Raw genomic sequence first — 192,035 nt, forward strand, 5'->3', positions numbered from 1 at the left:
AACTTCACGGCCTTTCCCCGATAGAATATCGGGAAAAGGCCGTGGCATAATACTCTTTTTATTACTGTCTACTTGACAGGGAGATGACCACAACCTCTCTTTTTTTGTCATTCTTTGTCGGTAAATCGAAATTTCGTGTTAAATCGTTGATATATTGAGAGTAGTGATAGATATATTCAAAAAATTGTTAATATGATAAGGATGTCACCTTTTTTCTTAAAATCTATATTGTATTTTATAAACAAACTAGTTAAAATTTAGAAAAGCAGAAGGGGATAGACGTATGAAACAACAACCAAAAATCGCAGAACTTCTAAAACGAATTGAAACTTCAAAACAGCAAGATGTTGAGCTAGGTACTTATGAAATATATGTGTTTAGTGAAAGTGAATTAGAAAAAGGACAAATCGGTTATCGATATGATAAACATAAAAATTCATTAATAAGTGAAGAAAACGGAAAGTGGCAAGAAGGATGGATTACAATTGGATATGAAACGGATATGGGCGATCCAGTTTTCGTAAATATAGATGATGACGCTTATCCGGTTTATACTGCAGAACGTGGTACAGAAAAATGGCAGCCAGTTTATATTGGAAATATGGATGAGATTATAGGGCAATTATAAGAAAAACTTTGAATCCGGTGCAAAGTGATGGGAGAGAAGTATGAAGTATATAAAAATAATGAGCATGATTGCATTCATTGGAATATATATGGCCGGTTGTTCACAAGAGCAGCCGAAAAAAGAAACTACATCTTCTATACAAGAGAAAAACAAAGATACCAAAGAAGATGCACCGGTAGAAAAGCAGCAAGAACAAGAAAAGAACGAAGAATCGCAAGCAATTCAAACGAATGAGCAAGTAGAACATAAGCAAGAGGAAGTATCATCTGATGAAAAGAAAGAAGAAACTACGCCAGTGCAGCCGACTGAGCAACCAGTGCAAAATAATGAACAAAAAGTAGAGAGTAATGAAAAACAAGAGAAGTTTCTCGTCGTTATTGATCCAGGGCATCAACAAAAAGCGAATTTAAATTTAGAGCCGATTGGACCAGGGGCAACAACGCAAAAATATAAAGTGACAGACGGTACAACAGGTGTTGTGACGAAAAAGAGAGAGGCTGTACTTGTATTAGAAATGGCTTTCGTATTAAAAGAAAAGTTAGAAGCAAAGGGAATACAAGTATTAATGACGAGAACATCACAAGACGTTGATATAAGTAATAAAGAAAGGGCGACATTCGCAAATAATCATAAGGCTAATTTATTTTTACGTCTTCATGCAGATGGTTCTGAAAATCCAAACCAAAGTGCATTCGCTGTATTGACGCCGGCAGAAGGAAGTCCATATACGAAAGAGATTTATGCGGAAAGTCTTCAAATCTCTCAAATGATTGTAAATAAAATGAGGGAGAACCAGCAAGTAAAAGTAAATGGAATTAAATTTCGGGATGATCTTTCTGGATTTAATTGGGCAAAGGTTCCTGGTGTGTTATTAGAACTTGGGTTTATGTCAAACCATGAAGAAGATAAAAAATTATCTGACCCGCAGTATGTAAATTCTTTATTGCAAAGTGTAACGGATAGCATAGATGCATATCAGAAGAGTAAAGCTTAAGCGCAGTCTTACATGAAAGACTGCGTTTTTTTTATATGAAAACACTCGTAAATTAGAATATTATGGATAAATATGACATGCTTAATTTTACCTGCACTTTTTGCCGAATGCTGATACAATAAAGGATGTTACTATTTAGTAGAAAGAGTGGTAAGCATGTTAGATTGGATGAAAAAGCTGTTTAACAAAGAGGAAGAACAAACAGCGATGAATAAAGAAGTACCAAAGCAAATTGAAAGTCAGCCGAAAATTCCTCGTGTAAACCACTACACTGAAGCAAGAGAAGCACAAATGGCAAGTAGGAATGCAGGTAAATGCCGTTTTCCTTTAGTACCGGATAATGGGTTCGATGAAGAGGATGAAAGCGAAGTAAATCGCTTCGAAGAACAACCTGTTCAAGGAGTAACATATGAAGAACCGACTGCCCAAAGAGGAATAAAGGTGGAAAGAAGCAGACGACCGTATGTGGAAAAGGTAGTTTCTACATATGAAGAGCCGGAAGTGCAATATGAACCGGTGCGGGAGTCTGTCGTTAAAAAGGCATCTGCACCTTCGCAAGAGAGTAACCGTAGACCATTTCGGCCAACAGAAATGATTTCGCCAATTTATGGATATAATCGTCCTTCAGTAGAGAAAAAGGAAGAAAAGCAGGAGGAAGTAAAGGAAAGAGAAGACCTTGAAATATCTGTAGAGGGTAAATCAGTCGTTGATGCATGGTTAGAGAAAAAAGGATATACATTATCTGATTTCTCAGAAGGACAAGCAACGTCTTCTGCTTCAGGTGAAGTAGTTGAACAGCAAGGTCAACAGAGCAAAAAAGAAGAAAAATCAGTTGTTGATCAATGGCTAGAGAAAAACGGTTATGAAATTGAACGCCAAGTGCCTTTAGTAGAAGAAAAAGAAGTGATTCAAGAAATGAGTACACCGCAGGAAGTTCCAGCGGATGAATTACTTCATAAAACAGTAGCTGAGCAGATGGAAAGTGCTAAGCTAGAAAAAGATGTAGTGGTGTTAAACGAAAACAATCTACAAGAAGAATTAGTAGCTTCTAAAGTAGAGCACGAGGATACAATATTATCAGAAGAAATTAAACGTAATACAGAAATAAAACAACCTACTATTGAAGTAGAAAAGCAAGCTCTAGAAGAATCAGTGATTGTCAAAGCAGAAGAAAAACTTGAAGAAACAATCATTGTGGAAATACCGGAAGAAGTGTCACAAGTAGAAGTGATTGCAGAAACGGAAGAGCTTGAAGAAGTAGTTATGGAAACAGAGGCACCTGAAGAAGTGGAAGTAATTGCGGAAGCAGAAGAGTCAGAAGAAGTGGAAGTAATTGCGGAAGTAGAAGAGTCAGAAGAAGCTGAAGTAATTGCGGAAACGGAAGAGTCAGAAGAAGTAGAAGTGATTGCAGAAATAAACGCGCCTGTAGTAGAGACATTTGTAGCACTTGAGGACATTCAGCAAGAAGCTGAAGCAATTGAACAAAAGAGTGAATTCATACATGTTGCTGAGGCTGATGAACAAACGAAGAAAGATGTTCAAAGCTTTGCGGATGTTTTAATTGCAGAAGAACAACCAGTTGTAGAAGAAGCACCGATTGTAGAAGAACAATCAGTTGTCGAGGAAGCACCGGTCGCAGAAGAGCAACGAGTTGTAGAAGAAGCACCGGTCGTAGAAGAGCAATCAGTTGTAGAAGAAGCACCGGTCGTAGAAGAGCAATCAGTTGTAGAAGAAGCGCCAGTCGCAGAAGAGCAACGAGTTGTAGAAGAAGCACCGGTCGTAGAAGAGCAACGAGTTGTAGAAGAAGCGCCGGTCGTAGAAGAACAACCAGTTGCCGAGGAAACACCAGTCGCAGAAGAACAACCAGTTGTACAAAAAGAAGAACCAAAACGTGAGAAAAAGCGTCATGTACCATTTAATGTTGTTATGTTGAAACAAGATAGAACACGATTAATGGAAAGACATGCAGCTAGAGCAAATGCAATGCAGCCTTCTGCTAATGTACGAGTAGAGAATAAGCCAGTGCAACAAGAGGTAGCAGAACCACAAGTGGAAGAGCACCCAGTGCAGCAAGTAGCAGCAGAACCACAAGTGGAAGAGCACCCAGTGCAGCAGGTAGTAGTAGAATCACAAGTGGAAGAACACCCAATGCAGCAAGTAGTAGCAGAGCCACAAGTGGAAGAACAACCAATACAGCAAATAGTGGTAGAGCAAGTACAAAAGCCAATTTCAAGTACGGAAGTACAAGAGAAAGCATATGTTGTAAATCAAAGAGAGAACGATATGCGAAATGTATTGCACACACCACCGACATACACTGTTCCGCCATTAGCGCTGTTGTCGATTCCACAGCAATCAGCGTTAGATAATACAGAATGGTTAGAGGAGCAGAAAGAATTATTAGATACAACGTTTAATAATTTTCACGTTGGAGCACATGTTATTAATGTATCGCAAGGTCCGGCAGTCACTCGTTTTGAGGTGCAGCCAGACCCAGGTGTGAAAGTAAATAAAATTACAAATTTAAGTGATGATATTAAGTTAAGCTTAGCTGCGAAAGATATTCGTATTGAAGCACCGATTCCAGGGAAGAGTGCGATTGGAATCGAGGTTCCAAATAAAGAAAGTAAGCCAGTATTTCTTCGTGAAATTTTAAGAAGTCCTGTATTCACAAAGAGTGAATCACCGCTTACTGTTGCGCTGGGGCTTGATATTTCAGGGGATCCAATTGTAACGGATATTCGAAAAATGCCGCACGGACTTATTGCGGGTGCAACGGGTTCAGGTAAAAGTGTGTGTATTAACGCGATTTTAACGAGTATTTTATATAAAGCGAAACCACATGAAGTGAAGTTAATGTTAATCGATCCGAAGATGGTTGAGCTTGCACCATACAATTCTGTTCCACATCTTGTAGCACCTGTTATTACGGATGTAAAAGCAGCAACAGCTGCATTAAAATGGGCAGTTGAGGAAATGGAACGCCGTTATGAATTGTTTGCGCACGCAGGTGCTCGTGATTTAACTCGTTATAATACGATTGTAAGTGAGCGAGAAATTCCGGGAGAAACATTACCTTATATCGTTATTGTCATTGACGAGTTAGCCGACTTAATGATGGTAGCACCTGGTGATGTTGAGGAAGCGATTTGTCGTATTGCGCAAAAAGCACGTGCTTGTGGTATTCATTTATTAGTAGCGACGCAGCGTCCATCTGTAGATGTTATTACAGGTTTAATTAAGTCAAACATTCCAACGCGTATTGCGTTTACTGTATCATCTCAAGTTGATTCGCGTACGATTATCGATATTGGTGGCGCGGAGAAATTACTTGGCCGTGGTGATATGTTATTCTTAGGGAACGGTACATCTAAGCCTGTTCGTGTACAAGGTGTATATGTATCGGATGATGAGATTGAAAAGACAGTTGATCATGTGAAAAAGCAAATGAAGCCGAATTACTTATTTAAGCAAGAGGATTTATTAGCGAAAACAGAACAAGCTGAGTCGGAAGACGAATTGTTCTTCGAAGCATGTCAATTTGTTGTAGAACAAGGGGGAGCGTCCACATCTTCTGTACAGCGAAAATTCCGCATCGGTTATAATCGCGCAGCACGCCTCATTGAAGAGATGCAATCGCAAGGAATTATTTCTGAAGCAAGAGGAACGAAGCCAAGAGATGTCCTTATTTCTGAGGATGAATTCGCTGCTATGCAGGAAACAAATGTATAGTAAACGGTTATGCTGTATACTAAGAGAAAATGTTGGATAGTAAAGTAGGGAGTAAAGCGACATGAAAGAAATTGAATTAAAATTAAAAGGTGAAATAAATAGACTAACAAATAAAACATTTAAATTTGACGAACGCGTTGGAGAAGGTTGGTTCTCTGCCGTTTACTTTTTAAAGACTAGAGAAATCATTGAAGAATTTCGCCCGAAAAGTGTTGTAACGATGCAATTTTTCCAAAAGGAAAATGCAGTTCTTTGCGGAACAGATGAAGTGATTGCGTTGCTACAAACATTCGCTAAAAATCCTGAGGAACTTGAGATTAACTCTTTAAAAGATGGCGATAAAATTAGTCCATTTGAAACAGTGTTAACAATTCATGGTCCTTATGAAAATTTCGGATTTTTAGAAGGTGTCATTGATGGGATTTTAGCTCGTCGTACATCGGTTGCGACAAACGTATATAACGTTGTCCAAGCTGCGCGTAGCGTAGATAAAGAAAAACCAGTTATTTTCATGGGAGATCGTGACGATCATTATACACAACAAGCTGGTGACGGTTATGCAGCATACATCGGAGGTATGAGCGCACAAGCGACGCATGCGATGAATGAATGGTGGGGCAAAAGTGGTATGGGGACGATGCCTCACGCATTAATTCAAATGTTTAATGGTGATGTTGTAGAAGCGGCAAAAGCATATCATAAGAAATTCCCAGAAGATGAATTAGTTGTATTAATTGATTACAACAATGATGTCATTACAGATGCACTTCGCGTAGCGCGTGAATTTGGATCAACATTAAAAGGTGTACGTGTAGATACGTCCCGCACGATGATTGATCAATACTTCATTCGCCACCCAGAAGTACTTGGAACATTCGATCCACGTGGTGTAAACCCATCGCTTGTATTCGCACTTCGTAAAGCACTTGATGAAGAAGGATTCCAGCATGTAGACATCGTTGTAACTGGTGGATTTGATGAGAAGCGTATTCGTGAATTTGAAGCTCAAAACGTACCTGTTGACATATACGGGGTAGGAAGTAGCTTATTAAAAATGAATATTGGCTTTACTGGTGATAATGTAGAATTAAATGGGAAACCAGAAGCAAAAGCTGGTCGTAAATATCGTCCAAACCCACGTTTAGAGCGTGTTCAATTAGAAAAAAGAGAAGAGATGTAAAAGAGAGAAAAACTGATAGGTGATTGACCCTATCAGTTTTTCTGTTATCATAGTATAGCGGCTTCTTTTTTGCTATAATGGACTTGTTATGGATATATAAAGAAGTACGTACGAGTTTATCCTGATAAGTGAAGGGAAGAATAACTTCACTACATCAAAAATGTATGATGATTACCAAAATAAGAAAAGATTCATATACTGTCTTATAGATAGGCCGTTGTATTAGTTCGAAATGTTGGAGGTTCTTTAAGATGACAGTTTACCATTTTGTAGGAATTAAAGGAACAGGAATGAGTTCATTAGCGCAAATTCTTCATGATATGAAGCATACTGTTCAAGGGTCTGATTATGAAAAGCGTTTCTTTACACAAACAGCGTTGGAAAAGCGTAGTATCTCGATCCTTCCTTTTGATAAGAATAATGTAGAAGAAGGACAAGTGATTATTGCAGGAAATGCATTTCCTGATACGCATGAAGAAATCGTAGCAGCAAAAGAATTAAACATCCCAGTCCATCGTTACCATCATTTCTTAGGTGACCTGATGAGCCAATACACAAGTGTTGCTGTAACTGGTGCACACGGAAAAACATCAACAACAGGTTTGTTAGCCCATGTAATGCAAGGTGCACACCCAACATCTTACCTTATTGGAGATGGAACAGGGCATGGGGTAGAAAATAGTAAGTATTTTGTATTTGAAGCTTGTGAGTATCGTCGTCATTTCTTGTCTTATAATCCAGACTATGCAATTATGACGAATATTGATTTTGATCATCCAGATTATTTTGCAGACATCAATGATGTATTCAGTGCATTCCAAGAGATGGCATTGCAAGTGAAAAAAGGCATTATTGCATGTGGAGATGATGAAGAACTTCAAAAAATTCAAGCGAAAGTACCTGTTATTTTCTATGGATTTGGAGAAGATAATGATTTCCAAGCACGCAACATCCAAAAGAGAACAGATGGTACTATTTTTGATGTATTCGTTCGTAATACGTACTATGACACGTTCAAAATTACAGGATACGGCAATCACAGCGTATTAAATGCGTTAGCAGTAATTGCACTTTGCCATTATGAAAACGTTGATGTAGAAGCAGTAAAGCATCAGCTAACAACTTTTGAAGGCGTAAAACGTCGCTTTAATGAAAAGCCGATGGGAGAGCAAGTGATTATCGATGACTACGCACACCATCCGACAGAAATTAATGCAACGATTGAAGCAGCTCGTCAAAAACATCCAGAGCGTGAAATTGTCGCTGTATTCCAGCCACACACATTCTCACGTACAGAAAAGTTCTTAGATGAGTTCGCAGAAAGCCTAAGCAAAGCTGATCAAGTATACTTATGTGATATTTTCGGATCAGCACGCGAAAACAAAGGTGAATTAACAATCGAAGATCTGCAAAAGCGTATTGACGGTGCAGAACTAATTACAGATACAACAACGGATGTATTAAAGAAACATAAAAACGGCGTTCTAATTTTCATGGGCGCAGGAGACATCCAAAAATTCGAAGCAGCTTACGTAAAAGAAGTTCAAGTTGCAGAGAAGTAATAGGAAAGACGCATAGCTTGGCTATGCGTCTTTTTTGTGTGCTATGTTGGCATATATGATTCTTGAGGTTAGTCGATATATTAGCGTGTATTTCTTTAGTTATAAATGTTAGAATAATAAGAAAAATAAAAAGGGGACCAAAAAACATGTTTACACTTCGAGTAGACGATGAAATCGAATTACAGTTATTAGAGAAGCATCATAAGGAGGAACTATATCAATTAATAGATCAAAACCGTAATCATTTACGAAGATGGCTTCCTTGGGTAGATGGGACGAAACCTGCTGATGCGTATGATGAGATTTGTCCGATGTGGTTAAAGAAATTTGCAGAGGGAGACGGTTTTGAAAGTGGCATACGTTACAAAGGAAAGCTCGTTGGGATGGTAGGTATTCATCCAGTGAGCTGGGGGAAGAAAGCGACGAGTCTTGGGTATTATCTTGCAGAAGATGCTGGCGGGAAAGGTATTATGACGCGTAGTGTGAAGGCTGTACTTCACTATGCATTTGAGAATTTAAAATTAAATAAAATGGAAATTAGATGCGGTGTTGAAAATGTGAAAAGCCGCGCTATTCCAGAACGTTTAGGATTTAAGTTAGATGGCATTTTAAGAGATGATGAATGGCTATATGATCATTTTCACGATATCGCTGTATATAGTTTACTAGCTTCAGAGTGGAAGGAGATTCGATGAACGAGAAGATACGCATTATTGCGTATGAAAGTACGTTTCAAGAGGAAGTAGTAGATCTTATCGTTCATATTCAGCAAAAAGAGTATAATGTTTCAATTACGAAAGAAGAGCAACCTGATTTACTTGAAATAGAAACATTCTATCAAAAGGATTACGGAAACTTTTGGATAGCAATTTATGATGATAAAGTAGTTGGAACAGTAGCTTTATTAGATATTGAGAATCATCAAGTAGCGCTAAGAAAAATGTTCGTGAAGAAAGAGTTTCGCGGAAAAGAATGGGGCGCATCACATATGTTGCTTCAAACAGCAATTTCATGGGCTGAGGATAAAAAATTGAAAGATATTTACTTAGGAACAACAGTAAAATTTTTAGCGGCACATCGTTTTTATGAAAAGAATGGTTTTGAAAGTGTGAGTATAGACGAGTTGCCGAAAAACTTTCCGGTGCTACAGGTAGATAAGAAATTTTATAGGTACATTGTGTAAAAGGTCATTTAGAAATGGCCTTTTTCTATGAAGCAAAATAGAAATAATGGTATAATTTGGGTTAGGGGGTGTAGGTATGAACTTTCCAATTCAAAGAAGTAAGTCAGTAGTCATTTTCGTTTGTCTTACGTTAGTTTTTATGTTTATATATCCAATTGTCATGCTTTTCACTAATAAAGCGCATTGGATGTCAGCGTTGATTGGGATGGGTTTATGCTTCATTGTAAATGTACCACTCGTTTGGGAAGTATTTATTAAAAAACATAAAGTAGAAAATGGCGTATTAAAGTACGGTATTTTAAATGATGATATTGTATTAAAAGATGTGAGAATTATACGTCAGGTCGGAAAGTTTCTTGAAATTACGACGAATGCATATAAAGTACATATGGTTGCGATGCCGCAAAATATGGATGAATTCTTAAGGCTTATAGAGAAAGAAAATCCACATGTGAAAATAGAAATGGTAGGGAAGAAATAAAAAACGCTCGGCGAAAATTCCGAGCGTTTTTATTATTATTTTAAGTTCTCTGGGTTTAAAGCTTCTAGTTCAGGTACAACGAAGCGTCCGTCTTTACGGATTAGTACGTCGTCGAAGTAAATTTCGCCGCCGCCGTATTCAGGGCGTTGGATGCATACTAAATCCCAGTGGATGTTCGAGTTGTTGCCGTTCCATGCATCGTCGTAAGCTTGTCCAGGAGTGAAGTGGAAGCTGCCATCGATTTTTTCATCGAATAGGATGTCTCCCATTGGATGTAAGATGTATGGGTTTACGCCAATTGCGAACTCACCAACGTAGCGTGCGCCTTCGTCTGTATCGAAGATTTTGTTAATGCGCTCTGTATCGTTTGCAGTTGCTTCAACGATTTGACCGTTCTCAAACTTAAGTTGTACATTTTCAAATGTATAACCGTTGTAAGGAGATGGTGTGTTGTAAGAAACTGTACCGTTAACAGAATCACGAACTGGTGCAGAGTATACTTCACCGTCTGGAATGTTTAAATGACCTGAGCATTTAATAGCTGGAATGTCTTTAATAGAGAATGTTAAGTCAGTTCCAGGACCAGTTAAACGAACTTTATCTGTTTTATTCATTAATGTAACAAGGCTATCCATTGCCTTATCCATTTTGCCGTAGTCTAAGTTACATACTTCGAAGTAGAAGTCTTCGAAAGCTTCTGTACTCATTTTAGCAAGCTGTGCCATAGAAGCATTTGGGTAGCGAAGAACAACCCAGCGTGTTTTTGGAACGCGAATGTCTCTATGAACTTTTTTACCAACTGTTTGGCCATGAACTTTCATACGCTCACTTGGAACGTCAGCTTGTTCATTAATATTATCGCCAGAGCGAAGACCGATATAAGCGTCCATGTCTTTCATTACGCTTGCTTCATATGCAGCGATTTGTTCGAAATGTTCTTCAGTAGCACCCATTAATAAAGAGCGATCTACTTGATGATCTTTTAAAGAGACGAATGGGAAACCACCAGCTGCATATGCTTCTTTTACAAGTGCAGTTACAAGTTCTTTTTGTAAGCCAAAGTTTTCAATTAATACTTTTTCACCTTTTTGTAAGCGGATAGAGTAGTTAATTAAATTGTATGCTAACTTTTCAATACGTGGATCTTTCATATGTAAAGCCTCCCTACTAATTATGTATCCTCTCCTATTGTAACCTACTTAGTGGAATTTGTTGAATGATTTATGTTACAGTTAACGAATAAGTATGAAAATTCTAATGATGAGATAGGGATTAGAATGAAACGGAAAATGATTGTATAATAGGGGAAAGTATGAAAAAGATAAAGGAAGTGATGAAATGCAAGTTCTTTTATATGTAAGTGCGGCTATTATTGCGGTTGCTTTCGCAGTATTAGTAGTGTATGTATGCAGAACGTTGTTATCGGTTCAGAAGACGTTGGAAAACGTTGCAAGCACGTTAGAAGGTTTAGAAAAGCAAATGCAAGGAATTAGCGTAGAGACAGAGCAATTATTACATAAAACGAATGCGTTAGCTGATGATATTCAACAGAAGTCACAGTCATTAAATAAAGTGGTAGCGGGTGTAGATGGGATTGGAACGACAATCCAATCTTTAAATACGAAGCTTCGTAATGTATCAGACTCTGTAACGGACGAAATTGAAAATAACGCTGATAAAGTAGCGCAAGTTGTACAGTGGAGCAGTGCGGCGATTGAAGTATACAATCATTACCGTGCGTCGAGACAAGAGAAGAAGGTTGAAAAAGAAGAGCGTAAATTAGAAAGAATTGAGAAAAAAGCTGAAAAGAAAGAGAAGCGCTCTAGATTTCGTATGAGAGGTGAATCGTGATGAATATGACAAAACTTGAAACAATTGAAGAGCTTGAAGTCTTAGTAGAAAAGAATGAGCCGTATGTTCTTTTTAAACATAGTACGACATGCCCGATTAGTCACGGTGCATACACAGAATTTCAAGCGTATTGCAGTGAAGAAAGAGAAGTGCCAGCGTATTACTTATACGTACAAGATGCGAGAGATGTGTCAAATCGTGTTGCAGAACAATACAGTATTAGACATGAATCACCGCAAGTGCTATACATAAAAGATGGGATGGTAGTATGGAATACATCTCATTGGAATATTAAAAAAGATGCTTTAGAAGAGAATATAAAGTAAAAAGAAGCAAGCTAAAGGTGCTTGCTTCTTTTTTTTGTTTTTGTTGAAATATATTTAGTGGTACACTATTAATAGTTCAAACTAAATAACTAGATTGTTGAAAGTAGGTTTTAAGTAATGAAGAAAATGGCATTATCCTTCGCAGTCGTAAGTTTATTACTAGGAGCTTGTAGTAACAATAGTAATACGATTAGTAAGAAGGATGAAGTTATACAAAAAGATACAAAAGAAAAAAGTATGATTCCGAGAACTGCTGTTTCTAAAGATTATTATAGAACTGTTATTCCTTTAAAAGAACAAAAGGTTATTAATACAGCTAATATAAAAACAAATTCTAAATTAGATTTAGCAGAGTATGAAAATGGTTTAATAAATATTGCAACGCAGCAATTTGATACAGAGAGTCACGTACTGCAATTAAATCAGTATATTCCAGAGAAACTAGTTGATGAACTAGTTGCGAAAGTAGAAGCGCCAGTTTTGACAAATATTATAGAACAAGACTATTTCGGAAAACAGAATTCAAATGAATTAAGTTTATCTGGTGTTATGATAGGTTTAGCTATGTCTTCAAGTGTATCGAATGAAGAAGCTATGTCTAAAGGGACTGAAGTTGCTAAACAACTTATTGAAGCTATTAACAAAAATGATAAGTATAACAAATCTCCAATTACGTTTGCTATCTTTAAGCAAGAAAGTACTAGTTCTTTAAAAAATGGTACGTATATTGCTAGTGCTACTGTTCAAAAGAATGATACGAACCTTGGAAATTGGAGTACAATTGATGAAAAGTCGTATTCATATCCTTCTGATGAATTTACACAAGCACATGGAGAAGATAATACAAAAATAAATAACTTTGCTAAGGAAATAAAAGGTTTTTCTAATGGAGATTTTATTCCAGTCAACGCTAAAGTTTCTTATAAGAAAGATCAAATGGATACATTAAATATGAATATTGTTATTAAATATAACGGTAAAACAGAATTAATGGCTCTTACCCAATTGGCTGCTCAAGGCATGTTAGACAAATTGCCTAAAGATGCGAAAGTACAATTACAGATTAAGTCCGAGAGTAAAATTGAGGCCGTTATTATAAAAGAGAAAAACAGTGATAAACCGTTTGTTTCCTTCTTGTAAAAAAAGACAGTATGTAAACTGTCTTTTTTTTATTTTAAATGAAAATATACAATGTTTTTTGATAGTAATTCATTGCTGTATATCGTGTGACAATCGTATATGTATCAGCTATAATAAGTTATCTTAAAAAAGTAACATATAGGAATTTGAAAGAGGTGGCTTTCTTATGGCATCACAACAATTAGGTCGTTTACGTTCTGAAATTGATCAACTTAATTTACAAATATTAGAGTTACTAAACGAAAGAGGTCGTCTCGTACAAGAAGTTGGTAATTTAAAAGAAGTACAAGGTGTGAAACGTTTTGATCCTGTACGTGAAAGAAATATGCTGGATTTAATTGCAGAGAATAATAATGGTCCATTTGAAACTTCGACTTTACAACATATTTTCAAACAAATTTTTCAAGCTGGTTTAGAATTACAAGAAGATGATCATCGTAAAGCATTACTTGTTTCTCGTAAGAAAAAAACAGAAGATACGATTGTTGAAATTAATGGTGAAAAAATTGGTGACGGAAATCAGCATTTTATTATGGGACCGTGTGCAGTGGAAAGTTATGAACAAGTACGTCAAGTTGCTGAAGCAATGAAAGAGCAAGGTCTGAAATTAATGCGTGGTGGTGCGTTCAAACCACGTACTTCACCGTATGATTTTCAAGGTCTTGGATTAGAGGGATTACAAATTTTGCACCAGGTAGCAGATGAATATGATTTGGCTGTTATTAGTGAAATTTTAAATCCGAATGATATTGAGATGTCATTAGATTACGTTGATGTTATTCAAATTGGTGCTCGCAATATGCAAAACTTTGATTTGCTAAGGGCAGCTGGTGCTGTAAATAAACCAGTATTATTAAAACGTGGTCTATCAGCAACGATTGAAGAATTCATTAATGCGGCAGAATATATTATGGCAAAGGGAAATGGGAACATTATTTTATGTGAACGAGGTATTCGCACGTATGAAAGAGCGACGCGTAATACGCTTGATATTTCCGCTGTGCCGATTTTAAAGAAAGAAACACATTTACCTGTCGTTGTCGATGTAACGCATTCTACAGGGCGACGTGACCTTCTCTTACCAACTGCAAAAGCAGCGATGGCAATTGGTGCAGATGCAATTATGGCTGAAGTACATCCAGATCCAGCTGTAGCTTTATCAGATGCGGCGCAGCAAATGAATATACCGCAGTTCAATGATTTTATGAATGAATTAAAATCATTTGGAAGTAAATTATAAAAACTTTTAATGAGCTGTTCCAAAAAGGCATTTTGGAACAGCTTTCTCCTATTGTATAGCGACTGTCATTGTCGATTTTTGTTGGTAAGTTGATATATTTAAAAAATCGCTGATATAATTAGAGTTGCGGTCGATATATTTGGAAAATCGCTGATATATTTCGAGTTACAGTCGATATATTCGAAAAATCGCCGATATAAATTTCATTTACTATCGTACTGCTTAAAATAAGATTTTTACTTAGGAAACATCTATTTTTTTACAAAAAATGCCCTTTTTTCATAAAAAATACGAAAATACGAGAAAAGAAGCGAATTTTTTCGAAACTTTTGCGGGAAAATATTGTATGAGCCTGCGTTTTTATCGTATCATTAGTAAAAGGAAGAACTCGGGACGATTGGTGGCATCTGCAAATAGAGTTGATGTCTTTTTTTCATTCAAGTAACCGATACATAAAAATAGATAACAAAAATAGAAGGAGTGTGCGATGAGATGAACGTAACAATCTATGATGTAGCGCGCGAAGCAAACGTTTCAATGGCTACCGTATCTCGTGTTGTGAACGGTAACCCAAATGTAAAGCCTACAACAAGAAAGAAAGTATTAGAAGCAATTGATCGTTTAGGATACCGCCCGAATGCGGTAGCACGTGGACTAGCAAGTAAGAAGACAACTACAGTAGGTGTTATTATTCCTGATATCTCAAATACGTTTTATGCAGAACTTGCACGTGGAATTGAAGATATCGCAACAATGTACAAATATAACATCATTTTAAGTAACTCTGATCAAAACAAAGAGAAAGAGTTCCATTTATTAAATACGATGCTTGGAAAACAAGTGGACGGAATTGTTTTCATGGGTGAAGATATTACAGACATTCACATTGAAGAATTTAAAAAATCTCCAGTACCAATTGTATTAGCAGCGTCATTTGATGAGCAAAATGAAACGCCATCAGTAAATATTGATTATACACAAGCAGCTTATGATGCAATGAAGCACTTTATCGAGCAAGGACATAAACGTATCGGTTTCGTCTCTGGTCCTTTCATTGATAAAGCGGGAAGCGCGAAGAAGTTACAAGGTTATAAAAAAGCTTTAGAAGAAGCAGGTATTTCATATGATGAAAATCTTGTAATCAATGGAGATTACACATATGACTCAGGTATCGAAGCATTCGAAAAGCTTTGGAGCAATGATGAAAAGCCAACAGCAATCTTCGTGTCTTCTGATGAAATGGCACTAGGTGTAATCCATGCAGCACAAGACGCTGGATTAAACGTACCAACTGACGTAGAAGTACTTGGTTTCGATAATACACGTCTTGCATTAATGGTTCGTCCGCAGCTTTCAACAGTTGTTCAACCGATGTATGATATCGGTGCAGTAGCAATGCGTTTATTAACAAAGTATATGAACAAAGAAAAAGTGGAAGATCACACTGTTATCTTACCTCACCGTATCCAATTTAGAGATTCAACGAAGTAAGTATAAAAAAGCTCACAGCGATTGCTGTGAGCTTTTATTCGGATTCAGGATAGTATTTTTGTACGACTGTATCCACCGCTTTATTTTTCTTAACGTGTAAAAATCTTGCGTACAGTTCTTTTCCGGTTTCAAATGGTGTATTGTCTAATTCAAACACATGCAACACTTTTCGGAACTTCCACGTTATTTGCTCACCGTACACATTATCGTACGTATCTTCAGATTGCATAGCAATTTTTTTACCAAGTTCGTGAGCATCCTCTAAACTGTTTGCTTTAACAAGAATAATGCTTTCTTCAAAAAGTGTATTGTGATTCTCTTCATAATGCCTTCGCTATAGATGGGGCTATTCCTTGTTATATGTCACATAAGTGCAAATTTAACTATTATAGGGCAATGTCATGTATAATAGAAAGAAAAGGCTTGTGAGGGGGAAAAGAGATGATCGTTCTTTGGATAATTACGCTTTGTATGACTGCTATTTTTGCATATATGACGTTAAAACAAAATGGTTTAAAGCGATTTGTTCCAGGAAGTATTCTTGCAGGAATTGCCCTTATCACGTATGTAATTTCTATTTTTATTGAAAGTGTATCAGTAGATATGAGCACAAGTTTAATGTTTATTGGTATTACACTATTTGCAGGTAGCATTATGGTACTTGTGGTTGCTGGTATTATTTTATTTATTCATATGAATTCGGAAACGTTATAGCATATAGAAAAGGCATGTCCCGAGGGACATGCCTTTTTATCCGTTCAATTATGCTCTATCTTTAGAAGAGTTTTGCTGTTTTAGTAAGTCGCGAATTTCGCCAAGAAGTTCTTCTTCTTTTGTTGGTTCTGGAAGTTCTTCCTCTTTTTCTTCTTCTCTTTTAGATGTTAGTTTGTTGAAAACTTTAACAAACATAAAGATAGCAGCTGCAATAATTAAGAAATCAAAAATAGTTTGGATGAAGTTACCATACATAATAGATGATTTACCGAATGTAATTTTTAAATCTGTAAAGTCAACGCCACCTAATACCATACCAAGTAATGGTGTGATGATATCTTTTACTAAAGAACTAACGATTTTACCGAATGCAGCACCGATTACAACCCCGACAGCTAAATCGATTACATTCCCTTTGAAAGCGAACTTTTTAAACTCGTTCCACATGTGTTAATCCCATCCTTTCCACGATTCATTATGAAATTTATAATTCCTATCAACATATTCTATAGAAATTTATGAGAGAAATAAAGAGGGAATGGGAATGAAAGTAAATTCTGAAAAATGTATCCGTTTTAATTTTTATTTACATCATCTAGTAAAGATTGTAGCATTTGCTGCGTTTTTAATCCTTCTAATCCATCTACAACGGGCTTTGTATCGCCTTGTACACACTCAATAAAATGATGAACAGCATCTTCAAAACCACGTTGTTTTAACGTCGTATCCCATGATGGGGAACCACTTTGTGAAACTGAGTTTTCCTGTTCAATTTCAAATGTATTCATATTTTTTACGCGAATGATTTTTCCTGTTGTTACAAGTTCAATTTGTTCTAAATTAGTACCGGCATGGCGATGCATTGCAGTAGAAAGTAATAGTCCACTTGGAGTTGTATATGTATGATGTCCGTAAAGAAGTTCATTCTTTTCAGTGATTTGCATTATATTGTGAACGGCGTTAAGGTCATCATTAGCTAACCAGCGAGCAGTATCTACAATGTGTAAATAATCATCTAACATAGTGAAGTCGTACGTATATGGCCCGACTTTATTTGTACGATACTTTTCAATTCGAATCCATGAAATATCATGAGCCTGTTCTTTGGCAGCGACATACATAGGAACGAATCTGCGATTAAATCCGACCATTAATTTTCGGTTATACTTCTCGCTTAACTCGACTAGTTGCTCAGCTTGTTCCACTGTAGCTGCTAGCGGTTTATCAACATAAACGTCGATCCCTTTTTTTAGAAGTTCAGAAACGATTTCATAATGCGATGCAGTTGAACTATGAACGAAGATTGCATTGCATTCCGAAGCTAACATTTCAATAGAATGAAAGTCTTGAATTCGGTATTGCTGGCAAACTTGTTTTCTTTTCTGTGCGTTAGGTGTAAACGCCCCTACAAAATTCCAATCAGTTTCTTTTGTAAGTGTTGGAAGATAGGCCTTTTGCGCAATACTTCCAAGTCCAATCATCCCAATTTTAGGTTTGTTCATTTTTATTCCCACCCTATTAATAGTAATGTAACGGCTTAAATGTAGCATAGGGTGGGGGAGGAAGGCAAAAATTAGCTTTTTACTTACGGCTTTCTAACAAAATCTTCTCTATCTCTTCAAAGTGATGAGTGCGAGCATGCTCTAACGGGGTAACACCATCATTGTCTGGAATATTTACATCTGCACCGTGCTCAATAAGAAGGCGAATGACTTGTTGCTGTGTTTCGTTTCCGTTACTTAGTACGATGGCTTCCATTAAAGCTGTCCATCCCAGGTTATTTACATGATTTACATCAATATTTGTTCGAGTGAGGAGTTCTTTTATAACGTCAATATAGCCATGTTCTGAGGCTGGGATAAGAGCTGTTCCGCCGTAACGATTTGTAATCGTAGGATCTGCACCAGCATCAATTGTTAGTTTTAAAATGTCTAAGTAACCTTCCGCACCGGCGTATAGAAAGGGATTATTTTTCATGTCATCTTGGATATTTACGTCAGCACCAGCTTCGATAAGTACCTTTGCGGTTTTTACATCATTTTTGTATGTAGCAATCATAAGCGGAGTGCGTCCTTGACTATCCGTCGCATTTATATTTGCGCCTTGTTTTAGTAAAGATATAACAGTATTCGTTTCATTTTTTTCAGTGGCTGCTAGTAGTGCAGTCTCCATGTTTATCATCTCCTTTTTTACTTCTTGTTCTTGCAAGCATCCTTGTAAAAAAATTACGCAACATATCATACTGAATGTTTTTTTGAACATGGAATTTCAACCTCCTAATTTCAACTGTAAAATAGGAACATTAAATTTTTATAAACTGACGCTAAAATTACTATAAAATCGCTTGAGTAATTGAACATATATTTTTATGCTTATAAATAATAAGGTTTGATAAAGTGAGGATTTAAGATATGTCTATTAAAACAAGGTTTTTATTTTCTTATATTGCTGTTATCCTCGTTTCCATTACGCTTATATTAGTCGCGGGATTTTTAATCGTTTTTTCGATAACAGGTGACTTGGAAGCAGTGAAAAATTTCTATAAAAGTTCTTACATTCAAAAGCCGCTTACACCAGAAGAAGAGAATGCCTATCTTGAGTTGAAGTCAGCAGCCAAACAGCATCAATCTCAATTGCTAGATGAGTCGTTTGTCTCAGCAATAGAAAAAGAGGGTGTGAAAATAGTAGTAAGAAAAGGAGAAACACTTTCATATGCTTCAAACGTATTTGAAAGTGTTTCTTTAAAAGAAGCCCTTCCGAAATTTGAATCAGCAAATATTAATAGTCGTGGTACAACGGAACTAGGCGATACATTTTATCGATATGTAAAGTTTGATTTTTATTTTCCTCAGGAAGAAGAGGGAAGTATATTTGTATTAAAAAAGCAAAGTTCATTTGTAGATCTTACACAAAAATTATTTCCAATCTTATTCGTATCGCTTTTACTACTAGCCATTTTACTCATTGGATTATTAAGTTACCTCGTTTCAAGAAGTGTAATAAAACCAATTTTTGTATTGAAAGGCGCAACGGAGAAAATTAAAGAAGGAAATTTAGATTTTCAAATACCAATTACATCACACGACGAAATAGGGCAATTAAATCAAGGGTTTGAGGAAATGAGGAAGAGATTAAAAGAATCGATAGAGATGCAAACACAGTATGAAGAAAATCGAAAAGAGCTTATTTCAAACATCTCTCATGACTTAAAAACACCGATTACATCAATTATAGGATATGTAGAAGGAATAAAGGACGGAGTAGCAAATACGCCAGAAAAAATGGATAAGTATTTAACAACTATCCATACGAAAGCAAGACATATGGATACACTTATTGATGAATTATTTTTATTCTCAAAGCTCGATTTGAATCGAGTTCCCTTTCAGTTTGAAACGGTTGAATTGAATACGTTTATGCAAGAGTTAATCGAAGAGATGCAAATGGATTTAAGTAAAGAAGGTATAGAAGTTAACTTACAATTACATGCATCACCACTATATGTAACGGCTGATTGCGAAAAGATCAATAGAGTTATATCAAATTTAATTCATAATAGTGTGAAATACATGGATAAAGAAGAGAAGAAAATTACTGTAACAGTATCGAGTGATAATAATAAAGTTATTGTGAAAGTGATGGACAACGGATCAGGTATAGAATCTGATACATTGCCGTATATCTTTGAACGTTTTTATCGTGCAGAACAATCGCGGAATTCTAGCACAGGTGGAAGTGGACTTGGTTTAGCGATAGCGAAGCAAATTGTTGAAGAACATGGCGGGGAAATTTGGGCGGAAAGCGAGCTTGGGAAAGGCACAAGCATTTTCTTCTCATTGGGAAAAGTAGAGGAATGTGGTGAGTAAATTGAAAAGAATTTTATTAATAGAAGATGAAGTAAGTATTGCAGAATTACAGCGAGATTATTTAGAAATTAATGATTTCCAAGTTGATGTAGAGCATTCAGGAGAAATAGGTTTACAAACAGCTCTGCAAGAAGACTATGATTTAATTATTTTAGATATTATGCTTCCGAAAATGAACGGATTCGAAATTTGTAAACAAATACGTGCTGTAAAAGATATTCCGATTCTACTTGTTTCAGCAAAAAAAGAAGATATAGATAAAATTCGCGGACTCGGATTAGGAGCGGATGATTATATAACGAAACCGTTTAGCCCGAGTGAATTAGTCGCAAGAGTAAAAGCACATATTGCCCGTTATGAAAGATTATTAGGAAATGTAAGTAAGCAACGTGATACGTTATATATTCACGGAATTTCTATCGATCAACGAGCGAGAAAAGTTTTTATAAACAATGAAGAAGTTGCGTTTACAACGAAGGAATTTGATTTATTAACATTCTTTGTCACACATCCAAACCAAGTATTAAATAAAGAACAGTTATTTGAACGCATTTGGGGATTAGATTCCGCTGGGGATTTAGCCACTGTTGTCGTCCACATTAGAAAGCTACGTGAAAAAATTGAAAGAGATCCTGCTCACCCGCAATATATTGAAACAGTATGGGGAGCTGGTTATCGTTTTAACGTGTAATATACCTGCCGAGTAATTGGCAGGTTTTTTATGTTATTTGCAAAAAGGAAATAATAGGTAATTTGTGTTAAGATATAAAGAGAGATAAAACATAGTAGAGCATGAGAGGGTGTGCTACATTTTGGGAGATACATTACAAGATAATAAATCAAACAAGGTCTTAAGGATTGGAACTAATATTATAATTATTTTATTAATTATTGGTGCAATACAAATGTTTTATGATAAAGATTATACAAATGATCATTTCGGCTGGTTATTTTTAGTATTAGGTTGGATAGTTAGAAGCATTTTTAATATTACGATAGGTTTAAAAGAAGGAGATAAAAAGTCAGTGTTGTTTGATGTAGGTTTGGTGCTCTTTTCCTTTTATCTTTTATTTTTATATAGTACGAAATATTTCTTCTGAAAATTTAGCTCATAGTCTTATAGAGACTGTGAGCTTTCCTTAATAATAACGGTACTGGCGTAACGATTTATAAAATATTTGAGTAGTAGAAGTAAACAGGGTCGCTTCTTCTAAAAAAGGATAATGGTTGCTCTCCTCAAATGTCACAAAAGTAGAATCGCATATACCCTCATGTATCTCGATGGAATATTGAATAGGACACTGCACATCATATCTTCCGCATATAATAAGTGTCTTTGTTTGGATGAAAGGTAAATACTCTCTTAAATCAAATGAAGGATATTCATTGGCGAAAGCATTCATCCGGCTAATGGACATTGTTTTGTTGATTGGTTTACAAAAATAAGAGTTGTAGTTTTCTGGTTTAAACAATGATAATTTTGTTCTCTCAGTAGATAGTTCTTTTCGTTCTTCATTTGTAAGGTGAGGGCTTTTTAAGTTTTCGATGAGTTTTTGCATATAATGAAACTGTGGATGTGCTGGGTGATAAATGCAAAATGGTGTTTCGGTATAGTTACTTGCTGCAGCGCCTGCTATGACTAATGAGTGTAAGGAATTTGGATATGTAATCGCATATAAAAGTCCAAGCATACCACCTGTTGAATGACCGGCGAAATGCCATGTTGGAAGTTGTAATACTTCTCGTATGGCTTCTAAGTCGTTGATTGTTTCAATCATGCTTAATTCGTTTTCTGACTGGGCGGTTACAGAGCGACCAGTATCTCGTAAATTAATGAGAAATACACGATGCGTAGCAGTAAAAACATCCGCAAAGTAATCCCCAGTTTCATTAAATTGTGAATAGTGATGTGTAATACAAAGCGATTCGCCATTTCCTTTTGTAAAGAGTTCAAATGTACCGCATTTCGTGTTGATTATTTGTTGTGTCCACATAATATCACGACCTTTTCTCATAAAAGTTGGGCCAGACTGTTATAAAATGAAAATATATCAGCGATTATTAGAATATATCAGCGATTATCAAAATATATCGGCGTAACTCGGAATATATCAGCGATTATTAACATATATCGACTTACCGACAGAAAACGACAATAATAGCAAGCTTCAAATAAAAGGAGGCTATTCAAAAACGAGCCTCCTTTTCGTTTAGTATAAAGATTTTGTCATATTATTCCGAATAATTTCAAGGGATTTCGCTACAGTTAATGCGTTTTTTTCTTCAATTTCTGGTTTACGGGGGATAGGTTTATACATGTTGTCTGGATCTTCCCATGTGAGGGGAAGTTCTGTTTCTGCTTGTCCTTTCCAAGCTTCAATCCATTCTGGAGGGAGATAACCTGAGATGTTTTGGATGTTGTTCATTTCGAGCCAAATGAGTGCCCAAGCTCTTGGAACGACGCGCCAGTGATCGTAGCCACCGCCGCCGACAGCGATCCAGCGACCGTCGCAATATTCATTAGCAATTTCACGAGCGAGCTTCGGTATTTCGCGGTAAATATTCATTGTCGCACAAAGATGTGTAAGTGGGTCATAATAATGTGCGTCAGCACCATTTTGCGTTAAAATAATATCCGGTTTAAAGTACGCTGCAACTTCTTTTACAACAGTTCGATATGCTTCTAAGAACGATTCATCTTCTGTAAAAGCATCGAGTGGAACGTTAAAAGAATAACTATAACCATTACCTTGTCCACGTTCGTTTACAGCGCCAGTTCCAGGGAATAAATAGCGACCAGTTTCATGCAGTGAAATGGTGCATACGTTAGGGTCATCATAAAACGACCACTGTACGCCATCACCGTGATGAGCATCTGTATCAATATATAAGACGCGTAAACCGTATTTCTTCTGAATATACTTCATTGCTATGGAGCTATCGTTATAAATACAAAAGCCAGATGCTTTACCACGGAAGCCATGATGTAAGCCGCCTCCTAAGTTAAGCGCGTGTTTTACTTTTCCGGAAAGAACAGCATCGACAGCTGTTAACGTACCACCAACGAGCAATGCGCTTGCTTCGTGCATATTTGGGAACATTGGTGTATCTTCTGTTCCGAGTCCATATGTCATCGCAATTGATTTTTCTAACTTTCCTTCTCCAGCACGTTTTACCGCATTTATGTACTCCTCTGTATGAATGTAGGCAATCTCTTCATCTGTAGCCATCCGTGGTGAGATGATTTGAGAGGGAGAGATGAAACCGCCCTTTTGTAATAAATCATACGTAAGTGTGACGCGCAGTTGGTTAAAAGGATGATCAGGGCTAAATGAATAGCCCCGAAAGTCATCCGAATAAATAAACGCGCTACTCATGCTTGCATCCCCATGATGTTTGACCATAATACGCGGTAGCCTTCTGCTTCAAGTGCATCAATCACTTTTAGAGGATTCATCGTTTGAATGCGGAAAACGAGTACTTTATCATTCTCGTCTTTTGCTGGGTAGACGAGAACGCTCACGATATTTATTTGTAAATCACTAAAAATAGCAACGACTTTTCCAAGAATACCAGGTTCGTTTTTTACTTGAATTTCAATTTGCGAACTTGGTTGATGTGCTCCTGTTAATTTTACTAATGTGTGCAGTACTGTAGATTCAGAAATGATTCCAACTAACTTCCCGGCCTTTGTAACAGGAAGACAGCCAATTTTATTTTCAAAAAATAAAGTAGCAATTTCCTCAACAAAATCGAGAGGATGGCAAGTCATAACAGGATGTTTCATAATAAGCTCGAGCGGTTGCTGTAGCATATCGAGTGAAACTTGTTTATCTAGAATAGACGGACTTGCATCTCTCACATCCCGATCAGAAATAATGCCTACGACGTGATTATTTTGATCGACAATTGGAATGTGCCGAATGCCTTTCGTGCGTATCGTTCGGATTGCTGTTTCGATTGTATCGTTTGGATGTAATGTAACTACATTTTGATTCATAATTTCTTCTACAATCATTCCAGTTGCCCCCTTTATTAATACATAAAACGATTGTGAAAACGTAGACGATCAAAAGCTTGAATAGAATCCGTATCAACGCGTTTACCGATGCGGACCATTAAACAGTTGGCAGGATGTGAACAAATTTCAGGATCGTCTGTAGCCATCCATTGTAACCCGCCAGCATTCATCATCTTCTCCATTACTTTTCGGTATTCCCACACATTCAATCCTGTTTGTTTCAAATCCCAGTGCCAATAATATTCAGTCGTCAATATAATGTAATCTTCCATATAATCGTCCATCATAGAAACCTCTAGTAAGTTCTTTCCGACAGAACTCCCGCGGAAGGCTGGGACTACTTCAATTGCCCCAAGCTCAATTAAGTTTTCCATTTTTCCTTCTGACCATCGTTCAAGTGGATCAGGATACAAGTATGTAACATATCCAACAATTGTTTGGTCATGTCTAGCAATAATGAGACGAGCTTCTGGTAATTTAGAAATTTCGACAATTGCTTTATATTGTTGCTCGGCAGGACGAAACGCAATTAAGTCTGGATGAAACTCATACATTTCTAAGTTATGTGTAGAGACAGGACCTTCAATAATTAAAGTGCCTTTCGCTGTTTTTAAGTTTCTAGCATTATATATTTTTTTATGAATCAATGTATTGCTCACCACCTTGAGGGTTTGTGAATCTATTAATATCGTACTTTATAATATATGCGATGTGAATCGAAATTTGTCATTAAAAATTTGTCTAAAAATCAACAAATATACTGAGAATTTTAAATAATGTCATTATAATAGATAATAGAATACATAGGAGGGGGATGTAAAGTATGAAAGTAGAAACGCTTCCTGTCATTAAAGGAGAAAATAATTTGCCGAATTATGATGAGGCATACGCGAATTTTAACTGGGAAGAGGTTAATAAAAACTTTACTTGGAATGAAACAGGCCGAGTAAATATGGCGTATGAGGCAATTGATAAGCATGCGAAATCCGATCGAAAGAATAAAGTAGCTCTTTATTATCAAGATGGATCGCGAAAAGAGAAATATACATTTAAGGAAATGAAGGATTTTTCTAATAAAGCAGGAAACGTCCTTAAGAATTATGGCGATGTAGAAAAAGGCGATCGCGTTTTTATTTTTATGCCACGTTCTCCAGAGTTATATTTCGCACTTTTAGGTGCAGTGAAATTAGGAGCAATTGTTGGACCGCTATTTGAAGCATTTATGGAAGGCGCAGTTCGCGATCGCTTAGAAGATAGCGAAGCAAAGGTGTTAATTACAACGCCTGAATTGTTAGAGCGCGTACCATTAAATGATTTACCGGCTTTAAAAACAGTTTTCCTTGTTGGAGATAATGTAGAAGAAGGCGGTAAAACGGTAGCGTTCAATCCTTTATTTGAACAAGCTTCAAAAGAATTACATATTGAATGGTTAGGCCGTGAAGACGGCTTGATTCTACATTACACGTCTGGTTCTACTGGTAAGCCAAAAGGTGTGCTTCATGCGCAAAACGCAATGGTTCAGCACTATCAAACGGCGAAGTGGGTATTAGATTTAAAAGAAGACGATGTATATTGGTGTACTGCTGACCCGGGCTGGGTAACTGGAACAGCTTACGGTATTTTCGCACCGTGGTTAGTTGGAGCGTCAAACGTTATTTTAGGTGGACGCTTTAGTCCAGAAGCTTGGTATGAAGCACTGCAAGATTACGGTGTGACGGTTTGGTACAGCGCACCAACAGCATTCCGTATGTTAATGGGAGCTGGACAAGACGCAATTAAAAAATATGACTTATCACAAGTTCGTCACGTATTAAGCGTTGGTGAGCCGTTAAATCCAGAAGTAATTCGCTGGGGTATGAACGCATTTGGACTTCGTATTCATGATACGTGGTGGATGACAGAAACAGGTGGACAAGTTATTTGTAACTACCCTTGTATGGAAATCCGTCCAGGTTCAATGGGTAAACCAATTCCAGGTGTGAAAGCAGCGATTGTTGATAATGAAGGAAATGAAGTGCCTCCTTACACAATGGGTAACTTAGCAATTGCGAAAGGTTGGCCATCTATGATGCGTGGGATCTGGAATAACCAGCAAAAATATGAATCTTATTTCATGCCGGGAGATTGGTACGTATCAGGCGACTCTGCCTATATGGATGAAGATGGATACTTCTGGTTCCAAGGACGTATTGACGATGTAATTATGACGTCAGGTGAGCGCGTTGGTCCGTTTGAAGTAGAAAGTAAATTAATCGAGCATGCTGCTGTTGCAGAAGCTGGTGTAATTGGTATTCCTGATCCGGTGCGCGGCGAAATTATTAAAGCATTTATCGCACTTCGAGCAGGATACGAACCATCTGATGAATTAAAAGAAGAAATTCGTCAATTTGTAAAGAAAGGCCTAGCAGCTCATGCAGCGCCACGACAAATTGAATTTAGAGATAAATTACCGAAAACGAGAAGTGGTAAAATTATGCGCCGCGTATTAAAAGCGTGGGAGCTGAATTTACCAACAGGTGACTTATCAACGATGGAAGATTAAGAGAGGAAGGTCTGAACGAAAAATGTTCAGGCCTTTCTTTTTTATGATATCATGAACTTATATATATAAGTTAAAGGGGATAGTATGATGAAAACAGAAAAGGAAAAGATGATACTAGGAGAAATGTACATACCGGCTGATCTAGTTTTAGTACAAGAAAGAGAGCAAGCGCGTATATTAACGAGAAAATTAAATGATACGTCAGAAGAGCAATTGAAAGAGCGTAGCGAAATCGTAAAAGAATTATTCGGAACGACAGGAGATAATATTCATCTTGAATCTTCTTTTAGATGTGATTACGGCTATAACATTCATGTCGGTGAAAATTTTTACGCGAACTTTGACTGTACGATTCTAGACGTATGCCCGGTAACAATCGGAGTGAACTGTATGTTAGCTCCAGGTGTCCACATTTATACAGCAACGCACCCACTTGATCCAATTGAGCGTATAAGCGGATCAGAATACGGAAAACCAGTTACAATTGGCGATAACGTATGGATTGGCGGAAGAGCAATTATTAATCCAGGTGTAACAATTGGAGACAATGCGGTGATCGCATCTGGTGCTGTCGTAACGAAAGATGTGCCTAATAATGTAGTAGTTGGTGGGAATCCTGCAAAGATTATAAAAAAACTAAAATAATATTTGAACGAAGTGCCTTCCTCGTCTGTATACATTTATGAAAGAATAGATGAGGGAGGCTTTTTTATATCTAATAAATTACTCTTTGCGACGTTGTAAAGGATTGGAGAGAAGTGAAATTCCACCTCTATTTGACATGCCTATATAAATGATGGTATAAAGAAAAGTATATGAATAATTGAGCGTGGAAAGGGAGAAGTAGTGATCATTTCCCTGTTTTAGAGAGCTGATGGCCGGTGAAAATCAGCACATAGATGATCGCGAATTACGCCCCTAGAGCATCTTTTTTCGATTGAATTATATTCAAAAGGGAAAAGACGGTGCTAAGCCGTTATGTAAATAAGGTGGTAGGCTTTTTTTGCCTGCAACTAGGGTGGTAACGCGATAATCAAAATCGTCCCTTATTTGAAGGGGCGATTTTTTTATGTTTTCAACTTTCACGCCAGTAATGAACTTAAAGGAGAGTATGTAGGATATGGGTATTTTACAAGATCTTGAATTTCGCGGTCTAATTAATCAGCAAACAGATACTGAGGGCCTTGAGCAATTATTAGAAAAAGAAAGCGTTAAATTATACTGTGGTTTCGACCCGACAGCAGATAGCTTACACATTGGTCATATGTTACCAGTATTAATGTTACGTCGTTTCCAATTAGCTGGTCACCAACCAATCGCACTTGTTGGCGGTGGTACTGGTATGATCGGTGATCCAAGTGGTAAAAAAGCAGAGCGTACATTAAATACGAAAGATACAGTTGCTTACTACACAGAAAGCATTAAAAACCAACTTTCAAACTTCTTAGAGTTTGAAAACGTGGACAACCCAGCAACGATGGCTAACAACTACGACTGGCTTGGTAACTTAGATGTAATTTCATTCTTACGCGATATCGGTAAAAACTTCGGTTTAAACTATATGTTAGCAAAAGATACAGTAGCATCTCGTTTAGAAACTGGTATTTCATTCACTGAGTTCAGTTACATGATTTTACAATCATACGACTTCTTAAACTTATACCAACAACATAATTGCCGTCTGCAAATCGGTGGTAGTGACCAATGGGGTAACATTACAGCTGGTCTTGAATTAATCCGTAAATCAGAAGAAGATGCGAAAGCATTCGGTTTAACAATTCCACTTGTTACAAAATCTGACGGTACGAAGTTTGGTAAAACAGAAGGCGGCGCAATTTGGTTAGACCCAGAGAAAACAACTCCTTACGAGTTCTACCAATTCTGGATCAACACAGATGACCGCGACGTTGTTAAATACTTAAAATACTTCACATTCTTATCTCACGAAGAAATTCTTGAGCTTGAAAAGCAAGTAGCTGAAGCGCCAGAAAAACGTGCAGCACAAAAAGCATTAGGTTCTGAAATGACAAAACTTGTTCATGGTGAAGAAGCATTAGAGCAAGCGATTAAAATTTCAGCTGCATTATTCAGCGGTTCTGTAGCAGAACTGACTGCAAGCGAAATCGAGCAAGGATTCAAAGACGTACCATCTGTAGAACGTACTGCAGAAGATACAGTATTAATTGACTTACTTGTAGAAAGCAAAATCTCTCCATCAAAACGTCAAGCACGTGAAGATGTAACGAACGGCGCAATCTACGTAAATGGTGAGCGTACACAAGCATTAGACTACGTTGTAACAGAAAACGACCGCATCGAAGGTAAATTCACAATCATTCGCCGCGGTAAAAAGAAATATTTCTTAATTCGTTACTAATAAATAAAAAGCTTTGAGGAATTTCCTCAAAGCTTTTTTGTTTTAATCTCCTTTTCGAGTTCATACGGAAATCACATGTAAGCGGTATGATAAACGTATAACAATTAGAAAGGAGTGGTAAAACGAAATGTCACTAGAAGCGTTGATTATTTTTTCTTTGCTAAACGCGGGTCAACTTGCAGAGAATTCGAAGGTTGATATACATAAAGAGCAGAAAGATGCTTATGTATATGTTCAAAAAGAGGAAAATAAATAACTTTAATATATATAAATAAAAGCTACTCGAAGTAACTGTTTTGGTGTCTTCGGTAGCTTTTTGAATTATGAATAAATAGGAATTAATTCTCGCTTGAAATCTTCGTACATTTCAAAGGCGATTTTCATGATTTCTTTGAGTTCATCGTAACTGTGGAAGCATGGACGAAGTATTTTTTCTGTATCATTTGATAATATTGCTACAAACATAGCCCATGGATCTCCAGCTCTTATTGCACCATTATGTCGTGCAGACTAAATAAACTCAACAAGGCCATGTTTTAAACTAATATTAAATCTAAAAGTATAGATGTTTTTATTCTTGACCTCACCAACAATAAAAAAGTTTTCTTTTTTCATAAAACGAGCTTTATAGCCAAGAGACTCAAATACTGCAATTACTTTTTCGTTTTCATAGTTTTCAAATGTATTTTCCTTATCAGAAAACTTTTCTGATAGGGCTTTATATCTCTTAATAAAATCAATTTTTGCAAGACTGGCTTGTATTTCAGGTTTTAATGAATAAGACAAAAGTTATTCCTCCTAAAATATTAAGTCTATCCTTATTTTTGGGTCATTACTTCATATATCTTTAAGGTGAAATCATGAATAAATAGGAATTAATTCTTGTGGCTCCACTTTTACTATTCATGTTAAAAGTCTAAATCTTTTTCATTACCATCATAATCTACTAGTAATGATCCTTCGTCTAAGGTATCCATTAACCATTCCACCAAACCATTCCATGATCTAGAAACGCTGTGAATCTCCCTATCCCATTGTATTACCGTTGCATCGTATCCATTGCTTGATTCTAAGTCTATACATATCGAGTCACCATAGTTTAAATCTGCGATGATTAAATACGTGTCTGGCATCTTTGTCGGTCTTCGTTCTTTTTTAAACGAATCATTTAGATAAGAGCCACCACGCTGTTTTGGACCCTGAGCAGCTGTATGAATTTCTGACAGGATTGTTCCAGGTATAAATAATTCTCCACCATGACACACTTGGAGAAAATCTTTATATATATCAGGAATTTGAATGTTAAGTTCATTTTGAAGGCTTGTTATATCTTCTAAGCTGATTCCATTATTTAGGTTATGAATACCATCTACATATTTATTAACTTCCTCAAAAAATGGTTGTAAATGATTGTTTTTTGAATAATATTTTCTTAGCATAAGACCATCTCCCTCTATTCATGTTTCCAAGGCGCAACGTCTCAAGATTAGATACATAAAGAAATCCGGCTCTTGTGAGTCGGATTTCTTTATGTATAGGATAAGATTGCCTTTCTTATATATAAAATTATGAATAGATAGGAATTAATTCTTGTTTAAAATCTTCGTACATTTCAAAGGCGATTTTCATGATTTCTTTGAGTTCATCGTAACTGTGGAAATATAGCACGGGTACTTTTTCCGTGTCATTTGATAACAATCTTATAAATATGTCCCAAGGGTCTCCAGCTCTAACTTCACCATTATGCCATGCTTCCCAAATCAATTCAGCAACACCATATTTTAAGCTGATGTTGAATCTAAAGGTGTAGACATCTTTGTTTTTTACTTCTCCTACAATAAAAAAGTCTTCTTTTTTATTGTAACGAGCTTTATAGCCAAGAGACTTGAATACTTCAATAGCTTTTTCATTTTCATAGTTTTCAAATGTATTTGTTCTATCGGAAAATTTTTCTGATAAGGATTTATATCTTTCTACAAATTTAATTTTCTCAAGTACCTCTTTTATTTCAAGTTCTAAATCATATGCCATCAATTATTCCTCCCTAAACCTAATATCAATATCATATTTTTCTTTTGCTAATTTTATATATTCCTCTATTCGTTCAAAATTTTTATTAGATGCTGGAATCTCTAAAATTTGTTTTCCTTCTAGTGATTTTCCATCTATTCTTCTATATTTATTTGAACGAATCTTGGTTCCAATAGCATACTTATCTTTCATTTCTTTCAAATGTTTTTCAAAAGTTTTAATATCAATATCCGCTAGATCTGTAGCTTTTCTGGAAACTATTTCCCCTTTAATTGGGTCATATGAATCTAATCTTTTACCATTACTTAAATGTACCTCATTATTCGGATACCATCTATTTTTTCCTGCAGTTTGATTAAAACGATTTCCTCTTGCCATAGGTGAATCTTTTGTCCAATAATCACTTGCTTCTTTCCAGTTCAATCTATCTTTAGGTACTTTACCGTCTTTTGCTTTTCTAACGCAATATTCCGCATATTTTAATTCTAAATCAGATTCGACAAACTTACCATCTTTTAAAAGATTTTTAGAGGAACCTCCAGAAGAAGACTGAAACCTTTGCAAAGTATCAATACTATTTTGAACGGTATTATACCATACAAATGTACCATGTGTAGCAACACCTGCTCCAACGGTTGTAAGAGCTAAATCAGCTGGGATAACAATTGGTGATGCTGCCCCGAAAGTTACTCCTTCTAACAATACGGTTCCAACATTTGATCCTGTTACAATAGCTATACCGCCCAAAATTTCAAAAATAGATCCTACCCCTGATACAAAATTCCCCACAAGATTTCCGGCTTGAAAGGTTGTTTTGTTTTCTAATTCATTGCCCATTGGTAATTCCACGCCTGTAAAGTTTTCAGCAGCTGAATTACAAATTCCTTGGAAGAATTCCCAAGCGCCAATAGCTGTTTTTTGGTACCACGGTCTATTAGCTTCTTGTTCCTGCAAAGCCATTTTTTCTTCAATTTCTTTTTTTATTTCGGCTTCTTGAACTCTTTCCTCTGCAATTTTTTGAATAGAGGCTATCCATTCCATATTCAACCTTTGTGTACTAAATGTACCACTTACCGGACTAAAACCTTTCCCGCTTTGGACTTCCGCTAAACCCATAGCAATACTAGCTGCTAGTTGAAGGGCCGTGCTGTAGTTATTACTGGATGTATAATCGAATTCATGTAGACGCTCTAGTTTTTCATCAAGCTTTTTTCTCATCGCAATTAAAACAGCCACAATTGAGTCTACTCCAGGCAGTGGTGTAAGTACCTCTATTGCTTCTATACTTGCAATGGTTTGATTGATTTCTTGGATTTGTTCTCTTATTTCTTGTTCGATAACATCTGTAGAAGCTACCTGTGATTGAAAGTCTCTTGGAAAAGCATCATTTTGACGGATTAATTCTTCGCATAAGTAAATGATTCCTTGTGCTAACGGACGAAAGGTTTGTAAGAAATATGCTTTTGCACTACTATATGTTTGTCCTTGTAGAACAGTATCCAATGCAAAAGCGTCAATAGAATGAATAATTTGTTCCATTCCTTGAATAGTAGCGTTACAGAAAGCGTTCATACTTTCTGTTTGAGCTTGTACTTCACCGAGATACATATTTAAAGACATGAACTTTCCCTCCCTCCCTTACAAGAAAATAATACCAATTTAAGGGAGTTGTTGTAAATGTAATATTCTGATTATTAAGCGAAAAAGTTGCTTGTTCATTAAGTTTTTAATCTCATTCGGATGCTCTGGTGATGAAGAAGTTTTTAAGGTTGAATGTAAATAGAAAAAGGAAGGTATAGATTACGTACAAATAGATACGTTGTAAAAATAATGTTAACGGAAGGAGAGTATAGCAAAGGGAAATGAGTTATGGGGTAGAATGTAGTGTTTTTAAGTGTTAGAAGAAGGGGAGGTTTTTATTAATGTGGATAAAAGATGGATGGAATTCTAGAGGGAGGGGGAAGGTTTATTAACTATAGACTTACAGTTCTTTTTTATTTTGTTACATTGTTCCGGTTCTATACATATACCGGCTATATTCAATAAAAAAAGCCCAGGCCCCTTGATAAACAAGGTTCCTAAGGCTTTTAATAATACTCTTTTCAGAGTACCGAGATTAACGAGAGTAGAACTCCTTAGTATTAAAAACCCTTATATTATCAAGGTTTCGAGGCATGATTTTAAAAATCCCCCCCAAAAGTTCCCCCAGCTGCAAGTAAACTTGTACTAAATGCAGCTACTGACTCTTCTTCTAATTCTTTAAATGAATGACCATATATATCAAAAATCATTTGTGGTGTATTACCTAAACGATCAGCAATAACTTTTACTGGGATCCGCTGGCTAATTAATAATGTTGCATGTGTATGTCTTAAACCATGCGGAGTGATTTTTTTCAAAGTCGTATGTTTTAATATGCGTTGAAAACTATACATTAAAGGGTTATCTGTTATAGGTGTCCCGGATTGATAAGATATGAAAATAAAATCATCATCTTGTAAATGAAGGCCGAAAGAGAGCTTTGTTTTTTTACACCATGTTCTATATGCCTTCAATTGGTTAATAAGGGTATCATCAATTAAAATCGTCCGGAAGCTATTTTTTGTTTTAGGTGTGCGTGTCCCCTTGTTATCACGGGTACGTTCCACAGTTAAAGTTTTCTCTTCGAAATTAATGTTTTTCCACTGTAATCCTAATGCTTCACCTTTTCTTAATCCTGTGAAAGCAAGTAATAAAATTATGCTGTAGTTTGTGATATTTTCGTGCTTTTTAGCAGCTGCTATGAATTCATTTAACTCTTCAGCTGTGAAAAAGTTTTCTACTGTCTTTTCTTCATTTGGTATTGTAATTTTATTAAATCTATTACGAGGAATAAGTTCATCATCCACAGCGGCATTGATTGCAATTTTAAATAGTCTATGGAAAAGTTGAACTGTACTAGGTTTATATTTCTTTAATAGTTCATTAATATAAACACGCTTATAAGTGGATTTATCTAATTCAGCTAATTTATACTTACCAAGCAACGGCTTCATTTGATATTTAATAGCATTTTCCCGTTGTGAACATGAAGAGATTTTCCATTCATTTTTATGGGTTTCATACCATATATCCAGCCATTCTGAAATAGTTAAATTAGAATTCTTCACTTGTTTAACTTCGCCATTTAAAATACTTGTCTTGACTTCAAGTAGATCTCTATAAGCCTCGTTTTCTGATTTATACCCTTGTTTATATTTCTCTCGCCTTTTTCCTAACGAATCATAATATCTATGCCTAAAACACCACAGTTTTACACCTTTGGTATTGAAATAATAGTATAATTCAGGGTCTTTCTTTGTTTTATATAACTTCATCATGTATCTTCCCTTTCGTGCGTGGGCAAACGCTATCGGGGATAGACTTTTAGTTATTAATAATTTTTATCTTCATCATTATAAGCATCTTCGAAAGCTGTATTTTCTTCATCTTCTTTAGATACAAATTTTTTCCCATAGAGAAACCCATTTATCATGGCAGTTAACTCGCGAGTATCTTGTTCATTAAGGGTTAAGCCGTTTTCCTTATATACTTCAATGTTCACTTTGTTTTCTTTATCTACAATAATAGGAAACGGTTGATTGTGCTCACATGCTAATGTTGCTGTTTTAAATAACTTATTTTTATCATCATTATACTGAGCAGCTGGTGGATCTTGTGGATAAGGCGAGAGGATATCAAAAGGATTATTTGTAAATCCACCATCTACCTTATGTATTTCTGCCCATATTTTTTCTTCTTTTTCTTCGTCTGTTAAATTCTCATCATATTCAATGTGTGGCATCTTATAGTAACCTGCTAGGTAAGTCAGATAATTATTATGAAGATCTAATCCTAATGCCAATTTTTCTAGTATTTCTATTGAAGGTTTCTTGTTACTACCTGTTTCTAATTGTGATAAATAAGGGTGTGATACACCTGTTAATTCAGCAGCTTTTCTTAATGAAAGTTTTTTTTCCTTGCGAACTTTTCTTATATATTCACCTAATTCTATTTTAATCACCTTCTTTATTTATTTGTCTAAATTTTACTTTAAGGTGTTTGCTGTGTCAAACAAATTTAAAATAATGGTTGACGATGGCAACCGAACAGTTGTATACTATGAGCAAGCAAAGGTGGTGAATAGATGTGATTAAAATAGAATTAAAAGATGAAGTGGCAACAAGATTGTTAATTGCTAAAACAGGTAAAAGTTTAAGGTGTTTTTCTAAGGAAAATGGATTTTCACACACGTATCTAAGCCAAATATTAAGTGGTGATCGTAATCCATCACCAGTAGTAGCAGTAAAAATTTCTAACGGTTTAAATCTTGAAATTGAAGATATTTTTTTAATCACAGTGGTTGATGGTAGCAACCGAAATGAAGGAGAGAAGATAAATGACTTTAGCTACAGTTGATGTATCGCTCAATCAACATGAAATTCGTCAATATATTTACGAACAAGTTAATCAAGAGTTACGTCAAGTTTTAGTTTTTTGGGATATTAATCGGATGAGTGAAATGACGTGTCTCTCAAAATCTTTTTTAGAGAACGAATTTTTAAACGATCCAAGGATGAAGCTGTTGGAAAGACGTAAGGAAAAAGGCAAGCGGATTTGGCCGTTTGAAGAAAGTGTAAAAGTTTTGAAATCGATAATGGATGAATGGTGATATATCTAGCAATCTATAAAAAATAAGCGTGGGCAAACGTAGATTAAAAGGTAAATCGATATATTTTGTTGGTCAGATGGTCTATTGCGGACCGAAAATAAATGCAATGTTGGGACTTATAGCTAATACAGGGGTAGCAACCTTAATTGAAAAGGGTGAGGTGAAAATACATGAACGGAGTATTGTCCGCAACGAGGATGATGAAAGGACATGAAATTGTAAAACGATGTGCTGTAGCAAGAAAAAATCCTGAGATTTTAGAAGCTATGGAGTTTGAAGCTAAGAAAAGATTATACGAAATTAACAATAGTAAATAAGGAGCGTTAGAAATATGGATCAATTAGTAGCAGTCAATGAACAACCAAATTTAAAAAATTTCACAAGTGAACTTGATGGTGAATTAGGATCGCTGGGAGTAAGCGTTGCGACTTTAACAGATGTAGAAGTTCTTTTAGCGCACTTAGTAGAGGATATGGATACAGCGGTATACAAAGGTGAGGAAATTTATTGTTTTCGTGGATTTCATAGAAAGCTAAGAGTGTATTGGCGCCTGCTCAATTATACGATGAATGAATTAAATAAAGAATATGAAAGAGTAGATGAAATTAAAGACGGATTATTTAAAGAGGTAGTGAAGAATAGTGGTAAAAACCAATAAAAAAAGATATATGAACGGCGAATTCATATATCTTCAAGAACAATTATTTATCTACTTATATTTTAACATCAAGTTAATTAGACAGCAATAGGAGGTGATATATATGCTTGATAATTTTAATAATATACCGACAGAATTGAAAAACTGTCCCCAATGGGTGGTTTGGCGTAAAGAGAAGAGAAATGGTAAACCGACAAAGGTTCCATATCAAGTAAACAACGAAATGGCGCAGGCGAATAATCGTAACACTTGGTCCACTTTTAAAACGGTTGTCGAAAAGTATAAGCAAGGTGGATATGACGGAATAGGCTTTGTATTTAGTAAACAAGATGATTACGTGGGAGTTGACTTGGATAAATGTGTTGTTGATGGGGATTTATCTGAACTGGCCCAAGAAATTATGAACATTGTTCCAAGTTACACTGAATATTCTCCCAGTGGTAAAGGGATACACATCATAGCCAAAGGGAAAATTCCATTAAGAGGTCCTGGGACAGGCAAAAAAGTTCCTTCTATTGGTCTTGAGGTATATAGACATACACGGTACTTCACATTCACGGGAGACAGTATAAATAATCATCCTGTGGAAGAATCAACTGAAAACTTAAAAATTCTTTTTCAAAAGTATATAGAAAAGAAGGAAGTGCCTGCAGCACCAAAAACATCGTCTGTTTCAAGGGAAAGTAACATAAGTAATCTCTCAAACTCAGAACTATGGGAGCGAATGTTTAATAGTAAGAATGGTAGAGCTATTAGAGATCTATTTTGTGGAATGCTTATAAATAATGATCATTCTTCCACAGATATGGCTCTAGCTAACCACCTTGCATTCTGGGCGGATAAAGATGCTGTAAAGATGGATTCAATGTTTAGGGAGTCAGCTTTAATTCGTGATAAATGGGACAAGCCACATTCTTCTGATGGTCGTACATATGGACAAATGACAATTGAAAAAGCAATTGAATCTACCCACAGTTCTGTTTCGGATTATAACCATAGTTCCGATTATATTCGAAAGAATGATGTTCATTCACCAAATAATGAACAAGTTGAAACAACGGGTATAAAGAAAGGCTCCTGGTGGAGCGAAAATAACGGAAGAACTAGTTTTTTACATCATATCATGGTCGAGTACATTTTACAGGAAAATAAAATTGTGCGTTTTCCAAATGAAGATGGTGACATCTACGTGTACAACAAAGCTACTGGAATATATGAACTTGATAAAACGTGTAGAAAATTACGTTCACTCGTTCGTGATGCAGAGATATTAAAAAGAAATCAAGTGCGTGAAGTACAAGAATACATTATGGATATGTCACCAGTGGTAAATGAGGAATCTAAGAATTATATAGCAGTAGAAAATGGTTTATTGCATCTTGATAGTATGCAATTTAAAGAGTTTACACCAGATGTATTCGTAACCAAAAAGATACCAACGAAATATAATTCAAAGGCTTTTGATTCATTTGTTGAAAAAACGCTGATGAAAGTATCTGATGAACATCTACCTACTATCAAAAACATTCATGAAATGTTTGGAGCAGTTTTGTATCCAACCTTGTTGGTTCCGAAAATGTTTTATTTATATGGACGTAGTGCCCATAATGGGAAATCCACTGTTTTATATATGATACAGAAGACGTTCAATTCTGGGGATAATATATCAGCGATAAGTCCGCAGAAATTGGCGGAAAACGCTTTTGCGGGTAGTAGTATTTATGGGAAATTGGCAAATATCGTAGATGATCAGCCCGATGAGGTAATACGTGATAGTGGAACATTAAAAACTATCATTACAGGTGGATATGTCGACATTGAATATAAAGGAAAAGGTAGTCAAACAGTACAAATGAATACGGTATGTATTACAGCTAGTAATCATTACCCTAATTTTAGAGAGCATGGCAATCAGATTAATAAACGACTGCATATTTTACCGTTTGATCATAATTTTATGAACGATCCAGATCGTATTTCTGAAATGGAAAGCATGAAACGACTTGAAACAGTAAGTGCAAAGGAATACGTCTTGAAATTGGCTGTAGATGCAATAAAAGAAATGAAGCAACGCACAGCCGATATCCTAACGTACAACGAGAAGGCGGAGGAAGCGAAACAGAACTTTATGGAATACAATGACCCACTTGCAGACTTCTTTTTTGAATATGATAAGCAGTTTTTTGAAGAAGTTAGAGGGACAGATGCTCTAAAGGCATATGACGAATGGTGCAAAGATAACCATGTTCAGTATCCATTAGGGCAAAAACAATTCAAAGATTCAGTATGTACTAAGTATGAAATGGAATGGAAAGATAAGATGATAAAAATTAATGGTTCATGGAAAACGGTTAAAGGGTTTAAAACAAAATCAGCAATAAAATAGCAATAAGCACAAACCTTAGAGTTGCAAGGCTTTAGAGTGTTTGTATTGCGGAGTAAGCAATAAAGTGGCAATAAGTATGAGCCGTAGAGCCGTAAGAGTTTATGGTGTTCGTATTGCTAGTTTTTATTAATAAGTTATTAAAAATGTATTTATGTTTATAACAAATATACGTATTAATTATTTGTGAGATAAATGCACGAATGAGATATGATAGCCAGCAATAAGCAATAAAATATGTACAAGCCTTAGAGTGACAAGGAATTGGACTTATTGCTCGCTTGTTGCTTTGTTGCCAAAAGAGTAGCAATAAATCAATTTTTATTAAAGGGGTGTGTAGAAATGGCAATTAAAAAAGTTCCAAGTGTATTAGCAATTGAACGCGATGAAAAAGGAAATCTTAGTACATGGTGTCAATACTGTAGAAAGTTTCATCATCACGGAACAGGTGAAGGACACAGGGATGCGCATTGTATAGAGGAAGATAGTCCTTATATTCGTACAGGCTATATTCTAAAGAAGATGAAGCTGGGTGGTAAAGAGATTAGTAGAAAAGAGAATTAAATCTAAGTAGGTGATATGTAATTGAATTGGTTGAAAGACTATCAGAAATTAGAACAGGACATAGCATATTTAGATTACAACTTAGATAAAACAAAGGCTGAACTAAAACGCTGGATTAGTGGCGACTTACGGAATGTTCGTCTAACTGCTGAGTCAGATGGCGCAAAAGTAGAAGTACATATTGAAGCAATTGAGTATGAACTGGCTCATAAGATGAATGACTTATATGATATGAAAAAGTTAGTGAGTACATTCAGAGGATTAGAAAATAGGATACTCAAGCTAAAGTATATCGATGGAATGAAATTAGAGAGCATAGCTGAGGAGTTAAATTATAGTACAGGCTATATCAATAAGAAACATGCTGAGATTATGAGGGAAATCAAGTTTGCAGGAGATTAAAGATAGGAGGATATAGAACTGTGGAAGGTATTGAGCAAAATGTAAGCATAGATCTATTTGGACATGTAGAAAGCATTCGATTTAAAGATAGTAAGTTGATTTTATTCTCATTTATTGATGATATACGTGGAGAATTACTTTGTGCAGCTTATAAGGATGAAAGTATCCTTTATTACCATATTGAAAGAGATAAAAGATACCATCTACAGGTGAATTTGAAGGGATTTATGAAAGAAGCTGAAAATGGTGAAACGTACCTAAACAATGGTTTGTACGTTAAAAAAGTTTATAGAGAAAAAGAGTAAATTTATAACCCCCCCTATCAAAAATAAAAGACAAGCATGCTTTGGGAGATAGGTAAGAGGGAGGCAAGTGTGCACCTCGGAAAGATTTTTAAAAAATAAAGGGGGGTGTTTGATACGAAAATGCCAATAAGGGTGTTGTAAGCCTTGCTATATCAACAATTTAGAGCATATAACCTTCAGTTTTTAAGATGGAAAATAGGGTGTTTTTATAGGGTTAATAGGTGAAAAAGTGGGGATGTTATACCTTTATTTTGTCGATAATTGTCGAAATGATATAAAAAGGAGGTGTGAGGAAAATGACTAGAAAGTATGAGACCGCATCTATGGCTCACCGAGAACTTAGGGCCAAATTCGAAATGAGCAAGGAAGAAGAATTAAGAATTAGTATTTTAAAACAGATAAAAGATGCGTTGAAAAAAATAAATAAAATGCAATGAAACTATAAAAATAAAAGGAGATATAACAATGAACTATGAAGAGATGATGAAAAAGGCAAATTTATACCATGAAATGTTGGAGGTATTAGCTAGACCATCACAATTAATTGCAGAGAGTCAGAAAAAAATTAATTCCTTAAAAAAGGAAATTGAAGAGCTTGAATCAGATGATAAACAACAAGTGTTAAACAAGTTGAATCCTAAGAAATTCTTCTTCAAAAAACAAGAATCAGTTGATGTTGAGGAACTCATTTTAAAAAAGGAAATTGAAATACGTAGAGAAGAAAAAGTAATCGAGAAATTACAAGATACAAAATTAACCGAAATTGTGGATCTTAATGGTGTTGTAAATGAGACGCAAAAGATTTTGGATAAAAAGCATAAGACTGTGGAGGAGTTAAAATCTAAAGCGTTAAAAGTAAGGGATGAATATCATAAGTTAGTAGATGAATATGAACAAGAATACTTAGAATATAAAAGGTTTGGTGAGACCGTTCGTTCTAAAGTTAATTCGGTTAAGAAAACTGATTATGTTCCTGAATACCATGGTGATAATAGCTACGCAACTGAAGGAAAACAATTGGTCGTTCATCCAGCTGATAGTGAAGTTATTAATGGAGCTAGAAAGCATGCAATTAATAGAATGATTTATTAATAATTTGTATGGTATCGGATGTGATATAAATGGAAATACGTTGTTCGGTTGGAGAACTAAAATTAACGACACGTAGTGAGAGTAAAGAAAAAATAATCAGTGGTTATGCGGTGAAATGGGACAAATGGTCTATTAAGATATACTCAAACAGGAAACAATTTTATGAGCGAGTGAGAAAAGGAGCTTTTCAAGAGTCATTGAAAGAAAAGGACCAATTTGCATTATTTAATCACAATAAAAATAAATTTTTAGGGAAAATTCAAGATGGTAGTTTAACCTTGGAAGAAGACAGTGTGGGCTTAAGTTTCAAGCTAATACTACCTGATAATGATCTAGGACAAAAAGTATACCAGGAAGTGACTAACGGTAAATTATCGCAAGTATCTTTTACCTTTGTAGATGAAAATTCAACTTGGGAAACCAAATACGAAGAAGAGTATAGGACTATTTTAAAGGCTCGTTTAAGTGAGATTAGTCCAGTCTATAATCCGGCATATCCGGATACTACTGTTGTGGAAGGCGATAAACGACAACATTTGTTGATGAAAGAACAAATTGACCATACTCTGTTTGAGCTTGAAAGGAGAGAATTAATCCGAAAGATTGACGATGTTTTGAAGGTGGGGAGTTAATCTATTCAGAGGTAGAATCAACTGTGTATCGTTTGGAAATTAAATAGTTTGACTATATTTGCAAGTATGGTGTGATTTTTAGGGATATTGATGTGAAATTGATATCCCTTTTAATTGGAAAAAGAATGTTATTGACTATTTTCGAAAATACAAGTTTATAGGTTGACGTTTTTCAGATAAAATGTAAAAATAAGAAGACGAAATATTAAAGAATGGGAGTGGCGTCTTTGCCTTTTAAACTGAATGTTAATGGAGATAGTATCAGACAAATCATTCAAAGGATTCAAGCGTCGTTGTATAAGGCTAATGATAGATTAGCAACTGATTATGGATTTAATAATGGTCATGGGATGGCAAAATGGAGTTTTATATACTCCCGTCAAATTGGGAATGATACAGAGGAGTTTACTTCATTTAAAACAAAGAGGAATGGCTGGAAAGTTGCAGGACTTGTTGATATAACAAGTAAAACTTTATTTTTCTTTCTGTCTCAGAAGAATCTTGAGGCCAGGCAACAGGGAAAGATAAAATCTAAAGTGATGTATTATATTTCTGCATTGTCAGGTATATGTAATGTGAATTTCGAGGAGAAATTAGATTTTAATCAGAGAAGAGCGATCCAGACCCAGTTAACTATGGGTTTTGATTATGATGAGGATGAAGCTCGTCAAATACATGAGGAAATGCTTCAGGTATGTCCTTGTGAAATTGAACAATTCTGTGTAATTAGTCTTGATATGAGAGGTTATGAATTAAAATCCGTTAAGGCTAATATACTAAATGAAAATTTAGATACGCTTTATGAAGAGGATTGGAGCGACTTTATTACTGTTGCTTCTAATGATGATAGTGATAAGGACGATAAACAACAAGAGCAAGAACAGCATGATTTGACGGTTTCGCTGAAGAAAAAGAAAAAGCAAACATCTGAATAAAATCGCGCTCTTCTCATAGAAAGAAAGGGATTTTTCAAGATGATCACATCTAAATTTAATGGTGAAAGATTGAAATTAGCTAGGCGCTTTAATGCAATGAGTTTATTGGATTTAGCGGAAAAGCTTTCAATATCTAAACAAATGATTTCTAAGTATGAAAAAAATATTAATCCACCTAGTGGGGAAATCATGCTACAATTGGAAGGGGTATTAGGTTTCCCAAGAAAGTTTTACTTTGAAGATGACACTGTTACAGATAAAGTAGGTAATGCTTATTTTAGAGCACTTGCTAAAACTTTGAAGAAAGATCTTGAGGCTCAGAAATTAAGATTAGACTTTCTTTCAATTATTTATCAACTTATTAATGAGTATATTGATTTGCCTACAGAAAACTTACCTACTTTAGATATAGATAGTATGAGCATAGAAGAAATGGCTGTACAAGCTAGGGAATTTTGGGAACTAGGAGATAAGCCAATTAAAAATATGGTGGAGCTCTTAGAGATAAATGGAATAATTGTTTCTACCTCAAGAATAAATGTTTCTGAAATTGATGCATATACACAGACAAGGAAAATAAATGGTTCAGATGTTTATTTTGTAGTATTAGGTAATGATAAAGGGAGTAGATATAGAAGGCAGTTTGATGCAGCTCATGAGCTTGCTCACATATTGATTCATGAACCATACCTTGACTTATCTACATTGTCCAAGGATGAGGAAAGAGAAATGGAACAACAGGCAAATGATTTTGCTAGTGCATTTCTATTACCTAAAGAACCTTTTATTAGAGATGTTAGTATGTTTCCGATTGACCTAGACCATTATGTTTTTATGAAGAAGAAATGGCATGTTTCTGTGGGAGTAATGGTTAGAAGAGCGTACAATTTAGGGGTAATCACTTTCAATCAATATTCGTATCTGCAAAGACAAATGAGTAAAAATGGTTGGAGAAAAAAAGAACCACTAGATGGACAATCTAAGCCCACAAGCCCAGTTTTAATTAAAAAGTCAATTCTTGCATTGCTTGAAAATAATGTATTTGATGGTAATAGCATTTTAGACGAACTTTCAAATGAGTATCAATTGAGCCTACGTGAAGATATGTTTGAAGCATTGACTGGTTTAGAAGGAGGTACACTAGCTAACTTTAGAAATGAAAGTTCTAACGTTGTGTTAGCATTAAAAAGAAATATTAACGCTAGATCGAATAAAACGGTATAAATAGATTAGTGAAACTTAGCTGTTACTCTTTAAAAAGCACTGAATGAAGTATATATTCAGTGCTTTTTTGATTTGGATTATCGCTGTTTGATTTAAGGGGTATTGGTTCTAGAAAAACCATTACTTTACATATTAGGTTATATATAATATTATAATTTAAAAGAACATTCGTTTGGATTGGGAGGTGTTAAATAATGAATAGAATACTTGAAGCAGGCCTGCAGGCGCTTAAACAACTTAGAGAACCAATTCTGTTTATTCCTTTAACTGTAATGGCATGTTTTTGTGGCTATCGTAGCATCAAAATTTTTAGTTATGTACCAGCTGAATTTTTAGATTTGGTCCCATTTTCTCTGACAGATACCGCAACGCATGTTGAAGGTATGCTTTTCTCCTTCCTAACTGGAATAATACTTGTCCTATTAGCTTCATCATTAATATATTTAATGAGTACAGAGAGTGATGAATATCCAATTTGGGCTAATATCTTTTTTGCGATTATTGGTATTGCTTTCATGGTAATAGGTTTATATTTCCTTGGATTAGCAATATATTTATTATGTGCAATCTTAGTTATAGTCATAGTGGCTTTTCTTTGGGTAAATAGTAGTAATAAAAAATGAAAACATCCAAATGGATGTTTTTTCATTTCTATGAGTATTTTTTAGTTCATTGTTGTAGTTTTAAAAAGGAAAGATTAATAGAAATCAAATTGGATTTATATATATTAAACGAAAATAATTCCGGATAAGGTTCAAATGGAAAACGTCATTAAGGCGTTTTAGTATACAGATTTTTTATTCAGCCTCGAAGCGTAAAGTGATTAAAACTCCTAATGTAAGTTCAGTAATTACAACTACATCTTTGTCTTTTTCATCATCATAATCAACCGATTTTATTTTTCCACCTACAAAGTTAGCTGAAATACTTGTTATTGATTCCGAATCTAGCAATTTACCAATCTCAACATTTTGTTTTTTAGGCACATGGCCTATGTGAAATTCTTTGCCGTCTAAATTAACAATTACTTTAATTGCATTTTTATCAAATTCGTTATTAGGATCTTTTATAAATGAGATATAATCCCCAAATTCAACATCTTCAAATTCAGATGCTTCTCCCCATATCTCTAGTAATTCTTTATTAGTATATCCCCCGTATGATTCAATATCATATTCTTTAGCAATTGCACGAGCGATTCTTCTTAGAAGTGGTTGTATGTCTTTACCTTTGTCGTTATCGAAAGTAACCCCTGCAATGTTAAAAGTGAGGGTGTTATTAGTTTCTAATTTAATTGGTAAAGGGGAAGATACTGGACTTGGCTCTGATTTCGGTTCTAAAGTCTGTTGTTCGGGTAGGATTTCTTCAATTTCTGTTCTAGGATCTTCCACATATGTATTTATTACTTCTACTACTTCTTCCTTGATATTTTCTATTTTAGGTTCATGATGAGTGTGGCTAGTCGTATCAATATTGTCTATTTCGACTGTAGTCGTTTCTAAATCAGATATTCTTCTAACTTGTTTTTCTTTTGCTTTAAAAGCCTTTTTATATTGCTTAAAATCTTGTTTCTCAACCTTGAATTTCTCACCTGTTGCCGCATTTTTCACCATGTATGTTTTAGTGAAAAATTCTTTTCCAAAGTAAACAAATGGAGCTAGCATCAAAGAAAACCCGAGGGTTGGAATGAATAAAAGAAAAGCAAGAATGAATATCCATATATCTAAGGTGGAATTTACTCTTTTTAATATTAAACGTTTTCCAGTTGCAGCCTGGGCTTGTTCTAATTGTTGCATACGTTGTAATGATGCGACTGTATCATAACTCATGAAATGACCTCCTTGAATTATTTTTTCATTCTATTTAAAGCTTTATCCATTTGACGTTCATTTGCTTGTGTTGCACTACTTGTTGCATTTTCAACGCCGCGGTAGTTGTATTTAGTGTTTTGCCAGAAGTCAAAAGCAAAATCTTTTAATGGCTTTTCTGGTGCATTTCTATCAACTATTTGTGATTTAAAAATATTCGTTAACATATATTCATGGTTAGATACATTTTTAATATAATTTTTATCTTTATATTCTTTAATGATGTCATCACCAAATTGTTTTACTTCAGCCTGTGATGGTTTGTAATCATGAGCAAATTTGCTTATTTCATCAAATTTTTCTGTTGTGGTTCTACTACTCGAAGATACTTCTTTTACTTTTTCTTCCCACTCTATTGATTGTGCAGGCACTCGAGCAGTTTCTTGTACAGGCTTTGCTGTATCCTTTGTTATAGTGTCTTCTTTTTTAGTTTGTTCTTTCTTTTGCGATAATCCAAAGTCTAAAATAACATCTACTTTGCTATCGTTAAACAATATATAAACATAACCATCTTCTTCTACACCATCTAATGCAGGATATTTATATTCAACAAGTGATGGATTGAATTGATTAACGCTTTCTTCTCCTTTTCCGCCTACAATTTTCTCGACCTCTTTCATACTCATTCCGTTTTTAATCTGTTTAAATTCTTCTTTAGAAATTTTCTCATCACCTGTGCTGCATGCTGAAAGTATAGTTACTATAACAAGTAATAATGCCAAAAAAATTTTTTTCAATGCTAAACCTCCTTGAAGTAATACCTAAATCATACCAATTTTACGTAACAACTGTAAATATTACGTTTTATAAATTGATTAAAGGTATTAATCTAACTCAAAGCGAACTTATCCATATTCCAATTTAAAGGGTGATTAAATGATTATTAGAGAAGGTATTGAAGTTACTAAGATTACTTTAGATGGTTATGAATTGCCGATTCCAGAAGGCTTTTCTGAATTTCTACTTCGTGCGGGGTATTGGAGATACGGTGAAAAAATAGAAACGTCAGTTGATGAGGAATTTTTAGCGCAATATGAAAGGAAAACTGTTTTAGAAGATGGTAAGTTATGCACCATATTCACTTATAAAGGGAATAAAAAGAAAAGGGGTAAAAAATCATGAATAAAAGGGAGGGGCTTAAGGAAAGAAAAGAACGGACTGTGTTAGATAACCCGCCTAGTGATGAAACGGCATTGAAAATGGCAGAGTTTTTTATGAGAACGTCGGTACCTCGTATATTAGCGGAAATGAAAGCTACAGAAGAAGCTAAAAAGAAATTAATGTAATAAGGTGAATTTCTTATATATTAATAACTTTATGTGGTAATATTCATTTACAACATAAGGGGGAAACAAAGTGAATATAGCATTAATTATTACATCAATTATTTCATTAGCTACATTATTTGTATCAATTTATAACGCTAGAACCTTGAATGAAAATAAAGAAAAAGATCGTAGGATTGCCGTAGAATTATCCGAAAAAAGAAGAATGCAAAATGATTTATTTGAACACATTACAAAAGTTCTTGATATAGGTAGAAGGTGTGATGTAGAAACTGATGAAAAAGAAAAGCAAAAAATGAAATTTGAATTGTTAGATCACAAAATATTTATTTGGATTAATTTAGATAGAAAAAATAAGTTCTCAAAAGATCTAAGGGAAAATTGTAATAGATATATTATTTGGTGTGCTGATTTTTTAAGCGCAGCGGATGAAGAGAAAAAATTACATTATCAGAGAGCTTCTGAGAAAAATAAACAGATTATATGGGTGCTAATTGATAAATATATTGAGGAAGAAAATAAATTAATCGAAGGATTAATGTAGTCACATTCAATGGAGTGTGACTTTTTCTTATATCTTGGATATATATCCCTGTTAAAAAATATAGGGGAAATAGCATTTGCCCACGCTTATTTTATCCAAAAAGCCCCCCCCGAAAACCTCCCCCAAATCATTAATTTTATTTAGGGTATTTTACAAAGCATGAGAATAGAAAAAAACCCTAGAAACGTTGTAATAACGCTTTTTCTAGGGTTTTTAATACTGTCATCTACTAAGCGATTGAATTAACGAGAGTAGAACTCTACGATTAATGCTTCGTTGATTTCAGCTGGTAACTCAGAACGCTCAGCGTGACGAGTGTAAGTAGCTTCTAATTTGTCAGCATCGAAAGTTAAGTATTCTGGTACGAAGTTGTTAACTTCGATCGCTTCTTTAACAACAACAAGGCTGTTAGATTTTTCGCGAACGCTGATAGTTTGACCAGGTTTTACACGGTAAGATGGGATATCTACGCGAGCGCCATCAACCATGATGTGACCGTGGTTTACTAATTGGCGAGCTGCACGACGAGTGCGAGCTAAGCCCATACGGTAAACTAAGTTGTCAAGACGAGCTTCAAGAAGGATCATGAAGTTTTCGCCGTGCTTACCAGGCATTTTACCTGCTTGGTCAAATGTGCGACGGAATTGACGCTCAGTCATGCCGTACATGTGACGAAGTTTTTGTTTCTCTTGTAATTGTAAACCGTATTCTGAAAGTTTCTTACGTTGGTTAGGACCGTGAGGACCTGGTGCGTAAGGGCGTTTTTCTAATTCTTTTCCTGTGCCGCTTAGAGAGATTCCAAGACGACGAGACAGTTTCCAAGCTGGACCTGTATAACGAGCCATAGTTGACTCCTCCTTTAAAAATGTTTTTATTTACGTAAAATAAAAACAGACGTAATCGATATTTACGGGCATTTTGTTTTCATGTACCTTCGCTCCAGCAGCAGGGAGTTACGAGATACACCTCCGTAGAGGAACAAAATACAAACGATAAACTCACATTACAAGGCTGCCTTTTTATTTTACACAAACGCTATTATATCTTTTACCCAGAGTTTCGTCAAGCGAGTACGTTTTTGTTTTATGCATAAAAATTTTGGAAATTAATATAAGAAGGAATTTAAAACAATATAGAAGAAGAGATAGAAACACAAATAAAACGCTTACATAAAATAAAGGAAAACGTTCATCAAATTTTTATGGATGAATATGCGGCAATAAAAACATAAGGGGGATGTTTTTATGAAAAAGAAGCATATGGAGACAGCGTTAATTCACCACGGTTATACACCTGAGGAACATAAAGGAAGTTTAACACCACCTTTATTTCAAACTTCTACATTTACATTTGAGACTGCGCAGCAAGGAGAGGCGAGTTTTGCGGGAGTGGATCCATCTTATATTTACTCACGGCTTGGAAATCCAACTGTGAAATTATTTGAAGAACGTATGGCGTTGTTAGAAGGAGGAGAAGAAGCACTTGCCTTCGGATCTGGTATGGCAGCTATTTCAGCAACGTTAATCGGTTTTCTAAAAGCTGGAGATCATATTATTTGTTCAAATGGATTATATGGATGCACGTACGGTTTTTTTAGAAGTGTTAGAAGAAAAATTTATGATTACGCATTCGTTTTGTGATATGGAGACAGAGGTTGATATTGAAAATAAAATTCGCCCAAATACAAAGCTTATTTTCGTTGAAACACCGATTAATCCGACAATGAAATTAATGGATTTAAAACAAGTGATTCGGGTTGCAAAGCGAAATGGCTTACTTGTTATTGTTGATAATACATTTTGTTCACCTTATTTACAAAGACCGCTTGAGCTTGGCTGTGACGCTGTTGTGCATAGTGCGACAAAATATATTGGTGGTCACGGTGACGTTGTAGCGGGCGTAACAATTTGTAAAACGAAAGCATTAGCTGAAAAGATTCGCCCGATGCGAAAGGATATCGGCGGTATTATGGCACCGTTTGATGCGTGGTTATTATTACGCGGGTTAAAGACGTTAGCAGTAAGAATGGATCGTCATTGTGATAATGCAGAAAAAATTGTATCGTTCCTAAGAAAACATGATGCGGTAGAAGGTGTTTGGTATCCAGAAGGGGAGTTAGCATCTCGTCAAATGAAACGCGGGGGCGGTGTTATTTCTTTTTCAGTAAAAGGCGGAAAAGAAGAGACGCAAGCGTTTATTAATGATCTTCACTTTATTACAATTGCGGTGAGTTTAGGAGATACAGAAACGTTAATTCAGCATCCAGCAACGATGACGCACGCTGCGATTCCAGCTGAACTAAGAAAAGAAATGGGCATTTTCGATAATTTAATACGCTTATCAGTCGGTTTAGAATCGTGGGAGGATATCGTTTCTGATTTAGAGCAGGCATTAAAGAAAATATCTACTGTTAATCAATGAAAAAAGAGTGAGCTATCGGTTTTGTACAGGGCGTACTAAATCGATAACTCGCTCTTTTCTTTTTACATATGTTTTAGGAGTGTTTCCACAAACTTTTCTAAATAGCGCTGATCTACTTCATCGAAACGATTCTTTTCAGGACTATCAATGTCAAGTACACCAATGACAGCTCCTTCTTTCACAATCGGTACAACGATTTCCGAATTAGAAGCACTATCGCAAGCGATGTGACCTGGGAATTGGTGAACGTCTGCTACAAGCTGCGTTGTTTTCGTTTCAGCTGCAACGCCGCAAACGCCTCGTCCAAATGGAATGCGCACGCAAGCAGGCATTCCTTGGAATGGTCCAAGAACAAGCTGAGTTCCTTCTGTTACGTAAAAGCCAACCCAATTAACGCGATCTAAAAATTGGTTTAATAATGCGGACGCATTTGATAAGTTTGCGACTACGTTTGATTCGCCAGTTAATAACGCATCCAGTTGTTTAATTACTGTCTCATATTGCTGCACGCGAGATCCTGCATAACTTTCTTTAGTAAACATGGAAACAGCTCCTTTTTTATCGAGATGTGTAAAATATTAGCAAAATATGATGTATTTCACATGACTTTGTCGATAGAAAATTAAAGGAATTTGTCTTAAAAGTCAAGAAATTTAAACTATAGCTGTTCAGTGAAGGGAAGTGAGCGCATGAAGCAGACGAAACAAAAAGTAATTGATGCGGCAATATCGTTGTTTAATACGAAAGGTTATGATGGAACGTCGGTGCGAGACATTGCAAAGCGAGCGGATGTGAATGTAGCGAATATTTCATATTATTTTGCTGGGAAGCAAGGTTTATTAGAACAGCTTATTACTGATTTTTTAGAAGGATATATTCATGTGATTGAAATGTCGTTTGAACAGAGAGAGTATTTGTCGACTAAAGATGTAATGGTGCAAATGGTGCGCGGGATTTTACGATATCAATTTGAAAATAGAGAACTAACACGTTTCTTCTACCGAGAGCTTTCGCTTGATACGACATTAATTCGTGAAGTGATGACCGTTTATTTTTCTAAAGAAAGATATTATATAGAACAAATGATTAGACAAGGACAAATGAAACAAGAATTTCAGAAAGTATCATTTACAATGTTTATGACGCAATTAAAAGGTATGATAAGTATGCCGTTTTTATATCCACAATATATATCAGAAGTACTCCATTCTTTCCCGTCTGAGACATTTTTCATAGAAATGTATACGAAAGAGATTGAGCAATGGATGGAACAAGCATTATGTAAAGCGAATATGTACCATGAATGGCCAAGAGCTGTTCATATGTGAAGAATCCCCACCTAACGAACTGAGGTGGGGATTTTTATGTTTACTTTTCTTTGCCATAAATTGTTACATAATAGCGCGATAATTGTTAATGCAGCTCCAGCGATTTCAATTTTATCCACTGTATAACCTCGAAAGATAGAACCGATTAGTGCAAGGATAGGAACTAAATTCATAAATAATATGCCGTTAATAGATGAAATATAGCGATTTCCCATATTCCAGCAAAATACAGCGATAACGCCTGCGATAATCGACATATAAAAGAGCTCAAAACGAACGCTCACAACTGTACGCAGTGACGGTATAGTAACTATATTTGTGTACGTTAAGAAAGTAACAATAACGATGAGTGAAATGGAGCCAAATAAACAAGTTAATGTCGTGTACCTAAGTGGTGACCAAGATTGAAAACGAGCACCCCCGTTTGTATAAATGACCCAGCAAGTAACGCCGCATAGCATCAATATATTTGTTGATAAGTGGCTTGCAGCTCCAAATAATAAGTGAATATTTCCTTTTGAAATGACAAGCATAACACCAAGTAATGCAACAAACATACAAAGGAATGTATAGTTTTGTGGGCGGCGATTTTTCGTTATCCATTGCAGTGATAAGGCAATCAGTGGCATAAGGGATTGAATCATAGCTGCATGGATTGCTCCGGAAGGTCCGGCAAGTTGTTGTCCGTAGAAAACGAGAAAACCATACCCCGCGAAACCGACTGTCCCGTAAAAGAATAGAGAAAGTGTTCTTTTTTCTAAGCGGAGTGAAGTCTTTCCTTCAGTAATTAATAGCAAAATAAGAAAAATAATAGCTGCTGATCCATAGCGAAGCGTTGTGAAGAAGAATGGATCGATAAATTGCAGAGCATTTGCCATTACAGGAAACATAAATCCCCAGGCAGTGACGGCGAGTAAGCATAGAAAGGATCCGAGTAGCATTTGTTTTTTGTTCAAGAGTATCTTTCCCCTTTACATTTCGTTATAGTAAGTTGATGAAATAAGTATAAAGAGTAATTGTTTATAGGAGGAAATATCGATTTCTTATAACGGTTATAACTTTTTGTTAGAGGTGTGTACAATGGATTTGGAGGCAGTACGATCGTTTATTGAAGTGAAGCATACGCGAAGTTTATCAAAGGCAAGTAAGATTTTACATATATCTCAACCAGCGCTTAGTAAACAAATTCAAAAGTTAGAAGCGGATTTAGAGGTTACTTTACTTAAACGTTCTGCGCAAGGAGTAGAGTTAACGGAGGCAGGAGAGTTATTTATAAAAAGAATGTTACCAATTTTGGAGCAAATAAATGAAGTGAAAACAGAAATGAGGGGGTATCAAGAGAACCGGAAGTTTTCAATTGGTATACTACCGAGTTTAGCGGAGTATTACATATCAGAATGTAAAGATATATTAGGTGATGAGTTCGAAGTGGAATGGCAAATCGGACATACGGAAGTATTAAGAGAGTTATTTAAAGCGCGGGAGATTGACGCGATGTTCATCGATTCAGTAGTAGAAGGTGCTACGTATATAAAAGAAGTGCAACAAGAGAAAATTGTTTGTGCCGTTTCAAATAATCATCCGTACAAAGAGAAGATAGTCATTCAAATAGAAGAGCTGCACAATGAAAAATTAATTGTATATCCAGAAATATGTGATGTAAGGAAAATGATTATGAACATGTTTCATGAAATAGGTGTAAAACCAACTATAGCTGTGGAAACATCTTACGCAGAACCGATGCTTGCAATGGTAAAAGCTGGCCTTGGTATCACGTTACTTCCAGAAAGGGCAGTAGAGCAGTCTGTAAGGCAAGGAAATGTACATGTAATTTCTGTTGAACCACCACTCATGCGGAAAATTTATTTCGTATCCCATACGAAAGATTGTTTGTTATTACAATCATTTGAGGATAGGTAGTGAGGTAGGCGGAATATTGAGAAAGATTACAATCACATTGAAAGGAACATGAAATTTTTAAAAAAACTAGGTCAAAAACAAACCATTACATGGTATGATTAGTACATTGTTAGTTGTTAAATATAGGGGAATTCCCTTTTTATACATAATGCCTTCCATTTCATAAACGGAACGGACAAAAAAAGAGATATAACTAGGAGGCTTTTTTGCATGGATTCTATCCTGACGATCGTTATCATTGTAGTAAGCTCTATTCTAGTGCTGCTCATGATAGAGCTTGTGATAAGAAATCGTTCATATAAAGATATTGAAGCACTGGAGCAGTGGAAACAAGAGATAAAAGATAAACCTGTGGCAGATGAACTAAAACGGGTAAAAGATTTAAACATGACGGGTCAAACAGAAGAACTGTTTGGTAAATGGCGTGAAGAATGGGATGAAATTGTATCAACAACCCTTCCGAAAGCTGACAAAGATTTAGCGCAAGCGCGAAAATTCGCCTCGCAATTCTCCTTCCGAAAAGCAAAGCATGCGATGAACGAATCCATAAGTGGTTTAGATGACGCTGATAATCGTATTACGGACATTTTAAATGAATTACAGCAATTGTTAGAAAGCCATGAGAAAAATAGCTCGGAAATTGAAGGGTTACGTGATACATATCGTAGTATGAAAAAGAGTGTTCTTGCTCATAGACATATGTATGGAGCAGCAGAGCAGAAAATCGAAGAGATGCTAGACGCTGAATCTGAGAAATTTAAAACCTTTGAAGAAGCGACAAACAATGGCGACTATTTAAAAGCGAGAGAAATTGTTATTAGTTTGGAAGAAGGTTTAGCAGATTTAGAAATCATTATTCACCAAATTCCAGATTTATTGGTAGAGTGTCAAGCGACGTTACCAGTTCAGCTGGAAGATTTATTACACGGACACAATGATATGGTAAGACAAGGTTATGTATTAGATTATTTGGAAGTCCCTAAAGAAGTTCGTGATATGACGAAACAACTACAAACATGTTTAATGGATATACAGGAGCTTCATATAACAGAAGCGGCTGAAAAAGTAGAAAACTTAAAAACACGTTTAGATGGCTTCTACGATCAACTGGAACAAGAAGTACATGCGAGACATTATGTGGAGCAAAAAACACTTTCTGTTTATGATGATTTAGAAGAAATGCGCATCGAAACGATTGAAACGAAAACAGAAACACAACTTGTGAAACAAAGCTATCAGTTACAAGATAAAGACATTGAGTCTCAAAAAGTAATTGAAAAGCAAATGCACATTTTAACGAAACGTTTTGAAATGCTACAATTACGCGTTGCAGAACAAGATATTGCCTTCTCTATTATTCGCGAGGAACTAGAAGAGGTTTATGAGCAATGTGAAACGTTAAAAGTACTTCATACAGAATATAAAGAAATGCTGCAAACGATGCGCAAAGAAGAATTTGAAGCACGTGAGAAGTTACAAGAAATGCGAAATACTATTTTCGAAACGAAACGCTTTATGCAAAAGTCGAATTTGCCAGGTCTTCCAGAGAGTATTATGGAAGATTTAAAAAGAGGGCAAATGGCAATGCAAGCTGTATATGAACAATTAGAAGTGAAGCCGTTAAATATGAACGCTGTAAATAGCAGTTTAGAAGAAGCATACACAACTGTGAACGGTGTGGCTGAAATGACAGAAGAGTTAATTGGACAAGCGTATTTAGTGGAAAAATTAATTCAGTACGGTAACCGTTACCGTAGTCATGATGAAAACCTAGCAGAAAGTTTAAATTATGCTGAGAAATTATTCCGTGAATACCAATACGATGCAGCTTTAGAACAAGCGGCTTCAGTGTTAGAGCAACTTGAACCTGGCGTTGTTCAAAAAATAGCTGAATATGTAGACAATGAACAAACCCTTTCATAAAAGGGTTTGTTTTTTTATGTAATTTTGCAGGCGATGTTGCTATAATGAATAGCGGAATACAGCAAGGTTATTCGTTTCAAAATAAAGTGAAACTGTAATCGGTGGGAGGATTCATCCCCACTGATTACTAGCCTTCACCAATCGGACATTTACGGGCAGTTAATCTCCCATCTAACTTCTTTGCTCTAACTGGATTTTGAGGTGAGAGTCTTATTGCCCGTTAACGCGAGATAAAGTGAAACTGTAATGGGAGGGCATCCTCGCCAATTATTAGCCTTCACCAATCGAGATAAAACGGAACCTTTGCGTAGTCTTAGCGTAATGACACGTATTTATGATATGATTATACGATGTGATAGCGCTGAAAGGGGAAGAACGATGATCTATTTTGATAATAGTGCGACGACGAAGCCATATCCAGAAGCTCTTCAATCGTACGTGACGGTTGCTGGGAAATATTTTGGTAATCCTTCTTCTATTCATTCGCTTGGAGGAGAGGCAGAGCGTCTATTAACACAATCAAGAACGATTGCAGCGCAGCTTCTTCGTGTTAAACCTTCTGAAATTATTTTTACATCAGGTGGAACGGAAGGAAATAACCTTGCGATTAAAGGGATAGCGATGAGGAATCGTTCGCGTGGCAAACATATCATTACAACAAATATTGAACACGCGTCTGTGTTTGAAGCATATAAGCAATTAGAAGAACTCGGGTTTGATGTAACATATTTACCGGTTAACGAGCATGGTGTTGTATCGGTAGAAGATGTGAAACGAGCGCTTCGTGAAGATACGATTCTTGTGTCAATTATTCATGTGAACAACGAAACCGGAGCAATTCAACCCGTTGCTGAAATTGGAACGTTATTATCGAATCATCCGAAAATAAGATTCCATGTAGATCATGTACAAGGGATAGGAAAAGTACCGCTTGATTTATATGCTTCTCATATTGATCTTTGCTCAATATCTGGACATAAATTCCACAGTGTAAAAGGAACAGGTCTTCTTTATGTACGCGATGGCGTAAGATTAGATCCGATTTTATCAGGTGGTCAACAAGAGCTTAAGTATCGCTCTGGTACAGAGAATTTACCTGGCATTGTAGCGATGGTGAAAGCACTTCGCATGACAATGGAACAAGTGAAAGAAAAGGTAGCTCATTTGCAAAGTTTACAAGCAGAGCTTGTTCGTTTCTTTAAAGAGATGGAAGATGTAACGATTAACACGTCGCTTGCATATGCAGCACCGCACATTTTAAATGTATCATTTGTTGGTTTAAAACCAGAAGTAGTCGTTCATGCTTTAGAAGAACACGGTGTATATGTGTCAACGAAATCTGCTTGTTCTTCAAAAGCAAATGAAGTGAGCAGAGTGTTAGTGTCAATGGGAGTGCCGCATGCAGCAGCTGCAAGCGCTATTCGTATTAGTTTGGCACCAGAAAACACAATGGAAGAAGTAAAACAATTTGAAGGTATTGTAAAAGAGACGATGCCAAAATTATATGAAGTGATGAGGTAAAGAAATTATGTTGAAATATGAATATATTTTAGTGCGTTATGGAGAAATGACGACAAAAGGTAAGAACCGTTCTAAATTTGTAAGCACATTAAAAGATAACGTGAAGTTCAAACTGAAAAAATTCCCAAATATTAAAATCGATGCAACACATGACCGTATGTACATCCAGTTAAATGGCGAAGATCATGAAGCGGTATCTGAAAGATTGAAAGATGTATTTGGCATTCATAAATTTAACTTAGCGATGAAAGTACCATCAGAATTAGAAGACATTAAAGAAGGTGCATTAGCAGCTTTCTTACAAGTAAAAGGCGATGTGAAAACATTTAAAATTACTGTACACCGTTCTTATAAGCATTTCCCAATGAGAACGATGGAATTATTACCTGAGATTGGTGGACACATTCTAGAAAATACAGAAGATATTACTGTAGATGTTCATAATCCAGATGTAAATGTACGTGTAGAAATTCGCAGTGGTTATAGCTACATTATGTGTGATGAGCGTATGGGAGCTGGCGGTTTACCAGTTGGCGTTGGCGGAAAAGTAATGGTACTTCTTTCTGGTGGTATTGATAGCCCAGTAGCAGCTTACTTAACGATGAAACGCGGCGTATCTGTGGAAGCAGTTCACTTCCATAGTCCACCTTTCACAAGTGAGCGTGCAAAACAAAAAGTAATCGATTTAGCGCAAGAGTTAACGAAGTATTGTAAACGAGTAACGCTTCACCTTGTTCCGTTTACAGAAGTGCAAAAAACGATTAATAAAGAAATCCCATCTAGCTATTCAATGACGGTTATGCGCCGTATGATGATGCGTATTACAGAACGTATTGCTGAGGAGCGTAAAGCACTTGCAATTACGACTGGTGAAAGTCTTGGGCAAGTAGCAAGCCAAACGTTAGATAGTATGCATACGATTAACGAAGTAACAAACTACCCAGTTATTCGTCCGCTTATTACGATGGATAAATTAGAGATTATTAAAATCGCTGAAGAAATCGGCACGTATGATATTTCAATTCGTCCATATGAAGATTGCTGTACTGTATTTACACCAGCAAGCCCAGCGACGAAGCCGAAACGTGAAAAAGCAAATCGTTTTGAAGCGAAATACGATTTCACACCATTAATCGATGAAGCTGTAGCGAACAAAGAAACAATGGTATTACAAACGATAGAAGTAGTGGCGGAAGAAGAAAAATTTGAAGAACTTTTCTAAACCATAAATTACCATATCTAAAACGTGTATGAAGTCATGTTATTTATCACACTCTATACTCACAAGGAGGTGATATAACATGTCACGTAGCACAAATAAATTAGCGGTTCCTGGTGCTGAATCAGCATTAGACCAAATGAAATACGAAATCGCTCAAGAGTTTGGTGTTCAACTTGGAGCTGATGCAACAGCTCGCGCTAACGGTTCTGTTGGTGGTGAAATCACTAAACGTCTAGTTTCACTAGCTGAGCAACAATTAGGCGGTTACCAAAAATAATCCCATATGATGGCTTAGAAAGAGCGGGTTCTCCCGCTCTTTCTTTTTTGTGTTGCCATTTGTCGGTAAGTTGATGTAATTTCATTTAGTAATTCGACAGAACTGAAAAATTTGTCAAAAGAAGAGGGTTCAAAATTAACAGAAAATTCTTTATTATATAAAGGAGGCATAAAGAAAAGGGAGGATATTTTATGAAGCGAGAAGAATTGTTGGCGCCACCGTCTTATAATTTAGTTTCTGAAATAGAGAAATATACGGGTGATAAAGGGAAATTAGCTTTAATTTGGCAAGATGATAAAGGGAATCGAAGGGAAGTTACATACGCTGAATTAATGCAAGGTGCGAATAAAATTGGAAACGCTTTTATAAAAAGTGGTTTGCAAAAAGGGGACAAGCTTCTTATTATGATGCCGCGTTTAATTGAAGCGTACATGACGTATATTGCTGCTATTAAAGCAGGATTTGTCGTAATTCCAAGCTCGGAAATGTTACGTAAAAAAGATATAGAATATCGAATTGGACATGGAGAAGTAAAAGCGATAGTAAGCTATGAGCCGTATATTAGGCAGTTTGATGATATAGAAGCGATGGAATCTCTTCGGAAATTTGTCCTGAGCGAGCAGTCAGTAGATGGATGGATTAATTTAAAAACAGCGTTAGAAACAGAGAGTGACAGGTTAGAAATGGCGAAGACAGATAAAGAAGATATGGTCTTTGTATCTTACACGTCAGGAACGACAGGAAATCCAAAAGGTGTCGTTCATACACATGCGTGGGCATACGCTCATTTACGTACGAGCGCTCCAAATTGGCTCGGAATTGAAGAGAATGATATTGTATGGGCAACAGCTAGTCCAGGCTGGCAAAAGTGGATTTGGAGCCCGTTTTTAGCAACGCTAGGATCAGGGGCAACAGGGTTTGTATATCACGGTAAGTTTGAACCGAAAACGTACCTGAACTTATTAGACGATAATAAGGTGAATGTACTTTGTTGTACACCGACTGAGTATAGATTAATGGCAAAGGTAGAAGATTTAAGCCAGTACAATTTAGAGGCATTACATAGCGCTGTATCAGCAGGTGAGCCGTTAAATAGAGAAGTCATTGGAACGTTCCAAAAGCACTTTCATATTACAGTGAGAGACGGCTATGGGCAAACGGAAAATACATTACTTGTTGGTGTAATGAAAGGGATGGATATTAGACCAGGTTCAATGGGGAAACCAACGCCAGGTAACCACGTCGATATCATAAATGAGGAAGGTACTCCAGTTAAAGTAGGCGAAGTTGGTGATATTGCAGTTCACATTGAAACGCCGGCCCTCTTTAAACAATATTACAAAGACGATGAACGTACAGCGATGCAATTCCGCGGTGATTATTATATTACAGGTGATAAAGCGAAGAAAGATGAAGACGGCTACTTCTGGTTTGAAGGGCGCGGTGATGATATCATTATTAGCTCTGGTTATACAATCGGGCCGTTTGAAGTAGAGGATGCACTTGTAAAACATCCTTACGTAAGAGAATGTGCAGTTGTCGCAAGTCCTGATGAAATTCGTGGAAGTGTCGTGAAGGCATTTATCGTATTAAGAGAGAATATAGAAAAGAACGAAGAAACATTAATTCCAACACTCCAACAACACGTCAAAGAACTCACTGCACCATATAAATACACTCGCAAAATTGAATTTGTAGATGAACTACCAAAAACGATTTCTGGAAAAATTCGCCGTATTGAACTTAGAAAACAAGAGATGGAGATTCCGTCAAAATAATTTTGAAAACAGTGAAGTAAATAGTTGAATGAAATGCAAAACAATGATAATATAAAAAACGAACACAAGTTCGATTTTATAAACTTAAAAAAGAGGTGTCCGTATGATTTTAGGGATTAATCCGTACTTAGTTTTAGATGGTAGTGGGCAAGAAGCTGTACAGTTTTATAAAGAGGCTTTAGATGCAAAAGTAGAAGTCATGCAAACTTTTGGTGACATGCCTGAAAATCCAGAATACCCGATTCCAGCTGAAGCGAAAGAGCGCGTTTTACACGCTACTTTAAAAGTTGGTAATACGGATCTTATGATTTCTGATACATTCCCAGGTCAAGGACATGCAATCGGATCTCAAGTAACAATCGCAATTCAAATTAGTAATGCAGAAAAAGCAAAAGAAGTATTCGATAAGTTACAAGAAGGTGGAGAAGTTATCATGCCACTTCAAGAAACATTCTGGAGCCCAGCATACGGACAAGTAAAAGATAAATTTAATATTGAATGGCAAGTTACAACGTCTACTACTGAACAAAAGTAATTTTTAGAAAAGCACCATGTTTTGAAATGGTGCTTTTTTTTATACAATAAAAAATAAAGGAGATGGGATATATGGGAGAAATTTGGTATGGCGGCACCATTTACACAATGAGAGAAGAAAATGAACAAGTGGACGCTGTTTACGTTGAAAACGGCATAATTGTTGATGCTGGTAATAAGGGAGAATTAGAAAGCAGATATTCAAACGTAAAGTTACATGACCTAAAAGGAAAAACAATGATCCCAGGTCTCGTTGATAGCCATATGCATCTTATTGGGCATGGAGAGAGATTACTCCGTCTAGATTTATCAAATTGTACATCTTATAGCGAAGTACTGGCTCTTGTTCAGAAGCGAGTGGAAGAAGCTCCAAAGGGCTCTTGGATTATTGGAGAAGGATGGAATGAAAATAACTTTACAGATACGAAAGATGTTCACGCGCGTGATTTAGATGAAATTTCGAAAGACCATCCTATTTTATTAAAGAGAGTTTGTCGTCACGTTACATGGGTGAATTCATACATACTGCAAGAAGTGAATATAACAGAAGCGACAGAAGATCCAAAAGGCGGGAAAATTGGCAGGGATTCATCAAATAAGTTAACAGGACTTTTATATGAACAAGGGCAAGAATTAATTAAACATGTTCAGCCAGAAATTGATGAAGCTTATTTACAAAGAGCTCTGCAAACAGCGATTAAAGATTGCTGGAAATACGGACTTGTTGGCGGGCATACGGAAGATTTAAATTATTATGGTGGTTTTAGAAAAACGCATAATGCGTTTTCTCATGTGATAAAAGAAATGCCATTTAAAGCCCATTTGCTCGTTCACCATGAAGTAGCACATGAACGAAAAGAATATGAAAATGAACATTATATTGAATTTGGGGCAATGAAAATTTTTTCTGACGGTTCTTTTGGCGGAAGAACAGCATTATTAAGTGAACCGTATGAAGATGCTAAGGAAACGAATGGGGTTGCGATTTTCTCACGTGAAGAACTTGCAGAATTAGTGAAGAAAGCACGAGATTTACATATGCTAGTTGCGATTCATACTATCGGTGATTTATCGCTTGAATATGTCATTGATGCACTCGAATTATATCCACCAGCAAAAGGGTTACGTGACCGCATTATTCATTGTCAGCTTGCTCGTGAGGAGTTAATTGAAAGAATGAAAAACTTGCAAGTCATTATAGATATACAGCCAGTCTTTCTTTCATCAGATTTTCCGTCAGTCATTGAAAAACTAGGAGAGCGCCGTCTTCGTTATGCGTACGCTTGGAAGACGTTACTGGAAGCAGGATTACACTGCAACGGTGGTTCAGATGCTCCTATTGAACAAGTGAATCCGTTTTTAGGCATATATAGCGCTGTTACACGTAGAAGTTTTATTGACGGTGTATGCTATATGCCTGAGGAAAGATTAACGGTATATGAGGCTGTTTCTTTATTTACAACAGGAAGTGCCTATGCAATTGGAAAAGAAGCGAAGCGAGGGCAAATTACAAAAGGATATGAAGCAGACTTTACAATATTAGACCGCAATATGTTTGAAATTGAGGCAGAAGAAATAAAAGAAGTACAAGCAGAAATGACCGTAATAGATGGCCAAGTTGTCTATAGAAAAGATGCGTAAAAATATATGAGCGATTATCGGAATATATCAACTTACCGACAAAAACTGACAAGAATAACGGCCGGATAGTAAGAGATTATTGTCCGCGCCAATCGGGGTAAATAAATAACCGCAGAATTATGGAATTCCATAATTCTGCGGTTATTTTAATCCTATAAAAACGTTCTCTGTACTTTTTCCCAGAAAGAGTTGTTTTTTAATTTAACTGTTTTAATTTGTTTATCGCTTAAGCGTACAACAGCTTTTTCCACTTGTTTAATACTAAGCGCTTCGTTATCCATGCCGATAACAGGATAATCGTTACCGTCTGGTCTTAGTTTTAAAGTTAATGTACGTTCGTGATTTAAAATGAAAGGTGAACCGAGCGTACGGTAAGTGTTGTTGTTTAAAGATGCTAGTTCGCTTACTTGGAAACATGGGATAAGCGGGTCAACAACTGCACCATGCAATGATTTATTGTAAGCAGTACTTCCTGTTGGGGTAGAAACTACTAAACCGTCCCCTCTAAAAGTTTCGAAATATAAATCATCAACGTGAACATCTACAACGAATGTTTTAATAATGCTAGAACGTAATGAGAACTCATTTAAACAATGGAAAGATGTACTGCCATCTACATCTACCTGAATTGTTGGATATTTACGCACTTCAATTTCATTTTTTGTAATTTCTTGAAGGGCTGTATCAACGTGATCAATATGGAAATCGCAGTAGAAAGAAATTTCATCTTTCGTAGAAATCCCTGCGTATAAACAATCTTCTCTAAAACCAGTTTTACGAACGGCTTGTAAGAAGGTTGCATCATCTCCAACACTGACGATAGCGTTTGCATTTTTTGGATGATCTAATATGGTAAATCCATTCTCTTCTAAAATACGATAGATTGGTTTCATTTTTTCAACGAGCGTTGCTTTGTCATCACCATAAAAGAAAAATAAATTGCGACGATCTGCCATTATGTATCCCTCCACTGCAGTTAAATTTTCTGTTTTTCGTGCTACATATCATTAGAGTCCGTTCCCTGATGATATGTTCAAATAATATATTTCGATATAAATTGTCAAAACACCTTTTTATTTTTAGAAAAATTTTTATATTCAATCTTATAGAACCCTGTTTAATGATGAATAAAGTTGTCGATAATGGGTACGGAGTGAAAGGATGATACGTATGAAGTGGTTCGTAATTGGAATAATAATTCTTCTTCTTTTTATTTTGTTTATACTATTGTCGAAAATAAAGCTTAAAGTGACATTTTTATATTCAGAAATGGAAAAGCAATGTTTGCTTCAAGTGAAAATATGGATGATTCGATATACATTTGATGTGTTGGAAAGAATTGAAAAACAGCAGAAAAAGACAGGACAGAAAATCGAAAAAGCTGAAGAGGACGGCGGACTCGATAATAAAATTATGGCGCAACTTGACAGCATTGGTGAACTGATAAAAAAGCTTCAAGAAGTTCATACTATTGTTAAAGATTTTCTCAAACGAGTGAAAATCAATGGTTGGAAATGGCATACACAAATTGGAGCAGGCGACGCAGCTAGTACTGGAATTGTCACTGGATATGCATGGGGGACAAAAGGTATGGCTGCTGGAGTTGTCGGACAATATATGCATATTGTCGATGTACCAGAATTTGAAATTACTCCTGTTTTTCAAGGGAAAGGATTTGCGTCAAGATGTGAGTTAACAGCATCTTTTCGGATATTCCGCACTATAAAAACAGCGGTGAAATTGCTCATATTTATGAGGAAGCAAAGATCTGGTATGACAGAAAAATCTGTTCAAGCATAGGGGGGATATAGAATGGACCATCCAATTCAAGGTTTAATGACAACCGCAATGCAGCATTTAAAACAAATGACTGATGTAAATACCATTGTTGGTGACCCAATTAAAGCGGCAGATGGAAGTGTAATTCTTACTGTTTCGAAAGTAAGTTTTGGATTTGCTGCTGGTGGAAGTGAATTTGGTAAAGTAGAACATTCAGGCCGCCATCCATTTGGCGGGGGAAGTGGTGGAGGAGTTTCTATTAATCCTGTTGCCTTTCTTGTTATAAATGGAGATGGTGTGAAAGTATTGCACTTAGATAAACAAACACACGTCATCGATAAAATAATTGAATTAGCTCCACAAGCTGTTGATAAAGTGAAAGAAATGATGGATAAACGAAAAGAAGATGATCCTGAATTTCAAATTTAACGAATAAAGAAGCTAATCAATAGGTTAGCTTCTTTAATTTTTTTGTAAATAAAGCGATTTTATTTGCATTATCGATAGGGACAAACTATCATTTACATTGTACATATTTTGTTTAAATAAGGGAGGATTTTCAAGTGGCAAACGTAACTTTTAAAGGTAATCCAATGACTTTAGTTGGAACAGAAGTTAAAGTTGGCGATCAAGCGCCAAACTTCCAAGTATTAGCAAATGACTTATCTCCAGTAAGTTTAGAAACATACAAAGGCGAAGTGAAATTAATTAGTGTTGTACCTTCAATCGACACAGGTGTTTGTGATGCACAAACACGTCGTTTTAACCAAGATGCAGCAGGTATTGAAAACGCGAAAGTATTAACAATTAGCGCTGATTTACCATTCGCTCAAAAACGCTGGTGTGCAGCAAACGGTTTAGAAAATGTTGTAACACTTTCTGACCACCGTGACCTTTCATTCGGTGAAGCTTACGGCTTAGTAATGAAAGAGCTTCGTTTACTTGCTCGTGCAGTATTCGTAGTAGATAGCAACGACAAAGTAGTTTACGCAGAGTACGTAAGCGAAGGTACAAGCCATCCAAACTATGAAGCAGCATTAGAAGCAGCTAAATCTGCGAAGTAATGTGAAGGAAATGACCTCTTATAAAGAGGTCGTTTTTTCTCATATATTGCTCTGTAACGGCATCGATATATGAGAAAAAACGTTATATCATATATAACTTAAAAGGGAGCTCTTTACAGGAGGTCGCTTTTTCTTTTTGGAAAAAAACACTTTGTGGTATGATATAAGTTATGTGTAAAAGAGAGAAGGAGGAATGTACGTGAGTCAGACAGTAGAAACATTATTTTCTATTTTTGATTCTTCTGCGGTAGTTTTACGTAAAGAATTAGATGTAACATATTTAGAGGCGCTTGTAGAGACAGGTGATAACTTGTTTGAGGGAGCGATTTTACAAGAAGAATTATCCGAATCAGCAATTGAAAGGCTGAATCGTGAATATAGTACGTTTAATGAAGAAACATATAAAGGTGAAGAAATTCGTAAAGCATTTCAGTTAGCCATCTTAAAAGGAATGAAAGAAGGCGTACAAGCGAATCATGAAATGACACCTGATGCAGTTGGTATGTTTATGAGTTATTTATTCCATAAATTTATGCAAGGGCAAAATGAAATTACAGTTTTAGATCCTGCAATTGGAACAGGTAACTTAATGACTACAGTGTTTAATAGCGCCAAAGAAGGACTAACAATGAGTGGATTTGGTGTAGAAGTGGATGAAGTGCTAATTAAACTTGCTTTAGTAAATGCAAATTTACAAAAGCATGCAATCGAATTCTTCCATCAAGATGGACTAGCACCACTTTATATCGATCCAGTTGATGCAGTCGTTTCAGACTTGCCAGTTGGTTATTATCCAAACGAAATCGGTGCAAGTGAATATAAATTAAAAGCAGATGAAGGAATGTCATATGCCCATCACTTATTTATTGAACAAAGTGTGAAACATACGAAAGAGGGCGGGTACTTATTCTTCTTAGTACCAAACTTCATTTTTGAAAGTGACCAGGCACCAAAATTACATGCATTTATTAAAGAAACATGCTTTATTCAAGGGTTATTACAGCTTCCTGTTTCCATGTTTAAAAACGAGAAAAATGCAAAAAGTATATTTGTTCTCCAAAAGAAAGGCGCTAATGTAACAATGCCAAAACAGGCGTTATTAGTGGAGTTGCCTAAATTCTCTAACATGAAGGCGATGGAAGACATTATGGATCAATTAAATACTTGGTTTGCAACACATAAATAAAGCTAGGTATATGTAACAGCATTAGTGATTCATGTAGTACAGTTTTATATAATATGTCATATTTTTAAATATATACAAGATTTAACTGAATTTTTTGAAATCTGTAATATATATTTTTTCTTGGTGTTACAATTTTTTCACTTGAAATATATGTCGGACGATGTTTAAATTAAAATCGTGAGTATAAAATTTGCTAATGATGAAACGTTTTCATATTTAGTGAATTTGAACAGATAAAATCGAGCGGTTTGTGGAAACATCCACACAACTACCAAGAGAAAAAGGGGCGAAAGACTAGATGTCAAAAATCATCGCGATTAACGCAGGAAGCTCTTCCTTAAAACTCCAATTATTTGAAATGCCAAGTGAAACAGTATTAACAAAAGGTTTAGTAGAACGTATCGGTTTAGAAGATAGTATCTTCACTATTACTGTAGATGGCGAAAAACAAAAAGAAATTACAAACATTCCAGATCACGCAGTAGCAGTTAATATGCTTCTAAAAAAATTAACTGAAAACGGAATCGTTAAATCTCTAGATGAGATTGGCGGTATCGGTCACCGTGTTGTTCACGGCGGCGAAAAATTTGCTGACTCTGTTTTAATTACTGATGAAGTATTAGCTGATATCGAAGAATTAAGCGATTTAGCACCACTTCATAACCCAGCAAACGTTGTTGGTATTAAAGCATTCCAAGAAGTATTACCAAACGTACCAGCAGTAGCAGTATTCGATACAGCATTCCACCAAACAATGCCGGAATCTGCATTCCTATACAGCCTACCATATGAGTACTATGAAAAATTCGGCATCCGTAAATACGGTTTCCACGGAACTTCTCATAAATATGTAACTGAGCGTGCGGCTGAATTATTAGGTCGTCCAATTGAAAGCTTAAGCTTACTTTCTTGTCACTTAGGTAACGGTGCAAGTATCGCAGCAGTAGAAGGCGGTAAATCTATCGATACTTCTATGGGCTTCACTCCACTTGCTGGTGTAACAATGGGTACACGTTCTGGTAACCTTGACCCTGCGTTAATTCCATACATCATGGAAAAAACAGGCCAAACAGTAGAAGAAGTAGTTAACGTATTAAACAAGAAGAGTGGTATGTTAGGTCTTACTGGTTACTCTAGTGACCTACGTGACATCATTGCGAAAGAAGAAGAAGGCGACCACCGTGCGAAAGTAGCACTTGATGTATTCGTAAGCCGTATCCACAAATACATCGGTTCTTACACTGCTCGTATGAAAGGTGTAGACGCAATCATCTTCACAGCTGGTGTAGGTGAAAACAGTGCGATTATTCGTGAGCGCGTATTAGAAGGCCTTGAGTACATGGGCGTATACTTTGATGCAAAACGTAATAACGTATTCGGTGAAGAAGCATTCATCAGCTTCCCACACTCTCCAGTAAAAATTATCGTAATTCCAACTGACGAAGAAGTTATGATTGCTCGTGATGTACTACGTCTTGGAGATATTGGTTAATATATGAAAAGAAAGACGAGATCCTATAGGATTTCGTCTTTTTTCTTTTGGATGTATTTTAAAACTCCATCCGGATATAATATTTTTTCTTTCTGAATGAATGCCGTAATAGGAATCCATTTCGCATACGCTACTGTTTCCTCATCTTGTATATTTAATATTTTCATTTCATATAGTGACGTGTCTAATAAACGCAAAGAATATAGTTGAATGATTTCATGACCAATGTCTCCATCTAGATGAAAGACATTTTCTAAACAACCTAAATAATTGGTGATTTCCACTTCTGTATGAAGCTCTTCCCTAAATTCACGAATAACGGTATGTGCTGATTGTTCACCAAGTTCAATTGAACCACCAAGAGGTCGGTAAAATGTTTCATCGGCTGAATGATATTCTTGTACGAGAAGACGCCCGTGATGTATAGCAATGCCAAAAGCCTTTGCACGTGGATACATATACAATCACTCCTTATTTTTTTTGTATAAGGAAGATTATAATGTGTTTTGTAGTAAAGGTGTCATGTATTTAAGAATATGGTCTAATCATAATTCCATCAAATAAGTTTTTCCAAAATGCTTCATTGTATTGGTATACATCCATAATAGGACATTTCATAACGCAAACACGTTGTAATCCCCAATCTTCTTGGGTGATAGTTGGTATATCGGCAGGAATTAGTAACAGGACAGAGAATGTATGTGTAACGATTTGAGATAAAATTTGTTCTAGGGAACATGCTTCTTCATATGTTCCTCCAGTTCGAATAAATAATATGGATTCTGCCGTTTCAATTGTAGCTAGAAAACGATTAATACGATGTTCATAGTTTAACTTAATTTCTGTATAAGAAGGCCAAGAAGTTGGTGTGTTTACATCTGTTTTAAAGTCATGACAGGAGTCAATTTCATAAAGGTTGTCCCTTAATCTTAATTTTGCATCATCATCCCAAAATGAGATGAAGGATAAATTTTCGAAATTTAAAAAGCGGTCAAATCGATTTTGTAATAATACATTCACTTTTTCTAATGAGGGGCTTAGCATAAAATCAATAACGCCAAAAAATGGTGATAATTCTAATTGATATAATGCCCAAGCAGGCCAGCAGTTTTGTCCTAAGCTGAATACCGCATTATATTCTTTTTTTATATCGGATAGATTCATGTGATTTATCTCATCCTTTTTGTTAATATTTTATGCCATTCAAAAATGGTATGTGAATAAAGATAGACAAGCATATTTGCAAAGAATAAGCAGAAATATGTTACAATAGAAAAAAATCGAACGAGGTGGTTGTTACGATGCGATCGAAGCGAGAACAAGCCATTTTAGACAATATAAAAGAATGGGAAGCGCAATTAGTTGAGCAAGAAGCGACCGATTTTCAAAAAGTGTTTGATAAATGGTTACATACTACAGTTGCGAAATTACCTGAGAAAAAGCGAAAAGAATTCTTCACGAAAGCAGATGGATGGCTCTTTCATTTGCATGCATTTATTCAAAGTTCACAAGCACAGTTAGATGCACGTAATCGGATTTTAGGAACATCAAGATTATTTGATGAATCGATTGAACAGCTTGAAGATTTGAAAGCATTATCTATTGATCAATTAACATACATAGCAGAGCAGCAAACAGCACGTCATCGTCTATATTCATTTGTACAAGGCGGGGCAACAGGTGCTGGAGGTTTATTATTATTAACGGCGGATTTTCCGGTTATGATCGCGTTAAATGTGAAGGCAGTCCAACTTATTGCAACATCATTTGGACATGATGTGAACAAGCCGTACGAAATGATGCTTGCGTTAAAGGTGTTTCATGCGTCATTACTACCAGGAAGACTTCAGCAATATGCATGGTACAATTTATTGCAAGAGCTGGAGCAGGAAGATTCGTTCTTTTACGAAGGAGACGAAGCAGTGCTACAAACAGCTTCTACTGAGGTTGTGTTAAAACAAATTTTGAAGACATTTTCGATTTATGCTCTTCGTCGTAAATTATTCCAAGGTATACCGGTAATTGGAATGGCAATTGGATCTACAGTGAATTATCGTTTAACAAGAAACGTTACTGAATTTGCAAATAGATTTTATCAAGTGCGCCATATAGTCGAGAAAGAAAAAAGAGCATAAAAAAAGCGAGAGGCCGAAGCCTTTCGCTTTTTTAATTTGTTGCATGTTTTTTGGACATTGGAACAGATACTGGCTGTTTTTCTGCTGTTTTTTCTGTTTTTGGATAATAAATTAAATCCAATGTTTTTGCCTGTACGGCAATCGAAAGAATAGTAAAAGCAATTTCTGTCCAATTTAAATAATATAATGAAAGCGCAAGAACAATCGCGTCAAAGACGAAGAAAATTTGCCCAATTGTAAAACGAGTTCGTTTACTTAATACAATTGTTAAAATATCGTCTCCACCGGTTGCACCGCCAAATCGCAATATAAAACCGAGTCCAATACCAGCTAACGCACCGCCAACTACTGCAGCTATAAATAAGTTATTTGATAAATCTACCGTAAATGGAGAATAATTTTCCATAAAGGAATAAAATACTCCGAATGAAATTGAACCTAGGAATGAATAACCAACCATTTTTCTACCTAAAAATGAAGCGCACAGTAAAATAATTGGGATATCCATTAATACAGTTGAAATAGATGGTGAAATATCATAAAAGTTTTGAATGAATAGTGCAATTCCTACAAAGCCACCTTCTGTTAAGTGGTTTTGGAAGTGAATGTGATATAGCGCTGCTGCTAAAATAAATGAACCGATTAAAACCATAAAAATTTCTTTAATAATTTGCCGACTTTGGATGTTCCTCATCGTTATTCCTTCTTTCCGTAGTTAGTAGTCCTTTTTGTGTTGTAAACTAACTACGAGCTCACATGTAGCTTTCAGTTAGTTTACGAAAAAACTAACTACGCTATATGTCGCTGAAGAAATAACGAATAATCCTCTCGTCCATCAATTCTCCCTACCTTCGTTTTAGTTTAAGTCTTAAAACGACTAAACAAAACGTGGAGTAGGATTCGTCATTTAGCAATCCTGCTCGTCTTTGTTTTGTTTAGTTAGTAACAATTAAGTCCTAAACAAAACGCTATGTGTAAGAAGAGTCTTTTTTTTGCCAAATTATCCTTCGGGCAATCATAATTTCCCCACTCTCGTATTTTTTTCGCTAGACTAAAGTATCTGAGCTGAAAAATACGCTACGTGTATGATTCGTCAATACGATGCCACATGCTCCTTCGAGCGATCATGATATCAAAATCCCTTCCTTCAAGATTTATACTATTATATCATACTTTTAAAAAATGTATGCGGATGGAAACCGACAATAAACGGAGGGAATCTACAAAAAATGTTATGTTTAAATATTTTTGTAGAAAAGCCTAAGTTATTTCGGAGGATTGGACAGTTTGTAACGGTTTGTCCAATAAGTAAGAAAAAAAGGGTTTTATTCCGTTGTATTCTTTTCATCACTTTTATCTTTAAAAAACGCATCCCAACTAATCACACTTAAAAAAGTTAAAGCGATAATAACGAAAGCACGCATAAGCTGTAGACCTCCTTTTGTACATAGTATATGAATCATTCGATTCGGAATGTGTCATTTTTTTACAAGTCTTAACTATTATGAGAGTATATTAATATAGATAGATGAAGGGGAGAGTGAAGGTATGCTAAAAGGAATGTTCAAAAGAAAAGAATTAATATGTATTTCATGTCAGAAAAAAATTCAATATGAAGAAGAGCTTGTTGCTTTTGTAAAGTTGCCGAAAGAAAGAAGTATATTAGTTGGCCCTTTTGATGTGTGTTTGGCAAAAACGGCACAAGAGATATATTGTAAATCATGTTACGACAAAAAAAGCATGACCCAAAGTAATTGAGGGGCATGCTTTTTTCATTGGTGTGCTTTCCCCTCAGATACATTTTGAGTGAGTCGATACCAAAGCCAAAGGTCATTAATGATGGAAGCAAGATCGGCAATTTCTGAATTTAGTTTACAAGAAACTTCGAAGTCTTCTTCGTTATTTAAATAATGTTGTTTTGTATTAATATAGTGCTCAAGTTCTTTTATACGATCAGGAATTTTCCCGCGAACTTGTTCCCATTTTAGTAAAATAGCATGTTGCATTTTTTCGGGGATTTCTTCCCAGTCTTCTTGTAAATGCGGAATTTCAATTCCTAGATGTTCATCGTATAAGAAATACTTTTCCATAAGTTCACCCCCGTTTTCCTGCTTATATTGTACAGAAAAACAGAAAGAAGTTCGACGAAATTGTTTGAAAAAATTTGAAAATGACTCTTGATACATTTTGTGAAAGGTGGTAAAGTTTGAATTATTATAAAAGAAAATGAATATTTATTCTTTGGGGGGATGCAAAATGGAGAAGAAAAAAGTTGTATTAGCATATTCTGGAGGTCTTGATACTTCCGTTGCAATTAAATGGTTACAAGAGAAAAAATATGATATTATCGCGCTTTGTTTAGATTTAGGGGAAGGTAAAGACTTAGGGTTTGTAAAAGAAAAGGCACTTTCAGTAGGTGCAATTAAATCATATATGATTGATGTTCAAGAAGAATTCGCGAATGAATATGCATTGATGGCGATGCAAGCACACACTTTATACGAAGGGAAATACCCTCTTGTCTCTGCATTATCTCGTCCGCTTATTGCAAAGAAATTAGTAGAAATCGCAGAACAAGAAGGTGCAACTGCAGTTGCACACGGATGTACAGGAAAAGGAAATGACCAAGTTCGTTTTGAAGTTTCTATCCAAGCATTAAATCCTTACTTAGAAGTGATTGCGCCTGTACGTGAATGGAAATGGTCACGTGAAGAAGAAATTGCATATGCAAAAGAAAACGATGTACCAATTCCGATTAATTTAGATAGCCCGTTTTCAATCGATCAAAACTTATGGGGACGCAGCAACGAATGTGGAATTTTAGAAGATCCATGGGCAGCGCCGCCAGAAGATGCATATGAGATGACATTGGCGTTAGAAGATACACCGAATAAACCAGAGTTTGTAGAAATCGGATTTGAAGCAGGCGTACCGACTACTTTAAATGGCACTGCATATTCACTTGCAGAATTAATTAAAACGTTAAATGCGCTCGCTGGAAAACACGGCGTTGGACGTATTGATCACGTAGAAAATCGTCTTGTCGGTATTAAATCTCGTGAAGTATACGAATGCCCAGCAGCAATGACGTTAATCACTGCGCATAAAGAGTTGGAAGATTTAACACACGTAAAAGAAGTAGCACATTTTAAACCAGTGATTGAACAGAAAATAACAGAACTTATTTATAACGGTTTATGGTTCTCGCCTTTAAAACAAGCGCTTCATGCATTTTTACAAGAAACGCAAAAGAATGTAACAGGTACAGTGCGTGTGAAATTATTTAAAGGTCATGCGATTGTAGAAGGACGTAAATCTGAGTACTCTTTATACGATGAAAAATTAGCAACATATACTGCCCAGGACGAATTTAATCATGATGCAGCAGTTGGATTCATTTCATTATTTGGTTTACCGACGAAAGTATACAGCCAAGTGAATCAAAAGAAGGTGGAAGCGTGAGCAAACTTTGGGGCGGACGTTTTACAGAAGAAGCGGAAGCATGGGTTGAAGAATTTGGAGCATCCATCTCCTTCGATCAACAATTAGTAAATCAAGATATAAACGGGAGTATTGCACACGTCACGATGCTAGCAAAGCAGAGCATCGTGACGAAAGAAGAAGCAGAGAAAATAAAGGTAGGTCTTCAATATTTATTGAAAGAAGCAAAAGAGAATAAGCTACAATTTTCAGTAGAAGCAGAAGATATTCATTTAAATATCGAAAAGATGTTAATTGAACAAATTGGCGAAGTAGGAGGGAAACTTCATACAGGCCGAAGCCGTAACGATCAAGTGGCAACGGATATGCATTTGTATTTAAAAGAAAAGGTAGAACATATTATAAAAGCTACAAAGCAATTGCAAACTGTTCTTGTTCATCAAGCAGAAAATAATATTGAAACGATTATGCCTGGCTATACGCATTTGCAACGTGCCCAGCCGATTTCATTTGCTCATCATATTCTCGCTTACTTTTGGATGTTAGAGCGTGATGTAAATCGTTATGAAGATTCGTTAAAGCGTATTAATATCTCCCCATTAGGAGCAGGAGCGCTAGCTGGGACGACATTCCCGATTGACCGAGAATATAGTGCGGAGCTTCTTGGATTTAATGGAATATATGAAAATAGTTTAGATGCAGTAAGCGATCGTGATTTCATACTGGAGTTCCTAAGTAACTCATCTATGCTTATGATGCACTTATCGCGCTTTTGTGAAGAACTTATTTTATGGAGTAGCCAAGAGTTTCAATTTATTGAAATGAGCGATCAATACGCAACTGGAAGCAGCATTATGCCGCAAAAGAAAAACCCGGATATGGCGGAACTAATCCGTGGTAAAACAGGCAGAGTATACGGTAATTTATTCAGTTTACTTACAGTAATGAAAGGATTACCGCTCGCTTACAATAAAGACTTGCAAGAAGATAAAGAAGGAATGTTTGATACAGTAAAAACAGTAGAAGGATGCCTTCATATTATGGGGGGCATGCTTGAAACGATGACTGTAAACAAAGAAAAAATGGGGCAAGCTGTGACGCAAGATTTCTCCAACGCAACAGAAATTGCCGACTATTTAGCAAACAAAGGACTACCATTCCGTCAAGCTCATGAAATTGTTGGGAAGTTAGTGCTACATTGCACACAAAAAGGAATTTATTTATTAGATGTCCCGCTTGAAACATATCAAGAAATGAGCTCTTTATTTGAAGAAGATTTGTATGAAGTTCTTTCACCATATGCGGCTGTAAAGCGTCGTAATAGTGCTGGTGGGACAGGGTTTGAACAAATCAAAAACGCTTTGGAGAAGGCGAAGGGGTTAACGAAAGAATTTATTAAGAATTGAGTTGGGAAGTACGCCAGTCTAGTAAAGTCTGGCGTACTTTGTTTTTTAATAATATTTAAGTTACAATATAGTAAAAAATAACAATTTAGGGGAAGTCTATGAAAAAAATAGTGTTTATCATTGTACTGGTAATTAGTTTAATTGCAAATGCTAAAGTGTTTCTTTTGGACAAATATATGTATGTTGGTGAAAAAGAAAAGCGAGAAGAAGCGATTATCGCAACGATGTGGCATTTGCAAGATAAAGGATATAAAGAAAGTGATATTTTATATATAAAACCGGCCTTTTATAGCAAAATGGATTCGTATGGAATGAATGTGCAGTTTAAAGATGAACCAAATGAATCATATACATATAGAGTTTTAAAAGATACGAAAACAAATAAACTAACTGTACACCAAGATAGCAATGAGCAAGGTGGTATGGGCGGGAAGCATCAAGAGCTTAAATAAAGAAAGAAAACGACTGATGGCATTCGCCTGCAGTCGTTTTTCTTTTAATCATACTTATGTCGATCTTCCGTAATTCGAATATACTCAATATCCATCAAATCTCTAAGTAATGCACCGTTACTTAGTTCAACGCCATGTTTCTCTTTAAAATGAGTACGAATCGTATCTAGCATTTCGAGTTCTTTCCCATTCACATCTAAAATAATACGTTCAGAATCATCCATGTTGCATCCTCCTTTTTTACACATATATATTTTGTCCGTCTATTTCTAAAAAATGTATGTTAACGTAATGTTAGGAAATAAGAAAGGGATGAAAAATGAGACGTATTTATTTTATAGGGTTAATTTTGTACACGCTAATTGTATTACACGTTGCATTCCCAAATATGTTTTCATTTGAGGATGTAGAAACAGTACACGTCGGGATATTTATCTTTATTCTATTTGTAGTAGACTGCTGTATTTCAATATGGTTTTCGAAAAGAAAATATGTACAAGATAAAAAAGAAATGGAACAAAAAAAGAGAAAACGTTCATTTTGGATGATGACGTACTGTTTGTCTTTAGTGCTTACTGCTGCTTTTTTTAGTGAACATATTCCATTAGAAAGATTAAATATTGGATTTGGAGCGTTCGTATTCGCATACTATTTTTTTATGCACTTTCTTCCTTATATGAAAGAAAAGCGAGGAGAAGAGGAAGACCCGCTTGTAGAAGAAGCGAGAGAACAAGAGCATAAGAGAATAGAAGGGGATATAAAGAAACTTGGAGAACAAAAATGGTATTTAAAATCAAAAATCATATATGTTCTTTGCTTCATTACGCCGCCAATTGGCTATTTGTACGTCTTCTTACTTCGTAAAAAAATGACAGCAGATGCAAAGCAAACGTACTTAACGATCGCGACAATCATGATGGCGTTATGGTCTTTGAAGTTTCTTCCGCCTTATGTGTTGGCAATTACCGTTGTTGTCGTAGCATGTCTTGTGTTTATAGTGAAGTTTATAAAATGAAAAACACCAAGCCTATGTGGACTTGGTGTTTTATCTATAAATTAAAGCTCACCTTGCTCTTCATCACCACGAACAACAAGGACATCGCATTTCGCATAGCGAATAATATGTTCAGAGACGCTACCAATTAGGAAACGCTCAACAGCATTTAAACCAGTCGCGCCACACATAATTAAATCTACTTTATGGTTTGGAGCAATTTCTTTTGAAATTTTTGATTTAGGATTACCGAATTCTAATACAGTTTCAATTTTTTCAAGACCAGCTTCAAGCGCAGTTTTTTTGTAGTCTTCTAATAAGTCTTCTGCAAATAGATTTGCACGTTCCGCAATTGCACGGCTATAAGCTTCTACTGCTGAGTATGCTTTTACATCAACGATATGAGCAATTGTTAATGTTGCATTGTTGCGCTTTGCGACTTGAATTGCTTTTTTAAAGGCTTTTTCTGCTTCTTTAGAACCATCCACCGCGATTAAAATATTTGTATATGTATTATTCATAGTAAATTCCTCCCAATCTGTTTTATAACTGTTTACAACTTAATTATAAAACAAATTTTGGTAACGTGCTTGCCAGAAACGTTACATAATTTTGAAAACTCTGTTTCAATTCATTTTAGTTGTAATTGGAGCGAGAACTTGTTACATATGAAGTATAGCAATTTAAAAGGGGGCAGTTTTGTGAGACATGCGCTCATTACAGCCGGTACGAAAGGTTTAGGAAAGCAAGTAACAGAAAAATTATTGGCTAAAGGCTATTCAGTAACAGTAACGTACCATAGCGATATCACGGCTATGGAAACGATGAAAGAAACATATAAAGATGTGGAAGAGCGTCTACAATTCGTGCAAGCGGATGTCACGAAAAAGGAAGATTTACATAAAATAGTAGAAGAAGCGATGAGCCGTTTTGGCAAAATTGACTTTTTAATTAATAATGCTGGTCCATATGTATTTGAACGAAAAAAGTTAGTTGATTATGAAGAAGATGAATGGAATGAAATGATTCAGGGAAATTTAACAGCGGTATTTCATTTATTAAAACTTGTCGTTCCGGTCATGAGAAAACAGAACTTTGGCCGTATTATTAATTACGGATTTCAAGGGGCGGATAGTGCACCGGGATGGATTTATCGTTCAGCTTTTGCCGCAGCGAAAGTAGGACTTGTTTCATTAACGAAAACAGTTGCTTATGAAGAAGCGGAGTACGGTATTACTGCGAACATGGTATGTCCTGGTGATATTATAGGCGAGATGAAAGAGGCAACTATTCAAGAAGCACGTCAGCTGAAAGAGCATAACACACCGATTGGTAGATCTGGAACAGGTGAAGATATTGCAAGAACCATTTCGTTTTTATGTGAGGACGATTCCGATATGATTACCGGTACAATTATTGAAGTGACTGGTGCAGTGGATGTTATTCATAGACATCGATAGAATAAAATAAGATGAAGTTTCGAATAATTGGACAGTTTATCCATTGTGCTGAGAGGTGCGGATAATACTGTCCTTTAATATAAAATTAAATCTATCGGAAAACTCGTGTTATTTTTTTGTCAAATATTGAGATATTATGTTAAAATATAAGAGCGTAGAAAGCGCTTTAAAAAATGATTCAGGGGTCATTTCATAACTCAAGGGGGAACTAATCATGCGTATCGGTATTCCAACAGAAATTAAAAACAATGAAAACCGTGTGGCAATGACGCCAGCGGGAGCAGTACATTTAGTACAAAATGGTCATGAAGTTTTTGTTCAAAAAGGAGCAGGTTTAGGATCTGGCTTTACGGATGAAGAATACGTACAAGCTGGTGCGAAACTTGTAGAAACTGCTGAAGAAGCATGGAATCAAGATATGGTTATGAAGGTAAAAGAGCCAGTAGCAAGTGAATACGGCTATTTCCGTGAAGGTTTAATTTTATTCACATACTTACACTTAGCTCCAGAACCAGAATTAACGAAAGCATTAATCGATAACAAAGTTGCATCAATCGCATATGAAACAGTACAATTAGACAATCGTTCTTTACCATTACTTGCACCTATGAGTGAAGTAGCTGGTCGTATGGCTGCACAAATTGGTGCACAATTCCTTGAGAAAAACAAAGGTGGTAAAGGTATTTTACTTGCGGGCGTTCCAGGGGTAAAACGCGGCAAAGTAACAATCATCGGCGGTGGTCAAGCTGGTACAAACGCAGCTAAGATTGCAGTAGGTTTAGGTGCAGATGTAACAATCATTGACTTAAGTGCAGAACGTCTTCGTCAATTAGATGATATTTTCGGTAACCAAGTAAAAACATTAATGTCTAATCCATATAACATTGCAGAAGCTGTTAAAGAATCTGACCTTGTTATTGGTGCAGTATTAATTCCAGGTGCAAAAGCGCCGAAACTTGTAACTGAAGAAATGATTCAATCAATGGAACCAGGTTCTGTCGTTGTAGATATCGCGATTGACCAAGGTGGTATTTTCGAAACAACTGATCGTATTACAACTCATGATAACTCAACTTACGAAAAACATGGCGTTGTTCATTATGCAGTTGCTAATATGCCAGGTGCAGTTCCACGTACGTCAACTCTTGTATTAACAAACGTAACAGTACCATATGCAGTACAAATTGCGAACAAAGGTTACAAAGATGCTTGCTTAGGCAACACTGCATTACTAAAAGGTATTAACACATTAGATGGCTATGTAACATTCGAAGCAGTTGCAGAAGCGCACGGCTTACAATACGCTGATGCGAAAGAGCTTCTTGAAAAAGCTCCTGCTTTATCATAATAGAAATACATTTGAGACCTTCCTTTATGAGGAGGGTCTTTTTTATAAGGTAAAAAATTGTTTTTTATTACTGTTAACAAGTGGTAATTGTGATAATTTAGAATTATATAAATTTAAGGGAAGGGGGATTGAATTGGGAAGAAAAAGTAAGCGGAGGAAGCGTAAAAAACAAAGAGGAGTAATAAGGAGTAAACATGAGTTAGTAGTTACGAAAAAGAGACCTAGGTCGAAATTTGAAAGTGGTTTAATAGATGCGGCGAATGTTATGTATTTTATTGTAATGAGTATTATTTTCATTAACTTAATTAAGTTACAAATTTCAATTTTATCTTTACATGTATTTGTACTTATTATTTTTCTTATGGTAGCTATTTCGGTACATGTTTTAGTTTTTGGAACATTACTATCAAATAATAAGAATGGTGGAAAAAAAGTACAAAAAAAGAAAAGAAATTCGTCTTATTATGCAAGCTCATCAAGTGGATTCGGTGACTACAGTAGCAATGACTGTAGTAGCTCAAGTGATGGCGGAGGAGATTAAGTTAGTTTTTTAGAAGAACGACTAATGAAAGGATGGGACGAAAGATGGAAACTGTGAACTTAATAGAATTAACAAAGGATATTAAAGATCAACATAAAAATTTCGTCGTTTCAAATGTAAATAATCATTGCTTACGAATCGCTGTATTTACTGGCGAATATGATTGGCATTATCATTCTAATTCGGATGAATTATTCATTGTGCTAGAGGGAGAATTGCTTATCGATTTTGAAGATGGAGAAACGGCGGTTTTAAAGCCAAATGATTCTATTTTAATTCCAGCATGTACGATTCATAGAACGAGAGCATTAAAGAGAACGGTAAATCTTTGTTTTGAACATATAGAGGCTGATACGATTATAGTGGAGCAATTATGAAGAAATTATCTGTAGCCAAGTATAGAAAAATCCTTCCGATTTTAGAAAGTAATATAAGAACGACAACGTTTGCTTATGCGGTATGTGAGCAAATGATAGATGGTGAAGTTTTTGTAAACGAAAAGTTAACAGCAGGATTAATTATTACAGCTAACGGTATCTATTATTTATTTGGTGATACTGATGATCAAAATTATAACGAAGAGTTATTTTCGTATTTAAAAACAGCTATTGAGAAAACAGAGAAGAGATTTACACTCTTTACTTCAAGTGAAGAGTGGGAAATGATGTTAGAAGAGCGTTTTAGTAATACACTTCGGAACATCCCGCGAATGAAATTTCAAAGAGTAACCTTTGAGGAGAGAAAACGAGATTGTAACAAAAATACATATGAAGTGAAGCGTATTGATAGAAGAGATATAGAGCGAAGCAGTGAATTTAAAGAGGAGTACTACAAAGAATATTGGGGATCAAAAGAAACGTTTTTGAATAGTGGTTTTGGATTTTGTATAGAACAAGATGGGATAATTGTAGCTGAATGTGTCTCAATATTTAGCGGGAATGGTTATGCTGAAATAGATATCGCAACACATGAAGCCCATCAAGGGAAAGGATTAGCTCAAGCTGTTGCGACACGGTTCGTTGAGCATTGCATGCAAAATGATATTACACCGTGCTGGGATTGTTATGTAGACAATATTCCTTCGCAAAAACTAGCTAGTAAATTAAGTTTTCATAATCCGATAGAATATAGATTGTTTGTACGTAAGAAAACGGGGGAATAAAAATGAATGTGGAATTAACGAGATTCAAAGTGAAACAAGGTAAAAGTCATCGTGTAGATGAATGGATGCAGCTTCTTAATGACAATATGAAAGAAGTCCTTTTGACATTAAACGACGAAAAGATGTATGTTGAGACAATTTTCCGGGAAATAAGAGATGGAGAAGAATACTTATATTGGTATTCTGTGCAAGGAGAAGGCGGGGCTCTTGTCGAAAATTCTCATTATGAAATTGATAAAAAGCACTTAGCGTTTTGGTATGAATGTATTGATGAAGAAGCACCATCTGTTGATATGAAAACGGAAGGTGTTATGATTCAAGATGTTGTGAGGGAAGCGATGGAATAATAGAGTAATATTTTGTGAACAAAAAACAGTCTTATTTTTTTGCTGAAATATATATTATTGGAGATGCTATAGGATGAGAATTAGTAATAAATATATCACTCTCGATGAAATAGAGATAATAAGAGAATCCTTAAATAAATTGCATGAATATCATAATAATAAATCAAAATATTTTTCTGGCGATTACCCAAGAATGACATTTGAGGAACGTATTGAAAATTATAAAAAGAACTCAAAGTACGGAGAATATAGAATTGAATTATTGATTGAGTCAGAAACAGATAATATATTAGGATTTTGTATAGCGTATAGTAAAAGCGTAAGCGGAAAGATTGAAGTTTTATTTGTTGATGAAAAATACCGAAGAAACGGATTTGGTTTGAAATTAATGAATAGTGCAGTGGAATGGTTTAAAGTGAAAAAGATAGATGAAATTGAATTAACAGTAGTGTATGGAAATGAAGCTGTATCATTTTATGAAAAGCTGGGATTTTATCCTCGTTCAATTATTATGGCAACTAAGTCATAACGATAGTATGGGGAGAGATGAGTGGGAGTTTTTGTTTCAAAAAATGATTCATATTTTACTAAATTATATGTGAAGAGCACATCAAAATAAATGTGCTTTTTATTATGGAAAAATTTATAAAAGCTGTATTTGGATATCTTTAAGTGAAAATAAAGAGGGATATCGAGAATATTTTAGGATAAACTATAAAGTGAAACTTTAATCAGTGGTGAGGGCATCCCCCACTGATTATCAGCCCTCACCAATCGGGCTTTTACGAGCAGTCCGCCCCCCACCTAACTTCTTTACTTCCGCTGAATTTTGATGTGGGGTCTTACTGCCTGTTAATGCGGGATAAAGAAATAAAAAACACCGAACCAAAAGACTTACAAATATACGGTGTAGTTGTAACAGGCAAAACAGAGGATTTACAAAGTTTACAAGGAGCACCATATATTAAGGCTGCTGTAAGAGGTGTAACAGTTGAGAAATATTAATTACAGTCTATCAATGTGAATAATCAGAAAACTTATGTTATACTATGGGAAAAGGAGGTTTATATGAGGCAAATACATGGAGCAATTTATATTTACATAACTATGTTTTTCGTGGCGATATCCTATGGATTAGGGCACGTGTATTCGCATCCTATACTAACTTTTTTAAGCGGAGCATGTATGGCGTTTGCGCTTCTTGTCCACCTTTTCTCAGTTTGGATCGTGAAATTTCAATTAAATATTAGTGAAATAGAAGAAGGCACTTTTTGAGTGGCCTTCTTTTTTTAATAATATTTAAAGGAAGAAATAGACAATAAATAAATGCTTTTGAATCGAGGGGCATGATGAAGAGAGTATTATTCTTTTTTATTACTATTTTCTTTTTAGGGAGTTGTTCGATTTGGTATGTTACTTTTTCTAGCGAGAGCAAAAGTTGGACGGGACAATATAAAGGCCATATTAAGGATGATAGTGAAGATGGAATGTTTACATTTCAGTATAAGGGCGGAGATGGAAATACAGAATTTAAAAATTTAGAGATTGCTATTCATGAAACCTTTCGTACAATGACGCAAACTTCAGAAGTTCATAGAGGAGCAAAGGTTGAAATGAAGTCTTCTTGTGTAAGTTGCGCGCCTATCTCTAAAGATGAACCAATAGAGATTGTGATTAAATGGGATGATAAGTATGAGGAGAAGATGGTGCTAAATTTGAAATAGTAGAGAAATAAAAAAGGCAGCAATCAAGCTGCCTTTTTTATTATTTTACAAATTGTAATTCTTTCGGGAATTTCGTTAAAATTTCTGATCCGTCTTTTGTGATGTAAATATCATCTTCAATACGAACGCCACCTACGTTTGGTACATAAATACCAGGTTCGATTGTGAAGACCATACCTTCTTTTAATGGAGACTCGTTACCAGCTTTTACATCTGGATATTCGTGTACGCTAATTCCAAGTCCATGACCAAGTCGGTGCGGGAAGAAGTCTCCGTAACCTGCATCTGCGATAACAGAACGAGCAGCGTTATCGATTGCGCCAAGTGTAACACCTGGTTTACATGCTTCAACTGCTTGTAGTTGTCCAGCAAGTACAGTGTTGTAAATGCGAGTTTGCTCTTCAGAAATCTCACCGAATGCTACTGTACGTGTAATATCAGAGCAATAACCATCAATGATTACGCCTAAATCAAATAGTACGAAATCGCCGCGTTTCATTTTGTTTGCGCCAGGAATACCGTGTGGAAGAGCAGAGTTCGCACCTGCTAATACCATCGTATCAAATGACATTTTATGTATGCCTTTTGTTTTTAATTCGTGTTCAATAATTGCTAATACTTCTAGCTCGCTGCGGTTTTCTTTAATTGCATTTACACCAACTTCAACAGCATAGTCCGCCATTTTAGCTGCTTCGCGTAAAATAGAAAGTTCTTTTTCATCTTTAATTAAACGAAGTTCGCGAACTTTCTCCTCAGCTGATTTGAAAGCTGCATTTGGGAATAATTTCGTTAATTCTTCGTAGCGCTCTACGTTTAAATGTTCTTTTTCAATTGCAACTGCATTTGCATTGATGCCGCGGTCTTTAATTGCTTTTGCAATCATATCCCATGGTCTGTCAGTATCAGTAAATCCGATAATTTCATGTGCCCAGCCAGCGTTACGTGCTTGGCCTTCTTCCATTTTAGGGCAAATTAAAATAGGTTCTTTTTCTTGGAATACAAACATACCAAGAAGTCTTTCGTGTGGTTCACAGTGGAAGTTTGTCATGTAGAAGACGTTCGGTGTAGAAGTTAAGAACGCAGCTTCTACGTTTTTTTCTTTTAGCCATTGCATTAAATTTTCTAATCTAGCATTCATCGATTGGCACCCCCGAGATATTTAATTACAAATATAACTTTAACTCGGAAGAAAGCGTTATGACAAGTAAATAGATGTTAGAAAAGACAGGGGATTGAAAAATCATGTAGAATAAAAAGTGAGAATGTGAATAGGGGAGGAATGTAATAATGAAAGTATCTTATCATGGACATTCAGTTGTGAAAATTGAGGCGAATGGAAAAGTTATTTTAATTGACCCGTTTTTAACAGGTAATCCGAAAACAGATTTAAAAGCTGAAGATGTAAAAGTGGATGCAATCCTTTTATCGCATGGACACGGTGATCATGTTGGAGATACAGTAGAACTTGCGAAGAAAAATAATGCAGTTGTTGTAGCACCATTTGAACTAGCAACATTTTTAAGTTGGCAAGGTGTAAATACACACCCGATGCATATTGGTGGTTCACATGAATTTGACTTCGGAAAAGTGAAGTTTACACAAGCATTCCACGGCTCTAGTTATATTGATGAAGCAAATAAGACGATTACATATACAGGTATGCCAGCAGGTATTTTATTTACAGCAGAAGAGAAAACTGTATACCACGCAGGAGATACTGCACTATTCTCTGATATGAAGTTAATTGGGGAATTAAATAAAGTTGATCTAGCATTTTTACCAATTGGTGATAATTTCACAATGGGACCAGAAGATGCTGTACTAGCGGCAAAATGGATTAATGCGAAAACTGTTGTACCGATGCATTACAATACGTTCCCAGTTATTGAACAAGATCCATATCAATTTGTAGAAAAGCTACAAAATTGTACAGGGAAAGTATTAGAAGCTGGAGAAAGTATTACACTATAGAAAAGAAACCCTTCATTTGAAAAAGAAAAGTGAAGGGTTTTTTATGTGTGTAGGACAGCTTTTAATGCTTGTATTTGTTTTGGTGATTCTTTTCTTTTGGTACGTGGTTGTTCAGGTGTTTCATTCAATTCCATTGCAACTTTTTTTCCATCTACAAAAGCTAAAAATACAGCACCTACAACCTCTAAAAATTTTTTCATCATGTGTTCGCTCCTTTGTTTTATTTCTTGTCTTAATTGTATAGGTAATCAAGTGTGCGAACTATCGAATGAGATGACAATAGCATTACATTGTTGTAATAGAATGAATGGTGGAATGCAAGAGACATTTTGTTATAAAAAAAATAGTACAGGTATGCAAAGAGAGAGTGTAACAGTTTTGAAAATATAGTATACTAAAAGTACAACACATGAAGAATTTAGGGAAAAGAAAGTATGGTGAAACCATTTGGCTACCAAGCATAACCAAATTTTAGAACATATTAATAGCCTGCCAGTAGGCCATAAAATTTCTGTAAGACAAATCGCGAAAGATTTGAGTGTAAGTGAAGGGACAGCTTACCGTGCAATTAAAGATGCAGAAAATAAAGGATATGTTAGTACAATTGAACGTGTCGGAACAATTCGAATTGAACAGAAGAAGAAAGAGAATATCGAAAAACTGACATATGCAGAAGTCGTTAACATTGTCGATGGTCAAGTACTTGGGGGCAGAGAAGGACTACATAAAACATTAAATAAATTCGTAATCGGAGCTATGAAATTAGAAGCGATGATGCGCTATACAGAAGCTGGGAATTTACTCATTATTGGTAACCGTACGAACGCACATCAATTAGCGTTAGAAACTGGAGCCGCTGTATTAATTACGGGCGGATTTGATACGGAAGATCATGTGAAGAAATTAGCAGATGAATTAAAACTGCCGATTATTTCAAGTAGTTACGATACCTTTACAGTTGCAACGTTAATTAACCGTGCGATTTACGATCAGCTTATTAAGAAAGAAATTGTACTCGTTGAAGATATTTTAACGCCAATTGAAGAAACGTTATATTTAAAGCCGAGTGATACAGTGCAGCAATGGCATGCCTATAATGAAGAGACGATGCACGGAAGATATCCAATTGTCGATGAAAGTAACAAAGTGCTAGGAATCGTAACTTCAAAAGATATGATCGGAGTAGCGAAAGAAACACCAATTGATAAAGTAATGACAAAGCACCCAATTACAGTGAACGGTAAAATGTCTGTCGCAGCTGCGGCACGTATGATGGTGTGGGAAGGAATTGAATTACTTCCTGTCGTTGAGGAAGGAAATAAACTGCAAGGTATTATTAGCCGTCAAGATGTACTTCAGGCACTGCAAATGATTCAACGTCAGCCGCAAGTTGGAGAAACCATTGATGATATTGTAACGAATCAATTTATGACGCCAAAAGAAGCGAAGAATGAGCATCTATATCAATTTTCGGTGACGCCGCAAATGACGAACTCAATCGGAACGTTATCGTACGGTGTATTTGCAACAATTGTGACAGAAGCGACAAATCGCGTCATTCGTGCGCAAAAGAAAAGCGATTTAATTGTTGAAAACTTAACGATTTATTTCGTAAAGCCGGTTCAAATTGATAATGTTGTATCTGTTCATCCGAAAGTATTAGAAATTGGACGTAAATTTGGTAAGGTCGATGTAGAGGTGCATCATGAAGGTAATGTTGTTGGAAAAGCATTACTTATGGTTCAGTTAATCGATAAATAAAAAGATGGAACAAATCGTTTTGATTTGTTCCATCTTTTTTGTTGTTTTAAATTTGAAAGGCATGATTTTAGATGGGAGTTTTAGTGAAATATGTATGGGATGGAGTGGAAAAGTAACGTGAGAAAAGACAGAATAATAATTCAATTCAGTTGTATATTGTATTATGATTATATTGTAATAAAATGGAATTATGAAAGGTGGTATGCATTATGTCGTCAGCCGTACTTTTTTTTGGTAGTATCGCATTATTTTACTTTCTTGTAATGATACCTATTCAATATTTATATTTACAAGGTTTACATGAAAAAAAGGAAAAGACAGGATTATCTCAGCGAGAGCTATATGAAAAAATGTCTTTTGAAGAAGAACAATTACATTTTCATGTACAAGGTAACCCATTTAATATACCATCTGCGTTTGTTGCATATATGATTTTGAAAGTGAAGCAACATAAAAAAGCATCACAATATTGATGCTTTTTTATGTTGCTTCATAGACTTCGGCTTCTTTAACTGCTAATGGCAAGAAATGTTTGTATTGGCGAAACCCGTTAAATACACTTGCACTACCAAATAGAACGAATAAAACACCAACGATAATACGAGCGGTTGAAAGTTCTAAAAAGAATTGGTTTATCCCGAAAAATAAAACGAATGAACCGAGTGCCATTGCGGATTTTCCTGAGAGCCAACCTTTCTCCATTGGGCGGTTTGTACGAAAGTATTTTGTTTTGTAAAAGAGGTACAACATAAATGAGACGATAATACAGAAGACTAATACTGGCATAATGAACACTCCCATCGCTTTATGAAAAATAATAGAAAAGAAAAAGAAATACCTGAACTTTCTAACTTTTATTATAAAGCAATTGTTCGCATGTATGAAATACTTTCCGTTATAATGGAGGATAAAGTGAAGAAGTTGATTAAAAAGGAGATTATACATATGCATGAGCAAATTTTAGAAGCAATTAAAGAGTTTGATACAATTATTATTCATCGCCACGTGCGTCCGGATCCAGATGCGTTAGGTTCACAGGGGGGGCTTGGTACAATTCTACAAGAATCGTTTCCAGAGAAAAATATTTATACGGTTGGGTACAATGAACCGTCACTAGCATACTTACGAGTAATGGATGATATTGAAGATAGTGTATACGAAAATGCGCTTGTTATTGTTTGTGATACTGCGAATCAAGAACGTGTTGACGATCAACGCTATACAAAAGGGAAGATGTTAATTAAAATTGATCATCATCCAAATGAAGATCCATATGGAGATATTACGTGGGTAGATACGACAGCGAGTTCTACAAGTGAGATGATTTATGAGTTTTATAACTATGGAAAAGATAAAGGATTAAAAATAACAAAAGAAGCAGCTCGCCTTATTTTAGCAGGAATTGTTGGAGATACAGGTCGTTTCTTATTCCCAAATACGACAGCAAAAACACTTCGTTACGTAAGTGAGCTTGTTGATATGGGTGTGAAATTCACAGATTTATACAATGAAATGTATAAGACAAAAGAAAAAATTGCTCGTTTAAACGGTTATATTTTACAAAACTTTACGATGGTAGAAGAAGGAGCAGCTTACATTAAATTAACGAAAGAAGTATTAGAAGAGTTTGATGTACTTCCTTCTGAAGCATCTGGTGTTGTTGGAGCGCTTGGCAATATTGATGGATTAAAGGCGTGGGTTCTATTTTTAGAGGAAGACGACGTAATTCGTGTTCGTCTTCGTTCAAAAGGACCAGTTATAAACAAATTAGCAATGCAATATAACGGCGGGGGGCATCCGATGGCTTCTGGTGCGAAGGCATCTTCTTGGGAAGAAGCGGATCGTCTTTTTGCTGATTTACGTGAGATTTGTAAATAAGAGACTATATGTTAGAACGAAAAGAAGGAGCGGTGCTAAAGCCCTCCTTCTTTATTTTTCTTTCTCTATAGTAATGCTAATTTCAAGCACTGTATCAAAAGATATTGTATCGACTTTAAAACGGTATAGCCGATCGTAATGTTTGTACGTTTTATTTTCGATTACCTTTTTAAGTAGGTCTTTATTTTTTGCGATACTTTGAATGTTTTTCGTTAAAAGATGTTGGAGATCATTATGGATAGATGTAGTCATATTTTCGAGTGTGAGATTGTCTAAATCGTATTTTTCTCGATTGATAAGTTTTATTTTAATCTCTTGAATGGTTAAGAGCCGTTTATTTTCAGTGTTCAATTTTTCTTGATCTTCGAGAAGGACGTGGAGCTTTGCTTCTTGTTTTTCTATAATTTCTCTTTGTTCTGCTATTTTACTAGCTTGTTCTTCTTGAAAAACACCGTATATGTACAAAAAAATAAACCAGCTCAAAACGCCTCCAACAGCAGCCCCAGCTAATACTAAGTACCATCTTTTTGCTGTATTAGCACTTGGTACTCTCATACATGTTCCTGCGTTAGCCATTTAATAATAATGAGACCTGTTTGCATACCACCAGTTGCGAAAAAAATAAGGAGAATTTGTTTTACGATATCTTTCATATCTCCGCCAAAGAAACTTCTTTCAAAGCTATAAAAGGTATCGAATGTTCCGCCGATTGCTGCAACGAGTGCCCAAATTCTTAAATTTTGGGCGAATTGATTAATGTAAGTTAGAGCTGGTTTTCCAATAAGAAACGCACCAAATCCACCAATTAATGAACCGCCAAGTATAACCCCAAAGGCAATAAAATAACTAATAATAAGCAGAGAGAAAAAAGTATGTTCTCTTACATCCATCGTCATTCCCCTTTCTTCTTCATATATATGGACAAAGTATAAGAAGTATGTTTTGATTTCCGCTTTCCTCATCACCTATAATAAAAGTAGTCAAATAGGTAAAGAGAGGGTACAACAGTGAAGTTTGTGCATTTACAATGTCAAACCGTTTTTAGTTTATTAAAAAGTGCTTGTAAAATTGATGAGCTTGTAGTCAGGGCGAAAGAACTTGGTTTTTCATCGCTGGCTATTACGGATGAAAATGTTATGTATGGTGTTATTCCGTTTTATAAAGCATGTAAGAAACATGGTATACAGCCTGTTATTGGATTAACCGCTTCTATTTTTAGTGAAGAAGAAGAAAGGTCTTATCCGCTTGTATTACTTGCTGAGAATGAAATAGGCTACCAAAATTTATTAAAGATTTCTAGCAGTATTATGACAAAGTCCAAAGAAGGTATTCCTAAGAAGTGGCTTGCGCATTATGCGAAAGGATTAATTGCTATTTCACCAGGTAAAGATGGCGAAATTGAGCAATTATTACTAGAAGACAATGAGAGTCAGGCTGAAGAAGTAGCTCGCACGTATCAAAATATGTTCGGCCATTTTTATATGAGTTTGCAGCATCATGCGATTCAAGATGAGTTGCTTTTACAAGAGAAACTACCTGAATTTATTAGTAGGGTTAATATTTCAGTCGTTGCAACAAATGATGTGCGCTATATCAATCAAAGTGACGCGCTTGTTCACGAATGTTTACTATCTGTTGAAAGTGGAACGAAAATGACTGATCCAGATAGGCCGAGGCTGAAAACAGATCAGTATTATTTAAAGTCATCGGATGAAATGGAAGCACTATTTTCCCATGCGCCGGAAGCAATCCAAAATACAATAAAAATTGCAGAGCGTTGCCAAGTAGAAATACCGTTCCATGTAAATCAACTTCCAAAGTTTCCTGTTCCGTCTAATGAAACGAGTGATATATACTTGCGTCGTGTTTGTGAAGAAGGTTTGCGGAAACGATATGGTGAACCGAAAGAAGTGCATATAAAGCGTTTGGATCATGAATTAAATGTTATTTCTCGTATGGGATTTAGTGATTATTTCCTCATCGTATGGGATTTTATGAAGTATGCACATGAAAATTATATTCTAACAGGACCAGGTCGTGGATCGGCAGCTGGTTCACTCGTTTCATACGTATTAGAAATTACAGATATTGATCCAATTGAATACGATCTATTATTTGAAAGGTTTTTAAATCCTGAACGTGTGACGCTTCCCGATATTGATATTGATTTTCCAGACGTAAGACGTGATGAGATGATTCGCTATGTGAAAGATAAATACGGTCAGCTCCGTGTTGCGCAAATTGTAACGTTTGGTACGCTTGCAGCAAAAGCGGCAATTAGAGACATTGCCCGCGTAATGGGGCTTCCGCCGCGAGATATTGATATATTTTCAAAACTTATCCCATCAAAGCTTGGTATAACATTAAAAGATGCATATGAAGAATCACAATCACTTCGTGAGTTTATACAAGGGAATCTTTTGCATGAGCGTGTGTTTGAAATCGCAAAACGTGTAGAAGGTTTGCCACGTCATACGTCTATTCATGCGGCTGGTGTTATTATGAGTCAAGAACCGCTAACAGGCAGTGTAGCAATTCAAGAAGGACATAACGATGTTTATGTTACGCAATATCCAGCCGATGCGCTAGAAGAACTTGGGTTGCTTAAGATGGACTTTTTAGGATTACGTAATTTAACGTTACTTGAAAATATTATAAAATTTATCGCGAACAAAACAGGGAAAGAAATCGATATAAGAAACTTACCTCTTCAAGATGAAAAGACGTTCCAATTATTAGGAAGAGGAGATACAACAGGTGTATTCCAGCTTGAGTCAGGCGGTATGCGAAATGTACTTCGCGGGTTAAAACCGAATGAGTTTGAAGATATCGTAGCTGTTAACTCGTTATACAGACCAGGACCGATGGAACAGATACCGACTTTTATTGAATCGAAACATGGAAAAAGAAAAATCGAATATTTACATCCGGATTTAAAGCCAATTTTAGAAAGAACATACGGCGTCATTGTATACCAAGAACAAATTATGCAAATTGCATCGAAGTTAGCAGGGTTTTCGCTTGGAGAAGCAGATTTACTGCGCCGTGCGGTGAGTAAAAAAAATCGTGATATTTTAGATCAGGAACGTAAGCATTTTGTCCAAGGATGTTTGGGAAATGGATACAATGAGACATCCGCAGAGAAAATTTATGATTTAATTGTAAGATTTGCGAATTACGGTTTTAACCGAAGTCACGCTGTAGCTTACAGTATGATTGGATATCAGCTTGCCTATTTGAAAGCGAACTATACGCTGGAATTTATGACGGCATTATTATCAAGCGCAATTGGAAATGAAGATAAGATTGTACAGTATATACGAGAAACGAAGCGGAAAGGTTTTCACGTTTTGCCGCCGTCTCTTCAGAGAAGTGGTTATAACTTCCAAATAGAAGGGAATGCGATACGTTACAGTTTACTTTCGATCCGAAATATTGGAATGGCTACAGTGACGGCATTATTAGAAGAACGAGAGAAAAAAATGTTCGAAGATTTATTTGAATTTTGTCTCCGTATGCCGTCAAAGTTCGTAACGGAGCGTAATTTAGAAGCTTTCGTCTGGTCGGGATGTTTTGATGATTTTGGTGTTTCGAGAACGAATTTATGGAAAAGTATTAAAGGGGCGTTAGAGTACGCGAATCTCGCACGTGATTTAGGAGATGCTGTTCCAAAATCAAAATATGTACAAGGAGAAGAGCTATCTTTTATTGAACAACTAAATAAAGAGAAGGAAGCACTTGGCTTTTATTTATCAAGTTATCCGACAGCGCAGTATGTGAAGTTAGCAAAAGAATTAGAAATTCCATCTCTCGCTCAGGCGATGCGACACAAGAAAAAAGTACAAAGAGCGATTGTGTATATAACAAGTGTTAGAGTGATTCGTACGAAAAAGTTTCAAAAGATGGCATTTATTACATTCTGTGATCAAAATGATGAAATGGAAGCGGTCCTCTTCCCGGAAACGTATATACATTTCTCGGATAAGTTGCAAGAAGGAGCAATTGTTTTAGTTGACGGTACGATTGAGCTAAGAAATCATAAGCTTCAATGGATTGTAAATGGACTATATCCGCTAGAGGAAATGGATGTTTATGAAGAAAAGAAAGACGCATCTGTTTACGTGAAATTGCCATCTCAGTATGAGAAAAAGCTTTTAAATCGGGTTACGAAAATATTGTTCGACTATTCAGGTTTTGCGAAAGTACTAATTTATTATGAAAAGGAACATAAAATGGTACAATTATCTCGGAGTTTATCGATTCATCCAAGTGAAGAATGTTTAGGAGCACTTCGTGAAATTGTCGGGGAAGAAAATGTAGTTGTGAAAATATAATGGACAATTTCCCTACACTTCGATTATTATAGTAGTAGTGTTCGTGGTCAGACCACTTGGAGAAATTGATATCAGCAAGAATAATTTGAGGAGAGTGGATAGTTTGTCAACACTTCGTGAAGAAGCACTTCACATGCATAAAGTGCATCAAGGAAAATTAGAAACTGTATCAAAAGTAAAAGTAGAAAATGCAAAAGATTTAAGTCTTGCATATTCTCCAGGGGTTGCAGAACCTTGTAAAGAAATTTATGACGATAAAAGTAAGGTATATGAATATACGATGAAGGGAAATATGGTAGCAGTTGTGACAGATGGAACAGCTGTACTTGGTCTTGGTAACATTGGACCTGAAGCATCTCTTCCAGTAATGGAAGGTAAAGCTGTATTATTCAAGAGCTTTGCTGGTGTAGATGCATTCCCAATTGCCTTAAATACAAACGATGTAGATAAAATTGTTGAAACTGTAAAATTAATGGAGCCAACTTTTGGCGGCGTTAACTTAGAAGATATCGCAGCACCAAACTGCTTCATTATTGAAGAGCGTTTGAAAAAAGAAACAAATATTCCTATCTTCCATGATGATCAACACGGAACAGCTATTGTAACAGTAGCAGGTCTTGTAAATGCACTGAAATTAGTTGGAAAGAAAATGTCTGACATTAAAGTTGTCGCAAATGGCGCAGGTGCAGCAGGTATTGCAATTATTAAACTTTTATATCGCTATGGTGTACGCGACATTATTATGTGTGACCGTAAAGGCGCAATCTATGATGGTCGTCCTACAGGTATGAATCCGGTGAAGGATGAAGTTGCAAAATATACAAATAAGAATCGTATAGAAGGTTCTTTAGCTGATGTTGTACAAGGTGCGGACGTATTCATTGGTGTATCTGCAGAAGGTGCATTAACAGAAGAGATGGTTCGTACAATGAATGACGATGCGATTATTTTTGCAATGGCGAATCCAGTTCCAGAAATTATGCCAGAATTGGCAAAAGCAGCGGGCGCAGCTGTTGTTGGAACAGGTCGTTCTGACTTCCCGAACCAAGTAAATAATGTACTGGCGTTCCCTGGTATTTTCCGCGGTGCACTTGACGTACATGCGACACAAATTAACGAAGAAATGAAGATGGCAGCTGTACAGGCTATTGCTGAGCTTGTAGCAGAAGATGAGTTAAATGCAGACTATATCATTCCGGCACCATTTGACGCGCGTGTAGCGCCTCAAGTAGCGGCTTACGTTGCAAAAGCAGCAATGGAGACAGGAGTAGCTCGCCGTCAAGTAGATCCAAATGAGATCGCTGAAAAAACAAAACAATTAGCGCTGATTGGTAAAGAATAAGCGAGGAATTTCCATTGACATCATCAAATACAAAAGTATATCTCGAAATTGTAAAAAAAATCCGTTCCATTATGGAAGAGGATGGATTGGTGGCGGGGGATCGTTTGCCGTCTGAGCGTGAGTTAAGTTCACGCTTAAACGTAGGACGTTCCTCTGTAAGAGAAGCATTGCGTGCTTTAGAACTGGTAGGATTGATTGAAACGAGACGTGGTGAAGGGACGTTTATTCGAAACTTTTATGATAACGGTCTTGTACAATTAATTGCTCCGTTCTTATTGCAAGATGAGAAAACAATTCGTGATTTATTACAAACGAAACGGTTACTCGAGAAAGATATGATTCGAATTGTATGTAATTTACCGAAAGAAACGTTTTCTAAAGTGCTAAGTAAATTACATCAAGTGCTCGAAGGAAACGAAAACTCAATTCCAATGCTTCATCAAACGTTCTTTAAAACACTTATTGAACAAGTCGATAATTATTTACTATATCGCATTTGGATGATCGTAAATGATTACGTATCAACGCTTTCTTGTAAAGTTTCAAGAGATTCTATCGATATGTATAGAAAGCTTTACGCTACTTTGGAAGAAAAACAAGAAAATGATGCACTAAAAATTTACGATGAATTAGTAGAGAATATACAGTTTCACTCGTAATGTATAAAATTTGTCGAAATGACCATGACACGTTATGACAAACATTCTACCGCGTAGCGGTTAAAGTTAAACGTAAAGAGTGAGGTTATTAGACAGATTGAGAAGATAAGGCTAACATCAAACTTTGGTGTTAGCCCCATTTTCTTCTTACGCTAACCTTAGCTCTCAACGAAGGGGGTCAAATTGTGCTAAGAGATTTATTCGTGAAAAAGAAAAAGTACGCTGCAATACCTTCAGAACAAGTACGAAAAGATGTACCAGATGGCGTTATGACAAAATGTCCGGAATGTAAAAAAATCATGTATACGAAAGAACTTCTAAAAAATTTAAAAGTATGTGTGAATTGTGGATATCATCATCCTATGAATGCATGGGAACGTCTTGATAGTATATTGGACGAAGGGTCATTCCGTGAGTATGACAAAGAAATGGTTTCATTAAATCCACTCGAGTTTCCAGGTTATGAAGAGAAACTAGAGAGCGATCGTAAGAAGACTGAATTGAACGAAGCGGTTGTAACTGGTGAAGGAACAATTGATGACATGCTTGTTGTTGTTGCAGTAATGGATTCTCGTTTTCGAATGGGGAGCATGGGCTCTGTAGTAGGAGAAAAAATCGCCCGTGCGGTTGAAAAGGCGTACGACTTACAAGTTCCATTTATTATCTTTACTGCTTCGGGTGGTGCCCGTATGCAAGAAGGGATATTAAGTTTAATGCAAATGGCAAAAACAAGCGTAGCTTTGAAAAAGCATAGTAATGCAGGAGGATTATTTATTTCTGTTATGACTCACCCAACGACGGGCGGGGTTTCAGCGAGTTTCGCTTCACTTGGTGATTATAATCTTGCAGAACCAGGTGCACTTATCGGATTTGCTGGTAGACGTGTAATTGAACAAACGGTGCGTGAGAAACTACCGGAAGATTTCCAAACGGCAGAATTCTTACTAGATCATGGTCAATTAGATGCGGTGGTGCATCGTGATGATATGAGAGAATCGCTTCGCAAGATTTTAGAAGTTCATCAAGGAGGGGAAATGGCTGTATGGCAGAGCTAGAATTTGAAAAACCAGTTGTTGAGCTAAGAAATAAGATTCGTGAACTGAAAGACTATACGAAAAACAGCCAGATGGACTTCAGTGAGGAGATTCGTATTTTGGAAGAAAAGCTAGAAAATTTAGAGGAAGATATATACGGCAATCTAAAAGTATGGGACCGTGTTCAAATTGCTCGTCATGCAGAACGACCGACAACGCTCGATTATATTGAGCACTTATTTACTGATTTTTTCGAATGTCATGGAGATCGTCTATTTGGCGATGATGCAGCGATTGTCGGCGGCATTGCGAAATATAAAGGGATGCCTGTAACTGTAATTGGGCATCAGCGCGGAAAAGATACGAAAGAAAATATTCGCCGTAACTTTGGAATGCCTCATCCAGAAGGATATCGAAAAGCACTGCGTCTCATGAAACAAGCGGAAAAGTTTAATCGTCCTATTATTTGTTTCATCGATACGAAGGGAGCTTATCCTGGTAAAGCAGCTGAAGAACGTGGACAAAGTGAAGCTATTGCCCGCAACCTATTTGAGATGGCAGGTTTAACGGTACCAGTTATTTGTATCGTTATTGGTGAAGGCGGTAGTGGTGGTGCGCTAGGTCTTGGAGTAGGAGATTACATTCATATGCTAGAAAATTCCACTTATTCTGCTATTACACCAGAGGGTGCAGCGGCAATTCTTTGGAAAGATGCAGGAAAAGCAAAGGAAGCTGCAGAGGCAATGAAAATTACAGCAGCAGATTTGAAAGAATTAGGTGTAATTGACGAAATTATTCCAGAAGCAAGAGGCGGAGCTCACCGTAATATTTTGAAACAGTCAGAAAATATAGATTTAATGATTCGAAAAACTTTTGAACAATTAAACGGAATTTCGAAAGATGAATTAATCGAAAAACGTTATGAAAAATATATGAAAATTGGGCAAGTTTCGTTTTCAAACGCTTCCATTTGGATAAAATAAGAAAAGCGTGCGTTCCACTTCGCGAATGCACGTTTTTATTATGAAAAGACACATCTTCTCCATTGTATTTTTATATTTTTTCGTGTTATTTTATTATAAGGTAAATAATCTTTATGAGGTGAGTACAAATGAAACGTATTGGTGTATTAACAAGTGGTGGAGATTCACCTGGTATGAATGCTGCCATTCGTGCAGTTGTTCGTAAAGCGATTTTCCATGATATTGAAGTATATGGTATTTACCATGGATACGCTGGATTAATTTCTGGTCACATTGAAAAATTAGAACTTGGTTCTGTTGGCGATATTATCCACCGCGGTGGTACAAAATTATATACAGCAAGATGTCCTGAGTTTAAAGATCCAGAAGTACGACTAAAAGGTATCGAGCAATTAAAGAAACACGGTATCGAAGGACTTGTTGTTATTGGTGGAGATGGTTCTTACCAAGGCGCTAAAAAATTAACTGAACAAGGATTCCCATGTGTTGGTGTACCAGGTACAATCGACAATGATATCCCTGGAACAGACTTCACAATTGGTTTCGATACAGCTTTAAACACTGTTATTGATGCAATTGATAAAATTCGTGACACAGCTACATCTCATGAACGTACATATGTTATCGAAGTAATGGGACGTCACGCTGGTGATATCGCATTATGGGCTGGTTTAGCTGATGGTGCGGAAACAATCTTAATTCCAGAAGAAGAGTATGATATGGATGATGTTATCGCTCGTCTGAAGCGTGGTAGTGAACGTGGTAAAAAACACAGTATTATCGTTGTAGCTGAAGGTGTTGGAAGTGCAATTGACATCGGTAAGCACATTGAAGAAGCAACAAACTTTGATACTCGTGTAACTGTATTAGGTCACGTACAACGTGGTGGATCACCAAGTGCACAAGACCGTGTATTAGCAAGTCGTCTTGGCGCAAGAGCAGTTGAATTGTTAATTGCTGGTAAAGGTGGACGTTGTGTAGGTATTCAAGATAACAAACTTGTTGATCATGATATTATCGAAGCGTTAGCTCAAAAGCATACAATCGATAAAGATATGTATCAATTATCTAAAGAATTATCCATCTAATCGGCGTAATGTCAGATATTTGGGAACGGTTTCATAATTTTCGGAGGTGCAATATGCGTAAAACTAAAATTGTATGTACTATAGGTCCTGCTAGTGAAAGTATTGAAAAATTAGAGCAATTAATCGAAGCAGGTATGAACGTTGCTCGTTTAAACTTCTCTCATGGTAGCCATGAAGAGCACGGAGCTCGTATTAAAAACATTCGTGAAGCTTCAAAGAAAACTGGTAAAACAGTTGGTATCTTACTTGATACAAAAGGTCCAGAAATCCGTACTCACGACTTCGTAGACGGACAAGCTGAGCTTGTAACAGGTGCAGAAGTAGTTCTTTCTACTGAGCAAGTATTAGGTACTGCAGAGAAGTTCTCTGTATCTTATGCTGGTCTTTATGACGATGTAGACCCAGGTTCTCGTATTCTAATCGATGACGGTCTTATCGAACTAGAAGTAATCGAAAAAGCTGACGGAAACATCCGTACAAAAGTTCTTAACAGCGGAACTGTAAAAAATAAAAAAGGTGTTAACGTACCAAACGTAAGCATTAAGCTTCCTGGTATCACTGAAAAAGACGTAAAAGATATCATCTTCGGTATCGAGCAAAAAGTTGATTTCATTGCAGCTTCATTCGTACGTAAAGCGTCTGACGTATTAGAAATCCGTGAATTATTAGAAGAGCATAACGCTCAATACATCCAAATTGTACCAAAAATCGAAAACCAAGAAGGTATCGACAACATCGATTCAATCTTAGAAGTTTCTGACGGTTTAATGGTAGCTCGTGGTGACATGGGTGTAGAAATTCCACCAGAAGAAGTACCGTTAGTACAAAAACGTCTAATTAAAAAATGTAACGTGTTAGGTAAACCAGTTATTACTGCAACACAAATGTTAGATTCTATGCAACGTAACCCACGTCCAACTCGTGCGGAAGCAAGTGACGTAGCTAACGCAATCTTCGATGGTACAGATGCAATCATGCTTTCAGGTGAAACAGCTGCTGGACAATACCCAGTAGAAGCGGTAACAATGATGGCTAACATTGCGGTACGTGTTGAAAAATCATTACAATATGAAGATATGTTCAAAAAACGTATTAAAGAGTTCACTCCAACAATTACAGATGCAATTAGCCAATCTGTTGCGCATACAGCACTTGCTCTTGATGTAGCTGCAATCGTAGCTCCAACAGAAAGTGGATATACTGCGAAAATGATCTCTAAATACCGTCCAAAATCTCCAATCGTAGCTGTAACATCTGACGAGCAAGTAGGACGTCGTCTTGCACTTGTTTGGGGTGTACAAGCATTTATGGCTGAGAAGCGCGCAGCTTCAACTGACGAAATGTTAGATACAGCAATTCAAACAGGTATGGATGCAGGTCTAATCGGACTTGGAGATACTGTAGTGATTACTGCGGGTGTTCCAGTTGCTGAAACTGGTACAACAAACTTAATGAAAATCCACGTTGTTGGTGAAGAAATTGCTAAAGGACAAGGAATCGGTCGTAAAGCTGCAAAAGGTAAAGTAGTTGTAGCAAAAACAGCTGCTGAAGCTGTAGCGAACGTAAACGAAGGTGATATCCTTGTTACAACAAGCACTGATAAAGATATGATTCCTGCAATCGAAAAAGCTGCGGCTTTAGTTGTAGAAGAAGGTGGCTTAACAAGCCATGCAGCTGTTGTAGGCGTATCAATCGGTATTCCTGTTATCGTTGGTGTAAACGGCGTAACAGCAACTTTAAAAAATGGCCAAGAAGTAACAGTTGATGCAGCACGCGGAATTGTTTATAATGGACATGCGGAAGTGCTATAAGTAATACGGAGAGAAGGATCGGAGTCCTTCTCTTTTTTTTACACAAAAACGAGATAGAATTAGCTTAAAGCGCCTAGAATTGCTTTTAAAAGCTGTTTGTTATGGGTTTTAATATGAAAGGATATCTATATTTCATATGATGTATATAGGCGTTGTGAGGGCATTAAAAGTGAGATGTGAGAGAGGTGTAGAACTATGAAATGGTTACTATTCTTGTTTATTTTAATACCAGCGATTGAGATTACGGTCTTAATTGGATCAAGTCATGTAATAGGTTTATGGTCTACGTTCGCTATGATTGTATTTACAGGTGTTGTAGGTGTGTATTTGGCGAAAAGACAAGGGTTTAAAGTGCTTGGAGAGATTCAATCTAAGTTGAATAGAGGGGAAATGCCAGGTGAGGCGGTACTAGATGGTATTTTTGTATTTGTAGGAGGTATTCTCTTAGTGCTTCCTGGGTATGTGACAGATGTGCTAGGGTTTATCTGCGTGATCCCTATTACGAGAGCTTTATTGAAGCCGCTTGTTATGAAGTGGATGGAATGGAAATTTAGAAAGAACTCTACTATTATTATTCAGAAATAGCACTTAGATTGTAGAAATCTAAGTGCTATTTTTTGTCTTGTAAGAGGAGGGGAACTTTCTAATTGAAGCTTTGTTTTACCACGCTATTTGTGGGGTGGAATTTCTATCTCGAAATTGGGCTGCTCGTAAGTGTCTGATGTGGGGCGAATGATGAGTGGGGATGAACAAAACGTCTGCTCATTATATTTGCTATATAATTTTCGTTTGAACTCTTGTTGTGCTTCGATTAAACTTGTGATTTTTTAGTGCTATTAATTTAGGTGAATAAGATGGAGGGAAATGCTGCTAAATTAAAGTTTTGCTTTCTTATATAAAGGAACGATTGGTGTAAAAAATTCATATAAAAAGGCGGAGATTGTTAGTTGAAGTCTTATTTTATGCTATTTTGTATAATTATTCATTTACATAAAAAGTGATAAATGTAAATAATAATTATAAAATAAATAGAATAAATATGTAAAAATACCACGAAATATGCGTTTTTTATGCAAAAAAACAAGAGAATTATCTTTTTTGAGTGCAATTTTCTTGTTTTATGTAATGAGTATGAAAAATAAGTACAAGGAATAATCAGTGGGAATTTCCCACTGATTACATGTAAGTTTTTTGTTGTGTATGAATTAGAAACTATTATTTTGAAGGTGAACCTTTAATATATTTCCACAAGTCATGGAAGACATTAGCTTTGTGTAATGTATTAAGTAGTACTAAGGTGACTGGGCCGATGATTAATCCTAAAAAGCCAAAAAGTTTAAAGCCGACAAATAGAGCGACGAGTGTTGCTAATGGATCGAGACCGATGTTAGATGAAAGTACTTTCGGCTCCATAATTTGTCTTTGGACAATCACGACGATGTATAAAATGAGAAGACCAATGGCGAATGCGGTATCGCCAGTGAAAAATACGTATATAACCCATGGAACAAAGACTGCACCTGTTCCTAAATATGGTAGTAAATCTACAACTCCTGTAATAATCGCAATAGTAATGGCGTATGGTACGCGTAATATTAAAAGCCCGATTAGTACAATGACGGTTGTCATAGATACGAGTGTAAGTTGTGCTTTCACAAAACCAAACAAAGCTTTTCTTAAGTCGACAAAAATAGTTTTTCCATAGCCATGTACACGATTCGGTAGCAATTTTCTTGCTTTCTGAGCAAGACGGTGCCAATCGTAACTGATGAAGAAAGTGGCTAATAAAATGAATACAAGGACAGTTAAAGTTGTTGGCAGTGCACTAATGAAATTCGTTAACCCGCTTATAATGGCGGTTAAAAGTTCTTTCATTTGTGTTGTTGCTTCTGTTCCTAAGTTTTGAATGTTTTGTGTAATTGTATAGCGCTGTGGTTCTCCAAGATGATTAAATTTAGAGATTAAATCATCGTAGAGAGGCATAATATGATTAAGTGCAAATTGCTGAGCGAATGTAACGATATCTGGAAACTTTACTGTAACAAGTTGTAGTAAGTATGTTGTGGCAGATATTGCTTCAGTCACAAGATATGTAACAAGTCCAACGATAGCTCCAAATACGAGAATTAAGCTAACGAGTACTGCTAGTGCGCGAGGAAATTGTAGTTTTTGATTAAGGAAATTGACGACAGGATTAATCAAATAAGCAAATGCAAAAGCGATAATAAAAGGATAGATAAGCCCTGACATGTATAGTAATACATAGAACCCAGCTACCGTTGCTACAATGACAAATATGAGTCTCAATATCATATATAGTAAGTTTCGGTTCAAAGATGTATACCTCCCATTCCAATTTGGATTATCCTAATTCGTTCAACTTATAACGAGTGTGCTCCACTGATTAAAGTTTCACTTTACCCCGCATTAACGGGCAGTAAATCTCCTACCCGAAGTGCGGCTGGATCAAAGGAGTTAGCTGGAGATAAACTGCCCGTAAAAGCCCGATTGGTTCAACTAATAATCAGTGGAAAATGCCCCACTGATTAAAGTTTCACTTTATGTTATAGTGGAATGATGGATTTTTCCTGCTTTTTCAGTATGTGAGTGACTGTGAAAGCTTGGTGTTGATGCTTCTACTATATGGTAAAAACTTCATTTTCTCTTCTTTTTATTTTACCTGTTTCTAATTAGAAAAGAAAGAAGAGACGCCCGTTTTTTAAAATGTATACATGCTTAAATTTTGATGGTGAAAGTCTCAGTTTGTCATTTTAAAATACATAAAAAATGAAGTGATTCATGTTGAATAGGCATCGATATAGCATGTATAACGATAGGTTTAAAGGTATTTTTGTTTGGAAATGAGTTCATTATTTTCAGAAAGGAAGTGCAAACATGATTAGTCAGTCAACGTTATTTTTATTCATACTACTTATTATAGGACTTATTGCTAAAAACCAATCGCTTACTGTAGCTATTGGTGTGTTATTTTTATTGAAGTTTACGTTTTTAGGAGATAAGGTCTTTCCTTATTTACAAACGAAAGGAATTAACCTAGGTGTAACGGTCATTACAATAGCGGTGCTCGTACCGATTGCGACAGGGGAAATAGGTTTTAAACAACTTGGAGAAGCGGCGAAATCTTATTATGCGTGGATTGCTTTAGCTTCAGGTGTAGCGGTCGCTTTGTTAGCGAAAGGCGGCGTACAATTGTTGACGACGGATCCTCACATTACAACTGCGCTTGTTTTTGGGACAATTATAGCGGTTGCGCTATTTAATGGGGTTGCTGTTGGTCCGTTAATTGGGGCTGGAATTGCCTATGCGGTTATGAGTATTATACAGATGTTTAAATAAGGAATTTTATAGTAATATAAAATTTTTGAATTCTTTCTGTTCACAAAAGTCAGATAATTGTTTATAATAGGATTAGAAACTTTGAAAAGTTACATAACAGCAGAGACTTTACACCAGATAAAATAAAAACAACATAAAACAATTTTATAATGATATTGTTTTATGTTGTTTTTATCATAAAACTCTTCGGAATGTATTTTCCTCACTAACTTGTTGTTTTGAGCGTGAGGATTCGGGGAGACATTCACGCTCATGCTTTCCATGTAAACAATGGACAATAAGAGGGGAACATCGCAACAAATTTGCATGATCGTGCATTTTGCTTGCCTAAAGAGTGAACGGGCGTTCATAATTCAAAAGGGAAGCAAATAGATATAAGGAGCAAGGTTGGGAGAATTTTCAGGAAAAGGAGAGAATGTCATGACTGTTATTCGAGGTTTAGAAGGGGTAGTAGCAACAACATCATCTGTGAGCTCTATTATTGATGATACATTAACTTATGTTGGGTATAATATTGATGATTTAGCGGAGAATGCTACATTTGAAGAAGTAGTATACTTATTATGGCATCGTAAGCTTCCTAACGAACAAGAACTAGAGAAATTTAAAGGGACTATATCGGAATACTATAAAGTGCCAGATGAGATTTTAACATATTTGAAACAAGTAGATTTAAAAATCGCACATCCGATGTCGGTTTTACGAACTGCAATTTCCATGCTATCATTATACGATGAGAGCGCTGAAATTATGGATGAAAAGTCCAATTATTTGAAAGCGGTTAAATTACAGGCGCAAGTCGGAACTTTAGTTGCTGCTTACGCGAGAATCCGTAAAGGTTTAGATATTGTTGAGCCAAGAAAGGATTTATCATTAGCTGCAAACTTCTTGTACATGTTAAATGATCGCGAGCCAAATGAAGTTGAAATTGAAGCTTTTGATAAGGCGCTTGTACTTCATGCAGATCATGAGTTAAACGCTTCTACATTTACTGCACGTGTTTGCGTAGCTACACTTTCAGATGTATATTCTGGTATTACAGCAGCAATCGGTGCATTAAAAGGTCCTCTTCACGGTGGGGCAAATGAAAATGTAATGAAGATGTTAACTGAGATTGGTGAAGAAGAAAATGTAGAGTCATATATTCATAATGCTCTTCAAAATAAAGTGAAAATCATGGGCTTTGGCCACCGTGTGTATGAGCAGGGTGATCCACGTGCAAAACACTTACGTGAAATGTCTAAGAGATTATGCGTGCTTTTAGGAGAAGAGAAATGGTATAATATGTCTATCAAAATTGAAGACATTGTAACAAAAGAAAAAGGTCTTCCACCAAATGTTGATTTCTATTCAGCTTCTGTATACCATTGTTTAGGAATTGACCATGACTTATTTACACCTATTTTTGCAATTAGCCGTATGTCAGGCTGGTTAGCTCATATTCTAGAACAATATGAAAACAACCGTTTAATTCGTCCGCGTGCTGATTATAATGGACCAACGCATCAAGTGTATGTTCCAATTGCACAACGATAAGCGAATAACACTATTTTGATAGTGAAAATACGCTTTCAAAAGTCTGATTTTTTCGGAAAGATGTAATGATTAGAATATTTTAATTTGACTAACGGTTTGAACTGAGGGGTTATTCCCTCAGTTTCATACATATGAAATTTCAAACATGGGGGTTATCACATTGACGACAGGTGAAAAAATTACTGTAACTAATGGTGTTATGAATGTACCAAACAATCCGATTATTCCATTTATCGAGGGAGATGGAATTGGTCCTGATATTTGGGCAGCTGCATCTCGCGTACTAGAAGCAGCAGTTGAAAAAGCTTATGATGGTGAGAAGAAAATCGTTTGGAAAGAAGTGCTTGCAGGGGAAAAAGCATTCAACCAAACAGGCGAGTGGTTACCTGAAGAAACTTTAAACTTAATTCGTGAATATTTAATCGCGATTAAAGGTCCACTTACAACTCCAGTTGGCGGTGGTATTCGTTCTCTAAACGTAGCACTTCGTCAAGAATTAGATTTATATGTATGTCTACGTCCAGTTCGTTATTTTGAAGGTGTTCCTTCACCTGTAAAACGTCCGGAAGATACTGATATGGTTATTTTCCGTGAAAATACTGAAGACATTTATGCTGGAATTGAATATGCACAAGGGTCTCCAGAAGCAGAAAAAGTTCTTGCTTTCTTAAAAGAAGCAATGGGTGTTAATAAAATCCGCTTCCCAGAAACATCTGGTATTGGTATTAAGCCGATCTCAGAAGAAGGGACAAAGCGTCTTGTTCGTGCTGCAATTCAATATGCAATTAACGAAAAACGCTCTTCTGTTACATTAGTTCATAAAGGAAACATTATGAAATTTACAGAAGGTGCTTTCAAAAACTGGGGTTATGAAGTAGCGGAACAAGAATTCGGCGACAAAGTATTTACTTGGGCTGAATACGATCGTATTGTTGAAAAAGATGGTAAAGATGCAGCGAATAAAGCGATGGCAGACGCTGAAGTGGCTGGAAAAATCATCGTAAAAGATTCTATTGCAGACATCTTCTTACAACAAATTTTAACTCGTCCACGTGAGTTCGATGTTGTTGCAACAATGAACTTAAATGGTGACTATATCTCTGATGCACTTGCTGCACAAGTAGGTGGAATTGGTATTGCACCTGGTGCAAACATTAACTATGTGACTGGACATGCTATCTTTGAAGCTACACACGGTACAGCTCCAAAATATGCAGGTTTAGATAAAGTAAACCCATCTTCTGTTCTTCTTTCAGGTGTATTATTATTAGAACACTTAGGATGGAACGAAGCTGCGAAATTAGTAACTGCTTCTGTTGAGAAAACAATTGCTTCAAAAGTAGTAACTTATGATTTCGCACGCTTAATGGAAGGTGCAACAGAAGTGAAATGTTCTGAGTTCGCTAATGAACTTATTAAAAACATGGATGTAGCGATAATCAAAAACGCATAATTAAAGCGGGGGGTAAATTATGACAATCAAACGCAAGAAGGTTTCAGTCATCGGTGCAGGATTTACAGGAGCAACAACGGCATTCTTATTAGCACAAAAAGAACTTGCAGATGTTGTATTAGTGGACATTCCACAACTGGAAAATCCAACAAAAGGGAAAGCGTTAGATATGTTAGAAGCGAGCCCAGTACAAGGTTTTGATGCTAACATTATTGGAACATCTGATTACGCAGATACTGCTGATTCTGACGTTGTCGTTATTACAGCAGGTATTGCACGTAAGCCTGGTATGAGCCGTGATGACCTAGTAGCAACAAACTCTAAAATTATGAAAAGTATTACGCGCGACATTGCAAAACATTCACCAAATGCAATTATTGTTGTGTTAACAAATCCAGTTGATGCAATGACATATTCTGTATTTAAAGAAGCAGGATTCCCGAAAGAGCGTGTTATCGGTCAATCGGGCGTATTAGATACAGCTCGTTTCCGTACATTCATCGCACAAGAATTAAATCTTTCTGTAAAAGATATTACAGGATTTGTTCTTGGTGGACACGGTGACGACATGGTACCTCTTGTGCGTTATTCTTATGCAGGCGGTATTCCGTTAGAAACGTTAATTCCGAAAGAGCGTTTAGAAGCAATCGTAGAACGTACACGTAAAGGTGGCGGTGAGATTGTAGGCTTATTAGGAAACGGTAGTGCATATTACGCACCAGCAGCTTCTTTAGTTGAAATGACAGAAGCAATCTTAAAAGATCAACGCCGTGTATTACCGGCTATTGCGTACCTTGAAGGTGAGTATGGTTATAGTGACCTTTACTTAGGGGTACCAGTAATTCTAGGTGGTAACGGAATTGAAAAAATTATTGAATTAGAACTTCTTGCAGATGAAAAAGAAGCGTTAGATCGCTCTGTAGAATCTGTACGTAACGTAATGAAAGTTCTTGTTTAATAATTGAATAGTAGTGAAAAAGATTCGGGATTCCGAATCTTTTTCTACTATTTACCGAATTGTTTTTTTGAAATAATATGAAAACGCTATCATTTGTAATATCCTATAATGAAACTGTAGATTTATACTATATATTGCCCTCATCATAGTAAATTTCGGATAAGGTATCGCTTTTAGTAGGATAATAAGGTGAAAAAATCGGAGGGGGTTGTAACATGTTAAAGAAAAAAGTTCAAATTGGTCGTAAAATGGATGAAATTACAGTAGGAGAGAAATTATCTATCACTGAAAAAATTGAGGATAAAGATTTGTTATTGTACTTAGGGTTAACGAATGATGCCAATCCATTATATATTCAGCATGATTACGCATCCCAAACTCCGTATGAAAAGCCGATTGTACCAAGCATTATGCTAACGGGAATGATTACAACGGCGGTTACGAAATATTTACCGGGTCCAGGAAGTCATATTACGAGAAAGGACCTTACATTCGTGAAACATGTTCACCATTATGAAACGTTACAAATCCACTTTGAAGTTGTGGCTGTTTCTGAGGAGGAACATACAATTGATATGCTTGTATCTGCTCATGATGAAAAAGGAGAAACTGTTGTAAAGGGTTCATTAACAGTAACGCCACCTTATAAATCTGTTTCCATTATGGAAAAAGCATTAGATAACTTTTAAAAGATGAAACTAAAAATAGCGCTAGCATACCTTTAATAGGGATGCTAGCGCTATTTTTAGTTGAAAAACCCTTCTTTGAACCCTTCAGCAAATTCTGAGCAACCCGTTTTAATCGTATCCCAGCTAGGAGCGTTAAAAGCAAGGATACATGTGACTGCTAAAGATAGAATGGATAGTATTAGTCGCATAATAGACCTCCAGATATTATTAATTTATATATTAAGATTAATAATATAATTATCGGTAATTGAAGTCAATTAAAGGAGTGGTTTTTTAGGTGAGGTGGAAAAGAGAAGAGTGATCTTTGAAACGGTAAGAGAAGCTGAAGTGTGGGCAGACGGGTTTGTGAATGAAATGTACGGGAGAGTATTTGATGGATATGAAACAACAGATGATAAAATAGCATATGCTCTTTCGTTGTTCTTAGCGCAAAATCAAGATTTTATCCCGCATTAACGGGCAGTAAGATCCCACCTCAAAATTCAGCGAAAGCAAAGAAGTTAGGTGGGGAATCAACTGCCCGTAAAAGCCCGATTGATTCAACTAATAATCAGTGGGGAATGAACACCCCCCACTGATTAAAGTTTCACTTTATAGTTCATACGGAAGTGAGCTTTAACGAAGAGAGAGCAATCTATAAAATTTGGCAAAATCCTGTGTAGTTGCAGGTGAAGCGTAATTAAGTCTATTTTCTCAATTCTACACAAACGATCTCCATGAATAGACAATTATATTGAGAGGGACCTTGTTTTCTAGTATGATGAGAATAACGGGGAAAATACTAGGATGAAGAAGGTTTCAAGTCTATAACTTGGAGGAAAAGAATGAACAATCGTATTTTAGTAGTTGATGATGAGGAATTTATCTTAACTTTAATCGAATTTAATTTACAACAAGCTGGGTTTGAAGTTATAACAGCGATGGATGGAGAAATGGCGCTTCAAAAAGCGACAACAGAACGCCCAGATTTAATTATATTAGATTTAATGCTTCCGAAAATGGATGGTATGGAAGTGTGTAAAGAATTACGATTGCAGCGCGTTATGACGCCGATTTTAATGTTAACGGCAAAAGATGATGAGTTTGATAAGGTGCTAGGCCTTGAACTTGGGGCAGATGATTATATGACGAAACCATTTAGTCCAAGAGAAGTTGTTGCTCGTGTGAAGGCAATTTTGCGCCGCACGAAATTACAACAAGAAGAACAAGTTGCAGAAGCGCCAGATGAAGATAGCATCACAATTGCAGAACTTAAAATTTTACCAGAGTTTTATGAGGCTTATTTCCAAGGAAGAAAGCTTGAATTAACACCAAAAGAATTTGAACTACTTGTGTATCTTGCGAAAAATAAAAGTCGCGTGTTGACACGTGATCAATTATTAAGTGCTGTATGGAATTATGATTTTGCTGGTGATACACGAATTGTTGATGTTCATATTAGCCATTTGCGCGATAAAATTGAACAAAATACGAAAAAACCGACGTACATTAAAACGATACGTGGTTTAGGATATAAATTAGAGGAGCCAAAAGGGAATGAATAAATTTCGTTCCAGGCTTCTTTTTACATTTGTTTCTCTTATTGTATTTATTTTAGTTGGACTAGGTTTATTACTAGAAACTGTGTTTGAAAACTACTATATAGATCATGCTAAAGAGAGAATGGTAAAAGAGACGGAGTATGTTGCGACGTTAGCAGAAGAGCAAGGTTTTAATAATGTCTTAAAAAATCCATACGTATTTGAAAAGTTAGAAGAAAAAATACCAGCTTCTATCGTATTTTTGGATGAAAAAAAGAAAGTTCAATATAGAAAAGGACAAGAATTGGCATTTAGTCCAGAGACGATTAAAGAACTTTCTTCGGAAGTGGCAAAACAACGAAGTAAAGTAATTACGAAAGAAACGGATCGAAAGAATGAATTTTATCATGCGGTGTTCGTTCAAGATGTAGAAGGAAAACAAGGATACATTTTGGTGAAAAGTATAATTGATCCTTTAAGAGACGTACATCAAAAAACGTGGGGATTATTAATTATCGGATTTGTCATTGCTTGTCTCGTAGTTGTATTTTTAGGTATGAAAATTACAGGGCAATATATTAGGCCAATTGAATCGGTTACGAAAGTTGCAATTGAATTGGCAAAGGGTAATTATAAAGCACGTGCATACGAAAGTCATTCGGATGAAACAGGAATGCTGAGTAAAGCGATTAATATTTTAGCACGAAATTTACAAGAGATGACACTTGAACAAGAAATGCAGCAAGATCGTCTGCATACGTTAATTGAAAATATGGGAAGCGGAATGATTTTAATTGATAGCCGAGGATATATAAACCTTGTAAACCGCTCTTATAAGGAAACTTTCCACGTAACAGATGAAGAATATTTAGATCGCTTATATTATGAATCGTTTCATCATACAGAAATTATTGAGCTTGTAGAAGAAATCTTTATGACAGAAGTGAAAGTGCGTAAACAAATGTTATTACCACTTGGAATTGAACGGAAGCATTTCGAAGTATATGGAGCGCCTATTATCGGGACAAACCATGAATGGAAAGGGATTGTTCTCGTATTCCATGACATAACAGAGTTAAAGAAATTAGAACAAATGAGAAAAGACTTTTTAGCGAATGTTTCTCATGAATTAAAGACACCGATTACTTCTATTAAAGGTTTTTCAGAAACACTCTTAGACGGAGCGATGGATAATAAAAAATTCTGCGAACATTTCTTGCACATTATTTTAAAAGAAAGTGAGCGCATGCAAGGATTAATTGAAGATTTATTAGATTTGTCGAAGATCGAACAACAAGGATTTAAATTAAATATGGGAACCGTTGACATGAAGGGGCTGCTTGAAGATATTCATATGGTGCTTGATAATAAAGCAGGAGAAAAAGAAATCTCTTTACAAGTGAATGTATTAAAACGTGCCTCTGTTATTGGAGATCCAAGTCGTTTGAAACAAATCTTTATTAATTTAATTAATAACGCAATCGTATATACACCGGCTGGAGGCGTTGTTTCAGTAGAGTTAGCGGAAGATAAATATAATGCTTATATAAAAGTATCGGATACTGGAATTGGTATTAGTAAAGAGGAAATTCCGCGTATTTTTGAACGTTTCTACCGGGTGGATAAAGCAAGAAGTAGAAATACTGGTGGTACCGGCCTTGGATTGTCGATCGTAAAGCATTTAGTTGAGGCGCATCAAGGTACGATTACAGTAGATAGTGAAGTTGGAGAAGGGACAACGTTTACAGTTGTTTTACCGAAATCAGCAACTGAAAAATAGGATGAAGGATGTTTACAATATATTAACAATGGCTTAATTAAATATTAATAAAGCTCTGTTAATATAATACATGAAAACCCCTTCATCCAAGGAGTAATTTTGGACGAGAATAGTTAAGCTGTTCTCGTCACTTCCCTTTATGCCAATATAAGTCTGTTTTATATATGAAAGAAAATAGCCGTTATTTTTCTTCTCTCTATTAGTCATGTTAATATAGAGAGAGGAAAGGAACGGTTTTTTTCTGTGAAAAAAATCATTTCAAATTTGTATGGGGAGGTTTTAATTTTGGAAAAAAAGGTCGTATTAGTAGATGGTAATAATATCGCGTATCGTGCTTTCTTTGCACTACCGCTTTTAAATAACGACAAAGGTATACATACGAACGCAATTTACGGTTTTACAATGATGTTAATGAGAATATTAGAGGAAGAAAAGCCAACTCATATGTTAGTGGCGTTTGATGCAGGCAAAACAACGTTCCGTCATAAAACGTATAGTGAGTATAAAGGAGGGCGTCAAAAGACTCCACCTGAATTATCAGAGCAGTTCCCGTTTATTCGGGAGATGCTGGATGCGTTCAATGTACCGCGTTATGAATTAGAAAATTATGAAGCGGATGACATCATGGGAACGTTAGCGAAAGAAGCGAGTGAGCAAGGGGCAAGTGTAAAAGTTATTTCAGGAGATAAAGATTTACTTCAACTTGTTTCTGATAACACGCTTGTATGTATTCCGCGAAAAGGGATTACAGAAGTGGATGAATATACGAAAGAAGCTTTATTTGAAAAATACAGCTTATCACCAAAGCAAATTATTGATATGAAAGGTTTAATGGGAGACCAGTCAGATAATATACCGGGTGTACCAGGAGTTGGTGAAAAAACGGCAATTAAATTGTTAACACAGTTTGGAACGGTTGAAGCGGTGTATGAAAATATAGATCAAGTAAGTGGGAAGAAATTAAAAGAAAAACTGGAAGAAAATAAAGAACAAGCTCTTATGAGTAAGGATCTTGCAACTATTATTACAGATGCGCCGATTACAGTTCATGTGGATGATATGGCGTATAAAGGATATGAAGCAAGTGATGTCATTCCAATGTTCGAGAGTTTAGGATTTACATCTCTTTTAAATAAATTAGGCGTTACGCCAGAAGAAACTGCTCCAGCTGAATTAGATGATATTACATTTGATATTGTGGAAGAAGTTACAGAAGAAATGCTTCAGCAAGATAGTGCGCTTATCGTTGAAGTACAAGAAGATAACTATCATAAAGCAGACATTCAAGGTTTCGGTATTCAAAATGAAAATGGATGTTACTTTATTCAGACAGACATTGCTCTTAAGTCAGATGCTTTTAAAGAGTGGCTTGCAGATGGAGAAATGAGAAAGCATACATTTGATGCGAAGCGTGCAATCGTTGCACTGAAATGGAATGGGATAGATATGCAAGGGATTGACTTTGATCTATTAATCGCTGCTTATTTACTTGATTCAGCTGATACGGATAAAGACTTCCGTACTGTAGCGAAAATGAAAGAAACGCATGCTGTGAAATCTGATGAAGAAGTTTACGGAAAAGGTGCGAAGCGTGCTGTTCCAAAGTTAGAGGTAGTAGCAGAGCATGTGGCTCGTAAAGTGCATGTATTATATGATGTAAAGCAAACATTCGTTGAAGAGTTAAAGAAGAATGAGCAATATGAACTGTTTACAGAGTTAGAATTGCCGCTTGCACGTGTATTAGCTGATATGGAAGTAAAGGGTGTAAAAGTTGATACAGAGCGTCTTCGTAATATGGGAGAAGAACTTGCGGGTAGATTAAAGGAAATGGAACAGGAAATTTATAAGCTTGCGGGAACAGAATTTAATATTAATTCACCGAAGCAGCTTGGTGTTATTCTGTTTGAGAACTTAAACTTGCCGGTTATTAAAAAGACGAAAACAGGTTATTCTACGTCAGCTGATGTACTAGATAAGCTTATGAATCACCATGAAATTATTCCAAATATTTTACATTATCGTCAATTAGGAAAACTAAATTCAACTTACATTGAAGGTTTACTGAAAGTTGTACATGAAGATTCATCTAAAATTCATACTCGCTTTAATCAAGTGTTAACGCAAACAGGTCGATTAAGTTCAACGGATCCGAACTTGCAAAATATCCCGATTCGATTAGAAGAAGGAAGAAAGATTCGTCAGGCATTTGTTCCGTCAGAAGAAGGATGGATTATGTATGCGGCTGATTATTCACAAATCGAACTGCGTGTATTAGCTCATATTGCAAATGATAAAGGGCTAGTTGAAGCATTCCAACATGATATGGATATTCATACGAAAACAGCTATGGATGTATTTGGCGTTGAAAAAGATGAAGTAACTTCAAATATGAGACGACAAGCGAAAGCTGTTAACTTCGGAATTGTATATGGTATTAGTGATTATGGTCTTTCACAAAACTTAGGAATTACAAGAAAAGCAGCAGCGGAATTTATTGAAAAGTATTTAGAAAGTTTCCCTGGTGTACAAGAATACATGGAGGACATCGTAAAAGATGCGAAACAAAAAGGATATGTGGCTACATTATTAAATCGTCGCCGTTATATTCCAGAAATTACGAGTCGTAATTTCAATTTACGTAGCTTCGCTGAGCGTACAGCGATGAATACACCAATTCAAGGTACTGCCGCAGATATTATTAAAAAAGCGATGATTATTATGGCGGATCGTTTAGAAGAAGAAGGATTACAAGCACGTCTTCTTCTGCAAGTACACGATGAATTGATATTTGAAGCGCCAAAAGAAGAAATTGAAAAATTAGAGAAGCTTGTACCTGAAGTAATGGAGCATGCAATTGAACTCGCAGTTCCGCTGAAAGTTGATTATTCTTACGGTCCAACTTGGTACGACGCAAAATAAGGAAGTGATGAAATGCCTGAATTACCAGAGGTTGAAAATGTCAGACGGACACTTGAAAATCTTGTAACAGGAAAAACGATTGAAGATGTTATTGTTACTTATCCAAAAATAGTGAAACGACCAGATGATGCAGAAATTTTTAAAGAAATGCTAAAAGGCGAGAAGATTGAAAATATAAAGCGAAGGGGTAAGTTTTTGCTTCTATATGTAACAAATTATGTTATTGTTTCACATTTGCGTATGGAAGGTAAGTTTTTACTACATCAAGAGGATGAGCTGATTGATAAACATACGCACGTCCGTTTCTTATTTACAGATGGAACGGAATTACATTATAAAGATGTGAGAAAATTTGGTACGATGCATCTCTTTAAGAAAGGTGAAGAAATGAACCAAATGCCTCTTGCTGACTTAGGTCCGGAGCCATTTGATGCGGAATTGACAACGCAGTATTTACAAGAAAGATTGAAAAAGACGAATCGTAAAATAAAAGTTGTGCTATTGGACCAGCGTCTTTTAGTAGGGCTTGGAAATATATATGTAGATGAAGTTTTATTCCGTTCTCAAATTCATCCTGAACGAGAAGCGTCGTCTTTAACAGTAGAAGAAATTGAGCGAATTTATGAGGCTACCGTTACAACGCTAAGCGAAGCGGTGAAGCGTGGCGGAAGTACAATTCGAACGTATATCAACTCACAAGGGCAAATTGGTTCGTTCCAAGAACTCCTAAATGTATACGGAAAAAAAGGAGAACCGTGTGTAACTTGCGGTACGATATTAGAAAAAACAGTTGTTGGCGGGCGAGGAACGCATTACTGCCCAATTTGTCAGCCTAGAATATAGAAAAGAGATAACATCGGATAGGCATTTGTCATATACATACAGCAGAGCTATGTATAAGGGAGGAGCTTACCGATGTACCTTTATTTATCTCTTATTTTATTAGCTTTTACATTAAGCTTGGATAGCTGTAGTGTAGGGCTAACATATGGTTTAAGAAGCGTAAGAATTTCACTAAGATCAATTATAATTATCGGAATGTGTTCAGCGGCTGTTATGCTTGTTTCAATGGGAATTGGACATATGATCGCGAAAGTATTTTCACCTGTTATCGCAACGCGTATCGGTGGGCTCGTTCTTATTGGAATAGGGATTTGGGTATTATATCAATTTTTTCGAAGTGAGAAAAAAGAAGAACCGAAGCAAGAGGAGAAGGTCTGGAAATTAGAGATTGCCTCGCTAGGGCTAGTGATTCAAATTTTACGGAAACCGACTGTAGCAGATTTTGATAAATCAGGCACCATTTCTGCAGGAGAAGCATTGCTTCTTGGTATCGCTCTTTCTGTAGACTCATTTGGTGCCGGAATTGGTGCATCTTTATTAGGGTATACACCCGCTATGATGGCGATATTAGTTGCAATTATGAGTTCTTTGTTTTTATTTATTGGAATGAAACTTGGAACGGTTTTATCGAATATGAAGTGGTTACAAAAATTTACATTCCTGCCTGGAGTATTACTCATTATTATTGGAATTTGGAAAATGTAAGTATGGGCGTGGAACATTAGTTTCGCGCCTTTTATTATGAGGAGGATTATGATGACAGTAGTAATTGGATTAACAGGAGGCATTGCAAGCGGAAAAAGTACAGTATCTCAAATGTTTCGTGAACTGAGTATACCAGTAATTGATGCAGATATTATTGCACGAGAAGTTGTAGAGCGAGGAAAACCAGCATATAACAAAATAGTAGAAGTATTTGGAACGGAAGTGTTACAAGAAGATGGAGAACTAGATCGTCCAAAACTAGGAAGTGTCGTTTTCTATAATGAAGAAAAACGATTGCAGTTAAATAAAATTGTTCATCCTGCAGTACGTGAGGAAATGAATAGGCAAAAGGAAATGTACATAAAAGAAGGTATGCAAGCGGTTGTGTTAGATATTCCTCTCTTATTTGAAAGCAAATTAACAAGTCTCGTTGACCGCATTTTAGTTGTAGCGGTTAAGCCGCATACGCAATTAGAACGTTTGATGAAACGAAATAACTTTTCAGAAGAAGAAGCAACAGCTCGTATTCAATCTCAAATGCCGTTAGAAGAAAAAGTGAAAAATGCAGATGAAGTGATAAATAATGATGGCACAATTATGGGAACGAAAACACAATTGCAGGTAATTTTAAGGAAGTGGAACATTATTGACTAAAAAATTGTGAAATTAATGAAAATGATTAGTGACATATCTCCTTTTTGTGTTATACTATTATTGGGATTGGAGATAAATAGTATAACGCATTCAAGGGGGTAACATATTATGACTCGTGTGGCAATTAATGGATTTGGACGTATTGGGAGAATGGTATTTCGTCAAGCAATAAAAGAAAGCGCATTCGAAATTGTAGCAATCAATGCAAGCTATCCATCTGAAACGTTAGCACACTTAATTAAATATGATACAGTTCATGGCAAGTTTGACGGAACAGTAGAAGCATTTGAAGATCACTTATTAGTTGATGGAAAAATGATTCGCCTTTTAAACAACCGCGATCCAAAGGAATTGCCTTGGACAGATTTAGGTGTTGAAGTTGTAATTGAAGCAACTGGTAAATTTAATTCAAAAGAAAAAGCAATTCTTCACGTTGAAGCTGGAGCGAAAAAAGTTATTTTAACAGCGCCTGGTAAAAATGAAGATGTAACAATTGTAGTTGGTGTGAACGAAGACCAATTAGATATTACAAAACATACTGTTATTTCAAATGCATCTTGTACAACAAATTGTTTAGCGCCTGTTGTGAAGGTGTTAGATGAGCAGTTTGGAATTGAGAACGGTTTAATGACGACGGTTCACGCTTATACAAATGACCAAAAAAATATTGATAACCCACATAAAGATTTAAGAAGAGCACGTGCTTGCGGACAATCAATCATTCCGACAACGACAGGTGCTGCGAAAGCGCTAGCAAAAGTTCTTCCACATTTAAACGGAAAACTTCATGGTATGGCACTTCGTGTACCAACACCAAACGTGTCTCTTGTTGACTTGGTAGTAGATGTAAAACGCGATGTGACAGTAGAAGCTATTAACGATGCATTCAAAACTGTTGCAAACGGTGCTTTAAAAGGTATTGTAGAATTCAGCGAAGAGCCTTTAGTATCTATCGACTTTAATACAAATACACATTCAGCTATTATCGATGGTTTATCTACAATGGTAATGGGTGATCGTAAAGTGAAAGTACTTGCTTGGTATGATAACGAGTGGGGCTATTCTCGTCGTGTTGTAGATCTTGTAACGTTAGTTGTTGAAGAGTTAGCGAAACAAGAAAATGTGCAACACATTTAAGTGAATAAGGGAGGAGAGGGCAAGGCAATATTTGCCCTCTTTTTTTAATTTTTTCTGAAAAGGAAAAAATTATATAAGTATATTTTAAAAAGTGGACATACCACGAAACGTTGTGATTACTGCATTTGTGAATCGTTTATTTTTTTTAGGGAAAAGTAAAGAGGAAAATATGACAGAAAATCGAAAAAACTGTTGTTGCAAAATGAAAATAAACAAAGTATACTAACACTCGTAAACTTAAGAGCTGAGGTACGTAGTCACTACTTAAAGGGTTAGGACCTCTCTGGACTAACTTTCCCCCGTGGTAGTGGAGCAAGCCAAATTGCAAATTAGTTTTCAATTCGAACAGTTAGAATAAATTTACAAGGGGGAACTGTAGAATGGATACTATGGATACGATGGGTCGTCACGTGATCGCTGAACTTTGGGATTGCGATTTCGACAAGCTTAATGACATGCCGTATATTGAACAATTATTTGTGGATGCAGCACTAAGAGCTGGTGCTGAAGTGCGTGAGGTTGCTTTCCATAAATTTGCACCACAAGGTGTAAGTGGAGTAGTAATTATCTCAGAATCACATTTAACAATTCATAGCTTTCCGGAGCACGGTTACGCGAGTATTGATGTTTATACTTGTGGGGATCGTATTGATCCAAATGTTGCAGCAGAATATATTGCAGAAGGTTTAAACGCGAAAACGCGTGAGAGCATCGAGCTTCCTCGAGGCACTGGTAGCTTCGAAATTAAGCAGAGAGAAACAAAAGCTCTTTAAAAAAGAACATAATTGATTTAAAATGTAAAGAGGTGTATAATGCACCTCTTTTTTAGTTTATAAAAAAGGAAAAATATAACGTACTCGTTAGTTGAATAAATTGGATTCTTGCAAATGAGGTAGTGCTCTATATACCATCTTATTTTTAAGGATGAGATGATAAAGTGATGCGCTGAAACTTAAAGTGGTAAGAGAGTTAGAATGAGTTATATAATATTGTATATATATTTTAGGTGAAGTGAGTAGAGAAAAATAAAGAGTATAGTGTAAAGGAGTGAATGTATTGCGTTGTCCATCCTGTTCTCATAATGGTACAAGAGTGTTAGATTCGCGTCCGGTAGACGAGGGGCGCTCTATTCGAAGAAGGAGAGAGTGTGAAAGCTGCTTAAGTCGCTTTACGACCTTTGAAAGGGTAGAAGAGTCACCTCTTATCGTTGTAAAAAAAGAAGCCACACGAGAAGAGTTTAATAAAGAAAAGATTTTACGTGGTTTAATTAAAGCGTGTGAAAAAAGACCAGTATCTTTAAGACAATTAGAAGAAGTAACACAAAGCGTGGAACGTGAACTGCGTAATTTAGGTATATCAGAAGTGAAAAGTGATATGATTGGTGAAATTGTCATGGAAGAACTTCGCGATATTGATGATGTTGCTTACGTACGTTTTGCTTCTGTATATCGTCAATTTAAAGATTTAAATGTATTTATTGAAGAATTAAAAGATATACTGCAAAAAGAAAGAGAGTAGAAGTTGTATTTTATTCTCTTTACATACCGTAAGTAATAGGATAAGAGAGCTAGAAGCGCAAGCTAATAGCTCTTTTTCACTAAGAATTTATATAATGAAGATAGAACGAATGAAGTAGAGGATAGATTGGATGAGAGAAAGGGAAAGCAAGAATGGAAAAACAGTCATGGATGGAGCTAGTGCCGATTGATCGTTATAAAGTAAGTGCGAAAGGGCTACTGCACAATTACGACCGAAAAGTGTTAACGATGTTGTATCAGCCGTTAATAGGTAGTAGAGCTTTTAGCTTATACATGACACTATGGGGAGAGCTAGAGCAAGATCGTGTATTTGGAAAAGAGAATACGCATCATTTCCTTATGGTGACTATGCAAATGCAACTTCCTGAAATATATGAAGAACGAGTAAAGTTAGAGGCAATTGGGCTATTGAAGGTATATATTAAGAAAGAAAAAGATATTCGAATGTTCATATATGAGTTGCAACCACCTTTATCTCCGAAGCAGTTTTTTGATGATATTGTTTTAAGTATCTTTTTATACAATCGATTGAGCCGGACAAAATATAATCAAGTAAAGCAATATTTCTTAGAAGAAGAATTTGATTTTGCTTCTTATGAAAATGTTACGCGTTCTTTCAATGATGTGTTTGGTTCGTTTAATCCAGGACAGCTTGAGCATGCGCAAGAAGACCTTCGTATTCCAAAAACGACAACTATGCCAAGTAACGAGAAGGGAGACGCTCCGAAAGTTTGGAATGATTTCTTTGATTTCTCTTTATTTGTAGATGGATTGTCCGCTCTTGTTCCTAAAAAGGAGATTACAGATCAAGTGAGAGACTGCGTTATAACACTTGCTTACGTGTATGGTGTAGATGTGTTATCGATGCAAAATATCGTTCTTGGTGCAGTGACAGAGATGCAAACAATTGATACGGAAAGGCTTAGAAAAGGAGCGCGCGATTGGTATCAATTTGAAAATGGTCAAGCATTACCGGTATTAAGTGAAAGAGTACAGCCTCATGCTGCACGTACGATGAAAGAGAAAGAGCCTTCATCGCAAGAGGAGATGCTAATAAAGCAGCTAGAGGAAATCTCGCCAAAACAACTATTGAAAGAGATTTCTGGTGGTGCAGAGGCAACGAAAGCGGACTTGCAGATCGTTGAAGATGTCATGATTAATCAAAAATTGACACCAGGAGTTGTGAATGTACTTATTTATTACGTTATGCTACGCTCAGATATGAAACTTGCGAAAACGTATGTCGAGAAGATTGCTGGGCATTGGGCACGTAAAAAGGTCGGTACAGTAGCGGACGCGATGGCGTTAGCGAAAGAAGAGAACCGTCAATATCAAGAGTGGGCTGAGACGAAGAAAAAAGGCCGTACGGCGAAGAAAACGGTGCGGAAAGAAATGGTGCCAGATTGGCTTAAGGAAGAAGAGCCGAAAGAACAAGAGAAAGAAACAGAGAAGAAAGATATAAGTGTAGAAAAAAATGCAAGTACGCTAGAAGATGAAAGAAAACGACTAGAAGAAGTGTTAAAAAAATATAAGCGTGATTAATAGAAGAGAATGAACGCTCTTTGAGGTGAGAAAATGGAGCATATTCAAAATTCGTTTGCAAAATTAATGGAAAATGAAAACTTTAAAAATAGATATGAAGTATTAAAGGCAGAAGTAATGGCGCATCCGCGTGTGAAAGAATTTATAGACGAACATAAGGGTGAAGTAACGACTTCTATGATTGAGCGCAGTCTTGTGAAGTTATATGAATATATTGGACAAAGTGTAGGTTGCGTGGATTGTCCGGATTTAGGTGCATGTAAAAATATGCTGCAAGGTTATGAGCCAAAGCTTGTTATTCAAGGGAAGATGATTGATATTCAATACGATCGCTGCGTTAGAAAAGTAGCGCATGACGAGAGAAAGAAATATGAAAAACTCGTTCAAAGTGTATATATGCCAACGGATATTTTGCAGGCAACTATGGAAAACTTAGACCCTTCTGATTTAAATGCACGTATCGATGCAATTGGTGCAGCGAATGAATTTTTAAGTACATATGAACCAGGTAAAAAAGCACAAGGTTTATATTTGTACGGTAAATTTGGTGTAGGAAAAACGTACCTTTTAGGAGCAATAGCGAACGAGCTTGCTCGAAAGAAAATAAGTTCGATGCTCGTATACTTCCCGGAATTTTTACGTGAAATTAAAAGTTCAATTCAAGATAATTCGATTGGTGAAAAGATTGATGCGGTTAAACGCGTACAAGTTTTAATGTTAGACGATATCGGGGCAGAAGCGATGTCAAGCTTTGTGCGTGACGATGTGCTTGGTGCAATCTTGCAATTCCGTATGTTAGAAAACTTACCGACGTTCTTTACGTCTAATTTTGATTTTAAACAACTGGAACACCATTTAACGTATACGCAGCGTGGTGAGGCTGAAGAAATGAAGGCAGCACGTATTATGGAACGAATTAAATATTTAGCGAAACCAATTCCAATTGGTGGGAAAAACCGTCGTCATAAGTAAAAGAGCAAGCTGAGAAGCTTGCTCTTTTGTATTATAGTGATATTTTCTTTTCAAATATGAGGTCGAAATATTCAGGTTGTCCAGAACTGCCAATCGTAGGGGCAACAATCTGTACGAACCTCCAGCCATCTCTAGCATGTTCTTGAATAATTTCTTGGTAGTCTTCAGCTGGTTTTGAGCGAGTGAACCCCCAATGTAATTCGACTTTTACGAATTTATATTCAAACATTCAGATACCCCCTTTTATTGATAAGTAAAGTATACAATAAAAATTCATAGTAGCTTGTATCATTTTTTTCTCCCTCCCTTAATATATATAAAATTAGCAAGCCATATTGAGTGGATTTTCTAACGATAGGAAATGTGATTCTACTAAGAGTGAACTTCACGCGGGACGGACTCTTATAGGATTTGTAACGTATAGATACAGTCCTTTAGAGCGGGGATAAAAGGGGGGACAAAAGTGATTGAAATTTGCTTCGAAGAAAAAAATGATGCTATGCACGTATATAGACAATTGCTGAAAAGAGCGGAAGTGTTATATAAGGAAACGAGTGTGTATTTACAGGAACAAAAAGTGGTGATTCACATACCAGTACGTGAATCGAATTATATTGAAAAAATCTTATTGCCAGTAATGGTGTATTTCATTGTGAATGTGAAACAAAATGAGTGGATTTATACGATTTTAAAAGAAAAGTTTTTTTATGAAGAACAAGAAGAGTGTCATCAAATATTGCATATGGCACATGAGATTTTAAAGGGAAGAAGAAAAGGTGTAGCTCAGGATTTAACGCGTAACGCATTTGAGTCATATATTAAGTCTTCTTTAAATAATTGGCTTTGTGATCCGCTCTCATTCTCGTTTTCATCATATATCCGTTTTCGTCTTCGTACATATAGGGAAATGGTGGCTAAACTTGCGGAAGTGGCAATTGATGAATATAAGATGGAGCAAGAATACCAAATGTTCATTGAGACGCTTCGGCAACAAGTAAGTAGCCGTAAATCACGTTTGTCTTGCGTGCATCTTATTTTTGATGAAAGCTTTATCTTTTATGATGATAAAGGTAGACGTTTAAAACAGGAGAAGTTGGTCCAATATATAGATGAGGAATTATTAAAGCAAAATGATGTATATATTGATACGAAAGTAATTGCGCCGCTTCTTTCTATTTCGCCTAAAAAGATTTATTTATATACGAAAGAACAAGACCATAATATGATTATTACTTTGCGAAATGTGTTCCAAGAACGGGTCCAATTACATGGATTACATGATTTTGAGCGCAATGTGAAAAATTTAAAAAATAAAGGTAACGCCCTTGATTTTCTAAGTTTTTGAGCATATAATTACCTACATAAATGAAATATATTGAAATGTCATGATGAGGACATGAGTAGTTATCTACGATTTTCAGAGAGGGAAGCCTTAGGGTGTGAGCTTCCTAGTACGGGATTATTACTTACCACCTCTAAACTTTAGCAGTGAACGGTTTTTCTAGTAATTGCTAACGGACAACACCGTTATGTTGAACTTGAGCAATTAACAATTATGTTAATTGGAACAAGGGTGGAACCACGAATTCAACACTCGTCCCTTTTTACGGGGTGAGTGTTTTTTATTTTGAGAAAAAGAGGAGTGACCAGTGATGGCAGATGTAGTTAAAATTACTTTCCCTGATGGAGCTGTGAAGGAGTTTCCAAAAGGCGTAACAACTGAAGAAATCGCAGCTTCTATTAGCCCAGGCTTAAAGAAAAAAGCTGTAGCTGGAAAATTAAACGATGAGATGATCGATCTTGTTACACCAATCGAAGAAGATGGTGCAGTTTCTATCATTACATTAGATTCTGAAGATGGCCTATATATTTTACGCCATTCAACAGCCCACCTTTTAGCACAAGCGTTAAAACGTTTATATAAAGATGTTAAGGTTGAGCTTGGCATTGGTCCAGTAATTGAAAATGGCTTCTACTACGATATTGATATGGAAGAAGCAATTACAGTTGAAGACTTCAAGAAAATCGAAAAAGAAATGCAAAAAATCGTGAACGAGAACTTAGAAATCGTTCGTCATGAAGTACCACGTGCAGAAGCAATTCGTCGCTTTGAAGAAATCGGCGATGAGTTAAAATTAGATTTAATTAACGATCTTCCAGAAGATGCAGTTATTTCAATCTATGAGCAAGGCGAATTCTTCGACCTTTGTCGTGGTGTTCACCTTCCATCTACAGGGAAAATTAAAGTGTTTAAATTATTAAGCGTTGCAGGTGCTTACTGGCGCGGTGATAGCAATAATAAAATGCTACAACGTATTTACGGTACTGCATTCGTTAAGAAAGCAGAATTAGATGAGCACTTACGTATGCTTGAAGAAGCGAAAGAGCGCGATCACCGTAAATTAGGTAAAGAATTAAAACTATTTACTAATAGCCAAAAAGTAGGACAAGGTTTACCACTTTGGTTACCAAAAGGTGCAACAATCCGCCGCATTATCGAGCGTTACATCGTTGATAAAGAAGCAAGCTTAGGCTATGATCACGTATATACTCCAGTACTAGGAAGCAGAGAGCTTTATGAAACTTCTGGTCACTGGAACCACTACCGTGATGGCATGTTCCCATCAATGGAAATGGATAACGAAGAATTAGTTCTTCGTCCAATGAACTGTCCTCATCATATGATGGTTTATAAAAATGATATTCACAGCTACCGTGAATTACCAATCCGTATTGCAGAACTTGGAACAATGCACCGTTATGAAATGTCAGGTGCGTTATCTGGATTACAACGTGTACGCGGAATGACTTTAAACGATGCGCACATTTTCGTTCGTCCAGATCAAATTAAAGAAGAGTTAAAACGTGTTGTAAACTTAACTCTAGAAGTGTACAAAGATTTCGGTTTAGAGAACTACTCATTCCGTCTATCTTACCGCGACCCAGCAGATACTAAAAAGTATTATGCGGATGATGAGATGTGGGAAAAAGCACAAGGTATGTTAAAAGAAGCTATGGATGAAATGGGTCTTGATTACTATGAAGCTGAAGGTGAAGCGGCATTCTACGGTCCAAAACTTGATGTTCAAGTTCGTACTGCTCTTGGAAAAGACGAAACACTTTCAACTGTACAATTAGACTTCTTACTTCCAGAACGCTTTGAATTATCATACGTTGGTGAAGACGGTAAACAACATCGTCCAGTTGTAATTCACCGTGGTGTTGTATCAACTATGGAACGTTTTGTAGCCTTCTTAATTGAAGAATACAAAGGTGCATTCCCAACATGGTTAGCTCCAGTTCAAGTACAAGTAATTCCAGTTTCTCCGCAAGTACATTTAGACTATGCGAAAAAAGTACAAGACGAATTGCGTCGTGCTGGTATCCGTGTTGAATTAGACACTCGTGAAGAGAAGATCGGTTACAAAATCCGTGAAGCACAAATGCAAAAAATTCCGTACATGCTTGTAGTAGGTGACAATGAAGTAACTGAAAACGGCGTAAACGTACGTAAATATGGTGAACAAAAATCAGAAACAATCGCATTAGATGCTTTTGTTGACATGATTAAAGTAGAAGGAAAACGATAAGAAAAAGCCGCGGTATACCGCGGCTTTTTTATGTAATATATTCGAGAGAAATTAGAAAAAATAACCATGTGACACTTATCATAAAAAAGTATTGCAAGTATGTTAGTTGTTTGTTACAATATTTCTTGTTGTTAGTAAAACACATCGCGTCTTCTTGACAGACGTCATGTCCTATGATAAACTCATCAAGGATAATAGAATATTGTTTTGTGGAACAAGTAGAAGCACCCGCTTCTCACCTGATGGACGCATTCGCAGTTAACAGGTAAATGTATTTCTTACTTAAGATTTTACAAGTGTGGGTGTCGTATGCCCGCACTTTTTTTGTTCGGGTTCTATGACTACAAAATATGTTCAGAGAAAACCTTGGAGGTGGCTTACTATTAGCAAGGATATGATGATTAACGAGCAAATTCGTGCACGTGAAGTACGTTTAGTTGGCGCAAATGGCGATCAACTTGGAATCAAGTCTCGTAATGACGCTTTAGACTTAGCTGCAAATCTTAATCTTGATTTAGTATTAGTTGCTCCAAATGCGAAACCGCCAGTATGCCGCATTATGGACTACGGTAAATTCCGCTTTGAGCAACAGAAGAAAGAAAAAGAGCAGCGCAAAAATCAAAAAGTAATTAGCATGAAAGAAGTTCGTTTAAGTCCAACAATTGATGAACACGACTTTAACACAAAACTTCGTAATGCTATCAAGTTTTTAGAGAAAGGCGACAAGGTTAAAGCGTCAATTCGCTTTAAAGGACGTGCCATTACTCATAAAGAAATCGGTCAACGTGTTTTAGATCGCTTCTCAGAAGCTTGTGCTGAAGTTAGTACAGTTGAATCTAAGCCTAAAATGGAAGGACGCAGTATGTTCTTAGTTTTAGCACCGAAAAACGATAAGTAATAGATAGAGGAGGAAATACCTATGCCTAAACAAAAAACTCATCGCGGCGCTGCAAAGCGTTTCAAAAAGACTGGATCAGGTAAACTGAAACGTTCTCACGCTTACACAAGCCATTTATTCGCTAACAAATCTACAAAAGCTAAACGTAAACTACGTAAAGCTGGTGTAGTAAGCGCTGGTGACTTCAAACGCATTCGTCAAATGCTTGACAACTTAAAATAAGTTCGGCTGATATATAGAACAATTAGGAGGTAATATTATGCCAAGAGTAAAAGGTGGTACAGTTACTCGTCAACGTCGTAAAAAAGTAATTAAATTAGCAAAAGGTTACTACGGTTCAAAAAATACATTATTCAAGGTTGCTAACCAACAGGTTATGAAATCTCTAATGTATGCATTCCGTGACCGCCGTCAAAAGAAACGTGACTTCCGTAAATTATGGATTACACGTATCAACGCAGCAGCTCGTATGAATGGTCTTTCTTACAGCCGCTTAATGCACGGTCTTAAAAATGCTGGCATCGAAGTTAACCGCAAGATGCTTGCTGACTTAGCTGTTCATGACGAAAAAGCTTTCGCTGAATTAGCAACAGTTGCAAAAAACAACATTAACTAATTAATTAGTTGAAACCTTAGAAGAATTTTCTTCTAAGGTTTTTTTATTTGTATTCAAATAGAAGTTAGAAGTGAAAGAAATTCTAAAGATTAACGACTATGTCGTTATCAATATGACAAAATCAATATAAAAGTTATAGCAGTATAGAAGAATATACATATGAAGTCAGGAGAATACTCCTGGCTTTTTTCAATTCTGCTCGTTTGGAAAGAAGAGTATCTTTCCTAGCCGAAACGACACTGCTATAATGGAAAGATGATATGGAACTTTCATCAGATGAACAATTTAAGAGCGATGACTGAAACGTATTTGTAAATTAAGGACAAGCTATTTTATAAAGAGTTAGATAGCTGACTTATTCATAAGAACTGAAACATAATAATGAACTTTGAGATGAAACAACATTGTTGCGTAAAATGCGATGTTGGAGGAGGACAATAGAATGGACTTACTACAACTATTTAAATTACAAAAAGAATTAGATGACCGTATTGCAAAAGAACATGACTTACAACCGAAAAAATTGTTAAAAGAAAAAATGTTAGCTCTTCTTGTAGAAATTGGAGAACTTGCAAATGAAACACGTTGTTTTAAATATTGGAGCAACAAACCAGCTTCGGAACGTGAAGTAATATTAGAAGAATACGTAGATGGTTTGCATTTTATTTTATCAATCGGAATTGATTTAGGTATTGATAAAAACTTCCTATTCTATAAATGTGCACAAACGAATAAAACACAAGTGGAAATTTTCTTAGACACATATGCGAAAGTAATTCGTTTTACAGATCAACCATCTATTACAAACTATATTGAATTATTTACGAGCTATCTTCGACTTGGACAAGCACTTGAATTTGAGCAAGAAGAGATTGAAAAAGCATATTTAGATAAAAATGAAGTAAATCATCAGCGTCAAACACAAGGATACTAATTTAATTTTTGAATATTTCAATTTAATTATTGTATAATGAATTGACTGAAGAAAAAGGAGGGTGTTGGCAATGACAAAATTAGACGCGACATTGACAATGCTAAAAGAATTAACGGACGCACGTGGTATTGCTGGTAACGAACGTGAACCACGTGAAGTAATGAAGAAATATATCGAGCCGTTTGCGGACGAACTTTCTACTGATAATTTAGGGAGTTTAGTTGCAAAAAAAGTAGGGGAAGAAAACGGCCCAAAAATTATGGTTGCAGGTCATTTGGATGAAGTTGGATTTATGATTACACAAATCGATGACAAAGGTTTCCTTCGCTTCCAAACGGTTGGTGGCTGGTGGTCACAAGTTATGCTTGCGCAACGCGTGACGATTGTAACGCGTAAAGGAGATGTAACAGGTGTAATTGGTTCAAAACCACCGCACATTTTACCTCCAGAAGCTCGTAAAAAGCCAGTTGAAATTAAAGACATGTTCATCGATATCGGTGCTTCTAGCCAAGAAGAAGCAATGGAGTGGGGCGTACGACCAGGAGATCAAGTTGTACCTTACTTTGAATTCCAAGTGATGAAGAATGAAAAAATGTTACTTGCAAAAGCATGGGATAACCGAATTGGTTGTGCAATTGCAATTGACGTATTAAAACAATTAAAAGATGAAAAGCATCCAAACGTTGTATACGGCGTTGGAACTGTACAAGAAGAAGTTGGTCTTCGTGGCGCAAAAACATCTGCGAATTATATTAAACCAGATATCGCGTTCGCAGTAGATGTTGGTATCGCTGGAGATACACCGGGTGTAACGTCAAAAGAAGCGCAAAGTAAAATGGGCGATGGACCACAAATCATTTTATATGATGCTTCTGTTATTGGACATACAGGTTTACGTGATTTCGTAGTTGATGTTGCTGATGAATTACAAATCCCGTATCAATATGATTCAGTAGCGGGCGGAGGAACGGATGCGGGTGCGATTCACATTGCTGTAAATGGTATTCCTTCTATGGCAATTACAATTGCAACGCGCTATATCCATTCTCATGCGGCAATGTTACACCGTGATGATTATGAAAATGCAGTGAAGTTAATTGTAGAAGTTATTAAACGTCTTGATAAAGAGGCTGTACATAACATTACATTTAATTAATAGAAAAAGCGAAGGAGATTCTCCTTCGCTTTTTTATGTTTTAAAAAGGCCGTTCTAATCCTGCTGCAGTATGAGCGCCTAAAATAATTAAACGAGTTAATTGCATCGCCATAAAATGCGGAGTATATATCATTCCTCTTTTTAACCATGACATAATCATTCCGATGTGAGCCCCTGTAACATAACTAATCAAAATATCACGAGGAACCATAAGATCTTCATCATCTGGTTGTGAAATAGACAAGCTTAATGTTAAATGCACTTGTATTGTTTTCATCATTTTATAAGAGTAGTTTCCGGCAGCTTTATCCCCAAGCATAACGTTATAAAAGTTTACATTTTCTGCGATATGTTCGAATAAAGCTAAAAATGTAGGGTGAGGTGAATCAAATGTAAGTTGAAAATCTTCTTTATTTCTATTTTTCGGTTTAATTACTTCTGCTAGCTTCTCTAACATTTCTTCAATACTTTTGTCTAATAGGTCATATTTATCATGGTAATGGCTATAAAATGTAGCGCGATTTACAGGAGCGCGTTCTGCGATATGTTGCACAGTTACATTTTCAAAGCCTTTTTCGCCTACTAAAGCGACAAAAGCATCCTGAATGAGTTGTCTCGTTCGCTTTACACGTGGATCATTTGTATTTTTAATAGACATTTTTCTTCTCCTCGTTTAATTTTCTATACTTAAACAACATATTGGTATTATATTGTTGTTTAAGCGACATTTCATACGTAAATTGTCGGTTGTAGATTCAAAATAATTATTTATAATTATAAACGATAGTCCTTCAGAAATCAGCACCGCTCGCAGGTAGATAAATTTCGATTTACGCTGCAGATGGTGTGATTTTTTTGTTAAAAGGTTAATATAATTAACAATTAAACAATCTAAACAATAAGGACATAAATAGTTTAGAAAAAAATTATATGCGATATAAGGAGAGGAATGCAATGAATCAGTTTCGAAGAATGGTAATTATCAACATTATCACATTAATTGTACTAGTTGGCGGCGGTATTGGCGGTTATTACTATTACAACCAAACGGAAAATTACTTAAAAACAGACAATGCAAAGATTGATGGGAAGGTAATTCCGGTTGCTTCACCAGTGGCAGGTAAACTAACTGACTGGAAAGCTGAAGTAGGAAAAAATTATAATGAGAACGATAAACTAGGCACTGTTACTGTAGCGGCAGCTAATGGAGAACAAACAGTAGATGTAACCATTCCACAAAATGCAACGGTTGTACAATCAAACGCAACAACAAATGCTTTCGTTGGAGCTGGTAGCCCGATTGCTTACGCATTCGATATGAACAATTTATGGGTAACAGCAAACATTGAAGAAACAGATGTTGATGATGTTCAAAAAGGTCAAGATGTAGATGTGTATGTAGATGCATACCCAGATACAACGTTAACAGGAAAAGTAGAACAAGTTGGCTTAACAACAGCGAATACATTCTCTATGTTGCCATCAAGCAACGCAACAGCGAACTATACGAAAGTAACACAAGTAGTACCAGTTAAAATTTCTTTAGATCATAGCAAATCAGTAAATATTGTTCCTGGCATGAATGTGACAGTTCGTATTCATAAGTAAGGGGGAGATGAGATGTCCTCAATTGTAATTGCAGGATATGCACTATTTTGTATAATCGTCTTCTTCCTTGTAAATCGTCTTTTACGAAAGAAAAAAACGAAAATGGGAGAAGAACAAGTCCCAGCCGTAAGTAAAATAGAAATAAGTAAAGTTGAAACAGAAGAGAAAGAAATTGAACGAAAGCAAGAATCGGAAATTTCTAATGTAGTTGAGTTAGAAACAGGAAAGCAAGAAGAAGTAAAACAAGAAAAAGAAGTGCCGAAAAAACAAATGTCTACGCCTGTAGAGAATGTGAACGTAAAAGCAGTTGTAGCTGTATTAATTCTCGGCATGTTCGTTTCTATTTTAAACCAAACAATTATTAACGTTGCATTACCTCCGTTAATGAATGAATTTAACGTATCAACTTCAACAGCACAATGGTTAATTACAGGCTTCATGCTTGTAAATGGTATTTTAGTACCGATTAGTGCATTTTTAGTTTCACGATTTACGTATCGTAAATTATTCGTAGCAGCAATGTTATTCTTTACGGTAGGATCTATCATTTGTGCTACTTCAGGAAACTTTACAATGATGATGACAGGTCGCGTAATTCAAGCAGTTGGTGCGGGTATTTTAATGCCGGTTGGTATGAATATCTTCATGACGTTATTCCCGCCTCATAAACGCGGAGCGGCGATGGGATTACTAGGTGTAGCAATGATTTTAGCACCAGCTATCGGACCAACTGTAACAGGTTGGGTAATTGAAAATTACAGCTGGAACTTAATGTTCTATGCGATGTTTATTATCGGTTTAATTATTACGTTCCTATCTTTAAAATTCTTTACACTAGCTCAGCCAGTGTCTAAAACGAAATTAGATATATTCGGTGTGGTTAGTTCAAGTATTGGACTAGGAAGCTTATTGTACGGATTTAGTGAAGCTGGAAATAATAGTTGGACTAGTGCAGAAGTTGTTATTTCACTTATCATTGGTGTAATTGGTTTAGCGTTATTTATTTGGAGAGAGTTAACAACGGACAATAAAATGCTTGATTTACAAGTATTTAAATATCCAGTATTTACTTTCACTTTAGTAATTAACGCAATCGTTACGATGGCATTATTCGGAGGTATGTTATTGCTTCCAGTATATCTGCAAAACATTCGTGGCTTTACGCCAATTGAATCTGGTTTACTACTTCTTCCAGGATCATTAATTATGGGGATCATGGGACCAGTAGCGGGTAAATTATTCGATAAATATGGCATTCGTCCATTAGCGATAATTGGATTGGCAATTACGACGTATGCGACATATGAATTTACAAAATTATCGATGGATACACCGTATAGCGTTATTATGACGGATTATATTATACGTTCAATTGGTATGTCATTCATTATGATGCCAATTATGACGGCTGGTATGAACGCGCTGCCGATGAAATTAATTTCTCACGGTACAGCAACGCAAAATACGTCAAGACAAGTAGCGGGTTCAATCGGAACAGCGATTTTAATTACACTTATGACGCAACAAACGACTGCTCACGTAGCAGATTACGGCAACATGTTAACAACATCAAACCCAATTTTAGTTGATAAAATACACGGCATGGGGCAAAGTTTAGCGGCCTTAGCTGGATCAGCTCAAGCAGGAGACGCGATGAGCACACAACTATTATATGGACAAATTTCAAAGCTATCTGCAATTAACGGTATTAACGATGCCTTCTTAATCGCAACGATACTAGCAGGTATCGCTTGGGTGTTATCGTTCTTCTTACCATCAGGCAATAAACCAAATAGAAAAGCAGGGAATTAAATTCCCTGCTTTTTTGTGTTCTTTATGCAGTTAAATATAAAAGCTGGTAACCAGCTACGGAGCACAGCCCTGTTATAAACAAAATTGTTCCCATAGCACGAATACTTGATATTTGTCTGCCGCTTATAATAGCTAATAGTCCAGCTAAAGAGAAGAGACCCCAATATAAAGTTCCTGAAATTGGAATCATCCCCTCTAAGTCTATTCCACAACCTATACAAATGATAGGAACAACGATAAGAGATATGCTAATTAAACCAGCTATAATAGTAAATGATTTACGACATTTCATACCAGCAATAATTAAAAAAATGCCGACGATGAATTCGCATAACATTAAAGTAAAAGCTAAAATCATCCAAATTAATATTCCGAACATTTCTGTATTACCTCCGATTTGTGGGTTTCGAAAAAAGTTATATATAGAATCAAACACCTACAGACATGAGTACCCAGAAGATAACCCCTAATATTCCAATGGTAAAAATAATGAATCCCATATTACGTATACTTTTAATTTTTGCTTGGAATCCACTTATCCCTGCTAATAATCCAGTTAAAGAAAATAGGGTCCAGTAAAGAGCAGTTGGAATGGGGAAGATTGTATCCATATTAATTCCTATACTTAAAAAAACAAAAGGTAGTGTGACAAAGGATAGGCTAAGTAGCCCCATTAAACCAACGAGTAATTTCCGATATTTAATTCCTGTTACTATTAAAAAAATACCACCAGCAATCCCGCATAGTAAGAGAAGTGGCGTGAAAAGCATCCAAATAACACTGAACATATGTAAACTCCTTTATATGAATTAAGTTATATTTTACTACATGAAGTTTATTTTGGATATTATTAATAAATATGTATAAATTGATAGAGATGAGAAGTGATCATACGAATTAATAAAAGAGGTATCGTGAGGATACCTCTTTCTAATTCAAGAATGCCAACAAATTATTCATAATATGAAATAACATAGCTGGAATAATGGATTTTGTTTTTTTACATAAAATAGCCATTAATAATCCCATGAAGAAAGTAATGACCATTACGCCAAGTGAGTATGTATGAGCGATACCGAAGAAGAAGCTTGTTATAATCGCTGCAATCCAAAATGGAAAGCGTTCTGAGAAAAAGCGAAGTATAAAGCCACGGAAAATAAGCTCTTCAAAAATTGGTGTGAGTATTGCAAAGCCGAGAAGTAATAATATTTGATACTGCTTAAAGACATCTAAGTTTAGTGCGGAAGATTGCTGCTTTGTTGCGTCTTGGAACACATAATTTAACAAGATGTAATTGAGTAAAATGTTTATAGCGAAGAAAAGAAGTAAGTATACGTATGTACGCCATTCTCTCAGTGCTTTAAAGTTAAATGATTGTAGTAGTAATTTTTTTGCGGGTTCGAATTTAAAAATGAAGAATAACAACACGGCTAGCTGTAATACAATACTTGCAGTATTTACGATAGATTCATACAGGGCAATTTGTTTTTTATCTGTAAGACCGGCTGTATAAATTGTTAAGGGCATTGCGAGGAACACAGTAATAAGTCCGGTTCCGAAAAAAGCGAATACAACGGAGCTAATAAATTGTCCCCATGACATAGAGTATTTCTGTTCATTAGAAAGTTGTGTAGCGGGTTGCATATGTAGAATCACCTCTTTATATTTGTATATTTAATTATAAGGCATTTTGTTTTCAGGCGTAATATTTAAATATTACATATAAAGGTGTATTTTCCATAAAATAGTAAAAGAGGTATCACCCTGTAGTGATGCCTCTTTCTCATTGATAACTATGTTCTATCTTGTTATTCAATTTTGCTTGCTCTATTTGCAATTCACGCTCTACCAATCGATCTAATTGCTGAATTGCTTTAAGTGCTTTTTCATAAGAAATTGTTCGATAATGATGCGCTCCGCCCGGTTCTTCATCTGCTTCGTCTGCCCATTTAATAATATTTTGAAGAGATGTTCTTTCAATTTCTTGTTCCACTAAGAAAGAATCTGTATGAAGAAGAATTGCAATAGAAATTTCTTTTGCTAGTTTTGGATGTTCTCCTAATCTAATAAGTAATTTATGTGCTCTTTCAGCACCTTTAATTGCGTGTATATCATTCTTTTTATATAAGTCATAATCCCATTCACCGCCTGTGTACCACGTATGATGTCCGATATCATGAAGGAAGCCAGCTTTTGTGGCAGCATCGACTGAGGCGTGATGCTTTTTGGCTAGGTGAAAAGCATGGTAAGCGACAGCGATCGCGTGGACCATTCCAGAACGGTTTACGTATTTTTGTGTAATGTGGTGTTTAAAAATTTGTTCAAGCGTAATACGGTGCATAAAACATTCACTCCTTTTATCTTATGGTGTATATGAAGAAAAATCGATCGGTTTAAATGTATTTTGAACATTGTACTCCATCATAGTTCGTTAGTAAAGTAGAAATGTTTAGGAGAAGAAAAAATTTTTCTGCAAAAAAATCACCTTAGCTTATGCAAAGGTGATTTTCAAATTGCTTATTTTTTTAATCCTTGCTCTAGTGTTTCTAACATTTCGTGCTTTTCATTTTCATCAGCGTTTTTCCAAATGACTTCAAATAAAACGCCAAGACCTGGAAGCATTTTTTCTTCACCGCTTTGAATTGCATCGACGATTGTTTCTTGTAATTGATCTTGTGAATTTCCAGATACATTCGCTAATACGGCACCGCGTAAATTAAAACTCATTGCTTTCACCTCTTCTTCAGAATTGAAACTGACGTTAGTTTTTGTTCTTTTTTATGTAAATATGTATGAAAAATAGGCTATAATGATAAGACAAGAAGAGAGGGAAATACATATTATGAAAAACATTGATTCAGTACAAAATCCGCGTGTAAAGCAGTGGAAAAAGCTGCAAACGAAAAAAGAACGCGATAAAAAAGGTTTATTTTTTGTAGAAGGATTCCACTTAGTCGAGGAAGCTTTGAAGGCAGGAATTGTAACAGAACTTATCGTTTCAGATCAGACAGACCTTCCGAAAGATTGGACAGTTAATGATGTGGAAATGTATATCGTACCTGAGGCGATTGTCAAAATACTTCGTGAAACAGAAACGACACAAGGTGTATTTGCTGTTTGTGAGAAGCATGAGAAAGAAGTAGCTCTTACTGATGGGAAATTCCTTTTATTAGATGGCCTGCAAGACCCAGGTAATTTAGGAACAATTATTCGTACAGCTGATGCAGCTGGTATTCACGCCGTTGTGCTTGGAGAAGGTTGTGTTGATGTTTACAATAGTAAAGTACTCCGCTCTACACAAGGCTCTATTTTCCACTTACCAATTGTAAAAGGGAACTTAGAAGAATGGGTAGAAAAGTTAAAAGAAAACAACGTTCCTGTATATGGAACAGCTCTTGAAAATGGAGTTCCGTATGGTGAAGTAACGCCGGCTGGCAGTTTTGCATTAATTGTAGGAAATGAAGGAAATGGCGTACGCCAAGAAATTCTTGCAAAAACGGATCAAAACTTGTATATTCCGATTTACGGCGGGGCAGAATCATTAAATGTTGCGGTTGCAGCAGGGATTTTAACGTATTATTTGCAAAGCCCGGTTGCGAACAAATAAAAAACTTCTTATAATAAGTTGAAGTACATTATATTAAAAGTTAAATAACGAAAAACGTTGATAGAGAAGAGTAACTTACAAAATCGCCATATAGGGAGAGAGTGCCGTAGACTGAAAGCATTCTTATGGTAGACGGAAGTGAATTCACCTCTGGAGTTGACGCCAGGACCATGTATATGTAAAGGCGTTCCGGTCAGAATTGATCGTTATAACTAATGAGTGGGCAGACTTGTTCTGTCAATTTAGGGTGGTACCGCGAATTTACCTCGTCCCTTTTTGGGAGCGAGGTTTTTTTATTTTTAAAATTAGGAGGGTTCCAAAATGGAAGCACGTTTAAAAGAGCTAAAGCAAAAAGCGTTAGAGCTTATTGAAGAAGCGAAAGAGCTAAAGGGCTTAAACGACGTACGCGTAGCGTATTTAGGAAAAAAAGGCCCAATTACAGAAGTATTACGCGGCATGGGAAAATTGTCAGCAGAAGAGCGTCCACGTATGGGAGCATTAGTAAATGAAGTGCGTGAAGCGATTCAAACGCGTTTAGATGACAAAATTAGTAACTTAGAAAAAGCAGTAATCGAAGCGAAATTAGCTACTGAAACAATCGATGTTACACTGCCAGGTCGTCCTGTTGAAACAGGTTGTCACCATCCGTTAACAGCTGTTGTTGAGCAAATTGAAGATGTATTCATCGGTATGGGTTATGAAGTAGCTGAAGGAACAGAAGTAGAAAAAGACTACTACAACTTCGAAGCACTAAACTTACCGAAAGATCACCCAGCGCGTGATATGCAAGATACATTCTACATTACAGAAGAAACGTTACTACGTACACATACATCTTCTGTGCAAGCACGTACGATGGAAAATAATAAAGAAAAAGGCCCAATCAAAATTATTTGTCCTGGTAAAGTGTATCGCCGTGATGACGACGATGCGACGCATTCACATCAGTTCATGCAAATTGAAGGTCTTGTAATTGATAAAAACATTCGTATGAGTGACTTAAAAGGTACACTGCAAGTATTCGTGAAAAAGATGTTCGGTGAAGATCGTGAAATCCGTCTTCGTCCAAGTTTCTTCCCATTCACAGAGCCATCTGTAGAGATGGATATTTCTTGTATGATGTGTCATGGCAAAGGTTGCGGCACTTGTAAAGGAACTGGCTGGATTGAAATTCTAGGCGCAGGTATGGTTCACCCGAACGTACTTGAAATGGCTGGTTATGATTCAAAAGAATATCAAGGTTTCGCATTCGGTATGGGCGCAGAGCGTATCGCAATGTTGAAATACGGAGTAGATGACATTCGTCATTTCTATACAAATGATGTACGTTTCTTACAACAATTCAAACGAGCGTAAGGGAAGGAGAGGATAAATATGTTCGTATCATATCGTTGGTTACAAGAGTATGTAGATATTAAAGATGTAACAGCACAAGAACTAGCAGACAAAATCACGAAAAGTGGTATTGAAGTAGAAGGCGTTGAAGTATTAAATAAAGGTGTAAAAGGTGTTGTAGTTGGTCACGTATTAGAATGTGAAAAACACCCAGAAGCTGATAAATTAAGCAAATGCTTAATCGATATCGGTGAAGAAGAGCCAGTTCAAATTATTTGTGGAGCTGCTAACATTGCAAAAGGTTTAAAAGTACCAGTTGCAAAAGTTGGAGCTGTACTTCCTGGTAACTTCAAAATCAAAAAAGCAAAACTACGCGGTGAAGCTTCTCACGGTATGGTTTGTGCTCTTCAAGAGCTTGGTATTGATGGAAAGTTAGTTTCAAAAGAATACGCAGATGGTATCTTCATCTTCCCAAGTGACGCTGAAGTTGGTGCAGATGCACTTGAAATTTTAAACTTACACGATGAAGTACTTGAGCTTGGCTTAACACCAAACCGTGCAGATTGCTTAAACATGTTAGGTGTTGCTTACGAAGTAGCTGCTATTTATGGCCGCGAAGTAAAACTTCCAGCTATCGACTTACAAGAAACAGCAGAAAAAACTTCTGATTATATTTCTGTAAGCGTAGAAGCGAAAGAAGAAAACCCATTATACATTGCAAAAATGGTTAAAAACGTAAAGATTGGTCCGTCACCAATGTGGATGCAAACTCGTCTTATGGCAGCTGGCATTCGTCCAATTAGCAACGTAGTTGATATTACAAACTACATTTTAATGGAATACGGTCAACCGTTACATGCATTCGATTACGATAAATTAGGTTCAAAAGAAATCGTTGTTCGTCTTGCAAAAGAAGGCGAAAAAATTGAAACGTTAGATGATCAAGAGCGTACATTACAAAGCCACCATCTTGTAATTACAAACGGCACGAAAGCTTTAGCTGTTGCTGGTGTAATGGGCGGGGCGGATTCTGAAGTTACAAATGAGACAGTAAACGTTCTAATTGAGTCTGCATACTTTGCAGGTCAAACAGTACGTCGTACATCAAAAGACTTAGGTCTTCGTAGTGAATCAAGTGCACGTTTCGAAAAAGGAATCGATCCAACACGTACATTTGAAGCAATTCAACACGCAGCTGCTTTAATGGCGAAATATGCTGGCGGTGAAGCACTTGAAGGTGTAGTAGAAGCTGACAACTTACAAGTACAAGAGCGTACAGTATCTGTTACTGCTGAAAAAGTAAACCGTGTATTAGGTACAAATATTTCTGCGAGTGAAATGGGTACAATGTTCACAAACTTGAAATTCCCATTTACAGAAGTAGAAGGAACATTCCATGTAAATGTACCAGCACGTCGTCCTGATATTACAATTTCAGAAGACTTAGTAGAAGAAGTGGGCCGTCTATACGGTTATGACCACATTCCAGTTACATTACCTTCTGGAACGATGACTCGTGGTAAATTAACATCAGCACAAACGAAACGTCGTAAAGTACGCCGCTTCTTAGAGGGTGCTGGTTTATATGAAGCAATTACGTATTCATTAACAAGCGCTGACAAAGCGAAACAATATATGGTTGAGCCAAACGAAAAGGCGCCTGTAGGTCTTGCACTTCCAATGAGTGAAGAACGTAGCCAACTTCGTTTAAGCTTAGTACCGCAATTACTAGAAGCAGTTTCATACAATGTCGCTCGTAAAAACGACAGCGTTGCTTTATACGAAGTAGGTTCTATCTTCTTACCGACAGAAGAAGGAGAACTTCCGAAAGAAGAACAACATCTTGCAGGTGTTATGACAGGGCTTGCTCTTCACCATGCATGGCAAGGTGAGAAGAAAGTAGTAGACTTCTTCGTTGTGAAAGGTGTACTAGAAGGACTATTCGACGTGCTTGGCGTTTCAAATCAAATCACATATGCACCAGCAAAACGTGAAGGTATGCACCCAGGCCGTACAGCTGACATCGTATTAGATGGCGAAGTAATTGGTTTCATCGGTCAATTGCACCCAGAAGCAGAAAAACAATTAGATGTGAAAAATACATTCGTATTTGAATTATCTCTTGTAAAAGTATTCGGTGCAGACGCTGAGGAAACTTACTACTCAGCAATTCCACGTTTCCCATCTATGACACGTGACATGGCTGTTGTAGTAACAAAAGAAACAAAAGCTGGTGAAATGAAGCAAGTCATTGCTGAAGCTGGCGGAGAACTTCTGAAAGACGTAACACTATTCGACTTATACGAAGGTGAAAAAATGGAAGAAGGCAAGAAATCACTTGCATTCTCTATGACTTACTTCGATGCAGAACGTACATTAACAGACGAAGAAGTAACAGAAGCACATAACCGTGTATTAACAACGGTAGAAGAGAAATTCGGTGCGGAGTTACGTAAGTAATTAGAAAATTGCCGGATTCATTCCGGCAATTTTTTTATTGGATTGGTTGTCGGACGCTGTCGGTAAGTCGATATATTACAAAAATCGCTCATATATTTTCCGACACCTTGCATCTTTCTCTCGAATGTAGTACATTAATTTTAGTTTAACAAAATGAAAGACGATGATAAGGAAAAGTAGTATATACTATAATCCAAAGCGAGTCAGGGACGGTGAGAGCCTGATGAGGCGGTATATGTGAAGAACACCTTGGAGTTGCTAACCGAAATTGAATTTTGTATTCAAGAGTAGACTTAGACGGGAATCCGGCCTGTTACAAACCGGGAAGTATGTATTACATACGAGTTAAAGTTGGTCTTTATGACAAATTGGGTGGTACCGCGAAGTTTAACCTTTCGTCCCTTTATGGATGAAAGGTTTTTTTGTATTTAAATATATGAGCAAAGGAGAATTTCACTATGGAAAACACATTAGTAAAAAGTCTGTATAGAGATACAGAAAAGTATGCAGATCAAACAGTACAAGTATCAGGGTGGATTCGTAACTTACGTGATTCAAAAGCATTTGGTTTCATCGAATTAAACGACGGTAGCTTCTTTAAAAGCGTTCAAATCGTTTTCGATACAGAATTAGAGAACTTCAAAGAAATTGCAAAACTTCCACTTAGCTCTTCAGTTAAAGTAGAAGGTAAAGTAATTGCAACGCCGGGAGCGAAGCAACCATTTGAAATTAAAGCAGAAAAAATTGATATCGAGGGCTTATCAGATTCTGATTACCCACTTCAAAAGAAGCGTCATACGTTTGAATACTTACGTACAATCGCTCACTTACGTCCAAGAACAAATGCATTCTCTGCAACGTTCCGCGTACGTTCTATCGCAGCATTTGCGATTCACCAATTCTTCCAAGAGCGTGGATTCGTACATGTCCACACACCAATCATCACTGGTAGTGATACAGAAGGTGCTGGCGAAATGTTCCGCGTAACAACGCAAGATTTAAATAACCTACCAAAAGGTGAAGACGGAAAAGTTGATGAGTCAAAAGACTTCTTCGGTAAAGAAACAAACTTAACAGTAAGTGGACAGCTGAACGCTGAAGCTTATGCATTAGCATTCCGTGATGTATACACATTCGGACCTACATTTCGTGCAGAAAACTCAAACACAACTCGTCACGCTGCTGAGTTCTGGATGGTTGAGCCTGAGATTGCATTCGCTGAACTAGGTGACGTAATGAACCTTACAGAAGATATGCTGAGATATGCAATGAAATACGTATTAGAGCATGCTCCAGAAGAAATGGAATTCTTCAACAGCTTCGTTGATAAAACAGTTCTAGAGCGCATGAACAACGTAATCAACTCTGACTTCGGTCGCATCACATATACAGAAGCAATTAAAGTGCTTCAAGAATCAGGTGCTGACTTCAAATACCCAGTAGAATGGGGAATTGACTTACAAACAGAGCACGAAAGATACTTATCAGAAGAAATCTTCAAACGCCCTGTATTCGTAACTGACTATCCGAAAGACATTAAAGCATTCTACATGCGTTTAAATGAAGACGGTAAAACAGTAGCTGCTACTGACCTTCTAGTTCCTGGCATCGGCGAATTAATCGGCGGAAGCCAACGTGAAGAAAGAATGGACGTTTTAGTAGACAGAATTAAAGAATTAGGTATGAACGAAGAGGACTACTGGTGGTACTTAGAACTTAGAAAATACGGCGGTACAAAACACGCTGGATTCGGTCTAGGTTTCGAGCGCTTCCTAATGTACATCACTGGTATGGCTAACATCCGTGACGTAATTCCATTCCCAAGAACTCCAGGTTCTTCTGAATTCTAAAATATGAAAAAAAGCGAGAGGATTTCCTCTCGCTTTTTATTTTACATATTGTATAGTTTATTCCCTCGTAGCAAAAAGTAACGCGAAGGGGTGAATATAAATGAGTAAAAAAGTGAAAAAAGATCATTCAAGATCGGGCCTAGGTTCTCCAGAAGTTGAAGGACAAGGAACGACGACACATGAAACAGGTTCTCATAAAGTATCTTCATCAAATAAGAAGCAGAAACGAAGCTAACATAACAAAGGAGAGTCTTAAGGGCTCTCCTTTGTTATGTGTTACATCTTATTATCGTTAATTTCTTTTGTAATCTTATTTATGTCTTTGTCTAATCGATCTAAATAGAAAAACCACAGTAAACTTATGAACACGTAATAGATGGCCATCACGCCAAGATTATCAGATATATTTTCGAATGTGGATTTAGTAGTGAAAAAAGCTCCCCAGATGATAGAAATAGTGAGGTAAGAAAGTGGGCCTACGAGGTGTACGAAAGCATATAGTACCTTTTTAACTTTTACAGCGTTCATATGAAAAACCTCCTTTTTCTAATCATACATTCAAGTTCTTCACAGAAGTGTTGTAGTTTTGCTGGATTATGTATTAACAAGCGTGCATCGTGTTTCCCAATAAATCTTCGAATCCGAAAGTTTAATAAGAAAGATCGACCATAACGCTCTATTAAATCGTTGAACGCTGGTTGTTCACTTAGTAGCTGAATGTTTTCTCTAATTTCGAACTGTCTTTCGTGTGGATCGCCTAGTAAAATATTTAGAATCATTTGTAGAAGTAGCAATGTAGATCTCCTCCTATGTTAGAATAATCCATATATTATAATTATAACAAAACTATAAGGACAATAGTAGGATGAAACAAAAAACAGGAGTTTGTAGGCTCCTGTTTTTGTCGATACTATTTTAATAAGCGAAGCGCCTTCTCCGTATTAGCGAAATGCAGTTTCACAAACTCGGGTAATCGTTCTTTACCAAGCTTTTGAATTAATTTAGCAGCAGCGATATCAACTTGTTTACCAGCACCTTTCGGAAGTGGCATACCAGCTTTTTTACTTAGTTCGTCAAACTGTTTTACGAATGAGTAGCGAGCTAAAATAGAAGCAGCGGCTACTGCTAAATGGACGCTTTCACCTTTCGTAGCGAAATAAACATTTTCACGCTGTACCTGTTTTTGTTTTGCTAAATATTTATAGTATGTATCAGGTTGTGTGAATTGATCGATTAAGACGCCTTCAGGTTTTGTAGGTGCCATTTTCGCTAATAAGTTTGTAATAGCTTTATTATGTAGCAAGGCTTTTAACTTACCTTGGTTGTTTCCTTTATCAAATAGCTCGTTATATTTTTCATTATGAAGGACAAGAGAGCTGTAAGGAACAACGTGTAGAAGTTGTTTCGCAATGGCAGTAATTTGATCGTCATTTAAGTTTTTAGAGTCTTTTACACCAAGTTCTTTTAGTAGTGGAATTTGCTTCGCATCCACATATACAGCAACGAATGTCATCGGTCCAAAGAAATCTCCCGTACCAACTTCATCAGACCCTACAATAGACATTGTACTGATGGAAGTAGGCGGCGCATAACGATGGGAATCGACAGATTTTTTTACAGCTGTTTTTGGCGCGTGAGAGACAGTTTGCCAACGAGAAGCTTCTGCTTCAGCGCGGCCTCCTTGGAACATTACTTTTCCAGATTTATACGCTGTAATCGTGCAAGATGGCACCTTAGCCATAAAGATACCGCCTTGCGGAATTTTCGGGGTAAGCGAATGTTTATATTGTTGTTTCATGTCTTCAATTACTGTAGAATTTGTTTGAATTACGATAGAATTTGACATAATGGTCGCCCCTTTTTTTATATTGTTATTTTTATCATATCGGATTGTTCTTTCTGTTTCCATATTATGAAGGTTCATGGTATGATAAACTTTAGGATTCTGTACGTGATTGGAGGCCGGTGAGTTGTCACAACAAAAGGGAAAGAAAAGTCGAATTAATGTAGAAATCTATGGTCAGCAATATTCAGTTGTTGGCGATGAAAGTACAAGTCATATCCGCATGGTAGCAGCGATTGTGGATGATAAAATGCGCGAACTCAATGCCAAGAATCCTTCGCTTGACACGAGTAGACTAGCGGTATTGACGGCAGTAAACGTCATACACGATTACATAAAATTAAAAGAAGAACATGAGAAATTGAAAGAAAGTATGACAAAAAAAGGAATGGAATAACATGATTGATATTATTATCATTTTACTGCTTGTTATGGGATTTTTCCTCGGCTTACGCAGAGGGTTTATTCTGCAACTTGTGAAGTTAACAAGCTTTATTATCGCATACCTTGTTGCATACTGGTACTGTAAAGATTTAGCGCCAGCACTTGCGAAATTTATTCCGTATCCATTTGATAAAAACGTATCTGTTCCAGAATGGATTGATGCAAATAATATTGAGACAGTATTTTATCAAGCGCTTGCGTTTATCATATTGTTTATTATTACAAAAATAGCACTTTCATTACTTGGTAATTTGTTAAATATGTTTGCAGAAATACCGGTTTTAAAGCAAGTAAATGCGTTTGCGGGGGCAATCCTCGGATTTTTAGAAGTATATATTGTTTTGTTTGTCTTAATTATCATTGGAAACATTCTTCCGATTGAACAAGTACAAACACCATTACAAAAATCATCAATTAGCAAAATAATTGTAGACGATACACCGATTCTATCCGAAAAGGTGAAGGAACTATGGCAGACAGGTAGCAGAGTATAACTTCTCTTTTTTCGGAAAGAGAAGTTTTTTTCTATGAAAGAAAGGCGGGGTAATGATGAAAGTAAATAAAAAACAAGTTATCAAATTATTAGAGACAATCGGGCTTTTTATGGAACTAAAGGGTGCGAATCCATTTAAAATATCTGCATTTCGTAAAGCGGCAGCAGCATTAGAAAGTGATGATCGTAGTCTTTCTGAGATTGAAGACTTCACAAAGATTCCGGGCATCGGAAAAGGAACAGCAGCCGTTATTCAAGAATATATAGAATCGGGAACATCTGAAGTATTACAAGAACTTGAAAAAGAAGTACCGAGTAGCTTATTACCGTTATTAAAACTACCAGGTCTTGGTGGTAAAAAGGTGGCTAAGTTATATAAAGAGCTAGGCGTTATTGATATGGAGACGTTAAAAGCTGCTTGTGAGGAAAATAAAGTACAAGCTTTAGCTGGTTTCGGTAAGAAGACAGAAGAGAAAATATTAGAAGCAATCGATCAAGTAGGCTCTCGTCCAGAGCGTTTACCAATTGCGATGGTATTGCCTATTGCCGGGGAAATAGAGGAGAAATTGTCGAATATTGCTGAAGTAATTCGTTTCTCTCGCGCTGGTAGTTTGCGCCGTGTTCGTGAAACAGTGAAAGATTTAGATTTTATCATTGCAACGACAGAACCAGCAGCGGTACGTGAGCATTTACTACAATTCGATAATATGATTGAGGTAATCGCAAGTGGGGATACGAAAGTTTCTGTTCGTCTTCAATATGAATATGATATTTCAATCGATTTCCGCTTAGTAAAACCAGAAGAGTCTATTACAACACTTCACCATTTCACAGGATCAAAAGACCATAACGTGAAAATGCGTCAAATCGCAAAAGATAAAGGCGAGAAAATTAGTGAGTACGGTGTAGAGAACTTAGAAACAGGTGAAGTGAAAACATTTGAGACTGAAGAAGACTTCTTTGCTCATTTCGGTCTACCATTTATTCCGCCAGAAGTGCGTGAAGATGGAAAAGAAATTGAATTAATTAAAGAGTATCCGAACTTAATTCAGTTTTCCGATATACAAGGTGATTTACATATGCATACAACTTGGAGTGACGGTGCTTTTTCTATTGAAGAAATGGTACAAGCGTGCCGTGCTCGTGGATATAAGTTTATGGCGATTACTGATCACTCGCAATACTTAAAAGTAGCGAATGGTTTAACGAAAGAGTGTCTTCGTGAGCAAGCGAAAGAAATTGAACGTATGAATGAAAAGTATCCAGACATTACAATTTTACGCGGAATTGAAATGGACATTTTACCAGATGCCTCGCTTGATTTTGATGATGAAGTATTAGAAGAATTAGACTATGTCATTGGAGCGATTCACTCTAGCTTCTCACAAGACCGTGAAACGATCATGAAGCGTCTGCGTACTGCACTTGAGAATAAACATGTCACAATGATTGCTCATCCGACAGGACGTCTTCTCGGGCGCCGTGAGGGTTATGATGTAGATACAGATTTATTAATTGAACTCGCAAAAGAGACAAATACAGTTTTAGAATTAAATGCGAATCCGAACCGTCTAGATTTAAGCGCAAAATTATTAAAACAAGCACAAGATGCTGGTGTAAAAGTAGCGATTAATACAGATGCTCATACACTTGAAATGTTAGAAGATATGGAAACAGGTGTAGCAGCAGCACGTAAAGGTTGGATTCAAAAAGATAACGTGATTAACACATGGGATATTGAACGTTTATTAGACTATATTAAACGTAATAAGTAACACAAGGGGGACCTGCAACATGTTAGAAAGAACGTTGCGTGTATTAGAATACAATAAAGTAAAAGAACAATTACTTGAACATACAGCCTCTTCACTTGGCCGTGACAAAGTGAAGCATTTAGTGCCGAGCACTGATTTTGAAGAAATTGTAGAAATGCAAGATACAACGGATGAAGCAGCGAAAGTTATTCGTTTAAAAGGTAGTGCACCATTAGGTGGTATTACGGATATTCGCTCAAATGTGAAGCGTGCAAAAATTGGGAGTATGTTAAGTCCAAATGAATTACTTGATATTGCGAATACGATGTATGGTAGTCGTAATATGAAACGTTTCATTGAAGATATGGCTGATAACGGTGTTGAGCTTCCGATTTTAGAAACTCACGTCGCTCAAATTGTATCTTTATATGATTTAGAAAAGAAAATTACAAATTGTATCGGTGACGGCGGTGAAGTAGTGGATAGCGCAAGTGATAAACTGCGTGGGATTCGTACTCAAATTCGTACTGCGGAAAGCCGTATTCGTGAAAAGTTAGAAAATATGACGCGCTCTTCAAACGCGCAAAAGATGCTGTCTGACTTGATTGTAACGATTCGTAACGAACGTTACGTAATCCCAGTAAAACAAGAATACCGCGGCGTATATGGTGGTATTGTTCACGATCAATCAGCTTCTGGACAAACGTTATTTATTGAACCGCAAGTCATTGTAGAATTAAATAACGCACTGCAAGAAGCTCGTGTGAAAGAGAAACAAGAAGTCGAACGCATCTTATTGATGTTAACAGAAGAAGTGGCAGTAGAAGCTGATATCGTTTTATCAAACGTAGAAGTAGTTGCGAATCTTGATTTCATTTTTGCGAAAGCTTTTTATGCAAAGCGAATTAAAGCAACGAAACCAATCGTAAATAACGAGCGTTATATGGATTTAAGACAAGCTCGCCATCCGCTAATCGATCCAGAAATTATTGTGCCAAATAACATTATGTTAGGTAAAGATTTCACGACAATTGTTATTACAGGACCGAATACAGGTGGTAAAACAGTTACGCTGAAAACAGTTGGTATTTGTGTTTTAATGGCGCAATCTGGTCTTCACATTCCAGTAATGGATGAGTCAGAGATTTGTGTGTTTAAAAATATATTTGCTGATATCGGTGATGAGCAATCGATTGAACAAAGTTTAAGTACGTTCTCCTCACATATGGTGAACATCGTTGATATTTTAGAAAAAGCTGATTTTGAAAGCTTAGTTTTATTCGATGAATTAGGTGCTGGAACAGACCCACAAGAAGGTGCTGCACTAGCAATTTCGATTTTAGATGAAGTATGTAATTGCGGTGCTCGCGTTGTTGCAACGACGCATTATCCAGAATTAAAAGCGTACGGATATAACCGTGAGCAAGTTATTAATGCGAGTGTTGAGTTTGATGTAAATACATTAAGTCCAACTTATAAATTATTAATCGGTGTACCAGGCCGTAGTAATGCCTTTGAAATTTCGAAACGTCTTGGATTATCTGATCGCGTTATTGACCAAGCACGCAACCACATTAGTACAGATACGAATAAAATTGAAAATATGATTGCGAAGTTAGAAGAAAGCCAGAAGAACGCAGAGCGTGACTGGAACGAAGCAGAAGCACTTCGCAAACAATCTGAAAAACTTCATCGTGAATTACAACGTCAAATCATTGAATTTAACGAAGATCGCGATGAACGATTATTAAAAGCGCAAAAAGAAGGGGAAGAAAAAGTCGAAGCCGCAAAGAAAGAAGCAGAAGGCATTATTCAAGAACTTCGTCAATTGCGTAAAGCACAGCTTGCAAACGTGAAAGATCACGAGTTAATTGAAGCGAAGAGCCGTCTAGAAGGCGCAGCACCAGAGCTTGTTAAGAAACAAAAAGTAAACGTGAAAAATACTGCGCCGAAGCAACAGTTACGTGCAGGTGATGAAGTAAAAGTATTAACGTTCGGTCAAAAAGGTCAATTACTTGAAAAAGTAAGCGATACTGAGTGGAGCGTACAAATCGGTATTCTGAAGATGAAAGTAAAAGAATCTAACATGGAATACATTAACACACCGAAGCAAACAGAGAAAAAAGCAGTTGCAACGGTAAAAGGTAGAGACTATCACGTTTCATTAGAACTTGACCTTCGTGGTGAACGATTTGAAAATGCAATGGCGCGCGTTGAGAAATACTTAGACGATGCCCAGCTTGCAAGCTATCCTCGCGTATCAATTATTCACGGTAAGGGGACAGGAGCACTTCGCCAAGGTGTACAAGATTACTTGAAGAAGCATCGTGGTGTAAAAACCTTCCGTTACGGTGACATGGGCGAGGGAGGCCTAGGCGTAACAGTTGTCGAATTAAAATAGAAAACAACGAAACAAAGGGGAAACCATTATATGTTTATGGACAAACTTGCAAAAGTATTGTTAGCTTGTTGCGGAATATTTTTGGTGATTGGGGTTATTTATTTAGTTGTTTTTGCGAAGTGAAAAAGCGTCAATCGTGGCAGAATGATATTGCCATAGATTGACGCTTTTAATATATGTGAAAAGGAATAGAACATGAAAATCAACCAATACATAAGCGAAGCAAAATCATGCTCCAGACGTGAAACAGATCGCCTCATTAAAGCTGGACGCGTGGCTATTAATGGTGAAATATGTACGCACGGTGCACTTGTGAGCGATGGTGATGTTGTAACGATTGATGGGCAAGTTATTGTAAAAGAAGAGAAAGAAAAGGTGTACATAGCCTTTCATAAACCAGTCGGAATTACTTGTACAGCAGCTGATCATATTGAAGATAATATTATTGATTATATCAATTATCCAGAGCGAATCTTTCCAGTTGGACGATTAGATAAAGCATCGGAAGGACTTATCTTATTAACGAATGACGGCGGCATTGCGAATCGAATTTTACATGGTGATCATGAGCACGAGAAGGAATATGTTGTCACAGTCGATAAACCTTTTACGGACTGGTTTATTGATGAGATGTCCAGCGGTGTAAAGATTAAAGATGGAATGACGAAGCCGTGCAAAGTGACAAGAGTCGATCAATCAACATTTCGTATTGTTTTAACGCAAGGAATGAACAGGCAAATTCGTAGAATGAGTCGAGCTTTCGGGTTTACTGTAATAAAGCTAAAGCGAGTACGCATTATGAATATAGAGCTAAATGAGCTTGAAGTTGGAAAGTGGCGGAGCGTTACGGCTGAAGAGTTAGAAATTTTAATAGGGCAGTTATAGGGAGGGAAAATTTTCTCCCTATATTTTTTTTGTCAGAAAAAATAAAACTATTGATTTTTTAAAAAATAGTCCATATAATAAAAAGCAACAAGTTTCGACAAGATATTTTATAAAAGTAATGATGAGGACATGAGTTGTATTTTACGATTCTCAGAGAGGGAAGCCTTAGGCTGTGAGCTTCCTAATACGAAAAGACAAGCTTACCACCTCTAAACTTCAAGAGTGAACTGCATACATGATGCATTGTAATTCTTGGCGGATAAAACCGTTATCAATTTACACGAGCTATAAAATGAGCGTATTTCGTTATAAATTCATTTTATTAGAATAAGGGTGGAACCACGATTTCAACACTCGTCCCTTTGTTAGGGACGGGTGTTTTTTGCGTTCTTTTACGGGGAAGTATGCTTGAAAGAGGATATGTAACGGATTTCAATTCAGAATATTTTGTTAATTTATCATTTTAGGAGGTTAGTAGAAATGAAATCATCTTTAAAGTTTTCAGAGATGTTTGCAATAAGTTTAATGTTATTTGCACTGTTTTTTGGTGCAGGTAATATGATTTTTCCACCAGCGTTAGGGCAAGGTGCTGGAACGGACGTATGGATCGCGCTGTTTGGTTTTATCGTAACAGGCGTTGGACTACCTTTATTAGGAGTAATTGTTATAGCTTTAAAGGGAGATATTAATGAGCTAGCAGGACGTGTACATCCTATATTCGCACTTGTTTTTATCACTGCAATTTATTTATGTTTAGGCGTATTCGTAAGTGTGCCGCGTACAGGAACAGTAGCTTATGAGATGAGTGTTGCACCGTTTTTACCAAGTGAGATAGCTGGTCAGTCATATCCACTTGTTATCTTTACACTTATTTTCTTTGCAGTCACTTTCTATTTAGCTTTAAATCCTTCGAAATTAGTGGGTCGTATTGGTAAGGTGCTAACTCCAATATTATTAGCTGTTATTGCAATTATCGTAGGTAAAGCACTTATTACACCAATTGGAGAATTTGGTGCACCGACAGAAGCGTATAGTGCTCCTCTCTTCAAAGGATTTATTGATGGATATTTAACTTTAGATGGACTTGCAGCACTGGTATTCGGAAATGTTGTAATTCATGCGTTAAAAGAAAAAGGTATTACAAATAAAAACAGTATTGCAAAAGTAACAATCTTTGCAGGATTTATTGCAGCGCTTGGTCTACTACTTGTGTATTTAGCACTTGCTTATCTTGGAGCTTCTAGTGTGTCACTTGGAATGGGTGCAAACGGAGGAATTATTTTAACAAATGTCGTGAATCATTTATTTGGTAGCTACGGAACTTTATTATTAGGGATCGCAATTACAGCAGCATGTTTGACAACTTCTGTAGGTATTGTTGCAGCTTGTGGTGATTACTTCTCTTCCTTATTACCAAAGCTTTCTTATCAAAAAGTCGTTTTCATTTTCTGTGTATTAGCATTTATGGTAGCAAACCTTGGGTTAACTCAGTTAAATGCATTAGCATTACCAATCTTAATCGCAATTTATCCAATTGGAATCGTACTTATCGTATTATCACTTGTTGAAAACTACGTTCGTCTTCCATTAGCGATGTATGTGGGCGGGATTGTAGGAGCATTTGCAATAAGTTTCTTTGATGGATTACACAATGCAAACCTTCAAATTGCAGCGCTAGCACCTATTTTAGATAAGATTCCATTATATAGTGTAGGAATTGGTTGGTTAGTTCCAGGGATAATCGGTATAGGATTTGGTTATATAGTTTCTAAGTTTCAAAAGCAGGAAATTGCTGTAGAGAAATAGAGAAAAGAGACTTTCTATAACAGAAAGTCTCTTTTTTTGTAAAAAAAGCAGCATATAGAGAAATTCAGATATTAAAAATTTTATACGTAATATAGTTGACAAAAAATTTATGAGTAGGCTAAGATTGACTTAGTTGTGGAAATATTGGAAGGGAAGTGAGGGAAAAGGGGTTTCTATAACTATAGTGTTGTTATGGGAAGAGGTGAAAGAAGAGGAGAAGAGATAGTTTATTTTTTTTTGATTTTCATTGAGAATGATAATCAATAAATACGTTTTATCATTTTTTCTCAGTTTCTATGCCTTCGTATAAGGAATAGGGTGAGATATTATTTTTAACATTAAATGAGAATGATAATCAATAATACTTATGTTACATAAAAGAATGCTAATTAAATAATAGGTAGAAGAGATTATTTTTTTCTTATAAATTGAGAATAATTATCATTTTCAAGAAGTGAAATAAAAGATAACCAAGGAGGAAACAAGAAAAATGAAAAAGGTTTCTGTATTACCCGCTTTTATTATAACGTTCGTATGTATGCTAGCTTTTCTTGTAATGCCATACGGGAATGCTTCAGCAAAACTAGCTGATGGTACTTACGATATTAATTACGTAATTCAAAAAGCGGAAAATGATTCAGCTTCAATGGCAAATGACTATTTTGAAAAGCCGGCAAAATTAATAGTGAAAAACGGTGAGATGAGAGTACAAGTTCCGATGAATCATAGTGCTTGGATTACAGAATTTAAAGCACCAGAGAATGGGAATTTTGTTGATGCGAAAGTTGTTAGTAAAGATGAATCGGCAGATAAAAGAACAGTAGAGTTTAAAGTAGATGATTTATCCAAACCGGCAGCTGTAAAAATTCATGTTGTTGTACCAAATGCAAACTATGACCACCACTACACAATTCGTTTTGCATTTGATGCAAATGTAAAAGCTGTAGGTGGCGATAACGGCGTAGCTGCTACAAAAAAAATAATGATCAAGCGAAAACAGATACACAAGTAAAAGAAGAGAAAACAAAAGTAGAGAGTAAGGAAACAGCTAAAGAAGTGAACAAAGAAACAAAAAATGAAAATGGAAAAGCTGAAAAAACAGATAACCCAAAAACAGGCGATGAAGCACGTATTGGATTGTTTGCAGCGTTAATTCTTATTTCAGGTGCTTTCTTAATTCGTAAAGTGAAGTTGAGTAAATAAATCTTTTGAAGGGTGATGAATATATGTTTAAACAATTTAAAATGATTATTGCCGTATTTGCTGTTTTATTTACGTTTATCGCAACACTAGGTTTACAAGATGCAAAGGCTGCTACAAAACTAGCTGATGGAAAATATAATATTGCTTTTACTGTATGGAAAGGCGATAAAGATGAATCGTCTAGAATGAATAGTTATTTTGAAAGCCCAGCAACATTAACAGTTAAAAATGGAAAACAATACGTTTCATTTAAAGTGAAAGATAGTGCTTCTATTAAAGGTTTCCAAGTAGAAAAAGATGGTCAATTTGTAGAAACAACCGTGTTAAGTGAAAACAAAAAAGATAATACTAGAGTAGTAGAATTTGAAGTTGCTGACTTGTCAAAAAAACTAAATGGAAAGGTGAAAATTAATATTCCAATTATTAATTATAATGCTTCGTATGATATTCGCTTTGTATTTGATGGGAGCAGTATTAAATAATTTTCAAAAGGGAGAGTCGTTCCATTGAACAGGTATACAAAAATTATTGTTGCTATGTTTTTAATGATATTTACATTCGTATCAACATTACAACCACTTGCAGTTCAAGCAGCTACCAAGTTGGCTGACGGTGAATATTCAATTGGGTTCAAAGTTTTAAAAGATACATCAGATGAAGAATCGATGATGAATCAATATTCAGTAAGCCCAGGGACTTTAAAAGTGAAGGATGGGAAAAAGAAAGTATCCTTTACATTAACGAATAGTTCATGGATTACGAAGTTTGAAACAGAAAAAGCAGGTAAGCTAGTTGCGACAAATATAATTAGTGAAGATAAAGAAAAAGATACAAGAGTAGTAGAATTTGATGTAGAAGATGTAGAGAAGGTATTAAATGCAAAAGTAAAAGTAGATATTGATTTTTTAAATTATCATCATGAGTACGACGTTCGTATTGCATTTGATCAAAATAGTATTACACCAATTCATGTGGAACAACCAAATGAAAAAGAGGACCCAGCTAATAAGCCAGATCCAAATGAAAAACCGGATCCAAGTCAGAAGCCCGACCAAAAGCCTGACCCAGATCAACAACCAAATTCTAACACAATTACAGATGGTGCGTACAGCATTCCATTTAAAGTGTTAAAAGATCAAACAGATGAAGAATCTAAGATGAATACTTACATGGTAAATCCAGGAGTATTAAAAGTAGAAAACGGTAAGAAAAAAGCAATTGTAACATTAAAAAGTAGCTCATTAATTAAAAATTTTCAAACGGAAAAAGATGGCACATTTGTTGATGCAAAAGTAGTAAGTGAGGATACGGAAAAAGATACAAGAGTAGTAGAGTTTGAAGTAAACGATTTATCTAAAAAACTAAATACAAAAGTATTTATCGAAATGGCATCAAGAAATTATAAGCAAACGCATGATGTACAACTTTTATTTGAACAAGATAAACTTGAACAAATTAAAAATGAAGAGAAACAACCAGAAGTAGAAAAACCAGAAGCAGAAAAACCAGAAGTAGAAAAACCAGAAGTAGAAAAACCAGAAGTAGAAAAACCAGAAGCAGAAAAACCGGAAGTAGAAAAACCAGAAGTAGAAAAACCGGAAGTAGAAAAACCAGAAGCAGAAAAACCGGAAGTAGAAAAACCGGAAGTAGAAAAACCAGAAGTAGAAAAACCAGATGAAAATAAAAAATCAGATGAAAATAAAAAACCAGATGCTGAAACAATTAAAGATGGTGAATACAGCATCAATTTCAAAGCATTAAAAGATCAAACAGACGAAATTTCAATGATGAACACATATACAAAAAGTCCAGGTGTGCTAAAAGTAAAAGATGGTAAGAAGTATGTATCATTTACGTTAACGAACAGTTCTTGGATTACAAAATTTGAATTTGAGAAAAATGGTTCGTTTGTTGATGCACATGTAATAAGTGAAGATAAAAAAGCTGATACACGCGTAGTGGAAGTAGAAGTACCAGATTTATCAAAAAAGTTAAATGCAAAAGTAAAAGTAGATATCGATTCAATGAATTATCACCATTTTTACGATATTCAATTTGCATTTGATAAAGGTAGCATTAAGCCGTTAGATAGCCAAGGCGGAAACAACAACCAAGGCGGAAACAACAACCAAGGTGGAAACAACAACCAAGATGAAAAAAATAAACCGAGAGTAATAGTTGATTCGAAAAATTTAGTAGATGGCCAATATGATATTACATTTAAAGTATTAAAAGATAAAACAGATGAGATTTCAAAGATGCATGACTATGTTGTAAATCCAGCGAAATTAATCGTAAAAGATGGTAAAAAATATATTGAGATGACGCTGAAAAATAGTGCGTGGATTACGAAATTCCAAGCGGAAAACAATGAACTATTCGCTGATGCGAAAGTAGTAAGCGAAGATAAAAATGCAAATACGCGAGTAGTACAGTTTGAAGTAGAAGATCTATTTAAAAAATTAAACGCAAAAGTAAAGGTAGACATCGATGAGATGAACTACCATCATTTCTACGATGTACAAATTCAATTTGATACAAATAATATCGGCGCGTTAGGAACTATTAAAGAGGAACCGAAAAATGAACCGAAAAATCCAGTGACTACACCGAAAGTAGATAATGTAAAAACAGTAGGTACTCCTGATTTTAATCGAAATGCAGATGGTCACAATAAAAAAGAAGATACAAAAAATGATTCGAAAAAAGAGAAAAACTCAAAAACTGCAGATACAGCACAACTTGGTTTATACATGGTGTTACTGCTAGGTTCACTTGCTTTACTAGTTCGTAAATATAGAGCAGGTAGATTGTAATTTTTGGAGTCTTGATGCATGTTCGCGTGCATCAAGACTTGTTTCATATTGTATGGAAAGGAGTGGTGATTGAGAGTGAAGAAAATTGCAAGTGTACTAATGGCTATCATTTTGTTAATGAGTATAGCCGGGTGCTCATCACCAAAAAAAGAATCAGCAAAGCAGATAAAGAGTGAAAGTAAAGAGCGCGTCGTTGCAACAACAGTGGCTGTTACTGAAATTATGGATGCGTTAGAAGTAGATTTAGTCGGCGTTCCAACAAGTTCTAAAACTTTACCGAAGCGATATAAAGGTTTACCTGAAGTTGGGAATCCAATGAGTCCAGATATGGAAAAGGTAAAGTCATTAAAGCCTTCAGAAGTGTTATCTGTGACAACACTTGAATATGAATTAAAGCCAGTTTTTGATGGTGTGGGTATGAAAGCAAACTTTTTAGATTTAACGAGTTTGAAAAATATGCAAAGTTCTATTAGCGATTTAGGTAAGAAATATGGGCGTGAAAAACAGGCCGAAGCAGTAGTAACTAAATTAGATAAAAAGGTTGCTAGCATTCAAAAAGAAGTAAAAGGAAAGAAAGAACCGACAGTGCTTATTTTATTAGGTGTGCCAGGAAGTTATTTAGTAGCAACAGAGCATTCTTATATTGGAGATTTAGTGAAACAACTAGGTGGTAAAAATATTGTGCAAGGTGAACAAGTAGAATATTTAGCTTCTAATACAGAGTATTTAAAGAAAGCTGATCCAGATATTATTTTACGAGCAGCTCATGGTATGCCTGATGAAGTTGTAAAAATGTTTGATAAAGAATTTAAAACAAATGATATTTGGAAACACTTTGCTGCGGTTAAAAATAACCGTGTTTACGATTTAGAAGAGCGTTTATTTGGAACGACAGGTAATTTAGCAGCAATTGAAGCATTAGATGAATTGAAAAAAATGATGTATCCGTGATGCATTTTAATATAAAGGAAGAGTAGAATGAATAAAAAAACTTGGAGTTTCCTCATTGTTACTGCATTGCTTATTGTTATGACATCATTGTCAGCGATGAAAGGTAGTTTAGAAGTAGGTATTGTTGAACTTGTACAAGGGATATTTACAGGTGGAAATGAAGATGTTGAAGTCATTAAAGATTTACGTTTTCCGCGTATTATTATTGCGTTGTTCACTGGAGCGGCTCTCGCTGTTTCAGGTGTGCTTTTTCAAGCTGTTATGAAAAATCCACTCGCTGATGCTGGGGTAATCGGTATATCTTCAGGAGCAAGTTTTATGACACTCGTTATTATTACGTTGTTCCCGCAATTCTTTTTCTGGACACCCGTATTCGCCTTTTTAGGTGGTGCGCTTGCATGTTATCTCGTTTATTCGTTTTCATGGAAATCAGGATTAAGCCCGCTTCGCATTATTTTAATTGGTATTGCCATTAATGCAATGTTTACTGGATTAAATGAATCATTCGTTACGATTTGTGGATATTTTATTAAGAGTATTAAGCAAACGACGACTTCTAACATAACAATGAAGACATGGGGCGATGTAGAAATAATGGTGACTTATGGAACGGTTGGTCTTATTCTTGCTCTGTTCGTAGGGGCTTGGTGTAACTTATTATCGCTACAAGATAAGACTGCGAAAAACTTAGGCTTGCACGTGACGAGAGTTCGTCTTATTATTTCTGCCATTGCAGTACTCTTAGCGGCAGTATCAACAGCGATTGCAGGTGTTATTGCTTTTGTAGGATTACTAGTTCCGCATATTTCAAGACAATTAGTCGGTTCAGACCATAAAGTATTAATTCCATTTTCTGCTCTTGCAGGGGCGTTATTAATTTTGACGGCAGATACGATTGGAAGGTTAATTGTGCCACCTAACGAAATTCCAGCAGCAACAATTATGGCGGTTATTGGTGGTCCATTCTTAATATTCTTGCTTAGAAAGAGTGATAAAGTTCATGGAAATTAAAAATGTAACCTTTTCATACGATAACGTAACAAATCGATTAAAGTCTGTTAGTAGTGAAATAGAAATTGGGAAAATTACAACAATCATTGGACCGAATGGATGTGGGAAATCAACATTACTTAGTGTCATGTCTAGAAACCACGCTCCTAGCAGTGGAGAAGTAATACTTGATGGGAAAGCGATTAGTGAATATAAACCGAAAGAGTTTGCTAGAAAACTAGCGGTTGTCCATCAACAAAATGAGGCTTCAGCAGATATTACAGTGGAAAAGCTAATAAGCTTCGGGCGTATGCCATATAAAAATATATTCTCTCCGCAAACAGATGAAGATAGAGAAGCGATTGAGCGTGCGCTAGTATGTACGAATTTACAAAGTAAGCGTGATAAGCCAATTTATGCTTTATCTGGTGGAGAGAGGCAGCGAGTTTGGATCGCAATGACATTAGCTCAAAATACACCAATGCTCTTCTTAGATGAGCCGACCACATATTTAGATATTTACTATCAGCTAGAAATATTAGAGTTAGTGAAAGAGTTAAATGAAGTGCATGGACTAACGATTGTAATGGTATTACATGATATTAATCAAGCCATTCGTTATAGCGACCATATTATCGTTATGAAAGATGGAGAAATCATTACGAAAGGTAATCCTAATGATGTAATAACAGAAGAAATGGTTAAAGCAATATATGGTGTAGATGTCATTGTAAAGCAGGATGAAGATACCGGATTGTACATGGTACCTATGGGAATCTAAAGGCTGAGCATAATCCGTTTTGAGGTGATAATTTGAATAGTAAGAAAGGACGGAAAAAGAATTCTTTTTTTCAACGCATACTTACAATTATGTTTTTAGGAATCTTTTTCTATTCAATGTATGAGTTGGGCGGGATTTTCATGGATTATTATGAAAATCGTAAAGTAATGGCTGAGGCACAACATATTTATAAAAGAAGTCCAATGGAAGAAAAATCAGAAGATGGAGAGGTACGTAAACAGTTTCAGGATCTCCAGAAAATTAATCCAGAGATAGTCGGATGGATTACGATGGATGATACACAAATTAATTATCCAATCGTTCAAGCAAAAGATAATGATTACTATTTATTTCGTAATTATAAAGGTGAAGATATGAGAGCGGGAAGCATTTTTATGGACCATCGTAATGATGTGAAATCTCAAAATCGAAATACGATTTTATATGGCCATCGTATGAAAGACGGTTCTATGTTTGGTAGTTTAAAAAAGATGTTGGATGAAGACTTTTTTATGTCTCATCGTAAATTATATTACGATACATTATTTGAAGGATACGACGTGGAAGTTTTTTCAGTATACACGACAACAACGGACTTTTATTACATTGAAACGGATTTTGAAAATGATGCAGCATATACATCGTTCTTAAAGGAAATTCAAGAAAAATCACTGTACAAAACGGATACGGAATTGACGGCTAATGATGAAATCGTAACACTTTCTACTTGTGACTATGCGCTTGATCCAGAGGCTGGAAGGCTAGTTGTACACGCAAAATTAATAAAAAGAAATTAAAGAAAAAAGTATAGAATATGAGAAGTGATAGATAACGCTTCTCATATTCTATACTTTAAAAAAGGACTGTTTTTACTGTGCTGCAGCCATTGGCATACGTACAACTTTTACATCATAGTAAGCAATTTTATTATCAAGAATATATTCTGGCATTCCGCCTTGATGTGAGTGAGCATCTTTAAATGCAGCGCTCTTTGTCCAACCTTGGAAATCTTCTTTTGCATTCCAGCGAGTGCTAATTGTTACTTCATCATAATCAACTGTATTTTGCGTTAAAAGAACTTCTAGACCTAAAAAGCCTGGCATCGTTTCAACTTTACCTACTTTATTAAAACGCTCAATTAATTTATGTCCATTTCCCTTTGTAATTTTAGCTGTATTTGTAACAATAATCATGTTTATTCCTCCTATTAAATATAGCCTTTATTTTCGAGAACTCATATACATTAAATGATAATGAAAATCATTATCATTGTCAATGCTAAATGTGAAATATAAAAGTTTTTTATATTATATTGGACAGTAAGATTTCCAGTTCAAAATGTAGTAAATATGTGGCAGTTAAGCGAGAGAATGAGCGAGTTGTACTAGCAAAGCAATAATATGGTATAGTGAAACGAGGCTGTTTTTTCAGTCTCGTTTTTTAAATGCTTCCTGTAGAGAAAGCATGCAAATGGAAAGGAAGTTATTATATGCGATCAGAAGTAACTGTAAAAATAAAACCGAAATTTATAAAAGAAATTAAAAGTGGATATCCGCTTATTTTAAAAGATGCGATTCAAAATTTAAATGATGTTCAGGAAGAAGGAACAATCATTAAAGTAGTAGATGAGAAGAACCAATTTATCGGAAAAGGCTATTATGGAAAACAAAATAAAGGATACGGCTGGATTTTAACGAGAAAAGAGAGTGAACAAATTAATCAGTCTTTCTTTGAAAGTAAAATAAAATCTGCCTTACATAAACGAAAGCAATTTTACAAATCAAGTGATACGACAGCATGCCGCGCCCTAAACGGTGAAGGTGATGGTCTTGGAGGACTAATTATCGATTATTATGATGGCTACTACGTAGTAAGTTGGTATAGTGAAGGGATTTATACTTTCAGAGATGAGATTATAGCCGCTCTTCAAAAAGTAGCAAACTTTAAAGGTATTTATGAGAAAAAGCGTTTTGATACGAAAGGGAAATATATTGAGGGTGATGATTTCGTAGCAGGAGAGCGCGGTGAGTTCCCGCTTATCGTAAAAGAAAATGGTGTGAACTTTGCTGTTTATTTAAATGACGGAGCGATGGTTGGTGTATTTTTAGATCAGCGTAACGTTCGAAAACAAATTCGTGATAAGTATGCAAAGGGAAGAACCGTGTTAAATATGTTCTCTTATACAGGTGCTTTTTCTGTATTTGCAGCGCTTGGCGGAGCGAGCAAAACGACGAGTGTCGACCTTGCAAATCGTAGTTTAAGTAAAACGATTGAGCAGTTTAGTGTAAATGAAGTTGATTATGAAGCGCAAGATATTATTGTAGAAGATGTATTTCTTTACTTCAAATATGCAGCGAAGAAAGAAATGAAATTTGATATGGTCGTACTTGATCCTCCAAGCTTTGCACGCTCAAAAAAATATACATTTAGTGCAGCAAAAGATTATAAAAATTTATTAAAAGAAACAATTGCTATTACAGAAAATAACGGTATTATCGTTGCTTCTACAAATTGTAGCGCATTCGATATGAAAAAGTTTAAAGGCTTTATCGATACAGCCTTTAAAGAAATGAATGGCAAATATAAAATATTAGAAGAACATTCTTTACCAGAAGATTTCCGTACCATTGATCAATTTAAAGAAGGAGACTATTTAAAAGTAGTTTTCATCGAGAAAATTAAAGGTTAATAAAGAAAAGGAGCTCGAGTTTACTTGAGCTCCTTTTCTTATTGAACGATATTTTGTACTCTACCGACTTGCCCGTCCTGCAATCGCACTTTAATGCCATGCGGATGGGAAGGGGAGTTTGTTAAAATATCTTTTACAATTCCACGTGTTAATTTGCCTGTTCGTTGATCTTGTTTTAATACAATATCAACTTCAAGACCGGGTGCTATATTAGAACGTTTTTGTCCGTTCATTTACACACCTGTACGTCTACGTTGGTTGTTTGTTTTCTTTGTTTGTTGGTTTTGTAATTTTTTTGTTTCTTGGCTTTGATTTTTGGCATTTTGACCATTACCGTTACCTTGCCTTTTCTTTGCAAGTTGTTCACGCATTAAATCAGCTAAGCTTACTTTTTTGTTTTCTGACATGATAAGTCTCCTTTATATAAAGTTAATTATGAACTATCGTAGTAAATTTCATCATATCATTGTTAGGGAAGGAAGGGAAGTTGGTTTGAAAATTCATATAATTCTTCACAGTATTCATTCGTTACGATACAATTAAAATGCTAATGTTTGTAAAAAAGGGGATAGACATATGTCACATCATATTTTATTAGTTGAAGATGATATCTCAATTCAAGAGATGGTGGAAAAGTATTTAATAAAAGAGGGCTTTCAAGTAACAATTGCGTCTGATGGAGAAGAAGGCGTGAACACATATTTAAAAGGTTCATTTGATTTGATTATCCTTGATATTATGATGCCAAAGCTAGATGGCTTAGAGGTTGTACGAATCATTCGAGAAAAAAGTGCAGTTCCGATTTTAATGATGTCGGCAAAAGATACAGATGTTGATAAAGCTGTTGGATTAGGACTTGGAGCAGATGATTACATTTGTAAGCCATTTTCTATGATTGAATTAGCTGCACGTGTAAAGGCAGGTATTCGGAGGTCTACGAAATATTCGGCTACAGAATCAACAGAAGAAAAAATGATTCAAATTGGTGATTTAACAATCGATCCAATTAATTTTACGGTTGAAAAAAACGGGAAACCTCTCAAACTTACTTTAAAAGAATTTGAGATCTTAAAACTGTTCGTAAAAAATCAAAATCGTGTATTTACGAAAGCACAAATATACACGTTAGTTTGGAACGAAGAGTATTACGGTGACGATAACGTCATTAATGTTCATATGAGAAGATTGCGTGAGAAAATCGAAAGTGATCCATCTAATCCAGAATATATTAAAACGTTATGGGGCATCGGCTATAAGCTGGAAGTGATGTAATATGATCAATTTGTTAATAGGTATTATTTTTATATTGTTATGTGTTATTTATATGCAATATAAAATGAGAAAAAATAGTAGTAAAAATTTACGATACACATATGAAAAGTTAGAAAGTATTGTAAATGAAAAAACAGGCGAGACGTTACTCGTTATGACAGATGATCTAGAATTGCAAAAATTATTAGTGGCAATTAATCAATTATTAGATGCAAAACAGAAAACGAATGCAGATCATGCAAAAGTAGAAATTTCGATGAGAAAAATGCTTTCAAATATTTCGCATGACTTGAAAACACCACTAACAGTTATTCTTGGATATACAGAAATGTTAAATAAGGATAAAACGATGAATAAAGAAGAACAACAAATATTACTTGAGAAAGTGCATACGAAAACACTAGAAGTGATGGAGCTAATTCATAAGTTTTTTGATTTAGCGAAATTAGAATCTGGTGACAAAGCAATTGAAATGACAAAAGTAAATATGAATGAAGTTTGTCGCGAGAAGATTTTATCATTTTATGATTTAGTGACGACGAAAGGTTTTCAGGTTCATATTGATATACCAGAAAGAAATATATACGCACTTGGAAATGTGGAAGTATTAGGTAGGGTATTGAATAATTTAATATCAAATGCGATTACATATGGAGACGATGGAAAGGCACTCGGTATGACGTTAAGAGATGATGACACGAGCGTGTATATAGATATATGGGATACAGGAAAAGGAATTGATGAATCTCATATTGATAAAGTGTTTGAGCGTATGTATACACTTGAAGATTCAAGAAATAGATTGTACCAAGGAAGCGGTCTAGGATTAACGATTACGAAACGGCTTGTGGAAGCGATGGACGGAAAAATTCATCTTTCTAGTAAACCGTATGAAAAAACAATTTTTACAATTGTATTAAAAAAGATGCTGTTTTAGCTTGTAGAGAAGTAGATTCTACAAGCTTTTTTTCAGCGTAAGGAATTTGTAAGAAACGGGTAAGAAAAAAGAGATTTCCGTTGTCTATTATAGAAATATAGAGTATTGCGAAAGGGGAAAGTAACATGACATATATATTAAAAACAAATCAGTTAACGAAAGTGTTTAAAGGGAAAGAAGTTATTTCCAGTGTTAACATGCATGTGAAAAAAGGAGAGATATACGGTTTTTTAGGACCAAACGGTGCTGGTAAAACAACGATTATGAAAATGATTACAAATTTAATAAAACCGACGAGTGGTGATATTGAAATCTTCGGTGATAAATTAACAGATACATCTTATGAAGTATTAAAAAGAATGGGGACAATTATTGAATATCCAATCTTTTATGATAAATTAACGGCGAAAGAAAACTTAGACCTACATTGTGAATACATGGGCTACTACGATAAAAATGCAATTGACCATGCTTTACATTTAGTGAAACTACAAGGGGTAGATAATAAAAAAGTAAAAGATTTTTCATTAGGAATGAAACAACGACTCGGTATTGCAAGGGCAATCGTTACAAAGCCAGAATTGCTCATTTTAGATGAACCAATTAACGGTTTAGATCCAATTGGTATTAAAGAGTTACGAGACTTATTTAAAATGCTCTGCAAAGAATATGGCATTACATTATTAGTTTCTAGTCATATTTTAGGTGAGATGGAACTAATGGCCGATACAATTGGTGTGATTCAAAATGGAAAACTAATAAAAGAAGTTTCAATGAAGAGTATTAACGGAAAACAAACAGAGTATATTGAAATTACTGTTCCTGATGTGAAACGTGCAGCTTATATTTTAGAAGATAAACTTGGTATAAAAAATTACAAAATAATGAGCGGAAACATGATTCGGATTTATGAAGTGGCGGTGACACAGCAAGCCATTTCAAAAGCACTTATTATGAACGATGTGGAAATTGAAAGTATTAATAAGAAACATAGTTCCTTAGAAGAATATTTCTTAAATGTAATGGATGGAGAAGGTATTCATGCTTAATGGACTGTGGCTGAACCTGGTAAGTGGATTTATCGTAATGCTAATAAGTGGAATTTTATATTATAGAAAACCAGAGCGGAAATGGTTGTTCATTGTACTAGTGATAGGAATGTTAAGCTTCGTTACTGCTGGAATTAGAATGTTAGCAGCGTAGAGACAGGTATATAAAGAATGGAGGCGTAATTTATATGTTTAAATTAATGAAGCTCGAATGGAAGAAACATAAATTATCTCGTTACTTTAAAAGTGTAGCAATTTGTATTATAGCAATTTTCGCTGCAGTAAGCCTTATGGCATTGGGAATGAAAGCCGAGGAAGACATGCTCTTCTCTGACTTCACACAGAACATGGCTGCAGCAAATATTTTTATTAGGATAACATTCATTATTTTTAGTTCGGTCATTTTATCACGTTTAGTAATTGATGAGTATAAGAACAAAACGATGCAATTATCGTTTATGTACCCGCTGCAAAGGAAAATGCTAATGAGGGCGAAATTAACAATTGTTTTTTGTTTTTGTTTTGTGAGCACCATTATCGCTACTTTTATTATTAGTTTACTCGTATATTTTGTGAGTCCAATAATGGGACTGATTGAAACGCCAGCTACGATAGGTGAAATAATAGCTATCGTTCCAGATACTTTTATAAGTGCATTTATGATATCTGGTATAAGTTTAATTCCTTTATTTTTTGGAATGAGAAAGAAATCGACACCGACAACGATTACTTCGGCAGTAATAATTGGTATGCTGATTAGTGGTAACGTTGGTCCTGGAAACGATCAAGTAAGTATGTTTGATTTTATAGCTATCCCAATCGTGCTCTGTTTATTAGGGATTTTCATTAGTTATTTATCGTTTCGTAAAATCGATAAGATTGATGTGGTGTGAAGCAAGCTTAAAACAACAACGAACTGGGGTATGAATGGTGAAAAAGATAATAGTAATTGCAATATTATTCATTACAATTGCTAGTGTAGTTTTTGGTATTAAGGTATTTCAGGGGAAAGATTTTAAGAAAGAAAAGTCTTTTGAGATAAATAATATAAAAGAAATAGAAGTAGATAATGAAAACTGGAATCTTGAATTTAAAAGTACAGACGCTAATAAAATAGTAATTTCTGCTCAAGGTGAACAACCAGATAAAGAGATAGATCCCGTCAAAATAGAAAATGATGAAAATAAAATTGTGATTAAGCAAAAACAAAAGGTGAACAGATTTTTTTATGGTTTTACGTTTAGGAAGAAAAATAGTATATCTATAGCTATTCCGAAGAAAGAAATAGATAAAATTGTATTAAATAATAAATTGGGTGATGTGAAAATAAACGATATAGTAGTAAAAAGGATCGTGACAAAAGGCAAATCTGGAGATGGAATGATTACAGGACTATCGGCAGAGAAGGGTGAATTTACATCCGAAAGCGGAGATTTAATGTTAAAAGATAGTTCATTACAAGAAGTAAATATAACTTCCACTACTGGTGATAATTATGTAAAAAATGTAAAAAACGAAAATATGAACATCACTTCAACATCTGGGGAAGTATTACTGAAAGATATGACAGAAGGAAAATCATTATTTGTAGAAACAAAATCAGGGGATATTGGCGTACGGTATAAAGGTGTCCCGGCATCATTGAAGCTTATGGCTAAAAGTAATTCGACTGACGTAATAGTGGATTTAAAAGGACTTAAGAAAGATAAAAATACAGAAAAGATAAAAGAAGGAACTATTGGTGATGCAAAAAACGAAGTGAAGATTTTAAGTAAAACAGGGGTAATTTATATTGATTAAAGTTTAAATGAAAGGAGGAATATCATGCTACGTCTTATGAAGCTAGAATTGAAGAAGTTTAAGTTTGGATGGTATGTGAGGGGAGCAGTTATTGCAAATATCATTATACTGGCATTATTAATCTTTGTTAGTTTCATTGCACAAATAGAAGGAGATCCAGAAATAAGAGATCCGCAGATGATTTTGCTAATGGCTAGTACAGTAGTAAGAGCAACATTTATTATTTTTGGTAGTGTGTTAATCGCAAGGTTAATAATTGGCGAATATAAAAATAAAACAATACTACTCATGTTTTCTTATCCTATTAACCGAAAGAAAATGATGGCTAGTAAGTTGGCTATTACAGCGATAGTAACATTTATAACAGTTATTGTATCTAACATTTTAGTAGTAGGAATTTTCTTTGGGATAGATAGTTATTTTTCAATTCTTCCTCATTCATTCACAGTAGATCAATTGGTGCAAGAAGGAATAAAACTGGTTCCTTTAGCTATTGCAACTGCGGGAATGAGTTTAATCCCATTGTATTTCGGAATGCGTAAACGTTCAGTGCCAACTACAATTGTTTCATCTCTTATCGTTGTAGCAATTGCAATGAATAGCAACCCAGCGTTTCCTACAGCAACTTTACTTCCCCTTCAACTAGCACTCGCAGCAATTGGAGCTGTGATTGCATATTACGGAATTAAAAATATAGAGAAGGAAGATATAACTGTATGACAAGAATAAGAAAAAAGAGTTGGCGTTACACTAACTCTTTTTTGTATATGTATGCTTCGTTACTACTCTGTAAATTTGGAGTGTTTGCTTAAATACTCTTGAACTCCTGGAGAGATATTAAAGTTATTAGGACTTTTATATTCGATAGTAAAATCTCTGTCTCTACTTGTCTCAAAGGAGATGGCATAGCTATTCATTTTAGCATCGTAAGAAGTATTTTTGACTTCTGCATCTAGATTAAAATATTTTGTAATATATTCTTTTGAGTCCGTAATTGCTGCTTGTTTTCCCCAAGGGGTACCATAATAGGTGAAATAAAGAGATACACTAATAACTCCAATAAGGGAAGTTAGTAAAATAGTTCCCATAGCTATTTTTTTATTTTTTGTATTCAATTTGGTTACTCCTCTTCGTAATATGTATTCATTTTAACCTATATATTCCATAAAACAACCATTTTAAAAAATAGTTTCACATGAAACAAGTTACAGAAAAAGACAAGATATGTAAACACCTTGTCTTTTTTGTCATTACATTTTAGGAGCTACCATTCCAGCCGCAGCCCACTCTTCTTTTGCGGGGCCGTACACACCAGGAACTGTTAAGCCGGCTTGTCGCATTAAAACCGTCATTTGCCCGCGATGGTGATTTTGATGATTAATAAGTGTCATTAAAAATATAGAATTCGGCATAGGGCGACCAAAGAAGTCGTTAATAGTAGCTAAGTCTTTATCAGTCCATTTATTTTGAAGTGTTTCAACAAAAGCCGCGTTCACTTTACGGTACTCATCTGCAATTGTTTTTGCAGAAGTTGGAACAGGATAATCTTTCGTTTCTCCTTCAAACTTTAGCCCTGTGCCAGATAGTATAACAGGAATTGCCGTCACGATATGCCAAGCGACTCTTCCTAAAGTCCAATGTTCAGGTGCAATTTCTTGTGATAAAGATGCATCGGTTAATGAATCAAGCATTTTCTCAGTAGACTCTGCTTCGTATGTCCATGATTGTAAAAAGCCTTCAATTGTTTGGTACATAGTTATCCCTCCTATTTTTGTTCATAGATTAAATTCGTGAGAGATAATATAATCCCTGTTCCACAAGAAATAATTAATTAAGCATTGCTACAATATGAAAACAATTAGAAAATATTTGTAAAAGTGTCAGGAAACGAATGTGCTCATTCGTATATATAATGAATAAAGAATAGGATAAAGAGTGGTGATAAGGGTGAAGGATATAGAAATAGTAGAAGGTCTTCGGAAACAAGATATGTTAGCATTACATACAGCAATTGATCGATATGGAGATTTAATTTATAAGGTAGTTCATAGTATTTTAGATACTGCACAGAGTAAGGTGTTAGTGGATGAATGTGTTGACGATATTTTATTAATCGTTTGGTACAACATTAGTAGTTATGATGAAAATCGTGGGAAGTTTAGAAACTGGCTTATATCTGTCGCTAGGTTTAAGGCCATCGATTATAAACGAAAAAGTAATAAGTCTTATCAATTACAAGAGTTTCAGCAAGAAATATATGAAGATAGAAAAAATGTCAATTTAACAAAAGAAGAGCGAGATTATAATTTTTACGTTTTAATTAAAGAATTGAATGAAGAAGATAAGAAAATTTTTATAAAAAGGTATTTAGATGAATATAGCGTACAAGAAATAGCGCTTGAATTCGGTATGACACGAGATACGGTATATAGTAGGCTTTCAAGAGGGAGAAAGAAATTGAAGAAGCTGCTGGGGGGGAAAAGGAATGAATAAAGAAAAGTTACTTCAGGAATTAAATAACTTACAGTATAGCGATAATTGTGTAGATGATTATAGAAATGATGAGAAAATAGATAAAAAGAAAATAGATCGTACAAAAGAAGTTGTAACAAAAACAATTTTAATGAAACGTTGTTATGAGGTTGTACAAGAAGAGTTACAGGGAAGCGAAGAGATTTTATATAGTATGCTTGCCGAAAATCATCGTGTGAAAAATTGGCAGACAGGCACAGCAATGACATTAGGGATAGGCGTTCTTGCAATGAACTTCGGTATTAATAATGTGTTAATCGTTACAAATAAACGGTTGTATGTGTTTTTTATGGATCGTTATTATAATGAAGTTGATTTAAAAGTATGTGTATTGAATGAAGTAGCTTATATGAAAACAATATTAGACCGTAAAGGTGGAAGTGAGTTTCTGCATATAAAGTATAAAAATGATAACGAATACGTATTATTGGGAAATGCTGATGATTACAGAGAGTTATTTCAAATAGTAGGTAGGTTGAAAATAGCGAATGGAATAGAATTGAGATTACAAGATAAGAAATTAAAGAGAAAGTTAACTTTAAAACGAAGTGTGTTCAATATAATCATGTATTTACTTGTTATATATATTATGTACAAAGCCTATGTTAATTTTATGCCATAATAGGAAAAGACGGCTTCACATATATGAAGCCGTCTTTTAATTAACCTTCTTCCCACTCTTCCTCATCAACCATAAGAAATAAGGTGCTCCAAGTACAGCAACGACAAGACCAGAAGGAATTTCTTTCGGATATGCGATTGTACGTCCAAGTAAGTCAGCAACAGAAAGAAGGATTGCTCCAAATAGTGCTGAACAAACGAATAGTCTTTGATGATTCATACCAACAATAATTCTTGCTAAGTGAGGTGCGACAAGGCCTAAAAAGGCAATTGTACCGACAGCAGCGATATTTACTGATGCAAGTAGTGTCGCTAGCACAATCAGAGCAAGACGTGTTTTATTTACTGGTTGCCCAAGTCCAGTTGCTAAATCGTCTCCAAGTACGAGAACGTCAAGTTGTTTTATTAAGAAAAAGATAATGAATACAAGAATTAGAGATGGATATAGAATGATATTTTCTAAGTGATTCCATCCTCTTGCATACGTACTGCCAGATAACCATGTTAAAGCAGCGGCAACATTCAAATTGGCTCTAACGATAAAGATTTGAATAATTGCCGAGCCAAGTGCAGAAATACCAATTCCTATTAAAGCAAGGGCTGTTGGGCTAAATCCTGATTTCCATGAAAAGAAGAGGACAATTCCTACTGCAAGTAGTCCTCCGATAAATGCACCAATTGGTAGAAAGAAACCAGGAAGTGCAGGAAAGACATACATAATAGTTAAAGCACCAACACCAGCTCCCGATGAAATACCAATAATAGAAGGATCGGCAAGTGGATTTCGTAATATACCTTGGAAAACAAGCCCACTTATTGCAAGGCATGCGCCAGCAATAGCAGCCACGAGCATTCTTGGTAAACGAAGATTCATCATCATATTTTTGTCAAATAGTGTTAATTGACCTGATATAACATTTGTAATACTTTCGATATAAGCGTTACTACCGATTGTAACACCAAGAGCAATCGTCACAATACAAAGTGTGATAGATATAATGATTACCTTTTTATAAGAGTAATAGCGGGAACTAGCTCCAGCTGCATTCGCACCGTTATCATTCATATATTGTTTCGACTTCATCATTCGGTACACTAAGTAAATAAGCCAAGGAGATCCAATCATTGCTGTGACTGCCCCAACAGGAAGTTCTGCACCGGTTGGATCTATTAATCTACCGACAACATCTGCTCCAAGTAATAATACTGCCCCCCATAAGAAAGAAGAGAGAAGAAGAGTAAAGTGTTGACGGTATCCGATAAGGCGCATTAAATGAGGCGCAACTAAGCCGACAAATCCAATTGGTCCAACAACAGTAACAATTACTGCTGTTAAAAAGATTGCAGCAATGAAGGCGATAAGACGTGTTACTGCTGTTTTTTCACCAAGAGAAACAGCAACATCATCACCAAGTAAGAGAATGTTGAGTTTACGAGACATAAATAGTAAAACTAGGAAAGAAATAATGATAAATGGAAAAGCAAATTGAACGCCATCCCAGTTATTTTGAATAAGAGAGCCAGCTCCCCATAAAAATAAACCAGCTGTTTCATTTTCATAGAAAAGCTGCATCGTTCCGGTAAAGGCAGAGAGCATTAATGTAACGACCATACCAGCTAATGCCATTCTAAGTGGGGTTCCCTTTTTTCCACCAGAAATACGGTATACAAATAAAGCAGTAATAGCACCGCCGATAAATGTGAACAGAAGAGAATTAATTTGTAAACCTTTCGGTAAGAAAATTGTAGCCGCTACTAGAAAGAAATATGCGCCAGAGTGAATACCCATTGTACTGGATTCAGCAAGTGGATTTTTCGTTAACGTTTGTAAAATAACCCCTGATGCAGCAAGAGCGCCTCCAGCTAAAATGGCAATTACAGCTCTAGGTAATCGAAGCATGATTAAAGTTTGATGTTCTAGCGATTGGTTCGGTGAGATAAGAGCATCAATAATCATACTATAGGAAATGTTTGCTTGACCTTGTCCGATATGAATAAAGAAAAGGAGGAGCAAGAGAGCTGCTCCTCCTCCGAATACAAGACTTGCTCGAAGTGTGTGTTGTAAGCTATTCATCGTGTAATCACTTCTTCGCTGTCATTACATCTGCTACTTGTGTTGCTAAAGATGTTGCAGACTCAGGACCACCGAAAATCCAAGTATCGCCTTTTAATTTATACATTTTGTTTTCTTTTTTGAACTTTAATTCTTCCCAAGCAGGGTTGCCTTTTAGTTGCGTGTCAAAAATGTTATCTTCATCCGCTACAATGTAAATGAAGTTTGAATCTTGTACACTTTGTAATGATTCTACAGTTGTTTGTTTGAAACCATCTGGCTCAGATTTTCCTGCTTCAAAAGTATTTGTTAAACCTAATTTTTTTGTAACTTGTAAAGCTAAAGAATTGTCAGTTAAGATACGGAATGTTGGTACGTTTTTAGCAGTAAATGCTTGTGCCATTGCGATGTTTTTATCTTTTAAGTCTGCTTTCTCAATTTTTGCTTTTGCATCAGCTAATACTTTTTTACCTTCTTCTTCTTTTCCAACTGCTTTTGAAATTTGTTTAAATGTTTCTGTCATTTCAGCAAAGTGATCGTTATTACTTGTTGATGGATCAAACATAACTGTTGGTGCAATTTGCTCTAATTCATTTTTAATTGCTTTACCACGGAATGAAGCTGTGATAATTAAGTCTGGTTTTAAACGGCTAATTTCTTCTAAGTTTGGTTGTTGACGTGTCCCTACATCTACAACATCTTTACTCGGTTTTGTTTTTGTATTTACCCATTTATTATAATTCTTAATGTCTGCCATCCCTACTGGCTGAACACCAAGTGCTAATAAGTCTTCTGAATATACCCACTCAAGTACAACTACTTTTTTCGCTGGTTTATCTAACTTCGTTTCCCCTTCAGCGTGTTTAATTGTTATAGCTTGATTTTTATTGTCCGCTTTTGTTTCTTTTTTCTCCTCTTTTTGCTGTCCGCATCCAACAGCGAATAGAAGAACTACTATAAAAATACTGATAATTTTCTTCATCTTCTGCCCCCAAATTAAGTGTTTTTTGTAACTAGTACCATGAGTGAAAATGGTTATCAATTACAACACCCAAATCATACTATGAGGGTATTTTAATTGTCAATATATTTTTAAAATTTCGACGAAAAACAACAAATTATATGAATTTATATATATTATAGTCGTTATTTATCCCGCTATTTGCCCGGCCGTAAGATTCATATCTCAAAATTTGGGTGGAGCAAAGAAGTTAGGTGGGAGTCGGGCTGATTAAAGTTTCACTTTATGGAGAGTAAGTCTCTTTACTAAAAATATTGGCGAATGTGGAAAGTTAAAATGGGAACTTGGCTGTGTACGAAAGTGTAATGTGTATGGTTAATAATCTGTGGAGATGGGGCGAAAGTACAAGCAAAAGGAGAGTGAATCGCATGTAATAATTACTAGAATGTATGGAGGAAATCTGTGTTTTATCCCCGACTAGGCAAAGTATTTCTTTGTTATTTAGATAGTTGTTTTTTTAGTTGGTGATTGCACTAGAAAGATCGAATATAAAGGAAGTGATCAACATGTCTTCATGGAGCAATAACATAAATGGATATTGTGGGTGTAATAATCAAAATGGTGTACATGTTGATTCATGCTGTTTTAGTTGCGATGGGACAGTGCCTAAGGTTGGTCCAACCGGTCCGACGGGAGCAACAGGCTCAACAGGTCCAACGGGAGCGACAGGAATAACAGGAGCAACGGGAGCGACAGGTTTAACAGGTCCAACGGGAGCGACAGGTTCAACAGGCCCAACAGGAGCGACAGGTTCAACGGGAGCGACAGGTTCAACAGGCCCAACCGGAGCGATAGGTTCAACAGGCCCAACGGGAGCGACAGGTTCAACGGGAGCGACAGGAATAACAGGATCAACGGGTTTAACAGGTCCAACGGGAGCGACAGGAATAACAGGATCAACGGGTTCAACAGGTCCAACAGGATCGACGGGTCCAACCGGAGCGACAGGCCCAACCGGAGCGACAGGTACAAGTATCACGGCGACATATGCATTTGCAAATAATACGTCAGGAACAGCGATATCAGTACTTCTAGGTGGAACGAATGTCCCGCTTCCGAATAATCAAAATATCGGTCCAGGTATTACGGTTTCCGGGGGAAATACAGTATTTACGGTTGCAAATGCTGGAAATTACTATATTTCATATTCGATTAATATAACGGCTTCATTATTAGTTAGTTCACGGATTACAATCAATGGAGCACCACTTGCTGGGACGATTAATTCTCCTGCTGTAGCGACCACATCATTTAGCGCAACAATCATTACAACTCTTGCAGCAGGAGATGCTATTAGCTTGCAATTATTTGGTTTGTTAGCTGTCGCAACATTATCAACAACTACTCCAGGAGCAGTGTTAACGATAATAAGATTAAGTTAAACTATAACTCTCTTACTCTTTTAAGATTAAGAGAGTTTCTACATATAATAAGAAGTTAATGAAGTAAAGCATAGTTATACAAAAGTCAGAATATTATGATTGTAATACTATGGTGACTATAATATAATGAAAATAACCATCATGAATGAACATTCATTTATTTTTATGTATTTGAAGGTGGAAAAACCATGGTTGAAAAGTTATCCAGAGGAAATTCCGAGTACGATTTCTTATGATATTCAGCCGCTTCATAGATATGTAGAACAGATGGCTTCTCGCTACCCAGAAAAGAAAGCGCTTCACTTTTTAGGGAAGGATATTACGTTTTCGGACTTCCATGATAAGGTGAAGAGGTTTGCAAATTATCTTCAAAAGCTCGGTGTGGAAAAGGGTGATCGAGTTGCTATTATGTTGCCGAATTGTCCGCAAGCTGTAATTGGTTATTACGGTACATTACTTGCGGGAGGTATCGTAGTACAAACAAATCCACTGTATACAGAGAGAGAATTAGAATATCAGCTTCATGACTCGGGAGCGAAAGTAATTCTTTGTCTCGATTTAGTGTTTCCAAGAGTAACGAATGTTCAATCTGCTACAAAAATTGAGCATATTATCGTAACTCGCATTGCGGACTTTTTACCATTCCCTAAAAATCTATTGTATCCATTTGTGCAGAAAAAACAGTCAAATTTAGTTGTGAAAGTATCAGAGAGTGAAACGATTCATCTTTGGAATTCAGTAGAAAAAGAAGTGAATACGGATGTTGAGGAGCCTTGTGATCCTGAAAAAGATCTAGCTCTTTTACAGTACACAGGAGGAACAACCGGATTTCCGAAAGGCGTTATGTTAACGCATAAAAACCTCGTCTCTAACACGTTAATGGGAGTTCAATGGTTATATAATTGCAAAGAAGGAGAAGAAGTCGTTCTTGGGGTTCTTCCATTTTTCCACGTGTACGGCATGACGGCTGTTATGAATTTGAGTGTTATGCAAGGATACAAAATGGTCCTTATTCCAAAGTTTGATATGAAAATGGTTTTTGAAGCGATTAAGAAGCATAAAGTGACACTATTTCCAGGGGCACCAACTATTTATATCGCTCTTTTAAATAGCCCACTTTTAAAAGAATACGATATTTCTTCTATTCGTGCTTGTATTAGTGGATCAGCACCACTCCCAGTAGAAGTACAGGAAAAGTTCGAAACAGTTACAGGTGGTAAACTAGTAGAGGGATATGGTTTAACAGAATCCTCTCCGGTTACACATAGTAATTTTTTATGGGAAAAGCGAGTGCCAGGTAGCATTGGAGTTCCGTGGCCAGATACAGAAGCGATCATTATGTCACTTGAAACTGGTGAGGCATTACCGCCAGGAGAAATAGGGGAAATTGTAGTGAAAGGTCCTCAAATTATGAAAGGATACTGGAATAAGCCAGAGGAAACAGCGGCTGTATTGCAAGATGGCTGGCTCCATACAGGTGATGTTGGCTACATGGATGAAGATGGATTCTTCTATGTAAAAGATCGCAAGAAAGATATGATTGTCGCGAGTGGATTTAATGTGTATCCTCGTGAAGTTGAAGAAGTATTATATGAGCATGAAAAAGTGCAAGAAGTAGTGACAATTGGAGTTCCAGATCCGTACCGAGGAGAGACAGTTAAAGCATTTGTTGTGTTAAAAGAAGGTACGGAGTGCTCTGAGGAAGAATTAAATCAGTTTGCACGTAAATATTTAGCGGCTTATAAAGTGCCGAAAGTATATGAGTTTAGAGATGAATTGCCAAAAACGACAGTAGGGAAAATTTTACGCCGTGTTCTAATAGATGAAGAGAAGAGAAAGAATGAGGATGAGCAAACGGGATAAGGCCCTTTCTTTTTGAAAAAATAGGATTGACACTTTTCTAAATAGTCAGTATTATAAGAATATGAATGACTATTCATTCAGTCATCTTCTTGAAGGGGACAGTAAAGTGAAGAAAAATAGACCGAAATACAATCAAATTATTGATGCGGCAGTTATTGTGATTGCGGAGAATGGGTACCACCAAGCGCAAGTTTCTAAAATCGCAAAGCAAGCTGGGGTAGCTGATGGCACGATTTATTTATATTTTAAAAATAAAGAAGATATATTAATATCCTTATTCCAAGAGAAGATGGGAGAATTTGTCGAAACAATTCGTCAAAAAACAGCAGGAATTGAAAGCGCTGTATCGAAGTTATTCATGTTGGTAGAAACGCACTTCTTGCTGTTGTCGCAAAATGATTCTCTTGCTATCGTTACGCAATTAGAGCTGAGGCAGTCCAATCAAGACTTGCGCCTTAAAATAAATGAAGTATTAAAAGGCTACTTACAAGTTATGGATGAGATTTTAGAGACTGGTATAAAACAAGGTGAATTTCAAGCAGATTTAAATGTTCGCGTGGCAAGACAAATGATCTTTGGAACAGTAGATGAAGTTGTGACCAATTGGGTAATGAGCGATCATAAGTATGATCTGGTCGCACTTTCAAAAACGGTACACGGGCTACTTATTGCAGCTTGTGGTTATCGTCAATAATGGGAGGGATCATGTTGAAATTCCTATCTGTAAGAGTTGAAGATCATATCGCGGTGGCGACGTTAAATCACGCACCAGCGAATGCGATGTCTTCACAAGTTATGCATGACGTTACTGAATTAATTGATCAAGTGGAAAAGGATGATAACATTCGTGTTGTTGTTATTCACGGTGAAGGACGTTTCTTCTCAGCGGGAGCAGATATTAAAGAATTTACATCTGTTACTGAAGCGAAACAAGCAACAGAATTAGCACAGCTTGGACAAGTTACGTTTGAGCGTGTTGAAAAATGTTCAAAACCAGTTATTGCGGCAATTCATGGAGCGGCACTGGGCGGCGGCCTTGAGTTTGCTATGTCTTGCCACATGCGCTTTGCAACTGAAAGTGCAAAACTTGGTTTACCTGAATTAACACTTGGATTAATTCCTGGCTTTGCAGGTACACAGCGCTTACCACGTTATGTTGGGAAAGCGAAAGCTTGTGAAATGATGTTAACAAGTACACCAATTACTGGTGCAGAAGCATTAAAGTGGGGACTTGTTAACGGATTGTTCTCTGAAGAATCTCTTTTAGATGATACGCTTAAAGTTGCAAAACAAATTGCTGGAAAAAGTCCAGCAACAACTCGTGCTGTACTAGAGTTATTGCAAACGACAAAATCGTCTCATTACTATGAAGGTGTACAACGTGAATCACAGATTTTTGGTGAAGTATTTACAAGTGAAGATGGAAGAGAAGGTGTAGCTGCATTTTTAGAAAAGCGTAAACCTTCATTTAGTGGCAGGTAGTTCAATTATTTTTTTAATATAAATTAACAGAAAATTAAAATTGATAGAATCTTTCTGAAAAACAAGGGGGTAAATGGAATGAACATCTACGTACTCATGAAACGAACATTTGATACAGAAGAAAAAATCGTAATTAAAAACGGTGCAATTTACGATGGCGAAGCGGAATTCATCATCAACCCTTACGATGAATATGCAATTGAAGAAGCAATTCAAGTAAGAGACGCACAAGGTGGAGAAGTTACAGTTGTAACAGTCGGTGGCGAAGATAGTGAGAAAGAACTTCGTACTGCATTAGCAATGGGCTGTGATAAAGCCGTATTAATTAATATTGAAGATGATGTAGAAAATGGTGACCAGTTCACGACAGCAAAAGTGCTTGCTGAATATTTAAAAGATAAAGATGCAGATTTAATTTTAGGTGGAAACGTTGCAATTGATGGTGCATCTGGACAAGTAGGACCACGCGTAGCTGAAGCGTTAAATATTCCATATGTAACGACAATTACAAAACTTGAAATTGACGGTACATATGTGAAGATTGAGCGTGATGTTGAAGGTGATACAGAAGTGATTGCAACTTCATTACCAGTTTTAGTAACAGCACAGCAAGGTTTAAATGAACCGCGTTATCCATCGCTTCCAGGTATTATGAAAGCGAAGAAAAAGCCGCTAGAAGAATTAGAATTAGATGATTTAGATTTAGAAGAAGATGATGTGGAAGCAAAAACAAAAACAATTGAAATCTATTTGCCTCCTAAGAAAGATGCAGGAAAAGTGTTACAAGGCGAGCTGCAAGATCAAGTAAAAGAACTTGTATCGTTGCTCCATACAGAAGCGAAAGTAATCTAATAAAATACGAAATTATATATGCAGGAGGGAAAATCTATGGCTCGTAAAGTATTAGTAATGGGTGAAGTTCGTGATGGATCGCTACGTAACGTTTCTTTTGAAGCGGTAGCAGCAGCAAAAACAATTGCAGAAGGCGGTGAAGTAGTAGGTCTTCTAATTGGAGACAGCGTTGCCTCTTTTGCAAATGAATTGATTCATTACGGTGCAGATCGCGTTGTGACAGTTGAAAATGATAAATTAAAATCATATACATCTGATGGTTATGCACAAGCGTTTTTAGCTGTACATGCTGAAGAAAATCCAGAAGGTATTGTCTTTGGACATACAGCACTTGGTAAAGATTTATCACCAAAATTAGCAGCGAAGCTTGAAGCTGGTTTAGTTTCTGACGTAACTGCTTTAGAGGTTGAAGGTGGAAATGTTATCTTCACTCGTCCAATTTATTCTGGGAAAGCATTCGAGAAGAAGATTGTAACAGACGGCATCTTATTTGTGACAGTGCGTCCAAATAACATTGCAACTCTGGAAAAAGATGAGTCTCGCAGCGGTGACGTATCTTCTATTACAGTTGATGTGAAAGATTTACGTACAATCATTCAAGATGTTGTCCGTAAAACAGCAGAAGGTGTGGATCTTTCTGAAGCAAAAGTTATTATCGCTGGCGGACGCGGTGTGAAGAGTGAAGAAGGCTTTAAACCATTAAAAGAGTTAGCAGACGTACTAGGCGGCGCTGTTGGGGCATCTCGTGGTGCTTGTGACGCTGAATACTGTGATTACTCATTACAAATTGGTCAAACTGGTAAAGTTGTTACGCCAGACTTATACATTGCATGTGGTATTTCTGGTGCGATTCAGCATTTAGCAGGTATGTCTAACTCAAAAATAATCGTTGCGATTAATAAAGATCCAGAAGCAAGTATCTTTAAAGTAGCTGACTATGGTATTGTCGGTGACTTATTCGAAGTTGTACCTCTTTTAACAGAAGAGTTTAAAAAGTTAAAAGTACATTCATGATTTAAGTACCCTTGAGTTCCAAGTGAAGTACCCCTATATATAGAAAAAGGTGAGAGATCCCCTGTCTCTCATCTTTTTAGTATTTAATCCGTATTTTTATATAGTATAAAGGAACATTTTTTTGTTACAATACATAACGATACATATTATTCGCCACGTATATAAGTTAATGATATACTCTTGGTCGAATATACTTGAAGGAGGAAATAAAATGGCAATTGTAAACGCAAATGACCAAAGCTTCGCAGCTGAAACTAGCGAAGGTGTTGTATTATTAGATTTCTGGGCACCTTGGTGTGGACCTTGTAAAATGATCGCTCCTGTATTAGAGGAAATTGATGCAGAACTAGGCGAAAAAGTAAAAGTAGTAAAAGTAGACGTTGATGAAAACCAAGAAACTGCTCGTCAATTCGAAGTAATGAGCATTCCAGCTCTTTTCGTATTAAAAGACGGTAAAGTAGTTGATCAAGCGTTAGGTTACAAACCGAAAGAAGCGTTAGTAGAATTAGTTTCTAAACACTTCTAAAATAAAAAAGCTACCATTTGGTAGCTTTTTTTATTTTCTTTTTTACAGTCTTTCCGTTACAATAAAAGAACGTATGTTGGGTGTTTGGGCATAGTATGTTTTCAAGGGAAAATAAAAATGCTAAGTATGTAGAAATGGAGGGAGACGAGTGCACGAACATTTGAAAGAGAAGTTGGCTATTTTACCAGATCAACCTGGTTGTTATTTAATGAAAGATAAGCAAGGAACGGTTATATATGTCGGAAAGGCAAAAGTGCTTAAAAATCGTGTGCGCTCGTACTTTACTGGTTCACATGATGGGAAAACACTGCGGCTTGTAGGAGAAATTGTTGATTTTGAATATATTGTAACCTCTTCGAATTTAGAAGCACTTATTTTAGAGTTAAATCTAATTAAAAAATATGATCCGAAATATAATATTCAATTAAAAGATGATAAAACATATCCTTTTATTAAAATTACGGCGGAGAAGCAACCGCGCTTACTCATTACTCGAAACGTAAAAAAGGATAAAGGGAAATATTTTGGTCCTTATCCAAATGCACAATCTGCTCATGAAACGAAAAAACTGCTAGATCGTATGTATCCACTTCGGAAATGCACGAATATGCCAGATAAAGTTTGTTTGTATTATCATATGGGTCAATGTTTAGCACCTTGTGTGAAAGAAGTGACGGAAGAACAAAATAAAGAAATTGTAGATGAAATTATTAAGTTTTTAAATGGTGGACATAAAGAAGTTCGTTCAGAACTAGAAATAAAAATGTATGAGGCTTCAGAGAAACTAGAGTTTGAACGTGCAAAAGAGTTGCGTGATCAAATTGCTCATATTGATGCGATTATGGAAAAACAAAAGATGATTATGAGTGATTTAGTGGATCGTGATGTGTTTGGATATGCAGTGGATAAAGGATGGATGTGTGTTCAAGTTTTCTTCGTTCGAAAAGGAAAGCTAATTGAACGTGATGTTTCTATGTTTCCAATCTACGATGAACCAGAAGAGGGTTTTTTAACGTTTATCGGCCAATTTTATGAAAACAGTAGTCATTTTAAGCCGAAGGAAATTGTCGTTCCAGGAAGTATAGACTCGGAATTAGTAGAGCGCTTTTTAGAAGTGGAAGCGACGCAGCCGAAACGTGGTAAGAAAAAAGACCTTGTAGAATTGGCAAATAAAAATGCGAAGATTGCTCTTGAAGAGAAGTTTTACTTAATTGAACGTGATGAAGAACGAACGATTAAAGCGGTAGATCATTTAGGGAAGCAGCTTGGGATTGAAACGCCATATCGTATTGAAGCGTTTGATAACTCAAATATTCAAGGAACAAATCCCGTTTCTGCAATGATTGCTTTTATCGATGGGAAACCGGCGAAGAAAGAGTATCGGAAATATAAAATTAAAACGGTTCAAGGACCAGATGATTATGAGTCTATGAGAGAAGTTGTGAGGCGCCGTTATACAAGGGCGCTTAAAGAAAATTCACCTTTACCTGATTTGATTATTATTGATGGAGGAAAAGGCCATCTAGCGGCTGCAAGTGATATTTTAGAGAATGAGCTCGGATTATATATTCCGATGGCAGGTCTTGTAAAAGATGATAAACATAAAACCTCCCATTTAATTATTGGGGATCCACCGGAACCTGTGATACTTGAGAGAAATAGCCAAGAATTTTATTTGTTGCAGCGTATTCAAGATGAGGTGCATCGATTTGCGATTACATTCCATCGTCAATTACATGGGAAATCTGTCATTCAATCAGCATTGGATGATATTCCAGGAATCGGTGATAAACGGAAAAAGGTATTGTTAAAACATTTTGGTTCATTAAAGAAGATGAAAGAAGCTTCTATAGAGGAATTTGTCGAAGCGGGTATGCCGAAAAATGTCGCGGAGACGATTTATACGTATTTAACAGATAAGAAGACGTTGTAGTTTACAACGTCTTCTGTTTTTTGGTATAATTTCTGAAGATTTAAAATAAACTCATCTGAATGAAAATACAAAAAAGTCAACTAAACTGATATGTCTAGTTGACTGTAGGTAATGCTTACACTTCAATGAGATCTTTTATATCCCATTTTACAAGAAATGTAATAGAGTCAGAACGTTTTTTCTTTTCTTCGTATGACTCCGCAACGACGTTCCGTTGCTTTTGGATTTGTTCAGCGATGAATCCGGCTTCTAGTTGATAAGAAGAATGTCGTTTTTGTTTTTGACGTTCTGCGATGAGTGTGCCTTTAAGTTGGAACTGCATTTCACGACGCTTATGTTCAACAATGCTTAAAGTGCCCCAGCCAGCCTTTTCAAAGAACTGAATGACTTCTTCAATTGTTTCTAGCGGATATTTTCTTGCAAGGTTTCTACCAGACCAGTATAAAATACCATCTAAATCGTTGCCGATTAAATCAGGTAGTAATTCTTCACGTAGCAATTCATAAGCGAAGGCGTTCAATGAAACATCTTCTAAAGATGTTGTATCGATTGTATTTTTACTCACAATATTCCCCTCTTTCTATAGGGATTATTATATAACATTTCACATTTATAAAAACAGATTTTTCTTTAGGAAAATCTGAATATATAAGAAGAAAAAAAGAATTGGCAAATTATATGCAAATTATGTATACGTTTTCTTGACGCTTCGACAAAAATAGGAGTAAAATGAACTTGGTATCAAATTATGCTGAAATATTTCGAATAATTTTTTCAGTTTTTCTTATGCCAATAGTGAAAAAACATTATTGTCATAAACTAATCTGAAAACAGCAGTCAAACATTCAAGGGGGGTAATGGGGACATGAAAGGCCGCGAGTATACGTTTCGTAAGTGGCACTCATTAATGGGGGTCATCCCGGTTGGTGTCTTTTTGACGCAACATTTAATTGTAAACAACTTTGCAACACGAGGAGCAGAGGCTTTTAACAAAGCTGCAGGCTTTATGGAGCTCCTTCCATTCCGGTATGCGCTAGAAATTTTCATCATCTTTTTACCGATACTGTACCATGCTATATATGGCTTATATATTGCATTTACAGCTAAGAACAATGCGGTTTCTTACGGTTATTTCCGTAACTGGATGTTCGTTTTCCAAAGAATTTCAGGTATCGTTACGCTGATCTTCATTTCTTGGCACGTCTGGGAAACTCGTATTCAAGCAATGTTAGGTAAAGAGGTAAACTATGATATGATGGCAGATATTTTAAACAATCCAGCTATGTTTGCATTCTACTTAGTTGGTGTTGTTTCAACGATTTTCCACTTTGCAAATGGACTATGGACATTCTGCATCAGCTGGGGAATTACAGTATCTCCACGTTCACAAAGAATCTCTACTTATGTAACATTAGCTATTTTCTTAGGTTTATCTTATGTAGGTGTGAGTGCATTATTAGCGTTCATCGATCCACAGCTAGCAAACCAGTAAGGAGTGGGAGAGCATGAAAGGGAAACTTATAGTAGTCGGCGGTGGCTTGGCTGGCTTAATGGCAACGATTAAAGCGGCAGAAGCAGGAGTAAATGTTGAACTGTTTTCTTTAGTACCAGTAAAACGTTCACATTCTGTATGTGCTCAGGGCGGAATTAACGGTGCCGTAAATACGAAAGGTGAAGGGGATTCTCCATGGATCCACTTTGACGATACAATTTATGGTGGGGACTTCTTAGCGAACCAACCACCAGTTAAAGCAATGTGTGAAGCAGCACCTGGTATCATTCATTTAATGGACCGTATGGGTGTTATGTTCAACCGTACGGAAGAAGGACTTCTTGATTTCCGTCGATTTGGTGGAACGCAACATCACCGTACAGCATTTGCTGGTGCAACAACTGGACAGCAATTACTTTACGCATTAGATGAACAAGTACGTCGTCACGAAGTAGCAGGACTTGTAACGAAATATGAAGGTTGGGATTTCTTACGAGCTGTTGTTGATGATGAAGGTGTGTGCCGAGGAATCGTTGCACAAGACTTACAAACTATGGAGATTAGAAGTTTCGGAGCAGATGCCGTAATTATGGCAACAGGGGGCCCTGGTATCATTTTCGGAAAATCAACAAACTCCATTATCAATACAGGTACAGCAGCTTCTGCTGTATATCAACAAGGCGCATATTATGCAAACGGTGAGTTCATTCAAATTCACCCAACGGCAATTCCTGGAGACGATAAATTACGTCTTATGAGTGAATCTGCACGTGGTGAAGGTGGACGTGTTTGGACATATAAAGATGGTAAACCATGGTACTTCTTAGAAGAAAAATATCCGGCTTACGGAAACCTTGTACCTCGTGACATCGCGACGCGTGAAATCTTTGATGTTTGCGTAGAGCAAAAACTAGGTATTAACGGTGAAAACATGGTGTACTTAGATCTTTCTCATAAAGATCCAAAAGAACTAGATATTAAACTAGGTGGAATTATTGAAATCTATGAGAAATTTACAGGGGATGATCCTCGTAAACTACCGATGAAAATCTTCCCAGCTGTTCACTATTCAATGGGCGGACTATGGGTTGATTATAAACAGATGACAAATATTCCAGGTTTATTTGCAGCAGGTGAGTGTGATTATTCTATGCACGGTGGTAACCGTCTTGGTGCGAACTCACTATTATCAGCAATTTATGGTGGTATGGTAGCGGGACCAAACGCAATTGAATATATGAAAGGTCTTTCTAAATCATCTGATGCTGTTTCATCTACTGTATATGAGCAAAATGAATTAATCGAAACAGAGAAATTTAACAATATTTTAACGATGGATGGTAACGAAAATGCGTATGTTCTTCATAAAGAGCTTGGAGAATGGATGACAGATAACGTTACAGTAGTTCGTGAAAATAAAAAATTATTAGAAACAGATGCGAAAATTGAAGAATTAATGGCTCGTTACAAACGTATTAACATTAACGATACAGCAAGATGGAGTAACCAAGGTGCTTCATTTACACGCCAACTTGCAAATATGTTTGAGTTAGCACGTGTTATTACAATTGGCGCATATAACCGTAATGAAAGCCGTGGGGCGCATTACAAACCTGAATTCCCAAATCGTGATGATGCAAACTTCTTAAAAACTACGATGGCAAAATTTGAGGGAGAAGGAAATGCACCAGCATTCCATTACGAGGACGTTGATATTTCGTTAATTAAACCACGTAAACGTGATTATTCTTCAAAACACGATGTAGCTGCTAAGGGTGAAGAGAAGGGGGATAAACAACATGTCTGAGAAAACAATCCGCCTCATCATTACAAGACAAGACGGGCCAGATGCGCAAGCCTTTGACCAAGAGTTTGAAATTCCATATCGTCCGAATATGAATATTATCTCAGCACTTATGGAAATCCGTCGTAATCCTGTTGATTCAAAAGGGAACCAAACAACTCCGATTGCATGGGATATGAACTGCTTAGAGGAAGTATGTGGTGCATGTTCGATGGTGATTAACGGAAAACCACGTCAATCATGTACGGCACTTATCGATCAATTAGAGCAACCAATTCGCTTAAAACCGATGAAGACATTCCCGGTTGTACGTGACTTACAAGTTGATCGTAGTCGCATGTTTAATGCTCTAAAACGCGTTAAAGCGTGGATTCCAATTGATGGTACGTATGACCTAGGTCCAGGACCAAGAATGCCTGAGAAAAAGCGTCAATGGGCTTATGAGCTTTCAAAATGCATGACATGTGGTGTTTGCTTAGAATCATGTCCAAACGTAAACAGTAAGTCTGATTTTATTGGACCAGCACCGTTATCACAAGCTCGCTTATTCAACTCACATCCAACGGGTGAAATGCATAAAGCAGATCGCTTACGTGCAATTATGGGAGATGGAGGACTAGCAAACTGTGGTAACTCTCAAAACTGTGTGCAATCATGTCCGAAGGGTATTCCTTTAACAACTTCAATTGCGGCATTAAACCGTGATACAACAATTCAATCGTTCAAAGATTTCTTTGGTAGCGATAATAACTATTAATAAATATTGCCTCTTCATATCGAAGAGGCAATATTTATAACTATATTTTTCTGTTTATTCTGTTTATTTTAAGGTGAAAAGGAGAGATAACAATGAAGAGGATTTCTTATATTGAAGACTTTGAGCAATGGGAAAGTGGTTTTTCGTTTTACAACCCTGTAAAGGTTCGTTTTGGTGAAGTAGATATGTTTGGACATGTAAATAATGTCGTTGCTTTTACTTATTTTGAAGAAGCTCGTATTGCGTTGTTTAAAGAACTTGGATTTATGCAAGAGTGGACACATGCATCATCAGAAACGATGATCGTTGTTGCGGATTTACAATGTAATTTTATTAAGCAAATATATTTTGATGAACAGCTGAAGGTGTATGTAAAGGCAGGATCGGTCGGGAATTCTTCTTTAGATTTACATTATATGGTGAAGAATGCAGCAGGAGAGGTTTGTTTAGTAGGTCGTGGAATGATGGTTCAAGCGTCGAAAAAAACAGGAAGAGGCGAACCATGGCCTGAAGAATGGAAGAAGAAATTAATACAATAACAGAGTGAAAGAAAAATAAGAGAGCAATTTGCTCTCTTATTTTTTGTCTTCCATCGCTTCTTCTAATGTTAAGTGATGTTTATATAGGTATGTAGCGTATGGATTACCAACGTAGCGTAAGTGCCATGGTTCATATGCATATTCTGTTGTATCTGTTTTATCTTCTAAGTAACGAATGACAAAGCCGAATTCATGAGCGTGTTCTGCGACCCATTTTCCTTCTGCTGTCTCCCCGAAGATAGGCTCTAATTGAAATTTAGCTGATTTTGAACTAATATCCATTGCTAAACCCGTTTGGTGTTCACTTGTACCAGGAATTGCGCTTACCGAATTAGCTTCGGCTTTTCCTTGACGTCTAACGTATGTATCATGCAACGATTTTTGGCGTTTGTATGAACGATAACCAGATACAGCTGTAAGATCAAGCCCTTCTTTTTTCGCAGCTTTAAACATGTTTTCAAGTGCCTCTGCAGCATCTTTTCGCAGCAATGTTTTTTCTTTATCTTTTGGACTAATAAATGGTACATTGGGTCTCGTTAAGTCTTCAGGAATGTATCCATCTGGTAGTTTTCGATGTTTATTAATTAAGACAAGATTAGATTTTGGATTTGTTACAACTGAAAAGTCATTGTCTATTTTCTTTGCATTATGATCAGCTTTTGGAAAAGCAGGAATCTCTTCTTTTTTATGGTTAGTATGCTTTTGACTTTCGACAGCTTTTGCTTCATGATGTAGTGGTGTTTTAGAACCAAAGTAAGCGAAAGATGTGATCCCGATTACAATAGTAGTGGCAGAAATAATTATTATCTTTTTCATGATGCCTTGTAATCACAGTCCCTTCTTAATAGAATGTGTAATGTTTTTTTATTATAAATCTAGTTTGTTGGAAAAGGAATATAAGAGTCATAACGTAATAGAAATGCAAAGAAAATGTCAGAAAATGTGTGAATTTGTAGTATTTTTTTATATAATTCATTTCTTATCTTTCATGAAATGCATTTTTTATGTAATATATATACATAAGAAGATATAGCGATTATCGAGAATAGAGAACTTCTTGTATAGACTAGGAGTGAATGGGAATGGATTTTGCAACAATTATTGGACTTATTTTAGGATTTGTAGCAGTGGTAGTAGGGATGGTCGTCAAGGGCGCTGACATAACAGCCTTATTAAATCCTGCCGCAGCATTAATTATTTTTATCGGTACATTTGCTGCAGTATGTATTGCATTTCCGATGAATCAACTAAAAAGGGTTCCAAAACTATTTAAAGTTCTTTTTGGTTCAAATAAAAAGGATTTAAGTTATGAACAGTTGCTAGAATTATTTGTTCATTGGACATCTGAAAGTAGAAAATACGGTATTTTGTCTTTAGAGCAACAATTAGACAAAATTCAAGATGAATTTCTTTTGCGCGGTATGAAATTTGTGATTGATGGTGTATCCGCAGAAGATTTAGAGCAGATTTTGGAATCTGAATTAGAGGCAATTGAAGAAAGACATGCAAAGGGAGCTGCTATTTTTTCACAAGCTGGTACGTATGCACCGACATTAGGAGTTTTGGGTGCTGTTATCGGTCTTGTAGCTGCGCTTGGTAACTTAACTGATATTGAAAAGTTAGGTCATGCTATTTCGGGTGCGTTTATTGCAACGATTTTTGGTATTTTTTCCGGTTATGTATTATGGCATCCATTTGCAAATAAGTTAAAGCAAAAATCTTCAGCTGAAATTGAGAAAAAACGTTTAATCATTGATTGTTTATTAATGTTACAAGAAGGTACATATCCGTTTATTATGAAGAACCGTATTTTAGGTGCACTTTCTGCAACCGAGCGTAAAAAGCTAGAAAAAGGAGCAGAAAAAAATGCGGAGTAAGAAAAATAGAAGAGGTAAAAAGAAAAAACATGATGAGCATATCGATGAAACATGGTTAATTCCATATTCTGATATGTTAACGTTGTTATTTGCATTGTTTATCGTTTTATTCGCAATGAGTAGTATAGATGCTGCGAAGTTTAAACAGATGGCAGTTGCTTTTCGAAGTGAATTAGCTGGGGGAACAGGCAACAAAGAATTTTTAAGTGATCAAAAGCCAAATGATGAAAAAGAATTATCAGCAAGTAGCCTTGAGGCAGAACAAGCAAAAAAACAAGAAGAAGCTAGAGCTAAAGAAAAAAAAGAGATGGATGAATTGAAAGCATTACAAAAAAAGATTGATCAATATATTAATGAAAAACAATTATCCTCTTCTTTTCAAACTAAATTAACTGAAAAGGGATTAATGGTGATAATATTAGAAAATATACTGTTTGATTCGGGGAAAGCAGATGTGAAATTAGAATCTTTAGGGATTGCAAAAGAGATGTCTAGCTTACTTGTTTCAGCGTCACCTCGTGAAATTACAGTATCGGGTCATACGGATAATGTCCCTATTGCCAATGCGCAGTTTGCGTCGAATTGGGAATTAAGTACGCAGCGGGCAGTTAATTTTATGCAAGTATTACTGCAAAATAAAGAATTACAACCAGAAAAATTTAGTGCGATTGGATACGGAGAATACCGTTCAATTGCTCCAAACGATACGCAAGAAGGAAAGGCAAAGAATAGACGTGTGGAAGTATTTATCTTGCCTTTAACAGAGAAAGTAAAATAAAAGAGGATGGCATTCGCCATCCTCTTTTATTTTACATCAAATGATTTTAAGTTGTCGCGACGGATTTTATCTTTTTCTGCATCTGATTTTTTGAAATCATAATCATATAAAGCGCCTTCCCAATCACCATACATTGGATTCGGGAAAATAATGAATTTCTCACCAAATTGTGCTTTTGAATCTTCTACTGTTTGGTTACGATCTTTTACAGATTTTCCATCAAAACCTGTGAAATCAGACAAGTTATCACCGAAGAATAAGACAATATCATGGGTTTGAGAAACGAGTTCACGGCGTTTTTCTTTCCCTTTTTCTTTCGGATCTTGTAGTAATATATGTTCTTTCGTTGCTTGAGGAGCACCTACACGCTCAAGATTTTTAATTGTTGCATCTAGTTGATTCGTTTTACGATTTGAGACGTAGTAAATATCTACACCTTTAGACTCTGTATATTTTAAGAAATCAATTGCGCCTGGAAGGGCTTCAGCCTCAGCTTTGTTAATCCAATCATCCCATTTGTAAGGATAGCCTTTGCCTGTTTTTACGCTCATTGCTTGATTTAGACGAAACTGTTATCTAAAACAGTTTCGTCTAAATCAAGCACGATAGCAGGTTTTTTCTCTGTCCCTTTTGCAAGAATTGCATCAAGCTTTAATTGACCAATGTTGTACCCTTGGTAGTAAAGTGCTTTCGTTTCACCGGCTGTTTGATACCATAAATCAGCCATTAATTGTTGTTCTGTTAATTTTACTTTCTCTTCTTTCGCCACTGTTTTCTCTGGTGTTCCTGAACATGCTACAAGTGATGTAGATAGAACCGCTACAGATAATAAAGTGGTAATGCCCCTCTTCATCTTCATATGTATCCTCCTTGATGTTAGAAAATCATTTTATATTATATATTAAAATATAATATTTTTATATGAACATTTGCATATTGTCTTTTATATATATAGTAGTATGTCCTATATTAGAAAGATGAGCAAAATAATAATAGTTGTTTTGACAAGTTTTATTGTCGTAATGACAATTATAATTGACAAAAAGAACTTTGTTATTTACAATTTTAACTAAATAGAACAAATGATGGATTCATGATGATGTTTACATATAGGAGGATGAAGCGTGGTGCTATATTTTGTCTTGAATAAACATAGTCTTTGAAAGAGAGTACGAATGATACTAAAGGGGAGGCTTTATACTTGAGTTTACAAATTCAAAACTTAACGAAACAATTTGGGGAATCAAAAGCAGTTAACGGTTTGCAAATTTCGTTACCAAAAGGTGAAGTACTAGGGTTACTTGGACGAAATGGTGCAGGGAAAACAACAACAATCAAAATGCTTCTCGGATTATTAACGCCTAATGAAGGTTCGATTACATGGGATGGAAAAGCATTTGGAAATAGTGGTGTAACAATTGGATATTTACCAGAAGAAAGAGGTTTATATACAAAAAGTAGAGTAATAGATCAGCTGCGATATTTTGGTAGATTAGAAGGAATGTCGAAGAAAGAAGTGGATCACGCTATTGATCACTGGTTAGAGCGTTTAGCGATACCAGAATATAAATTTAAAACGGCTGGAGAGCTTTCAAAAGGGAATCAGCAAAAAATCCAATTAATTGCTGCTCTTCTTCATAATCCTGAACTTCTCATTTTAGATGAACCATTTAGTGGACTGGATCCAGTTAATGCTGGAATGTTAGCTAGCATTATTGAAGAACAAGTACAGAGCGGAAAGACGATTATTTTATCTAGTCATCGTATGGAACAAGTAGAGGCTTTTTGCCAACATGTATGTATTTTGAAAAAAGGCGAAGCAGTCGTAAAAGGCCAGTTAAGTGATATTAAAAAAGAGTACGGTTTCCGTAATTTAACGATTGAAGATACAGAAGAGAATGCGAAGGGATTAGAAGCTATTCATGTATCCTATGAAAAACAACAAGGTCTTCTTTATGTGCAAGTACAAGATGATGCAGAAGCTCTAAAGATTTTACAACAGTTGCAAGAACAAGGTGTTACCTTACGACAATTTAAAATGTTAGAGCCGACGTTAAACGAAATCTTTGTAGAGAGGGCGAAATAACGATGCGTAAATTTTCTCACGTATTTTCATTTTATTTTAGGGAAGCATTTTTATCTAAAAAATCATTAATTACGAGTGCGATTTTATTTTTAGTTGTGTTTGGGATTTTTGCATTTAATCATTTTACTTCAGGCGATGATAAAAATAAGGATAAAGATAAAATTGCAGTTGTAGTAGAGAGTTCCACATATAAAGTACAAAAAGATGAGCTAAATAAGCTATTGCCATCAGCAAAAATAACAATTGGTTCAAAGGATGATTTTGATAAACTGCATAAGCAAGTAGAAGAAGGCGATTTAGATGGTCTATTCCATGTGACGGAAAAGGATGGGGCTCCATCGATTACATATATGTATAATGGATTTCCAAGCCAAGCAACTTCTGCAATTATGGCAGGATATTTAAAGCAACAATATACGATGGTGACGATTGCCAAAAATAATGTTTCACCAGAAATTGCACAGCAATTACAAACAGAAATTCAAGTAAAGCAAGAAGCGATAAAAGATCGTACATCTTCTTTCGGAATTGCCTATTTCTTTACATTTGCTTTATATATGTTTATTGTAGCGTTCGGAAATACAATCGCAATGAATATTGCATCTGAAAAGGCGTCACGTGTAATGGAAGTAATGCTTCCGAAAGTGAAGCCTCTTACGATGATGTATGCGAAAATTTTAGCGGTTGTTTCAACGGCGTTATTACAACTTGTCATATTGGCGTGTGGTTATCTTATTCCATATTTGTTAGGTTGGGTCGATTTAGAAAGTGCCTCACTATTTGGTATTCCAATTGACTTTACGAAATTAGATGCAAAGGTTATCAGCATGTTTCTTGTTTATTTCATTACGGGATATTTACTTTATGCGATGATGTATGCTGCTGCTGGAGCTGTCGTGTCTAAGACGGAGGATTTACAAGCTGTATCTTTCCCGGTAATGATTTTAATTATGGCTGCATTCTTTATTAGTATTAAATCATTAAGTGATCCGAATAGTACTATCGTCGTTGTAAGTTCTTACATTCCATTCTTTACACCGATGGTTACCTTCTCACGTATTGTAGCTGGTGAAGCAGGTATGCTAGAAATTACGATAACATTAGCAGTCTTATTGGCGACAATTGCGGTATTAAATGCTGTTACAAGCCGCATTTACGTAAACGGCGTAATGAATTACTCAGATAAAGTGAAATTTAAAGATTTAGCGAAATTTATAAAGCGTCAATAATGAGAGAAAAGCGTGATTTCTTATTGAAATCATGCTTTTTCTTTATGTATAAATTAAAAATAGTATATAATGATAAGAGTCGTCTTTTAATAGAATGAATAAAAAGGAGGGTGTGCAGATGGGGATTAGTAGTCGTTTTACAGTAGGTGTTCATATGCTGACATTACTTGCGATAGATCGAAACTCTCGCTGTACCTCTGAATGGATTGCCGGTAGTGTGAATACAAATCCAGTTGTGATTCGTCGCATTACAGGAATGTTGAAGAGAGCAGGACTTGTTGATGTACAAGCTGGTAAAGGTGGTACGACACTTGCTCGAGATTTAGAAGAAATTACATTACTTGATGTATATAAAGCAGTGGAAGTTGTAGAAGAAGGACAGCTATTTTCCTTCCATGAAAATCCCAACATTGAATGTCCAGTAGGAGCTAATATTCAATCAGTATTAGAAATTATTTTAATGCAAGCGCAAGAAGCGATGGAAAACGTACTTGCAAATGTAACGGTAGATCAATTAGTTACAAATTTAAAGTCTAAAATGAAAGAATAAAAAAAGCGAGCTTCCTCATAATGAGGGTGGTATTATCCCCTATAGGTAGACAGTAAAAAAAGAGTCCATCTGATATGATGGACTCAATACTGTTTTATCTGGAGGGGATTTTTTTATGGCAAGAAAAGGACAATCATTTCAAAAATATACAGAAGAACTAAA

200 protein-coding genes, 6 pseudogenes and 6 other annotated features are annotated in these 192,035 nt (G+C 36.1%); of the genes and pseudogenes, 152 read left to right on the forward strand and 54 right to left on the reverse strand.

The features are described from left to right. The first annotated feature begins 283 nt into the window (after window positions 1–283). From MR169_RS02690 to MR169_RS02725, 8 genes are all read left to right on the forward strand, one after another. The gene (locus MR169_RS02690; RefSeq protein ID WP_000813353.1) at window positions 284–628 is read left to right on the forward strand and encodes a hypothetical protein; all 345 of its coding nucleotides are present in this window, start codon (window positions 284–286) and stop codon (window positions 626–628) included. 40 nt (window positions 629–668) lie between these two features. Beyond that, window positions 669–1,622, forward strand: a complete 954-nt coding sequence (locus MR169_RS02695; protein WP_242318848.1) for an N-acetylmuramoyl-L-alanine amidase — start codon at window positions 669–671, stop codon at window positions 1,620–1,622. A 156-nt stretch (window positions 1,623–1,778) separates the two neighbouring features. After that, window positions 1,779–5,354, forward strand: a complete 3,576-nt coding sequence (locus MR169_RS02700) for a DNA translocase FtsK (RefSeq protein WP_242318849.1) — start codon at window positions 1,779–1,781, stop codon at window positions 5,352–5,354. A 61-nt stretch (window positions 5,355–5,415) separates the two neighbouring features. Then, window positions 5,416–6,534 carry a nicotinate phosphoribosyltransferase gene (locus tag MR169_RS02705; protein ID WP_000658370.1) on the forward strand — a complete coding sequence of 373 codons (1,119 nt, stop codon included), beginning with the start codon at window positions 5,416–5,418 and terminating at the stop codon, window positions 6,532–6,534. 251 nt (window positions 6,535–6,785) lie between these two features. Further along, window positions 6,786–8,096 (forward strand): UDP-N-acetylmuramate--L-alanine ligase, encoded by a 1,311-nt coding sequence (gene murC, locus MR169_RS02710; RefSeq protein ID WP_000219468.1) that lies wholly within the window; start codon window positions 6,786–6,788, stop codon window positions 8,094–8,096. 146 nt (window positions 8,097–8,242) lie between these two features. Beyond that, window positions 8,243–8,791, forward strand: a complete 549-nt coding sequence (locus MR169_RS02715) for a GNAT family N-acetyltransferase (RefSeq protein WP_242318850.1) — start codon at window positions 8,243–8,245, stop codon at window positions 8,789–8,791. Beyond that, window positions 8,788–9,279 carry a GNAT family N-acetyltransferase gene (locus MR169_RS02720; protein ID WP_001003133.1) on the forward strand — a complete coding sequence of 164 codons (492 nt, stop codon included), beginning with the start codon at window positions 8,788–8,790 and terminating at the stop codon, window positions 9,277–9,279. The genes MR169_RS02715 and MR169_RS02720 overlap by 4 nt, the downstream gene beginning before the upstream one ends. Before the next feature lie 76 nt (window positions 9,280–9,355). Beyond that, window positions 9,356–9,760, forward strand: a complete 405-nt coding sequence (locus MR169_RS02725) for a PH domain-containing protein (RefSeq protein ID WP_016118736.1) — start codon at window positions 9,356–9,358, stop codon at window positions 9,758–9,760. Window positions 9,761–9,795: 35 nt separating this feature from the next. On the opposite strand, the gene MR169_RS02730 is transcribed toward MR169_RS02725, so the two are convergent. Beyond that, the gene (locus MR169_RS02730) at window positions 9,796–10,911 is read right to left on the reverse strand and encodes an aminopeptidase (RefSeq protein WP_000654731.1); all 1,116 of its coding nucleotides are present in this window, start codon (window positions 10,909–10,911) and stop codon (window positions 9,796–9,798) included. Between the two features lie 187 nt (window positions 10,912–11,098). Here MR169_RS02730 and MR169_RS02735 point away from each other — a divergent pair, with 187 nt between their 5' ends. The 5 genes from MR169_RS02735 (at window position 11,099) to ccpA (ending at window position 15,808) form a co-directional block, all read left to right on the forward strand. Continuing rightward, window positions 11,099–11,611, forward strand: a complete 513-nt coding sequence (locus tag MR169_RS02735; RefSeq protein ID WP_001197720.1) for a DUF948 domain-containing protein — start codon at window positions 11,099–11,101, stop codon at window positions 11,609–11,611. Then, window positions 11,611–11,937, forward strand: a complete 327-nt coding sequence (ytxJ, locus tag MR169_RS02740; protein WP_001057469.1) for a bacillithiol system redox-active protein YtxJ — start codon at window positions 11,611–11,613, stop codon at window positions 11,935–11,937. Before MR169_RS02735 ends, ytxJ begins: the two co-directional genes overlap by 1 nt. 117 nt (window positions 11,938–12,054) lie before the next feature. Continuing rightward, window positions 12,055–13,077: a CamS family sex pheromone protein gene (locus tag MR169_RS02745; RefSeq protein ID WP_000738031.1), complete on the forward strand. Its 1,023-nt coding sequence runs from the start codon at window positions 12,055–12,057 to the stop codon at window positions 13,075–13,077. A 166-nt stretch (window positions 13,078–13,243) separates the two neighbouring features. Then, complete coding sequence (locus MR169_RS02750) at window positions 13,244–14,317, forward strand: bifunctional 3-deoxy-7-phosphoheptulonate synthase/chorismate mutase (protein ID WP_242318851.1); 1,074 nt, start codon at window positions 13,244–13,246, stop codon at window positions 14,315–14,317. A gap of 492 nt (window positions 14,318–14,809) precedes the next feature. Then, entirely contained in the window at window positions 14,810–15,808 is a 999-nt protein-coding gene (gene ccpA, locus MR169_RS02755) for a catabolite control protein A (RefSeq protein WP_242318852.1), read from the forward strand. Window positions 15,809–15,842: 34 nt separating this feature from the next. On the opposite strand, the pseudogene MR169_RS02760 reads toward ccpA, so the two are convergent. After that, a pseudogene (locus tag MR169_RS02760) lies at window positions 15,843–16,136 on the reverse strand (DUF4288 domain-containing protein); the annotation flags it as partial. 113 nt (window positions 16,137–16,249) lie between these two features. Here MR169_RS02760 and MR169_RS02765 point away from each other — a divergent pair. Then, a complete protein-coding gene (locus MR169_RS02765) occupies window positions 16,250–16,522 on the forward strand; it encodes a DUF3917 domain-containing protein (protein ID WP_000636590.1) in 273 nt (90 codons plus the stop codon). A 48-nt stretch (window positions 16,523–16,570) separates the two neighbouring features. Here the strand turns inward: MR169_RS02765 and mscL are convergent, their stop codons facing one another. From mscL to MR169_RS02780, 3 genes are all read right to left on the reverse strand, one after another. Continuing rightward, a complete protein-coding gene (gene mscL / locus MR169_RS02770; protein WP_000267003.1) occupies window positions 16,571–16,969 on the reverse strand; it encodes a large-conductance mechanosensitive channel protein MscL in 399 nt (132 codons plus the stop codon). Window positions 16,970–17,097: 128 nt separating this feature from the next. Then, window positions 17,098–18,024: a Gfo/Idh/MocA family protein gene (locus tag MR169_RS02775; RefSeq protein ID WP_242318853.1), complete on the reverse strand. Its 927-nt coding sequence runs from the start codon at window positions 18,022–18,024 to the stop codon at window positions 17,098–17,100. Between the two features lie 79 nt (window positions 18,025–18,103). Then, the gene (locus tag MR169_RS02780; protein WP_242318854.1) at window positions 18,104–18,784 is read right to left on the reverse strand and encodes an ankyrin repeat domain-containing protein; all 681 of its coding nucleotides are present in this window, start codon (window positions 18,782–18,784) and stop codon (window positions 18,104–18,106) included. Window positions 18,785–18,933: 149 nt separating this feature from the next. Here MR169_RS02780 and MR169_RS02785 point away from each other — a divergent pair, with 149 nt between their 5' ends. From MR169_RS02785 to MR169_RS02795, 3 genes are all read left to right on the forward strand, one after another. Then, complete coding sequence (locus MR169_RS02785; RefSeq protein WP_242318855.1) at window positions 18,934–20,388, forward strand: sensor histidine kinase; 1,455 nt, start codon at window positions 18,934–18,936, stop codon at window positions 20,386–20,388. Between the two features lies 1 nt (window position 20,389). Next, the gene (locus MR169_RS02790) at window positions 20,390–21,079 is read left to right on the forward strand and encodes a response regulator transcription factor (protein ID WP_001986686.1); all 690 of its coding nucleotides are present in this window, start codon (window positions 20,390–20,392) and stop codon (window positions 21,077–21,079) included. A 121-nt stretch (window positions 21,080–21,200) separates the two neighbouring features. After that, window positions 21,201–21,488: a hypothetical protein gene (locus tag MR169_RS02795; RefSeq protein ID WP_000502934.1), complete on the forward strand. Its 288-nt coding sequence runs from the start codon at window positions 21,201–21,203 to the stop codon at window positions 21,486–21,488. Window positions 21,489–21,527: 39 nt separating this feature from the next. Here the strand turns inward: MR169_RS02795 and MR169_RS02800 are convergent, their stop codons facing one another. From MR169_RS02800 to acuA, 4 genes are all read right to left on the reverse strand, one after another. Continuing rightward, window positions 21,528–22,403 carry an alpha/beta fold hydrolase gene (locus MR169_RS02800; RefSeq protein ID WP_242318856.1) on the reverse strand — a complete coding sequence of 292 codons (876 nt, stop codon included), beginning with the start codon at window positions 22,401–22,403 and terminating at the stop codon, window positions 21,528–21,530. Between the two features lie 195 nt (window positions 22,404–22,598). After that, the gene (acuC, locus tag MR169_RS02805) at window positions 22,599–23,765 is read right to left on the reverse strand and encodes an acetoin utilization protein AcuC (protein ID WP_000092808.1); all 1,167 of its coding nucleotides are present in this window, start codon (window positions 23,763–23,765) and stop codon (window positions 22,599–22,601) included. Next, window positions 23,762–24,406: an acetoin utilization AcuB family protein gene (locus MR169_RS02810; RefSeq protein WP_242318857.1), complete on the reverse strand. Its 645-nt coding sequence runs from the start codon at window positions 24,404–24,406 to the stop codon at window positions 23,762–23,764. Before MR169_RS02810 ends, acuC begins: the two co-directional genes overlap by 4 nt. A gap of 17 nt (window positions 24,407–24,423) precedes the next feature. Further along, window positions 24,424–25,056 carry an acetoin utilization protein acetyltransferase AcuA gene (gene acuA, locus MR169_RS02815; RefSeq protein WP_000581388.1) on the reverse strand — a complete coding sequence of 211 codons (633 nt, stop codon included), beginning with the start codon at window positions 25,054–25,056 and terminating at the stop codon, window positions 24,424–24,426. Between the two features lie 176 nt (window positions 25,057–25,232). Here acuA and acsA point away from each other — a divergent pair, with 176 nt between their 5' ends. The 4 genes from acsA to MR169_RS02835 all read left to right on the forward strand — a co-directional run bounded on the left by acsA (window position 25,233) and on the right by MR169_RS02835 (window position 29,584). Continuing rightward, complete coding sequence (acsA, locus tag MR169_RS02820; protein ID WP_000862049.1) at window positions 25,233–26,951, forward strand: acetate--CoA ligase; 1,719 nt, start codon at window positions 25,233–25,235, stop codon at window positions 26,949–26,951. Between the two features lie 84 nt (window positions 26,952–27,035). Continuing rightward, window positions 27,036–27,596: a maltose acetyltransferase domain-containing protein gene (locus MR169_RS02825; RefSeq protein WP_002001062.1), complete on the forward strand. Its 561-nt coding sequence runs from the start codon at window positions 27,036–27,038 to the stop codon at window positions 27,594–27,596. 176 nt (window positions 27,597–27,772) lie between these two features. Then, window positions 27,773–28,001 (forward strand) — a binding site (T-box leader). A 70-nt stretch (window positions 28,002–28,071) separates the two neighbouring features. After that, window positions 28,072–29,328, forward strand: a complete 1,257-nt coding sequence (gene tyrS, locus MR169_RS02830; protein WP_242318858.1) for a tyrosine--tRNA ligase — start codon at window positions 28,072–28,074, stop codon at window positions 29,326–29,328. 127 nt (window positions 29,329–29,455) lie between these two features. Further along, complete coding sequence (locus MR169_RS02835; protein WP_000050940.1) at window positions 29,456–29,584, forward strand: hypothetical protein; 129 nt, start codon at window positions 29,456–29,458, stop codon at window positions 29,582–29,584. A gap of 65 nt (window positions 29,585–29,649) precedes the next feature. Here the strand turns inward: MR169_RS02835 and MR169_RS02840 are convergent. The 6 genes and pseudogenes from MR169_RS02840 to MR169_RS02865 form a co-directional block, all read right to left on the reverse strand. Continuing rightward, window positions 29,650–30,114 (reverse strand): annotated as a pseudogene (locus MR169_RS02840) (hypothetical protein). Window positions 30,115–30,236: 122 nt separating this feature from the next. Then, entirely contained in the window at window positions 30,237–30,767 is a 531-nt protein-coding gene (locus tag MR169_RS02845; protein WP_000944937.1) for an SMI1/KNR4 family protein, read from the reverse strand. A gap of 127 nt (window positions 30,768–30,894) precedes the next feature. Then, window positions 30,895–31,359: a hypothetical protein gene (locus MR169_RS02850; protein WP_000312815.1), complete on the reverse strand. Its 465-nt coding sequence runs from the start codon at window positions 31,357–31,359 to the stop codon at window positions 30,895–30,897. 3 nt (window positions 31,360–31,362) lie between these two features. Next, complete coding sequence (locus MR169_RS02855) at window positions 31,363–32,979, reverse strand: LXG domain-containing protein (protein ID WP_242318859.1); 1,617 nt, start codon at window positions 32,977–32,979, stop codon at window positions 31,363–31,365. A 560-nt stretch (window positions 32,980–33,539) separates the two neighbouring features. Then, window positions 33,540–34,715, reverse strand: a complete 1,176-nt coding sequence (locus MR169_RS02860; RefSeq protein ID WP_481746811.1) for a tyrosine-type recombinase/integrase — start codon at window positions 34,713–34,715, stop codon at window positions 33,540–33,542. A gap of 56 nt (window positions 34,716–34,771) precedes the next feature. Continuing rightward, on the reverse strand, window positions 34,772–35,401 hold the full coding sequence (locus MR169_RS02865; protein ID WP_242318861.1) for a helix-turn-helix domain-containing protein: 630 nt from the start codon (window positions 35,399–35,401) through the stop codon (window positions 34,772–34,774). Window positions 35,402–35,526: 125 nt separating this feature from the next. Here MR169_RS02865 and MR169_RS02870 point away from each other — a divergent pair, with 125 nt between their 5' ends. The 14 genes from MR169_RS02870 (at window position 35,527) to MR169_RS02935 (ending at window position 44,867) form a co-directional block, all read left to right on the forward strand. After that, window positions 35,527–35,796, forward strand: a complete 270-nt coding sequence (locus MR169_RS02870; protein ID WP_242318862.1) for a helix-turn-helix transcriptional regulator — start codon at window positions 35,527–35,529, stop codon at window positions 35,794–35,796. Then, window positions 35,777–36,049: a hypothetical protein gene (locus MR169_RS02875; RefSeq protein WP_000171001.1), complete on the forward strand. Its 273-nt coding sequence runs from the start codon at window positions 35,777–35,779 to the stop codon at window positions 36,047–36,049. The genes MR169_RS02870 and MR169_RS02875 overlap by 20 nt, the downstream gene beginning before the upstream one ends. Window positions 36,050–36,219: 170 nt before the next feature. Then, window positions 36,220–36,366: a hypothetical protein gene (locus MR169_RS02880; protein WP_001014689.1), complete on the forward strand. Its 147-nt coding sequence runs from the start codon at window positions 36,220–36,222 to the stop codon at window positions 36,364–36,366. 14 nt (window positions 36,367–36,380) lie between these two features. Beyond that, window positions 36,381–36,707 carry a hypothetical protein gene (locus tag MR169_RS02885; protein WP_000372569.1) on the forward strand — a complete coding sequence of 109 codons (327 nt, stop codon included), beginning with the start codon at window positions 36,381–36,383 and terminating at the stop codon, window positions 36,705–36,707. A 103-nt stretch (window positions 36,708–36,810) separates the two neighbouring features. Continuing rightward, the gene (locus tag MR169_RS02890) at window positions 36,811–39,093 is read left to right on the forward strand and encodes a phage/plasmid primase, P4 family (protein ID WP_242318863.1); all 2,283 of its coding nucleotides are present in this window, start codon (window positions 36,811–36,813) and stop codon (window positions 39,091–39,093) included. 339 nt (window positions 39,094–39,432) lie between these two features. After that, window positions 39,433–39,654, forward strand: a complete 222-nt coding sequence (locus tag MR169_RS02895; protein ID WP_242318864.1) for a hypothetical protein — start codon at window positions 39,433–39,435, stop codon at window positions 39,652–39,654. Window positions 39,655–39,675: 21 nt separating this feature from the next. Beyond that, window positions 39,676–40,056, forward strand: coding sequence for a hypothetical protein (locus tag MR169_RS02900; protein ID WP_242318865.1), 381 nt, complete (start codon window positions 39,676–39,678; stop codon window positions 40,054–40,056). A gap of 20 nt (window positions 40,057–40,076) precedes the next feature. Beyond that, the gene (locus MR169_RS02905; protein ID WP_242318866.1) at window positions 40,077–40,361 is read left to right on the forward strand and encodes a hypothetical protein; all 285 of its coding nucleotides are present in this window, start codon (window positions 40,077–40,079) and stop codon (window positions 40,359–40,361) included. Window positions 40,362–40,657: 296 nt separating this feature from the next. Continuing rightward, the gene (locus MR169_RS02910) at window positions 40,658–40,798 is read left to right on the forward strand and encodes a hypothetical protein (protein WP_242318867.1); all 141 of its coding nucleotides are present in this window, start codon (window positions 40,658–40,660) and stop codon (window positions 40,796–40,798) included. 28 nt (window positions 40,799–40,826) lie between these two features. After that, window positions 40,827–41,453, forward strand: a complete 627-nt coding sequence (locus MR169_RS02915) for a hypothetical protein (protein WP_242318868.1) — start codon at window positions 40,827–40,829, stop codon at window positions 41,451–41,453. Window positions 41,454–41,482: 29 nt separating this feature from the next. Next, window positions 41,483–42,085 carry an HK97 family phage prohead protease gene (locus tag MR169_RS02920; protein WP_242318869.1) on the forward strand — a complete coding sequence of 201 codons (603 nt, stop codon included), beginning with the start codon at window positions 41,483–41,485 and terminating at the stop codon, window positions 42,083–42,085. A gap of 227 nt (window positions 42,086–42,312) precedes the next feature. Then, window positions 42,313–43,020, forward strand: coding sequence for a DUF5986 family protein (locus MR169_RS02925; RefSeq protein WP_255846422.1), 708 nt, complete (start codon window positions 42,313–42,315; stop codon window positions 43,018–43,020). Window positions 43,021–43,059: 39 nt separating this feature from the next. Further along, window positions 43,060–44,244 (forward strand): XRE family transcriptional regulator, encoded by a 1,185-nt coding sequence (locus MR169_RS02930; RefSeq protein ID WP_242318870.1) that lies wholly within the window; start codon window positions 43,060–43,062, stop codon window positions 44,242–44,244. A 194-nt stretch (window positions 44,245–44,438) separates the two neighbouring features. Then, a complete protein-coding gene (locus tag MR169_RS02935) occupies window positions 44,439–44,867 on the forward strand; it encodes a hypothetical protein (protein ID WP_242318871.1) in 429 nt (142 codons plus the stop codon). 174 nt (window positions 44,868–45,041) lie between these two features. On the opposite strand, the gene MR169_RS02940 is transcribed toward MR169_RS02935, so the two are convergent. Together MR169_RS02940 and MR169_RS02945 are read right to left on the reverse strand one after the other, a co-directional pair. Then, on the reverse strand, window positions 45,042–46,073 hold the full coding sequence (locus MR169_RS02940; RefSeq protein ID WP_242318872.1) for an HIRAN domain-containing protein: 1,032 nt from the start codon (window positions 46,071–46,073) through the stop codon (window positions 45,042–45,044). A gap of 17 nt (window positions 46,074–46,090) precedes the next feature. Beyond that, entirely contained in the window at window positions 46,091–46,849 is a 759-nt protein-coding gene (locus tag MR169_RS02945; protein ID WP_242318873.1) for a hypothetical protein, read from the reverse strand. 139 nt (window positions 46,850–46,988) lie between these two features. Here MR169_RS02945 and MR169_RS02950 point away from each other — a divergent pair, with 139 nt between their 5' ends. The 3 genes from MR169_RS02950 (at window position 46,989) to MR169_RS02960 (ending at window position 47,942) form a co-directional block, all read left to right on the forward strand. Beyond that, window positions 46,989–47,234, forward strand: coding sequence for a hypothetical protein (locus MR169_RS02950; RefSeq protein ID WP_242318874.1), 246 nt, complete (start codon window positions 46,989–46,991; stop codon window positions 47,232–47,234). After that, window positions 47,231–47,398, forward strand: coding sequence for a hypothetical protein (locus MR169_RS02955; protein ID WP_242318875.1), 168 nt, complete (start codon window positions 47,231–47,233; stop codon window positions 47,396–47,398). Before MR169_RS02950 ends, MR169_RS02955 begins: the two co-directional genes overlap by 4 nt. A gap of 70 nt (window positions 47,399–47,468) precedes the next feature. After that, window positions 47,469–47,942 (forward strand): hypothetical protein, encoded by a 474-nt coding sequence (locus MR169_RS02960; protein ID WP_242318876.1) that lies wholly within the window; start codon window positions 47,469–47,471, stop codon window positions 47,940–47,942. A gap of 242 nt (window positions 47,943–48,184) precedes the next feature. On the opposite strand, the gene rpsD is transcribed toward MR169_RS02960, so the two are convergent. Next, window positions 48,185–48,787 carry a 30S ribosomal protein S4 gene (gene rpsD / locus MR169_RS02965; protein WP_000135317.1) on the reverse strand — a complete coding sequence of 201 codons (603 nt, stop codon included), beginning with the start codon at window positions 48,785–48,787 and terminating at the stop codon, window positions 48,185–48,187. A 399-nt stretch (window positions 48,788–49,186) separates the two neighbouring features. On the opposite strand from rpsD, the pseudogene megL reads away from it, so the two are divergent. Next, window positions 49,187–50,363, forward strand: a pseudogene (gene megL, locus MR169_RS02970) (methionine gamma-lyase). A 62-nt stretch (window positions 50,364–50,425) separates the two neighbouring features. Here megL and MR169_RS02975 read toward each other — a convergent pair. Further along, window positions 50,426–50,905, reverse strand: coding sequence for a GAF domain-containing protein (locus tag MR169_RS02975; protein ID WP_000494342.1), 480 nt, complete (start codon window positions 50,903–50,905; stop codon window positions 50,426–50,428). A gap of 147 nt (window positions 50,906–51,052) precedes the next feature. Here MR169_RS02975 and refZ point away from each other — a divergent pair, with 147 nt between their 5' ends. After that, window positions 51,053–51,691 carry a forespore capture DNA-binding protein RefZ gene (gene refZ, locus MR169_RS02980; RefSeq protein ID WP_000814924.1) on the forward strand — a complete coding sequence of 213 codons (639 nt, stop codon included), beginning with the start codon at window positions 51,053–51,055 and terminating at the stop codon, window positions 51,689–51,691. 11 nt (window positions 51,692–51,702) lie between these two features. Here the strand turns inward: refZ and MR169_RS02985 are convergent, their stop codons facing one another. Next, a complete protein-coding gene (locus MR169_RS02985) occupies window positions 51,703–52,647 on the reverse strand; it encodes a DMT family transporter (protein WP_030028557.1) in 945 nt (314 codons plus the stop codon). 124 nt (window positions 52,648–52,771) lie between these two features. Here MR169_RS02985 and MR169_RS02990 point away from each other — a divergent pair, with 124 nt between their 5' ends. From MR169_RS02990 to MR169_RS03025, 8 genes are all read left to right on the forward strand, one after another. After that, on the forward strand, window positions 52,772–53,611 hold the full coding sequence (locus MR169_RS02990) for a LysR family transcriptional regulator (protein WP_000362536.1): 840 nt from the start codon (window positions 52,772–52,774) through the stop codon (window positions 53,609–53,611). A gap of 210 nt (window positions 53,612–53,821) precedes the next feature. After that, on the forward strand, window positions 53,822–55,534 hold the full coding sequence (gene ezrA, locus MR169_RS02995; protein ID WP_242318877.1) for a septation ring formation regulator EzrA: 1,713 nt from the start codon (window positions 53,822–53,824) through the stop codon (window positions 55,532–55,534). 378 nt (window positions 55,535–55,912) lie between these two features. Then, entirely contained in the window at window positions 55,913–57,055 is a 1,143-nt protein-coding gene (locus MR169_RS03000; RefSeq protein ID WP_000638992.1) for a cysteine desulfurase family protein, read from the forward strand. Between the two features lie 7 nt (window positions 57,056–57,062). Further along, entirely contained in the window at window positions 57,063–58,277 is a 1,215-nt protein-coding gene (gene thiI, locus MR169_RS03005) for a tRNA uracil 4-sulfurtransferase ThiI (RefSeq protein ID WP_242318878.1), read from the forward strand. Between the two features lie 79 nt (window positions 58,278–58,356). Next, window positions 58,357–58,554 (forward strand): alpha/beta-type small acid-soluble spore protein, encoded by a 198-nt coding sequence (locus MR169_RS03010; RefSeq protein ID WP_000091640.1) that lies wholly within the window; start codon window positions 58,357–58,359, stop codon window positions 58,552–58,554. 191 nt (window positions 58,555–58,745) lie between these two features. Further along, on the forward strand, window positions 58,746–60,332 hold the full coding sequence (mbcS, locus tag MR169_RS03015) for an acyl-CoA synthetase MbcS (RefSeq protein ID WP_242318879.1): 1,587 nt from the start codon (window positions 58,746–58,748) through the stop codon (window positions 60,330–60,332). A gap of 103 nt (window positions 60,333–60,435) precedes the next feature. Further along, window positions 60,436–60,867: a VOC family protein gene (locus MR169_RS03020; RefSeq protein WP_000600350.1), complete on the forward strand. Its 432-nt coding sequence runs from the start codon at window positions 60,436–60,438 to the stop codon at window positions 60,865–60,867. Between the two features lie 71 nt (window positions 60,868–60,938). Next, complete coding sequence (locus MR169_RS03025) at window positions 60,939–62,507, forward strand: amidohydrolase (protein WP_242318880.1); 1,569 nt, start codon at window positions 60,939–60,941, stop codon at window positions 62,505–62,507. 152 nt (window positions 62,508–62,659) lie between these two features. Here MR169_RS03025 and MR169_RS03030 read toward each other — a convergent pair whose 3' ends face one another. Then, window positions 62,660–63,463, reverse strand: coding sequence for an NAD kinase (locus MR169_RS03030; RefSeq protein WP_000785177.1), 804 nt, complete (start codon window positions 63,461–63,463; stop codon window positions 62,660–62,662). Window positions 63,464–63,668: 205 nt separating this feature from the next. Here MR169_RS03030 and MR169_RS03035 point away from each other — a divergent pair, with 205 nt between their 5' ends. The 5 genes from MR169_RS03035 to ackA all read left to right on the forward strand — a co-directional run bounded on the left by MR169_RS03035 (window position 63,669) and on the right by ackA (window position 68,028). Then, window positions 63,669–64,307, forward strand: a complete 639-nt coding sequence (locus MR169_RS03035) for a DUF2953 domain-containing protein (protein WP_002098024.1) — start codon at window positions 63,669–63,671, stop codon at window positions 64,305–64,307. 12 nt (window positions 64,308–64,319) lie between these two features. Next, entirely contained in the window at window positions 64,320–64,715 is a 396-nt protein-coding gene (gene ytfJ / locus MR169_RS03040) for a GerW family sporulation protein (protein ID WP_000350003.1), read from the forward strand. A gap of 134 nt (window positions 64,716–64,849) precedes the next feature. Beyond that, window positions 64,850–65,350 carry a thiol peroxidase gene (tpx, locus tag MR169_RS03045; protein ID WP_000024525.1) on the forward strand — a complete coding sequence of 167 codons (501 nt, stop codon included), beginning with the start codon at window positions 64,850–64,852 and terminating at the stop codon, window positions 65,348–65,350. 199 nt (window positions 65,351–65,549) lie between these two features. After that, window positions 65,550–66,536, forward strand: coding sequence for a class I SAM-dependent methyltransferase (locus MR169_RS03050; RefSeq protein ID WP_000084367.1), 987 nt, complete (start codon window positions 65,550–65,552; stop codon window positions 66,534–66,536). 298 nt (window positions 66,537–66,834) lie between these two features. Further along, window positions 66,835–68,028, forward strand: a complete 1,194-nt coding sequence (gene ackA, locus MR169_RS03055) for an acetate kinase (protein WP_242318881.1) — start codon at window positions 66,835–66,837, stop codon at window positions 68,026–68,028. Window positions 68,029–68,051: 23 nt separating this feature from the next. Here ackA and MR169_RS03060 read toward each other — a convergent pair whose 3' ends face one another. Beyond that, the gene (locus tag MR169_RS03060) at window positions 68,052–68,486 is read right to left on the reverse strand and encodes an NUDIX hydrolase (protein ID WP_000283468.1); all 435 of its coding nucleotides are present in this window, start codon (window positions 68,484–68,486) and stop codon (window positions 68,052–68,054) included. 70 nt (window positions 68,487–68,556) lie between these two features. Then, window positions 68,557–69,192 carry a DUF1796 family putative cysteine peptidase gene (locus tag MR169_RS03065; RefSeq protein WP_016118718.1) on the reverse strand — a complete coding sequence of 212 codons (636 nt, stop codon included), beginning with the start codon at window positions 69,190–69,192 and terminating at the stop codon, window positions 68,557–68,559. A gap of 137 nt (window positions 69,193–69,329) precedes the next feature. Between MR169_RS03065 and MR169_RS03070 the strand changes: the two genes are divergently transcribed. Further along, on the forward strand, window positions 69,330–70,163 hold the full coding sequence (locus MR169_RS03070; RefSeq protein ID WP_001256853.1) for an EcsC family protein: 834 nt from the start codon (window positions 69,330–69,332) through the stop codon (window positions 70,161–70,163). Between the two features lie 31 nt (window positions 70,164–70,194). On the opposite strand, the gene MR169_RS03075 is transcribed toward MR169_RS03070, so the two are convergent. Continuing rightward, window positions 70,195–70,857, reverse strand: a complete 663-nt coding sequence (locus MR169_RS03075; protein ID WP_001244515.1) for a YitT family protein — start codon at window positions 70,855–70,857, stop codon at window positions 70,195–70,197. Window positions 70,858–71,711: 854 nt separating this feature from the next. On the opposite strand from MR169_RS03075, the gene MR169_RS03080 reads away from it, so the two are divergent. Then, a complete protein-coding gene (locus MR169_RS03080) occupies window positions 71,712–71,921 on the forward strand; it encodes a hypothetical protein (RefSeq protein ID WP_000911986.1) in 210 nt (69 codons plus the stop codon). Between the two features lie 14 nt (window positions 71,922–71,935). Here MR169_RS03080 and MR169_RS03085 read toward each other — a convergent pair whose 3' ends face one another. Next, window positions 71,936–72,253 (reverse strand): hypothetical protein, encoded by a 318-nt coding sequence (locus tag MR169_RS03085; protein WP_000417218.1) that lies wholly within the window; start codon window positions 72,251–72,253, stop codon window positions 71,936–71,938. A gap of 166 nt (window positions 72,254–72,419) precedes the next feature. Here MR169_RS03085 and MR169_RS03090 point away from each other — a divergent pair, with 166 nt between their 5' ends. The 3 genes from MR169_RS03090 (at window position 72,420) to MR169_RS03100 (ending at window position 75,462) form a co-directional block, all read left to right on the forward strand. Next, window positions 72,420–73,625: an argininosuccinate synthase gene (locus tag MR169_RS03090; RefSeq protein WP_242318882.1), complete on the forward strand. Its 1,206-nt coding sequence runs from the start codon at window positions 72,420–72,422 to the stop codon at window positions 73,623–73,625. Further along, window positions 73,622–75,010 carry an argininosuccinate lyase gene (argH, locus tag MR169_RS03095; RefSeq protein WP_000041290.1) on the forward strand — a complete coding sequence of 463 codons (1,389 nt, stop codon included), beginning with the start codon at window positions 73,622–73,624 and terminating at the stop codon, window positions 75,008–75,010. Before MR169_RS03090 ends, argH begins: the two co-directional genes overlap by 4 nt. Before the next feature lie 98 nt (window positions 75,011–75,108). Beyond that, the gene (locus tag MR169_RS03100) at window positions 75,109–75,462 is read left to right on the forward strand and encodes a DUF3139 domain-containing protein (RefSeq protein WP_000724675.1); all 354 of its coding nucleotides are present in this window, start codon (window positions 75,109–75,111) and stop codon (window positions 75,460–75,462) included. Window positions 75,463–75,506: 44 nt separating this feature from the next. Here the strand turns inward: MR169_RS03100 and MR169_RS03105 are convergent, their stop codons facing one another. Beyond that, window positions 75,507–75,686: a hypothetical protein gene (locus MR169_RS03105; RefSeq protein WP_000342765.1), complete on the reverse strand. Its 180-nt coding sequence runs from the start codon at window positions 75,684–75,686 to the stop codon at window positions 75,507–75,509. Window positions 75,687–75,781: 95 nt separating this feature from the next. On the opposite strand from MR169_RS03105, the gene MR169_RS03110 reads away from it, so the two are divergent. After that, the gene (locus MR169_RS03110) at window positions 75,782–76,477 is read left to right on the forward strand and encodes a hypothetical protein (RefSeq protein WP_016118715.1); all 696 of its coding nucleotides are present in this window, start codon (window positions 75,782–75,784) and stop codon (window positions 76,475–76,477) included. Between the two features lie 41 nt (window positions 76,478–76,518). Here MR169_RS03110 and MR169_RS03115 read toward each other — a convergent pair whose 3' ends face one another. Further along, the gene (locus MR169_RS03115) at window positions 76,519–76,977 is read right to left on the reverse strand and encodes a universal stress protein (RefSeq protein WP_001066673.1); all 459 of its coding nucleotides are present in this window, start codon (window positions 76,975–76,977) and stop codon (window positions 76,519–76,521) included. A 147-nt stretch (window positions 76,978–77,124) separates the two neighbouring features. On the opposite strand from MR169_RS03115, the gene MR169_RS03120 reads away from it, so the two are divergent. From MR169_RS03120 to MR169_RS03170, 10 genes and pseudogenes are all read left to right on the forward strand, one after another. Further along, window positions 77,125–77,916, forward strand: a complete 792-nt coding sequence (locus MR169_RS03120) for an SDR family oxidoreductase (protein WP_193533641.1) — start codon at window positions 77,125–77,127, stop codon at window positions 77,914–77,916. A gap of 214 nt (window positions 77,917–78,130) precedes the next feature. After that, on the forward strand, window positions 78,131–79,264 hold the full coding sequence (gene ald, locus MR169_RS03125; RefSeq protein ID WP_242318883.1) for an alanine dehydrogenase: 1,134 nt from the start codon (window positions 78,131–78,133) through the stop codon (window positions 79,262–79,264). A gap of 133 nt (window positions 79,265–79,397) precedes the next feature. Further along, the gene (locus MR169_RS03130) at window positions 79,398–79,805 is read left to right on the forward strand and encodes a hypothetical protein (RefSeq protein ID WP_242318884.1); all 408 of its coding nucleotides are present in this window, start codon (window positions 79,398–79,400) and stop codon (window positions 79,803–79,805) included. A gap of 44 nt (window positions 79,806–79,849) precedes the next feature. Beyond that, window positions 79,850–80,182, forward strand: coding sequence for a cupin domain-containing protein (locus tag MR169_RS03135; protein WP_016118713.1), 333 nt, complete (start codon window positions 79,850–79,852; stop codon window positions 80,180–80,182). Beyond that, the gene (locus MR169_RS03140) at window positions 80,179–80,967 is read left to right on the forward strand and encodes a GNAT family N-acetyltransferase (RefSeq protein WP_086392259.1); all 789 of its coding nucleotides are present in this window, start codon (window positions 80,179–80,181) and stop codon (window positions 80,965–80,967) included. Before MR169_RS03135 ends, MR169_RS03140 begins: the two co-directional genes overlap by 4 nt. Before the next feature lie 2 nt (window positions 80,968–80,969). Continuing rightward, a complete protein-coding gene (locus MR169_RS03145; RefSeq protein WP_242318885.1) occupies window positions 80,970–81,314 on the forward strand; it encodes a DUF6176 family protein in 345 nt (114 codons plus the stop codon). A gap of 73 nt (window positions 81,315–81,387) precedes the next feature. Continuing rightward, on the forward strand, window positions 81,388–81,843 hold the full coding sequence (locus MR169_RS03150) for a GNAT family N-acetyltransferase (RefSeq protein ID WP_001222923.1): 456 nt from the start codon (window positions 81,388–81,390) through the stop codon (window positions 81,841–81,843). Between the two features lie 335 nt (window positions 81,844–82,178). Then, a pseudogene (locus MR169_RS03160) lies at window positions 82,179–82,319 on the forward strand (anti sigma factor C-terminal domain-containing protein); the annotation flags it as partial. 63 nt (window positions 82,320–82,382) lie between these two features. Continuing rightward, a complete protein-coding gene (locus MR169_RS03165) occupies window positions 82,383–82,589 on the forward strand; it encodes a hypothetical protein (RefSeq protein ID WP_001248905.1) in 207 nt (68 codons plus the stop codon). Window positions 82,590–82,663: 74 nt separating this feature from the next. Beyond that, window positions 82,664–83,038, forward strand: coding sequence for a hypothetical protein (locus tag MR169_RS03170; protein WP_136986050.1), 375 nt, complete (start codon window positions 82,664–82,666; stop codon window positions 83,036–83,038). Between the two features lie 40 nt (window positions 83,039–83,078). On the opposite strand, the gene pepQ is transcribed toward MR169_RS03170, so the two are convergent. Further along, the gene (gene pepQ / locus MR169_RS03175; protein WP_000994032.1) at window positions 83,079–84,176 is read right to left on the reverse strand and encodes a Xaa-Pro dipeptidase; all 1,098 of its coding nucleotides are present in this window, start codon (window positions 84,174–84,176) and stop codon (window positions 83,079–83,081) included. Between the two features lie 149 nt (window positions 84,177–84,325). Between pepQ and MR169_RS03180 the strand changes: the two genes are divergently transcribed. Then, entirely contained in the window at window positions 84,326–85,009 is a 684-nt protein-coding gene (locus MR169_RS03180) for a metal-dependent hydrolase (protein WP_000868922.1), read from the forward strand. A 41-nt stretch (window positions 85,010–85,050) separates the two neighbouring features. On the opposite strand, the gene MR169_RS03185 is transcribed toward MR169_RS03180, so the two are convergent. After that, a complete protein-coding gene (locus MR169_RS03185; protein ID WP_000976017.1) occupies window positions 85,051–85,212 on the reverse strand; it encodes a hypothetical protein in 162 nt (53 codons plus the stop codon). Window positions 85,213–85,456: 244 nt separating this feature from the next. Between MR169_RS03185 and MR169_RS03190 the strand changes: the two genes are divergently transcribed. Beyond that, window positions 85,457–86,770, forward strand: coding sequence for a CBS domain-containing protein (locus MR169_RS03190; RefSeq protein WP_000201580.1), 1,314 nt, complete (start codon window positions 85,457–85,459; stop codon window positions 86,768–86,770). 209 nt (window positions 86,771–86,979) lie between these two features. Then, window positions 86,980–87,243, forward strand: coding sequence for a DUF3949 domain-containing protein (locus tag MR169_RS03195; RefSeq protein ID WP_000093044.1), 264 nt, complete (start codon window positions 86,980–86,982; stop codon window positions 87,241–87,243). 7 nt (window positions 87,244–87,250) lie between these two features. Here MR169_RS03195 and MR169_RS03200 read toward each other — a convergent pair whose 3' ends face one another. Then, entirely contained in the window at window positions 87,251–87,556 is a 306-nt protein-coding gene (locus MR169_RS03200; RefSeq protein WP_001144776.1) for a YtpI family protein, read from the reverse strand. Between the two features lie 159 nt (window positions 87,557–87,715). On the opposite strand from MR169_RS03200, the gene MR169_RS03205 reads away from it, so the two are divergent. Beyond that, a complete protein-coding gene (locus tag MR169_RS03205) occupies window positions 87,716–88,648 on the forward strand; it encodes a DHH family phosphoesterase (RefSeq protein ID WP_033683965.1) in 933 nt (310 codons plus the stop codon). A gap of 51 nt (window positions 88,649–88,699) precedes the next feature. Here the strand turns inward: MR169_RS03205 and ytrI are convergent, their stop codons facing one another. Beyond that, a complete protein-coding gene (ytrI, locus tag MR169_RS03210; RefSeq protein WP_001265736.1) occupies window positions 88,700–89,203 on the reverse strand; it encodes a sporulation membrane protein YtrI in 504 nt (167 codons plus the stop codon). Next, complete coding sequence (locus MR169_RS03215; protein WP_002005839.1) at window positions 89,200–89,613, reverse strand: YtrH family sporulation protein; 414 nt, start codon at window positions 89,611–89,613, stop codon at window positions 89,200–89,202. The genes ytrI and MR169_RS03215 overlap by 4 nt, the downstream gene beginning before the upstream one ends. Before the next feature lie 42 nt (window positions 89,614–89,655). On the opposite strand from MR169_RS03215, the gene dnaE reads away from it, so the two are divergent. The 8 genes from dnaE (at window position 89,656) to MR169_RS03255 (ending at window position 100,484) form a co-directional block, all read left to right on the forward strand. Continuing rightward, window positions 89,656–92,982 carry a DNA polymerase III subunit alpha gene (gene dnaE / locus MR169_RS03220; RefSeq protein WP_000673736.1) on the forward strand — a complete coding sequence of 1,109 codons (3,327 nt, stop codon included), beginning with the start codon at window positions 89,656–89,658 and terminating at the stop codon, window positions 92,980–92,982. 133 nt (window positions 92,983–93,115) lie between these two features. Then, window positions 93,116–94,324, forward strand: coding sequence for an NADP-dependent malic enzyme (gene ystJ, locus MR169_RS03225; protein WP_161508111.1), 1,209 nt, complete (start codon window positions 93,116–93,118; stop codon window positions 94,322–94,324). A 14-nt stretch (window positions 94,325–94,338) separates the two neighbouring features. Beyond that, entirely contained in the window at window positions 94,339–94,983 is a 645-nt protein-coding gene (locus MR169_RS03230) for a FadR/GntR family transcriptional regulator (RefSeq protein WP_000204439.1), read from the forward strand. Window positions 94,984–95,168: 185 nt separating this feature from the next. Then, the gene (gene accD, locus MR169_RS03235; RefSeq protein ID WP_000942856.1) at window positions 95,169–96,038 is read left to right on the forward strand and encodes an acetyl-CoA carboxylase, carboxyltransferase subunit beta; all 870 of its coding nucleotides are present in this window, start codon (window positions 95,169–95,171) and stop codon (window positions 96,036–96,038) included. Continuing rightward, window positions 96,026–97,000: an acetyl-CoA carboxylase carboxyl transferase subunit alpha gene (accA, locus tag MR169_RS03240; protein WP_242318886.1), complete on the forward strand. Its 975-nt coding sequence runs from the start codon at window positions 96,026–96,028 to the stop codon at window positions 96,998–97,000. Before accD ends, accA begins: the two co-directional genes overlap by 13 nt. Window positions 97,001–97,128: 128 nt before the next feature. Next, a complete protein-coding gene (pfkA, locus tag MR169_RS03245) occupies window positions 97,129–98,088 on the forward strand; it encodes a 6-phosphofructokinase (RefSeq protein WP_000821157.1) in 960 nt (319 codons plus the stop codon). Between the two features lie 53 nt (window positions 98,089–98,141). Then, the gene (gene pyk, locus MR169_RS03250; protein WP_001232673.1) at window positions 98,142–99,899 is read left to right on the forward strand and encodes a pyruvate kinase; all 1,758 of its coding nucleotides are present in this window, start codon (window positions 98,142–98,144) and stop codon (window positions 99,897–99,899) included. 195 nt (window positions 99,900–100,094) lie between these two features. After that, window positions 100,095–100,484 carry an FxsA family protein gene (locus tag MR169_RS03255; protein WP_000871631.1) on the forward strand — a complete coding sequence of 130 codons (390 nt, stop codon included), beginning with the start codon at window positions 100,095–100,097 and terminating at the stop codon, window positions 100,482–100,484. A gap of 630 nt (window positions 100,485–101,114) precedes the next feature. Here MR169_RS03255 and ytvI read toward each other — a convergent pair. Continuing rightward, window positions 101,115–102,233: a sporulation integral membrane protein YtvI gene (gene ytvI, locus MR169_RS03260; RefSeq protein WP_001081388.1), complete on the reverse strand. Its 1,119-nt coding sequence runs from the start codon at window positions 102,231–102,233 to the stop codon at window positions 101,115–101,117. Between the two features lie 561 nt (window positions 102,234–102,794). On the opposite strand from ytvI, the gene MR169_RS03265 reads away from it, so the two are divergent. The 5 genes from MR169_RS03265 to MR169_RS03285 all read left to right on the forward strand — a co-directional run bounded on the left by MR169_RS03265 (window position 102,795) and on the right by MR169_RS03285 (window position 107,892). Beyond that, window positions 102,795–103,256 (forward strand): DUF441 domain-containing protein, encoded by a 462-nt coding sequence (locus MR169_RS03265; protein ID WP_000625507.1) that lies wholly within the window; start codon window positions 102,795–102,797, stop codon window positions 103,254–103,256. 387 nt (window positions 103,257–103,643) lie between these two features. Continuing rightward, complete coding sequence (citZ, locus tag MR169_RS03270) at window positions 103,644–104,792, forward strand: citrate synthase (RefSeq protein ID WP_136986137.1); 1,149 nt, start codon at window positions 103,644–103,646, stop codon at window positions 104,790–104,792. A gap of 160 nt (window positions 104,793–104,952) precedes the next feature. Then, window positions 104,953–106,245 carry an NADP-dependent isocitrate dehydrogenase gene (gene icd, locus MR169_RS03275; protein ID WP_000206898.1) on the forward strand — a complete coding sequence of 431 codons (1,293 nt, stop codon included), beginning with the start codon at window positions 104,953–104,955 and terminating at the stop codon, window positions 106,243–106,245. A 19-nt stretch (window positions 106,246–106,264) separates the two neighbouring features. After that, window positions 106,265–107,203, forward strand: a complete 939-nt coding sequence (mdh, locus tag MR169_RS03280; protein ID WP_000153232.1) for a malate dehydrogenase — start codon at window positions 106,265–106,267, stop codon at window positions 107,201–107,203. Window positions 107,204–107,418: 215 nt separating this feature from the next. Next, complete coding sequence (locus MR169_RS03285; protein WP_000914181.1) at window positions 107,419–107,892, forward strand: MaoC family dehydratase; 474 nt, start codon at window positions 107,419–107,421, stop codon at window positions 107,890–107,892. Between the two features lie 56 nt (window positions 107,893–107,948). On the opposite strand, the gene MR169_RS28150 is transcribed toward MR169_RS03285, so the two are convergent. Further along, window positions 107,949–108,080, reverse strand: a complete 132-nt coding sequence (locus tag MR169_RS28150; protein WP_001237022.1) for a hypothetical protein — start codon at window positions 108,078–108,080, stop codon at window positions 107,949–107,951. A gap of 109 nt (window positions 108,081–108,189) precedes the next feature. Here MR169_RS28150 and MR169_RS03290 point away from each other — a divergent pair, with 109 nt between their 5' ends. From MR169_RS03290 to dnaI, 12 genes are all read left to right on the forward strand, one after another. Then, the gene (locus tag MR169_RS03290; protein WP_186366524.1) at window positions 108,190–108,348 is read left to right on the forward strand and encodes a hypothetical protein; all 159 of its coding nucleotides are present in this window, start codon (window positions 108,190–108,192) and stop codon (window positions 108,346–108,348) included. 368 nt (window positions 108,349–108,716) lie between these two features. Next, entirely contained in the window at window positions 108,717–109,436 is a 720-nt protein-coding gene (gene phoP, locus MR169_RS03295; protein WP_001065220.1) for a two-component system response regulator PhoP, read from the forward strand. Beyond that, the gene (gene phoR, locus MR169_RS03300; protein ID WP_001032108.1) at window positions 109,429–111,192 is read left to right on the forward strand and encodes a sensory box histidine kinase PhoR; all 1,764 of its coding nucleotides are present in this window, start codon (window positions 109,429–109,431) and stop codon (window positions 111,190–111,192) included. The genes phoP and phoR overlap by 8 nt, the downstream gene beginning before the upstream one ends. 285 nt (window positions 111,193–111,477) lie before the next feature. Beyond that, complete coding sequence (gene polA, locus MR169_RS03305) at window positions 111,478–114,111, forward strand: DNA polymerase I (protein WP_242318887.1); 2,634 nt, start codon at window positions 111,478–111,480, stop codon at window positions 114,109–114,111. Between the two features lie 12 nt (window positions 114,112–114,123). Further along, window positions 114,124–114,954, forward strand: a complete 831-nt coding sequence (gene mutM, locus MR169_RS03310; RefSeq protein ID WP_016118706.1) for a DNA-formamidopyrimidine glycosylase — start codon at window positions 114,124–114,126, stop codon at window positions 114,952–114,954. 72 nt (window positions 114,955–115,026) lie between these two features. Then, entirely contained in the window at window positions 115,027–115,659 is a 633-nt protein-coding gene (gene ytaF / locus MR169_RS03315; RefSeq protein WP_242318888.1) for a sporulation membrane protein YtaF, read from the forward strand. A 51-nt stretch (window positions 115,660–115,710) separates the two neighbouring features. Next, a complete protein-coding gene (gene coaE, locus MR169_RS03320) occupies window positions 115,711–116,313 on the forward strand; it encodes a dephospho-CoA kinase (protein WP_000219316.1) in 603 nt (200 codons plus the stop codon). A 108-nt stretch (window positions 116,314–116,421) separates the two neighbouring features. Continuing rightward, complete coding sequence (locus MR169_RS03325; RefSeq protein ID WP_000198974.1) at window positions 116,422–117,450, forward strand: glyceraldehyde-3-phosphate dehydrogenase; 1,029 nt, start codon at window positions 116,422–116,424, stop codon at window positions 117,448–117,450. A gap of 389 nt (window positions 117,451–117,839) precedes the next feature. Continuing rightward, window positions 117,840–118,223 (forward strand): adenosylmethionine decarboxylase, encoded by a 384-nt coding sequence (speD, locus tag MR169_RS03330; protein WP_002003660.1) that lies wholly within the window; start codon window positions 117,840–117,842, stop codon window positions 118,221–118,223. 283 nt (window positions 118,224–118,506) lie between these two features. Beyond that, the gene (gene nrdR, locus MR169_RS03335; RefSeq protein ID WP_242318889.1) at window positions 118,507–118,968 is read left to right on the forward strand and encodes a transcriptional regulator NrdR; all 462 of its coding nucleotides are present in this window, start codon (window positions 118,507–118,509) and stop codon (window positions 118,966–118,968) included. A gap of 152 nt (window positions 118,969–119,120) precedes the next feature. After that, window positions 119,121–120,530 carry a replication initiation and membrane attachment family protein gene (locus MR169_RS03340; protein WP_242318890.1) on the forward strand — a complete coding sequence of 470 codons (1,410 nt, stop codon included), beginning with the start codon at window positions 119,121–119,123 and terminating at the stop codon, window positions 120,528–120,530. 33 nt (window positions 120,531–120,563) lie between these two features. Next, the gene (gene dnaI, locus MR169_RS03345; RefSeq protein WP_144574462.1) at window positions 120,564–121,502 is read left to right on the forward strand and encodes a primosomal protein DnaI; all 939 of its coding nucleotides are present in this window, start codon (window positions 120,564–120,566) and stop codon (window positions 121,500–121,502) included. Between the two features lie 31 nt (window positions 121,503–121,533). On the opposite strand, the gene MR169_RS03350 is transcribed toward dnaI, so the two are convergent. Then, the gene (locus MR169_RS03350) at window positions 121,534–121,731 is read right to left on the reverse strand and encodes a DUF4177 domain-containing protein (RefSeq protein WP_000464457.1); all 198 of its coding nucleotides are present in this window, start codon (window positions 121,729–121,731) and stop codon (window positions 121,534–121,536) included. A gap of 234 nt (window positions 121,732–121,965) precedes the next feature. Between MR169_RS03350 and ytxC the strand changes: the two genes are divergently transcribed. The 7 genes from ytxC to MR169_RS03385 all read left to right on the forward strand — a co-directional run bounded on the left by ytxC (window position 121,966) and on the right by MR169_RS03385 (window position 128,696). Then, entirely contained in the window at window positions 121,966–122,847 is an 882-nt protein-coding gene (gene ytxC, locus MR169_RS03355; RefSeq protein WP_000569629.1) for a putative sporulation protein YtxC, read from the forward strand. Window positions 122,848–122,878: 31 nt separating this feature from the next. Further along, window positions 122,879–123,107, forward strand: a binding site (T-box leader). 47 nt (window positions 123,108–123,154) lie between these two features. Then, window positions 123,155–125,092, forward strand: a complete 1,938-nt coding sequence (gene thrS, locus MR169_RS03360; RefSeq protein ID WP_000786083.1) for a threonine--tRNA ligase — start codon at window positions 123,155–123,157, stop codon at window positions 125,090–125,092. A gap of 210 nt (window positions 125,093–125,302) precedes the next feature. Continuing rightward, window positions 125,303–125,423, forward strand: a sequence feature (ribosomal protein L20 leader region). Window positions 125,424–125,486: 63 nt separating this feature from the next. Then, window positions 125,487–125,990, forward strand: a complete 504-nt coding sequence (gene infC / locus MR169_RS03365) for a translation initiation factor IF-3 (RefSeq protein ID WP_000973215.1) — start codon at window positions 125,487–125,489, stop codon at window positions 125,988–125,990. Between the two features lie 21 nt (window positions 125,991–126,011). Further along, window positions 126,012–126,212 (forward strand): 50S ribosomal protein L35, encoded by a 201-nt coding sequence (rpmI, locus tag MR169_RS03370; RefSeq protein WP_001125945.1) that lies wholly within the window; start codon window positions 126,012–126,014, stop codon window positions 126,210–126,212. A gap of 37 nt (window positions 126,213–126,249) precedes the next feature. Continuing rightward, a complete protein-coding gene (gene rplT / locus MR169_RS03375; RefSeq protein WP_001138362.1) occupies window positions 126,250–126,606 on the forward strand; it encodes a 50S ribosomal protein L20 in 357 nt (118 codons plus the stop codon). 442 nt (window positions 126,607–127,048) lie between these two features. Next, on the forward strand, window positions 127,049–127,540 hold the full coding sequence (locus MR169_RS03380; RefSeq protein WP_000365050.1) for a dUTP diphosphatase: 492 nt from the start codon (window positions 127,049–127,051) through the stop codon (window positions 127,538–127,540). Window positions 127,541–127,610: 70 nt separating this feature from the next. Continuing rightward, a complete protein-coding gene (locus tag MR169_RS03385; RefSeq protein ID WP_000163555.1) occupies window positions 127,611–128,696 on the forward strand; it encodes a M42 family metallopeptidase in 1,086 nt (361 codons plus the stop codon). 40 nt (window positions 128,697–128,736) lie between these two features. Here MR169_RS03385 and MR169_RS03390 read toward each other — a convergent pair whose 3' ends face one another. After that, window positions 128,737–129,354 carry a TetR/AcrR family transcriptional regulator gene (locus tag MR169_RS03390; protein ID WP_000023661.1) on the reverse strand — a complete coding sequence of 206 codons (618 nt, stop codon included), beginning with the start codon at window positions 129,352–129,354 and terminating at the stop codon, window positions 128,737–128,739. 296 nt (window positions 129,355–129,650) lie between these two features. Here MR169_RS03390 and MR169_RS03395 point away from each other — a divergent pair, with 296 nt between their 5' ends. Beyond that, a complete protein-coding gene (locus MR169_RS03395) occupies window positions 129,651–130,304 on the forward strand; it encodes an HlyD family secretion protein (RefSeq protein ID WP_001071419.1) in 654 nt (217 codons plus the stop codon). 12 nt (window positions 130,305–130,316) lie between these two features. Beyond that, a complete protein-coding gene (locus MR169_RS03400; protein WP_000095271.1) occupies window positions 130,317–132,116 on the forward strand; it encodes a DHA2 family efflux MFS transporter permease subunit in 1,800 nt (599 codons plus the stop codon). 22 nt (window positions 132,117–132,138) lie between these two features. Here the strand turns inward: MR169_RS03400 and MR169_RS03405 are convergent, their stop codons facing one another. The 5 genes from MR169_RS03405 to sspI form a co-directional block, all read right to left on the reverse strand. Next, a complete protein-coding gene (locus tag MR169_RS03405; protein ID WP_242318891.1) occupies window positions 132,139–132,495 on the reverse strand; it encodes an ammonia permease in 357 nt (118 codons plus the stop codon). A 49-nt stretch (window positions 132,496–132,544) separates the two neighbouring features. Beyond that, entirely contained in the window at window positions 132,545–132,904 is a 360-nt protein-coding gene (locus tag MR169_RS03410) for a hypothetical protein (RefSeq protein WP_016118702.1), read from the reverse strand. Window positions 132,905–133,046: 142 nt separating this feature from the next. Beyond that, on the reverse strand, window positions 133,047–133,760 hold the full coding sequence (locus MR169_RS03415; protein WP_001182122.1) for a CPBP family intramembrane glutamic endopeptidase: 714 nt from the start codon (window positions 133,758–133,760) through the stop codon (window positions 133,047–133,049). Between the two features lie 139 nt (window positions 133,761–133,899). Then, on the reverse strand, window positions 133,900–134,457 hold the full coding sequence (locus MR169_RS03420; protein WP_016118701.1) for an HD domain-containing protein: 558 nt from the start codon (window positions 134,455–134,457) through the stop codon (window positions 133,900–133,902). Between the two features lie 176 nt (window positions 134,458–134,633). After that, window positions 134,634–134,843 (reverse strand): small acid-soluble spore protein SspI, encoded by a 210-nt coding sequence (gene sspI, locus MR169_RS03425; RefSeq protein ID WP_000009509.1) that lies wholly within the window; start codon window positions 134,841–134,843, stop codon window positions 134,634–134,636. 82 nt (window positions 134,844–134,925) lie between these two features. Here sspI and MR169_RS03430 point away from each other — a divergent pair, with 82 nt between their 5' ends. The 5 genes from MR169_RS03430 to MR169_RS03450 all read left to right on the forward strand — a co-directional run bounded on the left by MR169_RS03430 (window position 134,926) and on the right by MR169_RS03450 (window position 141,603). After that, window positions 134,926–135,723 (forward strand): TrmH family RNA methyltransferase, encoded by a 798-nt coding sequence (locus MR169_RS03430; RefSeq protein ID WP_016118700.1) that lies wholly within the window; start codon window positions 134,926–134,928, stop codon window positions 135,721–135,723. A gap of 48 nt (window positions 135,724–135,771) precedes the next feature. Then, window positions 135,772–136,000, forward strand: a binding site (T-box leader). Window positions 136,001–136,044: 44 nt separating this feature from the next. After that, the gene (pheS, locus tag MR169_RS03435; RefSeq protein ID WP_000388219.1) at window positions 136,045–137,079 is read left to right on the forward strand and encodes a phenylalanine--tRNA ligase subunit alpha; all 1,035 of its coding nucleotides are present in this window, start codon (window positions 136,045–136,047) and stop codon (window positions 137,077–137,079) included. Between the two features lie 18 nt (window positions 137,080–137,097). After that, window positions 137,098–139,518, forward strand: coding sequence for a phenylalanine--tRNA ligase subunit beta (gene pheT / locus MR169_RS03440; RefSeq protein WP_000498191.1), 2,421 nt, complete (start codon window positions 137,098–137,100; stop codon window positions 139,516–139,518). 154 nt (window positions 139,519–139,672) lie between these two features. Continuing rightward, window positions 139,673–139,924, forward strand: a binding site (T-box leader). A gap of 52 nt (window positions 139,925–139,976) precedes the next feature. Then, entirely contained in the window at window positions 139,977–141,368 is a 1,392-nt protein-coding gene (asnS, locus tag MR169_RS03445; protein ID WP_242318892.1) for an asparagine--tRNA ligase, read from the forward strand. Between the two features lie 100 nt (window positions 141,369–141,468). Continuing rightward, on the forward strand, window positions 141,469–141,603 hold the full coding sequence (locus MR169_RS03450) for a YuzL family protein (RefSeq protein WP_000039590.1): 135 nt from the start codon (window positions 141,469–141,471) through the stop codon (window positions 141,601–141,603). Window positions 141,604–141,644: 41 nt separating this feature from the next. On the opposite strand, the gene MR169_RS03455 is transcribed toward MR169_RS03450, so the two are convergent. From MR169_RS03455 to rnhC, 3 genes are all read right to left on the reverse strand, one after another. Further along, window positions 141,645–141,896, reverse strand: coding sequence for a hypothetical protein (locus tag MR169_RS03455; RefSeq protein ID WP_000994758.1), 252 nt, complete (start codon window positions 141,894–141,896; stop codon window positions 141,645–141,647). After that, window positions 141,893–142,162 carry a hypothetical protein gene (locus MR169_RS03460; RefSeq protein ID WP_000925537.1) on the reverse strand — a complete coding sequence of 90 codons (270 nt, stop codon included), beginning with the start codon at window positions 142,160–142,162 and terminating at the stop codon, window positions 141,893–141,895. The genes MR169_RS03455 and MR169_RS03460 overlap by 4 nt, the downstream gene beginning before the upstream one ends. A gap of 116 nt (window positions 142,163–142,278) precedes the next feature. Then, window positions 142,279–143,214: a ribonuclease HIII gene (rnhC, locus tag MR169_RS03465; protein ID WP_242318893.1), complete on the reverse strand. Its 936-nt coding sequence runs from the start codon at window positions 143,212–143,214 to the stop codon at window positions 142,279–142,281. Between the two features lie 124 nt (window positions 143,215–143,338). Here rnhC and zapA point away from each other — a divergent pair, with 124 nt between their 5' ends. The 13 genes and pseudogenes from zapA (at window position 143,339) to srtB (ending at window position 158,532) form a co-directional block, all read left to right on the forward strand. Next, window positions 143,339–143,608 (forward strand): cell division protein ZapA, encoded by a 270-nt coding sequence (gene zapA, locus MR169_RS03470; protein ID WP_000082701.1) that lies wholly within the window; start codon window positions 143,339–143,341, stop codon window positions 143,606–143,608. 1 nt (window position 143,609) lies between these two features. After that, a complete protein-coding gene (locus tag MR169_RS03475; RefSeq protein ID WP_000565412.1) occupies window positions 143,610–144,149 on the forward strand; it encodes a CvpA family protein in 540 nt (179 codons plus the stop codon). Between the two features lie 55 nt (window positions 144,150–144,204). After that, window positions 144,205–145,923 (forward strand): DNA polymerase/3'-5' exonuclease PolX, encoded by a 1,719-nt coding sequence (gene polX / locus MR169_RS03480; RefSeq protein WP_242318894.1) that lies wholly within the window; start codon window positions 144,205–144,207, stop codon window positions 145,921–145,923. Window positions 145,924–145,942: 19 nt separating this feature from the next. Then, a complete protein-coding gene (locus MR169_RS03485) occupies window positions 145,943–148,303 on the forward strand; it encodes an endonuclease MutS2 (protein WP_242318895.1) in 2,361 nt (786 codons plus the stop codon). 195 nt (window positions 148,304–148,498) lie between these two features. After that, entirely contained in the window at window positions 148,499–149,188 is a 690-nt protein-coding gene (locus tag MR169_RS03490; protein ID WP_061663239.1) for a 23S rRNA pseudouridine(2604) synthase RluF, read from the forward strand. A 109-nt stretch (window positions 149,189–149,297) separates the two neighbouring features. Beyond that, window positions 149,298–149,553, forward strand: a binding site (T-box leader). 115 nt (window positions 149,554–149,668) lie between these two features. Next, window positions 149,669–150,994, forward strand: a complete 1,326-nt coding sequence (brnQ6, locus tag MR169_RS03495) for a branched-chain amino acid transport system II carrier protein BrnQ6 (RefSeq protein ID WP_000842650.1) — start codon at window positions 149,669–149,671, stop codon at window positions 150,992–150,994. 490 nt (window positions 150,995–151,484) lie between these two features. Next, window positions 151,485–152,197, forward strand: a pseudogene (gene isdC, locus MR169_RS03500) (heme uptake protein IsdC). A 23-nt stretch (window positions 152,198–152,220) separates the two neighbouring features. Then, entirely contained in the window at window positions 152,221–152,679 is a 459-nt protein-coding gene (locus tag MR169_RS03505; RefSeq protein WP_137074308.1) for an NEAT domain-containing protein, read from the forward strand. 24 nt (window positions 152,680–152,703) lie between these two features. After that, a complete protein-coding gene (locus MR169_RS03510; protein WP_242318896.1) occupies window positions 152,704–155,013 on the forward strand; it encodes an NEAT domain-containing protein in 2,310 nt (769 codons plus the stop codon). A gap of 69 nt (window positions 155,014–155,082) precedes the next feature. After that, window positions 155,083–155,964 (forward strand): heme ABC transporter substrate-binding protein IsdE, encoded by an 882-nt coding sequence (isdE, locus tag MR169_RS03515; RefSeq protein WP_242318897.1) that lies wholly within the window; start codon window positions 155,083–155,085, stop codon window positions 155,962–155,964. Window positions 155,965–155,991: 27 nt separating this feature from the next. After that, window positions 155,992–156,975 (forward strand): FecCD family ABC transporter permease, encoded by a 984-nt coding sequence (locus MR169_RS03520; RefSeq protein WP_044796489.1) that lies wholly within the window; start codon window positions 155,992–155,994, stop codon window positions 156,973–156,975. Further along, on the forward strand, window positions 156,965–157,735 hold the full coding sequence (locus MR169_RS03525) for an ABC transporter ATP-binding protein (protein WP_242318898.1): 771 nt from the start codon (window positions 156,965–156,967) through the stop codon (window positions 157,733–157,735). The genes MR169_RS03520 and MR169_RS03525 overlap by 11 nt, the downstream gene beginning before the upstream one ends. A 32-nt stretch (window positions 157,736–157,767) precedes the next feature. Further along, window positions 157,768–158,532, forward strand: coding sequence for a class B sortase (gene srtB / locus MR169_RS03530; RefSeq protein WP_242318899.1), 765 nt, complete (start codon window positions 157,768–157,770; stop codon window positions 158,530–158,532). Window positions 158,533–158,604: 72 nt separating this feature from the next. Here srtB and isdG read toward each other — a convergent pair whose 3' ends face one another. Beyond that, window positions 158,605–158,928: a heme oxygenase gene (gene isdG, locus MR169_RS03535; protein WP_000587818.1), complete on the reverse strand. Its 324-nt coding sequence runs from the start codon at window positions 158,926–158,928 to the stop codon at window positions 158,605–158,607. 296 nt (window positions 158,929–159,224) lie between these two features. On the opposite strand from isdG, the gene MR169_RS03540 reads away from it, so the two are divergent. Next, entirely contained in the window at window positions 159,225–160,424 is a 1,200-nt protein-coding gene (locus tag MR169_RS03540) for a class I SAM-dependent rRNA methyltransferase (RefSeq protein WP_242318900.1), read from the forward strand. Between the two features lie 38 nt (window positions 160,425–160,462). Here the strand turns inward: MR169_RS03540 and MR169_RS03545 are convergent, their stop codons facing one another. Both MR169_RS03545 and MR169_RS03550 read right to left on the reverse strand, forming a co-directional pair. Next, window positions 160,463–160,657: a YwbE family protein gene (locus MR169_RS03545; protein ID WP_001014310.1), complete on the reverse strand. Its 195-nt coding sequence runs from the start codon at window positions 160,655–160,657 to the stop codon at window positions 160,463–160,465. Continuing rightward, the gene (locus tag MR169_RS03550) at window positions 160,658–160,831 is read right to left on the reverse strand and encodes a hypothetical protein (protein ID WP_242318901.1); all 174 of its coding nucleotides are present in this window, start codon (window positions 160,829–160,831) and stop codon (window positions 160,658–160,660) included. A 169-nt stretch (window positions 160,832–161,000) separates the two neighbouring features. Between MR169_RS03550 and MR169_RS03555 the strand changes: the two genes are divergently transcribed. From MR169_RS03555 to MR169_RS03585, 7 genes are all read left to right on the forward strand, one after another. Further along, the gene (locus MR169_RS03555) at window positions 161,001–161,696 is read left to right on the forward strand and encodes a response regulator transcription factor (protein WP_016118692.1); all 696 of its coding nucleotides are present in this window, start codon (window positions 161,001–161,003) and stop codon (window positions 161,694–161,696) included. A gap of 1 nt (window position 161,697) precedes the next feature. Beyond that, complete coding sequence (locus MR169_RS03560; protein ID WP_044796492.1) at window positions 161,698–162,633, forward strand: HAMP domain-containing histidine kinase; 936 nt, start codon at window positions 161,698–161,700, stop codon at window positions 162,631–162,633. 125 nt (window positions 162,634–162,758) lie between these two features. Then, the gene (locus MR169_RS03565) at window positions 162,759–163,682 is read left to right on the forward strand and encodes an ABC transporter ATP-binding protein (RefSeq protein ID WP_044796494.1); all 924 of its coding nucleotides are present in this window, start codon (window positions 162,759–162,761) and stop codon (window positions 163,680–163,682) included. Next, window positions 163,675–163,836 carry a hypothetical protein gene (locus MR169_RS03570; protein WP_000931813.1) on the forward strand — a complete coding sequence of 54 codons (162 nt, stop codon included), beginning with the start codon at window positions 163,675–163,677 and terminating at the stop codon, window positions 163,834–163,836. The genes MR169_RS03565 and MR169_RS03570 overlap by 8 nt, the downstream gene beginning before the upstream one ends. Before the next feature lie 34 nt (window positions 163,837–163,870). After that, window positions 163,871–164,575: an ABC transporter permease gene (locus tag MR169_RS03575; protein ID WP_242318902.1), complete on the forward strand. Its 705-nt coding sequence runs from the start codon at window positions 163,871–163,873 to the stop codon at window positions 164,573–164,575. A gap of 34 nt (window positions 164,576–164,609) precedes the next feature. Continuing rightward, window positions 164,610–165,482, forward strand: a complete 873-nt coding sequence (locus tag MR169_RS03580) for a DUF4097 family beta strand repeat-containing protein (RefSeq protein WP_136986143.1) — start codon at window positions 164,610–164,612, stop codon at window positions 165,480–165,482. A 24-nt stretch (window positions 165,483–165,506) separates the two neighbouring features. Further along, entirely contained in the window at window positions 165,507–166,202 is a 696-nt protein-coding gene (locus tag MR169_RS03585; protein ID WP_000945182.1) for an ABC transporter permease, read from the forward strand. A 62-nt stretch (window positions 166,203–166,264) separates the two neighbouring features. Here the strand turns inward: MR169_RS03585 and MR169_RS03590 are convergent, their stop codons facing one another. Both MR169_RS03590 and MR169_RS03595 read right to left on the reverse strand, forming a co-directional pair. After that, the gene (locus MR169_RS03590) at window positions 166,265–166,597 is read right to left on the reverse strand and encodes a YfjL-like protein (protein WP_242318903.1); all 333 of its coding nucleotides are present in this window, start codon (window positions 166,595–166,597) and stop codon (window positions 166,265–166,267) included. A gap of 135 nt (window positions 166,598–166,732) precedes the next feature. Next, a complete protein-coding gene (locus MR169_RS03595) occupies window positions 166,733–167,236 on the reverse strand; it encodes a DinB family protein (protein ID WP_000284964.1) in 504 nt (167 codons plus the stop codon). A gap of 235 nt (window positions 167,237–167,471) precedes the next feature. Here MR169_RS03595 and MR169_RS03600 point away from each other — a divergent pair, with 235 nt between their 5' ends. After that, the gene (locus MR169_RS03600; protein WP_206702468.1) at window positions 167,472–167,975 is read left to right on the forward strand and encodes a sigma-70 family RNA polymerase sigma factor; all 504 of its coding nucleotides are present in this window, start codon (window positions 167,472–167,474) and stop codon (window positions 167,973–167,975) included. Beyond that, window positions 167,968–168,636: a hypothetical protein gene (locus tag MR169_RS03605; protein ID WP_001031129.1), complete on the forward strand. Its 669-nt coding sequence runs from the start codon at window positions 167,968–167,970 to the stop codon at window positions 168,634–168,636. Before MR169_RS03600 ends, MR169_RS03605 begins: the two co-directional genes overlap by 8 nt. Before the next feature lie 36 nt (window positions 168,637–168,672). Here the strand turns inward: MR169_RS03605 and fhuB are convergent, their stop codons facing one another. Further along, entirely contained in the window at window positions 168,673–170,709 is a 2,037-nt protein-coding gene (gene fhuB, locus MR169_RS03610) for a Fe(3+)-hydroxamate ABC transporter permease FhuB (RefSeq protein ID WP_001087098.1), read from the reverse strand. 7 nt (window positions 170,710–170,716) lie between these two features. Beyond that, window positions 170,717–171,670, reverse strand: a complete 954-nt coding sequence (locus tag MR169_RS03615) for an ABC transporter substrate-binding protein (protein ID WP_242318904.1) — start codon at window positions 171,668–171,670, stop codon at window positions 170,717–170,719. Between the two features lie 545 nt (window positions 171,671–172,215). Between MR169_RS03615 and MR169_RS03620 the strand changes: the two genes are divergently transcribed. The 8 genes from MR169_RS03620 (at window position 172,216) to uvrC (ending at window position 180,761) form a co-directional block, all read left to right on the forward strand. After that, window positions 172,216–173,091, forward strand: a complete 876-nt coding sequence (locus MR169_RS03620; protein WP_242318905.1) for a BclA C-terminal domain-containing protein — start codon at window positions 172,216–172,218, stop codon at window positions 173,089–173,091. 177 nt (window positions 173,092–173,268) lie between these two features. Continuing rightward, the gene (locus MR169_RS03625; RefSeq protein ID WP_016118686.1) at window positions 173,269–174,954 is read left to right on the forward strand and encodes a long-chain-fatty-acid--CoA ligase; all 1,686 of its coding nucleotides are present in this window, start codon (window positions 173,269–173,271) and stop codon (window positions 174,952–174,954) included. Between the two features lie 106 nt (window positions 174,955–175,060). After that, window positions 175,061–175,648 carry a TetR/AcrR family transcriptional regulator gene (locus MR169_RS03630; RefSeq protein WP_481746812.1) on the forward strand — a complete coding sequence of 196 codons (588 nt, stop codon included), beginning with the start codon at window positions 175,061–175,063 and terminating at the stop codon, window positions 175,646–175,648. Window positions 175,649–175,659: 11 nt separating this feature from the next. Further along, window positions 175,660–176,436, forward strand: a complete 777-nt coding sequence (locus MR169_RS03635; RefSeq protein WP_000911292.1) for an enoyl-CoA hydratase — start codon at window positions 175,660–175,662, stop codon at window positions 176,434–176,436. A 78-nt stretch (window positions 176,437–176,514) separates the two neighbouring features. Then, a complete protein-coding gene (gene etfB / locus MR169_RS03640) occupies window positions 176,515–177,288 on the forward strand; it encodes an electron transfer flavoprotein subunit beta/FixA family protein (protein WP_242318908.1) in 774 nt (257 codons plus the stop codon). A 36-nt stretch (window positions 177,289–177,324) separates the two neighbouring features. Further along, window positions 177,325–178,302 (forward strand): electron transfer flavoprotein subunit alpha, encoded by a 978-nt coding sequence (gene etfA / locus MR169_RS03645; protein ID WP_000101947.1) that lies wholly within the window; start codon window positions 177,325–177,327, stop codon window positions 178,300–178,302. A 211-nt stretch (window positions 178,303–178,513) separates the two neighbouring features. Beyond that, a complete protein-coding gene (gene trxA, locus MR169_RS03650) occupies window positions 178,514–178,828 on the forward strand; it encodes a thioredoxin (protein ID WP_001018943.1) in 315 nt (104 codons plus the stop codon). 148 nt (window positions 178,829–178,976) lie between these two features. Further along, window positions 178,977–180,761 (forward strand): excinuclease ABC subunit C, encoded by a 1,785-nt coding sequence (uvrC, locus tag MR169_RS03655; protein WP_000544295.1) that lies wholly within the window; start codon window positions 178,977–178,979, stop codon window positions 180,759–180,761. A 115-nt stretch (window positions 180,762–180,876) separates the two neighbouring features. Here uvrC and MR169_RS03660 read toward each other — a convergent pair whose 3' ends face one another. After that, the gene (locus tag MR169_RS03660; protein ID WP_000042226.1) at window positions 180,877–181,326 is read right to left on the reverse strand and encodes a YslB family protein; all 450 of its coding nucleotides are present in this window, start codon (window positions 181,324–181,326) and stop codon (window positions 180,877–180,879) included. 300 nt (window positions 181,327–181,626) lie between these two features. Between MR169_RS03660 and sdhC the strand changes: the two genes are divergently transcribed. The 4 genes from sdhC to MR169_RS03680 all read left to right on the forward strand — a co-directional run bounded on the left by sdhC (window position 181,627) and on the right by MR169_RS03680 (window position 185,353). Then, window positions 181,627–182,253, forward strand: coding sequence for a succinate dehydrogenase cytochrome B558 (gene sdhC, locus MR169_RS03665; protein WP_000678354.1), 627 nt, complete (start codon window positions 181,627–181,629; stop codon window positions 182,251–182,253). Window positions 182,254–182,266: 13 nt separating this feature from the next. Further along, window positions 182,267–184,060 carry a succinate dehydrogenase flavoprotein subunit gene (gene sdhA, locus MR169_RS03670; protein WP_000676750.1) on the forward strand — a complete coding sequence of 598 codons (1,794 nt, stop codon included), beginning with the start codon at window positions 182,267–182,269 and terminating at the stop codon, window positions 184,058–184,060. After that, a complete protein-coding gene (sdhB, locus tag MR169_RS03675) occupies window positions 184,053–184,814 on the forward strand; it encodes a succinate dehydrogenase iron-sulfur subunit (protein WP_001291827.1) in 762 nt (253 codons plus the stop codon). Before sdhA ends, sdhB begins: the two co-directional genes overlap by 8 nt. A 92-nt stretch (window positions 184,815–184,906) precedes the next feature. Further along, window positions 184,907–185,353 carry an acyl-CoA thioesterase gene (locus MR169_RS03680; RefSeq protein ID WP_000822733.1) on the forward strand — a complete coding sequence of 149 codons (447 nt, stop codon included), beginning with the start codon at window positions 184,907–184,909 and terminating at the stop codon, window positions 185,351–185,353. 36 nt (window positions 185,354–185,389) lie between these two features. Here the strand turns inward: MR169_RS03680 and MR169_RS03685 are convergent, their stop codons facing one another. Then, complete coding sequence (locus tag MR169_RS03685) at window positions 185,390–186,169, reverse strand: M15 family metallopeptidase (RefSeq protein ID WP_044796503.1); 780 nt, start codon at window positions 186,167–186,169, stop codon at window positions 185,390–185,392. 266 nt (window positions 186,170–186,435) lie between these two features. On the opposite strand from MR169_RS03685, the gene motA reads away from it, so the two are divergent. Together motA and motB are read left to right on the forward strand one after the other, a co-directional pair. After that, entirely contained in the window at window positions 186,436–187,230 is a 795-nt protein-coding gene (gene motA, locus MR169_RS03690; RefSeq protein WP_000344853.1) for a flagellar motor stator protein MotA, read from the forward strand. Further along, window positions 187,220–188,008 (forward strand): flagellar motor protein MotB, encoded by a 789-nt coding sequence (gene motB / locus MR169_RS03695; protein ID WP_242318909.1) that lies wholly within the window; start codon window positions 187,220–187,222, stop codon window positions 188,006–188,008. Before motA ends, motB begins: the two co-directional genes overlap by 11 nt. Window positions 188,009–188,034: 26 nt before the next feature. On the opposite strand, the pseudogene MR169_RS03700 reads toward motB, so the two are convergent. Beyond that, a pseudogene (locus tag MR169_RS03700) lies at window positions 188,035–188,867 on the reverse strand (5'-nucleotidase, lipoprotein e(P4) family). A 342-nt stretch (window positions 188,868–189,209) separates the two neighbouring features. Between MR169_RS03700 and MR169_RS03705 the strand changes: the two are divergent. The 3 genes from MR169_RS03705 (at window position 189,210) to MR169_RS03715 (ending at window position 191,873) form a co-directional block, all read left to right on the forward strand. After that, window positions 189,210–190,094 carry an ABC transporter ATP-binding protein gene (locus tag MR169_RS03705; RefSeq protein WP_044796506.1) on the forward strand — a complete coding sequence of 295 codons (885 nt, stop codon included), beginning with the start codon at window positions 189,210–189,212 and terminating at the stop codon, window positions 190,092–190,094. A gap of 2 nt (window positions 190,095–190,096) precedes the next feature. Next, complete coding sequence (locus tag MR169_RS03710; protein WP_016118684.1) at window positions 190,097–191,323, forward strand: ABC transporter permease; 1,227 nt, start codon at window positions 190,097–190,099, stop codon at window positions 191,321–191,323. Window positions 191,324–191,441: 118 nt separating this feature from the next. Beyond that, the gene (locus MR169_RS03715; protein WP_000512998.1) at window positions 191,442–191,873 is read left to right on the forward strand and encodes an Rrf2 family transcriptional regulator; all 432 of its coding nucleotides are present in this window, start codon (window positions 191,442–191,444) and stop codon (window positions 191,871–191,873) included. Window positions 191,874–192,035 lie beyond the last annotated feature (162 nt).

The organism is Bacillus cereus group sp. BfR-BA-01349 (genome assembly GCF_022663795.1).
Taxonomy (GTDB): Bacteria; Bacillota; Bacilli; order Bacillales; family Bacillaceae_G; genus Bacillus_A; species Bacillus_A cereus.

Coding starts and splice junctions, on each gene's coding strand:
- MR169_RS02690 (WP_000813353.1), top strand. CDS start 284: ATGAAACAACAACCAAAAATCGCAGAACTTCTAAAACGAATTGAAACT.
- MR169_RS02695 (WP_242318848.1), top strand. CDS start 669: ATGAAGTATATAAAAATAATGAGCATGATTGCATTCATTGGAATATAT.
- MR169_RS02700 (WP_242318849.1), top strand. CDS start 1,779: ATGTTAGATTGGATGAAAAAGCTGTTTAACAAAGAGGAAGAACAAACA.
- MR169_RS02705 (WP_000658370.1), top strand. CDS start 5,416: ATGAAAGAAATTGAATTAAAATTAAAAGGTGAAATAAATAGACTAACA.
- murC (WP_000219468.1), top strand. CDS start 6,786: ATGACAGTTTACCATTTTGTAGGAATTAAAGGAACAGGAATGAGTTCA.
- MR169_RS02715 (WP_242318850.1), top strand. CDS start 8,243: ATGTTTACACTTCGAGTAGACGATGAAATCGAATTACAGTTATTAGAG.
- MR169_RS02720 (WP_001003133.1), top strand. CDS start 8,788: ATGAACGAGAAGATACGCATTATTGCGTATGAAAGTACGTTTCAAGAG.
- MR169_RS02725 (WP_016118736.1), top strand. CDS start 9,356: ATGAACTTTCCAATTCAAAGAAGTAAGTCAGTAGTCATTTTCGTTTGT.
- MR169_RS02730 (WP_000654731.1), bottom strand. CDS start 10,911: ATGAAAGATCCACGTATTGAAAAGTTAGCATACAATTTAATTAACTAC.
- MR169_RS02735 (WP_001197720.1), top strand. CDS start 11,099: ATGCAAGTTCTTTTATATGTAAGTGCGGCTATTATTGCGGTTGCTTTC.
- ytxJ (WP_001057469.1), top strand. CDS start 11,611: ATGAATATGACAAAACTTGAAACAATTGAAGAGCTTGAAGTCTTAGTA.
- MR169_RS02745 (WP_000738031.1), top strand. CDS start 12,055: ATGAAGAAAATGGCATTATCCTTCGCAGTCGTAAGTTTATTACTAGGA.
- MR169_RS02750 (WP_242318851.1), top strand. CDS start 13,244: ATGGCATCACAACAATTAGGTCGTTTACGTTCTGAAATTGATCAACTT.
- ccpA (WP_242318852.1), top strand. CDS start 14,810: ATGAACGTAACAATCTATGATGTAGCGCGCGAAGCAAACGTTTCAATG.
- MR169_RS02765 (WP_000636590.1), top strand. CDS start 16,250: ATGATCGTTCTTTGGATAATTACGCTTTGTATGACTGCTATTTTTGCA.
- mscL (WP_000267003.1), bottom strand. CDS start 16,969: ATGTGGAACGAGTTTAAAAAGTTCGCTTTCAAAGGGAATGTAATCGAT.
- MR169_RS02775 (WP_242318853.1), bottom strand. CDS start 18,024: ATGAACAAACCTAAAATTGGGATGATTGGACTTGGAAGTATTGCGCAA.
- MR169_RS02780 (WP_242318854.1), bottom strand. CDS start 18,784: ATGTTCAAAAAAACATTCAGTATGATATGTTGCGTAATTTTTTTACAA.
- MR169_RS02785 (WP_242318855.1), top strand. CDS start 18,934: ATGTCTATTAAAACAAGGTTTTTATTTTCTTATATTGCTGTTATCCTC.
- MR169_RS02800 (WP_242318856.1), bottom strand. CDS start 22,403: ATGAGAAAAGGTCGTGATATTATGTGGACACAACAAATAATCAACACG.
- acuC (WP_000092808.1), bottom strand. CDS start 23,765: ATGAGTAGCGCGTTTATTTATTCGGATGACTTTCGGGGCTATTCATTT.
- MR169_RS02810 (WP_242318857.1), bottom strand. CDS start 24,406: ATGATTGTAGAAGAAATTATGAATCAAAATGTAGTTACATTACATCCA.
- acsA (WP_000862049.1), top strand. CDS start 25,233: ATGAAAGTAGAAACGCTTCCTGTCATTAAAGGAGAAAATAATTTGCCG.
- MR169_RS02825 (WP_002001062.1), top strand. CDS start 27,036: ATGATGAAAACAGAAAAGGAAAAGATGATACTAGGAGAAATGTACATA.
- tyrS (WP_242318858.1), top strand. CDS start 28,072: ATGGGTATTTTACAAGATCTTGAATTTCGCGGTCTAATTAATCAGCAA.
- MR169_RS02835 (WP_000050940.1), top strand. CDS start 29,456: ATGTCACTAGAAGCGTTGATTATTTTTTCTTTGCTAAACGCGGGTCAA.
- MR169_RS02845 (WP_000944937.1), bottom strand. CDS start 30,767: ATGCTAAGAAAATATTATTCAAAAAACAATCATTTACAACCATTTTTT.
- MR169_RS02850 (WP_000312815.1), bottom strand. CDS start 31,359: ATGGCATATGATTTAGAACTTGAAATAAAAGAGGTACTTGAGAAAATT.
- MR169_RS02855 (WP_242318859.1), bottom strand. CDS start 32,979: ATGTCTTTAAATATGTATCTCGGTGAAGTACAAGCTCAAACAGAAAGT.
- MR169_RS02860 (WP_481746811.1), bottom strand. CDS start 34,715: ATGAAGTTATATAAAACAAAGAAAGACCCTGAATTATACTATTATTTC.
- MR169_RS02875 (WP_000171001.1), top strand. CDS start 35,777: ATGACTTTAGCTACAGTTGATGTATCGCTCAATCAACATGAAATTCGT.
- MR169_RS02880 (WP_001014689.1), top strand. CDS start 36,220: ATGAACGGAGTATTGTCCGCAACGAGGATGATGAAAGGACATGAAATT.
- MR169_RS02885 (WP_000372569.1), top strand. CDS start 36,381: ATGGATCAATTAGTAGCAGTCAATGAACAACCAAATTTAAAAAATTTC.
- MR169_RS02890 (WP_242318863.1), top strand. CDS start 36,811: ATGCTTGATAATTTTAATAATATACCGACAGAATTGAAAAACTGTCCC.
- MR169_RS02895 (WP_242318864.1), top strand. CDS start 39,433: ATGGCAATTAAAAAAGTTCCAAGTGTATTAGCAATTGAACGCGATGAA.
- MR169_RS02910 (WP_242318867.1), top strand. CDS start 40,658: ATGACTAGAAAGTATGAGACCGCATCTATGGCTCACCGAGAACTTAGG.
- MR169_RS02915 (WP_242318868.1), top strand. CDS start 40,827: ATGAACTATGAAGAGATGATGAAAAAGGCAAATTTATACCATGAAATG.
- MR169_RS02920 (WP_242318869.1), top strand. CDS start 41,483: ATGGAAATACGTTGTTCGGTTGGAGAACTAAAATTAACGACACGTAGT.
- MR169_RS02930 (WP_242318870.1), top strand. CDS start 43,060: ATGATCACATCTAAATTTAATGGTGAAAGATTGAAATTAGCTAGGCGC.
- MR169_RS02935 (WP_242318871.1), top strand. CDS start 44,439: ATGAATAGAATACTTGAAGCAGGCCTGCAGGCGCTTAAACAACTTAGA.
- MR169_RS02940 (WP_242318872.1), bottom strand. CDS start 46,073: ATGAGTTATGATACAGTCGCATCATTACAACGTATGCAACAATTAGAA.
- MR169_RS02950 (WP_242318874.1), top strand. CDS start 46,989: ATGATTATTAGAGAAGGTATTGAAGTTACTAAGATTACTTTAGATGGT.
- MR169_RS02955 (WP_242318875.1), top strand. CDS start 47,231: ATGAATAAAAGGGAGGGGCTTAAGGAAAGAAAAGAACGGACTGTGTTA.
- rpsD (WP_000135317.1), bottom strand. CDS start 48,787: ATGGCTCGTTATACAGGTCCAGCTTGGAAACTGTCTCGTCGTCTTGGA.
- MR169_RS02975 (WP_000494342.1), bottom strand. CDS start 50,905: ATGTTTACTAAAGAAAGTTATGCAGGATCTCGCGTGCAGCAATATGAG.
- refZ (WP_000814924.1), top strand. CDS start 51,053: ATGAAGCAGACGAAACAAAAAGTAATTGATGCGGCAATATCGTTGTTT.
- MR169_RS02990 (WP_000362536.1), top strand. CDS start 52,772: ATGGATTTGGAGGCAGTACGATCGTTTATTGAAGTGAAGCATACGCGA.
- ezrA (WP_242318877.1), top strand. CDS start 53,822: ATGGATTCTATCCTGACGATCGTTATCATTGTAGTAAGCTCTATTCTA.
- MR169_RS03000 (WP_000638992.1), top strand. CDS start 55,913: ATGATCTATTTTGATAATAGTGCGACGACGAAGCCATATCCAGAAGCT.
- thiI (WP_242318878.1), top strand. CDS start 57,063: ATGTTGAAATATGAATATATTTTAGTGCGTTATGGAGAAATGACGACA.
- MR169_RS03010 (WP_000091640.1), top strand. CDS start 58,357: ATGTCACGTAGCACAAATAAATTAGCGGTTCCTGGTGCTGAATCAGCA.
- mbcS (WP_242318879.1), top strand. CDS start 58,746: ATGAAGCGAGAAGAATTGTTGGCGCCACCGTCTTATAATTTAGTTTCT.
- MR169_RS03020 (WP_000600350.1), top strand. CDS start 60,436: ATGATTTTAGGGATTAATCCGTACTTAGTTTTAGATGGTAGTGGGCAA.
- MR169_RS03025 (WP_242318880.1), top strand. CDS start 60,939: ATGGGAGAAATTTGGTATGGCGGCACCATTTACACAATGAGAGAAGAA.
- MR169_RS03030 (WP_000785177.1), bottom strand. CDS start 63,463: ATGGCAGATCGTCGCAATTTATTTTTCTTTTATGGTGATGACAAAGCA.
- MR169_RS03035 (WP_002098024.1), top strand. CDS start 63,669: ATGATACGTATGAAGTGGTTCGTAATTGGAATAATAATTCTTCTTCTT.
- ytfJ (WP_000350003.1), top strand. CDS start 64,320: ATGGACCATCCAATTCAAGGTTTAATGACAACCGCAATGCAGCATTTA.
- ackA (WP_242318881.1), top strand. CDS start 66,835: ATGTCAAAAATCATCGCGATTAACGCAGGAAGCTCTTCCTTAAAACTC.
- MR169_RS03060 (WP_000283468.1), bottom strand. CDS start 68,486: ATGTATCCACGTGCAAAGGCTTTTGGCATTGCTATACATCACGGGCGT.
- MR169_RS03065 (WP_016118718.1), bottom strand. CDS start 69,192: ATGAATCTATCCGATATAAAAAAAGAATATAATGCGGTATTCAGCTTA.
- MR169_RS03070 (WP_001256853.1), top strand. CDS start 69,330: ATGCGATCGAAGCGAGAACAAGCCATTTTAGACAATATAAAAGAATGG.
- MR169_RS03075 (WP_001244515.1), bottom strand. CDS start 70,857: ATGAGGAACATCCAAAGTCGGCAAATTATTAAAGAAATTTTTATGGTT.
- MR169_RS03080 (WP_000911986.1), top strand. CDS start 71,712: ATGCTAAAAGGAATGTTCAAAAGAAAAGAATTAATATGTATTTCATGT.
- MR169_RS03085 (WP_000417218.1), bottom strand. CDS start 72,253: ATGGAAAAGTATTTCTTATACGATGAACATCTAGGAATTGAAATTCCG.
- MR169_RS03090 (WP_242318882.1), top strand. CDS start 72,420: ATGGAGAAGAAAAAAGTTGTATTAGCATATTCTGGAGGTCTTGATACT.
- MR169_RS03100 (WP_000724675.1), top strand. CDS start 75,109: ATGAAAAAAATAGTGTTTATCATTGTACTGGTAATTAGTTTAATTGCA.
- MR169_RS03105 (WP_000342765.1), bottom strand. CDS start 75,686: ATGGATGATTCTGAACGTATTATTTTAGATGTGAATGGGAAAGAACTC.
- MR169_RS03110 (WP_016118715.1), top strand. CDS start 75,782: ATGAGACGTATTTATTTTATAGGGTTAATTTTGTACACGCTAATTGTA.
- MR169_RS03115 (WP_001066673.1), bottom strand. CDS start 76,977: ATGAATAATACATATACAAATATTTTAATCGCGGTGGATGGTTCTAAA.
- MR169_RS03120 (WP_193533641.1), top strand. CDS start 77,125: ATGAAGTATAGCAATTTAAAAGGGGGCAGTTTTGTGAGACATGCGCTC.
- ald (WP_242318883.1), top strand. CDS start 78,131: ATGCGTATCGGTATTCCAACAGAAATTAAAAACAATGAAAACCGTGTG.
- MR169_RS03135 (WP_016118713.1), top strand. CDS start 79,850: ATGGAAACTGTGAACTTAATAGAATTAACAAAGGATATTAAAGATCAA.
- MR169_RS03140 (WP_086392259.1), top strand. CDS start 80,179: ATGAAGAAATTATCTGTAGCCAAGTATAGAAAAATCCTTCCGATTTTA.
- MR169_RS03145 (WP_242318885.1), top strand. CDS start 80,970: ATGAATGTGGAATTAACGAGATTCAAAGTGAAACAAGGTAAAAGTCAT.
- MR169_RS03150 (WP_001222923.1), top strand. CDS start 81,388: ATGAGAATTAGTAATAAATATATCACTCTCGATGAAATAGAGATAATA.
- MR169_RS03165 (WP_001248905.1), top strand. CDS start 82,383: ATGAGGCAAATACATGGAGCAATTTATATTTACATAACTATGTTTTTC.
- MR169_RS03170 (WP_136986050.1), top strand. CDS start 82,664: ATGAAGAGAGTATTATTCTTTTTTATTACTATTTTCTTTTTAGGGAGT.
- pepQ (WP_000994032.1), bottom strand. CDS start 84,176: ATGAATGCTAGATTAGAAAATTTAATGCAATGGCTAAAAGAAAAAAAC.
- MR169_RS03180 (WP_000868922.1), top strand. CDS start 84,326: ATGAAAGTATCTTATCATGGACATTCAGTTGTGAAAATTGAGGCGAAT.
- MR169_RS03185 (WP_000976017.1), bottom strand. CDS start 85,212: ATGATGAAAAAATTTTTAGAGGTTGTAGGTGCTGTATTTTTAGCTTTT.
- MR169_RS03195 (WP_000093044.1), top strand. CDS start 86,980: ATGTCGTCAGCCGTACTTTTTTTTGGTAGTATCGCATTATTTTACTTT.
- MR169_RS03200 (WP_001144776.1), bottom strand. CDS start 87,556: ATGCCAGTATTAGTCTTCTGTATTATCGTCTCATTTATGTTGTACCTC.
- MR169_RS03205 (WP_033683965.1), top strand. CDS start 87,716: ATGCATGAGCAAATTTTAGAAGCAATTAAAGAGTTTGATACAATTATT.
- ytrI (WP_001265736.1), bottom strand. CDS start 89,203: ATGAGAGTACCAAGTGCTAATACAGCAAAAAGATGGTACTTAGTATTA.
- ystJ (WP_161508111.1), top strand. CDS start 93,116: ATGCATAAAGTGCATCAAGGAAAATTAGAAACTGTATCAAAAGTAAAA.
- accA (WP_242318886.1), top strand. CDS start 96,026: ATGGCAGAGCTAGAATTTGAAAAACCAGTTGTTGAGCTAAGAAATAAG.
- pfkA (WP_000821157.1), top strand. CDS start 97,129: ATGAAACGTATTGGTGTATTAACAAGTGGTGGAGATTCACCTGGTATG.
- pyk (WP_001232673.1), top strand. CDS start 98,142: ATGCGTAAAACTAAAATTGTATGTACTATAGGTCCTGCTAGTGAAAGT.
- MR169_RS03255 (WP_000871631.1), top strand. CDS start 100,095: ATGAAATGGTTACTATTCTTGTTTATTTTAATACCAGCGATTGAGATT.
- MR169_RS03265 (WP_000625507.1), top strand. CDS start 102,795: ATGATTAGTCAGTCAACGTTATTTTTATTCATACTACTTATTATAGGA.
- mdh (WP_000153232.1), top strand. CDS start 106,265: ATGACAATCAAACGCAAGAAGGTTTCAGTCATCGGTGCAGGATTTACA.
- MR169_RS03285 (WP_000914181.1), top strand. CDS start 107,419: ATGTTAAAGAAAAAAGTTCAAATTGGTCGTAAAATGGATGAAATTACA.
- MR169_RS28150 (WP_001237022.1), bottom strand. CDS start 108,080: ATGCGACTAATACTATCCATTCTATCTTTAGCAGTCACATGTATCCTT.
- phoP (WP_001065220.1), top strand. CDS start 108,717: ATGAACAATCGTATTTTAGTAGTTGATGATGAGGAATTTATCTTAACT.
- phoR (WP_001032108.1), top strand. CDS start 109,429: ATGAATAAATTTCGTTCCAGGCTTCTTTTTACATTTGTTTCTCTTATT.
- mutM (WP_016118706.1), top strand. CDS start 114,124: ATGCCTGAATTACCAGAGGTTGAAAATGTCAGACGGACACTTGAAAAT.
- ytaF (WP_242318888.1), top strand. CDS start 115,027: ATGTACCTTTATTTATCTCTTATTTTATTAGCTTTTACATTAAGCTTG.
- coaE (WP_000219316.1), top strand. CDS start 115,711: ATGACAGTAGTAATTGGATTAACAGGAGGCATTGCAAGCGGAAAAAGT.
- MR169_RS03325 (WP_000198974.1), top strand. CDS start 116,422: ATGACTCGTGTGGCAATTAATGGATTTGGACGTATTGGGAGAATGGTA.
- speD (WP_002003660.1), top strand. CDS start 117,840: ATGGATACGATGGGTCGTCACGTGATCGCTGAACTTTGGGATTGCGAT.
- MR169_RS03340 (WP_242318890.1), top strand. CDS start 119,121: ATGGAAAAACAGTCATGGATGGAGCTAGTGCCGATTGATCGTTATAAA.
- dnaI (WP_144574462.1), top strand. CDS start 120,564: ATGGAGCATATTCAAAATTCGTTTGCAAAATTAATGGAAAATGAAAAC.
- MR169_RS03350 (WP_000464457.1), bottom strand. CDS start 121,731: ATGTTTGAATATAAATTCGTAAAAGTCGAATTACATTGGGGGTTCACT.
- thrS (WP_000786083.1), top strand. CDS start 123,155: ATGGCAGATGTAGTTAAAATTACTTTCCCTGATGGAGCTGTGAAGGAG.
- infC (WP_000973215.1), top strand. CDS start 125,487: ATGATGATTAACGAGCAAATTCGTGCACGTGAAGTACGTTTAGTTGGC.
- rpmI (WP_001125945.1), top strand. CDS start 126,012: ATGCCTAAACAAAAAACTCATCGCGGCGCTGCAAAGCGTTTCAAAAAG.
- rplT (WP_001138362.1), top strand. CDS start 126,250: ATGCCAAGAGTAAAAGGTGGTACAGTTACTCGTCAACGTCGTAAAAAA.
- MR169_RS03380 (WP_000365050.1), top strand. CDS start 127,049: ATGGACTTACTACAACTATTTAAATTACAAAAAGAATTAGATGACCGT.
- MR169_RS03385 (WP_000163555.1), top strand. CDS start 127,611: ATGACAAAATTAGACGCGACATTGACAATGCTAAAAGAATTAACGGAC.
- MR169_RS03390 (WP_000023661.1), bottom strand. CDS start 129,354: ATGTCTATTAAAAATACAAATGATCCACGTGTAAAGCGAACGAGACAA.
- MR169_RS03395 (WP_001071419.1), top strand. CDS start 129,651: ATGAATCAGTTTCGAAGAATGGTAATTATCAACATTATCACATTAATT.
- MR169_RS03400 (WP_000095271.1), top strand. CDS start 130,317: ATGTCCTCAATTGTAATTGCAGGATATGCACTATTTTGTATAATCGTC.
- MR169_RS03405 (WP_242318891.1), bottom strand. CDS start 132,495: ATGTTCGGAATATTAATTTGGATGATTTTAGCTTTTACTTTAATGTTA.
- MR169_RS03410 (WP_016118702.1), bottom strand. CDS start 132,904: ATGTTCAGTGTTATTTGGATGCTTTTCACGCCACTTCTCTTACTATGC.
- MR169_RS03415 (WP_001182122.1), bottom strand. CDS start 133,760: ATGCAACCCGCTACACAACTTTCTAATGAACAGAAATACTCTATGTCA.
- MR169_RS03420 (WP_016118701.1), bottom strand. CDS start 134,457: ATGCACCGTATTACGCTTGAACAAATTTTTAAACACCACATTACACAA.
- sspI (WP_000009509.1), bottom strand. CDS start 134,843: ATGAGTTTTAATTTACGCGGTGCCGTATTAGCGAATGTATCTGGAAAT.
- MR169_RS03430 (WP_016118700.1), top strand. CDS start 134,926: ATGATAAGACAAGAAGAGAGGGAAATACATATTATGAAAAACATTGAT.
- pheS (WP_000388219.1), top strand. CDS start 136,045: ATGGAAGCACGTTTAAAAGAGCTAAAGCAAAAAGCGTTAGAGCTTATT.
- pheT (WP_000498191.1), top strand. CDS start 137,098: ATGTTCGTATCATATCGTTGGTTACAAGAGTATGTAGATATTAAAGAT.
- asnS (WP_242318892.1), top strand. CDS start 139,977: ATGGAAAACACATTAGTAAAAAGTCTGTATAGAGATACAGAAAAGTAT.
- MR169_RS03450 (WP_000039590.1), top strand. CDS start 141,469: ATGAGTAAAAAAGTGAAAAAAGATCATTCAAGATCGGGCCTAGGTTCT.
- MR169_RS03455 (WP_000994758.1), bottom strand. CDS start 141,896: ATGAACGCTGTAAAAGTTAAAAAGGTACTATATGCTTTCGTACACCTC.
- rnhC (WP_242318893.1), bottom strand. CDS start 143,214: ATGTCAAATTCTATCGTAATTCAAACAAATTCTACAGTAATTGAAGAC.
- MR169_RS03475 (WP_000565412.1), top strand. CDS start 143,610: ATGATTGATATTATTATCATTTTACTGCTTGTTATGGGATTTTTCCTC.
- polX (WP_242318894.1), top strand. CDS start 144,205: ATGAAAGTAAATAAAAAACAAGTTATCAAATTATTAGAGACAATCGGG.
- MR169_RS03485 (WP_242318895.1), top strand. CDS start 145,943: ATGTTAGAAAGAACGTTGCGTGTATTAGAATACAATAAAGTAAAAGAA.
- MR169_RS03490 (WP_061663239.1), top strand. CDS start 148,499: ATGAAAATCAACCAATACATAAGCGAAGCAAAATCATGCTCCAGACGT.
- brnQ6 (WP_000842650.1), top strand. CDS start 149,669: ATGAAATCATCTTTAAAGTTTTCAGAGATGTTTGCAATAAGTTTAATG.
- MR169_RS03505 (WP_137074308.1), top strand. CDS start 152,221: ATGTTTAAACAATTTAAAATGATTATTGCCGTATTTGCTGTTTTATTT.
- MR169_RS03520 (WP_044796489.1), top strand. CDS start 155,992: ATGAATAAAAAAACTTGGAGTTTCCTCATTGTTACTGCATTGCTTATT.
- MR169_RS03525 (WP_242318898.1), top strand. CDS start 156,965: ATGGAAATTAAAAATGTAACCTTTTCATACGATAACGTAACAAATCGA.
- isdG (WP_000587818.1), bottom strand. CDS start 158,928: ATGATTATTGTTACAAATACAGCTAAAATTACAAAGGGAAATGGACAT.
- MR169_RS03540 (WP_242318900.1), top strand. CDS start 159,225: ATGCGATCAGAAGTAACTGTAAAAATAAAACCGAAATTTATAAAAGAA.
- MR169_RS03545 (WP_001014310.1), bottom strand. CDS start 160,657: ATGAACGGACAAAAACGTTCTAATATAGCACCCGGTCTTGAAGTTGAT.
- MR169_RS03550 (WP_242318901.1), bottom strand. CDS start 160,831: ATGTCAGAAAACAAAAAAGTAAGCTTAGCTGATTTAATGCGTGAACAA.
- MR169_RS03555 (WP_016118692.1), top strand. CDS start 161,001: ATGTCACATCATATTTTATTAGTTGAAGATGATATCTCAATTCAAGAG.
- MR169_RS03560 (WP_044796492.1), top strand. CDS start 161,698: ATGATCAATTTGTTAATAGGTATTATTTTTATATTGTTATGTGTTATT.
- MR169_RS03565 (WP_044796494.1), top strand. CDS start 162,759: ATGACATATATATTAAAAACAAATCAGTTAACGAAAGTGTTTAAAGGG.
- MR169_RS03570 (WP_000931813.1), top strand. CDS start 163,675: ATGCTTAATGGACTGTGGCTGAACCTGGTAAGTGGATTTATCGTAATG.
- MR169_RS03575 (WP_242318902.1), top strand. CDS start 163,871: ATGTTTAAATTAATGAAGCTCGAATGGAAGAAACATAAATTATCTCGT.
- MR169_RS03580 (WP_136986143.1), top strand. CDS start 164,610: ATGGTGAAAAAGATAATAGTAATTGCAATATTATTCATTACAATTGCT.
- MR169_RS03585 (WP_000945182.1), top strand. CDS start 165,507: ATGCTACGTCTTATGAAGCTAGAATTGAAGAAGTTTAAGTTTGGATGG.
- MR169_RS03595 (WP_000284964.1), bottom strand. CDS start 167,236: ATGTACCAAACAATTGAAGGCTTTTTACAATCATGGACATACGAAGCA.
- MR169_RS03600 (WP_206702468.1), top strand. CDS start 167,472: ATGTTAGCATTACATACAGCAATTGATCGATATGGAGATTTAATTTAT.
- MR169_RS03605 (WP_001031129.1), top strand. CDS start 167,968: ATGAATAAAGAAAAGTTACTTCAGGAATTAAATAACTTACAGTATAGC.
- fhuB (WP_001087098.1), bottom strand. CDS start 170,709: ATGAATAGCTTACAACACACACTTCGAGCAAGTCTTGTATTCGGAGGA.
- MR169_RS03615 (WP_242318904.1), bottom strand. CDS start 171,670: ATGAAGAAAATTATCAGTATTTTTATAGTAGTTCTTCTATTCGCTGTT.
- MR169_RS03620 (WP_242318905.1), top strand. CDS start 172,216: ATGTCTTCATGGAGCAATAACATAAATGGATATTGTGGGTGTAATAAT.
- MR169_RS03635 (WP_000911292.1), top strand. CDS start 175,660: ATGTTGAAATTCCTATCTGTAAGAGTTGAAGATCATATCGCGGTGGCG.
- etfB (WP_242318908.1), top strand. CDS start 176,515: ATGAACATCTACGTACTCATGAAACGAACATTTGATACAGAAGAAAAA.
- etfA (WP_000101947.1), top strand. CDS start 177,325: ATGGCTCGTAAAGTATTAGTAATGGGTGAAGTTCGTGATGGATCGCTA.
- trxA (WP_001018943.1), top strand. CDS start 178,514: ATGGCAATTGTAAACGCAAATGACCAAAGCTTCGCAGCTGAAACTAGC.
- sdhC (WP_000678354.1), top strand. CDS start 181,627: ATGAAAGGCCGCGAGTATACGTTTCGTAAGTGGCACTCATTAATGGGG.
- sdhA (WP_000676750.1), top strand. CDS start 182,267: ATGAAAGGGAAACTTATAGTAGTCGGCGGTGGCTTGGCTGGCTTAATG.
- sdhB (WP_001291827.1), top strand. CDS start 184,053: ATGTCTGAGAAAACAATCCGCCTCATCATTACAAGACAAGACGGGCCA.
- MR169_RS03680 (WP_000822733.1), top strand. CDS start 184,907: ATGAAGAGGATTTCTTATATTGAAGACTTTGAGCAATGGGAAAGTGGT.
- MR169_RS03685 (WP_044796503.1), bottom strand. CDS start 186,169: ATGAAAAAGATAATAATTATTTCTGCCACTACTATTGTAATCGGGATC.
- motA (WP_000344853.1), top strand. CDS start 186,436: ATGGATTTTGCAACAATTATTGGACTTATTTTAGGATTTGTAGCAGTG.
- motB (WP_242318909.1), top strand. CDS start 187,220: ATGCGGAGTAAGAAAAATAGAAGAGGTAAAAAGAAAAAACATGATGAG.
- MR169_RS03710 (WP_016118684.1), top strand. CDS start 190,097: ATGCGTAAATTTTCTCACGTATTTTCATTTTATTTTAGGGAAGCATTT.
- MR169_RS03715 (WP_000512998.1), top strand. CDS start 191,442: ATGGGGATTAGTAGTCGTTTTACAGTAGGTGTTCATATGCTGACATTA.